The 222,916-nt window shown below is 68.2% G+C and carries 216 protein-coding genes and 6 tRNA genes (2 of these 222 cut by a window edge); 96 read left to right on the top strand and 126 right to left on the bottom strand.

Going from position 1 to position 222,916, the window contains the following annotated elements; genetic code table 11:
* The 6 genes from FZ983_RS04305 to FZ983_RS04280 form a co-directional block, all read left to right on the top strand.
* A protein-coding gene (locus FZ983_RS04305; RefSeq protein ID WP_149222317.1) for an NAD(P)-dependent oxidoreductase crosses the window boundary here: on the top strand, positions 1 to 191 show its end. 697 nt of this gene lie to the left of the window's left edge; 191 of the gene's 888 nt are visible here — the last part of the coding sequence; its start codon lies beyond the left edge, outside the window; its stop codon occupies positions 189 to 191.
* 123 nt (positions 192 to 314) lie between these two features.
* Entirely contained in the window at positions 315 to 1,985 is a 1,671-nt protein-coding gene (locus FZ983_RS04300; RefSeq protein ID WP_188092236.1) for a methyl-accepting chemotaxis protein, read from the top strand.
* A gap of 184 nt (positions 1,986 to 2,169) precedes the next feature.
* Positions 2,170 to 3,774, top strand: a complete 1,605-nt coding sequence (cimA, locus tag FZ983_RS04295) for a citramalate synthase (RefSeq protein ID WP_149222315.1) — start codon at positions 2,170 to 2,172, stop codon at positions 3,772 to 3,774.
* A 150-nt stretch (positions 3,775 to 3,924) separates the two neighbouring features.
* Positions 3,925 to 4,392, top strand: a complete 468-nt coding sequence (locus FZ983_RS04290) for a preQ0 transporter (RefSeq protein ID WP_149222314.1) — start codon at positions 3,925 to 3,927, stop codon at positions 4,390 to 4,392.
* Between the two features lie 112 nt (positions 4,393 to 4,504).
* Complete coding sequence (locus tag FZ983_RS04285) at positions 4,505 to 5,032, top strand: flagellar basal body-associated FliL family protein (protein WP_149222313.1); 528 nt, start codon at positions 4,505 to 4,507, stop codon at positions 5,030 to 5,032.
* A 278-nt stretch (positions 5,033 to 5,310) separates the two neighbouring features.
* The gene (locus FZ983_RS04280) at positions 5,311 to 6,681 is read left to right on the top strand and encodes a DEAD/DEAH box helicase (RefSeq protein ID WP_149222312.1); all 1,371 of its coding nucleotides are present in this window, start codon (positions 5,311 to 5,313) and stop codon (positions 6,679 to 6,681) included.
* Between the two features lie 105 nt (positions 6,682 to 6,786).
* Here FZ983_RS04280 and FZ983_RS04275 read toward each other — a convergent pair whose 3' ends face one another.
* The 3 genes from FZ983_RS04275 to cobS are packed head-to-tail and all read right to left on the bottom strand — an operon-like array spanning position 6,787 to position 8,832.
* Complete coding sequence (locus tag FZ983_RS04275) at positions 6,787 to 7,323, bottom strand: pyridoxamine 5'-phosphate oxidase family protein (RefSeq protein ID WP_149222311.1); 537 nt, start codon at positions 7,321 to 7,323, stop codon at positions 6,787 to 6,789.
* 52 nt (positions 7,324 to 7,375) lie between these two features.
* A complete protein-coding gene (locus FZ983_RS04270) occupies positions 7,376 to 8,020 on the bottom strand; it encodes a histidine phosphatase family protein (RefSeq protein WP_149222310.1) in 645 nt (214 codons plus the stop codon).
* Complete coding sequence (gene cobS, locus FZ983_RS04265; RefSeq protein WP_348771038.1) at positions 8,017 to 8,832, bottom strand: adenosylcobinamide-GDP ribazoletransferase; 816 nt, start codon at positions 8,830 to 8,832, stop codon at positions 8,017 to 8,019. The genes FZ983_RS04270 and cobS overlap by 4 nt, the downstream gene beginning before the upstream one ends.
* 148 nt (positions 8,833 to 8,980) lie before the next feature.
* On the opposite strand from cobS, the gene def reads away from it, so the two are divergent.
* Genes def through truA form a run of 3 tightly spaced genes read left to right on the top strand, consistent with a single transcriptional unit; the run spans position 8,981 to position 11,201 of the window.
* A complete protein-coding gene (def, locus tag FZ983_RS04260) occupies positions 8,981 to 9,493 on the top strand; it encodes a peptide deformylase (protein ID WP_149222308.1) in 513 nt (170 codons plus the stop codon).
* A gap of 20 nt (positions 9,494 to 9,513) precedes the next feature.
* Positions 9,514 to 10,458: a methionyl-tRNA formyltransferase gene (gene fmt, locus FZ983_RS04255; RefSeq protein WP_149222307.1), complete on the top strand. Its 945-nt coding sequence runs from the start codon at positions 9,514 to 9,516 to the stop codon at positions 10,456 to 10,458.
* Between the two features lie 5 nt (positions 10,459 to 10,463).
* Positions 10,464 to 11,201 (top strand): tRNA pseudouridine(38-40) synthase TruA, encoded by a 738-nt coding sequence (gene truA, locus FZ983_RS04250; RefSeq protein ID WP_149222306.1) that lies wholly within the window; start codon positions 10,464 to 10,466, stop codon positions 11,199 to 11,201.
* Here truA and FZ983_RS04245 read toward each other — a convergent pair.
* Positions 11,195 to 12,079, bottom strand: a complete 885-nt coding sequence (locus FZ983_RS04245; protein WP_149222305.1) for a LysR family transcriptional regulator — start codon at positions 12,077 to 12,079, stop codon at positions 11,195 to 11,197. The genes truA and FZ983_RS04245 overlap by 7 nt on opposite strands.
* An 86-nt stretch (positions 12,080 to 12,165) precedes the next feature.
* Between FZ983_RS04245 and FZ983_RS04240 the strand changes: the two genes are divergently transcribed.
* A complete protein-coding gene (locus FZ983_RS04240; protein ID WP_149222304.1) occupies positions 12,166 to 12,771 on the top strand; it encodes a cysteine hydrolase family protein in 606 nt (201 codons plus the stop codon).
* Positions 12,772 to 12,814: 43 nt separating this feature from the next.
* On the opposite strand, the gene FZ983_RS04235 is transcribed toward FZ983_RS04240, so the two are convergent.
* On the bottom strand, positions 12,815 to 14,425 hold the full coding sequence (locus FZ983_RS04235) for an ABC transporter substrate-binding protein (RefSeq protein ID WP_149222303.1): 1,611 nt from the start codon (positions 14,423 to 14,425) through the stop codon (positions 12,815 to 12,817).
* Positions 14,426 to 14,624: 199 nt separating this feature from the next.
* Here FZ983_RS04235 and FZ983_RS04230 point away from each other — a divergent pair, with 199 nt between their 5' ends.
* Positions 14,625 to 15,644 carry an aspartate-semialdehyde dehydrogenase gene (locus tag FZ983_RS04230; protein ID WP_149222302.1) on the top strand — a complete coding sequence of 340 codons (1,020 nt, stop codon included), beginning with the start codon at positions 14,625 to 14,627 and terminating at the stop codon, positions 15,642 to 15,644.
* Between the two features lie 200 nt (positions 15,645 to 15,844).
* Positions 15,845 to 17,155 (top strand): branched-chain amino acid ABC transporter permease, encoded by a 1,311-nt coding sequence (locus FZ983_RS04220; RefSeq protein WP_149222301.1) that lies wholly within the window; start codon positions 15,845 to 15,847, stop codon positions 17,153 to 17,155.
* A gap of 140 nt (positions 17,156 to 17,295) precedes the next feature.
* Here the strand turns inward: FZ983_RS04220 and leuC are convergent, their stop codons facing one another.
* From leuC to FZ983_RS04205, 3 genes are all read right to left on the bottom strand, one after another.
* A complete protein-coding gene (gene leuC, locus FZ983_RS04215; RefSeq protein ID WP_149222300.1) occupies positions 17,296 to 18,699 on the bottom strand; it encodes a 3-isopropylmalate dehydratase large subunit in 1,404 nt (467 codons plus the stop codon).
* Positions 18,700 to 18,840: 141 nt separating this feature from the next.
* Positions 18,841 to 20,259: an FAD-binding oxidoreductase gene (locus FZ983_RS04210; RefSeq protein ID WP_149222299.1), complete on the bottom strand. Its 1,419-nt coding sequence runs from the start codon at positions 20,257 to 20,259 to the stop codon at positions 18,841 to 18,843.
* Between the two features lie 211 nt (positions 20,260 to 20,470).
* Positions 20,471 to 21,466: an L-threonylcarbamoyladenylate synthase gene (locus tag FZ983_RS04205; protein ID WP_149222298.1), complete on the bottom strand. Its 996-nt coding sequence runs from the start codon at positions 21,464 to 21,466 to the stop codon at positions 20,471 to 20,473.
* Positions 21,467 to 21,580: 114 nt separating this feature from the next.
* Between FZ983_RS04205 and parA the strand changes: the two genes are divergently transcribed.
* Positions 21,581 to 22,225 (top strand): ParA family partition ATPase, encoded by a 645-nt coding sequence (parA, locus tag FZ983_RS04200; RefSeq protein ID WP_149222297.1) that lies wholly within the window; start codon positions 21,581 to 21,583, stop codon positions 22,223 to 22,225.
* A gap of 164 nt (positions 22,226 to 22,389) precedes the next feature.
* On the opposite strand, the gene bfr (FZ983_RS04195) is transcribed toward parA, so the two are convergent.
* Both bfr (FZ983_RS04195) and bfr (FZ983_RS04190) read right to left on the bottom strand, forming a co-directional pair.
* Positions 22,390 to 22,869, bottom strand: coding sequence for a bacterioferritin (gene bfr / locus FZ983_RS04195; RefSeq protein ID WP_149222296.1), 480 nt, complete (start codon positions 22,867 to 22,869; stop codon positions 22,390 to 22,392).
* Positions 22,870 to 22,883: 14 nt separating this feature from the next.
* Positions 22,884 to 23,366: a bacterioferritin gene (bfr, locus tag FZ983_RS04190; protein ID WP_149222295.1), complete on the bottom strand. Its 483-nt coding sequence runs from the start codon at positions 23,364 to 23,366 to the stop codon at positions 22,884 to 22,886.
* 398 nt (positions 23,367 to 23,764) lie between these two features.
* Between bfr (FZ983_RS04190) and tyrS the strand changes: the two genes are divergently transcribed.
* Positions 23,765 to 25,033, top strand: coding sequence for a tyrosine--tRNA ligase (gene tyrS, locus FZ983_RS04185; RefSeq protein ID WP_149222294.1), 1,269 nt, complete (start codon positions 23,765 to 23,767; stop codon positions 25,031 to 25,033).
* A gap of 217 nt (positions 25,034 to 25,250) precedes the next feature.
* On the opposite strand, the gene FZ983_RS04175 is transcribed toward tyrS, so the two are convergent.
* Positions 25,251 to 28,967, bottom strand: a complete 3,717-nt coding sequence (locus FZ983_RS04175; protein ID WP_149222293.1) for a DUF3971 domain-containing protein — start codon at positions 28,965 to 28,967, stop codon at positions 25,251 to 25,253.
* 120 nt (positions 28,968 to 29,087) lie between these two features.
* Here FZ983_RS04175 and FZ983_RS04170 point away from each other — a divergent pair, with 120 nt between their 5' ends.
* From FZ983_RS04170 to FZ983_RS04155, 4 genes are all read left to right on the top strand, one after another.
* Positions 29,088 to 32,108, top strand: a complete 3,021-nt coding sequence (locus FZ983_RS04170) for a bifunctional [glutamine synthetase] adenylyltransferase/[glutamine synthetase]-adenylyl-L-tyrosine phosphorylase (protein WP_149222292.1) — start codon at positions 29,088 to 29,090, stop codon at positions 32,106 to 32,108.
* Between the two features lie 45 nt (positions 32,109 to 32,153).
* A complete protein-coding gene (gene bcp / locus FZ983_RS04165; protein ID WP_111067034.1) occupies positions 32,154 to 32,618 on the top strand; it encodes a thioredoxin-dependent thiol peroxidase in 465 nt (154 codons plus the stop codon).
* A gap of 216 nt (positions 32,619 to 32,834) precedes the next feature.
* The gene (locus tag FZ983_RS04160) at positions 32,835 to 33,698 is read left to right on the top strand and encodes a hypothetical protein (RefSeq protein ID WP_149222291.1); all 864 of its coding nucleotides are present in this window, start codon (positions 32,835 to 32,837) and stop codon (positions 33,696 to 33,698) included.
* Between the two features lie 90 nt (positions 33,699 to 33,788).
* A complete protein-coding gene (locus FZ983_RS04155; RefSeq protein WP_149222290.1) occupies positions 33,789 to 34,910 on the top strand; it encodes an anhydro-N-acetylmuramic acid kinase in 1,122 nt (373 codons plus the stop codon).
* Here FZ983_RS04155 and aat read toward each other — a convergent pair.
* On the bottom strand, positions 34,907 to 35,551 hold the full coding sequence (gene aat / locus FZ983_RS04150) for a leucyl/phenylalanyl-tRNA--protein transferase (RefSeq protein WP_211102862.1): 645 nt from the start codon (positions 35,549 to 35,551) through the stop codon (positions 34,907 to 34,909). The two genes, FZ983_RS04155 and aat, sit on opposite strands and share 4 nt — an antisense overlap.
* A gap of 152 nt (positions 35,552 to 35,703) precedes the next feature.
* Here aat and FZ983_RS04145 point away from each other — a divergent pair, with 152 nt between their 5' ends.
* Positions 35,704 to 36,465 carry a ribonuclease T2 gene (locus tag FZ983_RS04145; protein ID WP_247883567.1) on the top strand — a complete coding sequence of 254 codons (762 nt, stop codon included), beginning with the start codon at positions 35,704 to 35,706 and terminating at the stop codon, positions 36,463 to 36,465.
* A 5-nt stretch (positions 36,466 to 36,470) separates the two neighbouring features.
* On the opposite strand, the gene FZ983_RS04140 is transcribed toward FZ983_RS04145, so the two are convergent.
* Both FZ983_RS04140 and FZ983_RS04135 read right to left on the bottom strand, forming a co-directional pair.
* On the bottom strand, positions 36,471 to 37,403 hold the full coding sequence (locus FZ983_RS04140) for an NAD(P)H-hydrate dehydratase (RefSeq protein WP_247883566.1): 933 nt from the start codon (positions 37,401 to 37,403) through the stop codon (positions 36,471 to 36,473).
* A gap of 11 nt (positions 37,404 to 37,414) precedes the next feature.
* Positions 37,415 to 38,191 carry a histidine phosphatase family protein gene (locus FZ983_RS04135; protein ID WP_247883565.1) on the bottom strand — a complete coding sequence of 259 codons (777 nt, stop codon included), beginning with the start codon at positions 38,189 to 38,191 and terminating at the stop codon, positions 37,415 to 37,417.
* Positions 38,192 to 38,387: 196 nt separating this feature from the next.
* Between FZ983_RS04135 and FZ983_RS04130 the strand changes: the two genes are divergently transcribed.
* The 5 genes from FZ983_RS04130 to FZ983_RS04110 all read left to right on the top strand — a co-directional run bounded on the left by FZ983_RS04130 (position 38,388) and on the right by FZ983_RS04110 (position 42,813).
* Positions 38,388 to 39,494 carry an alkene reductase gene (locus FZ983_RS04130; RefSeq protein ID WP_149222287.1) on the top strand — a complete coding sequence of 369 codons (1,107 nt, stop codon included), beginning with the start codon at positions 38,388 to 38,390 and terminating at the stop codon, positions 39,492 to 39,494.
* Positions 39,495 to 39,749: 255 nt separating this feature from the next.
* Positions 39,750 to 40,313: a cold-shock protein gene (locus FZ983_RS34995; RefSeq protein WP_149222286.1), complete on the top strand. Its 564-nt coding sequence runs from the start codon at positions 39,750 to 39,752 to the stop codon at positions 40,311 to 40,313.
* A gap of 391 nt (positions 40,314 to 40,704) precedes the next feature.
* The gene (locus FZ983_RS04120; protein ID WP_149222285.1) at positions 40,705 to 41,313 is read left to right on the top strand and encodes a YgjV family protein; all 609 of its coding nucleotides are present in this window, start codon (positions 40,705 to 40,707) and stop codon (positions 41,311 to 41,313) included.
* On the top strand, positions 41,310 to 42,017 hold the full coding sequence (locus FZ983_RS04115; protein WP_247883564.1) for a Crp/Fnr family transcriptional regulator: 708 nt from the start codon (positions 41,310 to 41,312) through the stop codon (positions 42,015 to 42,017). The genes FZ983_RS04120 and FZ983_RS04115 overlap by 4 nt, the downstream gene beginning before the upstream one ends.
* Before the next feature lie 127 nt (positions 42,018 to 42,144).
* Positions 42,145 to 42,813, top strand: coding sequence for an MT-A70 family methyltransferase (locus FZ983_RS04110; protein ID WP_149222284.1), 669 nt, complete (start codon positions 42,145 to 42,147; stop codon positions 42,811 to 42,813).
* Between the two features lie 141 nt (positions 42,814 to 42,954).
* Here FZ983_RS04110 and FZ983_RS04105 read toward each other — a convergent pair whose 3' ends face one another.
* The 4 genes from FZ983_RS04105 to FZ983_RS04090 all read right to left on the bottom strand — a co-directional run bounded on the left by FZ983_RS04105 (position 42,955) and on the right by FZ983_RS04090 (position 47,459).
* Complete coding sequence (locus FZ983_RS04105) at positions 42,955 to 43,584, bottom strand: HAD family phosphatase (RefSeq protein WP_149222283.1); 630 nt, start codon at positions 43,582 to 43,584, stop codon at positions 42,955 to 42,957.
* 13 nt (positions 43,585 to 43,597) lie between these two features.
* Positions 43,598 to 44,365: a DsbA family protein gene (locus FZ983_RS04100; RefSeq protein ID WP_149222282.1), complete on the bottom strand. Its 768-nt coding sequence runs from the start codon at positions 44,363 to 44,365 to the stop codon at positions 43,598 to 43,600.
* Between the two features lie 125 nt (positions 44,366 to 44,490).
* Positions 44,491 to 45,915, bottom strand: a complete 1,425-nt coding sequence (locus tag FZ983_RS04095; RefSeq protein WP_247883563.1) for an esterase-like activity of phytase family protein — start codon at positions 45,913 to 45,915, stop codon at positions 44,491 to 44,493.
* 173 nt (positions 45,916 to 46,088) lie between these two features.
* Complete coding sequence (locus tag FZ983_RS04090) at positions 46,089 to 47,459, bottom strand: M48 family metalloprotease (protein WP_149222281.1); 1,371 nt, start codon at positions 47,457 to 47,459, stop codon at positions 46,089 to 46,091.
* Between the two features lie 73 nt (positions 47,460 to 47,532).
* On the opposite strand from FZ983_RS04090, the gene FZ983_RS04085 reads away from it, so the two are divergent.
* Together FZ983_RS04085 and FZ983_RS04080 are read left to right on the top strand one after the other, a co-directional pair.
* Positions 47,533 to 48,867: a gamma-glutamyltransferase gene (locus tag FZ983_RS04085; RefSeq protein ID WP_247883562.1), complete on the top strand. Its 1,335-nt coding sequence runs from the start codon at positions 47,533 to 47,535 to the stop codon at positions 48,865 to 48,867.
* 47 nt (positions 48,868 to 48,914) lie between these two features.
* Complete coding sequence (locus FZ983_RS04080) at positions 48,915 to 50,078, top strand: aminotransferase class I/II-fold pyridoxal phosphate-dependent enzyme (RefSeq protein ID WP_149222280.1); 1,164 nt, start codon at positions 48,915 to 48,917, stop codon at positions 50,076 to 50,078.
* A 36-nt stretch (positions 50,079 to 50,114) separates the two neighbouring features.
* On the opposite strand, the gene FZ983_RS04075 is transcribed toward FZ983_RS04080, so the two are convergent.
* Complete coding sequence (locus FZ983_RS04075) at positions 50,115 to 50,852, bottom strand: SDR family oxidoreductase (protein ID WP_149222464.1); 738 nt, start codon at positions 50,850 to 50,852, stop codon at positions 50,115 to 50,117.
* 266 nt (positions 50,853 to 51,118) lie between these two features.
* Here FZ983_RS04075 and FZ983_RS04070 point away from each other — a divergent pair, with 266 nt between their 5' ends.
* Positions 51,119 to 52,330 carry a ChaN family lipoprotein gene (locus tag FZ983_RS04070; RefSeq protein WP_247883561.1) on the top strand — a complete coding sequence of 404 codons (1,212 nt, stop codon included), beginning with the start codon at positions 51,119 to 51,121 and terminating at the stop codon, positions 52,328 to 52,330.
* Positions 52,331 to 52,340: 10 nt separating this feature from the next.
* Here the strand turns inward: FZ983_RS04070 and FZ983_RS04065 are convergent, their stop codons facing one another.
* Complete coding sequence (locus FZ983_RS04065) at positions 52,341 to 52,934, bottom strand: NUDIX hydrolase (RefSeq protein WP_149222279.1); 594 nt, start codon at positions 52,932 to 52,934, stop codon at positions 52,341 to 52,343.
* A 169-nt stretch (positions 52,935 to 53,103) separates the two neighbouring features.
* Here FZ983_RS04065 and rmuC point away from each other — a divergent pair, with 169 nt between their 5' ends.
* The 4 genes from rmuC (at position 53,104) to FZ983_RS04045 (ending at position 57,416) form a co-directional block, all read left to right on the top strand.
* The gene (gene rmuC, locus FZ983_RS04060; RefSeq protein ID WP_247883560.1) at positions 53,104 to 54,558 is read left to right on the top strand and encodes a DNA recombination protein RmuC; all 1,455 of its coding nucleotides are present in this window, start codon (positions 53,104 to 53,106) and stop codon (positions 54,556 to 54,558) included.
* 136 nt (positions 54,559 to 54,694) lie between these two features.
* Positions 54,695 to 54,883 (top strand): hypothetical protein, encoded by a 189-nt coding sequence (locus FZ983_RS04055; RefSeq protein ID WP_149222278.1) that lies wholly within the window; start codon positions 54,695 to 54,697, stop codon positions 54,881 to 54,883.
* Positions 54,884 to 55,059: 176 nt separating this feature from the next.
* The gene (locus FZ983_RS04050; RefSeq protein WP_149222277.1) at positions 55,060 to 57,084 is read left to right on the top strand and encodes a methyl-accepting chemotaxis protein; all 2,025 of its coding nucleotides are present in this window, start codon (positions 55,060 to 55,062) and stop codon (positions 57,082 to 57,084) included.
* Positions 57,085 to 57,164: 80 nt separating this feature from the next.
* Positions 57,165 to 57,416, top strand: a complete 252-nt coding sequence (locus tag FZ983_RS04045; protein ID WP_149222276.1) for a hypothetical protein — start codon at positions 57,165 to 57,167, stop codon at positions 57,414 to 57,416.
* 29 nt (positions 57,417 to 57,445) lie between these two features.
* Here the strand turns inward: FZ983_RS04045 and FZ983_RS04040 are convergent, their stop codons facing one another.
* The 4 genes from FZ983_RS04040 to FZ983_RS04025 form a co-directional block, all read right to left on the bottom strand.
* A complete protein-coding gene (locus FZ983_RS04040; protein ID WP_247883559.1) occupies positions 57,446 to 58,495 on the bottom strand; it encodes a hypothetical protein in 1,050 nt (349 codons plus the stop codon).
* Between the two features lie 184 nt (positions 58,496 to 58,679).
* Positions 58,680 to 58,901, bottom strand: a complete 222-nt coding sequence (locus tag FZ983_RS04035) for a DUF1150 family protein (protein WP_149222274.1) — start codon at positions 58,899 to 58,901, stop codon at positions 58,680 to 58,682.
* Between the two features lie 87 nt (positions 58,902 to 58,988).
* Complete coding sequence (locus tag FZ983_RS04030; RefSeq protein ID WP_149222273.1) at positions 58,989 to 59,465, bottom strand: Hsp20 family protein; 477 nt, start codon at positions 59,463 to 59,465, stop codon at positions 58,989 to 58,991.
* 125 nt (positions 59,466 to 59,590) lie between these two features.
* Positions 59,591 to 60,763, bottom strand: coding sequence for an NAD(P)/FAD-dependent oxidoreductase (locus FZ983_RS04025; protein ID WP_149222272.1), 1,173 nt, complete (start codon positions 60,761 to 60,763; stop codon positions 59,591 to 59,593).
* Between the two features lie 235 nt (positions 60,764 to 60,998).
* On the opposite strand from FZ983_RS04025, the gene rpsD reads away from it, so the two are divergent.
* Positions 60,999 to 61,613, top strand: coding sequence for a 30S ribosomal protein S4 (gene rpsD, locus FZ983_RS04020; RefSeq protein ID WP_012974917.1), 615 nt, complete (start codon positions 60,999 to 61,001; stop codon positions 61,611 to 61,613).
* Positions 61,614 to 61,714: 101 nt separating this feature from the next.
* Here the strand turns inward: rpsD and FZ983_RS04015 are convergent, their stop codons facing one another.
* The 15 genes from FZ983_RS04015 to FZ983_RS03945 form a co-directional block, all read right to left on the bottom strand.
* Complete coding sequence (locus FZ983_RS04015; RefSeq protein ID WP_149222271.1) at positions 61,715 to 62,917, bottom strand: fused response regulator/phosphatase; 1,203 nt, start codon at positions 62,915 to 62,917, stop codon at positions 61,715 to 61,717.
* 26 nt (positions 62,918 to 62,943) lie between these two features.
* Positions 62,944 to 64,182, bottom strand: a complete 1,239-nt coding sequence (locus FZ983_RS34990) for a fused response regulator/phosphatase (RefSeq protein ID WP_149222270.1) — start codon at positions 64,180 to 64,182, stop codon at positions 62,944 to 62,946.
* A 2-nt stretch (positions 64,183 to 64,184) separates the two neighbouring features.
* Complete coding sequence (locus FZ983_RS04005; RefSeq protein WP_149222269.1) at positions 64,185 to 65,018, bottom strand: ATP-binding protein; 834 nt, start codon at positions 65,016 to 65,018, stop codon at positions 64,185 to 64,187.
* A gap of 5 nt (positions 65,019 to 65,023) precedes the next feature.
* Positions 65,024 to 65,329 carry an STAS domain-containing protein gene (locus tag FZ983_RS04000; protein WP_149222268.1) on the bottom strand — a complete coding sequence of 102 codons (306 nt, stop codon included), beginning with the start codon at positions 65,327 to 65,329 and terminating at the stop codon, positions 65,024 to 65,026.
* Positions 65,330 to 65,382: 53 nt separating this feature from the next.
* The gene (locus tag FZ983_RS03995; RefSeq protein WP_149222267.1) at positions 65,383 to 66,546 is read right to left on the bottom strand and encodes a methyl-accepting chemotaxis protein; all 1,164 of its coding nucleotides are present in this window, start codon (positions 66,544 to 66,546) and stop codon (positions 65,383 to 65,385) included.
* 41 nt (positions 66,547 to 66,587) lie between these two features.
* On the bottom strand, positions 66,588 to 67,649 hold the full coding sequence (locus FZ983_RS03990) for a chemotaxis response regulator protein-glutamate methylesterase (protein ID WP_149222266.1): 1,062 nt from the start codon (positions 67,647 to 67,649) through the stop codon (positions 66,588 to 66,590).
* 3 nt (positions 67,650 to 67,652) lie between these two features.
* Complete coding sequence (locus FZ983_RS03985; protein ID WP_149222265.1) at positions 67,653 to 68,315, bottom strand: chemotaxis protein; 663 nt, start codon at positions 68,313 to 68,315, stop codon at positions 67,653 to 67,655.
* Between the two features lie 3 nt (positions 68,316 to 68,318).
* Positions 68,319 to 69,230 carry a CheR family methyltransferase gene (locus FZ983_RS03980; RefSeq protein ID WP_149222264.1) on the bottom strand — a complete coding sequence of 304 codons (912 nt, stop codon included), beginning with the start codon at positions 69,228 to 69,230 and terminating at the stop codon, positions 68,319 to 68,321.
* 19 nt (positions 69,231 to 69,249) lie between these two features.
* Positions 69,250 to 71,871: a methyl-accepting chemotaxis protein gene (locus tag FZ983_RS34985; protein WP_149222263.1), complete on the bottom strand. Its 2,622-nt coding sequence runs from the start codon at positions 71,869 to 71,871 to the stop codon at positions 69,250 to 69,252.
* Positions 71,872 to 71,938: 67 nt separating this feature from the next.
* Positions 71,939 to 72,487 (bottom strand): chemotaxis protein CheW, encoded by a 549-nt coding sequence (locus FZ983_RS03970; protein WP_149222262.1) that lies wholly within the window; start codon positions 72,485 to 72,487, stop codon positions 71,939 to 71,941.
* 9 nt (positions 72,488 to 72,496) lie between these two features.
* Positions 72,497 to 74,776 (bottom strand): chemotaxis protein CheA, encoded by a 2,280-nt coding sequence (locus tag FZ983_RS03965; protein WP_149222261.1) that lies wholly within the window; start codon positions 74,774 to 74,776, stop codon positions 72,497 to 72,499.
* Between the two features lie 29 nt (positions 74,777 to 74,805).
* Entirely contained in the window at positions 74,806 to 75,183 is a 378-nt protein-coding gene (locus tag FZ983_RS03960) for a response regulator (RefSeq protein ID WP_149222260.1), read from the bottom strand.
* A complete protein-coding gene (locus tag FZ983_RS03955) occupies positions 75,168 to 75,482 on the bottom strand; it encodes an STAS domain-containing protein (RefSeq protein WP_149222259.1) in 315 nt (104 codons plus the stop codon). Before FZ983_RS03955 ends, FZ983_RS03960 begins: the two co-directional genes overlap by 16 nt.
* Before the next feature lie 184 nt (positions 75,483 to 75,666).
* The gene (locus tag FZ983_RS03950) at positions 75,667 to 76,158 is read right to left on the bottom strand and encodes an RNA pyrophosphohydrolase (RefSeq protein WP_149222258.1); all 492 of its coding nucleotides are present in this window, start codon (positions 76,156 to 76,158) and stop codon (positions 75,667 to 75,669) included.
* Positions 76,159 to 76,181: 23 nt separating this feature from the next.
* A complete protein-coding gene (locus FZ983_RS03945; RefSeq protein ID WP_149222257.1) occupies positions 76,182 to 76,925 on the bottom strand; it encodes a sulfite exporter TauE/SafE family protein in 744 nt (247 codons plus the stop codon).
* Positions 76,926 to 77,090: 165 nt separating this feature from the next.
* On the opposite strand from FZ983_RS03945, the gene FZ983_RS03940 reads away from it, so the two are divergent.
* The 9 genes from FZ983_RS03940 to FZ983_RS03900 all read left to right on the top strand — a co-directional run bounded on the left by FZ983_RS03940 (position 77,091) and on the right by FZ983_RS03900 (position 86,650).
* Positions 77,091 to 78,365 carry a glutamate-5-semialdehyde dehydrogenase gene (locus tag FZ983_RS03940; protein WP_149222256.1) on the top strand — a complete coding sequence of 425 codons (1,275 nt, stop codon included), beginning with the start codon at positions 77,091 to 77,093 and terminating at the stop codon, positions 78,363 to 78,365.
* A gap of 145 nt (positions 78,366 to 78,510) precedes the next feature.
* Positions 78,511 to 79,137: a nicotinate-nucleotide adenylyltransferase gene (locus FZ983_RS03935; protein ID WP_149222255.1), complete on the top strand. Its 627-nt coding sequence runs from the start codon at positions 78,511 to 78,513 to the stop codon at positions 79,135 to 79,137.
* On the top strand, positions 79,134 to 79,580 hold the full coding sequence (rsfS, locus tag FZ983_RS03930) for a ribosome silencing factor (protein ID WP_111066995.1): 447 nt from the start codon (positions 79,134 to 79,136) through the stop codon (positions 79,578 to 79,580). The genes FZ983_RS03935 and rsfS overlap by 4 nt, the downstream gene beginning before the upstream one ends.
* Before the next feature lie 25 nt (positions 79,581 to 79,605).
* A complete protein-coding gene (gene rlmH, locus FZ983_RS03925) occupies positions 79,606 to 80,064 on the top strand; it encodes a 23S rRNA (pseudouridine(1915)-N(3))-methyltransferase RlmH (protein ID WP_149222254.1) in 459 nt (152 codons plus the stop codon).
* 90 nt (positions 80,065 to 80,154) lie between these two features.
* Complete coding sequence (gene gpmI / locus FZ983_RS03920; RefSeq protein ID WP_149222253.1) at positions 80,155 to 81,717, top strand: 2,3-bisphosphoglycerate-independent phosphoglycerate mutase; 1,563 nt, start codon at positions 80,155 to 80,157, stop codon at positions 81,715 to 81,717.
* A 246-nt stretch (positions 81,718 to 81,963) separates the two neighbouring features.
* Positions 81,964 to 83,358 carry a peptidoglycan DD-metalloendopeptidase family protein gene (locus tag FZ983_RS03915; RefSeq protein WP_247883558.1) on the top strand — a complete coding sequence of 465 codons (1,395 nt, stop codon included), beginning with the start codon at positions 81,964 to 81,966 and terminating at the stop codon, positions 83,356 to 83,358.
* The gene (locus tag FZ983_RS03910) at positions 83,359 to 84,780 is read left to right on the top strand and encodes a S41 family peptidase (RefSeq protein ID WP_149222252.1); all 1,422 of its coding nucleotides are present in this window, start codon (positions 83,359 to 83,361) and stop codon (positions 84,778 to 84,780) included.
* A gap of 15 nt (positions 84,781 to 84,795) precedes the next feature.
* The gene (locus FZ983_RS03905) at positions 84,796 to 85,950 is read left to right on the top strand and encodes a divergent polysaccharide deacetylase family protein (protein ID WP_149222251.1); all 1,155 of its coding nucleotides are present in this window, start codon (positions 84,796 to 84,798) and stop codon (positions 85,948 to 85,950) included.
* 121 nt (positions 85,951 to 86,071) lie between these two features.
* Positions 86,072 to 86,650 carry a hypothetical protein gene (locus tag FZ983_RS03900; RefSeq protein ID WP_149222250.1) on the top strand — a complete coding sequence of 193 codons (579 nt, stop codon included), beginning with the start codon at positions 86,072 to 86,074 and terminating at the stop codon, positions 86,648 to 86,650.
* 152 nt (positions 86,651 to 86,802) lie between these two features.
* On the opposite strand, the gene FZ983_RS03895 is transcribed toward FZ983_RS03900, so the two are convergent.
* From FZ983_RS03895 to rplU, 5 genes are all read right to left on the bottom strand, one after another.
* Entirely contained in the window at positions 86,803 to 87,447 is a 645-nt protein-coding gene (locus tag FZ983_RS03895) for an HAD family phosphatase (protein ID WP_247883557.1), read from the bottom strand.
* Between the two features lie 5 nt (positions 87,448 to 87,452).
* Positions 87,453 to 88,592 (bottom strand): glutamate 5-kinase, encoded by a 1,140-nt coding sequence (proB, locus tag FZ983_RS03890; protein ID WP_149222248.1) that lies wholly within the window; start codon positions 88,590 to 88,592, stop codon positions 87,453 to 87,455.
* Positions 88,582 to 89,844, bottom strand: a complete 1,263-nt coding sequence (obgE, locus tag FZ983_RS03885; RefSeq protein WP_149222247.1) for a GTPase ObgE — start codon at positions 89,842 to 89,844, stop codon at positions 88,582 to 88,584. The genes proB and obgE overlap by 11 nt, the downstream gene beginning before the upstream one ends.
* A 149-nt stretch (positions 89,845 to 89,993) precedes the next feature.
* A complete protein-coding gene (gene rpmA, locus FZ983_RS03880; RefSeq protein WP_149222246.1) occupies positions 89,994 to 90,278 on the bottom strand; it encodes a 50S ribosomal protein L27 in 285 nt (94 codons plus the stop codon).
* A 55-nt stretch (positions 90,279 to 90,333) separates the two neighbouring features.
* Complete coding sequence (gene rplU / locus FZ983_RS03875) at positions 90,334 to 90,651, bottom strand: 50S ribosomal protein L21 (RefSeq protein WP_012974890.1); 318 nt, start codon at positions 90,649 to 90,651, stop codon at positions 90,334 to 90,336.
* Between the two features lie 208 nt (positions 90,652 to 90,859).
* On the opposite strand from rplU, the gene FZ983_RS03870 reads away from it, so the two are divergent.
* Positions 90,860 to 90,949 (top strand) — tRNA-Ser (locus FZ983_RS03870).
* A 188-nt stretch (positions 90,950 to 91,137) separates the two neighbouring features.
* Positions 91,138 to 91,800 (top strand): hypothetical protein, encoded by a 663-nt coding sequence (locus FZ983_RS03865; protein ID WP_149222245.1) that lies wholly within the window; start codon positions 91,138 to 91,140, stop codon positions 91,798 to 91,800.
* A gap of 91 nt (positions 91,801 to 91,891) precedes the next feature.
* On the opposite strand, the gene FZ983_RS03860 is transcribed toward FZ983_RS03865, so the two are convergent.
* Positions 91,892 to 92,380 (bottom strand): Hsp20 family protein, encoded by a 489-nt coding sequence (locus FZ983_RS03860; protein ID WP_149222244.1) that lies wholly within the window; start codon positions 92,378 to 92,380, stop codon positions 91,892 to 91,894.
* Positions 92,381 to 92,646: 266 nt separating this feature from the next.
* Between FZ983_RS03860 and FZ983_RS03855 the strand changes: the two genes are divergently transcribed.
* Positions 92,647 to 93,069, top strand: a complete 423-nt coding sequence (locus FZ983_RS03855; RefSeq protein WP_149222243.1) for a DUF1465 family protein — start codon at positions 92,647 to 92,649, stop codon at positions 93,067 to 93,069.
* Positions 93,070 to 93,173: 104 nt separating this feature from the next.
* On the opposite strand, the gene rpmE is transcribed toward FZ983_RS03855, so the two are convergent.
* Complete coding sequence (gene rpmE, locus FZ983_RS03850; RefSeq protein ID WP_012974887.1) at positions 93,174 to 93,398, bottom strand: 50S ribosomal protein L31; 225 nt, start codon at positions 93,396 to 93,398, stop codon at positions 93,174 to 93,176.
* A 209-nt stretch (positions 93,399 to 93,607) separates the two neighbouring features.
* Between rpmE and FZ983_RS03845 the strand changes: the two genes are divergently transcribed.
* From FZ983_RS03845 to FZ983_RS03805, 8 genes are all read left to right on the top strand, one after another.
* On the top strand, positions 93,608 to 95,425 hold the full coding sequence (locus FZ983_RS03845; RefSeq protein WP_149222242.1) for an ABC transporter transmembrane domain-containing protein: 1,818 nt from the start codon (positions 93,608 to 93,610) through the stop codon (positions 95,423 to 95,425).
* Between the two features lie 173 nt (positions 95,426 to 95,598).
* A complete protein-coding gene (locus FZ983_RS03835) occupies positions 95,599 to 96,732 on the top strand; it encodes an ABC transporter permease (RefSeq protein WP_149222241.1) in 1,134 nt (377 codons plus the stop codon).
* Between the two features lie 175 nt (positions 96,733 to 96,907).
* The gene (gene mepA, locus FZ983_RS03830; protein ID WP_247883556.1) at positions 96,908 to 97,876 is read left to right on the top strand and encodes a penicillin-insensitive murein endopeptidase; all 969 of its coding nucleotides are present in this window, start codon (positions 96,908 to 96,910) and stop codon (positions 97,874 to 97,876) included.
* A gap of 208 nt (positions 97,877 to 98,084) precedes the next feature.
* Entirely contained in the window at positions 98,085 to 99,032 is a 948-nt protein-coding gene (locus FZ983_RS03825; RefSeq protein ID WP_149222240.1) for a methyltransferase domain-containing protein, read from the top strand.
* 127 nt (positions 99,033 to 99,159) lie between these two features.
* Positions 99,160 to 99,246: transfer RNA gene (locus tag FZ983_RS03820), tRNA-Leu, on the top strand.
* Between the two features lie 38 nt (positions 99,247 to 99,284).
* Positions 99,285 to 99,360 (top strand) — tRNA-Ala (locus FZ983_RS03815).
* Between the two features lie 233 nt (positions 99,361 to 99,593).
* On the top strand, positions 99,594 to 99,938 hold the full coding sequence (locus FZ983_RS03810) for a hypothetical protein (RefSeq protein WP_247883555.1): 345 nt from the start codon (positions 99,594 to 99,596) through the stop codon (positions 99,936 to 99,938).
* A gap of 359 nt (positions 99,939 to 100,297) precedes the next feature.
* A complete protein-coding gene (locus FZ983_RS03805; RefSeq protein WP_149222238.1) occupies positions 100,298 to 101,488 on the top strand; it encodes a glutathionylspermidine synthase family protein in 1,191 nt (396 codons plus the stop codon).
* Between the two features lie 21 nt (positions 101,489 to 101,509).
* Here FZ983_RS03805 and FZ983_RS03800 read toward each other — a convergent pair whose 3' ends face one another.
* Both FZ983_RS03800 and phaR read right to left on the bottom strand, forming a co-directional pair.
* A complete protein-coding gene (locus FZ983_RS03800) occupies positions 101,510 to 101,728 on the bottom strand; it encodes a hypothetical protein (RefSeq protein ID WP_149222237.1) in 219 nt (72 codons plus the stop codon).
* A 205-nt stretch (positions 101,729 to 101,933) separates the two neighbouring features.
* Positions 101,934 to 102,572, bottom strand: a complete 639-nt coding sequence (gene phaR / locus FZ983_RS03795; RefSeq protein ID WP_149222236.1) for a polyhydroxyalkanoate synthesis repressor PhaR — start codon at positions 102,570 to 102,572, stop codon at positions 101,934 to 101,936.
* Between the two features lie 637 nt (positions 102,573 to 103,209).
* Between phaR and FZ983_RS03790 the strand changes: the two genes are divergently transcribed.
* The 5 genes from FZ983_RS03790 to FZ983_RS03770 all read left to right on the top strand — a co-directional run bounded on the left by FZ983_RS03790 (position 103,210) and on the right by FZ983_RS03770 (position 108,556).
* A complete protein-coding gene (locus FZ983_RS03790; RefSeq protein ID WP_348771037.1) occupies positions 103,210 to 104,436 on the top strand; it encodes an alpha/beta fold hydrolase in 1,227 nt (408 codons plus the stop codon).
* Between the two features lie 113 nt (positions 104,437 to 104,549).
* The gene (locus FZ983_RS03785; RefSeq protein ID WP_149222234.1) at positions 104,550 to 105,725 is read left to right on the top strand and encodes an acetyl-CoA C-acetyltransferase; all 1,176 of its coding nucleotides are present in this window, start codon (positions 104,550 to 104,552) and stop codon (positions 105,723 to 105,725) included.
* 148 nt (positions 105,726 to 105,873) lie between these two features.
* Entirely contained in the window at positions 105,874 to 106,596 is a 723-nt protein-coding gene (gene phbB, locus FZ983_RS03780) for an acetoacetyl-CoA reductase (RefSeq protein WP_149222233.1), read from the top strand.
* Positions 106,597 to 106,745: 149 nt separating this feature from the next.
* Positions 106,746 to 106,928, top strand: coding sequence for a hypothetical protein (locus tag FZ983_RS03775; protein ID WP_149222232.1), 183 nt, complete (start codon positions 106,746 to 106,748; stop codon positions 106,926 to 106,928).
* A gap of 116 nt (positions 106,929 to 107,044) precedes the next feature.
* Positions 107,045 to 108,556, top strand: a complete 1,512-nt coding sequence (locus FZ983_RS03770; RefSeq protein WP_149222231.1) for a UbiD family decarboxylase — start codon at positions 107,045 to 107,047, stop codon at positions 108,554 to 108,556.
* Positions 108,557 to 108,601: 45 nt separating this feature from the next.
* Here FZ983_RS03770 and FZ983_RS03765 read toward each other — a convergent pair whose 3' ends face one another.
* The 5 genes from FZ983_RS03765 to FZ983_RS03745 all read right to left on the bottom strand — a co-directional run bounded on the left by FZ983_RS03765 (position 108,602) and on the right by FZ983_RS03745 (position 111,680).
* The gene (locus FZ983_RS03765; RefSeq protein WP_149222230.1) at positions 108,602 to 108,985 is read right to left on the bottom strand and encodes a DUF971 domain-containing protein; all 384 of its coding nucleotides are present in this window, start codon (positions 108,983 to 108,985) and stop codon (positions 108,602 to 108,604) included.
* Complete coding sequence (locus FZ983_RS03760) at positions 108,982 to 109,212, bottom strand: Trm112 family protein (RefSeq protein ID WP_149222229.1); 231 nt, start codon at positions 109,210 to 109,212, stop codon at positions 108,982 to 108,984. Before FZ983_RS03760 ends, FZ983_RS03765 begins: the two co-directional genes overlap by 4 nt.
* Positions 109,213 to 109,241: 29 nt before the next feature.
* Complete coding sequence (locus tag FZ983_RS03755) at positions 109,242 to 109,922, bottom strand: LON peptidase substrate-binding domain-containing protein (protein ID WP_188092235.1); 681 nt, start codon at positions 109,920 to 109,922, stop codon at positions 109,242 to 109,244.
* Positions 109,923 to 109,979: 57 nt separating this feature from the next.
* Positions 109,980 to 110,954 (bottom strand): co-chaperone YbbN, encoded by a 975-nt coding sequence (locus tag FZ983_RS03750; RefSeq protein WP_149222228.1) that lies wholly within the window; start codon positions 110,952 to 110,954, stop codon positions 109,980 to 109,982.
* 180 nt (positions 110,955 to 111,134) lie between these two features.
* Complete coding sequence (locus FZ983_RS03745; protein WP_149222227.1) at positions 111,135 to 111,680, bottom strand: prolyl-tRNA synthetase associated domain-containing protein; 546 nt, start codon at positions 111,678 to 111,680, stop codon at positions 111,135 to 111,137.
* 145 nt (positions 111,681 to 111,825) lie between these two features.
* Here FZ983_RS03745 and FZ983_RS03740 point away from each other — a divergent pair.
* The 4 genes from FZ983_RS03740 (at position 111,826) to FZ983_RS03725 (ending at position 116,707) form a co-directional block, all read left to right on the top strand.
* Positions 111,826 to 111,900: transfer RNA gene (locus FZ983_RS03740), tRNA-Gly, on the top strand.
* Between the two features lie 759 nt (positions 111,901 to 112,659).
* Positions 112,660 to 113,328, top strand: a complete 669-nt coding sequence (locus FZ983_RS03735; protein ID WP_014248572.1) for an RraA family protein — start codon at positions 112,660 to 112,662, stop codon at positions 113,326 to 113,328.
* 73 nt (positions 113,329 to 113,401) lie between these two features.
* Positions 113,402 to 114,346, top strand: a complete 945-nt coding sequence (locus tag FZ983_RS03730) for an AEC family transporter (protein WP_014248571.1) — start codon at positions 113,402 to 113,404, stop codon at positions 114,344 to 114,346.
* Positions 114,347 to 115,009: 663 nt separating this feature from the next.
* A complete protein-coding gene (locus FZ983_RS03725) occupies positions 115,010 to 116,707 on the top strand; it encodes a HAMP domain-containing methyl-accepting chemotaxis protein (RefSeq protein ID WP_149222226.1) in 1,698 nt (565 codons plus the stop codon).
* 267 nt (positions 116,708 to 116,974) lie between these two features.
* On the opposite strand, the gene FZ983_RS03720 is transcribed toward FZ983_RS03725, so the two are convergent.
* Positions 116,975 to 117,637, bottom strand: coding sequence for an elongation factor P hydroxylase (locus FZ983_RS03720; protein ID WP_149222225.1), 663 nt, complete (start codon positions 117,635 to 117,637; stop codon positions 116,975 to 116,977).
* 160 nt (positions 117,638 to 117,797) lie between these two features.
* Complete coding sequence (locus FZ983_RS03715; protein ID WP_149222224.1) at positions 117,798 to 119,807, bottom strand: methyl-accepting chemotaxis protein; 2,010 nt, start codon at positions 119,805 to 119,807, stop codon at positions 117,798 to 117,800.
* A gap of 410 nt (positions 119,808 to 120,217) precedes the next feature.
* Here FZ983_RS03715 and FZ983_RS03710 point away from each other — a divergent pair, with 410 nt between their 5' ends.
* From FZ983_RS03710 to FZ983_RS03700, 3 genes are all read left to right on the top strand, one after another.
* The gene (locus tag FZ983_RS03710) at positions 120,218 to 121,357 is read left to right on the top strand and encodes a glycosyltransferase family 2 protein (RefSeq protein WP_149222223.1); all 1,140 of its coding nucleotides are present in this window, start codon (positions 120,218 to 120,220) and stop codon (positions 121,355 to 121,357) included.
* Positions 121,354 to 123,117 carry a glycosyltransferase family 39 protein gene (locus FZ983_RS03705; RefSeq protein ID WP_149222222.1) on the top strand — a complete coding sequence of 588 codons (1,764 nt, stop codon included), beginning with the start codon at positions 121,354 to 121,356 and terminating at the stop codon, positions 123,115 to 123,117. The genes FZ983_RS03710 and FZ983_RS03705 overlap by 4 nt, the downstream gene beginning before the upstream one ends.
* Before the next feature lie 175 nt (positions 123,118 to 123,292).
* On the top strand, positions 123,293 to 124,525 hold the full coding sequence (locus tag FZ983_RS03700; RefSeq protein ID WP_149222221.1) for a serine hydrolase domain-containing protein: 1,233 nt from the start codon (positions 123,293 to 123,295) through the stop codon (positions 124,523 to 124,525).
* 12 nt (positions 124,526 to 124,537) lie between these two features.
* Here the strand turns inward: FZ983_RS03700 and FZ983_RS03695 are convergent, their stop codons facing one another.
* Positions 124,538 to 124,948 (bottom strand): nuclear transport factor 2 family protein, encoded by a 411-nt coding sequence (locus FZ983_RS03695; RefSeq protein WP_149222220.1) that lies wholly within the window; start codon positions 124,946 to 124,948, stop codon positions 124,538 to 124,540.
* Positions 124,949 to 125,100: 152 nt separating this feature from the next.
* On the bottom strand, positions 125,101 to 126,093 hold the full coding sequence (locus FZ983_RS03690) for a hypothetical protein (RefSeq protein ID WP_149222219.1): 993 nt from the start codon (positions 126,091 to 126,093) through the stop codon (positions 125,101 to 125,103).
* 277 nt (positions 126,094 to 126,370) lie between these two features.
* On the opposite strand from FZ983_RS03690, the gene nadE reads away from it, so the two are divergent.
* Positions 126,371 to 128,026: an NAD(+) synthase gene (nadE, locus tag FZ983_RS03685; RefSeq protein ID WP_149222218.1), complete on the top strand. Its 1,656-nt coding sequence runs from the start codon at positions 126,371 to 126,373 to the stop codon at positions 128,024 to 128,026.
* A gap of 64 nt (positions 128,027 to 128,090) precedes the next feature.
* Here the strand turns inward: nadE and FZ983_RS03680 are convergent, their stop codons facing one another.
* From FZ983_RS03680 to elbB, 3 genes are all read right to left on the bottom strand, one after another.
* Positions 128,091 to 128,315 (bottom strand): hypothetical protein, encoded by a 225-nt coding sequence (locus FZ983_RS03680; protein WP_149222217.1) that lies wholly within the window; start codon positions 128,313 to 128,315, stop codon positions 128,091 to 128,093.
* A 127-nt stretch (positions 128,316 to 128,442) separates the two neighbouring features.
* Positions 128,443 to 129,012: a hypothetical protein gene (locus FZ983_RS03675; protein ID WP_149222216.1), complete on the bottom strand. Its 570-nt coding sequence runs from the start codon at positions 129,010 to 129,012 to the stop codon at positions 128,443 to 128,445.
* A gap of 136 nt (positions 129,013 to 129,148) precedes the next feature.
* A complete protein-coding gene (gene elbB / locus FZ983_RS03670) occupies positions 129,149 to 129,817 on the bottom strand; it encodes an isoprenoid biosynthesis glyoxalase ElbB (RefSeq protein WP_149222215.1) in 669 nt (222 codons plus the stop codon).
* Between the two features lie 180 nt (positions 129,818 to 129,997).
* On the opposite strand from elbB, the gene gltX reads away from it, so the two are divergent.
* From gltX to FZ983_RS03655, 3 genes are all read left to right on the top strand, one after another.
* A complete protein-coding gene (gene gltX / locus FZ983_RS03665; protein ID WP_149222214.1) occupies positions 129,998 to 131,341 on the top strand; it encodes a glutamate--tRNA ligase in 1,344 nt (447 codons plus the stop codon).
* Positions 131,342 to 131,369: 28 nt separating this feature from the next.
* Positions 131,370 to 132,746, top strand: coding sequence for a cysteine--tRNA ligase (gene cysS, locus FZ983_RS03660; RefSeq protein WP_149222213.1), 1,377 nt, complete (start codon positions 131,370 to 131,372; stop codon positions 132,744 to 132,746).
* A 278-nt stretch (positions 132,747 to 133,024) separates the two neighbouring features.
* A complete protein-coding gene (locus tag FZ983_RS03655; protein ID WP_149222212.1) occupies positions 133,025 to 133,459 on the top strand; it encodes a DoxX family protein in 435 nt (144 codons plus the stop codon).
* A 74-nt stretch (positions 133,460 to 133,533) separates the two neighbouring features.
* On the opposite strand, the gene FZ983_RS03650 is transcribed toward FZ983_RS03655, so the two are convergent.
* Together FZ983_RS03650 and FZ983_RS03645 are read right to left on the bottom strand one after the other, a co-directional pair.
* The gene (locus tag FZ983_RS03650; RefSeq protein WP_149222211.1) at positions 133,534 to 134,160 is read right to left on the bottom strand and encodes a chemotaxis protein CheC; all 627 of its coding nucleotides are present in this window, start codon (positions 134,158 to 134,160) and stop codon (positions 133,534 to 133,536) included.
* Between the two features lie 5 nt (positions 134,161 to 134,165).
* Positions 134,166 to 134,525, bottom strand: a complete 360-nt coding sequence (locus tag FZ983_RS03645) for a response regulator (protein ID WP_014248551.1) — start codon at positions 134,523 to 134,525, stop codon at positions 134,166 to 134,168.
* Between the two features lie 129 nt (positions 134,526 to 134,654).
* Between FZ983_RS03645 and FZ983_RS03640 the strand changes: the two genes are divergently transcribed.
* From FZ983_RS03640 to FZ983_RS03630, 3 genes are all read left to right on the top strand, one after another.
* Positions 134,655 to 135,143, top strand: a complete 489-nt coding sequence (locus FZ983_RS03640) for a putative toxin-antitoxin system toxin component, PIN family (protein WP_149222210.1) — start codon at positions 134,655 to 134,657, stop codon at positions 135,141 to 135,143.
* A gap of 146 nt (positions 135,144 to 135,289) precedes the next feature.
* Positions 135,290 to 135,739, top strand: a complete 450-nt coding sequence (locus FZ983_RS03635; RefSeq protein ID WP_149222209.1) for a hypothetical protein — start codon at positions 135,290 to 135,292, stop codon at positions 135,737 to 135,739.
* A gap of 278 nt (positions 135,740 to 136,017) precedes the next feature.
* Positions 136,018 to 136,503, top strand: a complete 486-nt coding sequence (locus FZ983_RS03630) for a DedA family protein (protein WP_247883554.1) — start codon at positions 136,018 to 136,020, stop codon at positions 136,501 to 136,503.
* Positions 136,504 to 136,603: 100 nt separating this feature from the next.
* On the opposite strand, the gene purL is transcribed toward FZ983_RS03630, so the two are convergent.
* From purL to FZ983_RS03590, 8 genes are all read right to left on the bottom strand, one after another.
* Positions 136,604 to 138,829 (bottom strand): phosphoribosylformylglycinamidine synthase subunit PurL, encoded by a 2,226-nt coding sequence (gene purL / locus FZ983_RS03625; RefSeq protein WP_149222207.1) that lies wholly within the window; start codon positions 138,827 to 138,829, stop codon positions 136,604 to 136,606.
* Positions 138,826 to 139,515 carry a phosphoribosylformylglycinamidine synthase subunit PurQ gene (gene purQ / locus FZ983_RS03620; RefSeq protein ID WP_149222206.1) on the bottom strand — a complete coding sequence of 230 codons (690 nt, stop codon included), beginning with the start codon at positions 139,513 to 139,515 and terminating at the stop codon, positions 138,826 to 138,828. Before purQ ends, purL begins: the two co-directional genes overlap by 4 nt.
* A gap of 112 nt (positions 139,516 to 139,627) precedes the next feature.
* A complete protein-coding gene (locus FZ983_RS03615; RefSeq protein WP_149222205.1) occupies positions 139,628 to 140,854 on the bottom strand; it encodes an ammonium transporter in 1,227 nt (408 codons plus the stop codon).
* A gap of 211 nt (positions 140,855 to 141,065) precedes the next feature.
* Entirely contained in the window at positions 141,066 to 142,436 is a 1,371-nt protein-coding gene (locus FZ983_RS03610; protein WP_149222204.1) for a metallopeptidase TldD-related protein, read from the bottom strand.
* Positions 142,437 to 142,595: 159 nt separating this feature from the next.
* Positions 142,596 to 144,683 (bottom strand): glycine--tRNA ligase subunit beta, encoded by a 2,088-nt coding sequence (gene glyS / locus FZ983_RS03605; RefSeq protein ID WP_149222203.1) that lies wholly within the window; start codon positions 144,681 to 144,683, stop codon positions 142,596 to 142,598.
* A gap of 4 nt (positions 144,684 to 144,687) precedes the next feature.
* Positions 144,688 to 145,584, bottom strand: coding sequence for a glycine--tRNA ligase subunit alpha (locus FZ983_RS03600; protein ID WP_149222202.1), 897 nt, complete (start codon positions 145,582 to 145,584; stop codon positions 144,688 to 144,690).
* Positions 145,585 to 145,714: 130 nt separating this feature from the next.
* The gene (locus tag FZ983_RS03595; protein WP_247883584.1) at positions 145,715 to 145,993 is read right to left on the bottom strand and encodes a hypothetical protein; all 279 of its coding nucleotides are present in this window, start codon (positions 145,991 to 145,993) and stop codon (positions 145,715 to 145,717) included.
* A gap of 121 nt (positions 145,994 to 146,114) precedes the next feature.
* Positions 146,115 to 146,564, bottom strand: a complete 450-nt coding sequence (locus FZ983_RS03590) for a hypothetical protein (RefSeq protein ID WP_149222200.1) — start codon at positions 146,562 to 146,564, stop codon at positions 146,115 to 146,117.
* A 349-nt stretch (positions 146,565 to 146,913) separates the two neighbouring features.
* On the opposite strand from FZ983_RS03590, the gene FZ983_RS03585 reads away from it, so the two are divergent.
* The gene (locus FZ983_RS03585; protein ID WP_149222199.1) at positions 146,914 to 147,468 is read left to right on the top strand and encodes a GNAT family N-acetyltransferase; all 555 of its coding nucleotides are present in this window, start codon (positions 146,914 to 146,916) and stop codon (positions 147,466 to 147,468) included.
* Positions 147,469 to 147,912: 444 nt separating this feature from the next.
* Here FZ983_RS03585 and FZ983_RS33980 read toward each other — a convergent pair whose 3' ends face one another.
* Together FZ983_RS33980 and FZ983_RS33975 are read right to left on the bottom strand one after the other, a co-directional pair.
* Positions 147,913 to 148,071, bottom strand: a complete 159-nt coding sequence (locus FZ983_RS33980; RefSeq protein WP_188092234.1) for a hypothetical protein — start codon at positions 148,069 to 148,071, stop codon at positions 147,913 to 147,915.
* A gap of 798 nt (positions 148,072 to 148,869) precedes the next feature.
* A complete protein-coding gene (locus tag FZ983_RS33975) occupies positions 148,870 to 149,019 on the bottom strand; it encodes a hypothetical protein (protein ID WP_188092233.1) in 150 nt (49 codons plus the stop codon).
* A 136-nt stretch (positions 149,020 to 149,155) separates the two neighbouring features.
* On the opposite strand from FZ983_RS33975, the gene FZ983_RS03580 reads away from it, so the two are divergent.
* The 4 genes from FZ983_RS03580 to moeB are packed head-to-tail and all read left to right on the top strand — an operon-like array spanning position 149,156 to position 153,327.
* Entirely contained in the window at positions 149,156 to 150,472 is a 1,317-nt protein-coding gene (locus tag FZ983_RS03580) for a YcaO-like family protein (protein WP_149222198.1), read from the top strand.
* Positions 150,469 to 151,875, top strand: a complete 1,407-nt coding sequence (locus FZ983_RS03575) for a TfuA-like protein (RefSeq protein ID WP_149222197.1) — start codon at positions 150,469 to 150,471, stop codon at positions 151,873 to 151,875. Before FZ983_RS03580 ends, FZ983_RS03575 begins: the two co-directional genes overlap by 4 nt.
* Positions 151,872 to 152,156 carry a MoaD/ThiS family protein gene (locus tag FZ983_RS03570; protein WP_247883553.1) on the top strand — a complete coding sequence of 95 codons (285 nt, stop codon included), beginning with the start codon at positions 151,872 to 151,874 and terminating at the stop codon, positions 152,154 to 152,156. The genes FZ983_RS03575 and FZ983_RS03570 overlap by 4 nt, the downstream gene beginning before the upstream one ends.
* A 13-nt stretch (positions 152,157 to 152,169) precedes the next feature.
* On the top strand, positions 152,170 to 153,327 hold the full coding sequence (gene moeB, locus FZ983_RS03565; RefSeq protein ID WP_149222196.1) for a molybdopterin-synthase adenylyltransferase MoeB: 1,158 nt from the start codon (positions 152,170 to 152,172) through the stop codon (positions 153,325 to 153,327).
* A 55-nt stretch (positions 153,328 to 153,382) separates the two neighbouring features.
* On the opposite strand, the gene FZ983_RS03560 is transcribed toward moeB, so the two are convergent.
* The 24 genes from FZ983_RS03560 to nifA all read right to left on the bottom strand — a co-directional run bounded on the left by FZ983_RS03560 (position 153,383) and on the right by nifA (position 178,168).
* The gene (locus FZ983_RS03560; protein ID WP_149222195.1) at positions 153,383 to 153,778 is read right to left on the bottom strand and encodes a response regulator; all 396 of its coding nucleotides are present in this window, start codon (positions 153,776 to 153,778) and stop codon (positions 153,383 to 153,385) included.
* Positions 153,775 to 155,496 carry a PAS domain-containing sensor histidine kinase gene (locus tag FZ983_RS03555; protein WP_149222194.1) on the bottom strand — a complete coding sequence of 574 codons (1,722 nt, stop codon included), beginning with the start codon at positions 155,494 to 155,496 and terminating at the stop codon, positions 153,775 to 153,777. The genes FZ983_RS03560 and FZ983_RS03555 overlap by 4 nt, the downstream gene beginning before the upstream one ends.
* A 71-nt stretch (positions 155,497 to 155,567) precedes the next feature.
* Positions 155,568 to 157,238 carry an ATP-binding protein gene (locus FZ983_RS03550; protein ID WP_149222193.1) on the bottom strand — a complete coding sequence of 557 codons (1,671 nt, stop codon included), beginning with the start codon at positions 157,236 to 157,238 and terminating at the stop codon, positions 155,568 to 155,570.
* A gap of 249 nt (positions 157,239 to 157,487) precedes the next feature.
* On the bottom strand, positions 157,488 to 160,244 hold the full coding sequence (locus FZ983_RS34980) for a sensor histidine kinase (RefSeq protein ID WP_149222192.1): 2,757 nt from the start codon (positions 160,242 to 160,244) through the stop codon (positions 157,488 to 157,490).
* Positions 160,245 to 160,253: 9 nt separating this feature from the next.
* Entirely contained in the window at positions 160,254 to 160,469 is a 216-nt protein-coding gene (locus FZ983_RS03540) for a hypothetical protein (RefSeq protein WP_188092247.1), read from the bottom strand.
* Positions 160,466 to 162,649 carry an exonuclease domain-containing protein gene (locus FZ983_RS03535; RefSeq protein ID WP_149222191.1) on the bottom strand — a complete coding sequence of 728 codons (2,184 nt, stop codon included), beginning with the start codon at positions 162,647 to 162,649 and terminating at the stop codon, positions 160,466 to 160,468. Before FZ983_RS03535 ends, FZ983_RS03540 begins: the two co-directional genes overlap by 4 nt.
* On the bottom strand, positions 162,646 to 163,044 hold the full coding sequence (locus FZ983_RS03530) for a response regulator (RefSeq protein ID WP_149222190.1): 399 nt from the start codon (positions 163,042 to 163,044) through the stop codon (positions 162,646 to 162,648). The genes FZ983_RS03535 and FZ983_RS03530 overlap by 4 nt, the downstream gene beginning before the upstream one ends.
* 267 nt (positions 163,045 to 163,311) lie before the next feature.
* Positions 163,312 to 164,400, bottom strand: coding sequence for an SPOR domain-containing protein (locus FZ983_RS03525; protein WP_282186984.1), 1,089 nt, complete (start codon positions 164,398 to 164,400; stop codon positions 163,312 to 163,314).
* A 259-nt stretch (positions 164,401 to 164,659) separates the two neighbouring features.
* Complete coding sequence (locus FZ983_RS03520) at positions 164,660 to 165,001, bottom strand: twin-arginine translocase TatA/TatE family subunit (RefSeq protein WP_149222188.1); 342 nt, start codon at positions 164,999 to 165,001, stop codon at positions 164,660 to 164,662.
* A gap of 119 nt (positions 165,002 to 165,120) precedes the next feature.
* Positions 165,121 to 165,687, bottom strand: coding sequence for a septation protein A (locus FZ983_RS03515; protein WP_149222187.1), 567 nt, complete (start codon positions 165,685 to 165,687; stop codon positions 165,121 to 165,123).
* A gap of 83 nt (positions 165,688 to 165,770) precedes the next feature.
* Positions 165,771 to 166,814: a lipid A deacylase LpxR family protein gene (locus FZ983_RS03510; RefSeq protein ID WP_149222186.1), complete on the bottom strand. Its 1,044-nt coding sequence runs from the start codon at positions 166,812 to 166,814 to the stop codon at positions 165,771 to 165,773.
* A 234-nt stretch (positions 166,815 to 167,048) separates the two neighbouring features.
* The gene (locus tag FZ983_RS03505) at positions 167,049 to 167,936 is read right to left on the bottom strand and encodes an SIR2 family protein (RefSeq protein WP_149222185.1); all 888 of its coding nucleotides are present in this window, start codon (positions 167,934 to 167,936) and stop codon (positions 167,049 to 167,051) included.
* Between the two features lie 21 nt (positions 167,937 to 167,957).
* A complete protein-coding gene (locus tag FZ983_RS03500) occupies positions 167,958 to 169,172 on the bottom strand; it encodes a DegT/DnrJ/EryC1/StrS family aminotransferase (RefSeq protein ID WP_149222184.1) in 1,215 nt (404 codons plus the stop codon).
* Positions 169,173 to 169,457, bottom strand: coding sequence for a hypothetical protein (locus FZ983_RS03495; RefSeq protein WP_149222183.1), 285 nt, complete (start codon positions 169,455 to 169,457; stop codon positions 169,173 to 169,175). It abuts the gene before it with no gap.
* A 5-nt stretch (positions 169,458 to 169,462) separates the two neighbouring features.
* Entirely contained in the window at positions 169,463 to 169,672 is a 210-nt protein-coding gene (nifT, locus tag FZ983_RS03490; protein ID WP_149222182.1) for a putative nitrogen fixation protein NifT, read from the bottom strand.
* Positions 169,673 to 169,712: 40 nt separating this feature from the next.
* Positions 169,713 to 170,864, bottom strand: coding sequence for an aminotransferase class V-fold PLP-dependent enzyme (locus FZ983_RS03485; protein WP_247883552.1), 1,152 nt, complete (start codon positions 170,862 to 170,864; stop codon positions 169,713 to 169,715).
* 14 nt (positions 170,865 to 170,878) lie between these two features.
* Entirely contained in the window at positions 170,879 to 171,184 is a 306-nt protein-coding gene (locus FZ983_RS03480) for a nitrogen fixation protein NifZ (protein ID WP_063635114.1), read from the bottom strand.
* Positions 171,185 to 171,215: 31 nt separating this feature from the next.
* The gene (locus tag FZ983_RS03475; RefSeq protein WP_149222180.1) at positions 171,216 to 171,542 is read right to left on the bottom strand and encodes a nitrogen fixation protein NifZ; all 327 of its coding nucleotides are present in this window, start codon (positions 171,540 to 171,542) and stop codon (positions 171,216 to 171,218) included.
* A gap of 30 nt (positions 171,543 to 171,572) precedes the next feature.
* Positions 171,573 to 172,385 (bottom strand): 4Fe4S-binding leucine-rich repeat protein, encoded by an 813-nt coding sequence (locus FZ983_RS03470; RefSeq protein WP_149222179.1) that lies wholly within the window; start codon positions 172,383 to 172,385, stop codon positions 171,573 to 171,575.
* The gene (locus tag FZ983_RS03465; RefSeq protein WP_247883551.1) at positions 172,382 to 172,918 is read right to left on the bottom strand and encodes a hypothetical protein; all 537 of its coding nucleotides are present in this window, start codon (positions 172,916 to 172,918) and stop codon (positions 172,382 to 172,384) included. The genes FZ983_RS03470 and FZ983_RS03465 overlap by 4 nt, the downstream gene beginning before the upstream one ends.
* A gap of 153 nt (positions 172,919 to 173,071) precedes the next feature.
* Positions 173,072 to 173,263 carry a 4Fe-4S dicluster domain-containing protein gene (locus FZ983_RS03460; RefSeq protein WP_014248512.1) on the bottom strand — a complete coding sequence of 64 codons (192 nt, stop codon included), beginning with the start codon at positions 173,261 to 173,263 and terminating at the stop codon, positions 173,072 to 173,074.
* A 54-nt stretch (positions 173,264 to 173,317) separates the two neighbouring features.
* The gene (gene nifB, locus FZ983_RS03455; RefSeq protein ID WP_149222178.1) at positions 173,318 to 174,880 is read right to left on the bottom strand and encodes a nitrogenase cofactor biosynthesis protein NifB; all 1,563 of its coding nucleotides are present in this window, start codon (positions 174,878 to 174,880) and stop codon (positions 173,318 to 173,320) included.
* A 187-nt stretch (positions 174,881 to 175,067) separates the two neighbouring features.
* Positions 175,068 to 175,964: an adenylate/guanylate cyclase domain-containing protein gene (locus tag FZ983_RS03450; RefSeq protein WP_247883550.1), complete on the bottom strand. Its 897-nt coding sequence runs from the start codon at positions 175,962 to 175,964 to the stop codon at positions 175,068 to 175,070.
* 323 nt (positions 175,965 to 176,287) lie between these two features.
* A complete protein-coding gene (gene nifA, locus FZ983_RS03445; protein WP_149222177.1) occupies positions 176,288 to 178,168 on the bottom strand; it encodes a nif-specific transcriptional activator NifA in 1,881 nt (626 codons plus the stop codon).
* A gap of 367 nt (positions 178,169 to 178,535) precedes the next feature.
* On the opposite strand from nifA, the gene FZ983_RS03440 reads away from it, so the two are divergent.
* Genes FZ983_RS03440 through FZ983_RS03430 form a run of 3 tightly spaced genes read left to right on the top strand, consistent with a single transcriptional unit; the run spans position 178,536 to position 181,101 of the window.
* Positions 178,536 to 179,207 (top strand): TetR/AcrR family transcriptional regulator, encoded by a 672-nt coding sequence (locus FZ983_RS03440; RefSeq protein WP_149222176.1) that lies wholly within the window; start codon positions 178,536 to 178,538, stop codon positions 179,205 to 179,207.
* Positions 179,204 to 180,172, top strand: a complete 969-nt coding sequence (locus FZ983_RS03435; protein WP_149222175.1) for an HlyD family efflux transporter periplasmic adaptor subunit — start codon at positions 179,204 to 179,206, stop codon at positions 180,170 to 180,172. Before FZ983_RS03440 ends, FZ983_RS03435 begins: the two co-directional genes overlap by 4 nt.
* Complete coding sequence (locus FZ983_RS03430; RefSeq protein WP_149222174.1) at positions 180,169 to 181,101, top strand: ABC transporter ATP-binding protein; 933 nt, start codon at positions 180,169 to 180,171, stop codon at positions 181,099 to 181,101. The genes FZ983_RS03435 and FZ983_RS03430 overlap by 4 nt, the downstream gene beginning before the upstream one ends.
* 5 nt (positions 181,102 to 181,106) lie before the next feature.
* Here the strand turns inward: FZ983_RS03430 and FZ983_RS03425 are convergent, their stop codons facing one another.
* Positions 181,107 to 181,475, bottom strand: a complete 369-nt coding sequence (locus FZ983_RS03425; RefSeq protein WP_247883549.1) for a hypothetical protein — start codon at positions 181,473 to 181,475, stop codon at positions 181,107 to 181,109.
* A 425-nt stretch (positions 181,476 to 181,900) separates the two neighbouring features.
* On the opposite strand from FZ983_RS03425, the gene FZ983_RS03420 reads away from it, so the two are divergent.
* Together FZ983_RS03420 and FZ983_RS03415 are read left to right on the top strand one after the other, a co-directional pair.
* Positions 181,901 to 182,125: a hypothetical protein gene (locus FZ983_RS03420; protein ID WP_085090721.1), complete on the top strand. Its 225-nt coding sequence runs from the start codon at positions 181,901 to 181,903 to the stop codon at positions 182,123 to 182,125.
* Positions 182,126 to 182,298: 173 nt separating this feature from the next.
* Positions 182,299 to 182,523 (top strand): hypothetical protein, encoded by a 225-nt coding sequence (locus tag FZ983_RS03415; RefSeq protein ID WP_149222173.1) that lies wholly within the window; start codon positions 182,299 to 182,301, stop codon positions 182,521 to 182,523.
* Between the two features lie 37 nt (positions 182,524 to 182,560).
* On the opposite strand, the gene FZ983_RS03410 is transcribed toward FZ983_RS03415, so the two are convergent.
* On the bottom strand, positions 182,561 to 184,618 hold the full coding sequence (locus FZ983_RS03410) for a hybrid sensor histidine kinase/response regulator (protein WP_247883548.1): 2,058 nt from the start codon (positions 184,616 to 184,618) through the stop codon (positions 182,561 to 182,563).
* A 187-nt stretch (positions 184,619 to 184,805) separates the two neighbouring features.
* The gene (locus FZ983_RS03405) at positions 184,806 to 185,561 is read right to left on the bottom strand and encodes a molecular chaperone TorD family protein (protein WP_247883582.1); all 756 of its coding nucleotides are present in this window, start codon (positions 185,559 to 185,561) and stop codon (positions 184,806 to 184,808) included.
* 307 nt (positions 185,562 to 185,868) lie between these two features.
* Here FZ983_RS03405 and FZ983_RS03400 point away from each other — a divergent pair, with 307 nt between their 5' ends.
* On the top strand, positions 185,869 to 186,258 hold the full coding sequence (locus FZ983_RS03400; RefSeq protein ID WP_149222170.1) for a carboxymuconolactone decarboxylase family protein: 390 nt from the start codon (positions 185,869 to 185,871) through the stop codon (positions 186,256 to 186,258).
* Between the two features lie 7 nt (positions 186,259 to 186,265).
* Here the strand turns inward: FZ983_RS03400 and FZ983_RS03395 are convergent, their stop codons facing one another.
* Complete coding sequence (locus tag FZ983_RS03395) at positions 186,266 to 186,577, bottom strand: hypothetical protein (protein ID WP_149222169.1); 312 nt, start codon at positions 186,575 to 186,577, stop codon at positions 186,266 to 186,268.
* Positions 186,578 to 186,695: 118 nt separating this feature from the next.
* On the bottom strand, positions 186,696 to 187,355 hold the full coding sequence (locus FZ983_RS03390) for a LexA family transcriptional regulator (RefSeq protein ID WP_149222168.1): 660 nt from the start codon (positions 187,353 to 187,355) through the stop codon (positions 186,696 to 186,698).
* Between the two features lie 93 nt (positions 187,356 to 187,448).
* On the opposite strand from FZ983_RS03390, the gene FZ983_RS03385 reads away from it, so the two are divergent.
* A complete protein-coding gene (locus tag FZ983_RS03385; RefSeq protein ID WP_109105773.1) occupies positions 187,449 to 187,649 on the top strand; it encodes a helix-turn-helix transcriptional regulator in 201 nt (66 codons plus the stop codon).
* 71 nt (positions 187,650 to 187,720) lie between these two features.
* Here the strand turns inward: FZ983_RS03385 and FZ983_RS03380 are convergent, their stop codons facing one another.
* From FZ983_RS03380 to FZ983_RS03340, 9 genes are all read right to left on the bottom strand, one after another.
* On the bottom strand, positions 187,721 to 188,656 hold the full coding sequence (locus tag FZ983_RS03380) for a ribose-phosphate pyrophosphokinase (protein WP_063635101.1): 936 nt from the start codon (positions 188,654 to 188,656) through the stop codon (positions 187,721 to 187,723).
* A gap of 201 nt (positions 188,657 to 188,857) precedes the next feature.
* Entirely contained in the window at positions 188,858 to 189,625 is a 768-nt protein-coding gene (gene pgeF, locus FZ983_RS03375) for a peptidoglycan editing factor PgeF (protein WP_149222167.1), read from the bottom strand.
* Between the two features lie 133 nt (positions 189,626 to 189,758).
* Complete coding sequence (locus FZ983_RS03370; RefSeq protein ID WP_149222166.1) at positions 189,759 to 190,910, bottom strand: SAM-dependent methyltransferase; 1,152 nt, start codon at positions 190,908 to 190,910, stop codon at positions 189,759 to 189,761.
* Positions 190,911 to 190,914: 4 nt separating this feature from the next.
* The gene (gene lgt, locus FZ983_RS03365; RefSeq protein WP_149222165.1) at positions 190,915 to 191,736 is read right to left on the bottom strand and encodes a prolipoprotein diacylglyceryl transferase; all 822 of its coding nucleotides are present in this window, start codon (positions 191,734 to 191,736) and stop codon (positions 190,915 to 190,917) included.
* 11 nt (positions 191,737 to 191,747) lie between these two features.
* A complete protein-coding gene (rfaD, locus tag FZ983_RS03360; protein WP_149222164.1) occupies positions 191,748 to 192,734 on the bottom strand; it encodes an ADP-glyceromanno-heptose 6-epimerase in 987 nt (328 codons plus the stop codon).
* 226 nt (positions 192,735 to 192,960) lie between these two features.
* On the bottom strand, positions 192,961 to 194,625 hold the full coding sequence (leuA, locus tag FZ983_RS03355) for a 2-isopropylmalate synthase (RefSeq protein ID WP_211102867.1): 1,665 nt from the start codon (positions 194,623 to 194,625) through the stop codon (positions 192,961 to 192,963).
* Between the two features lie 433 nt (positions 194,626 to 195,058).
* A complete protein-coding gene (locus tag FZ983_RS03350) occupies positions 195,059 to 195,781 on the bottom strand; it encodes an LrgB family protein (protein WP_149222162.1) in 723 nt (240 codons plus the stop codon).
* Positions 195,778 to 196,188 (bottom strand): CidA/LrgA family protein, encoded by a 411-nt coding sequence (locus tag FZ983_RS03345; protein ID WP_149222161.1) that lies wholly within the window; start codon positions 196,186 to 196,188, stop codon positions 195,778 to 195,780. The genes FZ983_RS03350 and FZ983_RS03345 overlap by 4 nt, the downstream gene beginning before the upstream one ends.
* A 122-nt stretch (positions 196,189 to 196,310) precedes the next feature.
* Positions 196,311 to 196,760: a hypothetical protein gene (locus FZ983_RS03340; protein WP_149222160.1), complete on the bottom strand. Its 450-nt coding sequence runs from the start codon at positions 196,758 to 196,760 to the stop codon at positions 196,311 to 196,313.
* A 380-nt stretch (positions 196,761 to 197,140) separates the two neighbouring features.
* Here FZ983_RS03340 and FZ983_RS33970 point away from each other — a divergent pair, with 380 nt between their 5' ends.
* The gene (locus FZ983_RS33970; RefSeq protein ID WP_188092232.1) at positions 197,141 to 197,317 is read left to right on the top strand and encodes a hypothetical protein; all 177 of its coding nucleotides are present in this window, start codon (positions 197,141 to 197,143) and stop codon (positions 197,315 to 197,317) included.
* Between the two features lie 70 nt (positions 197,318 to 197,387).
* The gene (locus tag FZ983_RS03335; protein ID WP_149222159.1) at positions 197,388 to 198,767 is read left to right on the top strand and encodes a DNA polymerase III subunit epsilon; all 1,380 of its coding nucleotides are present in this window, start codon (positions 197,388 to 197,390) and stop codon (positions 198,765 to 198,767) included.
* Here the strand turns inward: FZ983_RS03335 and egtB are convergent.
* From egtB to FZ983_RS03285, 10 genes are all read right to left on the bottom strand, one after another.
* Complete coding sequence (egtB, locus tag FZ983_RS03330) at positions 198,764 to 200,113, bottom strand: ergothioneine biosynthesis protein EgtB (protein WP_149222158.1); 1,350 nt, start codon at positions 200,111 to 200,113, stop codon at positions 198,764 to 198,766. The genes FZ983_RS03335 and egtB overlap by 4 nt on opposite strands.
* Positions 200,114 to 200,335: 222 nt before the next feature.
* The gene (rpmG, locus tag FZ983_RS03325; protein ID WP_012974790.1) at positions 200,336 to 200,503 is read right to left on the bottom strand and encodes a 50S ribosomal protein L33; all 168 of its coding nucleotides are present in this window, start codon (positions 200,501 to 200,503) and stop codon (positions 200,336 to 200,338) included.
* A 159-nt stretch (positions 200,504 to 200,662) separates the two neighbouring features.
* On the bottom strand, positions 200,663 to 202,243 hold the full coding sequence (locus FZ983_RS03320; protein ID WP_149222157.1) for a S41 family peptidase: 1,581 nt from the start codon (positions 202,241 to 202,243) through the stop codon (positions 200,663 to 200,665).
* A 357-nt stretch (positions 202,244 to 202,600) separates the two neighbouring features.
* Complete coding sequence (rnr, locus tag FZ983_RS03315; protein WP_149222156.1) at positions 202,601 to 204,757, bottom strand: ribonuclease R; 2,157 nt, start codon at positions 204,755 to 204,757, stop codon at positions 202,601 to 202,603.
* A 48-nt stretch (positions 204,758 to 204,805) separates the two neighbouring features.
* Entirely contained in the window at positions 204,806 to 205,390 is a 585-nt protein-coding gene (locus tag FZ983_RS03310) for a hypothetical protein (protein ID WP_149222155.1), read from the bottom strand.
* Positions 205,391 to 205,575: 185 nt separating this feature from the next.
* Positions 205,576 to 206,655, bottom strand: a complete 1,080-nt coding sequence (gene aroC, locus FZ983_RS03305) for a chorismate synthase (RefSeq protein WP_149198131.1) — start codon at positions 206,653 to 206,655, stop codon at positions 205,576 to 205,578.
* Positions 206,656 to 206,790: 135 nt separating this feature from the next.
* Positions 206,791 to 206,865, bottom strand: a tRNA-Thr gene (locus FZ983_RS03300).
* A gap of 36 nt (positions 206,866 to 206,901) precedes the next feature.
* Positions 206,902 to 206,976, bottom strand: a tRNA-Thr gene (locus tag FZ983_RS03295).
* Between the two features lie 161 nt (positions 206,977 to 207,137).
* On the bottom strand, positions 207,138 to 209,072 hold the full coding sequence (locus FZ983_RS03290; protein ID WP_149222154.1) for a nucleoside-diphosphate sugar epimerase/dehydratase: 1,935 nt from the start codon (positions 209,070 to 209,072) through the stop codon (positions 207,138 to 207,140).
* Positions 209,073 to 209,135: 63 nt separating this feature from the next.
* Positions 209,136 to 210,080, bottom strand: coding sequence for an SDR family oxidoreductase (locus FZ983_RS03285; protein WP_149222153.1), 945 nt, complete (start codon positions 210,078 to 210,080; stop codon positions 209,136 to 209,138).
* 172 nt (positions 210,081 to 210,252) lie between these two features.
* Here FZ983_RS03285 and FZ983_RS03280 point away from each other — a divergent pair, with 172 nt between their 5' ends.
* On the top strand, positions 210,253 to 211,302 hold the full coding sequence (locus tag FZ983_RS03280) for a glycosyltransferase family 2 protein (RefSeq protein WP_149222152.1): 1,050 nt from the start codon (positions 210,253 to 210,255) through the stop codon (positions 211,300 to 211,302).
* Here FZ983_RS03280 and FZ983_RS03275 read toward each other — a convergent pair.
* Genes FZ983_RS03275 through FZ983_RS03265 form a run of 3 tightly spaced genes read right to left on the bottom strand, consistent with a single transcriptional unit; the run spans position 211,264 to position 214,137 of the window.
* Positions 211,264 to 212,103 (bottom strand): glycosyltransferase family 2 protein, encoded by an 840-nt coding sequence (locus FZ983_RS03275; protein WP_149222151.1) that lies wholly within the window; start codon positions 212,101 to 212,103, stop codon positions 211,264 to 211,266. The genes FZ983_RS03280 and FZ983_RS03275 overlap by 39 nt on opposite strands.
* A gap of 5 nt (positions 212,104 to 212,108) precedes the next feature.
* Positions 212,109 to 213,113: a glycosyltransferase family 4 protein gene (locus FZ983_RS03270; protein ID WP_149222150.1), complete on the bottom strand. Its 1,005-nt coding sequence runs from the start codon at positions 213,111 to 213,113 to the stop codon at positions 212,109 to 212,111.
* Positions 213,114 to 213,153: 40 nt separating this feature from the next.
* Positions 213,154 to 214,137 carry an NAD-dependent epimerase/dehydratase family protein gene (locus FZ983_RS03265; protein ID WP_149222149.1) on the bottom strand — a complete coding sequence of 328 codons (984 nt, stop codon included), beginning with the start codon at positions 214,135 to 214,137 and terminating at the stop codon, positions 213,154 to 213,156.
* 168 nt (positions 214,138 to 214,305) lie between these two features.
* Here FZ983_RS03265 and FZ983_RS03260 point away from each other — a divergent pair, with 168 nt between their 5' ends.
* Both FZ983_RS03260 and FZ983_RS33965 read left to right on the top strand, forming a co-directional pair.
* Positions 214,306 to 214,644, top strand: a complete 339-nt coding sequence (locus FZ983_RS03260) for a hypothetical protein (protein ID WP_149222148.1) — start codon at positions 214,306 to 214,308, stop codon at positions 214,642 to 214,644.
* 35 nt (positions 214,645 to 214,679) lie between these two features.
* Positions 214,680 to 214,826, top strand: coding sequence for a hypothetical protein (locus FZ983_RS33965; RefSeq protein WP_188092231.1), 147 nt, complete (start codon positions 214,680 to 214,682; stop codon positions 214,824 to 214,826).
* Positions 214,827 to 214,999: 173 nt separating this feature from the next.
* On the opposite strand, the gene FZ983_RS03255 is transcribed toward FZ983_RS33965, so the two are convergent.
* Positions 215,000 to 215,461: a GNAT family N-acetyltransferase gene (locus tag FZ983_RS03255; protein WP_247883547.1), complete on the bottom strand. Its 462-nt coding sequence runs from the start codon at positions 215,459 to 215,461 to the stop codon at positions 215,000 to 215,002.
* Positions 215,462 to 215,594: 133 nt separating this feature from the next.
* Between FZ983_RS03255 and dcd the strand changes: the two genes are divergently transcribed.
* The 3 genes from dcd (at position 215,595) to FZ983_RS03240 (ending at position 218,041) form a co-directional block, all read left to right on the top strand.
* Positions 215,595 to 216,149, top strand: a complete 555-nt coding sequence (gene dcd / locus FZ983_RS03250) for a dCTP deaminase (protein WP_014248468.1) — start codon at positions 215,595 to 215,597, stop codon at positions 216,147 to 216,149.
* A 55-nt stretch (positions 216,150 to 216,204) separates the two neighbouring features.
* Positions 216,205 to 217,497 carry a UDP-N-acetylglucosamine 1-carboxyvinyltransferase gene (gene murA, locus FZ983_RS03245; RefSeq protein WP_149222147.1) on the top strand — a complete coding sequence of 431 codons (1,293 nt, stop codon included), beginning with the start codon at positions 216,205 to 216,207 and terminating at the stop codon, positions 217,495 to 217,497.
* Between the two features lie 64 nt (positions 217,498 to 217,561).
* On the top strand, positions 217,562 to 218,041 hold the full coding sequence (locus tag FZ983_RS03240) for a DUF2948 family protein (RefSeq protein WP_149222146.1): 480 nt from the start codon (positions 217,562 to 217,564) through the stop codon (positions 218,039 to 218,041).
* Between the two features lie 49 nt (positions 218,042 to 218,090).
* Here the strand turns inward: FZ983_RS03240 and FZ983_RS03235 are convergent, their stop codons facing one another.
* Positions 218,091 to 218,447 carry a hypothetical protein gene (locus tag FZ983_RS03235; RefSeq protein WP_149222145.1) on the bottom strand — a complete coding sequence of 119 codons (357 nt, stop codon included), beginning with the start codon at positions 218,445 to 218,447 and terminating at the stop codon, positions 218,091 to 218,093.
* Positions 218,448 to 218,579: 132 nt separating this feature from the next.
* On the opposite strand from FZ983_RS03235, the gene FZ983_RS03230 reads away from it, so the two are divergent.
* Entirely contained in the window at positions 218,580 to 219,152 is a 573-nt protein-coding gene (locus FZ983_RS03230; RefSeq protein WP_149222144.1) for a type 1 glutamine amidotransferase domain-containing protein, read from the top strand.
* Between the two features lie 166 nt (positions 219,153 to 219,318).
* On the opposite strand, the gene FZ983_RS03225 is transcribed toward FZ983_RS03230, so the two are convergent.
* Complete coding sequence (locus tag FZ983_RS03225; RefSeq protein ID WP_014248463.1) at positions 219,319 to 219,987, bottom strand: response regulator transcription factor; 669 nt, start codon at positions 219,985 to 219,987, stop codon at positions 219,319 to 219,321.
* Positions 219,988 to 220,391: 404 nt separating this feature from the next.
* Between FZ983_RS03225 and FZ983_RS03220 the strand changes: the two genes are divergently transcribed.
* The 4 genes from FZ983_RS03220 to FZ983_RS03205 all read left to right on the top strand — a co-directional run.
* The gene (locus tag FZ983_RS03220) at positions 220,392 to 221,114 is read left to right on the top strand and encodes a response regulator transcription factor (protein ID WP_149222143.1); all 723 of its coding nucleotides are present in this window, start codon (positions 220,392 to 220,394) and stop codon (positions 221,112 to 221,114) included.
* 92 nt (positions 221,115 to 221,206) lie between these two features.
* On the top strand, positions 221,207 to 222,088 hold the full coding sequence (locus tag FZ983_RS03215) for an urease accessory protein UreD (RefSeq protein ID WP_247883581.1): 882 nt from the start codon (positions 221,207 to 221,209) through the stop codon (positions 222,086 to 222,088).
* Between the two features lie 141 nt (positions 222,089 to 222,229).
* Positions 222,230 to 222,421: a hypothetical protein gene (locus FZ983_RS03210; protein WP_149222141.1), complete on the top strand. Its 192-nt coding sequence runs from the start codon at positions 222,230 to 222,232 to the stop codon at positions 222,419 to 222,421.
* Positions 222,418 to 222,916: the 5' portion of a hypothetical protein gene (locus tag FZ983_RS03205; protein WP_149222140.1), read on the top strand. The gene runs 2 nt beyond the window's last position; only the first 499 of its 501 coding nucleotides appear in the window; its start codon is at positions 222,418 to 222,420; its stop codon straddles the right edge of the window (only 1 of its three bases is visible, at position 222,916). Before FZ983_RS03210 ends, FZ983_RS03205 begins: the two co-directional genes overlap by 4 nt.

The raw sequence follows: 222,916 nt of genomic DNA, 5'->3' as shown, positions 1-222,916 counted from the left end.
GCGGCGACTTCACGCCGGGCGGCCGCGTCACCACCCAGGTCAAGGACCTGCGGCAGGCGGAGGAGCTGGCCCAGCAGTCCGGCATCGACCTTCCGACGCTGGGTCTGTCGCTGGAACTGTTCGAGATGCTGGTCGAACAGGGAGACGGTGCGCTGGACCATTCCGCGCTCTACCGCCTGTTCGCGCGCTGAAAGGTCCCTTCGAGCCCCGACTATGGTTGTATGCGTCAACACCTCGCATTGCCTTAAGCAATAGCCCTGATCCATACCGGTCGCGGGTGTTGCGGTTCTGTGACTCCGGGGCGGGGGATGGCGATGTCGTTGCGCATGATTCTGGTTGGGGTTCTGGCGTCGCTCGGCTTGATGCTGGGCTTCGAGGCATTTAACGGCATCACCACGCTGGAAACCGCCAACGGGCGGATGAAGTCGGTCTATGAAGACCGGGTGGTGCCGCTGCGGGACCTGAAGATCGTTTCCGATGCCTACGCGGTGATGATCGTCGACACCTCGCACAAGGTCCGCGGAGGGGCGATGCCCTGGGCCGACGGCGCCGCTTCCGTGCGCAAGGCCCTGACCACGGTGCGCGAGCGCTGGCAGGCCTACACCTCCACCTCCCTGACGGCGGAAGAGTCCCGGATGGTGGCGGAGACGCGGGTGGCGATGGAACGGGCCGACGCTGGCGTCGCCACGCTGCTGCGCGTTCTGGACGGCGGCGACAAGGCGGGGCTGGAAGCCTTCGTCGCCCGCCACTTGTACCCCACCATCGACCCGGTTACGGAGCATGTCAGCGGGCTGATCGACCTCCAGGTCCGCGTCGCCGGCAACGACTTCGTCGACTCCCAGATGTCTTACGAGCGTGAGCGCCGCGGCTCCTGGATGCTGCTTGCCGGCGCGGCCCTGCTGCTGGCGGCCGGAATCGCCGTCGTGATCCGCCGGGTGATCGCGCCGCTGACGGCGATGACCGCCGCCATGGCCCGGCTGGCCGGTGGCGACGTGACCGTGACGGTTCCCGCGACCGACCGCGGCGACGAGATCGGCCGGATGGCCCGCGCCGTGGCCGTGTTCAAGGACAATGCCATCGAAAAGCAGCGCATGGAGGAGGAGCAGGAACGGCGGAAACAGGACATGGAGGCCGACCGGCGCCGCATGATGGCCGAACTGGCCGACCGGTTCGAACAGGCGGTTCGCGGCGTGGTCGCCCAGGTCAGCGGCGCCGCCGGGCAACTGACCGCCAATGCGCGGTCATTGTCGACGCTGGCGGAGCAGAGCCGCTCGCAGGCCGCGGCGGTGGCGGGTGCCAGCGAGCAGACCTCCGCCAACGTGCAGACCGTCGCCGCCTCGGCCGAAGAGATGGCCGCCTCCATCGGCGAGATCACCCGGCAGGTCAGCGATACGGCGGCCGTCGCGCGCCGCGCTGCCGAACGGGCCGGCCGCACCGATGCCACCATCCGCCAACTGGCCGACCATGCCAAGGCCATCGGCGATGTCGTGCAGCTGATCAACGCCATCGCCGCCCAGACCAACCTGCTGGCGTTGAACGCCACCATCGAGGCGGCGCGGGCAGGGGAGGCCGGCAAGGGGTTTGCGGTGGTGGCCGGCGAAGTGAAGAACCTCGCCAACCAGACGGCCAAGGCGACCGAGGAGATCGCGAGCCAGATCGGCAGCATGCAGGGCGTGACCGGCGAAGCGGTGGATGCGATCACCGAGATCGGCCGGACCATCGACGACATCAACAGCATCGCCGCCTCCGTCGCCGCGTCGATCGACCAGCAGGATGCCGCCGCGCGCGAGATCGCCCGCAACGTCCAGCAGGCCGCGGTGGGAACGGAAGAGATTTCCTCCAACATCGTGGTGGTGCGTCAGGCGGCCGACGACACCGGCAGCGCCGCCCGCGACGTGCTTGGTGCGGCCGATATCCTGTCCGCCGACGCCGACCGGCTGTCGACGGAGGTGGAGCGTTTCATCCGGCAGGTGCGGACTGCCTGACCGGTCATCCCGCTCCGGCCGGCCTGTTCCGGTCGCCAATCCCTTCCGTTGCGGCAAAGGGGCGGTTTTCGCAAGTTTCTTCTCAAAACGGTTGAGCGCAGGCGCCGCATCGTCCATTCTCCCGGCTTTCCACGGGGCGGCGGACCTTCTGCCGTTCCACCGGCTTAAGACGGGTCAGGCGGCGATGACGGGCGAACGCATCTATCTTTACGACACCACGCTACGCGACGGGGCGCAGACTCAGGACGTGGATTTCTCGGTCGCCGACAAGATCGCCATCGCCAAGGACCTCGACCGGCTGGGCATCGACTATGTCGAAGGCGGCTGGCCCGGCGCCAACCCGACCGACGACCAGTTCTTCGCCGAGGCGCCGGAGCTGACCCGCGCCACCTTCACCGCCTTCGGCATGACCCGCCGCCCCGGCCGCAGCGCCGCCAACGACCCGCAGCTGGCCGCGCTGGCGCAGTCGCGCGCCAAGGCGGTCTGCATGGTCGGCAAGACCTGGGACTTCCATGTCGACGTTGCGCTGAACATCCCGCGCGAGGAGAACCTCGACCTGATCCGCGACAGCATTGCCGCGCTGCACGCCGCCAAGGGCGAGGCGCTGTTCGATGCCGAGCATTTCTTCGACGGCTACAAGCGCAACCCGGCCTATGCCGTCTCCTGCATCAAGGCGGCGTATGAGGCCGGCGCGCGCTGGATCGTGCTGTGCGACACCAACGGCGGCACCCTGCCGCACGAGATCGACGCCATCGTGCGCGAGGTGGTGGACACCCACGGCATCCCCGGCGACAATCTCGGCATCCATTGCCACAACGATACCGAGAACGCGGTCGCCAATTCGCTGGCGGCGGTGCGGGCCGGCGCGCGCATGGTCCAGGGCACCATCAACGGGCTGGGCGAGCGCTGCGGCAATGCCAATCTCGTCTCGCTGATCCCGACGCTGATGCTGAAGCTGGGTTACGAGACCGGCATCCGTCGCGAGGACCTGCCTCTCCTGACCCAGTTGAGCCGTGCCTTCGACGACCGGCTGAACCGCGCGCCCAACCGCCACGCCCCCTATGTCGGCGCCAGCGCCTTCGCCCATAAGGGCGGGCTTCATGTCTCGGCGGTGGAGAAGGACCCGTCCTCCTACGAGCATGTCGCGCCCGAGGCCATCGGCAACCGCCGCCAGATCGTCATGTCCGACCAGGCCGGCCGTTCCAACCTGATCGTGCGGCTGCGCGACATCGGCATGGCGGTGGACGCGAAGGACGACCGGCTGGCCGGCCTGCTCGATCTTGTCAAGCAGCGCGACAGCGACGGCTACGCCTATGACACGGCGGAGGCCAGCTTCGAGCTGCTGGTCCGGCGCGAACTGGGCGATGTGCCGCGCTTCTTCGAGCTTCTGCGCTTCCACGTCACCGACGAGCGCCGCTACAACGCAGTCGGCAAGCTGGTGGTGGAATCGGAAGCGGTGGTGCGCGTGCGCGTCGGCGATGCCGTCCGGCTGGAGGTGGCGGACGGCAACGGCCCGGTCCATGCCCTGGACGTCGCGATGCGAAAGGCGCTGGAGCCGGTCTATCCGGCGCTGGCCCAGGTCAGCCTGTCCGACTACCGCGTCCGCATCCTGGCCGCCAAGGAGGGCACCGGCGCCATGCCCCGCGTGCTGATCCGCAGCGCGCGGACCGACGGCACCGAATGGTCGACGCTGGGCGTGTCCACCAACATCATCGAAGCCTCGATGGAAGCGCTTGTGGACAGCTACACCTATGCCCTGATGAAGAGCGAGGCGAAGCCGGTGGTGTGAAGTCCGGCGTGAGGGGGGCCACGCGGCACCTTCCCACGATGGCGATGTTCTGTTAGCTAACGCGGTTTCGGGGCGCTCGCATTCACGCGGGGACTGCTCCGGTCACCGGCGCCCGTATTGCCGCGGGTCCGCTCTCGGAGGATCATCGCCATGCTCTGGCTCGCCGCCTATATCGGCAGCATTCTTGCCATCAACTTCGCCTTCAGCCTGTTTCCGCACCTGGATCTGGTCTGGTCCTGCTGGGCCGGGCTGATCTTCATCCTGCGCGACATGGTTCAGGTGCGCTTCGGCCACTGGGCGCTCGCCGCCATGCTGGGCGGCACCGTGCTGTCCTATCTGCTGACCGATCCCTTCGTCGCCACCGCCAGCGTCGTCGCCTTCGCGGTGTCGGAGATGATCGACTGGGCGGTCTTCACCATCACCCGCCGGCCCTTGCGCGACCGTCTGTGGATCAGCGCCGCCCTGTCGGTGCCGGTCGACACCGCCATCTTCTTCGGCATGCTGGACATCTGGGACCCCACCGTTTGGGCCGCCAGCCTCGCGTCGAAGCTGCTGGGCGTGTCGGCGGTGTGGCTGCTGATGCGGGCGCGGGAAGGGCGGATGGCCGTAGCGGCTTGAGGCGCCCGGGAGGGCGCCCGTCGCCATGGCGGCGCCCCCCGCCTCCACCGAATCTTAACCGCGGCGGCGGTAGACTCCTCCATGCCCCTGCCCGGCCCGGAGGAGGCCGACCATGGCCACGCACCGCACGCTGCACGGAACGCCGTACCCGGCCCCACCCCCCGATCCCCTGCGGCGGGACGCAGTGGCGTTGCCGCATGCGTCCCCTCCCGAATCCGCCCATCCGACCCGCACCCTGATCGTCGTCCTGATCGCACTGCTGACGCTGGCGGGGCTGGCCTATGGCGGCGGCATCGCGGTGGACCGCATCGTGGAACAGCGGCGGATCGAGGCGCGCATGGGGCCGAAGCCCAATCTTGCGCAGTTGCCGGCGATCGAGGTTCCGCTGGGGGGCTTGCGCGCGGTGGAGATGCAGGTCTCGCTGGTGCTGGCGCCGAAGGTGGAGGCCGACCGTGTCCTGCGTTACCAGGACCGCATCGCCGACCGGCTGTTCCAGACCGTCGGCCAGGCCGGCGCCGAAAGCCTGACCGGCACCGGTTCCGCCGCCTTCCTGAAACAGAGCATAAGGGACGCCGTGAACCGCGAGGCCGGGACCGGCCTGATCCGCGACATCTACATCGAACGCATGGTGGTCAAGTGAACGACGCGGGGCTCGTTCCGCGATGCCCCTTGTCTTGTGCGGCGCAATAGCCTATGTAGAGCGTCTTGATCGCTGGAGGCTCGCGCGTCTCTTGAGCGAGACGCGCTGTGATTGCGCAACGGCGAACGCCCCCAAGGTTCTGGGGCGCACTGGCCGCTGCATCGGATAGACGCCTCTCCCTCTATCGACCTCCTCCCGGCGAGTCCGCCGGTATGTCCCACGCCCGCCATCGGGGCGCGCGGGGCCGTGCCGTGTTGCTTTGAGAAGGTTGTTACGACTTGACGTTTTCCGAACTCGGCCTGCACCCGCTCGTCCTGAAGGCCCTCGAGGCGTTCGAATACACCACTCCGACCCCGGTCCAGCTCGCCGCCATTCCGCCGGCGCTCCAGGGCCGCGACATCCTCGCCACCGCCGAGACCGGCACCGGCAAGACCGCCGCCTTCATGCTGCCGGCGCTGACCCGCACCGCCGAGCTGCCGCTGAACGGCGCCGCCACCCCGCGCGTGCTGGTTCTGGCCCCGACCCGCGAGCTGGCCAAGCAGGTCACCGACGCCGCCCGCAAGTACGCGAAGTTCATGAAGCTGAACATCGTGGACGTGGTCGGCGGCATGCCCTACCGCGAGCAGCTGCGCCTGCTGTCGCGCCCGGTCGACGTTCTCGTCTGCACCCCGGGCCGCCTGCTTGACCATGTCGCCCGCCGCCGCATCGCGCTGGACGAGGTCGAGGTGCTGATCCTCGACGAGGCCGACCGCATGCTGGACATGGGCTTCCTCGACGATGTCGAGACCATCGCCAAGTGCTGCCCGCCGACGCGCCAGACCCTGCTGTTCACCGCCACGCTGGACCGCCGCATGGCGCAGCTGGCCGGCAACCTGCTCCGCAACCCTGAGCGCGTGGCCGTCGAGAGCCAGGCGACCGCGATCAACGTCGAACAGCGTCTGCACCATGCCGACGACCTCGACCACAAGCGCCGCCTGCTGCAGCATTTCGCCGCCCAGGAAGAGGTCGGCAAGGCGATCATCTTCGCCGCCACCAAGCGTGATGCCGACACGCTGGCCGAGGAGCTGAGCGCCGCCGGCCATGCCGCCGCCGCCCTGCACGGCGACATGGACCAGACCAAGCGCAACCGCACGCTCCAGCGTCTGCGCACCGGTCAGGTCCGCCTGCTGGTCGCCACCGACGTCGCTGCCCGCGGCATCGACGTGCGCGACATCACCCATGTCATCAACTTCGACCTGCCGCGCTCGGCGGAGGACTATGTCCACCGCATCGGCCGCACCGGCCGTGCCGGCGCCTCGGGCGTCGCGATCTCCTTCGCCGCCCGCGCCGACCGCGAGACGCTGGTCCGCATCGAGCGTTACACGAAGGCGACGCTCGAGGTGCATGTGGTGCCTGGCCTGGAGCCGACGCGTCCCTTCACCACCGGTGGTGCCGGCCGTCCGGCCGGTCGCAGCGGCCGTCCGGGTGGCGGCGCCGGCAAGCCGTGGCACCGCAACGGCGAGTCCAAGGGTCCGCACGCCCCGCGCGGTCCGCGTCCGGACTATGCCCGCAACGACAACCACCGTGGCGATGCCCGTCCGGACCACAGCCATGCCCGCCGTGAGGCCCACGGCAACGGCAAGCCGGCGGCCCGCGCGAAGAGCTGGTAAGCAGCGCCCCTGACGCTCTGACCTTTGAATGAAAAAGCCCCCCTGTCGGCCTCGCGGTCGGCAGGGGGGCTTTTTCATGTCAGGCTGGCCCGTTGGGCCGCCTCTTTACTGGAACGCGATCTTCGCGTTGTCGCCGGGATCGGGCGACTGGCCGGTCAGCTTCGCCTTCACATAGCCATAGGCGTAGACCATGGTGCTCGACGGGCTGTCCCAATATTCGGCCTGATCGACCGACACCTTCAGCAGGGCGACCTCCGGGTCATCCGGCCCCTGGGGGAACCAGGTGGTCATGATGTCGCGCCACAGGAAGCGTATCTTCTCGCGGTCGCGCACCACCTCGGCAATGCCGGAGACGGAGACGTAATCCTGCTTGTCCGGGTTGGAGTAGGCGAGGTTGACGCGCCAATGGCGGTCGATTTCCGCCACCTTTTCGGAATGGGCGCGGGTGAAGAACCATAGGGTGCCGTCTTCGAACCCCGCATGGGACAGTGTCGCCATCGGACGGGAGTTCAGCCGGCCGTTGTCGTCCAGCGTCGTCATCATCGCGACCTGAACGCCCTTCATCATCTCCCAGAGCTTTTTGACTTCACCCTTATCGGGGCCCTGGTCGGGGCTGTGGCCGGCGGTGGTGCTATGGACCATGGTCTGCCTCTCGTTCGGTAGCCCAGCGGAGACAGGGGAACGCCTTTCGCGGTCAAAAGGTTCCGGGTTGGGCGTTCACTCCCCCGACCGACCAGGATCCTGTCCCAGCGTGATAGTGATCGATCCGGGTCAGCGACCAGGGGTCGATCCGCAGCCGCAGCGCTGCCTCCGGCGTCAGATCCAACGCCGTCGCCAGCGCGCCGCGGATGGTTCCGGCATGGATCACCGCAACCACGTCGCGTCCGGCATGGAGGCCGGTCAGCCGCCGCAGCGCCGCCGCCGTGCGCTCCATCACCGCGGCGAAGCTCTCGCCGCCGGGCGGGGCGTGGCGTGCCGGATCGCGCCAGAAGCGGGCCGCCGCCTCCGCATCGCGAATCGCCGCGGTGTCGTGGCTGATGCCCTCCCAGTCGCCGAAATCCTGCTCGGCCAACGCCGGCTCCACCACCGCAGTGTCGGCAAGGCGGGGATTGCGGGTCCACAGTGCCTGGACTGTCTGCCGGCTGCGGCGGAGCGGGCTGGTCAGCCACAGGGCGTCATAGGGCAGGCTGGCTGCAAGCGCCGCCGCCGCCGCGCGGTTGCCGGTGTCGGCCTCGCGGTCGCTCGACCCGCAGATGACGTTGTCGGGGTTGTGGACCGGCGCATGGCGGATCAGCCACCAGCGGGTGACGGTCAGGGGGGTGAGGCTCACCGCGGTCATGCCGCTGCTCCAGTGAGGGCGGACCCCAGGAAGGAGGAAAGGGTCAGCAGGACCGCGGCCTCCGCCACCTGCTGGGCGGCGCCGAAGACGTCGCCGGTCTGTCCGCCGAGATGGCGCCGGGCGAGCGCTCCCACCGCGGTCACCCCCAGGAGGGACGCGGCCAAGGCCGGCAGGGCCAGACCGCCGAGAGCCGCCACCGCAATTGCGATGCCGAAGACGAGCGCCAGCAGCACCGTCGCCATCGCCGGCCGGCCCTGTGCCGCGGCCAGCCCGTCGCGTCGCGCCGGGGACAGGACGCGCGCCATCGCCGCCAGTCCGCAGCGCGACAGGGCGCCCGCCGCCACCAGCGCCGCGACCGCCGCCGGCACCGGCAGGGCCGCCAGCGCCGCCGCACGGATGCCGACCGAGAATACCAGCGCCAGCACGCCATAGCTGCCGACCCGGCTGTCGCGCATGATCTCCAGCTTGCGCGCCAGATCGCGCCCGCCGCCGAAGCCGTCGGCGACATCGGCCGCGCCATCCTCGTGCAACCCGCCGGTCAGCCGCACCGTCGCCGCCAAGGCCAGCAGTGCTCCCGCCAGCGGCGGCAGGTTCAGCGATGCCGCCAATGCGAACACGGCACCGCCGGCCAGCCCGACCAGCGCGCCCACCAGCGGAAACCACCCCATCGCCCGCGCCGAAGCGCCTTCGGCCAGCGGTCCGTTGAGCGGGCCGATGGGGGGCAAGGGCAGGCGGGTCAGGAACACCAGGGCCAAGGCGGCGTCCTGGGTCCAGCGCGGGGAAGGGGAGGGGGCGGTGGTCGCGTCACGCATGATCGGCATCGACTACGCCCAACCGGCGTCCGGCGCAACCCTGCACGGAGGACGGTTCCGCGCCGTTCGCATAGGTCCGATTCCTTGACCAAAACACTTGGTCCGCCTACTTTCTCCCTTTGAACCCCCCTATCATCATCGAGCACCCATGGCCCGTCTTCCGATCCTCGTCGCCCCGCATCCGATCCTGAAGCGCAAGGCGCAACCCGTCGCCGAAGTGGATGCGCGCGTCGTCAAGCTGATGGACGACATGGTGGAGACCATGTACGACGCCAACGGCATCGGTCTGGCCGCCCCGCAGGTCGGCGTGCTCGACCGCGTCATCGTCGTCGACGTCCATGAAAAGGGCGAGCCGGCGAACCCCATCCGCCTCGCCAACCCGGAAATCGTCTGGTCGTCGGACGAGAAGGCGGTGTGCGAGGAGGGCTGCCTGTCGGTGCCGGAGCAGTATGCCGAGGTCACCCGTCCCCAGCGCATCCGCGTCCGCTATCTGGACGAAAGGAACCAGCAGCAGGAGATCGAGGCCGACGGGATGCTCGCCACCTGCATCCAGCATGAGATCGACCATCTGAACGGTGTCCTCTTCGTCGATTACCTGTCGATGCTGAAGCGGAACATCCTGCTGAAGAAGGTCCAGAAGATGCAGAAGGCGACGGCCTGACCCGCCTCGATCAAGATCCGATGACTCCGCTCCGTCTCGTCTTCATGGGCACGCCGGATTTCGCCGTGCCCAGCCTTGCCGCGCTGATCGAGGCGGGGCATCAGGTCGTCTGCGCCTACAGCCAGCCGCCGCGTCCGGCCGGCCGCGGTCAGCAGGTGCAGAAATCGCCCGTCCACCGCTTCGCCGAGGAGCACGGCATCCCCGTGCGCACGCCCAAGAGCCTGCGCAACGCCGAGGCCCAGGCGGAGTTCGCCGATCTGAAGGCCGATGCCGCGGTGGTCGCCGCCTATGGCCTGATCCTGCCGCAGCCGATCCTCGACGCGCCGCGGCTGGGGTGTGTCAACGTGCATGGCTCGCTGTTGCCGCGCTGGCGCGGGGCGGCGCCGATCCAGCGCTCCATCCTGGCCGGCGATGCCGAGACCGGGATCACCATCATGCAGATGGACATCGGGCTCGACACCGGCGCCATGCTGTCGAAAGAGGCGGTGGCGATCACCCCCGCCACCACCGCCAGCAGCCTGCACGACGAACTGGCGGCGCTGGGCGCCCGGATGATCGCTCCGGCGCTGGAAGGGTTGGCCGCCGGCACGCTGGCCGCGGTGCCGCAGCCGGAAGAAGGCGTCACCTACGCCGCCAAGCTGACGCGCGAGGATGGCCGGCTCGACTGGACCCAGTCCGCCGCTTATGTCGAGCGGCAGGTTCGCGCGCTCACCCCCTGGCCCGGCTGCTGGTTCGATGCCGCCAACGGCGAACGCATCAAGGTTCTGGCCGCCGAACCCGCGGCCGGTCAGGGCACGCCCGGCACGCTGCTGGACGAGCGGCTGACAGTTGCCTGCGCCGATGGCGCGGTGCGGCTGGTCAAGGTGCAGCGTCCCGGCAAGGCGCCGGTGGACGGGGCGGCCTTCCTGCGCGGCTTCGCGCTGGCGGTCGGGCAGCCTGTCTCTGCTGAAGCCGTCGCGGACTGACCGCCGTGCAGCGCTGGAAACTGACCGTCGAGTATGACGGCCGTCCCTTCGTCGGCTGGCAGCGCCAGGACAACGGCCCCTCCGTCCAGCAGAGCCTGGAGGAGGCGGTGCAGCGCCTGTCGGGCGAGGTGGTGCGGGTCCATGGCTCCGGCCGCACCGATGCCGGGGTGCATGCGCTGGGTCAGGTCTGCCATTTCGACCTGGAAAAGCCCTTCACCGGCCTGAAACTGCGCGACGCCCTGAACTTCCACCTGAAGCCGGCCCCCATCGCCGTGCTGGAGGTGGAGGCGGTGGGTGAAGATTTCCACGCTCGCCTGACCTCGACCGGGCGCGCCTATGTCTACCGCATCGTCAACCGCCGGGCGCCGCTGGCGCTGGAATCCGGCCGGGCGTGGCACGTTACCCGTCCGTTGAATGCCGAAGCGATGCATGAGGCGGCGCAGGTTCTCGTCGGCCAGCACGACTTCACAAGCTTCCGCGCGGCGCTGTGTCAGGCGAAGTCGCCGGTGAAGACGCTGGACCGGCTGGATGTGGAACGCCAGGGCGAGGAGATCCGCATCCACGCCGCCGCGCGCTCCTTCCTGCACCATCAGGTCCGCAACATGGTCGGCACCTTGGAACTGGTCGGCGCCGGCAAATGGACCCCCGACGATGTCCGCCGCGCGCTGGAGGCCCGCGACCGCGCCAAGGCCGGGCCCACCTGTCCGCCGGACGGGCTGTATTTCATGGCGGCGCGTTACTGAGCGACGGCGGTTCCTTCCAGCCGATCCCGCTCGGCGGTGAAGACCGCCACCAGATGCTCGATCACCGTCCGCACCCGCGGCACCTCCCGGCGGTCGCGGTGGACCAGCAGCCAAGCCTCGCGGGTCAGCGGCGGGCCGGGCAGCGGGTGGCGCTTCAAGCCCGGCACGCCGTCCGCCAGCATGCAGGGCAGGAAGGCGGTTCCAAAGCCGGCGACCGCCGCTGCAAGCTGCCCCTGAACGCTGTTGGAGCGGAAGGCGACGCGCCGGCCGCCGCCATGGCGGTCCAGCCACAACGCCTCCGGCAGTTCGGCCATCGACTCGTCATAGGCGATCAGCGTGTCCGGCGCGTACGGCGCGGCATAGAGTCCATAGCCCAGCGTCGCCAGCCGCCGCCCGACCAGATCGCCGCGCTGCGGCCGGGCCAGCCGGATCGCCAGATCGGCCTCCCGCCGGGCAAGGCTGAGGGTGCGGTTGTCGACGATGATTTCCAGGTTCAGGGACGGGTTGGCTGACCGCAAGGGTCCCAGGCGGGGGATCAGGAAGATGTCGGCCAGCGCCTGGGTCATGGTCAGCCTCACGGTGCCGGTCAGCCCGGCGTCATCGCCCTCGCGGCGGCGGATCGCCTGCGCCCGCTCGTCCATTGCCTCGGCCAGGGCACGGACGCTCTCGCCCTCTTCGGTCAGGACATAGCCCTCGGGCCGACGTTCCATCAGGCTGCGGCCGAGCGCGGACTCCAGCGCGGCCAGCCGGCGGCCGACCGTGGCGTGGCTCAGCCGCAGGCCGCGTGCCGCCGCCGACAGGCTGCCGGCCCGCGCCAGTTCCAGGAAGACGCGCAGATCGTCCCAATCGAGCGGACCTGTGAATTTCTGAACAGCCATCGTGCAAGGATAGCGGATGGCTGCGCATCCGTGAACGGGGCAGCATCGCCTTCATCAACGCTCAAATGATTGCGGAGCACACCCCGATGACGACTCAAACCGCCAAGACTCTGCGCCAGATCGCCGGTGCGCCGAACACGCCCGCCCCGCTGGACAAGGCGGTGCTGGTTCTGATCGACCTTCAGCGCGAATACACCGACGGCGCTCTGCGGCTGTCGGGTGTCGATGCGGCGGTGGAGAAGGCAGCGGCGCTGCTGGACCTCGCCCGCGCCAACAACGTGCCGGTGATCCACATCGTCCACCACACCGCGGCGGGAGCGCCGGTCTTCGACCCGACCGGACCGATGGCGGAAATCGTTCCGGCGGTCGCCCCGCGTGAGGGCGAGCCCGTGATCGTCAAGAAGCTCGCCAACGCCTTCGCCGGGACCGATCTGCAGGCGGTGGCGCGCGACAGTGGGCGAACCGAGATGATCGTCGCCGGCTTCATGACCCACAACTGCGTCAGCAGCACCGTGCGCTCGGCGGTGGATCATGGCTGGCGGGTGACGGTCGTGGCGTCGGCCACTGCAACCCGCGACCTGCCGGACGGCAAGGGCGGCGTGGTGTCGGCCGCCGACATCCAGCGCGGCGTGCTGACCGGCCTGTCCGACAGCCTCGCCGTGGTGGTGGAGGATGCGCAGGCATGGGGGTGAAATCCCCTCTCCCCGGGGGGGAGAGGGGGGGCTCCCCGTATCCTTACTTCTTCTCGGCCTTCCAGTAATAGTTGGTGTCGAAGCTCGGCCCCCAGACGAGGCCGCTGACGGTCTTGCGCTCCGCCACCATTTCCGTCTGCTGGAACATGATGACGAAGGGCGAGTCGGCCAGGACCGAACGCTGGAGTTCCTCGTACATCTGGGCGCGCTTGGCGCTGTCGCGTTCCTCGACCGCGGCGGCGGTCTTCTTCGTCAGTTCCGGGATGTCCCAGGCGTTGCGCCAGGCCAGCGGCTTGGACTTGGCGTTGTCGCTGTTGTCCGGGTTGGAGGCGAAGGTATCGGCGTTGGAATTCGGGTCCTGATAGTCGGCACCCCACTGCTGGATCATCAGTTCGTGGTTGCGTGCGCGGTACTTGGTCAGCACCTGCTTGCCGTCGCCGGGGATGATCTCAATCTTCACGCCGGCCTTGGCAGCGCTGGCCTGGATCGCCTGGGCCATGTCCTGGGTCGGGTTGGTGTTGCGCACGTCCATGCTGACGGTGAAGCCGTCGGGATAGCCGGCCTTCGCCAGCAGCTCCTTCGCCTTGGCCGGATCGTACTTGTACGGGTTGTCGTTGACCGCACCCAGGAAGCCCTTGGGCAGGAAAGCCTGATGGACGGCACCCATGCCGTTCATGATCGTGCCGGCCATGCCGTCATAGTCGACGAGGTACTTGAACGCCTCGCGCACCTCGGGCTTGGCCAGGGTGGCGTTCTTCTGGTTCAGGCTGAGATACCACAGCGTGCCCTTCGGCGCCTGGACCAGACGGATGGCGTCGCTGGACTTCAGCGGCTCGAACTGCTCCGGCTTCAGGTTGCGCGCGACATCGACGTCGCCCTTCTCCAGAAGCAGGCGCTGGGTGGCCGGTTCCGGGATGTGGCGGATCAGCACGCGCTTCAGCTTCGGCGCGCCGCGCCAGTATTTCGGGTTGGCGTCGAAGGTCAGCAGTTCGCTCGCCTTCCACTGCTTCAGCATGAAGGGGCCGGAGCCGGCGGAGTTGGTCTTCAGCCAGCCGGCGCCGAAATCGCCGTCCTTCTCCTTGCCCTTCACCAGCTTGGAATCGACGATGGAGCCCACATCGGCGGTCAGGCAGTAGAGCACGAAGGTCGGCGCATAGGCCTTGTCGGTGGTGAAGACCAGCGTGCGCGGATCGGTGGCGCGGACCATCTGCTCCACATTGTCCGGGGTCAGGCCGAACTGGGTCAGGATGAAGGCCGGCCCCTTGTTCATCTTCACCGCGCGGGCAAAGGACCACGCCACGTCCTCCGCCGTCAGCGGATTGCCGGAATGGAAGGCGATGCCCTCGCGGATCTTGAAAGTGAAGGTCTTGCCGTCGGGCGACACGGTCCAGCTTTCGGCGGCCTCGCCCTCGATCTTGCTGACGTCGTTGACGTCGAAATGGACCAGCCGGTCATAGACCTGGGCGCTGTATTCGGCCCCCGACAGCTCGAAGATCTCGGCCGGGTCGAGGCTGACGATGTCGTCGAACTGCCAGGCCATCACCAGCGCGTCCTTCGGCGTGTCGGCGATGGCGGGGGCGGCGAAACCGGCAATGGCGAGAGCGGCGGCACCAAGAACCGTCTGCGCAATAAGGCCGCGCTTGAAGCTGGTCATCCGTGATGTCTCCCTGGAGGCCCATTCGGGCGCTGTTGAGGGCGGGAATCTTCCCGCCGCCTTCCATGGCCTGTCAACCCGGCCGGAGGGCAGGTTTCGTGTGGGGACGGGTTGCAATTCGCGGGGAAAGCGCCTAGCTCCTACGCCTTCCGGCACCATTCTTGTATTCGCGGATATTCGGCAGAAGGAAACCACCGTCATGGGCTATACCGTCGCGGTCATCGGCGCCACCGGCAATGTCGGGCGCGAGATCCTGCAAACGCTGGCCGAACGGAAGTTCCCGGCCGACAAGGTCATCGCGCTCGCCTCCGAAAAGTCGATCGGCCAGGAGGTGTCCTATGGCGAGGATGACATCCTCAAGGTCGAGGACCTCAACAAGTTCGACTTCCACGGCGTGGACATCGTGCTGTCGTCGCCCGGCGCCAAGGTGTCGGCCGTCCATGTGCCGCGCGCTGCCGCCGCCGGTGCCATGGTGATCGACAACACCTCGCACTTCCGCATGGACCCCGACGTGCCGCTGGTGGTGCCGGAGGTGAACCCGGAGGCGCTGGTCGGTTATCGCAAGCGCGGCATCATCGCCAACCCCAACTGCTCCACCATCCAGATGGCGGTGGCGCTGAAGCCGCTGCACGACCGCTACAAGATCCGCCGCGTCGTGGTGTCGACCTACCAGTCAGTGTCGGGCGCCGGCAAGGAGGCGATGGACGAGCTGTTCACCCAGACCCGCGCCATCTTCGTCAACGACCCCATCGCCAAGAGCGTCTTCCCCAAACAGATCGCCTTCAACGTCATCCCCCAGATCGACGCCTTCATGGAGGACGGTTCCACCAAGGAAGAGTGGAAGATGATGGTGGAGACCAAGAAGATCCTCGATCCCAAGATCAAGGTCGCCGCCACCTGCGTCCGCGTGCCGACCTTCATCGGCCATGCCCTGTCGATCAACATCGAGACGGAGGAGCCGATCAACGCGGAGGAGGCCCGCGTCATCCTGCGCGCCGCCCCCGGCGTGTCGGTGGTCGACCAGCAGAGCAGCGACGGCTATGTCACCCCGGTCGAGGTCGCCGGCGACAACCCGGTCTTCGTCAGCCGCATCCGCGACGACTTCACGGTGGAGAACGGCCTGTCCTTCTGGTGCGTCGCCGACAACCTGCGCAAGGGCGCGGCACTGAACGCCGTGCAGATCGCGGAGCTTTTGGTGCGGGATTATATGGTGGAGTGAGGCGGTTCCGTTCCCCAGAGTTAGACCCCCACCTAACCTCCCCCACTGGGTGGGGGAGGGACTGCCGCTGCCTTCCCGCCTAAGCGCTTGTCCCCTCCCCCGCCCAGCGGGGGAGGGTTAGGGTGGGGGCAATTTGCCGGCGCTTCCCACCCTCCCAAATTGTCGGTAGGCTGAACCGTCCCACCTGACCGGGCGGTTCCGTGCTCCGCATCCTGCCGCTGTTGTGCCTCGTTCTGCTGGTGCTCACCGGGTGCGGCATCGATGCCGACCAGGATATCCTGTGCCGGAAACTGATCCCGGCCTTCGAATCCGGTCCAGTCACCGAGCTGTCCACCCGCTCTTACGCCGAAGACCGGCGGGTTCTGCGCATCGATTACCGCAGCGGCGACCAGCGCCACTGGATCGCCTGCCGCTTCGCCGGAACCGGCATGGAGGAAGGGCGGCGGACGCTGGTGTCGGTGGCGACCGACCGCACCGGCTGGCTGACGGACATGCGCTTCGCCATGCTGCAGCAATGGCTGCGCATCAAGCCGCCGCGCGATGCCGGAGGCGCCGTGGTCGAAGCCGAACGGGCGGAGGCGACGCGCTGGACGCCCGTCCTGTTCCTGATCCAGCAGATCGTCAACGCCGCCACCGTCGCCTGCGTCTATGGATTGCTGGCGCTCGGCTACACCCTGGTCTACGCCATCCTCGGCCAGATCAATCTGGCGATGGGGGAGTTGACGATGCTCGGCGCCATGCTGACGGCGATGGCGGCGGCCGGGCTGGGCATGGCCGGCTGGGCGACATGGCCGCCGGCGCTGCTGGGCGTGATGGTGCTGGCGATGGGCTTCACCGCGGTGCAGGGCTGGACAATGGACCGGCTGGTCTTCCGCCGCCTGCGCGGGGTGCGCAGCCACACGCCGCTGATCGTCGCCGTCGGGCTGTCCATCGCCTATCAGGAAGGGGTGCGGCTTCTGCATGGCGCCCGCGACTGGTGGCCGGCACCGGTGCTGACCGGCCGCCACGACCTGCTGAGCGACGGCGCCTTCACCGTCACCGCGCTGACGGCGCAACTGGCGATCCTGGCACTGACCGGCGGGCTATACGCCCTGCTGTGGGGGATCATGCAGCGCACCGCCTTCGGCCGGGCGCATCGTGCCTGCACCGACGACATCGCGGCGGCGGAGCTGGTGGGGGTGGACGTCAACCGCACGGTGGCGGCGACCTTCGCCATCGGCGGCGGGCTGGCCGCGGCGGCGGGGGCGGTGATTGCGCTGTATTACGGCGGGGTGAACTTCTTCACCGGCTACCTGATCGGATTCAAGGCGCTGGCCGCGGCGGTGGTCGGCGGCATCGGCTCGGTGCCGGGGGCGATGCTCGGCGGCGCCCTGCTGGGGCTGGTCGAGACGTTTTGGTCGGCCTATTTCGCCATCGCCTACAAGGACATCGTGGCCTTCGGGCTGCTGACGCTGTTCCTGATTTTCCGGCCGCAGGGGCTGTTGGGGCAGGCGCGGGGGAGGGGGGATTAGGGGGGGAGGTGTAGGCTTCGAATGCCCCCACCCTGACCCTCCCCCGCTGGGCGGGGGAGGGCATTGCACCTTTGTCGACGCTCGGCGGCAGTTTCCTCCCCCGCCCAGCGGGGGAGGATTAAGGTGGGGGCAAAAAGCCCTTACAGCGCGCGCACGTCCGCCAGATGCCCGGTCACCGCCGCCGCCACGGCCATCGCCGGGCTGACGAGATGGGTGCGGCCGCCGCGGCCCTGACGGCCTTCGAAGTTGCGGTTGGAGGTGGACGCGCTGCGCTCGCCCGGAGCCAGACGGTCGGCGTTCATCGCCAGGCACATGGAGCAGCCCGGCTCGCGCCACTCGAAGCCGGCTTCGGTGAAGATCTTGTCCAGACCCTCTTCCTCAGCCTGCTCCTTGACCAGACCCGAACCGGGAACCACCAGGGCGCGCACGCCCTCGGCGACCTTGCGGCCCTTGGCGACCTCGGCGGCGGCGCGCAGGTCTTCGATGCGGCCGTTGGTGCAGGAGCCGATGAAGACGGTGTCCACCTTCACCTCGGTCAGCGGCTGGCCGGGGGTCAGGCCCATGTAGGCGAGCGAGCGCTCGACGGCGGCGCGCTTGCCGGCATCGGCGATCTCGGCCGGGTTCGGCACGGTCGCGGTGATCGGCAGCACGTCTTCCGGGCTGGTGCCCCAGGTGACCTGCGGAACGATGTCGGCGGCGTTCAGCACGACGGTGGCGTCATAGACCGCACCCTCGTCCGACGGCAGCGTCTTCCAGTACTGGACCGCCTGCTCCCAGGCGCCGGCCTTGGGGGCCAGGGCGCGGCCCTGGACGTATTCGAAGGTCTTCTCGTCCGGGGCGATCAGGCCGGCGCGGGCGCCGCCTTCGATCGCCATGTTGCAGACGGTCATGCGGCCTTCCATCGACAGGTCGCGGATGGCTTCGCCCGCGAATTCGATGACGTAGCCGGTGCCGCCGGCGGTGCCGATCTTGCCGATGATGGCCAGCACGATGTCCTTGGCGGTGACGCCCGGGTTCACCTTGCCGTCCACGCGGATCAGCATGTTCTTGGCCGGCTTCTGCAGCAGGGTCTGGGTGGCCAGCACATGCTCCACTTCCGACGTGCCGATGCCGAAGGCCAGCGCACCGAAGGCGCCATGGGTGGCGGTGTGGCTGTCACCGCAGACGATGGTCGCGCCCGGCAGGGTGAAGCCCTGTTCCGGACCGACGATGTGCACGATGCCCTGGCGGACGTCGTCCATCGGGAAGTAGCGGACGCCGAAGTCGCGGGCGTTCTTGTCCAGCGTCTCCACCTGGATCCGGCTCTCCTCCTCGACGATGCCCTTGGAGCGGTCGGTGGTGGGGACGTTGTGGTCGGGCACGGCGAGAGTGGCTTCCGGACGCCGCACCTTGCGGCCGGCGACGCGCAGTCCTTCGAACGCCTGCGGGCTGGTCACTTCATGGACCAGATGGCGGTCGATGTAGAGGATGCAGGTGCCGTCGTCCTGGCGATGCACGACGTGGCTGTCCCAAATCTTGTCGAACAGAGTGCGCGGCTTGGACATCGGAAAAACTCTCTCTCGCGGTACGACAGGCGCAGAACAATCGGAGGCCGCACCATAGCCTTGTGTCGCGCCGGGGACAAGCGCGGCCATACGTCTTTCGCCGCAAGCCTGTCCCCCGCAACATTCTATCGCGCTAAGCCCTTACGGCAGCATCTTGCCGGGGTTCAGCAGACCGTTGGGATCGAGCGTCGCCTTGATGGCGCGCAACATGTCGAACTCCACCGGCCCCTTGATGACCGGCATCTCGTCCTTCTTGAAGCGGCCGACGCCATGTTCGGCGGAGATCGAGCCGTCGAGCTTGAAGATCACCTCGTTGACGACATGGCAGATCTCGTCCCAGCGGTCGAGATAGGCCTTGGTGTCGGCGCCCTCGGGCTGGCTGAGGTTGAAGTGGATGTTGCCGTCGCCGACATGGCCGAAGGGGGTCGGACGGATGCCGGGGCAGGCCTTCGCCACCGCCGCCTCGGCCAGTTCGATGAACTCGGCGACGCGGGACACCGGAATCGACACGTCGTTCTTGATCGAGCCGCCCTCGAACTTCTGCGCCTCGACGATGGCTTCGCGGATGAACCACAGCTGCTTGGCCTGGGCGTCAGACTGGGCCAGCGTGGCGTCGGTCGCCAACTCGGCCTCGAACGCCTCGCCCAGCGCGGTCTCCACCGTCTCCTGGAAGGCGTCGGACTTGGTGCCGGCGGTCAGCTCGGTCAGGACGTACCAGGGCGACGGCTCCGACAGCGGGTCGATGGTGCCGGCCACATGGCGAAGCGCGAAGTCCAGGCAGCGGCGCGACATCAGCTCGAAGGCCGAGACGGCGTCGCCGGAGGCGGCGCGCAGGCGGGCCAGCAGCTCGATGGCCGCCGCCGGGCTCGGCACGGCGACGAAGGCGGTGATCGACTGGCGCGGACGCGGGAACAGCTTCAGCACGGCGGCGGTGACGATGCCCAGCGTGCCTTCGGCGCCGATGAACAGGTTCTTCAGGTCATAGCCGGTGTTGTTCTTGCGCAGCCGGCGCATGCCGTCCCAGACGCGGCCATCGGCCAGAACCACCTCCAGCCCCAGCACGAGGTCGCGGGTGTTGCCATAGCGCAGGACGTTGATGCCGCCGGCGTTGGTGGAGATCAGGCCGCCGATCTGCGCCGTGCCCTCCGCCCCCAGGCTCAGCGGGAACAGGCGGTCGGCGTCGGCAGCGGCCTCCTGGATGCTGGTCAGCACCACGCCGGCCTCCACCGTCATGGTGTAGTTCAGCGTGTCGATGTCGCGGATGCGGTTCATGCGCGACAGGCTGAGAACGATCTCGCGACCCTCCTCATAGGGGATGGAGCCGCCGACGAGGCTGGTGTTGCCGCCCTGCGGCACGATGGGGATGCCGGCCTCGGCGCAGATTTTGACGACCGCCGCGACTTCCTCGGTGCTGGCCGGACGGACCACCGCCGGGCTGTTGCCCTTGAAGCGCCCGCGCCATTCCGACAGGTAGGGCGCCATGTCGGCGGCGTCGGTGAGGATGCCGGATGGGCCGACGATGGCGCGGATCTGGTCGAGAGCGGCGGCGATGTTGGTCATGGCGCGGAGTCCGGCAGGTGAGGGTCGTGTGTTGCCCCCACCCCGCCCCTCCCCCGCTGGGCGGGGGAGGGAGTTTAGTGCAAGGGCGGCGGAGTTCCCTCCCCCGCCCAGCGGGGGAGGGGTAGGGTGGGGGGATCGCCGCGACACTTCTACAATCTAGTCGCCCCCATTTCCATGCAACTGTTGCGCAGACCTGCCGCCACGGGAGGGTTTAGCTCCGCGGGGCTGCCGCCCGGCGCAGGCGGTCGTTGATCGCCAGCCCCAACCCCACCTCCGGGATCGGCATCACGGCGATGCGCTTCGCTCCGCTCTGGTCGAGGCTGCGCAGGTGGGAGAACAGGTTGGCCGCGGCCTCGTTCAGGTCGCCTTCCAGGCTCAGGTTCAGGCGGGTGGTGCCGCCGAAGACGAAGCGGTCGGGACCGAAGGTCAGGAAGGCCTCGTCCTCTTCCGCCGAGGAGGCGTTGAGGCGCACCGCGGCGTTGGGGGCGTAATGGCTTTCCAGTTGGCCGGGCGATTTCGGCGCGGTCGGGTCGCCGGCCGACAGGCGGACCGGGCCGATCAGCCGCTCCATCTCGTCGGGCAGCACGGCGCCGGGGCGCAGCAGCACCGCCTCAGGCCCGGTCAGGTCGATGACGGTGGACTCCAGCCCGACCATGCATTTGCCGCCGGTGACGATGGCGTCGACCCGGTCGCCCAGGCTTTCCAGCACATGATGCGGCGTGGTCGGGCTGACGGCGCCGGAGCGGTTGGCGCTGGGGGCGGCGATCGGCTTGCCGGCGGAGCGCAGGATGGCTTGGGCCACCGGGTGGTTGGGGACGCGGATGGCGATGCTGTCCAGCCCGGCGCTGACCAGCAGCGAAAGCGCGGAGTTGGCCGGGCGCGGCACGACCATGGTCAGCGGGCCGGGCCAGAACTGCGTCGCCAGATCGTGGGCGCGGTCGTCGAACAGGCCCCAGGAGTGGGCGGCGACGAGATCGGGGACATGGACGATCAGCGGGTTGAACTGCGGCCGGCCCTTGGCGGCGAAGATGGCCGCCACGGCGCGGTCGTCGGTGGCGTCGGCGCCCAGGCCATAGACCGTCTCGGTCGGGAAGGCGACCAGACGGCCGGCGCGCAGCAGTTCGGCCGCGCGGGCAATGCCGGTGGGGGTGGCCGGGATCAGCGCCGGGCGCTTTTCACCGGTATCGGGTGCGGAATGGTCGGTCACGGCGTCTTTCTAGCCCGTGCAGCACCGGTGTCAATTCGCGCGGTTGCACCGGTGCCATGCCCAAGGTTATGAGGGGAGTGCGCAATCAACCAACACAACATGATGGGTGCGGGCATGACGGGCAAGGTCTTCACCGTGGCGCAGCAGAAAGGCGGCGCCGGCAAGACCACGCTGGCCGCCCACCTCGCCATCGCCTGGGCGCAGCTGGGGTACAAGGTCGCCACCGTCGACATCGACCCGCAGGGTAGCCTGACACGCTGGCATGCGGTGCGGTCGGAGGCCACCGGCGGTCAGCCCGGCTTCACTCATGTGCAGATCACCGGCTGGCGCACCCAGGCGGAGGTGGAGAAGCTGGCGAGAAGCCACGACATCGTGGTTGTCGACAGCCCGCCCCATGCCCAGACCGAGGCACGCATCGCCGTCCGCGCCGCCACGCTGGTGATTGCGCCTGTGCAGCCGAGCCCGATGGATCTGTGGGCGGTGCATCCGACCATCGATCTGGCCGGGCAGGAGAAGCGCCGTCTGCTGCTGGTGTTGAACCGGGTTCCGCCGCGAGCCCGCATTGCCGACGAACTGATCGCCAAGGTGCATGAGCTTGTCGACCCGCCGGCGGTCGAATTGGCGGCGGCGCAGGTCGGCAACCGCACCGCCTATGCCGGCACGCTGATGACCGGGCTGTCAGTGACGGAGGCCGCGCGCAAGACCCAGGCGGCGGCGGAGATGCAGGCGCTGGCGGAGGAGATATTGGGACGGGTTTGAGGGGGCGACTTTTGCCCCCTCCCCGTCCCTCCCCCTCTTCGAGGGAGAGGGGGTAGGACGCTTGTCGGCGTTACGAATGTGCCAAAGCGGCGGCAGTCCCTCTCCCTCGAAGAGGGGGAGGGTTAGGGAGGGGGCATTCGAAGCCGACGCCCCTCCAAAAAACCTCACTCCTTGAACTCACCCATCGCCGACTGGATGTAGTTGGGCAGACCGATGTCGTCGATCAGGCTCAACTGGGTTTCCAGATAGTCGATACGCTCTTCCGACTCTTCCAGCAGTTCGGACAGCTCGTCGCGCGACACGTAGTCGGCCTTCTCCTCGCACACGGCGATGGCGTGGGCGATGCGGTCACGGGCCTCACGCTCTGCGGCGAGGTCGCTGGACAGGATCTCCGGCACATCCTCGCCGATGTGCAGCTTGCCGAGGTCCTGCAGGTTGGGGATCGCCTCGATGAACAGGATGCGTTCGATGATCTCGTCCGCGCTCTTCATCACCTCGATGGAGGCGTGATACTCCCACTTGCCCAGCGCCTTGACGCCCCAGTTCTTCAGCATGCGGGCGTGCAGGAAATACTGGTTGATCTGCGTCAGCTGGTCCTTGAGGACGATCTGAAGCTGGGCGATGACGTCGCTGTTGCCCTTCATGGTCCGTCCCCCTCTCAGCTCGGGAAGCCGCCCATGGCCGACTGCAGGTAGTTCTGCAGGCCGAGCATGTCGATCAGGCGAAGCTGCTGTTCCAGCCAGTGGGCATGGTCTTCCTCGGTGTCGACCAGCAGTTCCAGCAGGATGCGGCGGGTATCGTAATCCTTCACCTGCTCGCAATAGGCGATTGCCTCCTTCAGGGCGGCCACCACCTCATATTCCAGGTTCAGGTCGTTCCGCATCATCTCCGGAACGGTCTTGCCGATGTGAATCGGGTCGCGGCTGGCGACGTCGGGCGTGCCTTCCAGGAACAGGATGCGGCGGATCAGCTTGTCGGCATGCTCCAACTCCTCCACCCGCTCGTGCGAGATGCGCTCGCTCAGCGCCTTGAGGCCCATGTCCTCCATGGTGCGCGCATGGGACAGATACTGGTCGGCCGCGCTCAATTCGCCGGTGAGCAGCTTGTTCAAACGGTCCAGGACCCCTTGATCGCCTTGCATGGTGGGATTCTCCGAAATAGACGATTTGTCGCACCTTGGCACAACCGAAGGACTCGCACAATAAAAATATCCCTTTGGAATAGAGATGTAGTTGATAGTCACTATCAATTGGCGCGGATTCCGGATGCCCAAAATACAGTCAGGGCCGGTTCCCTATTTTGCGAATCAATGTCAATTGCGATTGGAGAGGATTTCGCTGAATTCCCCGCCTTGGATTGCGGTTTTTGACTTGCAGCGGCGCAGCGATGCTTGAGCGGGGGAGCAGGCCGGCCCGCTTGCCGGTTCCCCCATTGCCATCGGGCCGCCGCATTGAGGCAGGGGCCGTTCCGTGCTAACAGACCGCGGGATTTCTCCGACCCTGCTTCGCCCTTCTTTCCAACGACAGCCGGATTGCGGCCATGACGACGACCTCCTCCTCGGCCCCCGCCTCGGAGTTTCTGCGCACCCTGCAGGAGCGCGGATTCATCCATCAGTGCACCGATCTCGCCACGCTGGACGAGCGGGCGCAGAAGGGGCCGATCGTCGCCTATATCGGCTTCGACTGCACCGCGGACTCCTTGCATGTCGGCAGCCTGTTGCCGATCATGATGCTGCGCTGGCTGCAGAAGACCGGCCACAAGCCGATCGTCCTGATGGGCGGCGGCACCACCAAGATTGGCGATCCGTCCGGCAAGGACGAGGCGCGCCAGCTGCTGACCGACGAGGTCATCGCCGGCAACATGGCGGGCATCAAGCGCATCTTCGGCCGCTACCTGACCTTCGGGGACGGGCCGACCGATGCGGTGATGGCGAACAACGCCGACTGGCTGGACGAGCTGAAATACATCCCGCTGCTGCGCGACATCGGCCGGCATTTCACCATCAACCGCATGCTGTCCTTCGAATCGGTCAAGCTGCGGCTGGACCGCGAACAGCCGCTGACCTTCCTTGAATTCAACTACATGATTCTCCAGGCCTACGACTTCGTGGAGCTGAAGCGCCGCTACGGCTGCAGCTTGCAGATGGGCGGGTCGGACCAGTGGGGCAACATCGTCAACGGCGTCGAGCTCGGCCGCCGCACCGACGGGGCGGAGCTGTTCGGCCTGACCACGCCGCTGCTGACCACGTCCTCCGGCGCCAAGATGGGCAAGACCGCCGCCGGTGCGGTGTGGCTGACCGCCGACAAGCTCAGCAGCTACGATTTCTGGCAGTACTGGCGCAACACCGAGGATGCCGATGTCGGCCGCTTCCTGCGCCTCTACACCGAACTGCCGCTGGACGAGGTCGCCCGTCTGGAAAACCTGCAGGGCGCCGAGATTAACGAGGCCAAGAAGATCCTCGCCAATGAGGTGACGAAGCTCGCCCATGGCGAGGATGCCGCGCTGGAGGCCGCCGAGACCGCCCGCCGCGCCTTCGAGGAAGGGGCCGCGGCCGAGGGGTTGCCCAGCGTCGAGGTCGCCCGCGCCGATCTGGAAGCCGGGATGCCGGTGGTGGACCTGCTTGTGTCGGCCGGTCTGGCCGCGTCGAAGGGCGAGGCCCGCCGGCTGATCAAGGGCGGCGGCGCCAAGCTGAACGACGGGCCGATTGCCGACGAGACGGCGAAGGCGACCGCCGCGGACCTGAACGCCGACGGCGTGGTGAAGCTCAGCGCCGGCAAGAAGCGGCATGCGCTGGTGAAGGTGGGGTGAGGAGCGTCGGCGGTTTGCCGCGTTAGCCCCCTACCCTAACCCTCCCCCGCTGGGCGGGGGAGGGAAACAGGAGCTTTGTCGGCGTTCAGCGGCAGTCCCTCCCCCGCCCAGCTCTCGCACAAAGCTCTGCTTTGTGCTGACGCGGCAGGCGGACCGGAGGTCCGCTGAGAGCGGGGGAGGCTAGGTGGGGGTCTAACGCCACAACAGGGCCGACGCCTCACCGCGTATGCGCCTCCGGCGGCGGCCGGGTGTCGGGCATCGGTGTGCCGTCGCCGCCCAGGAAGAACAGGTTGCGCAGGAAACCGGGGGCCAGCACAGCCAGCGGGTTGACCGACACGTCGGGGTCGGACAGCGGTCCCTGGACATGCCAGGTGGCGGAGAAGATGCCCTGCCCCTCGCCGCCGCTCAGCACGTCGCCCAGCAGCGGGATCTGGCCGATCAGGCGGTTCAGGCCATAGACCGGAACGATGGTGCCGCGGAGGTTGGCGGTCTCCGTCTCCAGATCGACCTGTCCCTCCAGCGTCAGGCCGAGCGCCGAGCCCGAGGTGCGCAGGTCCTTCAGGGTCAGCAGGCGGCCCTCCTTGCGGAACTCCGCCGACATGCGGCCGAAATTGATGCCCTTGCCGCCGCCCAGCAGTTCGGCGAATCCCGACGGTGAGATGGCGTTGAGGATGCGCGCCAGGGCCGGAACGTCGATCAACGTGTAATCGCGGATTTCAGCCTTGCCGACGATGGCGGCGTCGGCCCGCGGTTCCACCGACCTGCCGGTCAGGGTCAGCCGGCCGCCGCGCATGCGGTCGTTCAGGTCCATCGCCTGCAGGGCGGACCCCAGATCGTCGGCGGTGATGGCGAGATCGTAGACGCCCTGCGCCCCCGGCCGCCATTTCATCGACACGCCGCCGCCCTCGCTGCGCCCGGTGAGGTCCAGCAGGGTCCAGGCCGAGGTGTCGCGCCGCATGGTTCCGGCGACCTGCCGCAGCCGCCGCCCCTCGCCGAACACCACCGAATCGAACTTGATGGCGACGTCCAGCGGCGTCTTGCGACCGTCGCCGCTCCGGGCCTTTTGCGGGTCGGGGGTGACGGCACCCTCGCCGGACGGCGTCTTGCCGGTCAGGCCGCGGGCGTCCAGGCTGCCGCCGGTGATGGTGCCGGCATAGCCGCCGGCCGGACCGCCGGGCTTCGCCGGGGGCAGAACGGTCAGGTCGGCGCGCAGGTCGGTCTGGCCCAGCTTGAAGCTGGGGGTCAGGACCCGTGCCACCCGCTTGCCGCCGTCGGCCAGCTCCAGGTTGGTGACGGCCTTCAGCCCGCCGGCATCGACGGTCAGGTTGCTGATGCGGGTCGGGCGGTCCTTGTCGAACTCCAGCGTCAGCTTGCCGGTGCCGGGCTTTCCGGGTGGCTTGGCCCAGGCCAGTTCCTCGATGGACAGCCGGGTCTTCTCCAGGTTCAGGTTCGCCGTCAGCGCCAGCTTGTGGCGGCGGTCCACCGTGAACAGGATGTCGGCGCCGAAGGGGCCCTGCACCCGGTCTTCCAGGTCGATGCCGTGGGCGCGCAGGTCGTCGGCGGTGGCGTCGCCCTTCACCGCGATGCGGGTGCGCGGGCCCTTGGCCGCGCTGTCGAACGACTCGTTCCAGTCCACGGTGACGGGGATGCCGTCCAGTTTGGTGGCGCCCTTGATCTGCATGGCCTTGAGGTCGAGCGCCAGCGACAGTTCGCCCTCGGTGGCGTTCATCCCGGCCGCCACCTTCTCTACCGCCACCTTGTGCAGCTTGCCGGCCACTTCCAGGTCCAACTGCTCCACCTTCAGGTCGACCAGCAGCGGGAAGGCGAAGTGAAGCTGTGCTTCCGCCGTGCCCTGGGTGCGTTTCGGGTCCATCTCCAGCTTGGTGGGATAGCCCAGCGGCGGCATGTCGAGCAGGGTCAGGATGGAGCGCACCGGTCCCTGGACCGGGATGCGGATGTCCATCGTCTCATGGCCGGTCTCCAGCCCGCCGATCACCACCTTGCCGTCACCGACCTCGATGTCGCCCGATTTCGGATCGGCGATGCGTCCGCCCTTGGTGTTGACAGTGAAGGTCTTGCCGTCGGTGGTCGCCTCCACCCCGGCGCCGGTCACCGGCGTCAGGTCGTGGAAATAGCGGACGCTGATGTCCTCGCCGGCCATGGTCGCCAGGAAACGCGTCATCTCCGGCTCGGTCGGCCGATCAAGCGGCAGCGACAGCGCCACCTCGGCGCGCGCCTCGGTCACCGTGCCGTGGGACAGGTTGGTGGTCACCCATTGCCGCGCGTTGGGGCCGGCGATCTTCGGCCAGTAGCGGCGCAACTCGTCCAGCGCCATGCCGCGCGCGCTCGCCTGCGCCTCCACCGCCACGCGGTCACCCTGGCGCAGGGCGGTGCCGCTGGCCTCCACCCGCGGCTGCGGCCCGCCGGCTTCGCCCAGCACCGCCGTCAGGCCGTCCAACTCGATGCGGTCGCGGTCGCCATGCAGGCGCAGCCGGGCCGACTCGATGGGCAGCGGCCCTTCGAACAGGTCCGGACGGTGCAGATGCCCTTGGCCGGCGGTGAGGTCGGCCTTGCCGGAGGTCGGCTGCAGGGACGGATCGAAGGCGATCTCCACGGTGCCGGACAGCGGCAGGGCGGCGGCCTTCAGCGGCTCCAGCATCGGGGCTATGCCGGCGAGCGCCGTGGGAGTGACGCCGGTCAGGCGCGCCGCGGCGCGCCCGTCCTTGGCGGGTCCCTGCTGTCCCGACAACTCCAACCCGGCGGTCCGGCCGTCGGCGGTCAGCGACAGCGATGCCTGGAGGTCGCGGCCCCGGTCGTTCTCCGTCAGCGCGCCCCGGCCGTTCAGCGTCAGCGGTCCGCCGCGGTCCGCAGACGCCGCCATCAGCGACAGATCCTCAACGCGCAGCCGTCGTCCCGGAACGTCCAGGCTGCCGCGCAAGGCCAAGTTCTGCACGGCGAGCGGTTCCGGCCGCAGGGCGGGCAGGGCGACGGTGCCGGCGCCGCCGCGCAGGTTCAGGTCGAGCGCCGACGGCTCGAACCGGGGATCGAGCTTCGCCGTGACCGTGCCCGACAGCGGCAGCTTCACCGCGGCCAGCGGGGCCAGCGCCGGCCCGACCTCCGCCAGCGCCGCCGGCTCCAGGCCATCGACGGACAGAGTCAGGTCGGTGGTGGAGTCGGCGATGTTGAAATGGCCGGAGGCGGCGACGGTCACCGGGCGCCGGTTCGCATCTCCCTGGTTCTGCGTACCGAGATCGAGGGTCAGGCGGGCGCGGCCCTGGGCACCCTCGGCATCGCGGGTCAGGATCATGTCGGCCCGGGTCGCGTGCCAGGAGAGATCGAGCATGCGGTTCTCGATCCGCAGATCGGCACCCACCACCGACAGACGGCGCAGCAGCCCCAGCGGCCGGTCGATGTCGGGCGGGCGGCGCAGGCTGTCCAGCGCCTCCTCCAGCAGGTCGGGGCCGTCGCTTTCCCGCTTCTGTACCGAGTCCGTGTCGGAGCGCACATCGAAGGCGAGGCTGCCGTCCGCCCGCCGCAGCACGCTGAGGCGCGGCCGGACCAGATCGAGGCGCGTCGGCGACAGCGTGCCGCGCAGCAGCGCCGCGACGGAGAAGCCGATGCCCATTTCCGGTACCGCGGCCAGCTCCGCTCCGTCGGCGTTCAGCGCCTGCACCCGCCGGGCACGCAAGTCGAGACGCCGCCCGCCGCCGCTTTCCAGCGTGTCCTCATCCTCCAGCGACAGCACCAGTTCGCCGACATCGATGCGGAACCGGCCGTCCCGGTCGCCCAGCGCCTCCTCGACATAGGGGATCAGCGGGTCGAGCGCGATCGGCCCCTGTGACAGCCGCCAGGCGAACAGCCCGCCCGCCGCCAGCGCCACGGCCCCGATCCCGGTCAGCGTCAGGCCGAGAATCTTCGCGGTGCGCCGGATCATCGGGCACCATGACGGGAGGAGAGGGGGAGGGAGGAGAGGGCGCGCGAATCGGCCCGATTGACGTTCTCTCCCGACGCGTGCAGCTTTCTGCACATGTTTTGAGCAGGAAAGACCGTCGCCATGTCCAGCCCCGTCCCGTTCCCCGCCCCCTTGCCGAAGCCCTTCGACGCCGCGCAGGCGGCGCTGGGGATGGAGCGCTGGCGCCAGCAGGCCGCCACGGCGGAGCCGGAGACGCGGGCCTGGGCGGAGGCCTTCGCCGATTCGGAGCCCGGCCGTGCGCTGGTCGATGCGGTGTGCGGCAACAGCCCGTATCTCGGCCATATCCTGACGCGGGAACTGCCCTTCGTCCGGCGGGTGATGGAGGACGGGTTCGACGCCGGCTTCGCCGGGCTGATCGCCGCGCTCCATGCCGAGCATGACGGGGAAAAGTCGATGGACCGGCTGATGGCCGGATTGCGGGTGGCGAAGCGGCGGGCGGCGCTGCTGATCGCGCTGGCCGACATCGCCGGCGTGTGGCCGCTGTTCCGCGTCACCGGCGCCCTGTCGGAGCTGGCGGAGACGGGGGTCCAACTGGCCGCGAATTTCCTGCTGCGCCGCGCCGCGGAAGCGGGGACGCTGACGCTGCCGGATCCGCAGCGACCGTGGATCGGCTCAGGTCTGATCGTGTTGGGCATGGGCAAACTTGGCGGGCGCGAACTCAACTATTCCAGCGACATCGACCTGATCGTCCTGTACGACGACGCTGTTGTGCAGACGCCCCAGCCGGACAACCTCGCGCGAACTTTCATCAGGCTCGCACGCGATCTTGTCCGCATTATGGATGAACGCACCAAGGACGGCTACGTCTTCCGCACCGACCTTCGGCTTAGGCCGGACCCCGGCGCCACGCCGCTGGCGGTTTCCGTTTCGGCGGCCGAAATTTATTACGGCAGCGTCGGCCAGAACTGGGAACGCGCGGCGATGATCAAGGCCCGGCCCATTGCCGGCGACCCGGAGGCGGGGGCGTCCTTCATCCGCTTCCTGGAGCCCTTCATCTGGCGCCGCAACCTGGATTTCGCCGCCATCCAGGACATCCATTCGATCAAGCGCCAGATCAACGCCCACAAGGGCCACCGCGAAGTGACGGTCAACGGCCACGACATCAAGGTCGGCCGCGGCGGCATCCGCGAGATCGAGTTCTTCGCCCAGACCCAGCAGCTGATCTTCGGCGGCCGCGACCCGCGCGTGCGCATCGCGCCCACGCTGATGGCGAACGAGGCGCTGCGCGACGTCGGGCGCGTGCCGCCCCAGACGGTGGAGGATCTTGCGGGGGCCTATCATTTTCTGCGCCGTGTCGAACATCGCATCCAGATGATCGACGACCAGCAGACCCACCGTATTCCCGCCGACGATGCCGGCGTCGCGCATCTGGCGACATTCCTCGGCTATGACGACCCGGACGCCTTCCGGGCGGAGCTGCTGGCGACGCTGGGGCAGGTCGAGGACCGCTATGCCGAGTTGTTCGAGGAGGCGCCGTCGCTCTCCGGCCCCGGCAACCTCGTCTTCACCGGAACCGATCCCGATCCGGGCACGGTGGAGACGCTGAGCGGCATGGGCTTCGCCGACGCCGCCCGCGTCATCAACGTGGTGTCGGCCTGGCACCGCGGCCGCTACCGCGCCACCCGCTCCGGTCGGGCACGGGAGCTGCTGACGGAACTGACGCCGGCCCTGCTGAGCGCGCTGGCCAAGACCCCGGCCCCCGATTCGGCTCTGATGAACTTCGACGATTTCCTCGGCAAGCTGCCGGCGGGCGTCGGGCTGTTCTCGCTGTTCGTCGCCAATCCCTGGCTGCTGGAGCTGGTGGCGGAGATCATGGGCATCGCGCCGCAGATGGCGCAGACCCTGTCGCGCAACCCGTCGCTGCTCGACGCCGTGCTGTCGCCGGACTTCTTCGATGAGCTGCCGGGCAAGGAGGACGGGCTGGCCGACGACCATGCCCGCGTCATGGCGGTGGCCCGCGATTTCGAGGATGCGCTGACCCTGTCGCGGCGCTGGACCAACGACCAGCGTTTCCGCGCCGGGGTCCACATCCTGCGCGGCATCACCGACGGCGACCGCTGCGGCGCCTTCCTGGCCGACCTTGCGGACATCGTCGTTCCCGACCTCGCCCGCCGGGTGGAGGAGGAGTTCGCCCAGCGCCATGGCCGGATTCCCGGCGGCACCTGGGTGGTGGTGGCGATGGGCAAGCTGGGCAGCCGGCAGCTGACGATCACGTCGGACATCGACCTGATCGTCATCTACGACGTGGCGCCCGGCCAAGGGGGCGGCGGGGGACCGCGCCTCTCCGACGGCGCCAAGCCTCTGTCGCCCAACGAGTATTACATCAAGCTGACCCAGCGCCTGACCAACGCCATCACCGCCCCGATGGGCGACGGGCGGCTCTACGAGGTGGACATGCGGCTGCGCCCGTCCGGCAATGCCGGGCCGCTCGCGACCTCGCTGGACGCCTTTCTGAAATACCAGACCACCGACGCCTGGACCTGGGAACACATGGCGCTGACCCGCGCCCGGGTGATCGGCGGCGACCCTGCCTTGGCCGACCGGGTTTGCACCGCCATCCGTTCGGTGCTGACGGCGCCGCGCGATGCCGACCGGCTGCTGTGGGACGTCGCCGACATGCGGCGGCGAATCGAGAAGGAGTTCGGGACGACCAACGTCTGGAACGTCAAATACGCCCGCGGCGGCCTGATCGACATCGAGTTCATTGCCCAGTACCTGCAACTGCGCTTCGCCCACGAGCGGCCGGACATCCTGCACATCGGCACCGCCAAGGCGCTGCAATGCGCCGCCCGCACCGGTGCCCTGGATGCGGAGGTGGCGGCGGATCTGGAAGCGACGCTGCGGGTCTGGCGGCGGGTGCAGGGCTTCCTGCGGCTGACCACCGCGGGGGTGCTGGACCCCAACCAGGTGTCGCCCAGCCTGCTGGCCGGGCTGGTCCGCGCCGCCTTTCCTGACGAGCGTGAGCCTGGCGCTGTTGACTTCCCCGAACTGGACCACAGAATCCGTGCCGTCGCCGCCCGCGCCCATGGCCATTTCAAGGCCCTGGTCGAGGAACCGGCGGGCCGTCTGGCCCCACCCAACACGACCACGCCTCCGGCCTGAGGGCTCTCTTCCCCAGCCGGCAAGAAGAAGGACATTCGAGCAGCCATGACCGTAGACGTCGGATCGCCCGCCCCGGATTTCACCATGCCGACCGACGGCGGGGGCAGCGTCACCCTGTCGGCCCTGCGCGGCAAGCCGGTGGTTCTGTATTTCTACCCCAAGGACGACACGTCGGGCTGCACGTCGGAGGCCTGCGGCTTTCGCGACCAGCTGCCCGACTTTTCCGCCGTCGATGCGGTGGTGATCGGCGTGTCCAAGGACAGCGTCGCCAGCCACGACAAGTTCAAGGCCAAGCATGAGCTGACCTTCACGCTCGCCTCCGACACCGACGGCAGCGTCTGCGAGGCCTATGGCACCTGGGTCGAGAAGAGCATGTATGGCCGCAAATACATGGGCATCGACCGCGCCACCTTCCTGATCGACAAGGACGGCGTGGTCCGCAACGTCTGGCGCAAGGTGAAGGTGACCGGCCATGTCGCGGCGGTGCTGAAGGCCGTGCAGGCGCTGTAACCTGTCGCGTGAAGGCGGGGTGCCGTTTTCTCCCGGCATGAGCCGTAAGGGATGGCCGCCCCGCCGCCCCGGCTATTCCTCCGGCGCGTGGGCGTACGCCACAAGGGTATTTTTAGAATCGCCCCAAACCTGCCTACACTCCGTGCATTCCCGCACCAGAGGCCGCGCAACCCACCGCGGTTTTGGTCCTTCGGCTGCCCCAGGGATGCACGACCAATGAACGTTGCGAATATTGCCCGGCGCCTCGTCGCCGGAGAGTTCCACTATGCCCTCGGCCGCTTCGAATCGGTCAGGCGCGGTTACAGCGCCTTGCGCCGTCTTTCCCCCCGATCACGTCAGCGTGCCCCGGCCGGGCCACCGGTCGCCCTGCCGACCCTTCCGGTCAGCCTGTTCACCGGGCAGACCGCGGACCGGGCGCTGGCCGAGCTGCGCCGCGACTCGATCGCCACGGGCTTCGACCTGCCCTGGGCGATGGTGGAGGAGATGGTGGAGTTCGCCACCCATTCCCCCCTGCAGCGGCGGCTGCGCGACGAGCGGATGTTCTACCGCCACGAGGTTCGCAAGGGCCGGCTTGCCGACGGCTCGCCCGCGGTGATGGGCGTCGTTCCCGATCCGCTGGACTGCCCGGCGGTGCGACGGGTCTGCCGCGACCCGCTGCTGATGGAATGCGCCGGGGCCTTCCTGGGATTCCCCGCAACCAAGATCATTCCGCGCCTGTTCTGGAGCTTCGTCACCGACGCCACCGACGATGAGCGCCGGCAACTGGGCCAGACCATCGACTGGCATTACGACGTTCACGACTTCCATTTCTGCTCGGCCCAGTTCTACCTGACCGACGTCAGCCCCGGTGCGGGGGAGCATGAGCTGGTCCGCGGCAGCCATCACGGCAAGTCGCTGCGCATGCTGCTGGGCTCGGCCAATGCCCGCGACGAGGAGCTGTTCACCCGCTTCGCCCGCGACCGCATCCTGCTGGTGGAGGGGCCGGCCGGCACCGGCTTCCTGGAGGACACTTCCTGCTACCACCGCGCCGTGCCGCCGACCAACCGCGACCGGCTGATGCTGCAGCTTTGGCTCAGCTAGCTCCAAAAGCCTGAAGTCTGTCGGATGCTTTGATAAGCGTCCGACAGATTCTAGACTGCGCCCGTCACCAAAGCGGGCGCGGAGCGGACGATGAAGAACCGGGAGGGAAATGTCGGGGAGGGGCTGCGGACCGTCGTCGGCCTGATGAGCGGCACGTCGATGGACGGCATCGACGCCGCCCTGCTGCGCACCGACGGGCGTGACCGGGTGGAGGCGCTCTCCTTCCTGACCATTCCCTATGACGACGGCTTCCGTGCGCGGTTGCGTGGTTGCCTCGGCAGGACCGACAATGGTGGGCCAGTGGCGGAGGTCGAGCGCGAGCTGACCGATGCCCATGCCGATGCGGTGCGCCGCCTGCTGGATCAGGCGGGCGTGGCGCCGGCCGAGGTCGAACTGATCGGTTTCCACGGCCACACCATCCATCACGACCCGGACCGGCGGATCACCCGGCAGATCGGCGACGGCGCCCGGCTGGCCGCGGCGACCGGCATCGCCGTGGTCAACGACTTCCGCAGCGCCGACGTGGCCGCGGGCGGGCAGGGGGCGCCGCTGGTCCCGTTGTTCCACCGCGCACTGGCGCATGGGCTGGCGCGCCCGCTCGCCGTCCTCAACATCGGCGGCGTCGCCAACGTCAGCTGGATCGGTCCCGAGACTTCGGACGGGGAAGCGGAGGTCGTGGCCTGCGATACCGGGCCGGGCAACGCCCTGATCGACGATTGGGTGCTGCGCCATGGCCTCGGCCGCTTCGATGCCGGCGGGGCGCTGGCGGCGACCGGCCAAGTGGACAATCCGGCGCTGGCCGCCTTGATGGCCCATCCCTGGTTCGACCGCCCCGCGCCCAAGTCGCTGGACCGCGACGCCTTCGACCCGGCGCCGGTGGCCGCCCTGTCCGCCTCCGACGGGGCCGCGACCCTGACCGCCTTTACTGCCGACTCGGTCGCCCGCATCGTGGGCCACCTGCCGGCCCCGCCGGTGCGCTGGCTGGTCTGCGGCGGCGGCCGCCACAATGCCACGCTGATGGCAATGCTGGCCGACCGGCTGGGGGTGCCCGTCGACTCGGCCGATCTGGTCGGCTGGGACGGCGACGCGCTGGAGGCCCAGGCCTTCGGCTATCTCGCAGTGCGCAGCCGGCTCGGGCTGCCGCTCAGTCTGCCGGCGACCACCGGTGTGCCGGCCCCCCAATGCGGGGGCGTGTTCCACCGGGCGGGCTAACCCGACGCCGACTCCAACAAATCCGCCAGCGCCGCCTGCTGGTCGACGCCGCGGAAGTCCGTCTTGCGCTCCATCGCGGCGGCAAGGCGGCGGCGGTAGTCGGTGCGGGGGATCTCTACGGCGCCGAATCGGCACAGATGCTCGGTCACGAACTGGGTGTCGAGCAGGGCGAATCCGGCGGCGCGCAGGCGGGCGACGAGATGGACCAGCGCCACCTTGCTGGCCCCGGTCTCGCGGCTGAACATGCTTTCGCCGAAATAGGCGCCGCCGATCGACACCCCATAGAGCCCGCCGACCAGCCGGCCGTCACGCCAGCATTCCACGCTGTGGGCGAATCCGGCGTCGAACAGTTCGCCATAGAGACGGATGATGTCGTCGTTGATCCAGGTCTTCGGCCGATCCTCCGTCGATTCGGCACAACCCTCGATCACCGCGCGGAAGGCGCTGTCGAAGCGCAGTTCGAACGGGCCGCGGCGCAGGGTCTTGCGCAGGCTGCGCGGCACATGGAAGGCGTCCAGCGGCAGGATGCCGCGGCGTTCCGGATCGAACCAGTGGAGTTCCCGCGACTCCGCGCTTTCGGCCATCGGGAAGATACCGGCGGCATAGGCGCGCAGAAGCATCGGGGCGGACAAGGTGAACATGCCGATGACTATACCCGATGAAGCGACGCAGGCCATTGTGGCGAAACACCGATGCCGAAGGCGGGGAGCAGCCGTCCGGCCGAGTGATACTGGTGTCGAGACCCCGCGACAGCAACCTCCTTCCATGGTATGCAACGCTGGGAAGCACAGCCGTGGGAAGACTCGTCATGCGCAGCGCCATCGCCGCCGCCCTGTCCGTTCTGGTTGCCGGACTGTTCGCCGCAAGCCCCGCATGGGCGCAAAGAAAGGCGGAGCCAGGCGCCTTCGATTACTACATCCTGTCGCTGTCCTGGTCGCCGACCTACTGCGCCCGCGACAGGAACGGCCCCGATCCCGATCAGTGCGGCGAGCGGAAATACGGCTTCGTCGTCCATGGCCTGTGGCCGCAATACACTGACGGCAGCTATCCCGCAACCTGCACCCGCGACCGCAACGTGCCTAAGGCGGTGGTGGACCAGACCATGCCGGTGATGCCCAGCGTCGGGTTGATGATGCATCAGTGGCGCAAGCACGGGACCTGTTCCGGTCTGAACGCCACCGATTATTTCGCCAAGCTGCGCGCCGCCGCCGCCAAGGTCGCGATTCCCGATCCGCTGAAGACGCCCGGTCCGACCGTGCCGGCGATCCAGGTGGAGCGCCTGTTCCTGGAGGCCAATCCCGGCCTGACCGCGGAGGGGGTGGCGGTCGTCTGTTCCCGCCGCGACGTGTCGGAAGTCAGGGTCTGCCTGAACAAGGATCTGGGCTTCATGAACTGCGGCCAGAAGGTGGTCGACCGCTGCCGCGACCGCGACGCCGCCCTGTCGGCCGAGGTTGCGCCAGCCCAGCCCCGGACGTTCAACGCTGTCCCCGCCACCCCGGCTCTGCCGCCGGCCCCGGCCGCGGCGCCCGCTCCGGCCAGCGCTCCGGCGCGCTGAGGCGGTCAATCGCTTTCCGCCCCCTCGGCCAGGGCCGCCATCGCCGCCGGGATTTCCGCCAGCAGTTCGCGGGCGAGGAAGCCGAGCGGGCCGATCCGGCGGCTCAGCCGGTTGCCGGCCTCGCCATGCAGGTAGACGCCCCAGACGGCGGCCTGCTCCGGGCTCGCGCCGCGGGCCAGCAGGCCGGCGACGATCCCGGCTAGCGTATCGCCGGAACCGGAGGTGGCGAGCCCCACCGTCCCGCCGCGATAGGCCCAGGCATGTCCGTCCGGCGTGACAATGCGGGTGCAGCTCCCCTTCAGCGCCACCACTGCCTTTAGATGGTCGGCTACCTGCCGGGCAGTGGCTAGCGGGTCGGCCTCCACCTGCTCGCGGGAGCAGCCCAGCAGCCCGGCCATTTCGCCGGCATGGGGGGTGATCACCACATGGCCCGCATGCCGCTGCACCGGCCCCGGGTCACGGCCCAACCCGGCCAGCGCCCCCGCATCAAGCACGAAGCGTGGCCCGCCGCCGGCCGGGTCTCCAGCCGCTTCCAGCCGGGTCAGCAGATCGGCGGTCAACTCCGCCACCGCCGCCTCATCCATCATGCCGGGGCCGATCAGCACGGTGTCGCAGCGCGATGCCCGCTCGGCCAGCGCCTTGCCCGACTCGGCGGCGATACCGCCCTCCGCCGTTTCCGGCAGGCCGGCGACGAGCGCCTCGGGCAGGGCGAGGCCCAGATGCGGGGCGATGCTGGCGGCGGTGGCGATCTGCAGTTTGCCGGCGCCCGCCCGCAAGGCGCCGATCCCGGCCAGCAGGGCGCCGCCCGGCACCGGCACGCTGCCGGCGATAACCAGCACCCGGCCGCGGGTTTCCTTGTCGCCGTCGCCGTCCGGCTGCGGCAGGGGCATGCCGCGCAGCAACTCAGCGGTGACGGCAATTTCCTCGATACGATCCACGGGCGTGTTCCCTATCGGGCCGCGACGGCGGCGTCCGGCTCGGCGGTGACCGGAGCGCCGGCCTCCTCCAGCGGAGCGACGAAGTTGTAGCGGTGCAGGCACAGCCCGCCACGAGGCCCGGCCTTGGCGTCGAACCGGTATTCGGTGACGGAGCAGTTGGCGACGTCGCCGGCCGCGTCGATGGCCAGGATCTCGTCCTCCGTCATGTTCTCCAGCAGGTAACGCAGGCATAGCACCACCACCTGATGCCCGACGATCAGCACCCGCCGTTCGCCGTGATGCAGACTGATGGTGTCGAGCGCGCTGCGCAGCCGAAGAATCACGTCGCACCAGCTCTCGCCCCCCGGCGGGCGGTGATAGAATTTGCCCAGAAGGCGGCGGAATTCGGCCTGCTCCGGGAACTCCTGCCGGATGCCGGCGGTGGTCAGCCGGTCGAGGACGCCGAACTCCTTCTCCCGCAGCCGCTCGTCGATCACGAAGTCGGTCGGATCGACCGGCAGGCCGCCGGCCTGGTGCAGCCGCTCCGCCGTGCGCAGGGCCCGGCGGTAGGGCGAGGTCAGGACCACGTCGGGCCGTTCCTCCACCGGCATGGCGGCGAACCAGCGGCCGAGCGCGTCGGACTGCCGCTCCCCCAACTGGCTGAGAGGAACGTCGACGTCGCGTTCGTCGATGTCGATCCGGACGAGGCCGGCCGCGTGCGCCGCATCGCGCGCGACGTTTCCGGCGCTCTCGCCATGGCGGACGATCCAGAGTCGGTCGGGCCAGCGCTGCTGCATCGGCGATCCCATTTGCTGGTGGTCTTGGACTGGTGGTCTGGGGCTGTCGGGAATAACCGCCGGGCGGGGCGAAAGGTCCCGCGGCCCGGCGGCCGGCGGTATGGCAGCCATGCTGTCCAGTCGCCCGCTGCGGCCAATCGGCACCTTGCCGATGGCGGAGGCCGGGCCACACTCTTCTGTCCAGTTTAACCATCTGAATGGATCGGACATGACGGACAGCCAGGACGCGGCCCCCCTGTTCCAGCCGGTGACGATCGGGCGCTACAGCCTGCCCAACCGCATCGCCATGGCACCGCTGACCCGCAGCCGCACCGACAACGCCACCGGCGTGCCGACCGCGATGAATGCCGAGTATTACGCCCAGCGTGCCAGCGCCGGCCTGATCATCGCCGAGGCGACGCAGATCTCGCCGCAGGGCAAGGGCTATGCCTACACCCCCGGCATCCACAGCGCCGAACAGGTGGCGGGCTGGAAGCTGGTGACCGACGCCGTCCATGCCAGGGGCGGGCACATCTGCCTGCAGCTGTGGCATGTCGGGCGCATCTCCCACCCCGACCTGCAGCCGGGCGGCGCCCTGCCGGTGGCGCCCTCGGCGGTGAAGCCGGAGATGAAGGCCTTCACCGTCGACGGCTTCAAGGACATCCCGGCTCCGCGCGCGCTGGACATCTCCGAACTGCCGGGCATCGTCGAGGATTACCGCAAGGCTACCCGCAATGCGCTGGCGGCCGGATTCGACATGGTCGAGGTGCATGCCGCCAACGGCTATCTGATCGACCAGTTCCTGCGCGACGGCACCAACAAGCGCACCGACGCCTATGGCGGCTCGGTCGAGAATCGCGCCCGCTTCCTGTTCGAGGTGCTGGACGCCGTGGTGGCGGAGGCCGGGGCCGACCGCGTCGGCATCCGCCTGTCGCCGCTGAGCCCGGCCAACGATGCACAGGAAAGCGACCCGGTCGGCACCTTCAGCCCGGTGATCCGCCGGCTGAACGATTACGGTCTCGCCTATCTGCACATGATCGAAGGCGTGACCCGCGGTCCGCATCCCGGATTCGGCGGTGACCTCGCCGAGCTGCGGGGGCTCTACAAGGGGCGCTACATGGCCAACAACGTTTATGACCGTGCCATGGCGATCCAGGCGACGGCCAGCGGCCATGCCGACATGATCGCCTTCGGCCGCCCCTTCATCGCCAACCCCGACCTGGTGGAGCGGCTGCGCATCGACGCCCCCCTGGCCGAGCCGGACCAGAAGACCTTCTATGGCGGCGACCAGCATGGCTACACCGACTATCCCCCATTGAAGCAGTCGGCAGCCTGACGATTCGCCGCACGGGCGGCGTGCAGACCGCTCCCGAGTCGCCGCGCAAATGGCGAGGCGAAGGGGCCGGAGGTGGGGTGCGGAGCGGCACTTCGGTGCCGCCCGCCCCTTACCGCAGCGCGGGAGTGGCGGCAAGCGTGAGCCTGGGGTGGGGCATTTAACGGCGATTCGGTCATCTTTCCTTTGGAAGGCTTGACCTGGGACCGGATCCCTGTGACAAAAGACATTCGGCACACTCTATGAGCTTGAAGACACATGTTCGACCGCCCGCCCCGCCAGGGCTTCCGCGCTCCCGAGATCACCAAGTCCAACGTCACCGCCACCGTGAAGTGGTTCAACCCCACCAAGGGGTTCGGCTTCGTGTCGCCTGAGGACGGTTCGCCCGATGCCTTCCTGCACGTCTCTGCGGTTCAGGCCGCAGGCTACGACGCGCTGGACGAAGGCACCACCATCACCTGTGACCTGGCCCGTGGGCCGAAGGGTCCGCAGGTGGCCTCCATCCACACGGTCGATACGTCGACCGCTCAGCGTTCGGCCCGTCCGCGGACCGGCGGCTTCGACCGTGGCGGCTATGACCGCGGCGGCTACGATGCCGGCGGCGGCAGCGGCGGCGAAGAAGTCGACGGCACCGTGAAGTGGTTCAATGCCGACAAGGGCTTTGGCTTCATCACGCCGAGCACCGGTGGCAAGGACGTCTTCGTCCATGTCAACGTGCTGCGCCGCTCGGGCATGCAGACCCTCCAGGAAGGCGATCAGGTGCGTGTCACCGTTCGCCAGGGCCAGAAGGGTCCGGAAGCGGGCAAGGTCGAGTACCTGTAAGGTTCGGGATATCCCGGACCTCGACCGGACGGCGCCCGTTTTCGGACGCGCGCCGGCTCGGTCGGCTCCGCTCATCTGACAAGCGTATCGAAGGCTCGAGCGGTCATCGTTCTGGTCTTCCCGGTGAAACTCCGGCTTCTTTTCGCACGGTGCCTCCCTTTGGGGGGCGCCGTGCGTTCTTGTCTTTTCTGTCTTGGTTTTCTGCGGTCCTGGCTCGTGAGTGATCCGGCCGTGGCTTGGTTCGGCCCGGCTGTGCGTTGCGTGTGTCTTCCGCTCTTCTCTTTCGGTACTTTGCTTTCTGCGCCTTTCCTTGCGCCGCCCTTCGGGGCGGCCGGCGCCGCTTCTCTCCCCTTATCCCGCCGCAATTTTCGTTGCTGGGGGGCTTTCCGGCATGATCGAGATGCTGACCGTCCGGCTCCCGGCGCTCTTCGGCGGGGGAGGGGAGACGGACATCTGGTGGTCTGTTGCGCAGCTGGTCGGCTTGTGCGGCATGCTCGGCGGCATGCTCTGGCCCTTTTTCCGCAGCCGGCAGGCCATGCTTCTGGTGCAGCTGGTGCCTTGCCTGGGCTTCGCCCTGCATTTCGCCCTGGTGGGTGCCCCGACCGCGGCGGCGCTCAACGGGCTTGCGGCGCTGCAGGTGTTGGCTGCGCTGGCGCTCGGCACATGGCCGGCCTTCCGACTCGTCTATCTGCTGATCCTGCCGGTGATCGCGGCAGTGATGGCCGTGACCTGGACCGGCCTGCCGTCCGTCTTCGCCGCGGCCGGCATGGCGCTGATCAGCCTTGCCCGTTACCAGACGCGGGTTGCGGTGTTCCGCGGCACCATGCTGGTGGCATTGCCCTGTTGGTTCGTGCACAACTGTCTGGTGGGGTCGATCCCGGGAATGGTCTCCGACCTGACCGGGATGGCCGTCAACGCCTGGATGCTCCTGCGCGACCGGACGGTACCGCCCCCATCAACACCAATGGCGCCAAAGGCCAGGGAGGCGAAGCTGTCATGAACACCCACCACAGCAACCTGTCGGCGGAAGACGCCGCCGCACTGCGCGCCATTCCGCTCTTCGCCAAGCTGACCGACCGTGCCGTGTCCTTGCTGGGTGGCGTCGCCATCGTGCGTCCGGTGTCGCGCGGCACCACCCTGTTCCTGCAGGACGAGCCCGCCGACCGCTTCTTCGTGCTGCTCGACGGCTGGGTGAAGCTGTACCGCCTGACCCGCGACGGGACGGAGGCGGTGGTCCATGTCATCGGCCCGGCCGAAAGCTTTGCCGAAGCCGCCATGTTTGCCGACGGCAAGTTCCCGGTCTGCGCGGAGGCGGTGACCGACGCCCGCGTCATGACCCTGACCGCCGACGGATTCGCCCGCTGCCTGCGCGAGGACGACCGCATCGCCTTCGGCATGCTGGGCTCGCTGTCGGTGCGCCTGCGCCATCTGGTGACGCAGATCGAACAGTTGCAGGTGCAGCCGGCGCCGCAGCGGGTCGCCGCCTTCCTGATGCGCGTCTGTCCGCCCGGCGACGGACCGGCGCAGTTCCAGCTTCCCTTCGACAAGGCGCTGATCGCGCGGCGCCTGGGCATGCAGCCGGAAACCCTGTCGCGGGCGCTCGCCAAGCTGCGCGCCTCCGGCGTGGAAACCCAGGGGCTGACCGTCAGCGTGGCCGAGCGCGCCACCCTGCGCGCCGTTGCCGAGGCTGGCGAGGAGGAGTGACCGCCATCGCCCGCTGCGGCTTGTGACAGCGTCGGCGGAGCGGCTAGACTGGATTGACGGCGGTTGCCGCCGCGTGCGAGTTTGCACCCCTCCCAGTACCGGGTTTGTTCAGGATTTCGAGGCAGCGATGGGCGACAGCAACACGGTGGCGACGGCATCGGATCCGGCGCGGGATCTGGTGGCCTTCGCCGGTGACCGGCGCTTCGCCACCGTGATGGCGGACCCGCCCTGGCGCTTCGTCAACCGCACCGGCAAGATGGCGCCGGAGCATCGCCGCCTGTCGCGCTATGGCACCATGACGGTGGAGGACATCTGCGCCCTGCCGGTCGCCGACATCGCCGCCCCCACCGCGCATCTCTATCTCTGGGTTCCCAACGCGCTGCTGCCGGAAGGCCTGCAGGTCATGCGCAGCTGGGGGTTCGAGTACAAGACCAACCTCGTCTGGCACAAGGTGCGCAAGGACGGCGGGTCGGACGGGCGCGGGGTGGGGTTCTATTTCCGCAACGTGACCGAACTGATCCTGTTCGGCGTCCGCGGCAAGAAGGCCCGCACGCTGCCCCCCGGCCGGACCCAGGTGAACCTGATCGAAAGCCGCAAGCGCGAGCACAGCCGAAAGCCCGACGAGCAGTATGAACTGATCGAGGCCTGCAGCCCCGGCCCCTTCCTGGAAATGTTCGCCCGCGGCGCCCGGCCCAACTGGTCAGTCTGGGGCAATCAGGCCGACGACAGCTATGAGCCGACCTGGAAGACCTACGCGTTCAACTCCGCGAGCGACCGCGAGGCTGCGGCGGAGTAGGGGGGAGCGTCGGCTTCGGATGCCCCCACCCTAACCCTCCCCCGCTGGACGGGGGAGGGGATAAGTGCTTGATTGGGAGAGCATCGGCAGTTCCTCCCCCGCCCAGCGGGGGAGGATAGGTGGGGGTCTAACTCCACCCCCTCACAAAACCCCCAACGCCTCCAAATCCCGCCGTAGCGCCTCGGCGCCCAGGAACAGGTGCGCCGACATGCCCACCGACTTGGCCGCCTCGACATTGTCGGGGTTGTCGTCGATGAAATAGCAGTGCTTCGGTTCGAGGCCGTAACGATCCATCAGCAGCCGATAGATCGCCGGGTCCGGCTTCACCAGCCGTTCCTGACCCGAAACGATGATGCCGTCGAAGCCGTTCAGGAAGTCGAAGCGCTTGCGCGTCAGCTCGAACTTGTCGACCGAGAAATTGGTGATGGCATAGACCGGGACGCCGCGGGCCTTCAGTTCGGCCAGGATCTCCGGCGTGCCGGGGATCGGGCCCGGCACCATGCGTTCCCACATGTCGTCATAGGCGCGGATCAACTCGGCGCAGTCCGGATGCTCCTCGGTCAGCTGGGCGACCGCCTCGCTCCAGGGACGACCACGGTCCTGCTCCAGGTTCCAGGCGGGAGTGCAGACCCGGTCGAGGAAATCCTCCATCAGGTCTTCATAGCCGTCGAACAGCTCGCGGTACAGGTGCCGCGGGTCCCATTCGATCAGCACCTGCCCGACGTCGAAGACGACGACGGTCGGCTTCAGCGGCTCAATCGTTGCGGTCATGGAATGGTTCGCCTCAGCCCTTGGCGCGGGCGGCTTCGGTCAGCCGCTTCATGTCGTCCAGCTTGATGGCGCCAGGCACCAGCTCGTCGCCGAAGACGAAGGCCGGGGTGCCGCGGATGCTCAGCTTCTCGGCCAGAGCCTGATTGGCGGCGATCACCTTCAGCACGTCCGGCGACTCCATATCCTTCTTCAGCCGGTCGGTGTCGAGACCGACCGACTTGGCCAGCCGCATGACCACCGCCTCGTCCAGCTGGCCGCGATGAGCCATCAGGGCATTGTGGAATTCCATGTACTTGCCCTGGGCGCGGGAGGCGAGTGCGGCTTTGGAGGCGAGCAGCGACGCCGGTCCCAGGATCGGAAATTCCTTCAAAACGAAGCGAAGCTTCGGATCGCCCTTGATCAGCGCCTGGGTGTCGGCCTGCACGGCCTTGCAGTAGCCGCACTGGTAATCGAAGAACTCCACCACCGTCACGTCGCCCTGCGGGTTGCCGGCGACCGGATCGGCGGGGTTGCGGGTCAGCTCCTGCCTGTTCTCGACCAGGGCCTTGCGGGCCTGTTCGGCCTCCGCCGCCTTCTGGCGCTCCTGCATGGCGTCGACCGCCTGCAGGATGACCTCGGGATGCTCCATCAGGTAATCGCGGACGATCTTCTCGATGGCGGCCTTCTGGTTGCCGTCGAAGCTCGCCGATTGCGCATGGGCCGGAGCGGCGGCGGACAGCGCCAGCGCCGCGACAGGCAGGGCCAAAAGGGCGGAACGCAGGTACGGCAGGACGGGGCGCATGGTGGGCGGTCTCCGAAAACGCTGGGGACATTGGGCCGAAGGCCGCCCACACTGGACCGACAATCGGGTCCGGACAAGTGCAAAGCGCTCGCCCGGACCACACCCCCGGTTTCACTATCGCGTGATCAACGGGCGCGCAGAAGTTCGCCCACCGACAGCAGCGCCATCTCGTCGCCGTCGGCCTTGCCTATGGTCCGGCCGGTGGAGTAGGGCAGGTTGTTGTCGTTGACGACCACGATATGGTCGGCATCGACGATGTTCACCCCCTCCGGCCCCAGATGGGGCATGACGAAGCGGCCTTCCGGCGCCTGTCCGGCACGGGCCTTGCGGTCAGGATCGGCGATGTCGGTCAGGTCGATGTAGCCGACCTTGCGCACGAAACCGTCGGCGTCGGCCCCGGCGATGTCGATCTTGTAGACCCGCTTGAAGGCGGCCGGAGCGTTGAAGCAGTCGGGCTTCGCCTCGCCCTGGCAGACCTGGGTCTTCGCGCCCTCGCTGCTGTCGTCGCGCTCGATCACCAGGGCGGTGCCGGCGTCGATCATCGCCAGATCGGCGACGACGTTGGCGTTGTCCTCCAGCTTGTACTTCCAGGACTTGCCGGTGTACGTGCGGCTGGCGACGTCGAATTCCAGGATGCGGGTGTACGCGCGGCCGTCCTTGTTCTCGAAGGCGTTCGCCGTGGCATTCCACAGCGGACCTTCCAGCGACGGGTACAGGGTCTTGTCGTCCGGCGACACGCCCATCGGCTCGAACCCGCGCGACCGGCGGACCTCGAAGGCGACGGCGCCCGGCACCGGCGGCAGGATGCCGTTGCGGTAATGGTCGGGCGAGCGGGCCGGCTTGCCGTCGACCATCGTCTCATGCATTGCGACGACCACGCCGTCGCGGCTCAGTTCCAGGATGTAGGGGCCGAACTCCTCGCCGATGAACAGGCGATCGGCCTGCACCACCAGCGATTCGGGATCGAAGTCGGCGCCGGTCAGGTAGCGCGCGGTGCTGTTCTCGTTGACGATGGCGAAGGGAACCTTGCGGTCGGGATCGCGCAGGAAAATCGTCTCCAGCCGCTGCAGGGCGCCGCTCTGCCAGTCCGGCTTGACGCGATGCACCATCAGCAGCGCATCGACCGAGTTCACCTTGCTGCCGAAACCGTTGTCGGTCAGCGCCATGTACTCGCCGTTGCCCTGCGGAACGATGGCGGAGAAGCCCTGCACCGCTTGTCCTGCCACCGGCAGCATGATCTCGGTCTGGCGCGGGACCTTGGGGTCGGAGGCGAAGGAGGTGGCGCGGATGCTGCCCACCGTGTCCACGCGCTTGCGGTCGGCGTTGGTGAACTTGCCGGCGGTGGCGAACAGCGGCCCGGCATCGGCCGGCGCCTGCACCAGCGTGTCGGCGGGCAGCAGGGCATGGCCGGCCAGCGTGGCGGGATAACGCTTGGCCTGCTGTTCCTGGGCCTGAGCCGGGGTCGCGGCGGCCAGGGCGGTGGACAGCAGGGCTGCGGTGGCGAACAGGGCGCCGCGCCAGGACGGCAGGCGGACGGACAGCATGGGCATGCACTCCTGTGGACGGTACAGCGCGTACGGGCCAAGTGGCGGGGCCAAGTGGCGGGGGGACGCGCTCGATGTCCGCGGAATAGCAAGCGGCGATGACGTGGCCGGGACGGTTCGGTGACCGTTGCGTTACCGGAAGGACGCTTTCGTCATATGACCGATTCGCCTTGGTCCAATCAGCGCGTCCTGTCGCCGCCGGTCTGGCCGCGGATGTCCTGGGCCCGCAGCCAGCCCGGCGACCCGGCTGGCAGCAGCTTTTCCGCCCGTTCGGCCTGCGCCTTCGCCATCGGCAGGTCGCCCCTCGCCAGCGCCTCCTCGGCGGTGGCATAGGCGACCATGCCGTCGTTCTTCTTCATGCTCCAGGCCTGGGCGGTCAGCCGCCACAGAAAGGCGGACTGGGCCTTGCCCTTCGACGCGATCTGCAGGTTCTTCAACGCCTCGTCGGCGAGCCGGGGATCGCGCTGTTCCAGCAGGGCGTGGGCGAGCGAGACGCGGATCGTTCCGGCTTCGGAACCGGCCAGCTCGATGGCCTTGCGGTAGGGGGCGACCGCATCCGGCGCGCGGCCGGTCTGCAGCATCAGGTCGCCCTTCATCTCGTGCAGGTAGGGATTCCTCGGCTCGTCCGCGATCAGGCCGTCGACCAGCGGGGTGGCCTGCTTGACGTCGCCCTGGCGGAAATAGGCATAGGCGCGGCCATAGCGGGCGGCGGGCGACGGGTCGTTCGCCTTGTAGCGTTGCAGCGCGCCGCGCGGGTCGAGATAACCGTACAGCTTGGCCTGGATCCGCCGCAGGTCGGCCTCCGTCGCCGCCGGCAGCCGGGCGTCGGCATAGCGGGACCGGGCGACGAAGGCTCTCACCGCTTCGATGCGCTCGCGCGTCAGCGGGTGGGTCAGGCGATAGCCGGCGTCGCGGTCGTTCATCAGCGGCTCACCGACGCCCAGCTTTTCCAGGAAGGTCTCCATCCCCTTGGCGGAGATGCCCGACTGTTCCAGGAAGGACAGGCCGGCCTGGTCGGCCGACGCCTCCTGCGTGCGGGAGAAGGACAGGAAGTTCCGCTCCGCCAGATGCTGGCCCAGCATGACGCCCGCGGCGCCGGCCCCGGCATTGCCCGAGGCGAGGCCGCCGATGACGCCCAGACCCATGCCGAGCAGCGAGGACAGGAAGGCATTGTCCATCGCCTCCGTGCCCCGCACCAGATGTCCGCCGGAGATGTGGCCGGTCTCGTGCGCGATGACGCCCAGCAGCTGGTCGGCATCGTCCACCGTCAGCAGCAGTCCGGTGTGCAGGAAGATGTTCTGTCCACCGGCGACGAAGGCGTTGACCGACGGATCGTTGACCAGGAGGATCTGCACCGAGTCGGGGTCGATGCCGGCCGCCTGGAAGATTGGCCGTGCCATCTTGCGGATGATATGGTCCGTCTCGGCGTCGCCCAGGATCTGCATGTCCGAGCGGCGCTGCGCGCTCGCCGGTGGCGCTCCCCACACCAGCGACATCAGACACATGGACATGATGGCGACGACCGAAACCAGCCTGCTGGGCTTGCGCACCGTGACGACCTCCGGCTTTGAACAGCGGACCCCCGCGCGGAACCGGCGGAACTCCGGGCCGCGACACACTCGCTTGCGAATCTGGCGAGGGTTGGGCGCGGTTGCCATAGCTGCATCACTGCTGACCGGCTGCGTCAACACGAAGTTCAAGACGGACGCGACGGTCCAGAGCTTCGTCGTCGCGGACGAACCCTATGCCGCTGGCATCGGCCGGGACATCATCGCCCAGGGCGGCAAGGCCGGCGACGCGGTGGCTGCCATGGCGCTGGCGATGACCGCCAGCCTGCCGTCGCGCGTCGGGCTGACCGGTGGCGGCGTCTGCGTGCTGTTCGACGCCGCGTCCAAGAAGGCCCGCACCATCGACTTCCTGCCGCGCCCGGTCGGTGCCGGCGGTGCAGGCAGTGTGGGCATGCCCGCGATGGCGCGCGGCCTGTATGCCGTCCAGGCCTCGGCCGGCGTGATGCGGTGGGAGCAGGTGGTCGCCCCGGCGGAACAGCTGGCCCAGTTCTCCCCCGGCCTCAGCCGCGCGCTGGTGCAGGATCTGAGCGCGTTCGGCGGGCGTCTGGCTCCCGATTCCGATGCACGTCGCCGCCTGATGGGCGCCGGCACGCCGGCGGTCGGCACGGTCGCCGGCCAGCCGGAACTGGCCGCGACCCTGTCGGTGCTGCGCCGCCAGGGCGTGGGCGCCTTCTATGCCGGGCCGCTCGCCGCGACGGTCGCCCAGGGCATTGGGCTGGATGCGGCGCAGCTGCGCGCCTATCAGCCGCGCGTCGGCGCCACACTGACCGTGCCCTTCGACATCAGCGACCTGCATGTTCCCGACACGACCGAGCCGGAGTCGGGGGCTGCCCTGATCCAGGCCTGGAAAGCGGTGGCCGCCCTGCCGCCGGCCGAGCGTGCGACCCGTGCCGCCCAGCTGCTGGGCGCCACCGGTGCCGGCGCTACTGCCACTGCGGCCGGCGCCGGGGTGATGGTGATCGATCCGGACGAGAACGGCGCTGCCTGCGCCTTTACCCAAGGCGCTCCCTTCGGCACCGGGCGCGGCATTCCCGGCACCGGCATGCTGGTGGCCCAGGGGGTGGACCGCGGCGGCTTCGGCGCGCCGGCCCTGATCGCCAACTCGATCATCGGCCGCACCCTGTTCGCCGGGGTCGGCACCGCCGGGGGCAGCGACGGCCCCGCCGCCGGCCCCGCCGCCCTGCTGTCGGTGGCATTGCCGTCGGGCCTGGAGGACAAGTCGACCGCGCCGCAGATCCAGGCCGCGCGTCCGCAATCCATCCCTGGGCGGGTCAGCTTCATCGGCTGCCGGGTTTCAACGGAGGACGGGATCCGCTATTGCCAGACGGCAACCGACCCGCGCGCCGGCAGCCTGGCGCTGACGGTCGAAAGCGAACGCAAGCGGGACTGAACCGCGAAAAAGCGGCCCGCCCAAAAGAGAGTTAGAGACGGACGATCATGAGCAAGCAGCCCAAGGTTTCCAAGCGGGGCGCCATTCCGCCCTTCTTCGTGATGGAAGTGATGCGCGCCGCGGCGGAGCGCGAGGCCGCCGGGCTTGAGGTCCTGCATATGGAGGTGGGGCAGCCCTCCTCCGGCGCGCCGAAGGGCGTGGTGCAGGCGGCTGCCACCGCCGTCGTGGGAAGCGACCCGCTTGGCTACACCGGGGCGCTGGGCATCCCGCCGCTGCGCGCGGCCATCGCCAAATGGTACAAGGACCGGTACGGCGTGGATGTGCCGGAGCGGCGGGTGGTCGTCACCACCGGGTCGTCGGGCGCCTTCCAGCTGGGCTTCCTCGCCGCCTTCGATCCGGGCGACCGGGTGGCGATGGCGTCGCCCAGCTATCCGGCCTACCGCCACACCCTGACGGCCGCCGGTGTCATCCCGGTGGAACTGCCGACCGGGCCGGAGCATCGCTTCCAGCCGACCATCGAACTGCTGGAGGCGCTGGAGGAGCCGGTGCAGGGGCTGATCGTCGCCAGCCCGGCCAACCCGACCGGCACGATGCTGAGCCGGGAGGAACTGACCGCGCTGTCCGACTGGTGCCGCGCCAACGGCGTGCGCATGGTGTCGGACGAGATCTACCACGGACTGACCTATGGCACCGATGCGGTCACCGCGGCCGAGGTGAACGATCAGGCGCTGGTGGTCAACAGCTTCTCCAAATATTTCTCGATGACCGGCTGGCGTCTGGGCTGGATGATCGTGCCGGACGATCTGCTGCGGTCGGTCGAATGTCTGGCGCAGAACCTGTTCATTTCGGCGCCCACGCTGAGCCAAGTGTCGGCGGTCGCGGCCTTCGACTGCACGGCGGAGTTGGACGGCCACGTCGCCCGCTACGCCCGCAACCGCGCGGTTCTGCTGCAGGAACTGCCGAAGGCGGGCTTCACCAAGATGGCTCCGGCCGATGGCGCCTTCTACATCTATGCCGACGTGTCGGACATGACCGACGACAGCGAAGCGCTGGCGAAGCAGATCCTGGAGGAGACGGGCATCGCCTGCACTCCGGGCATCGATTTCGACACTGCCCGCGGCCGGCGCTTCCTGCGCTTCAGCTTCGCCGGGTCTGAGGAGACCATCGCCGAGGCGGCGCGGCGGCTGATCGCCTGGCGGGCGGGGAAGTAGCGTTCGGTTGGGAGGGTGTCGGCTGACGTTGCCCCCTCAGAACAGATGCTGCCCGCCGGTGATGAAGGTCTCCGTCCCGGTCACATAGGCCGAATCCGGGCCGCAGAGATAGAAGATCACCGCGGCGACGTCTTCCGGCGTTCCCATGCGCTTCAGCGGGATGCGTGGGATCAGCACGTCGTATTCCGGGCCGGTCATCGCCGTTTCGATCTCGCCGGGGGCGACGGCGTTGACGCGGACGCCGATCTCCGCGAACTCCACCGCCATCTCCCGGGTCAGTCCCGACAGCGCCGCCTTGGAGGTGGAATAGGCGGAGCCGGCGAAGGGGTGCACCGAATGGCCGGCGATGGAGGTGACGTTGACGATCGCCCCCTTGCCCTTCGACAGCGGCGCGGCGAAGCCGCGGGCCAGAACCAGCGCTGCGAAGAAGTTCAGCTCGAACACCCGGTGCCAGCCCTCGATGGAGCCGTTCAGGCAGCCCAGCCGCTCCTTGATCGGGGTCTTGGGCGAGATGCCGGCGTTGTTGATCAGGGCATGCAGGGGGGCGCCGTCCAGCGCCTTGTTCGCCTCCTCCACGAAGGCGGCGCGGCTGGCGGGGTCGGACAGGTCGGCCGGGATGTGGTGGGTCCAGTTGGGATCGCGCCGGCAATGCTCCGGCACATCCTCCCGCGAGCAGGAGATCACGCGCCAGCCTTCATTGCTGAACCGGGTGACGGTGGCGTGTCCGATACCCCGGCTGGCGCCGGTGAGAATGACGGTCTTGCGGTGCGGCATGGCGGCGGTGCGCTTCACGAATGATTGCGGTCGGGCGGGGAGAGCGGACGCCCTGGGACTGGCCTCGGGAGTTACGGATGCCGGCTCGGAAGGCCGCCATCCGCCGTATGTCCACCGCCGGCGCCGATCCTACCCGCCGATGCTCCGGCTGTCATCCGCCGCGGATCTTCGGCGCGGCCGAACGACGCAATCGGTGGCGTTCGCCATTGACCTTGTGTCCGGCAGTTCCAACCTTGGCGCAATGCCTGAGCCGACGGAGCCGACCCTTGCGCCAGATCTTCCGTCCCATCCCCCCTCCCTTGGCCCGTCCCTTTCACCTTGCCGCGCTGGTCTTCGCGGCGCTGTCCTTCGTCGCCGCATCCGGCGTCCGGGCGGAGGATGCCGCGCGCATCGGCTGCGTGCCGCCGGGTGTGTGGGCCGACGGCACCGGAACGGCGGTGGAGCCGGCACCGCTGCTGCGCCGGCTCGCCGAAGCGCCGGTCGTCCTGCTGGGGGAGCAGCATGACAAGGCCGACCACCACCGCTGGCAGCTCCACACCCTGGCCGGCCTGCATGCGCTGACCCCCGACCTTGCCGTCGGGATGGAGATGCTGCCGCGCCGGCTGCAGCCGGTGCTCGACCGCTGGGTGGCGGGGGAACTGACGGAAAGCGAGTTCCTGAAGGAGACGGACTGGCGCACGGTCTGGGGGTTCGATCCGGCCTTCTACCTGCCGATCCTGCAATTCGCCCGTCTGCACCGGCTGCCGGTGGTGGCGCTGAATGTGGAACGTTCGCTGATCAGCCGCACCGCCCGCAACGGCTGGGCCGCCATTCCGGTGGCGGAGCGCGAGGGCGTCGGCACCCCCGCCGCCCCGACGGAAACCTACCGCAACCGCCTGACCGAAACGCTGGCGGCACACGACCGCTCGGAGTCGCAGGCGACCGCCCCCACCGATGCGGCCAAGCGCTTCATCGACGCGCAAGGTGTCTGGGACCGCGCCATGGCGGAGAAGATTGCGGAAACCCGCCGGACCACCGGGCGCGCCGTCGTCGGCATCCTGGGGCAGGGCCATACCCTCTACCGCGACGGCGTCCCGCACCAGCTGGCCGACCTCGGCATCGCCGATGCCGCCGTGCTGCTGCCGTGGGATGTCGACCGCGACTGCGACGAGCTGGACGGGCGCATCGCCGATGCGGTCTTCGGGCTGGGGCCGGCGCGCGAGGATGCCGAACCGCAGCGGCCGCGGCTGGGCGTGCAGCTCGATCCCGGTCCGGAAGGCATCACGGTGGGATCGGTCAGCGACGGCAGCGTTGCCGCGGCGGCCGGCCTGCGCACCGGCGACCGCATCCTGATCGCCGCCGGAAGCCCGGTTCGGGCGCCGGCCGATCTGGTCGCCGTCATCCGCCGCCAGGCGCCCGGCACATGGCTGCCGCTGACCATCCGGCGCGACGGCGCGGAGCAGGAACTGGTGGCGAAATTCCCGGTGGAACGGCGCTAGGCGGCGCTCCTCACAGCATCCGGTCCCAGCGGGCGAGCGCGTCCGGGGTGGGGTTGACCGCGGGGGCGCAATCGTTGCGGCCGAGCCGGTCGCGGTGCTCGCGCAGGGCCCAGACCACCGTGGGGAAGGCAAGCTCGCCCCAGGGGATCTCGTCCCAGGCGAACAGCCCGACCTCCAGGCTCTCCGGGCCGGGCTCCACGTCCGGGGACAGCAGACGGGCGCGGAAGATCATCTGCACCTGACTGATCCGCGGGATGTCGTAGATTGCCAGCAGATGGTCGATGTCGATGCGGGCGCGCGCCTCCTCCCAGGCTTCGCGGGCCGCGCCCTCGCGGGTGCTCTCGCGCTCTTCCATGAAACCGGCGGGCAGGGTCCAGAAGCCCTTGCGGGGTTCGATGGCCCGGCGGCACAGCAGGATGCGGCCATCCTCCCAGGTCGCCACCGCCCCGACGACGATCAGCGGGTTCTGGTAGGCGATGTAGCCGCAGTCGGGGCACATCAGCCGCTCGCGGTCCTCGCCGGGCGGAATGCCGCGGACACGGGGGCCGCCGCAGCCGGGGCCGCAATCGGGGGATTTGCTGTTGGGAGTCTTGTCGTCTGGCATGGCTTCCGATATGGCGCCGCGGCCTTGGTTGGGCAAGCGGGTAAAGCGGCGGCTGGGCGGTTCTGCGGCACTGCGTCTGTTCGCGCCCTGTTCCAATTCGCGTTTCGTTCCGATAGGCTGTGCCCGTTTCAAGTGTGGGCAGGTGTGGCGCAAGGGTGGAGGAGCAGGGGTGACGCAGTTCGTGGTGAACGGGATGGTGGTGGACGGCATGTCCCTGGCGATCGGTCTGGTGGCCGGCCTGCTGCTGGGCATCGCCGTCGCCTGGGCGGTGATGCGCGCCGCCGCCGGCCGGGCCGAGGCCGCGGCAGCCGCCCTGCATGCGGAGTTCGCCACCCGCCTCGACCTTGCCGAGCGGACCGAGGACGATCTGCGCGAGGAGATCGAGGCACGCGACCACCAGATCGCCCGCCTGCATGGCGAGGTTGCCGACGCCCGCGAACGCCACGCTCAGCTGTCGACCCGGCTGGACGCCGAACGGACGGCGGCGGCGGAAAAGATGGCCCTGCTGGAGCGCGCCCAGGCGGCGCTGGCCGACAGCTTCAAGGCCCTGTCGGCGGAGGCGCTGCACCAGAACAACCGCAGCTTCCTCGATCTGGCGCGGGAGACGCTGGCCGGCTTCCAGGAGCAGGCGAAGGGCGACTTGGACAAGCGCCAGACCGCCATCGCAGCCATCGTCGATCCGGTGCGCCAGTCGCTGGAGGCGATGGACCGCCAGATTCGCGACCTGGAAAGCACGCGTGCCGGCGCCTATGAGGGGCTGAAGCAGCAGGTGCTGTCGCTGGTGGAAACCCAGAGCCAGCTGCGGGCGGAGACCGGCAACCTCGTCCGTGCACTGCGCACCCCGGCGGCTCGCGGGCGCTGGGGCGAAATCCAGCTGCGCCGGGTCTGCGAGATGGCGGGCATGCTCGACCATTGCGACTTCGTGGAGCAGGTGTCGGTCGACAGCGGCCGGCTGCGCCCGGACCTGATCGTCACGCTGCCCGGCGGCAAGACCATCGTGGTCGATGCCAAGACACCGCTGGAAGGCTATCTGGACGGTGTCCAGGCGGCGGACGACGGTGCGCGGCGCGACGGCATGGTTCGCCATGCCCGCCATGTGCGCGAGCATATGAAACAGCTCGGCACCAAAGGCTATTGGGACCAGTTCGACGACAGCCCGGAATTCGTCGTGCTGTTCCTGCCCGGCGAGAACTTCTTCTCCGCGGCGCTGGAACAGGATCCGGCGCTGATCGAGGCAGGCATCGACCATCGCGTCATCCTGGCAACCCCGACCACGCTGATCGCGCTGCTGCGCGCCGTCGCCTATGGCTGGCGGCAGGAGCGGCTGGCCGACAATGCCCGCGAGATCAGCGCGCTGGGGGCGGAGCTGTACAAGCGCCTGTCCGACCTTGGCGGCCATATGGAGAAGCTGGGCGGGCAGCTGGACAAGGCCGTCGGCTGCTACAACAGCGCGGTCGGCACGCTGGAATCGCGGGTGCTGGTCAGCGCGCGCCGATTCCGCGACTTGCATGCCGCACCGGAGGGGGCGGAGATGCCGCTGCTGGAGCCCCTGGACCACAGCCCGCGCCGCCTGCAGGCGATGGAACTGCGTGTGCCGCCGGTGGAGTCCTCCGCCGCGGACTGATGGCAGCGCAGGCGCCTTGCTGCGACATTCCGTCCGGTCCGCAACGGTGCCCACAGACACGTGTTCACCGCTGCGGTGCAGCGTCGGCCGTGCTATCCATGCGGCCTCACAGGCTTCGACACCATGGAACCCGCCGATGACGGACCAGACCGGAACCGAACAGACCGTCCGCTGCGACCGCTGCAACCATCCCTATTCGGCCAGCGAAGAGAGTTGCCCGCGCTGCCGTTCGATTCGACGCAGCAATGCGGTGATCGTCACTCTGCTGATCATGCTGGTGATCCTCGCCCTGGTCGGCTGGATCGGCACTTTGGTCCTCACCTGATTCCATCGCTGGTACCTTGGGCGGTGATTGCGCAGACACTGCACATTCCGTATGCAAAGCGCACAATGAAACATCATTTCTATTTGACCCGATAATCGTGCAAGTTTTTTGCTTGTCACGATTAGTTCAATCTGAGAAGCAACCCTTTGCCGTCGTTTTTGCGCAGGGGTCGCATCATGCTGAAGAACCTCAGGATTGCCGCGCTCACCAACCTGTTCGGCGTGGTGGTCACGCTCGGTTTCCTGGCGGTCGTCCTGACGGGTGCGCTGGCGATCCGCGAGCTGAAGGTGGGCGGTCCGATCTACCAGCGCATCGTGCTGGGCAAGGATCTGATCGCCGACATTCTTCCGCCGCCGGAATATGTGATCGAGGCCTACCTGGAAACCACGCTGGCGATGAACGACCCGGCGTCGGTGGAGCAGCGGCGGGCGCGTCTGGCACAGCTGCGCAAGGATTACGACGACCGGCATGACTATTGGTTGAAGGAAGGGTTTGAGCCGACGCTCGTCGACCAGCTGACCAAGGCATCGCATGCGCCGGTGATGCGCTTCTGGACCGAGGTCGAGTCGAGATTCCTGCCGGCCCTGGCCCGCAAGGACGAGGCCGCGGCCCGCGCCTCTTATGTGGTCATCGCCGAGGCCTATGCGGCCCACCGCGCCGTCGTCGACCGGATCGTGGCGGACACCACCCGTTACAACAGCGAGACGGAGGTCTATGCCGACGGCCGCGAAAACCTGTTCATGAGCGCGGTCTGGGGCGTCTCGGCTCTGGTGCTGGCGGTGGTGGTGCTGGGCGTGCTGGGCATCCGGCGCCGGGTGGTGCGTCCGGTGGGGGAACTGACCGCCGTCATGCGCCGCCTGGCCCAGGGCGACCTCGGCGTCGCAATTCCGGGTTCCGACCGCCGCGACGAGATCGGTGCGATGGCCGGGGCCCTGCGCGTCTTCAAGGAGAATGCCGAGGAGGCCGAGCGCCTGCGCCGCCTGCGCGACGAAGAGCGGGAACGGTCCGAACGGGAGAAGCAGGCCGCCTTGCTGCGCATGGCCGAGACGGTGGAGACGGAAGCGTCCAACGCCGTCGATGTGGTCGCCAGCCAGACCAGCCAGATGGCCGGCAATGCCACCCGCATGGCCGAATCGGCCCGCGCGGTCAGCCACAACAGCCAGAATGTCGCCGCCGCCGCGACCCAGGCGCTGTCGAACGCCCAGACCGTGGCGGCGGCGTCGGAGCAGCTCAGCGCCTCCATTCGCGAGATCGCCACCCAGATCGGCACCGCCACCGCCATGACCGGCGAGGCGGTCGGCGCCTCCGTCCGCGCGGAGGAGACCATCCAACGCCTCGCCGAGGCCGTGACCCGCATCGGCGAGGTGACCAACCTGATCAACGATGTCGCCGGCCAGACCAATCTGCTGGCTCTGAACGCCACCATCGAGGCGGCGCGGGCTGGGGAGGCCGGCAAGGGCTTCGCGGTGGTCGCCAGCGAGGTGAAGCAACTGGCCGGCCAGACCGCGCGGGCAACCGACGAGATCGAAAGCCAGATCGCCGCCATCCAGGCCACCACCGCGGAGGCGGTCAGTGCCGTGCGCGCCATCGCCGACCGGGTGCGCGGCGTGGAGTCGGTGTCGGCCACCGTCGCCGCCGCCATCGAGGAGCAGGAGGCGGCAACCGGCGAGATCGCCCGCAACGTCGTCCAGACCTCCAACGCGGCGCAGGAGGTGGCGACCCGCATTGCCGCCGTCTCGCAGGAGGCGACAGCCACCGGCGAACGCGCCAGCGAGGTCAACGCCCTGTCCACCCGCGTGGCCTCCAGCATCGACCAGCTGCGCCGCGTCCTGATCGAGGCGATCCGCACCGCCACGCCGGAGGTGAACCGCCGGGCCGCCCCGCGCTATCCGCTGAACCGGCCGGGCCGGCTGACCATCGGCGACCGGGAGGTTGCGGTGACCGTCGACAACGCTTCGGAAGGCGGCGCGCAGATCAGCGGCCTGCCGCAGGAGTGTTGGGCCGGTCTGGCGCAGGGGACGGCGTTGAGCGTCGTGTTGCCGGGGCTGGAGCCGGCGCCCGCCACAGTGCGCGCGATCGATGGCGGTGTCGGCGGCCGTCTGCATGTCACCTTCACCCTGGCCGCCGCCGACCGCGAACGTTTCGCCGGTCAGTTCGGCCGCATCGTCGCCGGGCTGGTGCCGATGGACAGGGCGGCATGAGCGTCCCTTCGGCCACAGGCGGCGCGAAGACGGCAAGATGACAGTGAATTCATGACGTTCGGGTGCCGCACCGGTCCAGAATGACGGCAGCTCCACGGCCGCCGGCCCGTTCCGAAAGCCCGTTCGCCATGGTCAACACCACCGCCTGTCCCTATTGCGGCTCCGACTACGGGCACGGTCCCGACGAGTGTCCACTCTGCCGTTCCGCCCGCCGCTCCGATCTGATCGTGCGCTGTCTCATCGGACTGCTGTTCCTGGCGCCGATCCTGACGCTGGCCGCGACGATCCTGCTGGACAATCGGGCGTTGGCGACGATTCTCTCGATGGATTGACGGGGTCGCAGCGGCCCTGACTTCGCCCTTTACAGGTGCCCGGTCCGCGCCGACTGCTCCAGCGCCTTGATGTGGGAGAGGCCAGGCAGGATCTCCGACTTCACGAACTCCATACGCCGGTTCGGACCGCCGCCACCGCGGGCGAAGCGGTGCTTCCACAGGTTCATCTTCACCGCCAGACCGCACAGCACGCCGCCGATGGTGACGTGGTGGGACGAGATCAGCTCGCGGATGGCGCGGAAGGTGTCGGCGTTGATGTCGCTCCAGAAATCCTTGGACCGGTTGTCGAAGCTCTCGAACCGGCCGGTGATGGAGGTGGAGATATCGGTCAGGTCGCGGGCAATCTCATCCAGCATCCGCATCTGCCGCGAATCGCGCTTCACCTCGGCGGAACTGCGGATTTCGCCCATCCAGGTGACGAAGCGCTGCACCTCCGGCACGATCTCGTCCAGGCATTTGCGGAAATAGGCCAGCGACAGGAAGATGTCGCCGTATTCCTCCAGGAACTGCGGGATCTCGTTCAAGCCGATGTCCAGCCGGTCGGCCATCATGCGCAGGTTGCGCAGCGCCTCCTCCCGGTTGGGATTGGCGAACAGCTGGATGATGTCGGTCACGTCGGCGACCTGAAGCTCCTCCGTGCCGTAGACATATTCCATCAGCGGCCGGGTGAAGACCCGCATGTAGTTGGTCAGTTCCGCCTTCTTGCGGTCGGACAGGGTCAGCGATTCGACGTTGTTGACGTCGATGTTCAGCCGCCGCAGCTCGATGCGCGAGGAGTAGACGTCGAAGCTGGAGGCGGCGCCGATCTTCTCCAGCTTCACCAGATCGCGCTCGATCTCGTCCTTGTAGGATTCGAAATAGGCGGGCAGATGGCGGGCGGTCACCTGGCCGCTGCCGGCCTGGGCGTCGTGGAACATCTCCACCACCGTCTGCAGCCGGACATTCTTGATCAGCCTGGCATGCTGCAGGCCGGGGGTGTCCAGCGGGATCGACGACAAGGGCAGAATGTGCAGGGAATCGCGGGCCTCGTCATCCCACGCCTTCCGCTTTTCCGTTTCGGCCGCGGCCTTCGCGTCCACCGCCGTATCGCTCGCCCCGCCGTCCAACCGACCGTCCCCCGATGCCTTTTCGCGTCTTGCGCCCGTGATTATGGCAGAGCGCACCTTACAACAGGAGTTAGGGCTGACAAGGATCGAGATGCCGGCCGCCGCGCGCTTGGCCCTTGTTGCCGGCGCGCGGCGGCGGGCGGTCGATGGCGGGGGGTCAGTGGACGCTGACCGGCTCCATGTCGTTCTGCACGATGGCGGCGAAGGCCAGTTCGCGGTCGGCGACGACGCTCAGCGGCGTGCCGTCGGCGGCGTGGATCGCGAAGGCGGCGGTGCCCTCGAGTTCCACCGGGCGGACATAGGCGACGTCGCCCAGACCGAAGCTGGCGAAATCCTGGGTCGACAGCTGGCGCAGCTGGCTGTGGGTATCGTTCATCATGATCGTGGTCTCCCGGCGGCTCCCCGTCATGGGCGGCCGCGCGTGCAGAGTGTCGGGAAGGCTGGTGGGAGGAAAACAGGGGCCGGGTCAGTCGTCCTTGCCGTCGGCGGACACGTCGATGGTGCGCGGCATGGCACCGCCGGCGGATTTCTTCGGCTGCTCGATCTTGATGGTACGGACCTTCGGTTCCGGCATCGGACGGGTCAGGTCGATGTTGAGCAGTCCGTTGTCGAGCGAGCAGCCCACGACCTCTATCCCTTCGGCCAGGACGAAGCTGCGCTGGAACTGCCGAGCGGCGATGCCGCGATGCAGGTAGACGCGCGACTTGTCATCCGTCTGGCGGCCGCGGATGACGAGCTGGTTGTCCTCGATCTGGACCGACAGGTCTTCGGAGGTGAAGCCGGCCACGGCAAGCGTGATCCGCAGGCCGTCGTCGCCGATCTGCTCGATGTTGTAGGGAGGATAGCCTTCGGCCGAATTCTTGGCGATGCGGTCGAGCGTCCGCTCGAACTGATCGAAGCCGAGAAGCAGCGGGCTGTTGAAGAGCGAAAGGCGAGTCGTCACGACGCATCCTCCTCACGACGGGAGCGAGTTGCGGAAGATGGGCCCGTTTCCGGCGCCCGGCGGATCGGCGGCCCAGCACATGCCGGCGCCGCCACGCCTATAGATTGGGAGAGCCGGGGGCGCGGTCAAGAACCCTGTGAGCCCCAAGAGCTGCCAATGATCTCGGGAGCCTCGCCCAATTCCGCCGCCACCGCGTCGGCGATGGCGAGGCAGGAGGTCAGGCCCGGCGATTCGATGCCGAACAGATTGATCAGCCCGTCCACCCCATGAGTCTCCGGCCCCTGGATCAGGAAATCGGCCTGGGGCTGCCCCGGTCCGCTCAGCTTGGGACGCACACCGGAGTAGGCCGGCACCAGCGCATGGTCGGGCAGCCCCGGCCAATAGGCGCGCACCGCGCCGTAGAAGGAGTCGGCCCGGACCGGATCGACGGCGTAGTCGATGGGCCCCTCTCCATGGCCGGCGATATCGCCCAGCCATTCCACGTCGGGGCCGAAGCGGGCCTGCCCGGCGAGGTCCAGCGTCAGGTGGACGCCCAGCCCACCCTCCACCGGAACCGGATACACCAGCCGCGAGAAGGGGGAGCGGCCGGCGGCCAGCGCATAGTAGTTGCCCTTGGCCAGCACCCGCGGCGGCACATGTGCGGCATCCAGCCCCTCCAGCCCGCGCGCGACCGCCCAGGCGCCCAGCCCGGCGGCGTTCACCAGGGCGGAGCAGGCCAGCCGCATCGGCTCCGCCCCGCCGACCTCCAGCTCGAAACCATCGGCGGTGCGGTGGGAGCGGAGCAGGGGGCTCTGCAGTGCCAGCATCGCGCCGGACTCCTCGGCGTCGCCCAGCAGGGCCAGCATCAGCCCGTGGCTGTCGATGATGCCGGTGGAGGGCGACAGCAGGGCGCCGACGGTGCGCAGGTTCGGTTCCCAGCCCATCGCCGTGGCGGCGTCGACCTCCGTCAGGTCGTTGACGCCGTTGGCGGCGGCCTGGGCGCGGATCGCCGCCAGCTTCGGCAGTTGGCTTTCCTCCGTCGCGACGATCAGCTTGCCGATGCGGCGGTGCTCCACGCCATGGGCGGCGCAGTAGTCATAGAGGGCGTCGCGGCCGGGCACGCACAGCCGGGCGCGCAGGCTGCCTGTCGGATAATAGATGCCGGCATGGATGACTTCGGAGTTGCGGGAACTGGTGCCGGTGCCGATGGCATCCGCTGCCTCCAGCACGATCACCTCGCGCCCGGCCCGCGCCAGCCGGCGCGCCGTCGCCAGACCGACCACTCCCGCCCCAACGACCACGCACTCCACCCGTTCCATCGCGTCATCCCTGCCTGCCGCTGTGACCGGAAGGGGAGCGCAAAGGGCAGAGCATTGCAAGGGGAAGAGGGAAGGCGCCGTCAGGCTTGACTCCGGCCCGCCAATGGGTATTGTGCGCGCCTTCACCTCCTGGGAAAGCGGGCGCGCGCAATCTTTGGCGCCCCGTCCGCCGCCTGAAAGGGCGGTCGGAACTACCGGGACAACATCAACTCGTGTACAACGAGGCGTGAGAGTTATGAGCAAGCGTCAAGAGTCCAAGTACAAGATCGACCGCCGCCTTGGCGTCAACCTGTGGGGCCGTGCCAAGAGCCCGCTGAACAAGCGCGAGTATGGCCCGGGCCAGCATGGCCAGCGCCGCAAGAAGCCGTCGGACTACGGTCTGCAGCTGATGGCCAAGCAGAAGCTGAAGGGCTACTACGGCAACATCGGCGAGAAGCAGTTCCGCCGCATCTATGCCGAGGCCGTCCGCCGCAAGGGCGACACCGGCGAGAACCTGATCGGCCTGCTGGAGCGTCGTCTGGACGCCGTGGTCTACCGCATGAAGTTCGCGCCGACCCCGTTCGCCGCGCGCCAGCTGATCAACCACGGCCACATCCTGGTCAACGGCCGCCGCCTGAACATTGCGTCGGCCCGCATCAAGGACAACGACACCGTCGAGGTGCGCGCCAAGTCCAAGCAGATGGCGCTGGTCCTGGAAGCCGCCGCTTCCGGCGAGCGTGACATCCCCGATTACCTGGAAGTCGACAGCAGCGCGCTGAAGGGCCGCTTCGTCCGCGCCCCGCTGCTGGCCGACGTCCCGTACCCGGTCCAGATGGAACCGAACCTGGTCATCGAGTTCTACTCGCGCTGATCGGTCGGCTCCCGCCGCACGCAAAAGGCCGCTCCCTCAGGGGCGGCCTTTTGCGTTCGGCAGATGCTCTTGGATGCGGCGTTAGATTCTCAACACCACACTCACCTCCGCCGGGACACCAGCAGCGCCGTCAAATCGTCGTCGATGGGACCGGTGGCGTGGAGATCGCCCAGCAGGCCGTCGAGCAGGCGGGCGCCGTCAGGTTCGTGCAGGCGACGGGCGAGCAGTGCGGCGAGACCCGGTTCGTCCAGCACATCATGACCGTCCGAGCCGAGCGGAATCTCGATCGCCGCGTCGGAGTATAGGAACAGCCGTGCGCCCGGCGGCATCGGCAGTTGCCGGCTGTCGTAGGTGGCGGACGACAGCAGGCCGAGCGGCAGGCCGCTGCCGTCGCCCAGCCGCGGCGCCTCGTCGCCGGGCAACCACATCATCGGCGTCGTCGATCCGGCCGAGGCGTAATCGAACACCCCCGCCACCGGGTCGATCAGGCCGGCCAGCATGGTGGCGAACTGACCGCTGGGAAGCAGGCCGCACAGCCGGCGGTTCATCGCGGCCAGGAACTCGGCAGGGGTCAGCTCCGTGCTGCCGATCTGGCGGCAGATGGCATCCAGCCGGAAGGTGTTCAGTGCCGCCCCCACGCCATGGCCCGAGAAATCGACCATGTAGACGGCGACCCGGCCGCCCGGCAGCCGGTCGATCCCCCAGAAATCGCCGCCCAACTCGGACGAGGGCGCGAAATGGGCGTCGATCGCGATCCCGGTCGCCGCCTGCAGGTCCGCCAGCCGGTCGGGACCGGGCAGCAGCCGGCTTTGCATGGCGCGGGCGAGCGCCAGTTCGCTCTCCGTCCGGCTGTGATACTGCTCCAGGTCGCGCAGCATGGCGCGCTTGCGAAGCTGGATGCGCACGCGGGCCAGCAGTTCCACCGCGTTGATCGGCTTGGTGACGTAATCGGTCGCCCCGGCGCGGAAGGCGTGGGCACGATCCTCGACGCGGTTCAGGCTGGACTGCACCAGCACCGGCAGCGATCTCCAGCGCGGATCGCCGCGCAGGAGCCGGCACATCTCGAACCCGTCCATCCGCGGCATCATCAGGTCGAGCAGGACGAGGTCGGGCTTGAAGCGCTCCATCCGGGCCAGCGCCTCCTGCCCATCCTCCGCCTGTTCGACCAGGGTGATGCCGCCGCGCTCCAGCAGGGCCAGCAGGAGATGGCGGTTGATCCGGTTGTCGTCGACGACCAGCACGCGGGCGCCGGCCAATCCGTCCGCGGGGTCGCTTTCTCCGGCAAGCAGTCCGGCTGCCATCATGTCCCCGGTATTCATGTTCCCGGTATTCACCTGGCCCCCCGCTCGATCCACAGCAGCGTGTGGTCGTCGCCGCTGACCTGTCCCAGCGCAAAGCCGAGCGAGCGCACGACGGCCTCGAAGCCGTCGCCTTCCGCCACCGCGCGGGCGATCATCCAGCCGAGCCCGATCCCGGTCCCGCCGGCATCCAGCGCCTCCAGCACCGCGACGGAGTAAAGCGCCAGCACGGCACCCGGCGGCAGCTCCATGACCTCGGCGCGATAACGGGTGCCGGGAGCGATGCCGATCGCCAGTCCGGTGGCGGCGCCGAATTCCGATCCGCCGTGGCCATGCAGGATCATCGGCGGAGCCCCCTCGGCGGAGGCGTGGGTGAAACGCCCGAGTTCGCCGTCGACCACGCCGTAGGTCATGGTCGCCGTCTCCCCCGGTGCCAGCAGACCGGCGGCGCGGTCGTTCAGGGCGCTCAGCAGGGCGGCGGCATCCTCGCCATGGATGGGGCCCAGCTCCTGCAGAAGGGTGTGCAGGCGGAAGGCGTTCAGCGCAGCCGACACGCCCTGGCCGGCGACGTTCAGCAGATAGACGCCGAAGCGCCGTCCGGAGAGCGGCAGCAACCCCCAGAGATCGCCGCCGAGATGGGGCGAAATCACGCTATGGGCACGCAGCGTGCAGCCGGCCGCCGCGGCGACGGCGGTACATTGCGCCGGCGTCGGCAGCAGATGCTCCTGCATCGAGCGGGCGATGGACAGTTCCGCCTCCACCCGCGCGCGGTAGCTTTGCAGCCGGCGGATCAGCACGCGGTCTTCCAGATGGATGCGCACGCGCGCCAGCAGTTCCGTCCGCTCCAGCGGCTTCGCCACGAGATCGGTGGTGCCGGCGGCGAAGGCTCTGTTGCGGTCCTCGCCCGACGACAGGGCGGTCTGCACCAGGATCGGCAGGTCCGCCGTCTCCGGCATGGCGCGCAGGCGGCGGCAGACCTCGTAGCCGTCTATCCCCGGCATCATGATGTCGAGGATCAGCAGGTCGGGAATGCCGGCCTCGATCATCGCCAGCGCTTCCATCCCGTTGGTGGCGAAGGAGACCTTGCGGAATCCCGCCTCGGCCAGGAAGGTGCCGATCACGGTGCGGTTGAAGGCGGTGTCGTCCACCACCAGGATCGGGCAATCCAGGATTTGGGAGTCGGCGACCTGTGAGCCGGGGCTCCGGAGTTCCGCATCCCGGCCTTCGAGGCTCTGCGGACGGCCGTAGCCGGAGATGTCCTGCCCGCTCATGGTCACAGCCGGAACCTCAGGCGGATGCGCCGGCCGCCATCCTCGATCTCCAGCCCGTCGGCGATGCTGCCGATCAGGTCGAGTCCGCGGCCCGATGCACCGGCCCGCTCCGGCCTGCGCGGGACGAAGCCGGCGCCCTGGTCGGTGATCTCGACCGTCGCCAATGCCCGGCCATTCTCCGACGCGTCTTTCGGCAGGCCCCCAACCGGGCCTGGGCCGGCCGGGACGGCTTGCGGCGGGTCGATGCGTACGGCGATGGAGATCCGCCGCGCGGCGAGCACCGGGTCGGCGAGTCCGTCGCCCAGATCGCGGGAGAAACGCTCCAACTCCTGGGCGCTCAACTCCTTCATGCCGCTGACGCCGAGATTGCCGTGCACCAGCGCGTTGCTGACCGCCTCATGCAGGGCCAGTTCGATATCGTCGCGGCGGTGCCCGGAAAGCGGGTGGCGGGCGCCGATGGCGGCCAGCAGGCGACCGCCAAGCTGCAGGTCGTGTGCGGTCGCGGTGGTCAGGTTGACATAGAGGTCGGTGCCGGACGCCTCGGCCAGCAATGCGGCCACGCCGCCACCATCCTCGTCACCGGCCGCCGGTTCGACCCAGGCGGCGATCGGGGGCAGCCACAGCGAGTCCTTCTCAGCCGCGCTACCGTCCGTCACAAGCAGCGCCAGCGCTCCGGAACCGGTCGGCCCCTCTGCCGGCCCCTCTGCCGGCCGCAGACCCAGCGCCCGCGCCAGCCGATCGCTGCGGTCGGGCGGCAGCCCCGGCGCGACGAATCCGGCGAAGCGCGTGCGGAGCCCGGTGGCGCCGCCGCCGGGAAGGGTGTCCCCGTTGGTCAAGCGGGTCAGTCCTCGATCTGGACGATCTTGGCGATCTGCGCCACGGTCAGCACCCGCTTCACCTGGCCGGCGGCGGCACGCAACACGAACTGCTTGTCGGCGCGGTCCATCTCCTCCCGCGCGATCAGCAGCATGCCGATGCCGGCGGAGTCGACGAATTCCAGCGAGGACAGGTCGAGCACCTGGCGCCGGGGCTTGTTCTGCCCCATCTCGCCGATCAGGGCGCGCAACTTTGCATGGTCGTTGAAGGTCAGGCGGCCGCGCAGGCGGACCACCGCCTCCTGGTCGCGCACTTCGATGCCGTAATCCATGGGGTCGTCTTTCAGATTAAGTGTCTCACTGTACAAGCGGCGGCTGTTCCGCGCTAGAAAAGTTCAATGTCGCCACCGGAACCGTTGTCCCCTCCGACATCCAGGTCGAGTACGCCGTTTTCGTCCAGCGCGGTGCCCTCCAGCAGCAGTTTGCGCACGAAACGCTCGCGCATCTCGCTCAGCGTGAAGCGGCCCATCAGCTGGTTTAGCCATTCCTGCGGCTCCCGCGCGCCGATGCCGGGCGGCACCTGGGCGCGGATGCGGGTCTCCAGCTCGCCCAGACCGGCGCTCATGATGGCGAGGCTGTCGTTGATCGCCTCGATCCGCTGCTTGGTCAGATCCTGGAACTGCATGCCGGTGATGACATGGGCGATGGTGGAGGACATGTCGGTCGACACCGATGCCGCCGTTTCCAGCACCGCCTGGAAATGGGTGGTCTGGGCCACCAGGCTGTCCATCGTCTTGTCGACGCGTTCCTTCGCCAGCATCTGCGGCGACATGTCGGTGTTGGCGATCTGGCGCAGGATGTCGTGGCCGTTGCGCACGCCCTTGACCACCGCGCCGACCTTGCTGCGCATGCGGTCCGCCAGTTCGCCGGTCGTGCGCGAGAGGTGCCGCACCTCCTGCGCGACCACGGCGAAGGTGCGTCCGGCTTCGCCGGCGCGGCTGGCCTCGATGGTGGCGTTCAGCGCCAGGAAGTTGGTCTGGCGGTTGATGCCGTCGATGTCGCCGATCGACTTCTCCAGCTCGGCCACGTCCTTTTGAACGTCATCCAGCAGATAGACCATGCTCATGGCATGGCGCGACAGGGTGACGATGTTGGTCACCATGTCGGTGATCATGTCCTGCATGCCGACGACCAGCGTGTCGAGCGGCATCCGTTCGCCGTCGATGTCCACCGATCCCGCCATGGCGACGATCTGCTCCACCCTCTCCGACTGTTCCAGCGCCTTCTGGGCCAGTTCGCGGAAGCGCTCCGACAAGTCGAGGGTGGAGGTCTCCACATGATCCGACGTGCGCGTCAGCTCGCTCTGGACGATGTCCAGGGTGCGGCGCTGCACGTCGGCGAAGCCGAGCCAGGTCGACAGAAGCTCTGCCGTGACCGAGACCTTGGCCTCGCCGTCCGCAGGGGGCGGTGCCGGGCGGTCCGCCATCGCCGGAGCGGCATCTCGGGCGGCGAACTGGGCGGCATCTCTGGCGGCGGCGGGGATGAACATACTGGTGCTCCTTGGGAACTCGGCCCGGATGCCCGCTCGGGTCAGGCGGTGCGGGTGCGCTCGCCGACGGCGTCGAAGGCGCGCAGCATTTCGGCGGGGATTTGGGTGAGCGGAAGTTCGACCGCGACCGCACCGGCCTCCTTGGCGGCGCGCGGCATTCCGTAGACGACGCAGCTTGATTCCTGTTCGCCGATGGTGAAGGCGCCGGCATCAAACATGGCCTTCATGCCGATGGCGCCGTCGCGGCCCATGCCGGACAGGATCACGCCCACCGCTTTGCCGCCCGCCGCCTTGGCCACGGAGGCGAACAGAACGTCCACCGACGGGCGATGGCCGCTGACCGGGGGCGTGTCCTGGATGTGGCAGACGAAACCGGCGGTGTCGCGGACGACGGCGAGGTGGCGGTCGCCGGGCGCGATCAGCACCAGCCCCTGGGCCGGCCGGTCGCCATGAACGGCCACCCGCACCGTGGGCGCCGACAGCCGGTCGAGCCGGGCGGCGAAGCTGGGCACGTAGCTGGGCCCCATGTGCTGGGTGATGAGGATGGGCGGGCAATCGGCCGGCATGGCGGCCAGGAGGTCGCGGATGCGCTCCACCCCGCCGGTCGAGGCGCCGACGGCGATCAGCCGCTTGCCCGATCCGGCGCGGCGCGGCGTCGGCAGGACGCCATGGACGGCAGGCGGCCTGCGCATGGCCAACCGGGCGGTGGCGGCAACCCGGATCTTCGAGACCAGTTCCATCGCCGTCGCCTCGAACCCAAGCCCGTCGGAGCCGCCGGGCTTGGCGACGCAGTCGACCGCCCCCAGTTCCAGCGCGCGGATGGCGGCGTCGGAGCCCTCGCGCGTGAGGGAGGAGACCATGATCACCGGCGTCGGCCGCAGCGTCATGATCTTTTCCAGGAAGGACAGGCCGTCCATCCTCGGCATCTCGACGTCCAGCGTGATGACGTCGGGATTGGTGGCCTTGATCACGTCGCGCGCCTCGAAGGCGTCGCGGGCGACGCCGGCGACCTCCATCCCAGGCTCGCGGGTCAGGATGTCCTTCAGCATCTCGCGCATCAGGGCGCTGTCGTCGACGATGACGACGCGGATCGGTCTGGGCATGGGTCAGTTCCCTCCCGCATCGGCGGGTCCGAACAGCTCCACCTCGCCCTCCACGGGGGTGCGGGCGAGATGGGTGATGAAGGACCGTTCGCGGGTGACGGTGTCGGCCGCCGCCTCCGGCCGCAGCAGGCGGCGCAGGGCGCGGCCGCTGTGCGGAAAGTAATGCAGGCGCCGCGCCGAGCCGCCGCCCAAATCCTGCCCGGCCAGCGTCAGCCCCTCCGCCCGCACATAGTCCAGCGCGAAGCGGCTGTTCAGCCCGCCGATGTCGTAGCTCGACTCGATGACGCTGGCGCCGCCGAACAGCTTGACCTGCAGCCGCCTGCGGTCGGCCCCGGCGGCGAGCAGGGCGTTGATCAGCCGCTCCATCGCGACCGACCCGTAGCGCGCGGCGGCGCCGGCGCCCTCCAATTCGCTGGCCGGCAGGTCGGGCAGCATGAAATGGTTCATGCCGCCGATCCCCCTCACCGGATCGTGGATGCAGGCAGCCACGCAGGAGCCCAGCGTGGTCGCGATCATCAGGTCGCCGCGGTCGCTGATCGCCTGCTGGCCCAGCGCGATCTTGACCGTCTCCGTCTTGAACTCGTGGTTGAAATAGCGGCCGCTGCCCAGCCGCCGTGCTGGTGCCGCCGGGCTGGGGGCCGCATGGGAGAGGGTGGGGGCGTTCATCGCTCACTCCCTCCGGTAAATCGTTGGGCCGGCCTGTCGGAACAGGTTCGACACGCCATACAGGCTCTCCGAGTGGCCGAGGAACAGATACCCGCCGGGGCGGAGCATCCGGCCGAAGTTTTCTATCACCTGCGTGCGGCCGCGGCGGTCGAAATAAATAAGGACGTTGCGGCAAAAGATCGCGTCGAACGGGCCGGACATCGGCCAATGTTCCAGCAGGTTCAGAGGCTTGACGGTTACGAGACGCTTGAGATCCTCGCCCATCTCCACCGCCGGCTCGCCGTTCAGCCGGGTGTCGTGGGTGAAGCGCTGGCGGATGGCGGGCGGAATGCCGGTGGCGCCCGACAGCGGATAGACGCCGCGCCGGGCCGTGTCGACCATGTGGGTGTCGATGTCGGTGGCGAGGATGCGGGCGTCCCAGCGGCGCAGGTCCGCGCCCATGGTCGAGACCAGCACCATCGCCATGGTGTAGGGCTCCGGACCCGAGGAGCAGCCGGCCGACCACAGCCGCAGCCGCGGGCGGGAGGCTCCCGCATTGCGCGTCCGCGCCTCCGGCAGGACGGTGGAGGCGAGGAAGTCGAAATGATGCGATTCGCGGTAGAAGCTGGTCAGGTTGGTGGTCAGCGCATTGACCAGGAAGCCGATTTCTTCCGCCCCGCCGTCGCCCTCCAGCAGGGCGCAATAGGCGTCGAAATCGGGCAGCCGAAGTTCGCGCAGGCGGCGCGCCAGCCGGGCATAGACCATCTCCGCCTTGTGCGGGGCCAGTGCGATGCCGGCCAGCTGGTAGAGCAATCCCGCGATCAGGTCGAAGTGATGCCGTTCGAAATGGAACTCGCGCGCGCCGCCGAACACCGCGGCCGGCACCCGGCGCGCCGCCGGAGATTCGATCGACAAGGCGGAGGAACGGTCGGTCATCGCGGCACCGGCGGCATCGTCAGGCGGGCACCTGCTGCCGCCGGATGTCCCCGGCGGAAGCGGTGGCTGCGGAGGCGGCGTCCCGCGACTGGCGGTCCAGGGTGAAGAAGGTCATCTGCCGGCGCAACTGGTCGGCCTGATCCTCCAGCGAGCGGGCGGCGGCGGTGCTTTCCTCCACCAGGGCGGCGTTCTTCTGCGTCATCTCGTCCATCTGGGCAATGGCGATGTTGACCTCGTCCAGGCCGGAAGCCTGTTCGGCCGTGGCCCGCGCGATCTCCGACACCAGATCGGCGACGCGGCCGATGCCCGACACGATCTCCGTCAGGGAGCCCCCGGCGGACCGGACCAGCCCGACGCCCTCGCGCACCTGCCCGCCGCTGTGGAGGATCAGAGACTTGATCTCCTTCGACGCCTGGGCGGAGCGCTGGGCGAGCTGCCGCACCTCCTGGGCCACCACGGCGAAGCCGCGCCCGGCATCGCCGGCACGGGCCGCTTCGACGGCCGCGTTGAGCGCCAGCAGGTTGGTCTGGAAGGCGATCTCGTCGATCACGCCGATGATGTCGGCGATCTTCTGCGACGACTGCTCGATCCGGCGCATCGCCTCCACGGCACTGGCCGCCACCTCGCCGCTGCGGGATGCGGCGGTGCGCGCCTCGGTGGCATAGCCGTTGACCTGCTGGGCGTTGTCGGCGTTGGACCGCACGGTGGCGGCGAGCTGTTCCATGCTGGCCGCGGTCTCCTCCAGCGAGGAGGCCTGCTGCTCGGTCCGTTCCGACAGGTCCAGGCTGCCTTCGGCCACTTCGCGGCTGGCGACGGCGATGGAACCGGCGGCATGGTCGATGCGCCGGACGATCTCCGACAGATGCGACACGGTGCCGTTGAAGTCGTCCTTCAGCCTCTGGAACACGCCCTCATACTGCTTGTCGATCCGGCGGGTGAGGTCGCCCTGCGACAGCGCCTCCAGCACCGATGCCAGTTCTTCGGTGACGGCGGCGACATTCTCGGACAGGCGGTTGATGCCCTCGCTCACCAGGCGGAAGAAGCCGGTCTTGCCGTCCAGTGCGATGCGGTGGCTGAAGTCGCCGCGGACGGCGTTCTCGACCATCGCGCCGATCTCCGCCTCGATCGCCAGTTCTTCCGTCAGGTCGCGCCATTCGATGACGGTGCCCAGCTTCTCGCCCTGGCGGCTGACCACCGGGTTGGCGATCACCTGGAAGGTCCGGCCGCCAGTCCTGGCCCAGCCGCGGTGGGTTTGCTTGAGGTCGGCCAGCAGGCGGCGCTGGTGCGAGGGGTCGCGATGGAAGACGTCGAAGTTGCGGCCGACCAGCTTGTTCGCGTCGAAGCCCGGCAGCGAGGCGCGCAGGTCGGCCTCGGCATTGCGGAACATGGCCATGATGGAGTCGTTGGCGTAGAGGATGCGGCCGTCGGTGTCCGCCATCATGATGTTGGCCGACACCCGTTCCAGCGCGATGCGGGAGCGCAGGGCCTCGACCGCCTCGTCCTTGAAGGCGGCGACGGCGCGGGCCATGTCGCCCAGCTCGTCCTGCTGACCGGTGTGGGGGACGCTGACCGACAGCTTGCCGTCGGTCAGCTCGGCCATCACCCGGCGGATGCCGGTGACCGGCGTGACGATGGAGGCGGCGATCCGGTTGGCGGCGACGCCGCCGATCACCAGCGACAGCAGCCCCAGCCCCAGCGTCAGGCGGATGGTGAAGGCCGCCACGCTCCCGGCCTCCTCCTCCGTCGCCCTGGCATCGGCGGCGATCCGGCCGACGATGCCGTCGATGGCGTCGTTGACCGCCGTGGCGGCGGCGGCGAGCTGGTCGGCGCGGCGCTTCGCATCGTCATTCGCGGCGATGACGTCGCGGAAGGCGGCGCGATAGTCGGCGGCGCGGACATCGACCTCGCGCAGGGTCATCGACAGGCCGCTGTTGGTACGGCCTCCGGCACCAAGGATGGCGGACAGCCTGGCTGCGGCGTCGGCCATCGCCTTGCCTTCGGTTTCCACTTGTGCAGCCGCAGCGGCGTCGCGCAGGCCGATGGCGCGGTTGGCGCTGAAGCGGGTCATCAGCCAGCGCTTCTCCACCTCCTGCGCGGCGAAGGCAGCATCCTTGTCGCCGGAGGCGGCGGCCATCGACACCACCTCATCCAGCCGCGTCGTCACCTGGGCACCCAGCGGGTCCATCCGTTCGCGCAGGCTGCGGTCGGCCTGCTCGCGCATGGCGCGGACTGCATCGAACCGCTCATGGTAGGTGGTGTGCAGGCTGTCCAGCTCGGCGAAGGCGGCGGCCTGGGGCGAGGCCGCCAGCGTCGCCTGCCGCTGAGTCATCGCCGAGTTGAACTCTCCGCGCAGCACGCGCAGCCGGTCCAGCGCCTCGGGCGTGCCCAGATTGATGTATTCGCGGGTTTGCAGTCGCTCGGCGGCCAGACGGCTTTCCAGATCCTTGGCGAACACGGCGAGGTCGCCCGAGGCGATGACCCCGTCGATGCGACGGTTCAGCCCGTCCAGCCCCAGGATGCCCACGCCGGACTGGGCGGCGATCAGAACCAGCAGAAGGCCGAAGACCAGCCACAGCCGTTTGGCGATGCGCATGTTGCTGAGGAAGCTGCCGGTTTTGGCGATCGTACCGTCGGTGGCCATCGGTGACGTTTCCTCTTCTTATTGCTTCTCGTTGCAGAGGCGCCGAAGGTTCCCTGACTCTTTCCGGTCAGGTGGTTTCGAGCGCCGGTGCGCGTGGTGCGGCGTCCTGGTCGACATGCTCGCCGGCGAACAGCTTCTCGACGTTCAGCAGGGTCACCATCCGGTCGTCGGCGGTGTAGAGGCCGCTGAGATATTCGGCGTCGATCAGGCCGCTGTCGACGTCGGGCGGCGGCTTGATCGCGTCATGGCCGATGGCCAGGATGTCGGAGATGGCGTCGACCAGGATGCCGCGCGTGCGCTCGCCCACCTGCATCACCACCACGACATGGCGCTTCGTCACCTGGGTGGGTCCGCCGCCGAAGCGGGCGCGCAGGTCGAAGATCGGGATGATGATGCCGCGCAGGTTGATCACGCCGCGGACATAGTCGGGCAGGTTCGGCAGGCGGCTTTCCGGCGTCCAGCCGCGGATTTCACGCACGGCCAGGATGTTGACGCCATATTCCTCGCTGCCGACCGTGAAGGTGACGTACTGCTCCTCCGTCCCGTTGGCGATGCCGCCGGTGGTCTGGAGGTCGGTGCGGGAGTTGACGGTGGCGATTGCGGTGGAACTGCTCATCGCTGGGCCTCAAACCGTTTGGCGTTGACGCTGGTCGGACCTGTCCGCCGGGGCGGGCAGGGATGGGGAAGGCGGGGTGGCGCCGCCGGCGCCGTTACCATTGCCGGCGCCGTGGCGGCTCATTTCGCGCAGGCCCGCGACGTCCAGGATCAGGGCGACCCGGCCGTCGCCCAGGATGGTCGCGGCGGCCACGCCGTCCAGCCGGCGGAAATTGGCCTCCAGGCTCTTGATGACGACCTGCTGCTGGCCCAGCACCTCGTCGACCACGAGGCCGAGGCGGGAGCCGTCCTCCGTCTCCACCAGCACGACCAGCCCCTGGGTGGCGTCGTCGATGGCCTTGGGGATGCCAAACAGCCGGTGCAGGTGGACGAGCCGCACATACTCGCCGCGCGCCATCATCACGTCGCACTTGTTGACCAGCCCATGCAGGTCGGCGGGCTTGGGCCGCAGGCTTTCCACGATGTTGGTCAGCGGCAGGACGAAGCGCTCCTCCCCCACCGAGATCACCATGCCGTCCAGCACCGCCAGCGTCAGCGGGAGCGACAGGACGAAGCGCGAGCCCTCACCCGGCGTCGAATAGACGCCGATGCGCCCGCCCAGGCTGGAGATGTTCCGCCGCACCACGTCCATGCCGACGCCGCGGCCGGACAGGTTCGACACCTGATCGGCGGTGGAGAAGCCGGGCAGGAAGATCAGGTGGTCGATCTCCTCGTCGGACATGGTGGCTCCGGGCTGGACCAGCCCCTTCTCGATGGCCTTGGACAGCACCTTGGCGCGGTTGATGCCGCGGCCGTCGTCCGTCACCTCGATCACGATGCGGCCGGACCGGTGGGCGGCGGACAGATGCACGGTGCCGGCGCGCGGCTTGCCGATGCGCTCCCGCTCCTCCGGCCCCTCCAGCCCATGGTCGATGGAGTTGCGGATCATGTGGGTCAGCGGATCGACGAGGTTCTCCACCACCGTCTTGTCGACCTCCGTCGTCTCGCCCGACGTGACCAGCATGACTTCCTTGCCGGTGGCTGCGGCGCATTCGCGCACCAGCCGCGGCATGCGGGAGAAGACGCTGGAGACCGGCTGGGCGCGGATCGACATCACGCTCTCGCGCAGCTCGCGGGTGTGCTGGGCGAGGCTCTCCAGCCCCTCCAGCAGTTCCTGGAACTGGCCGGGCGGCAGGTCGCGCAGATGCTCCGCGATCATCGCCTGGGTGATGACCATCTCGCCGACCATGTTCACCAGCCGGTCGATCTTGTCGAGGTCGACGCGGATGGTGTGGGTGGTCGGTCCGGAATGGTCGCCGCTCGTGCCGCTGCCGTTGCTGCGCTTGGCGCCGTCGCCGGCCTTCGCGGCGCCGGGGGAGCCGGAGGTGGTGGCCGGGGCCGTGGCGGCCGGCGCGGAAGCGGGCGCCGCCGGTTCCGGCAGGTTGGCGGCCGGCAGAGGCTCGGCCGCCTGGATGACGGCGGGGGGCGGCGCCTCGGCGCTGATGCGGATGTCGCAGTCGTCGGCGACGAACTCGAACACGTCGTCGATCTGGGCGCGGTCGATCTGCGGGTCGGCCAGCAGCGTCACCGTCCAGGACAGGTGCAGCAGCTCGGCGTCGAGGTCGCGCAGGGAGGGCAGCTTGTCCAGATGGCAGACCACCTCCGCGTCGCCAAGACGGCGCAGGGCGCGCAGCATGTAGGTCGGCTCGTTGCCGGACAGCAGCAGTTCGGCTTTCGGGCGGAAGACGATGGTCCAGCGGACCTTTCCCTCCGGCACCGGGCCTGAAATCGGAGGGGAGGGCTGGTCGTCGCGGGCGGCCTGGATGGCGGCCAGCGCGTCGCCGAAGATGCCGGCCTCGTCATCCTCGTCGTCGGGATAGAGCGTGCCCGCGGGCGCCGGGGGCGGCTCCTCCGCCGGTGCCTCGGCCTTGCCCAGGAAACGGCGGAGCGCCGCGACCGTCTCGTCGGTGGTGCCGTCCGGCGCGTCGGTTTCGTCGGCGGCATGGGCCAGCAGGCGGGCCAGCACGTCGTTGGCGCGGATCAGCGTGTCGACCAGTTGGGTGGTGACCGGGATCTCGGCGTTGCGCACGCCGTCCATCACCGTTTCGAACTCGTGCGCGAAGGCGACGAGGTCGTTGAAGCCGAAGGCGCCGCCGCCGCCCTTGATCGAATGGACGGCGCGGAAGATCGCGTTCACCTCGTCCATGTCGATCTCGCCGGGGGCGAGGCGCAGCAGCCCGGCCTCGGCGACGGCCAGCAATTCGGCGCTTTCGTCGAAGTAGGTCTGCTTGAAGCGGCTGAGATCGTCCACGGCTGTGCCTCCTTACCGTCCGCTGCGGTTCAGCCGCAGACCTTCTGCACCACCGACACCAGCTTGTCGGGGTTGAAGGGCTTCACGATCCAGCCGGTCGCTCCGGCGGCCCGGCCCTCCGCCTTCTTGCTCTCGTCCGCTTCGGTGGTCAGCATCAGGATCGGCAGGGTGCGGTGGGCGGGAATGGCGCGCAGCCTGCGGATCAGGGTCAGCCCGTCCATCACCGGCATGTTCAGGTCGGTGATGACCAGATCGACCTTGGTGGTGGCGATGGCGCTCATCGCCTGCTGGCCGTCGGCGGCCTCCACCACGTCGTAGCCGGCGCCCCGCAGGGTGAAGGAGACCATGTCGCGCATGGTCCGCGAATCATCCACCGTCATCACTTTCTTCTTCACGCTCGGCTCCATTGCTTCAGCCAGGCGGCGAGACCCAGATCCTCGCACGCTTCGGACAGGACCTCGGACGGGGCGGCGAGGACGAAGGCGGCCCCGCGGTCGGTTGCGTCGCGGGCGGCGACGACCAGCGCCTGGATGCAGGCGGCGCTGATCCGCTCCACCGCGTCCGCCTGCACCGCGACGTCCGCCGACGCCTTGAAGGCGGCACGCAGGCTGTCGAGCAGAGGTTGCGCCATGGGCAAATCCAGGTCGCTGGGCAGGCCCAGGCGAATCCGCCCGCCATCCTCCTCCGTCCACTTGATCAGCGACACGCCACCCCTCCGTCCACAGCAGACGCACTCTTGCGCATTGCGGTTGCAGCAGCGACGTTGCCAGAAGGCGTCTCAAGGATTCGTTAAGCGGAAGTGGCGGATGGACCGGGGGTCGTTGAGAAGTTGGGGATAACCGCAGTCAAAATTGGGACATGCCGCCGGGATCGGAGCAGGGGTATGTGGGTCAGCCCTTTGCCCGCGCGATCAGCGGGCGGAATTCCGCCAGGACCGATTCGTAGACCGGGCGCTTGAATGCGACGATCAGGCCCGGCAGTTCCTCCGCGTCGATCCATTTCCAGGCATCGAATTCCGGATGGTCGGTGTCGAGCCGGATGTCGGCCTCGTCGCCGGTGAAGCGGGCCAGCATCCACATCTGCTCCTGCCCGCGCCAGCGCCCCTTCCAGACCTTGCCCAGCAGTTCGTCGGGAAGGTCGTAGCGGTGGGGGGCGGCGGTCATGGCGATGAACTCCGCCTTCGCGGTGCCGATCTCCTCCTCCAGCTCGCGGAAGGCGGCGGTGCGGACGTCCTCGCCCTCGTCGACGCCGCCCTGGGGCATCTGCCAGTCGGCGTCCGACCCGCAGCGCTTTGCAACGAACACCTCGCCGCGGTCGTTCAGCAGCATGATCCCGACGCAGGGGCGGTAGGGCAGGGTGTTGCGGTCGATGGTGGCGGTCATGGAGACTTCCTTCGGGGAGCGGATCAGGTCTTGGTGATGAAGAAATAGACGGTCATCGCCGCACCCACCAGGATCACCACCTTGCGCAGCACGGGCGGTGGGATGTGGCGGGCGACCGAGGCGCCGGCATAGCCGCCGGCCATGGCGGCGACCAGCATGATCAGCGCCTCCGTCCAATAGACGGCGCCCCCGGCGACGAAGGCCGCCACCGCGACGGCATTGAGGCAGCCGGACACCAGCGACTTCAACCCGTTCATCGCATGCAGGTCGGTCAGGCCGAAGACGCCCAGCGTCGCCAGGATCAGGATGCCGATGCCGCCGCCGAAATAGCCGCCATAGACGGCGATCAGGAACTGCACCGCCAGCACCGTGCCATGACCGATGGTGCAGGTGCGGCGGATCCAGGCCGACGCCTTCGGCCCGACGGCGAACAGCAGCGTCGCGAACAGCAGCAGCCAGGGGACGATGGCCTCGAAGGTCCGCTGCGGCGTCCACAGCAGCAGAAGCGCGCCCAGCAGCCCGCCGATCAGGCTGATGCCGAGGAAGGAGGGCAGGTGGATCTCACGGATGCGCCCCAGTTCCCGCCGGTAGCCATAGGCGCTGGCCAGCGCGCCGGGCGACACGGCGACGGTGCTGGTGGCATTGGCGTTCAGCGGCGGCACGCCGGCCAGGATCAGCGCCGGGAAGGTCAGGAAGCTGCCGCCTCCGGCGACGGCGTTCAGCACGCCCGCGAAAAAGGCGGAGACGATCAGCAGCAGCGTCAGCATGTCACCTTACCCGAAAACCTTGCCCCGGCAGGACCGGCGCGTTGCGTTTTGCACACGCCCGCCCATACCGCAACGCCGAAGTCCCACAACCGCGCGGCTTTCGCAACCCCGAACAATTCGTTAAGGTCGTCGTCCCTTCCACGGATAGAGTGTCCGGAGACCTCCATGTCCGCCCTGCTCGACACCACCGACGCCCTGCACGACCAGATGCTGACCCTCGGCCGGGCCGCCCGCGCCGCCGCGGCCGCGCTGGCGACCGTGCCAGGACCGTCGAAGGACCGGGCGCTGAGGGCGGCGGCGGCGGCCATCCGCGCCCGCGCCGCCGAGATCAAGGCCGCCAACGTCGAAGACATGGCGAACGCCCGCGACCTGTCCGGCCCGATGCGCGAACGGCTGATGCTGGACGACACGCGCATCGAGGGCATGGCCAAGGGGCTGGAGGACATCGCCGACTTCCCCGACCCCATCGGCGGCGTGCTGGCCGAATGGACGCGGCCCAACGGCCTGCGCATCCAGCGCGTCCGCGTGCCGCTGGGCGTCGTCGGCATCATCTATGAAAGCCGGCCCAACGTGACGGCGGATGCCGGCGGCATCTGCCTGAAGTCCGGCAACGCCGCCATCCTGCGCGGCGGGTCGGAGAGCATCCGCTCGTCCCGCGCCATCGCCGACTGCCTGGTCCAAGGCCTGCGCGAGGCCGGACTGCCGGAGGCGGCGATCCAGCTGGTCCCCACCACCGACCGCGCCGCCGTCGGCCACATGCTGACGATGCGCGACTATATCGACGTCATCATCCCGCGCGGCGGCAAGTCTCTGATCCAGCGCATCGCCGACGAAAGCCGGGTGCCGGTCATCAAGCATCTGGACGGCAACTGCCACGTCTATGTCGATGCCGCCGCCGACCTGGAGAAGGCGCGCAAGGTGGTGCTGAACGCCAAGATGCGCCGCACGTCGATCTGCGGCGCCGCCGAGACCCTGCTGGTCGACCGCGCCATCGCCGACAAGGCCCTGCCGGTTCTGGTGAAGGACCTGCTGGACGCCGGCTGCGCCGTGCGCGGTGACGCGGCGGTCCAGGCCGTCGATCCGCGCGTGACCCCGGTGACGCCGGAGGATTGGGACACCGAGTATCTCGACGCCATCATCGCCTGCGGCGTGGTGGACGGCGTGGATGCGGCAATCGACCACATCAACGCCCACAGCTCCCACCACACCGAATCGATCCTGACCGAGGATCCGGCGGCGGCGGAGCGGTTCCTGTCGCGGGTGGACAGCGGCATCGTGCTGTGGAACGCCTCCACCCAGTTCGCCGATGGCGGCGAGTTCGGCATGGGTGCCGAGATCGGCATCTCCACCGACAAGTTCCACGCCCGCGGCCCGGTGGGTGCGGAGCAGTTGACCAGCTACAAGTATGTCGTGCGCGGCGATGGCCAGACGCGGCCCTAAGACCGACGCTCCCCCCTCCTGTGGAACCCTCTCCCCCCCGGGGAGAGGGCAGGGTGAGGGGGTTCCGTCTGTCGGACGGTCCTCGAAGCGTGTCCCCCTCACCCAACCCTCTCCCCGGGGGGGAGAGGGGAAACGCTCCGGGTCGATGCGCAGGTTCCAGAAGGCCCCCCACCTCTATTCCGGGCCGCTCTACGCTGGCCTCACCGTCGGCATCCTCGGCGGGTCGTTCAACCCGGCCCATGCGGGGCATCGGCACATCAGCCTGTTCGCGCTGAAGGCGCTGGGTCTCGACCGGGTCTGGTGGATGGTCAGTCCGCAGAACCCGCTGAAGTCCACCGCCGGCATGGCCTCCCTCGCCGAACGGCTGGCGGAGGCGCGGGCGGTGGCCGCCCATCCGCGGATCGAGGTGACGGCGATCGAGACGGCGCTCGGCACCCGCTTCACCGCCGATACGCTGGCCAAGCTTCAGCGCCGCTTCCCCAAAACGCGGTTCGTTTGGTTGATGGGAGCGGACAATCTGCGACAAATTTCGCGCTGGAAGCTTTGGACACGAATCTTCGACTCGGTGGCCGTTGCGGTTTTCGCCCGCCCCACCTATTCTCTTAGTGCGCTGAGCGGCAAGGCCGCCCAGCGTTTCACCCGTCGACGGGTGTCCGTGTCGGGGGTAAAAGGGCTGGCGCGCCGCAGGCGGCCGGCCTGGGCGTTCTTACGCAACCCCCTGCATCCGGCCTCGGCGACGGCGATCCGGCAGGCACGGGCCGCCGGGTCGTGAAACCGTTGCAAGAGGTTGGAGCCATCACCACGCACACCGAAACGGCCGCGACCGCTCCGCGGCCAGCCGCCGTTCCCCAGATCCTGGAACCGCAGGACCTGAAGGCGCTCATTCAGGCGTCGCTGGACGCCGATCAGGCGGATGACGTGACCGTCATCGATCTCGCCGGGAAAACCACCTTCGCCGATTACATGATCGTGGCGTCGGGCCGCAACACGCGGCACATCGCTGCCATGGCCATGAAGCTGGCCGAAAAGCTGAAGCAGGCCGGCGTCCGCGGCGTCGAGATGGAAGGCATGACCCAGTGCGACTGGGTGCTGGTCGATGCCGGCGACGTGATCGTCCACCTGTTCAAGCCGGAAGTCCGGACCTTCTACAACATCGAGAAGATGTGGGGCCTGGACCTGCCGACGCCGTCGGGCACGGCACGGCTGAGCGCCTGACGGACCGGAGGCGGAGGGCCGCACCATGCGTTTGTGGCTCGCCGCCGTCGGGCGGTCGCGGGGCGGACCGACCCGCGACCTGTTCGACGAGTATGTCGGCCGGCTCAGCTGGCCCTTTACCCTGAAGGAGGTCGAGGTGAAGAAGCGCCTCTCCTCCGACGAATTGAAACGGCAGGAGGCGGAACTGCTGCTCGCCGCCGTGCCGGCCGGCGCCATCGTCGTGGCGCTGGACGAACGCGGCAAGGCGCTGCCCAGCGAGAGCTTCGCCGCCAAGATCGGTGACTGGCGCGACCGTGGCGCCGGCGACCTCGCCTTCCTGATCGGCGGTGCCGACGGCCATGGCGATGCGGTGCGCGCGCGGGCCGACTTCCTGCTCGCCTTCGGGCCGATGACGTGGCCCCACATGCTGGTGCGCGGCATGCTTGCGGAGCAACTCTATCGCGCCCAACAAATTCTTGCCGGTCACCCCTATCACAGATCCTGATACCGAGCGCCGCATCCGGCGCGCGGAAAAGCGCCGGAGCTGAGAAGCACGAAACTCCGAGACCACAACCTTTCGAGAAAGGTAAGCGCGATGACCGAGACCAACCGACCCCGCCCTGTCGTCCTGTGCATTCTGGACGGCTGGGGCTATCGCGAGGAGCGGTCCGACAACGCGATTGCGCTGGGCGAAACCCCGAACTGGGACCGCCTGTGGTCGGCCGAGCCGAAGGCCTTCCTGAACGCCAGCGAGGAAGAGGTCGGCCTGCCGAAGGGGCAGATGGGCAACTCCGAGGTCGGTCACATGAATCTCGGCGCCGGCCGGGTCGTCATGCAGGACCTCGTGATGATCGACCATGCCATCGTCGAGGGCGATCTCGAGCGCAATCAGGCGCTGAACGATCTCGTGAAGACGATGCACAAGACCGGCGGGTGCGTCCATCTGATGGGCCTGCTGTCGCCGGGCGGCGTGCATTCGCACCAGGACCACATCGCGGCGCTGGCCGGCGTGCTGTCGCGCGAGGGCGTGCCGGTGGCCGTCCACGCCTTCACCGACGGCCGCGACGTGCCGCCGCAGAGCGCCAAGGATCAGGTGGCCGAGTTCATGGCCGACGTCTTCGAGCTGCCGGGCGTCGAGGTGGCGACCGTCATCGGCCGCTATTACGCGATGGACCGCGACAAGCGCTGGGACCGCGTCGCCAAGGCCTATGCCGCGATGACCAAGGCAGAGGGCGAGCGCGCCGCCGACCCGATCCAGGCGATCGAGCAGAGCTATGCCGCCGACAAGCATGACGAGTTCATCCTGCCGACGGTGATCGGCGACTATGCCGGTATGAAGGACGGCGACGCCATCCTGATGGCGAATTTCCGCGCCGACCGCGCCCGCGAGATCCTGGCCGCCTATGTCGACAAGGATTTCGACGGCTTCCCGGTGGATGGCGCCCCGAAGCTGGCCGCCGCCGTCGGCATGGTCGAATACTCGTCGTCGCTGGCGAAGCTGATGACCACCATCTTTCCGCCGAAATCCCTGACCAAGGTGCTTGGCGAGGTGGTTTCCGAGGCCGGAATGAAGCAGCTGCGCATCGCAGAGACGGAGAAGTACCCCCACGTCACCTTCTTCTTCAACGGTGGTGAGGAGCGGGTGTATGAGGGCGAGGATCGCATCCTGGTCCCGTCGCCGAAGGTCGCCACCTATGACCTGCAGCCGGAGATGTCCGCCGCCGAGGTGACCGACAAGCTGGTCGGCGCCATCGATTCCGGCAAGTACGACCTGATCGTCGTCAACTTCGCCAATCCCGACATGGTCGGCCACAGCGGCATGCTCGACGCCGCCATCAAGGCGGTGCAGGCGGTCGACGGCAGCCTGGGGCAGGTGGAGGCTGCGGTGCGCCGCGCCGGCGGCACCATGCTGGTCACCGCCGACCACGGCAACTGCGAGCTGATGAAGGACCCGGAGACCGGCGGGCCACACACCGCCCACACGTTGGACAAGGTTCCGCTGGTGCTGGTCAACGGTCCGGCCGGCGCCCGGATCGAAAGCGGCCGTCTGGCCGACATCGCCCCGACGCTGCTCGACCTGCTGGGCCTGCCCAAGCCGGCCGAGATGACTGGCCGCAACCTGCTGGTCCGTACCGCCGCCCGCGCGGCGGCGGAGTAACGGATGGCGCCGCGTCGCTCTTTCACGCCGTATTCCCCCTCTCCCCCCCGGGGAGAGGGTCGGGGTGAGGGGGGCGCGTGGCGTGGAGATGCAGAATCTTCAGTACGTAGATCAGCTTTTCAATCTACGCCTCGCACTGCATCCCCCTCACCCAGCCCTCTCCCCGCTTTCAGCGGACCGGAGGTCCGCCTGTCGCGTCAGCGCAAACAAAGTATGCGCGTGAGCGGGGGGGAGAGGGTATCCGGGGTGGGGGAGGGGTTTGTTAAAGGCTTCGTGGTCGTCGCCGGCCTGATCCTCGCCCAGCCGGCGAATGCCCAGACCGATGCCCCCAAGGATACGCTGAAGCGCGTCGAGCAGCAGCTTCAGACCGGCAAGCAGCGCCAGCAGCTGCTGGAACGCCAATCCCAAGCCCTGCAGACGGAACTGGACGACCTGCGCGGCCGGCTGATTGCACTTGCCGACCAAGCGCGCGGGCAGGAACAGGCACTCGACCAACTGGAAGAGACGCTCACCGCCCTTGAGGGGGAGGAGCGCGAGCGGTCCGCCGGGCTGGACGCCGAACGGCAGCAGATCGCCACCCTGCTGGCTGCCCTCCAGCGGTTGGCCCGCATCCCGCCGGAAGCGGCACTGGCCCGGCCGGAAAGTCCGGTCGACACCCTGCGCTCCGCCCTGCTGCTGCGCGACGCGGTGCCTGCCCTGAAGGCGCGGGCCGACGCGCTGTCGCAGGCGCTGACCGCGTTGGCCGACACCCGCGGCAGGCTGGTGGACCAGCGCTCCAAGGCGCTGGCGGCGCGGGTGGCGCTGGCCGAGAAGCAGGGCGAGATGAACCGCCTGATCGCCCGGCGCGAGGAGCTGTCGCGCCAGACCGAGGAGGAGCGCGTGCAGGTCGGCCAGCGCATGGCGGAGCTGTCTGGCCAAGCCACCGACCTGCGCCAGCTGATGGAGCGGATCGAGGCCGAACGTCGCGCCGCCGCCGAGGCCGCCGCCCGCCGCGAGGCAGAGCGGCGCGAGGCGGAGCGCCGGGAGGCCGCCAAGCGCGAGGCGGAGAAGCGCGAGGCCGAGCGGCGCCTCGCCGCCCAGAAGGAGGCCGAGCGCAAGGAGGCCGAACGCAAGCTGGCCGAACTGCGCGCCGCCGAGCAGAAGATTGCCGAACAAAAGGCCGCCGAGGAAAAGCGCGCGAAGGACGAAGCCGCGAAGGAAGCGGCACGCGAGCGCGAACTGGCCGCAAAGGCGCCGGATGGTCCTCCCGCGGTCGCCGGCATGGTGCTGCCGGCTGCCGGAAAGCTGACCACCCGCTTCGGCGAGGCCGACCGCTACGGCGCCACCAGCCGTGGCGTGACGGTTCAGACCCGCGCCGGGGCCGCCGTGGTGGCGCCGCGCGGCGGCACGATCGTGTTTGCCGGCCCCTTCAAGGGCTATGGCCTCATCTTGATCGTGGAACACGGCAACGGATATCATAGTTTGATTGCGGGTTTGGGCCGGATCGACACGGCAGTCGGGCGTAAGGTGGCCGGCGGGGAACCGCTGGCGGTCATGCCGCCGGACGGCAATCCGGATCTCTATTTCGAGCTGCGACGAAACGGCCAGCCGATCAACCCGCAACGCGGGTTCGGCGCCCCGGAGGGGAAAGGACAAGGGTAGATGAGGATGATCAAGCGCGCCGCCACGGCGGCTGCTCTGGTGTTTCTGGGCGCCGGCGTCGCCACCGTCACCGCTCAGTCCAGCAATTCGTCGGACACCTACCGGCAGCTGAACCTGTTCGGCGACGTCTTCGAGCGCGTCCGCGCCGAATATGTCGAGCAGGTCACCGACGAACAGCTGATCGAATCGGCGATCAACGGGATGCTGACCTCGCTCGACCCGCATTCGAGCTATCTGAACAAGAAAAGCTTCCAGGACATGCAGGTCCAGACCCGTGGCGAGTTCGGCGGGCTGGGCATCGAGGTGACGATGGAGAACGGCCTGGTGAAGGTCGTGTCGCCCATCGACGACACCCCGGCCTTCCGCGCCGGCCTGCAGCCGGGCGACCTGATCGTCCAGCTGAACGGCGAGGCGGTGATGGGCCTCAGCCTGAACGAGGCGGTGGAGAAGATGCGCGGGCCGGTGGGCAGCGAGCTGAAGGTCACCGTCCGCCGCGGCGAGGCGGGCGAGCCCTTCACCGTGTCGCTGACCCGCGCCGTCATCAAGGTGCAGTCGGTCCGCTACCGCGCCGAAGGCGACATCGGCTACATCCGCGTCACCAGCTTCAACGAGCAGACGCAGAGCGGGCTGGAGAAGGCGATCTCCTCGCTGCAGCAGCAGTTGGGCGACAAGCTGAAGGGCTTCGTGCTCGACCTGCGCAACAATCCGGGCGGCCTGCTCGATCAGGCGGTGTCGGTGTCCGATACCTTCCTGGAGAAGGGCGAGATCGTGTCGACCCGCGGCCGGCGCGCGGAGGAGGGCACCCGCTTCAACGCAAAGGCGGGCGACCTGATCAAGAACCTGCCGATGGTGGTGCTGATCAACGGCGGCTCGGCCTCGGCCTCGGAAATCGTCGCCGGCGCGCTGCAGGACCACAAGCGCGCCATCATCATGGGCACCCAGACCTTCGGCAAGGGATCGGTCCAGACCATCATCCCGCTGCCCGGCCATGGCGCCATGCGGCTGACCACGGCGCGCTACTACACGCCGTCGGGCCGCTCTATCCAGCAGTTGGGCATCACCCCGGACATCGAGGTGCATGTCGCCAAGGTGGAGGATCTGGACAAGAACATCGTCCGCCGCCGCGAAGCCGATCTGAAGGGTGCGCTGGTCAACCCCGACGCCAACAAGGCGCCGCGTCCGGCCACCACCAACCCGGCCGCGCCCGGCACTCCCGCCGCTCCGAATCCGGGCGCGCCGGGCGCCGGTGCGCCTCCGACCGCTCCCGGGGCCGCTCCCGGGGCCGCTCCTGCGCCGGGTGCCGCCCCGACCGATGGTGCCGCGGCGGAGGGGGCCGAGCCGCCCTTCGACTTCCAGCTCGCCCGCGCGCTGGATCTGCTGCGCGGCGTCGCCCTATTCCAGCAGCGCGCCGCGGCGCGCTGACCGGGGCTGACGACGGTGAAGGCTCCCGCTCTGCTCGGTCGTCTGCGGTTCGATTTCCGGGGCCTGCGCCCCGGGCTCGGCTGGCTGCGCCGCATCCGTGGCGGGGCGGGACCTCGCAAGCCGCTGTCCAGGCCGCTTCTGGGCGCCGTTGCCCTGGTGGCGGTCGCCTATGCCGGGCTGGGCGGATGGTTGGCGCTGAATGCCGACGCGACGCGGGAGGCATGGCAGGCCTCCATACCCTCGGCCACGGTCGCGGTCGCTCCACTGCCGCCGCCACCGAAGCCGGAGCCGAAGGTCGCCGCACCGGCGGCACCATTGCCGACCGACGCCGCGCCGCTGCCCCTGCCGGGCGCCCCGGCGGCGGCGGTGACGCTGGTCCCGGCGCCGGTGCCGGGGCTGGTGGAGGACAGCCGCAGCGGCCCGCTGCCGCGCATCGCTCAGGACGGGCGCAAGCCATGGCAGGTCTATGCCCGGCCATTCCCCGCGACCGACAAGCGTCCGCGCGTCGCCATCGTCATGTCGGACCTGGGCCTCAGCGGCGTCACCACCGGCAATGCGCTGGCGAAGCTGCCGCCCGGCATCACGCTGGCCTTCCTGCCCTATGCCGAGCGGCTGGACGACTGGGTCGAGCGCGCCCGCACCAAGGGGCACGAGGTGATGCTGTCGGTGCCGATGGAGCCGTTGAACTATCCGCGCGACGATCCCGGCCCCAACGCGCTGCTGACCATGCTCGGCCCCGACCGCAATGTGGAGCGGCTGGAATGGTCGCTGGGCAAGGCGGTGGGCTATGTCGGCATCACCAGCACCACCGGCAGCAAGTTCACCGCCAACCCGGCGGCGATGCAGCCGGTGATCGATGCACTGAAGGCCCGCGGCCTGCTTCTGGTCGATGCCCGTGCCAACCCGAAGAGCGTCGCCGGGCCGCTCGCCAATCTGGCCGGCGTGCCGCGGGCGTTGGGCGACCGTATCATCGACCGCGACCTGTCGCGCGGCGCCATCGACGACCAGCTGCGCGAACTGGAGGAGCTTGCCAAGACCAACGGTGCCGCCGTCGGCTTCGCATCCCCCTATCCGACCACGATCGAGCGCCTCAATCTGTGGCTGACATCGGTGGCAGACCGCGGGATCGCGCTGGCCCCCGTGTCGGCGGTGGTCAACATCCAGAAATAGCGTTCGCGCTCATTCCGCCCGATGCGACAACGCGCATCGGGCGGTTGCGCGTGTGTGCCTTGCGTCACTGCGCCCGTTGCGAGAATATCTCCGCCGGATTTCAAATTGGCGGAGAGGGCGGATGTACCATCCGGAAGCGCTGGAGCCCATCGTCGCGTTTCTGCGCGGGATCGGCATACAGGTGGAGTATGGCGAGGGCGCCCTTGGCGGCTTTCTGCCCGGCGTGAACATCCATGCCGGTGTGATCCATGCCGATCCCGAAACCCTGCTGGGGCCGGGCGACCTGCTGCATGAGGCGGGGCACATGATCGTTCTGCCGCGCCGGTATTGGCCGCTGCTGGGTCGCGACTTGCAGGCCGACATCGACGGCATCCTTGCCGACCAGACCGCGCGGGACGGAACGCCCGATCCGGTCTTGACCTTGGCCGCCCGGCAGGGCGAGTTCATGTCCCAGGCTTGGTCCTATGCCGTCGTCCATCATCTGGGCTTGCCGCAGGAATGCCTGTTCTTCCCCGGATCGTACAAATACACCGACTATCAGGGCGCCCACCCGATGCTGGCCTGGATCGAGCAGGGGACCCATTTCGGCCTGATCAATCTGGCGCAGTCCGGCTTCACCGGCTATGCGGGGATGTTCGCCTATATGGGCAACAACGGACTGGCGCCGTTTCCGCAGATGGCAAAGTGGACGTTGGATTGAGGAGGGATGCGTGCGTTTGCCCCCTCCCCATCCCTCCCCCGCTTCGCGGGAGAGGGAGCAGGACGCTTGTTAGGGCGTAGCAAAGGGTGGCGGAAGTCCCCTCTCCCGCGAAGCGGGGGAGGGTTAGGGAGGGGGCACGCCGCAGCAACCCCTCACCCGCAAAGCGCATCCCAATCCAGCGCCCCCGGATCCTCCACCAGATGGTCGACAGTGTCGAACACCACGGCGGGGTGCTGGGGCCAGGCGATGGTCAGCATGCCGGCGGCCTTGGCGCTGCGGGCGCCGGTGGGGCTGTCCTCGATCACCGCGCAGGCTTCCGGGGGCAGGCCCAGCATCTTCGCGGCCAGCAGGTAGGGCTCGGGATGCGGCTTGCCGTTGGCGACGTCCTCGCGGGCGATGCTGAAGCGGAAATGCGGGATCGACATGGCGCGCATGTTGGCATCGACGATCATGCGCCCGCCGTTGGAGACACAGGCCTGCGCCAGCCCGCGGGCGGCGAAGGCCTCCACCAGGGCGAAGGCGCCTTCGCGCGGGCGGACCTGATGGACGCTGGCGACATACTGGGCGTTGATCTCGTCCGCCCAGGCGTGCAGGTCGATCGGGAAGGGGCGGCGGGCGTGCAGGGCGGCGTAGATCTCGCGGAACGCGACGCCGTGCATCGACCGGCAATCCTCGTCACTCAGCTCATGACCATAGCCGCGGCAGACCTCGACGGTGATCTGCTGGTGCCACGGCTCGCTGTCCATCAGCGTGCCGTCAATGTCCCACAGGACGGCACGGATCGGGTGACTGATCATGCCGGTCACCGCACCACCAGATCGTCGCGGTGGATCATCTCGTCGCGCCCCTGATAGCCCAGGATCTCCGGGATCTCGGTGCTCTTGTGGCGCAGGATCTTGCGGGCGTCGTCGGCGCTGTAGGCGACCAGGCCGCGGGCGACCTCTCGCCCGTCCTGGGTGCGGACGATCACCACGTCGCCGCGGTCGAACTCGCCCTGCACGGCGGTGACGCCGGCCGGCAGCAGGCTTGCGCCGTGCGACAGGGCGCGCATGGCGCCGTCATCGACCACCAGCACGCCGGTGGCGTTCACATGGCCGGCGATCCAGGCCTTGCGGGCGCTGGTCGGCTCGGCGGAGGGGAGGAACCAGGTGCAGAGCGCACCGCCATCCTCCGGCCGCCGCTCCAGCGCCGCCAGCGGGTTCATGCGCTTGCCCTTGGCGATGACCATGCGGCAGCCGGCCGACAGGGCGACGCGCGCCGCGGCGATCTTGGTCACCATGCCGCCGCTGCTGTAGCCGGGGGGCGGCTCGCCGGCCATACCCTCGATCTCCGGCGTCAGTTCGCGCACGGTGGGGATGTGGCGGGCGTCCGGGTCCTTGCGGGGGTCGGCGGTGTAGAGGCCGTCGATGTCCGACAGCAGCACCAGCGTGTCGGCGCTGACCATCTGCGCCACGCGGGCGGCCAGCCGGTCATTGTCGCCGAAGCGGATTTCGGCCGTGGCGACCGTATCGTTCTCGTTGATGACGGGAACGGCGCCCAGCTTCAGCAGGGTGTCGATGGTGTTGCGGGCATTCAGGTGGCGCCGACGCTCCTCGGTGTCCTCCAGCGTCACCAGGACCTGGGCGACGGTGACGTCGTGGCGGGCCAGCGTTTCCTGATAGGCGTGGGCCAGACGGATCTGCCCGGTGGCGGCGGCCGCCTGCTTCTCTTCCAGCTTCAGAGCCCGGCCGACGAGACCGAGATGCTCCCGCCCGCAGGCGACGGCGCCGGAGGTGACGATCACCACCTCCTGCCCGCGCTTGCGGCAGGCGGCGACGTCGTCGGCCAGGGCGTCGAGCCAGTCCCGGCGGATTTGCCGGGTTTCCCCATCGACCAGAAGGGCCGAACCGATCTTTACGACCAGCCGGCGGGATTCGAGAAGGGTAGGGGCGTCAAGCGCCATGGCGGGAGGTTCCGTCCGTATCGTCGTCCGAGCCGTCCTCTTCGCCCTCCGGCTCTTCCCCGTCAAGGGCTTCGTCCGAGTCGGCGTCCAGCTCTTCGCCCTCTTCGAGATCATTCTCCTCGAAGTCCTCATCCTCGCCGCCGACCCATTCGCCGGTTTCGTCGTCCCACTGCATCTCGCTGTCGTCGGGCAGCTTCTGGCCGACCGGCGGACGCGGGATGGACCGGGTCGCGGGGGCGTGGATGACCTCGGGCTCTTCCGCCTTGGATTCCTTGATGACCGTCAGCAGGCGGTACAGCACCTGCTTCACGCCGTCGCCGGTGGCGCCGGACAGCACCATCACCTCGGCGCCGGAGGCTTCCTCCAGCGCCTTCTTCTTCTCCTCGATCTCCTCGTCCAGCAGGGCGTCGGACTTGTTCAGCCCGATGACCTCCGGCTTGACGGCGAGGTTGCCGCCATAGGCCTCCAGCTCGTTCCGGATCGTGCGGTAGGAGGCGACGACGTCGTCGGCCGTGCCGTCGATCAGGTGCAGCAGGATGCGCGAGCGCTCGACATGGCCGAGGAAACGGTCGCCCAGCCCATGGCCCTCATGCGCGCCTTCGATCAGGCCGGGGATGTCGGCGATGACGAACTCTTCGTCACCGGCGCGGACGACGCCCAGGTTGGGAGCCAGCGTGGTGAAGGGGTAATCGGCGATCTTCGGCTTGGCCGCGGTGGTCGCCGCCAGGAAGGTCGACTTGCCGGCATTGGGCAGGCCCAGCAACCCGGCATCGGCGATCAGCTTCAGCCGCAGCCAGACCCACTGCTCCTGCCCCGGCCAGCCGGGGTGGAACTTGCGTGGCGCCCGGTTGGTCGGCGTCTTGAAATGCGCGTTGCCGTGCCCGCCGTCGCCGCCGCGCAGGAAGACGCGGCGCTGGCCGGCCTCGGTCAGGTCGCACAACACCGTTTCCTGGTTCTCGTCCAGGATCTGGGTGCCGACCGGCACGCGCAGGACGACATCCTCGCCGCGCGCGCCGTTGCGGTTGCTGCCCATGCCGTGATGGCCGCGCTGCGCCTTGAAGTGCTGCTTGTAGCGGTAGTCGATCAGCGTGTTCAGGCCGTCCGCCGCCTCGATGATCACGTCCCCGCCCCGTCCGCCGTCACCGCCGTCGGGACCGCCGAACTCGATGAACTTCTCGCGCCGGAACGCCACGGCGCCGGGACCGCCGTCACCGCTCTTCAGGAAGACCTTGGCTTGATCGAGAAACTTCATCGGAGGACCTTGCCCGTAAACGGAAGGGGAACCGGCAGCGGGACGGTACCGGACTGAAAACGAAAATCGGGGAGCCGGTCGCCCGGTCCCCCGATCTTATCCCACAAGCGTGCAGGCCTGCGACACAGGCCGCGCAACGACCTTAATGGTTACTCGGCAGCGACGGCCGGAACCTGGTCGTTGGCCGGAACGACGTTCACGAAAGTGCGGCCGTTCGAGCTGTGCTTGAAGTAAACCTGGCCGTCGGCCATCGCGAACAGGGTGTGGTCGCGACCGAGACCGACGTTCTCGCCCGGGTGGAACTTCGTGCCACGCTGACGGACGATGATGTTGCCGGAGACGACGTTCTCGCCACCGAAACGCTTCACGCCGAGACGGCGACCGGCGGAGTCACGGCCGTTGCGGGACGAGCCGCCTGCCTTTTTGTGTGCCATGGGGTGTTGCTCCTAAACTGAAGATGCGCCTGAACGCCGGACCGGGAGACCCGGATCAGGCGGCGCCGTTGATGCCGGTGATGCGCAGGACGGTCAGGTCCTGGCGGTGGCCGTTCTTGCGGCGGTAGTTCTGGCGGCGCTTCTTCTTGAAGACGATGATCTTCGGGCCGCGATCCTGGGCGACGACCTCGGCGACGACCGAGGCGCCGGCCACGGTCGGGGTGCCGATGGTGGTGTTGCCTGCGTCGCCGACCATCAGCACGTCATCGAGCGTGATGGAGGCGCCAGCATCGGCCTCGAGCTTCTCAACACGGATCACGTCGCCATTGGCGACCTTGTACTGCTTGCCGCCGGTGCGGATCACTGCAAACATTGTCGTCACTGCCTATGTCAAAACAAACGGCGGGCTTCTCGCCCACCGTTCGATGCGCAAGCCCGTTCATGGGAGCGACGATCTATACTCAGGAGGGGCTCGGAGTCAACAGGGATGCGGCCCAAACGCGTCGCATTTTTCTGCAAAAAAGGCTTGCGCGGCCGCAGGCGTTTATATAGGTTCCGCCCACCCCGCCAAACGGGGCAGCGGATGGGTGGCAGAGCGGTTGAATGCACCGCACTCGAAATGCGGCATACCCTCACGGGTATCGGGAGTTCGAATCTCCCCCCATCCGCCATTCTCTCTCTTCTGAGAGAGGGAAGACAGCAGAAAGCGCCAGCCGGATCGGTTAGGCGCTTTTTTCATGTCCGCGGTCCCGCTTCGTCCGGTCGAGCTTCCCCTTTTTCGCCGCGCGATGCCGATGGCCTTTCCTCCGGCTGGATTGTTGGTCATGTCAACGCCAGCGACCGGAAGGGTGCCGCCGTCATGAACACGCTCAGCCGCCATGATGGGTGCCTGCGCTTCTCCTATGTGGCCGAAGGCGGTTTGCGGGTGGAGGGCACCCATGATCCGGTGGAGCAGGTGCTGATCCTGACGGTGAAGGCCCCGCAGGGACGGGTGATTCACATGGATGCGATCCCCTGCGAGGATCCCCGCGTCATCCTGGAGGCCTTGCGCGAGTGGGGCGAGCCGCCGGAGGAGGTGCGCGACGCGCTGCCCGCATTGGGCGGCAACAGGATCCTGTTGGAGACGCGGCTCGGCGACTCGGTGCGGGCCTCGGTTCGGCGCCATGGCATGAAGGTGGAGGTCGTTTTCATCGATGCCGATGGCCGGCGGGTGGCGGAGTTGAGGGCCGGCAGCCTTGAAGCTCTCGATGCCAAGGCGGGCGGGCTGCTGCGCCTGTCGCAGCGGACGCGTGCGGTGCTCAGCGCCTGGCTCTCGGCGGAACCGCTGTGGCTGGCGGCATTCCTGTTGGGCGGTCCGTTCCTCGGGGCTCTGCTGATCGTCTTCGGGGCACAGGTGTCGCCGGAACAGGTGCTGGTCACCGCCTATGCCGGGGCCGCCGGGCTGGTCGCCGCCTTCGAGCTGTTGCGCGCCGGCTATGCGGAATGGGTGCTGGCGCCCCCGGACAGCTTTCCGCGCGCCTGACCCGGGCCGGCCACCAAGGAAACGGCGCCCCGGAAGGTCCGGGGCGCCGTTCTCATGTCCGCGTCATGCACGGACGGACCGCGTTGGTGCGTCAGGCCGCCTGCTGGGTCAGGGCGGGAGCCGAAGCGGGCGCTTCGACCTGCACCGTCTCGCTGCCGGCGGCGGTGACGATCGGAATGCTCCGCGGCTTCATCGCTTCGGGTACCTCGCGTGCCAGCTCGATGTGCAGAAGGCCATTCTGAAGAGACGCGCTGGTCACCTTGATGAAGTCGGCGAGCTGAAAGCGGCGCTCGAACGCGCGGCCGGCGATACCCCGGTAGAGGAATTGGCCGGTCGGCTCGTCCTTCTTAGCTTTACCCGTGACGGTCAACGAGTTCTGGTGAGCGGTGATGTTGAGGTCGTCCAGACCGAAGCCGGCGACGGCCATGGTGATCCGGTACGAATCCTCGCTCAGCTTTTCGATGTTGTAGGGCGGGTAGGACGCCGCCTCGTCACCGGTGGTCGCGGTCTCCAGCAGACGCGACAGGCGGTCGAAACCGACGGTGGAACGGAACAGCGGCGAAAGGTCGTAGCTGCGCATGACATATCCTCCGAAAGAGCGATACGGCCGTCGAGGACCACGACAGCGGTCGGTCCTCTAAGGGCGGGGTTGGTGGCGGACCCCTGATGGGCATCCGCCGGACGAGCGAGAGATAATCGATGCTCTGTCCCGTTCAAGAGGGCGGCCGCACCAACTCGGGTGAAACCCCGCTTGGGGTTGCCGGGTACCGCCCAGTCACCAATTGTTAATCAGTTGCGGCAAGGCTCAAGCTAGGGCCGTAAGTCCGCGGGAGGGGGCCGACGACCATGACGCACACCTTCTTCTTCAACGGTCCCTACGACGAGACCATGGCCCTCTTGATCGAGGCGCGGAATTACATCGCCTATCATGATGTGGCTGAACACCGGAAGCTGCCGCCGCAGGTCCGACTGCAGATCTCTTACGAGTCGATGCGGGTGACCAGCCGCCTGACCCAGGTGATGGCCTGGCTCTTGGCGCAGAAGGCCGTGCATGCCGGCGAGATGACGAAGGAGCAGGCGGCGAGCGAGGATTTCGCGCTGTCCGGCGGCGAAATCTGTTCCGATCCCAGCGGCCCCGACAATGAGGGGCTGCCATCCGGCCTGCGCAGCCTGCTGGAGCGCAGCCACAGCCTGTACATGCGCGTCCATCGGCTCGACGCCATGGTCCGCGCCGACGTGGAGCGCGAGGCCGCGGCGGCGGTGGGGTAAAGGAGCCCCGGGACACGCGGCTTCACGACACGCACAAACGAAAAGGGCGTCCGAACCGGTCGGACGCCCTTTTCGCATCGGCAGGATAGAAGCGCGAGAACCGCTTACTTCTTGAGGCCGAAGTTCGCGAAGCGCTTGTTGAACTTGGCGATCTGCCCGCCGGTGTCCAGCAGCTTCTGCACGCCGGTCCAGGCCGGGTGCGACTTCGGGTCGATGTCGAGGCGCAGCGTGTCGCCCGGCTTGCCCATGGTGGAGCGGGTCGTGAACGAGCTGCCGTCGGTCATGACCACGGTGATCTCGTGATAGTCGGGATGGATGTCAGTCTTCATGGCCGGGGTTCCTGCAAAGCGAGCGGCGTCTATACCAAAACACCTCCGCCGGCGCAACCCTGGAATCGCCGCTCATTCGAGGCGTCCATACCAATATCCGCGGGCGGTTTCCGGGCGCTTTCGCCCGTCGGTCGCCTTGTTGGGGCCTTTCAACCACGCTATATGGCAGCGATCCGCAGCAATACCCCCAACAGACAAGCGGGAACAGCGTGGCTCGCCAACCCTCCCCCGACCTGATTGCCGCCTCCACCCGCGGCGAGGCGGATGCCCGCCGCCGCGATCTTGGACCGCTGCGCCGGCTGGTGCCGTTCCTGCTTCCCTACAAATGGCGCATCCTTGGCGCGATGGTGGCGCTGACCGTGGCGGCCGGCACCGTGCTGGGGCTGGGGCAGGGGATGCGGGTGCTGATCGACCAGGGTTTCGCCGGCGGCGACACCTCGCTGCTCGACCGGGCGCTGCTGGTGCTGCTGGGGGTGATCGCGCTGATGGCGGCCTCCACCTATGGGCGCTTCTATCTGGTCAGCTGGATCGGCGAGCGGGTGGTCGCCGACATCCGGCGCGCCGTCTACGACCATGTGCTGACCCTGTCGCCGGGTTTCTTCGAGACGACCAAGACCGGCGAGATCCTGTCGCGCCTGACCACCGACACCACGCTTTTGCAGGTGGTGGTCGGGTCGTCGGCCTCCATCGCGCTGCGCAACGCGCTGCTGTTCCTGGGCGGCACCGGCATGCTGCTGATCACCTCGCCCAAGCTGACCGGGCTGGTGGCGCTGGTGGTTCCGCTGGTGGTCGCACCCATCGTGTTCTTCGGCCGGCGGGTGCGCAAGCTGTCGCGCGACAGCCAGGACCGCATCGCCGATGTGGGTTCCTTCGTGGAGGAGACGCTGGCCGCCATCCGCACGGTCCAGGCCTACACCCACGAGGCCATCGACCGCGCCCTGTTCGGCAAGCGGGTGGAGGAGGCATTCGACGTCGCCATCCGCCGCGTTCGGGTGCGGGCGCTGATGACCGTGATCGTCATCGTTCTGGTGTTCGGCGCCGTCGGCATCATCCTGTGGATCGGTGGCCATGACGTGGTGGCCGGTCGGCTGACACCGGGCGAGCTGTCGGCCTTCGTCATCTATTCCGTGGTGGTGGCCGGTTCGGTCGGCGCCATCAGCGAGGTGATCGGCGACCTGCAGCGCGCCGCCGGCGCGACCGAGCGGCTGTTCGGCCTGCTGGCCATCGAGTCGGAAATCCGCGCGCCGGCTGCGCCCAAGCCGCTGCCCAGCCCGGCGGCGGGGGCGCTGTCCTTCGACGCCGTCCGCTTCCATTACCCCTCGCGCCCCGACTGGGCGGCGCTTGAGGGCTTCTCGCTGGACGTGAGGCCAGGCGAGCGGGTGGCGCTGGTCGGCCCGTCGGGGGCCGGCAAATCGACGGTGTTCCAGCTTCTGCTGCGCTATTACGACCCGCAGGCCGGATCGGTGCGGCTCGACGGCGTCGAACTCCGCGACGCCGATCCGGTGGCTGTGCGGCGCCGGCTGGGCCTCGTGGCGCAGGACCCGGTGGTCTTCTCCGCCAATGCCTGGGAGAACATCCGCTACGGCCGCCCCGACGCGTCGGATGCCGAGGTGCGCGCCGCCGCCGAGGCCGCCCATGCGCTGGACTTCCTCGACGCGCTGCCGGAGGGGCTCGGCACCTTCCTGGGCGAGAAGGGCGTGCGGCTGTCGGGCGGCCAGCGCCAGCGCCTCGCGATCGCCCGCGCCATCCTGCGCGACCCGCCGGTGCTGCTGCTGGACGAGGCGACCAGCGCGCTGGATGCCGAGAGCGAGCGGATGGTGCAGGACGCGCTCGACCGGCTGATGCATGGCCGCACCACCCTGATCGTCGCCCACCGGCTGGCGACGGTGCTGAACGCCGACCGCATCGTGGTGATGGACAAGGGCCGCGTGGTGGAGACCGGCACCCATGCCGAACTGGTGGCGCAGGGCGGTCTCTACGCAAGGCTGGCGGCCTTGCAGTTCGACCGGGCGGACGGGGTGGCGTAGGATCTGCTTCCGTCGGCGTTAGACCCCCACCTTAATCCTCCCCCGCTGGGCGGGGGAGGAGACAAATGCTTGTTCGGGAAAGCTGCGGCAGTCCCTCCCCCGCCCAGCGGGGGAGGTTAGGTGGGGGTCTAACGCCGCAAAGCTCAACCACCCCCAACCGGCGAGGCAGTGCGATGGCGCGGATATCGGCGGGCCGCCTGATGGCGGTGATGGTGAAGGAGTTCATCCAGATGCGGCGCGACCGGCTGACCTTCGCCATGATGGTGGGGGTGCCGATCCTGCAACTGATCCTGTTCGGCTTCGCCATCAACTCCGACCCCAAGGCGCTGCCGACCGCCGTGCTGGTCGCCGATTCAAGCCCTTTCGCCCGGACGCTGGTGGCGGCGATGGAAAACTCCCGCTATTTCGCCATCACCCGTGCCGCGACGTCGGAGGCCGAGGTCGACCGCTTGCTGGCGGAGGGGGAGGTGCAGTTCGCCGTCACCATCCCCGCCGGCTTCGCCCGCGACCTCCAGCGCGGCACCCGCCCGGTGCTGCTGGTGGAGGCCGACGCCACCGACCCGGCGGCGACCAGCAATGCGCTGTCGGCCCTGTCCACCATCGCGCGGCAGGCGCTGAACCCCGACCTGACCGGACCACTGGCGGCCTTGCGCGCGGCTCCCGATCCGGTGGAACTGCGCATCCATCGCCGCTACAACCCGGAAGGCATCACCCAGTACAATGTCGTGCCCGGCCTGATGGGCGTGGTGTTGACCATGACCATGGTGATGATGACGGCCCTGGCCGTCACCCGCGAGCGGGAACGCGGGACCATGGAGAACCTGCTGGCCATGCCGGTCCGCCCGTTCGAGGTGATGCTGGGCAAGATCGTTCCCTTCGTCGCTATCGGCTATGTCCAGGTGCTGCTGATCGTGGTGGCGGCGCGGCTGCTGTTCGATGTGCCCATCGTCGGCAGCCTCGGCCTGCTGTCGGCTGTGCTGATCCTGTTCATCGCGGCCAATCTCGCCGTCGGCTTCACCTTCTCCACGCTGGCGCGCAACCAGCTGCAGGCGATGCAGATGTCCTTCTTCTTCTTCCTGCCGTCGATGCTGCTGTCCGGCTTCATGTTTCCGTTCCGCGGCATGCCCGGATGGGCGCAGGCGGTGGGGGAGCTGCTGCCGCTGACCCATTTCCTGCGCATCGTCCGTGGCATCCTGCTGAAAGGAAACGGGCTGGCCGAGATCGCGGCGGAGGTGCTGGCGCTCCTCCTGTTCCTGACGGTGGTGACGGTGGTGGCGCTGAGGCGCTACCGCCAGACGCTGGACTGAGCGCCGCAAGCCGTAGCTTCGGCCAAGGGGCGCACCACGGATGGACCGGAACGGCGCCTGACCGTCCGGTTGTGCGGCCCGGAGGCATCCTCCATCATTCCTTAACCACGACTCCGCTATAGCCGTAACAGTGGCGGTGCTGGCGGCGGTGCTGGCGGCGATGCGGGGAACGGATATGGGATTTCGCGCTTTCGGGGGGCGTGCCTTCAGGGTTGTCGCGTGCGTCGGGCTGGCTGTCGCCCTGCTGGCGTCGGGTGCGGCCGACGCCAAGCAGCGCAAGAAGAAGCCGGCACCGATCCCGGCTTATGCCACCAGCGTCGCCTGGGGCGCGGTGTCCGGTCCGTCGCTGGGCGGCGCGCAGTCCATTGGCGGTTATGCCGCGGGATGTGTCGCCGGCGCCCGCGCCCTGCCGCCGGAAGGGGTCGGCTATCAGGTCATCCGCCTGTCGCGCAAGCGCAACTACGGCCATCCGGTGCTGGTCGACATGCTCCGTGATTTCGGCCAGCGGGTGGCGCTCGCCGGGCTGGGCACCGCGCTGATCGGCGACATGGGGCAGGCGCGCGGCGGCCCGATGCCGTCGGGGCATGCCAGCCACCAGATCGGGCTGGATGCCGATGTCTGGCTGCGGCTGGACCTGCCGCCGATGGGGCGCGCCGGTCGCGAGCGGCTGGAGGAGATCAAGTATGTCGACTATGACCGGATGCGCGTGACCGAGGACTGGTCGGACCGGCAGGCGAAGATGGTCCAGATCGCCGCCAGCGACGCCCGGGTTTCCCGTATCTTCGTCAGCCCGGCGATCAAGCTGGCGATGTGCCAGCGCAACTGGTCCGACCGTGCTTTCCTGAACAAGCTGCGGCCCTGGCACGGCCATGACGGCCATATGCACATCCGCCTGAACTGTCCGGCCGGCAGCCCGCTGTGCGAGCAGCAGACGGCCCAGCCCGACGGTGACGGCTGCGATGACGAGCTGATGTCCTGGCTGACCAGCGCCTCCCCCGCCATCGAGCGTCCGCCGGGCTACAAACCGGAACCGCGGGTGGTCCGCAAGATGCCCGCCGCCTGTGCCCCGGTCCTGAACGCAGCGGGTACGCGCATGGCCTCCTTGCCGGAATCGACCCCGGCACCGGCCAAGGCGGCGCGCTGACGCCACGCCCGAAGGACGGCGTTACAGCAGGGAAATTTTTCCACTTGCATGCAATTAGCGCCGGTCTAACCTGAGGCTGGAAGAATTCTTGCGGGTGGTGTGTTTCAATGTCACGGAACAACCGCAAGGATGATGCGCCGCGTGGCGCCGAACGGGGGATGCCGGCGGCGCCGGAGGCGTCGATCGGCCGATGGGGTGGACGACGGCGATGACGGACAAGGACGGATCGTCCGGGCACGGACCGAGCCTGAAGACGCGGCTTTACGCCTGGTGGGAAGGCTATGACCTGTCCGGCCTGAAGACCAGGAAGGGCGACGAACAGCAGCAGGCTTCGGCGGAGCCGCAGCCGTCGAATCCCGGCCCCGGTCCGGGCATGAACCGCTGGGGCAAGCCGCTGTGGACGGCCACCCGCATCGAGGTGGCGGAGAAGATGTGGGGCGAGGGCTTCAACACGCCCGGCGGCGCCGACCATATCCCCTATCTGGTCAAGCCGCTGGGCCTGAACCCGGCGATGAGTGTGCTCGACCTCGCCGCGGGGCTGGGCGGCACCAGCCGCACCATGGCCGGCAAATACGGCTGCTGGGTCACCGGGCTGGAGGCGTCGGACCTGCTGGCGAAGGAAGGGATGGTCCGTTCCTTCAAGCTGGGGCTGGAGAAGAAGGCGCCGATCGAGACCTTCAACCCCGAGCATTTCGGCTATCCCAAGCGCGTCGACGCCATCGTCTACAAGGAAGGCCTGTTCTTCGTCCGCGACAAGGAGCAGATGTTCGACGGGATGGAGCTGGCGCTGAAGCCGCGCGGCCATCTGCTGATCACCGACTATATCGCCGAGGCCGAGGTGATGGGCGCCAAGGCGGTGCAGACCTGGTGCGACAAGGAACCGCTGACGCCGAACCTGTGGCCCAAGGACCGCATGGCCAACGCCTTCGCCCAGCGCAACCTCGACCTCCGCATCGCCGAGGACATCACCGACACCCACCGCGGCCTGATCCTGTCCGCCATCCAGGGGCTGGTCGATCATCTGGAAAGGTTCCAACTCGACACCCCCACGAAGCTGGCGGTGATGGAAGAGGTCGAACTCTGGGCCCGCCGCGTCGCCGCCATCGAGGCCGGCGTGCGGGTCTATCGCTTCTACGCGATCAAGCCGGCGGAGTAGGCGGTGGGGGAGTATCGGCTGACGATGTCACCTGAAAAAACTTTTGCGCGATTGCATTTTTCCTCTTGAGCGTGGCGGTCGGTCTGGGTACATAGAGCGCCCCGCGTGACCCCAAGAAACGCGGGACGCGCTTGTGGCGGAACTGGTAGACGCGCTAGGTTCAGGTCCTAGTGGCTGAAAGGCCGTGGGGGTTCGACTCCCTCCAAGCGCACCAACACCCAAAGTGTTGGTGAGGTAGAAGAGAAATATAGTGGGGCCATAGCTCAGCTGGGAGAGCGCTACAATGGCATTGTAGAGGTCAGGAGTTCGATCCTCCTTGGCTCCACCATTTCTTCCCGCCGTCGGGGCGGACTGATCCCGACACTCCCAGATATTTATCGGTACACCGAGTGTGGCTTTCCAGCATCACGGAGCCGCAGTCAGGGTGTTACCACCTTGGGGCGCATGGCCGAACGGGTGCCGCTCACGGATAATCTCGCCTGCCGATCCACCGGCATCCTATCCGCACGCCATTCCGTTTTTTCCGGAGCGCCCGCCATGTCCACACGGATGGAACACGGGGTGAGGACGCTTGTCCTCGCCCTTTACGATGAAGCTGCATTGACGGCGGCTGCCAAGGGCCTGACCGGGCTTTTGGCCGAACGGGCGGCCTTGTGCGAGGCGGCGAGCCTCGCCGCCGGCCCGGCCCGCCGTGCCGTGTCCGAAGAAGAGGTGCTGCGCATCGTTCTCGCCGCCCGCCGGGTCCGGCGCCTCGGCCGCGGCGTTCGCGACGACTTGCCGGCTTTGGTGCCTGCGCTTGCGGCGGCACCGATCCGCCCGGCGGCGGTGATGAAGCCACGCCGCGGCCGTCTGGCGCTGTGGGCGATGCGCTCGCTCGCTCACCGTCCATCGGCGGGCCTGATCTGAGCGCGCGTTTCCGGTCGCCGTTTTGAAGGCCGGCTTTTAAAGCTGCGGGAATGGACCGTTGCGGCCCTGCGTCGCGTCGGTCCATTTCGTTTCCGTTGCCCGCCCGATCGGGGGGAGCTATCGCGGATGCGCGCTGGCGCGCCGCGGCGGGGCAGGTTACATACGCAAGGCCGTGCTTGCGCCGCAGCGATTGCGTCGCGAGCATCCGCGTCGTCCTCGGATTGGCCTCCCCCGGAGTAGAGCGTTGCCCAGTGGACAGTTGACCAGCCTGCCGCCCGTCATCTCATCCATGCGCCGGACCGTCGCCGCCGCGTGCCGTCCGGCCTCCCGGTCCTGATACGCAGGGGATCGGAACAGGCATGCGCAGGACGACGATGAAGCCGCGGGCCGACTGGCGCCCGGGTCTCCGCAAATATCCCTATGGTGTGCGCGCCATGTCGGCCGGGGCCGGCTGGCGGGAGGACACCGTCTATGAGTTCAGCGCCACGCAGATCGATCTGATCGAAAGCGTCGCGGACGAACTGCACAGCATGATCGCCGTCGCCGTGCGCCATGTGGTGGAGCACAAGCTGTTCGCCGCACTCGGCATCCGCGGCGATCTGGCGCGGATGCTGGAAGCGTCCTGGACCGATTACTGGGCCGGCGGGCGGCGCAACGAGCGGGCCGGCGGGCTTGCCGGGCGGCTGACGCTGGCCTATGACGGGCGCGACAGCATCAAGCTGCTGGGCTGCAATTACGACACCGGCGAGGGGCTGTTCGCCGCCTCCATCATCCAGCGCAACTGGCGCGAGGCGATGGCCTCCGACGCCAACCAGTTCAACGGCCTGCACGAGGCGCTGGTCGAGCGGTGGGAGGAGATGGCGGCAGGGGTGCCCGGCCGCGGGCGCATGCATGCGACCTGCGCCACCCCCGATCCGGTGCGCGAGGGCGAACTGGTCTATCTGGCCGCCACCGCGGCGGAGGCCGGCATCGACACCCGGCTGCTGCCGCTGCACTCCATCGCCTGGGACGGCCGGCGCTTCCTTGACGACGAGGGGCAGGCGATCTCCTGGCTGGCGAAGCTCTATCCCTGGGACGGGCTGGCCGACGATGGGTTCCTGCAGCGGCTGCGCAGCAGCGGCATGAGCGTGCTGTCGCCGCTGTGGTGCTGGCTATGGTCGAACCACGGCCTGCTGGCGGTGCTGTCGTCCCTGTACCCGCGCCATCCCAACCTGTGCCGCGCCGCACTTGATCCAAGCGGCATCGCCGGGGCGGACATGGTGACGGTGCGGGCCTTCCATGGGCTGGACGGTGCGCCGACCCGCGTCGTGGATCACGGTGCGGTGATCGCGGACGATGGGCCGGAGATCGGCGGCGATGTCGCCGCCCACGGGGCGGTGTGGCTGGAGACTCCGCCCTGCTTTCGCGAGGAGGATACCCGCGCCGTCCTGCACGCCTGGATCGTCGGCGACAAGTGCCTGGGCATGGGGGTGCGGGAATCGACCGATCCGCGGCTTGGCCTTGGCGGCGGCCCGGATTGGGCGATGGTCCCGCACCTGTTCAGGGGCTGATCGCTTCCCGGGTTCGGCCCGTCAGGGCGCGAAGGGGTTCTTCAGCGCCGGACCGAAGGTGGCCTTGCGGGCGGCGCGCCAGATGTTCTCGGTCGCAAGATCGTTGCCGCGGTCGGCGATGGCCAGCCCGGCCACGCCCTGCTGATGGGCGAGCCAGTTGCGCAGCATGTCCTCGAAACGGGAAACCTCCCGCGGATCGTCGCTGGCCAGGGTGATCGAGACGGTCAGTTCGGTGGTCATGGTCGGTTCCCTCCTGACGGTTGGATGGGCCGAACCCACGCGGCAGAGCCGCCGGACCGGCACCGTGGACGAGAAGGTGCCCCCTATGCACGGCCCCAAGCCTGCGCGCCCGATTCGGCCGGCGCAATGAAAAAGGCGGGGTATGACCCCGCCTTCCGTGCTGCCCGTCCTCCGGAACAATACCGTCCGGTTGCCTGGCGTCCGGTTATTTGGCGTCCGTCTTGCCGGGCGGCTTGGCGATGCTGGCGATCTGCTTCTGCAACTCGTCGATCTGCTTCTGCAACTCGTCGAAGGTGGCGCCGACCGCCGGGGTGGGGGGAGTCGTGGCGCCCGGCTGTCCGGCCGGACGTTGGCCGGCGACGTCGTCCGGGGCGCCGGCGACGCCGAAGGGCGTGAACATCCGCATGGCCCGTTCGAACATCGCCATGTTCTGCTTGCTGACCTCGTCCAGGCGGCCGAACGGGAACATGCCGCCCAGCGTGTTCTGGAAATAGTCGCGCATCTGCTCCTGATTGCGGGAGAAGGCCTGCATCGAATATTCCAGATAGCGCGGTACGACCGACTGCATGTTGTCGCCGTAGAAACCGATCAGCTGGCGCAGGAAGCTGATGGGCAGCAGGTTCTGGCCCTTGCTTTCCTCCTCCACGATGATCTGGGTCAGGACGGAGCGAGTGATATCCTCCCCAGTCTTGGCGTCATAGACCACGAAGTCCAGCCCGTCCTTCACCATCTGGCAGAGATGGTCCAGCGTGACATAGCTGCTGGTGGCGGTGTTGTAGAGCCGCCGGTTGGCGTACTTCTTGATCGTGATCGGAGCGGACTTCTGGTCTTCCTTGTCGGCCATCGCGGACTCTTTCAAGAAGGGACATATTCCAGAACCATCATGTTCCAGAATACGGGGACATTGCGGCGGAAATTGTTCCGTCATTAGGACTACTCGAAGGGATAGCAATTTGTCCAGCGTTGCGCCGCGGCATACCGCCGCGGTTGCGCTCCGAAACGCCGCACTGATGGAGAAGCGAGACGCGCCCGGACAGCCTCCGCCGATACCCGAACGGACAGGTGGGGAGCCATGCCGCACTGGTCAATCCGGCCCCGCCGCCCTTATAATCCGGCCATGGCCGACCCGTCGCAACCAAATCCTCCGCCTGATCCGCCATCCTATGAATCGCTGGCGCGCCGCTACCTGGACCTGTGGCAGGACCAGTGGACGGCAAGCGCCGCCGATGCGGAGACGGCCGACATGATGGCCCGGATGTTCCAGATGATGGGGCAGGGGATAGCGGCCGTGGCACCGTTCGCCTTCGGGCCTGCCGGGTTCGGATTCGGTGCGGGCGGCATGCCCGGCAGCGGTTGGGATCCCCGTCCGGCACCCTTCTCCCACAACGTTTCTCCCCAAAGCGAACGGCCTTTCGATGAGCGAGCGCCCACAGGACAGGACGGGGGAAAAGGGGAAGCGGGCGGACGGGACGCCCCTTCGCATGGGGCCGCGCCCGCTGGGCCTGCATCTGACGGCGGCGCTGGGCAGCTTGCTCAGCTCCTCGGCCGCATTGCCGCTCTTGAGGAACGGCTCGCTGCCCTGGAATCCGGCCCTGAGGGAACGGGCGGCAGCGCTGAGGGACGAAATGTCGCAGGCCGACCGGCTGCGCGGCAAGGCGGGGCCAAGCGCCGACGACCCTCTGAGCCGGGAGGTTGACCGTGAGGTCCGGCGCCGCATCGACGCGGTCCTGACCGGGATCGAGCGCTACCGCCGCCACCCCTATGTCCGCGATCTGCCCGACCCGCCGGTGGTCTGGACCGAGGGCGGATCGCGCCTGCTGGATTATGGCGAGGGGGGCGGCGGGCGGCCGGTGCTGTTCGTGCCGTCGCTGGTCAACCGCGCCTACATCCTCGATCTGTCGCGCGACAAGAGCCTGATGCGCTGGCTGGCGGCGCGCGGCTTCCGCCCGCTTATGCTGGACTGGGGCAGGCCGGGGCCGCTGGAGCGCCGCTTCACCCTGACCGACTATATCGCCGGCCGGCTGGAACGCGCGCTGGATGTGGTGGTGGAGGCGGTTGGGCGGCCGGTCCCGGTGGTGGGATACTGCATGGGCGGGCTGCTGGCCGCGGCGTTGGCGCAACGCCGGCCGCGGTCGCTCGCCGGGCTCGGGCTGATGGCGACGCCCTGGGATTTCCATGCTGAGGATGCGGCCACGGCGCGCCGGGTGGCCGCCTTCATCCAGCCCTGGGGACCGGCGCTGGAGCGCTGGGGCGAGTTGCCGACCGACGCGCTGCAGGCGCTGTTCGCCCAGCTCGACCCGCTGCTGGCGTTGAAGAAGTTCGGCAGCTTCGCCCGCATGGCGCCGGACTCCCGCGCCGCCGCGGCCTTCGTCGCGCTGGAGGACTGGCTGAACGACGGGGTGCCGCTGGTGGCCGGGGTGGCCCGCGATGCGCTGGCGGGATGGTATGGGCGCAACGACACGATGGCCGGCGCCTGGATGGTCGCGGGCCTGCCGGTCGATCCGGCCGCCATCCGCGTGCCCACCCTGGCCCTGATCCCGGAGCGCGACCGCATCGTCCCGCCCGCTTCCGCTCTGGCGCTGCCCGCCGCGATCCCCGATGCCCGCATTCTGCGCCCGCCGCTGGGCCATATCGGAATGGTTGTGAGTGCCGGTGCCGAGACCGGAGTGTGGAATCCGCTGGCCGAATGGCTTGCTGCGACAGGTTAGCGCCGCGACCTTCGGCCAGCTTGCACCCGTCACATTGCCCGACTTAAGGTAACAATCACTCCGAGCGTCCCACCAGCGCTATAATAAAACTGTCCTATTTCGAGGAGCGTTCAATGACCGAAGTCGTCATCGCCGGTGCCGCCCGTACGCCCATCGGCAGCTTCAACGGTGCTCTCAGCACCGTTCCCGCCCACGTTCTGGGCGAGGTCGCGATCCGCGAAGCGCTGGCCCGTGCCAAGACCGACGCGGCGGAAGTGGACGAAGTCATCCTGGGCCAGATCCTGACCGCCGGTCAGGGCCAGAACCCGGCCCGCCAGGCCGCCGTCAACGCCGGCATCCCGGTGGAGGCGACCGCCATGGGCATCAACCAGCTCTGCGGTTCCGGCCTGCGCGCCGTCGCGCTCGGCTATCAGGCGATCAAGAACGGCGACGCCGACGTCCTGGTCGTCGGCGGCCAGGAGAGCATGAGCATGGCGCCGCACGTCATGCACCTGCGCAACGGCACCAAGATGGGCTCCGCCGAGCTGCTCGACACCATGCTGCGCGACGGCCTGACCGACGCCTTCCATGGCTATCACATGGGCACCACGGCGGAGAACGTCGCCCAGAAGTGGCAGCTGACCCGCGACGAGCAGGACGCCTTCGCCGCCGCCAGCCAGCAGAAGGCCGAGGCTGCCCAGAAGGCCGGCCGCTTCAAGGACGAGATCGTCCCGGTCACCATCAAGGGCCGCAAGGGCGACGTCGTCGTGTCGGACGACGAGTATCCGAAGCACGGCACGACCCCGGAATCGCTGGCGAAGCTGCGCCCGGCCTTCTCGAAGGACGGCACGGTGACCGCCGGCAACGCGTCGGGCATCAATGACGGCGCCGCCGCCCTGGTTCTGATGTCGGCGGAGAACGCGGCCAAGCGCGGCGTCACCCCGCTGGCCCGCATCGTCTCCTGGGCGACCGCCGGCGTCGATCCGGCCATCATGGGCACCGGCCCGATCCCGGCCTCGCGGAAGGCTCTGGAAAAGGCCGGCTGGACCGTCGACGACCTCGATCTGATCGAGGCGAACGAGGCCTTCGCCGCCCAGGCGCTGTCGGTCAACAAGGACCTCGGCTGGGACACCAGCAAGGTCAACGTCAATGGCGGCGCCATCGCGCTCGGCCACCCGGTCGGCGCTTCCGGCGCCCGCGTGCTGACCACGCTGCTGTATGAAATGCAGAAGCGCGACGCCAAGAAGGGTCTCGCCACCCTGTGCATCGGTGGCGGCATGGGCATCGCCCTCTGCGTCCAGCGCGACTGAGGACCGGGCGGGCCGCTTTCCAAAATGGAAGCGGCCCGTTTCGCTTGAAGGCTTGGGACATCCGCCGGACCTGCGGAGGGAGTACCATGCCCAAGAATAAAAAATCAAAGAAACCAACCAATCATCACTAAATCTGGGGAGAAGAACTATGGCTCGTGTTGCAGTCGTCACTGGTGGCACCCGCGGCATCGGCGAGGCGGTTGCCGTCGCGCTGAAGAATGCCGGCTACAAGGTCGCCGCCAACTATGCCGGCAACGATCAGGCGGCCGAAGAGTTCACCGCCCGCACCGGCATCCCGACCTACAAGTTCGACGTCGCGGACTTCGACGCCTGCAAGAAGGGGATCGCCGCGATCGAGTCCGATCTCGGTCCGGTCGACGTGCTCATCAACAACGCCGGCATCACCCGCGACGGCGTGATGCACCGCATGACCTACGAGCAGTGGGAAAAGGTGATCCACACCAACCTGTCCTCCTGCTTCAACATGTGCCGCAACGTGATCGACGGCATGCGCGAGCGCGGTTTCGGCCGCATCGTCAACATCGGCTCCGTCAACGGCCAGGCCGGCCAGTACGGTCAGGTCAACTACGCCGCCGCCAAGTCGGGCATCCACGGCTTCACCAAGGCGCTGGCGCAGGAGAGCGCGGCCAAGGGCATCACCGTCAACGCCATCGCCCCCGGCTACATCGACACCGACATGGTGCGCGCGGTGCCGCCGAACGTGCTGGAGAAGATCGTCGCCCGCATCCCGGTCGGCCGCCTCGGTCGCGCCTCGGAGATCGCCAAGGCCGTGCTGTACCTCGTCGACGACGACAACGGCTTCATGACCGGCTCGACCCTGTCGGTCAACGGCGGCCAGCACATGTATTGATCCCGGGCCGGGTCTCGCACCCCGGTTCATGAGCTGTGACGAAGCCCCTTTCCCGCTTCCGGCCGGACCCTTGGTCCGCCGGGGGTGGGGGAGGGGTTTTGTTTTTGGGGCGGGTGGAAGCGTCCTGTACGTTTGAGATGGAGGTGGTCATGACGGCTGACACATCGAAGTTACCGGCCGAGGACATGGACGAGCATTCGGAAAGCACGATCGACCTGCTTCGGCGACTGATTGATCAGCGATTGTCCGGGCCGTTCATTGATGCCGAAGGGTTCAATGCGCTGTTGGACGCCAGGCAAAGCCGACATCGTAAGAATGGCTCGGCGAGCTAGGCGCCGACACCGGTCTTTCTCAGCATATCTGACCCCGCCGCACTTGACGGACCGGCCGCCGAGTTGAAGGTTATCGTCCGTTTCGGACGCACCACCCACACACTGGACACCCTGCGATGCCCTACACCTCGTTGCGTGACTTCATCGACCGGCTGGAGAAGGCGGGGCGGCTGGTGGTGGTGAAGGAACCGGTGTCCACCGTACTGGAGATGACCGAGATCCAGACCCGCCTGCTGGCCGAGAACGGCCCGGCGGTGCTGTTCGAGAACGTCGTCAAGGCCGACGGCACGCGCTCGGAGATGCCGGTGCTGGTCAACCTGTTCGGCACGGTGGAGCGGGTCGCCTGGGGCATGGACCGCGAGCCGCACCAGCTGCGCGCCGTCGGCGAGACGCTGGCCTTTCTCAAGCAGCCGGAGCCGCCTGGCGGCTTCCGCGAGGCGCTGGAACTGATCCCGCTCGCCAAGACCGTGCTGTCGATGAAGCCGAAGACTGTCGGCTCCGCCCCCTGTCAGGAGGTGGTGCTGACCGGCGACGACATCGACCTCGGCCGCCTGCCGGTGCAGGGTTGCTGGCCGGGCGAGCCGGCGCCGCTGATCACTTGGCCGCTGGTGGTCACCAAGGGGCCGACGGGCAAGCGCGAGGACGACTTCAACCTCGGCATCTATCGCATGCAGGTGCTGGGCAAGAACAAGACCATCATGCGCTGGCTGAAGCACCGCGGCGGCGCCCAGCATCATCACCGCTGGGCCGCGAGCGGGAAGCGCGATCCGCTGCCCTGCGCGGTCGTGCTGGGGGCCGACCCCGGCACCATCCTGGCCGCGGTGACGCCGGTGCCCGACACCCTGTCGGAATACCAGTTCGCCGGTCTGCTGCGCGGCAAGAAGGTGGAGCTGGTGGAGTGCAAGACCGTGCCGCTGAAGGTGCCGGCCCAGGCGGAAATCGTCCTGGAAGGCCATGTCAGCCTGGACGAATACGCCGACGAGGGACCCTACGGCGACCACACCGGCTATTACAATTCTGTCGAGCCTTTCCCGGTCTTCACCGTCACCGCCATGACGATGCGGCGCAAGCCGATCTATCTGTCCACCTTCACCGGCCGGCCGCCCGACGAGCCGTCGGTGCTGGGCGAGGCGTTGAACGAGGTGTTCATACCGCTGCTGGTCCAGCAGTTCCCGGAAATCGTCGATTTCTGGCTGCCGCCGGAAGGCTGCTCCTACCGCATCGCGGTGGTCAGCATGAAGAAGGCCTATCCCGGCCACGCCAAGCGCGTGATGATGGGCGTCTGGTCCTTCCTGCGCCAGTTCATGTACACGAAATGGGTGATCGTCGTGGACGACGACATCGATGCCCGGAACTGGAAGGACGTGATGTGGGCGATCTCCACCCGCATGGACCCGGCCCGCGACATCACGGTGATCGAAGGCACGCCGATCGACTATCTCGACTTCGCCAGCCCGGAATCGGGCCTTGGCGGCAAGGTCGGTCTGGACGCCACCAACAAATGGCCGCCGGAGACCAAGCGCGAATGGGGCGAGAAGCTGCACATGACCGATGATGTCGTGGAGAAGGTCAGCCGGAAATGGGACCTCTACGGCCTGCCGGGCAGCGGGAAACCGATCTGGAAGTGAGGGGGACGTCCCTCTCCTACGGAGGGGGAGGGACGATCCGGTCCGTTACCGCCGCGGGTCGCGGCTCAGGCCCTTGGCCTGCAGTTCCTCCAGATACCCGGCCCACAGGCTCTCCTGTTCGGTGCCGATCTCGTAGAGGTACTTCCAGGTGTAGATGCCGCTGTCGTGCAGGTCGTCGAAGACGATGCGGACGGCATAGTTGCCGACCGGCTCCACCCGCATGATGCCGACATGGCGGCGGCCGGCGACGGTCTGCTTCTGGCTGGGGTTGTGGCCCTGCACCTCGGCGGACGGGCTGACGACGCGCAGGAACTCCGCCGGGTAGGAGAAGGTCCGGCCGTCGTCGAAATCGACCTCCAGCCGCTTCTCCTCCTTCTTCAGGCGGATCTCGGTAGGCCAGTGGACCGTGCCGAAGTCATCGCCACTCATCGCGACGCTCCCGCCTTGTCCAGGCTGCGGGCCTCGTCGATCAGCATGATCGGGATGCCGTCGCGAATCGGGTAGGCCAGTCCGGCGCGCTCGCTGACCAGTTCGCCCCGTTCGGCGTCGTAGCGCAGGGGGCCCTTGGTCAGCGGACAGACCAGGATTTCCAGCAGCTTCGGGTCGACTCGCGCGCTGGTTTTCGATTCGCTGTTCTTGTCCTCGGGCGTCGCCATGTCGTGTCTCGCAGTGTTCAAGGAAAGGATCAATGCTTGGGCGGCGGACCGTCCCCGTCATGGCTGTCGAGAATGGCCATCTCGACCAGCCCGATCAAGAGCTTCCCACGCTCCGCCAGGGTCGGGGCCTCCAGCAGCGCCTGTTTCTCGCCGGGCGTGAAGGGGCAGATCATGGCGAGCGAGTTGACCAGCCGTTCGTCCAGCGTCGATTCGATGGATTTCCAATCGACCGACAGGCCCTGGACGCGGAAATAGCTCTTCAACGCGCCGAGCAGACGATTGCGGTCGATGTCTCCGCAGACCTCGGGTTCCAGGTCGGCGCGGAAGGGGCGCCAGTCGGGAACCACCCGGCGGTAGCCGCGCGCACCCTCCACTTCCCGTCCGATCTCGAAACGGGCGACGCCGGTCAGGGTGATGAGGAGGCGGCCGTCGTCGGTCTCGGCGAAGCTGGTGATGCGGCCGGCACAGCCGCAGTCATAGACGGCCGGTTCGCGCTCCCGACCCGCGGGGTCGAGCGGCTGGATCATGCCGATCATGCGGCCGCTGCCCAGCGCGTCCTCAACCATGGCGAGGTAGCGTGGCTCGAAAATGTTCAGCGGCAGCCTTGCCCGTGGCAGCAGCAGGACGCCGGCCAACGGAAAGATGGGCAGCATCCCCGGCAACTGGCTGAAATCCGGGTCGAAGGGGTTTCTGGTTGGGTTCCTGGTCATGCCAATCAGATAGAACCCCTTCGCCGGTGGAACAGCCGTCCTTTGTCCGGAAAAGCGTCAGCTGAACATCATGGTCGACAGACGGCGGCGGGTCTTCACCGTCAGCGGGTCGGTCTGGCCGAACGCCTCGAAGAACTTCACCAGCTGCTTGCGGGCGCCGTCCTCGTTCCAGGTCCGGTCGCGCTTGAAGATCTCCAGCAGCTCGTCCACCGCGGCTTCGCGCTTGCCGGCGGCGAACAGCGCCATGGCGAGGTCGAAGCGCGAGGCATGGTCGTTCGGGTCGTGGGCGACCTTCTCCATCAGCTCGGGGATCGGGCCGGCGTTGGCGGCCTGCTCCGCCACGTCGAGGGCGGCGCGGACGTTGGCCAGCTCCTTGTCCTTGGCGATGGCTTCCGGCGCCTGGGCCAGCATCTGCTTGGCGTTCTCCAGGTCGCCGGCGGCGATCAGGCAGCGGATGATGCCGGCATAGGCCTGGGCGTTCTCCGGCTCGGCCTGCATGATCTGGCTGTAGAGGTCGAGCGCGCCCTGCAGATCGCCGCCCTCCATCAACTCCTTGGCCTGGGCGAAGGCTTCCTCCAGCAGGTCGCCGGCACCGCCGCCGACGCCGGCCTGCTTGGCCAGCGCCACCAGCTTGTCGACGAAGGCCTTCACCTGCGATTCGGGCAGGGCGCCCATGAATCCGTCGACCGGCCGGCCCTGGAAGAACGCGTAGACCGCCGGGATCGACTGCACGCGGAGCTGCGAGGCGATCATCGGGTTGGCGTCGGTGTCGATCTTCACCAGGCGCACCGCGCCCTTGGCGGCGCGAACCACCTTCTCGATGATCGGGCCCAACTGCTTGCAGGGGCCGCACCAGGGCGCCCAGAAATCGACGATCACCGGAACGTCGCGCGAGGCCTCGATCACGTCGGCCATGAAGGCGCGGTCGCTGCTGTCCTTGACGACGTCGGCGGCACCGGGGGCGGCACTGGGGGCAGCACCGGCGGCGGGAGCGGCGGGCTTGGACCCGTTGGCGGGGGGCATGGAGAACATGGCGTGTTTCGGTCCCGTTGGTGATGCCTGGCCCAGTAGGACATCCCGGTGGGCCATGGAGTTGCCGATCCGGCCGTTACCGGCCCGGATCCTGATCGTTGCCGACATATGTGAGCGTGCAAGGCGGCTCAAGCAAGCATTGCGTGGGCAAGCATTGCGTGGAACCGCCGCCGGAGCCGGTCAACCCTCGGTGCGGCCGAAATCGACGATCGCCGGCTCGTGCCCGCAGGCGCGGATGAAGCGCAGCAGGTCGTCGCGCCGGATCGCCGTGGTGCGGTCGTTCAGCAGTGGGTGATAGTTCAGCAGGTCATGCTCCATCATCGCCTGTTGCAGGACGACGCGCACCTTGTGCCCGGTGTCGTTGACCAGGGCGAAGGGCGTGACCGACCCCGGCCGGATGCCGAGGACGCGCCACAGCCGGTCGGCCGAGGCGAAGGACAGCCGCGCCGACCCGATCGCCTTGTCCAGCCGGTTCAGGTCGACCCGCGCATCCTCCAGCGCCACCACCAGCCAATGCTGATCCTTCTTGTCCTTCAGGAACAGGTTCTTGCAATGGCCGCCGGGCAGGGCGCCGCGCAGGGCCTTGCTCTCCTCCACCGTGTGCAGCGGCGGGTGGCTGTGCGTGGTCGCCTGGATGCCCAGCGCGTCGAGCCGCGCCAGCAGTTGGTCCGGCGAGGTCGGCAGCGGCGCCGCCTGATCCGGAAGGGAGGTCGATGCGGTGTCCATGACAGCCCTTGTACCGGGCGCGCGTAAAATCGTCCAGCCGGTGAAAAAAACTGAAACAAGGCGCTTGCAATGCGTCGGCCGATGAGTATAGTCCGCCGCACACCGCCGGACGGCACCGACAAGCTGCTGAACGACGGTACGGAGCGCGGGCGTAGCTCAGGGGTAGAGCACAACCTTGCCAAGGTTGGGGTCGAGGGTTCGAATCCCTTCGCCCGCTCCAGTTTCCTCCAGCCTTCCTGCTGGAGCATGCGATCTCAAAAGGCCGGACCTTCGGGTGCCGGCCTTTCGCTTTTCGGCATTCGCATTTGCCTGCCTGTCATCTTCGGACCACCCGTCCCGCCCCGGCCCCACGGTCTCACCGTCCCGCGCGTCGCAGTTCCTCTGCCTTTTCCTCCGACCTGGGCGCCCGGCGGTGCCGGCCCGCTTTTGCGGGTTGAATGGCCTATCCTGAGATTGTGCCAAGACGAGACATCGGCATCATACAATTGTAGTCGAGATCCCCACCTTCTACTCAAGCGCGTTTTTCCGACTCCGCCCAGTTCCCACCGCCTGCTGCGGCAGTTATGGATCCCCGAGGCTTGCCTGGTGACTTTCTTATAATTTCACGTCAAGAGCGTGTGCCTCTTGGTTATAACCAGCAAGGCGGGATGAAATTTCCTATGACGTATTTACAGATTGTCAACCTCCTTGCGTATGACGGCTTATGCGGGTACACTTCAAAATCTAAATAAATGGCGTCTAAAGCTCCGGGGGTTGTGTCGCTCGCAAATGTTCCGCGGAAAAGCGCGTTGAAGTCCCGAATCCTTCCCGCATAAGGACACCCGGATCGCTTGATCCGTCCGCCGATGCCGGTCACCGGCCGCATGGCGGACGGGTCCGCCGGCTTCGGGATCGAGCGACGCAGGAACCGTCACTGCTCCCAACGCCCCCTCCGAACCCGATCCAGACACGAAGACCAGACCGAAGAAAGGACCCTGCCATGGCCATGCAACGCTATCTCGTCGACTACCGCCGGCTGTCCACCGACGCCCTCGCCAAATGGTCGTCGGTGCCCAGCAGCGTCGCCTCCGATGCGCTGAACCGCTGCCAGAGCATGGATTCGCGGATCAAGCCGATGGTGCCGGGCATGCGCATCTGCGGTCAGGCCCGCACCGTCGTCACCATGCCCGGCGACAACAGCATGGTTCATCATGCCGTCAGCCTGGCCGAACCGGGCGACGTCGTCGTCGTGGCCGGCGGCGGTCTGGATGACGTGGCGCTGGCCGGTGAATGGGTGGTGCGCTGCTGCAAGCGCCGGGCGCTCGGCGGGTTGGTGGTCGACGGCTCCGTCCGCGACCTGCACGAAATCCGCGGACTCGGCCTGCCGGTGTTCGCCAAGGGGGCGGTTGCCCGTGGCCCGCACAAGAATTTCGGCGGCAAGATGGACGTCACCGCGGCCATCGGCGGCGTGCCGGTCAACCCCGGCGACCTGATCCTGGGGGACGAGGACGGCGTGGTGGTCGTGCCGCTGGCTTTCGCCGATGCCGCCCTGGCCCAGAGCCTCGCCCTGCTGGAGCGCGAGCGCCAGTGGACCGAGCAGATCGAGGCCGGCGCCACCCTGGTGGATGTGCTGGGCGTCCCGCCGCTGGAGATCGTTCCCGCCGAATGAGCGGATCGGTGTAAGGAAAGCCCCCGCATCGTCGGCCCGACCCGGCCGACCCCGCCCACACGGTGCCGCGTCCATGTCGCTGATTTTCCAGATCGTCCTGCCGATGTTCGGCCTGATCGCCCTTGGCTACTGGGCGGCACGCTACCGCGGCTTCAGCAATGCGATGGTTCAGGGGCTTTCCCGTTTCCTCGGCATCTATGCGCTGCCGGCGCTGCTGTTCTCAAACATGGCGCGGGCGGACATTCCCGATCCTCTGGAATGGGCGGTGCTGGGGTCCTTCTACATCGCGGCGGTGGCGGTATTCCTGGTGGGCGGGCTGTGGATGCGGATGGCCGGCCGGCGGGAGCAGATCGCACCCATTGGCCTCGCCAGTTCTTTTTCCAACATCGCGCTTCTCGGCTCGCCCATCATCATGGAGGCCTATGGGCCGACGGTGGCGGTGCCGGTGATGCTGCTGATCGTCTTTCAGTCGCCCTTGCTGTTCACCTCCGCCACCATGCTGGCGGAGACCCAGCGGTCGGCGCGCGGCGGCCGGTCCGGGCGCCCGGTGCAGGCGACGCTGGGGGCGGCCAAGGCGACGCTGACCAGCCCGCTGGTGGTGTCGGTCATCCTCGGGTTGGCGGCCAACCTGATCCATCTGCCGATCCCGCCCATGGTGATGAAGAGCTTCACCATGATGGCGCAGACGGTGCTTCCATGCGCCTGCTTCACGCTGGGCGCGTCGCTGGCGCTCAGCCCGGCCTCGGGCGCGGTGCTGCCCGCGACGGTCGTGGCCCTGCTGAAGACCGGGCTGCATCCGCTGCTGACCTGGCTGCTGGCCACCCATGTCTTCGACCTGCCGCCGGTGTGGGTCGCCCCGGCCGTGACCGCCGCGGCCCTGCCCATCGGCATCAACGCCTATGTTTTCGCCGAGCGCTACAACGCCGGGCGGGACGTGGTGTCGATGTCGCTGTTGATCTCCACCCTGCTGTCGCCGGTGTCGATCTCCATCGCCTTCATGGTGTCGGCCGCGGGCTGAAGCGGTATGCGCCGGCGGCACGTCTACTTGGCATATCTTTGAAAAGACTAAGAATAGACTTTCAGGCCCTGCCATAACCCGGGCGGGAAGGAATGTCCATTGACGCCCTCCCATGCGGCAGTATGACCGGGATTCGCGCCGTTGATGCGAGAGTGAATTCCTGTTACCCTCTAATTGTATGCATTCTGAAGCAAAACGACTGCGCCAGGGCTGTTTCTTGTTCTGGAAAAACGCGGAAAAGGGGAAATCTCTGCTGGCGCAGTGGTGTCCGGCCGGTTTGGATCCTGACAAGAGAAGGCCACCCCGCCTTGACGCATATCGTAGTATGCTTAAGACTTGCATGCGGGAATATGTCAAAAAATCGGCGAACGATTGTGACAGATCAAAGATCCTGACAAAAGAACTGCCGTTAATCATTGAAAAAGATTTTCGGGATGAGATGACGCGGTGGCGGTCGTGCCGGCGGGACGGCCGCCCCGGTTACGGATTCGGACCCGTAAAGGGATCTCGTTCCAACCACGTATCGCGGAGCGGTGCGGCGATGGCGGAACGCAGGGCGGCGCCGATGGCGCAGCCGGCGTCGCGCGACCGCGGCCCGTTCCTCCGCTCCAATGCCATGCCGGATGGTTCGCGCCACGGACCGGCGGCCGACGCAGGTGCCCCATGACCCTCCTCAACAACTTCCACATCCCCGTCAAGATGGCCATTCCGGCGACGACGGCGATCATCGGCATGCTGGTGATCGCGCTGCTCGGCTGGTCGGCGATCACCCAGCAGTCGACGCTGCTCGATACCCTGTTCAACCGCTCCTTCACGCGTGAGGCGGAGATCCAGGGACTGACCGACACCTTGACGATGGCCCACGCCGGCATGTACCGGACCGTGATCCTCAGCAGCGCGAATGCCTCGCCCAAGGCGGTGGATGAGGAGATGAAGGCCCTCAACGGCCAACTCGACAAGCTGAAGGGCCAATCGGAAGCATTGAAGGGCGCCACTGCCGAAACCGACGAGGAAGCGAAGTATTTCGAGCGGTTCGGCAGCGATGCCGCGACCTATCTGGCAAAGGTGGGGAGCTTCCTCGACCTGCTGAAGATGGGTGTCGATCCGCTGGACTTCCTGCAGGAGGTGCAGTCGGCCTACACCCGCCTGCACGCGACCAGCCGCGACTACCTGAACTACAAGCGCAAGGTCTCCACCGACGCCTACACCCAGGTCAACGCGTCGGTCGATAACACGACCCAGGCCTTCATGCTGGTGGCGGGGGGCGCGTTGCTGGTGACGGTCGGCGTCGCTCTGTTCATCGGCATGAACATCGCCCGGCCCATCGTGCGCCTGACCGACGTGATGGAACGCCTGGCCCGCGGCAACCTGGAGGCCGATATTCCCGCCGCGAACCGCGGCGACGAGATCGGCCAGATGGCCCGCACCGTCCAGGTGTTCAAGGAGAACGCCATCCGGGTGCAGGAACTGTCCCGCGAGCAGGAGGCGATGCGCATCCGCAACGAACAGGAACGGCGTCAGGCAATGTCGGCGCTCGCCAACGACCTGGAGGCGTCGGTCAAGGCGATGATGGGCGAGGTGGTGCGCTCCGCCACGTCGATGCGCAACGAAGCCAATTCGATGCTCGACAATGCCAAGCAGACCAGCCACCACAGCGACAGCGTCGCCCATTCCGTGCAGGAGGCGACCAGCGAGGTGGAGAGCGTGGCGGCCGGTGCCGAGCAGCTCCGCGCCTCCATCGACGAGATCACCCGCTCCATCAGCCAGTCGGCGCAACTTGCCCGCGGCGCCGTGGACGAAGCCGGCCGCACCGACAGCATCGTCCAGGGGCTGAGCGAGGCCAGCCGCAAGATCGAGGAGGTCGTCGGCCTGATCCAGTCGATCGCCGGCCAAACCAACCTGCTGGCGCTGAACGCCACCATCGAGGCGGCGCGCGCCGGTGAGGCCGGCAAGGGCTTCGCCGTCGTGGCGCAGGAGGTGAAGAGCCTCGCCAACCAGACCGCCAAGGCGACGGAGGAGATCGGCGCGGAAATCGCGGCGGTCCAGGCCGCCACCCATGCCGCGGTCGGCGCCATCCGCGCCATCGTCGGCACCATCCGTCAGGTCGACGAGTCGCTCGGCACCGTCGCCGCCGCGGTGGAAGAGCAGGACGCCGCCACCCGCGACATCAGCGCCCGGTCCCAGCGCGCCGCCGTCGACACCATGGCGGTGATGCAGGAAATGCGTCTGGTCCAGCAGGCCGCCGAGACCACCGGCCATTCCGCCGGCTCGGTCCAGAACACCACGGAAGAGCTGTCGCGCAGCTTCAACCGTCTGGACCATGAAATCGAAGCCTTCATCACCCGCATCACCGCGGCGTGACGCGGGGGTGAGGTGACGATGCCCTCTCCTGAGATCGGACGGACCTTCGGTCCGCCGAAGGCAGGGGAGGGCGCTTTTATGTGGATGCTGTTGGTCTTGGGGCGTGCCATGCCCCCTCCCTAACCCTCCCCCGCCTTTGGCGGTGGAGGGGACTGCCGCTGTACTGGAAATCCACCCTCTACCGTGAAGCGGGGGAGGGGAGGGGAGGGGCCCATGGCAACGCCATGGGAAGGGAGGGGGCATCGTCAGCCGACACCCCGCCGGACATCACCCCACCAGCACGCCCTTGCGCGTATCCGCCCACTCCCGCGCCGTCGTCGGGCGGCCGTCGGTGTCGATCAGGCCGCGGGTGAACAGTTCCTCGGCGTGGCGGATGAAGAAGGCGGCGGTGCTCGGCCGCTCCCAATGCTCCATCCAGTTCTGTTCCAGGAAGGCCAGGATTCCCGGCTGGTCCAGTTCGACCTCCCACAGCACGCCGAGCAGCGAGGTCTGCTGCTCCTCATGCATGCAGTCCTCGAAGCACAGGCGCTTGTCGGCGCGGGCTTCCTTGCGGGCGGTGGTCTCCGGGCCGGGGCCCAGGCCGTAGTCGATCAGGGTCCGCCGCTCCGGCGCCGCGCACAGCCAATGCGCCACCTCATGCACGATCACCGTCGCCTCGACATCGGTGCGGATCACCTTGCCGTCCCACATGAAGGAGCGGCTGGGCGGCTCATCCAGCGTGTCGATGCCGTGGGCATGGGCCAGCCGCACCGCCTCGGCCCGATGGGCCGGCGTGTCGACGCCGCCGCCGGGTTCGTCCTCCGGCCGCACGGGCCAGGTCGCGGCGATCCGGCGGAAGGCGGCCTGCGCTTGGGCATGGCCGTCCAGATGGGCGTCGAAGGCCGCGATGGCCTTCGGCATGTCGTCGATGGCGATGGGGGTCAGGATCATGGCGCCTATGTGCCCAAGGGGGCGTCCCGGCGCAAGGGGAATGTAACGCGGCAAAGGAGCAGGACTGCCCGGCAGAAGAAGGACGCCGGCAAGACCCGGTCTTTTCGGGACCTGCCGACGCCATAACTGTCACGGCTGCGCTGAAGTTCAGTGCCGCTTCTTACGCCGCCCGCATATCGGTCAGGAAGCGCGACACGAAGCCGCGCAGGTCCGTCGCCTCATGGTTCAGCCCGTCGGCGGCGGTCAACACCTCGCGCGAGGCGTCGCCGGTGGATGCGGCGGCCTCCGATACGCCGGCGATGTTGCCGGAGACCTGCTGGGTGCCTCGCGCCGCTTGCTGGACGTTGCGGCTGATCTCCTTGGTGGCAGCACCCTGCTCCTCCACCGCGGCGGCGATGGTGGTGGAGATGTGGTTGATCTCGGCGATCACCCGGCCGATCTCGGCGATGGCGCCGGCGGCCTGCCGGCTGATCTCCTGGATGCCGGCGATCTGGCTGCCGATCTCCTCCGTCGCCTTGGCGGTCTGGTTGGCGAGGCTCTTCACCTCCGACGCCACCACCGCGAAGCCCTTGCCGGCTTCACCGGCGCGTGCCGCCTCGATGGTGGCGTTCAGCGCGAGAAGATTGGTCTGGCTGGCGATGTCGGTGATCAACTGCACCACCTCGCCGATGCGTTGGGCGGCATCGACCAGCCCGCGGACGGTGCCATCGGTCTTCTCGGCGGTCGCGACCGCCTGCCCGGCGATGCGGGTGCTCTCGGCCACCTGCCGGCCGATCTCGGCGATGGAGGCGGTCAGCTCTTCGGTCGCGGCGGCCACCGTCTCCACGTTGCCGGTCGCCTCATGGGAGGCGTTGGCGACCGCGTCGGCCTGCCGGGTGGTCTGCTCGGCGGTGGCGGACATGGTCTGCGCGGTCGCCTGAAGCTGCGTCGCCGCCGCCGACACCCGGCCCAGCGCCGCCAGGACCAGCCGGTCGAATTCCTGGGTCAGCCGGTCGATCCGCTCGCCGCGGCCGCGCCGCGCCTCATGGTCGGCACGTTGGGTCTCGGCAATGCGGTCGCTCTCGATCAGGCTGTCCTTGAAGACCTGCAGCGCTTTGGCCATGCCTCCGATCTCGTCGGCGCGGTCCAGGCCGGGGATGTCGACGCTGCGGTCGCCGCCGGCCAGCCGGGTCATGCGGTCTGTGATCGCCACCACCGGGCGCGACAGCCCGCGCCCGATCAGCAGCGCGGTCGCCAGCCCCAGGACCACCGCGACCAGAGAAGCGGCGATCATCACGGTGAGCGCCTTGGTGATGAAGGCACCGGTCTCCTCGCCCAGCTTCTTCTGATGGTCGACGCTGGCGACGGTCAACTGCTCCGCCTCGACGGCAATGGAGTCGCCGACGGGGGTCAGCACCTCGGCCACCAGCCGGTCGCGCTCGGTCGTCGCCTTGACCACGGCGTTGAAGCCGGTGGTGTAGACGCGCAGCATCGCGGTGTAGGACATCGCCATCTTGCGGCGGTCCAGGTCGGTCAGCTTCGCCATCATCGCCCCGCCGCGGCTGGCGGCGTCGGTGAATTGCGAGCGGGTCTGGCTCGCCAGGGCCGGGGAGCCGTCGACGTTGTAACGCGTGGCCGAGACACGGGCGGACAGCATGTGGCGCAGCGCCATGCCCGCCAGATAGGCGGCGTCGGTGTCGCCGGCGGCGCCGGCGCTGTCCATGATGGCGTCCAGGGCACCCTCCAGCCGGGGTCCGATCTCGTCCAGTTCGGCGATGGCCTTGCTGCGCTGGGCCTGCAGTTCCATCGTCGCGGCGAAGGCCTCCTGATACTGGGCGATCTCCTGCGCCATGTGGTCGACGGTCTGCAGCAGGGCCAAATCGGCGAACAGGGTGCGGGCCTTGTCGATGGTCTGCGCCGCCTCGCCGGCAAGACGGCGGACGGTGGTGCCGACCTCCGGATCACCGGTCAGCAGGAAGCGGGTGGATTGCTGGCGCATCTCCAGCATCAGGGCCTGGATGCGTCCGGCTTCGTTGGTCTGCTGGCCGAGCCGCCGGTAGGTCTCCACCGCACCGCCGGCATCGGATAGGGCCACCACGCCGATGCCGCCGATCAGCACCAGGAACACCAGAATGCCGGCACTGGCCGCCGTGATCTTGGAACCCACGGAAAAGCGATTGAAAAGGCTCATGGTCGAGGCCTCCATCGGCACAGGGTCGCTGCTCAGCGCTTGGTCGGGCCGACCGGAAAAGGTCAGCCCCCACGACCTGTTTCAGGAAGCATGCCACATGCCCCGGTATGGCCGGACCGTAGGGGTCGGCAGTGGGAAGGGGCCCGGGTAACGCAGGGGAACGCAACGGACGACAGGCGTGGAATAAACGGACGCCTTGCATGTTTGCCCGGTGCGAGGGGACGCGGGCTGCCGTCCCGCGGGCGCTTTCCCGGGCGGAAAGGCCATTTTTTGTGCCGCGGCGGTCACAGGAGAGGCATTTTGAACATCCCCTGGTATCGTGGTATATGCCAAAGGGCGCAGCGGCCGTCCGGGGTCGTCGCCGATCCCTCATCCTCCCGGTCTCTGACGCTTTGACCCGACGGCTGGCCATGTCCATTCCCGACGCGCCCATTTCCGCGGCCTCTTCGGATGCCCGCACCGCTTCCGCACGCCGTCCCGGCGATGTCCAGCCGCGCACCGGCCAGCCATCCACCGGCCGGTCGGGCACCGACCGTTCGGGCCGTCCGCGGCGCGGACGCCTGTCGGTGGTCATCCCCTTCTACAACGAAGGTCCCAACATCGACGCCCTGTTCGCCCGGCTGACCCCGGTGCTGGACGGGCTTGGGATGGATTGGGAGGTGGTCTGCGTCAACGACGGCAGCCGCGACGACACCGTCGACCGGTTGCTGGACGTCCATGACCGCGACCCGCGGGTGAAGGTGGTCGACCTGTCGCGCAACTTCGGCAAGGAACTGGCGCTGTCCGCCGGGCTCAGCCACACCACCGGCGACGCCGTGGTGCCGATGGACGCCGACCTGCAGCATCCGCCGGAACTGTTGCCGGCCTTCATCGCCAAGTGGCGCGAGGGGTTCGACGTGGTCGTCGCCGTACGGCACGCCCGCGTCGGGCAGAGCCTGAAGCACCGGCTGTTCGCCAAGCTGTTCTACTGGGTTTTCGACCATCTGTCGGAGATCAAGCTTCCCCGCGAGGTCGGTGATTTCCGCCTGATGGACCGCCGCGTGGTCGAGGTGATCAACCGGATGCCGGAGCGCACGCGCTTCATGAAGGGCATCTTCGCCTGGGTCGGCTTCCGGCAGGCCGCCATCCCCTATGAACAGGGCGAGCGTGCCGGCGGCGACACCAAATGGGGCTTCGTCAAGCTTCTGCGCCTGTCTTTCGATGGTCTGACCGCCTTCTCCACCTTCCCCCTGCGGGTCTGGAGTCTGGTGGGCATGGCCGTGTCGGGCGTGGCCTTCATCTATATCCTGATCCGGCTGATCCGCACGCTGCTTTACGGCATCGACGTGCCGGGCTATGAATCGCTGCTGGTCGCGGTGCTGTTCCTGGGCGGCCTCCAGCTGATCACGCTTGGCATCATCGGCGACTATCTGGGCCGCGTCTTTGCCGAGGTGAAGGGCAGGCCGCTGTTCATCGTGCGCTCCGCCCACGGATTCGGCACGTCGGACGAGGAGCACGAGCACCAGTTCGATCCGGTCGGCGACACGGCAGGCCAGGAGCGGCAGCGATGAGCATCGAGACCCGCCTGCGCACCGGCGACGATGACGCCGGTGATGGGATGCCCGCCGCCCGCCGCCGTTCCTCCGGAATCGCCCCGCCATCCTCCGCCCCCGGCACGCCCGCCACTGCCTCCGGCTTCGCGCTGCCGCGTGGCGAGGCGGCGCTGTGGGACGGGCTGTCGCGCGCGCTGCTGCTGGGGCTGCTGATTCTCGCCGCCCTGACCTTCCTCAGCTACGGCATCAGCACGGACGAGGAGGTGCAGCACATCTACGGCAAGAAGCTGCTGTCCTACTACACCAGCTTCTTCCAGGACCGGTCTGCCTTCCATTTCAAGGATCTGGCCTATTACGGCGGTCTGTTCGACCTCGTCACCGCCGTCATCGTGCCCTTTTCCCCCTTCGAGGAATACGAGACGCGGCATCTGCTCTGCGCGCTGGTCGGCGTGCTGGGCATTGCCGGGACATGGCGCTACACCCGGCTGCTGGCCGGGCCGCGCGCCGGCTTCATCGCCGCGGCGCTGCTGTCGCTGAGCGGTGTCTATTACGGTGCGATGTTCAACAACACCAAGGACGTGCCGTTCGCGGCCGGAATGGTGTGGACGCTCTATTTCGCCACCCGCATCCTCAAGCAGCTGCCCCGGCCCCGCCGGAGTGCGGTGCTGAAGTTCGGGCTGGTGCTGGGCCTGACGCTGGCGATCCGCGTCGGTGGGGTGCTGGCCGGTTTCTATCTCGCGGTCGCCATGGCTCTGCATTTCGCCCTGGTGACGCGGCAGGAGGGGCATCGCTGGGCGCTGGTCGATGCGCGCGGCGCCTTTCTGTCCCTGTGGCCGGCGATCCCCGTCGCTTATGCGATCATGGCCGTGTTCTGGCCCTGGGTGGTGCAGAGGCCGTTGCGCAATCCCCTGGAGGCGCTGCGCGTCGTCTCGCACTTCCCCATCGACATCCAGACCCTGTTCATGGGCGAGTTGGTCCATTCCAACGACCCGCCCGCCCTGTATCTGCCGGTCTATCTGGCGGTGAAGCTGCCGGAAGCGGTGGTGATCGGCGTCGCCGCGGCGGTGGTGCTGGCCGGGATCTGGCTGGCCCGCGGCGGCTGGCGGCGGACAGGCGCCTTCACGCTGGTGCGCTACACCCCGCTGGCACTGGCGGGCTTCCTGCCGATCCTGCTGTTCATCCTGATGCGGCCGTCGGTCTACAACGGCATCCGCCATTTCCTGTTCCTGGTGCCGCCCTTCGTGGTGATGGCCGCCATCGCCGCCGACCGGCTGTGGACGCTCTCCCAGCGCGGCGGCCGGGCGCTGGGGCAGGGCTTTGCCGCCGCGATGACCGTGGTCGCGGTGGTGTACGCGTGGCAGTTGGGCGCCATGCATCCGAACCAGTACGTGTACTACAACCAGTTCGTTGGAGGCGTACGGGGCGCCGACGGCAAGTTCGAGCTGGATTACTGGGGCAATTCCCTGCACGAGGCGCTGCAGGAACTGATCGAATATGTCGAGCGCGAGAATGACGGCCGCCCGCCGCCGCGGCAGTACACCCTGACCGTCTGCGGCAACACGCTGGCGGTCCGGTTCGAACTGCCGCCCTGGCTGCGTCTGGTCAATGGGATCGAACCGGACTGGCGTAAGGCCGACTTCTTCCTGGCCTTCACCCAGGTGAAGCGTTGCCCGTCGCTGCTGGACGGCCATCCGATCCTGGAGATCGCGGCCGATGACGTTCCGCTGTCCATCGTCAAGGATCGCCGTCCGCCGAAGGCCGAAGTCCCGACCGAATGACCGCCCGACCCGATGGCCGGCTGAAGTGACCGGTTGAGACAGCGCGGGTGGTTGGGGAGTACCCCCCACCGCTCCGCCGCCGTCTTTCGCCGGATCGCCCTTCGCGGCCCTGTCCGCCAGCCGACCCTCCCCCCACTCTCCGAACCTGCGATTCTGAGGCCGGGCGGAGGCGGGGATGCGGCGCAGGCTGCTCTTGGGCGTTTTATGTCTGCTGCTGTGGAGTGTTCCCCTCGGCCCGACCGGGGCCATCGGACTCGATCGATCCGGTGAGAGGAGCGGCGATCCGCTGGCCGACTTGGTGACCCGCGCGGTGGAGGAGCGCCAGCCGCCGGCCGGGGCGGGCAGTCTGGTCGTCGGCGTGATCCGCGACGGCCGGACGCTGGTGGTCGGGCGCGGCGACGCCGGGCGTCCGGACGGCGGACCGGCGGACGGGCGCACGCTGTTCCAGATCGCCTCCCTCACCAAGCCCTTCACTGGCACCATCATGGCGGAACTGGTGCGGGAGGGCCGCCTGTCCCCCGATGATCCGCTGGAGCGCCATCTGCGGCGTGTCGGGCCGGTGCCGGTCGCCCATCTGCCGGACCATGACGGCATGCGCATCCGCCTGCGCGACCTTGCCACCCACACCGCCGGTCTGCCCAGCGTGCCGGAGACCCCGCGCTTTTCCTGGAACCGGCTGGAGGATCCGCGCAACCCTTACAAGCCGCTGTCGCGGGCCGAGCTTGGGCTGTGGCTGTCGGGCTATCAGTTGCCGGTGCCACCGGGCGTGCGTTTCAGCTATTCCAACGCCGGCATGGCTGTGCTGGGGGAGGCGCTGTCCGCCGCGGCCGGCCAATCCTTTGAGGTCCTGCTGAAGCGGGTGGTGACCGACCGCTTCGGTCTGCGCGACACCACCCTGCAGCCGACGGCGGAGCAGCGGGCGCGCAAGGCGGCCGGCCATGCCCGCGGCCGGATCGTGCCGGATTGGGAGGCGCCGGCGATGCTGCCGGCCTTCGGCCTCTATTCCTCCGCCGACGACATGCTGCGCTGGCTGTCCGCCAACCTGGGCGACTGTCCCGGCCGCGCCGCCGGACCGGACGGACAGGGCTGCGCCCCCGCGGCATCGGCGACCCTGGCGCTGGCCCAGACGGTGCAGGTCGATGGGCGGACTCTGGCGGATGCGGGAAGCCTGGGGACGGGGGCGATGGCGCTCGGCTGGTTCGTCGCCTGGGCGGGGGATGGAACGCCGATCCATTGGCATTCCGGCTCCACCGGCGGGTTCAACGCCTACATCGCCTTTTCGAAGGCGCATCGCTGGGGCGTGGTGGCGCTGACCAACAGCGATCCCGATCAGGTCACCGCCGACCGGGTCGTGATCGACCTCGTCCGTCGCCTGGAGACGCCGCCGGAGGTGGCAAGCTTGCCGTAAGCGGGTTCGTCCTCAATGCAGGCGACGCGGTGCCTTGGCGGGGACTTCAACGTCGGCGCGGGCCTGGGCGATCGGACCGGCCTGATGGTGGGCAAGGCGCCAGCTGCCGTTTTCCCGTGCGAACAGGTTGGTGGCGGCAAGCACGGCACCGCCCAGCGTCTCCTCGCAGACCACCAGGGCGGTGTCGCCATGCAGGGTGACGCGCTCGTTCCTTGCCTCGACGGTGATGCCGCTGGGAGCGCGTAGAACGTCGCGCCAGCTGGTCAGCACGGCATCGCGGCCGAACAGGGCGGTCCAGCCGGGATGGATGCAGGACACGGGCAGCGTCTCCGCCCACAGCGTTTCCATCGCAGCGGCGTCGCGGTTGGTGAAGGCGCGGTAGAAGGCCTGGTTCAGGGCCAGCAGCGTGTCGCGGTCGGTCATGGCTTCTGTCCGGGCGATGGTTCCGGGAACGGGTGAGGCACGGCTGTCCGGCCGGCGTCAGTCCGCTTTTAATGAAGCCACCCGGCATGGGCAAGCGCCGGTCCGGTCGGTTCCGGGCCGGCGCTGTGACAACTTGGCTGCGAAAAAACGCATCAGGCCGTCAGGTTGACGCTCTGCGGCTTCGCCGTCGAGCCCGACGACGAGGCTGCGGCGGCTTCCTTGACCGCCGCGCCGTCCTTGCCGCCGGACAGCCCGTCCACCGGGGCGGACAGGTCGAGCGTCAGGTGGGTGACGCCGTTCTTGGAGGTGGTCGGCTTCAGCACCGCCAGCCCCTTCATCCCGTCGCCGCCGGCTTTGGAGGCCATGTCGTTCAGCTTGCCGAGGATGTCCTTGATCTCGTCCTCGCTGAAGCCTTCGGAACGGACGATCATGCCGGTGGACTTGCCGGTGGCCGTGGTGGTCATGCCGGTGGCGGTCATCGCCATGTCGCCGCCCTTGCCCAGCGAGGCCTGCAGCCGCTGGTCGTCGCGGCGGAAATCCAGAGTCGATTTGGCGAAGGAGATGCGGACGCTGCGGTCACCGTCCTGGATCTCCAACTCGATCCCGTGGGACTCGATCGACCATTGCGACTGGGTGGCCTGCATGTCCACCGACATTTGGCTGAAGTCCATGCCGTCCAGCTTGGATTTCAGCTTGTCGCCGAAGCCGCTGACCGCGTCATCGATGCGGTTCTTCGGAACGCCCAGCATGCTCAGCGCGTCGCCCAACCCCTGCTTCAGCGCGTCGATGCCCTTGCCGAACATGCCGGCCAGATCGTTGCCGTGGTCCAGCGCCGACTGCATCAGCGACTGTGCCTGTTTGGCGCGGTCGACGCCGCTGTTGCCGGCCGCCAAGGCGCCACCGCCGCCCGCCCCCTGGGCGCCGCCCTTGCCGGTCAGGCTGTCCAGCAGCGATTCCATCGACTGGCTGATGGTGTAGGCCGGCGACTGGCTCTTCTTTCCCGCCTTGTCGCCATCGACCGTTTTCGCGTCCGATTTGGCCAGCGCGTCCTTCGCCGTGCCGGCCGTCTTTGACGAGCCGTTCTGCACAGCCGTGGACAGCACCGACGGTTTGCCGTTCGGGCCGCTGAGCTCCGCGTAATACATGGATGCCCCCGCATCGCGTAGTTTGTGTGCAAGCGGAAGCATGACGCCGGCAACCTTTACCAGTTATTAATTTCGGATATTTCTTTGAATGATCGAGATAACTTCGTTACCTTACTAATCGTCGAAGTCTTTATAACTTCCATATCTAAGCTTTCCGCCACTTGTTCCGCCACTTGTTTCGCCTGCGTGACGACCTGCGACGAGCGGCGGCTTTCGCCCGGCCGGGGGCGCTGCTACCCTGATGGCAAAAGGACCCGCAAGAAGGGAACCCGCCATCATGGCCGACCGACTTTCCATCGCGCTCGCCCAGGCCGATCCGGCCGCCGGCAACCTTGCCGCCAACGCCGACCTCATCCGCGCCGCCCGGGCGGAGGCCGCGGCCCGCGGCGCCGACCTCGTCGTTTGTCCGGCCGGCGCGCTATCCGGCGTTCCTCTGCTGGATTTGACCGTTCAGCCTGCCTTCCTCGACGCCGTGGAGGCGACGGCCCGGGCGCTGGCGGCGGATACCGCCGATGGCGGTCCGGCCTTGCTGGTCGGCGCCCCCTGGCGTGACGGAGCCAAGCGGCACAATGCGGCTCTGCTGCTCGACGCAGGCAAGATCGCAGCGGTTCGTTTCCAAGCCGAAATGGGTGGTGGCGAGATCGGCGCGCCGGAGGATGACCGTTACGATGCCGGTCCGATGCCGGGACCGGTGAATGTCCGCGGTGTGCGCGTCGGCCTGCTGATCGGCGGCGATCTGGCGAGCGCCGACGTGACGGAAACGCTGGCCGAAAGCGGCGCCGAATTGCTGGTCGCGCTGCTGGCCGGCCCCTTCGCCCCCGGCCGCGCCGACGATCGGGTGCAAGCCGCCGTCGCGCGGGTGGTGGAGTGCGGCCTGCCCCTGGTCGCGGTGAACGCGGTCGGTGGCGAGGATGAGCGGGTGTTCGACGGCGGCAGCTTCGCCCTCGCGTCCGGCGGCCGGCTGGTCGCCCAGGCCCCGCTGTTCGCCGAGCATCTGCTGTTGTCCCGCTGGGAACGTGGCGACGATGATTCCTGGGGCAGTTCCGAAGCCGAAATGATTGCGCCGGTCGAGGGGGCGGAGGCGCTCTACAGTGCGCTGATGCTGGGTCTGCGCGACGCGGTGGCGAAAGGCGGCGCGCCTGGCGTGGTGGTTGGCCTGACCGGCGGGTTGGACTCGGCGCTGACTGCTGCCATCGCCGTCGATGCGCTTGGGGCGGAGCGGGTGCTGGCCGTCCGGGCGCCGCTGCCGGGCAGCAAAATCGATGCGCTGGCGGACAGCCTGGACGATGCGGCCGAGATCGTCGAGTTGATGGGGTGCCGCCTGGACAATGTGGCGCTGGCCCCGGTGCTGAAAGCCGCCGACTCGCTGCTGGCGCCTGCCTTTGCCGGGCGCGAGTCGGCCGGGGCGGCGGACCGGCTGCATGCCCGCCTGCGTGCCGCAACTTTGGCTGCGCTGGCGGAGCGGATGGGGGCGCTGCTCCTGTCGACCGCCGACCGCACCGACCGGCTGCTCGGCCTTGTGCCCGAGGAGTCGGGCTGCGGTTATGCCGTGCTGGCCGACCTGCCGAAGACCGCGGTGCTGGAACTGGCGGGCTGGCGCAACGCCAACCAGCCGGCGGGATCGCGCGGGCCAGCCGGGCGGGTGGTTCCGGAACGGGTGCTGACGCGCCGGCTGAAGGCCGCGACGCCGGCCGGATTGCCGCCGGTGGAGGCGCTGGACGATCTGCTGGCCGGCCTGCTCGACGGCGGGCTTTCGCCGGCCGATCTCGTCGGACGCGGACATGCGGCCGAGACCGTGGAACTGGTCTGGCGGATGGTGGTTCAGGCCGAAGCGGACCGCCGCCGGGCGCCGCCGGGGCCGCGGGTCTCGCGCCAAGCCGTCGCGCGGCTGCGGCGCCTTCCCGCCGGCGGGGGTGTCATCGGTCTGGCTTGAGCGGATTGGGGGGCGAAGGGGAGCGAACGGCCCCCCTTCGCATTTCCTTTTGCCGGGCCGGGCGTCAGCCGCGGGTCAGCTTGATGATCGTGGCAAGCATGCCGAAGGCCCACAGCACGGCCGGCAGCACAATCCAGGTCGGATGGAAGATGATCGCCAGCGGCATGATGAAGATCAGCAGCATGGCCGGGAAGACGAGATAGGGAGAGTTGCCCCAGTTGGTCGACAACCCGGCCGGGTTCTCGTCTTCACCGAAAAAAGCATCGGCGGTAACCGCTTGGTCCGTCATCTCTATCACCCAAAGTTTTTGTGGTTATTCCCTGTCCCGCACTGCAGCAGGACGTCGGTTCATACCCCACGATGCTTTGGATGACCAGTGCCCGGCCTTGGCCTTTGCTTTCGACTTTGGTCGAAGGCTACGCAGCCTCGGTGAGTGCCAGCTGCGGACGGCGCAGGCTCGATTGGATGGTGAAGGGCGCGCGGACGCCGCCGTTGAACAGCTCGGCGCATTCCAGGGCCTTCAGCACGCGCTCCTCCGGCGGCTGCCCGGCGGTGGAGGCAAGAGAGCCCAGCGCATAGTCGGAGCCGCAGCCGATGGCGTGATAGCCGCGCACCGCCTCGCCGACCTGATAGTCGGACTGCACGGTGAACAGCCGGCCTTCCAGCCCCACCATGAAGGTGCCGCCAGTCTCCACATCGTTGGATCGGTGGGCGTATCCGCCATCCTTCAGGCAATTGCGGACGGCATCGACGAAGTCCACCACCATGTAGCGGAAGAGATCGGTGTCGCCGTTGCGCGACGGAACCTCCAGCCGGTAGTGCAGCAGTTGGCCCATCCGGAAGGAACTGGTGAAGCCGATCAGGCAATCGCCGTTGCGGAACACCTTGGTGTCGGCGCGCACCGTGATGTCCAGGCCGTTCACCCCGGCGCTGTCGCCGCCCATCCACACCCGGTCGCCGTCCACCAATCCCACAATGCAGGTCATCGCCAGCCCTCGCCCGATAAATACGAAACCGAGGCAAAGGGTGTGGGAAGCCGGTTAATGAATTATTGCCCAGCTTTGTGACATTGCGGGTGAAAAAGGGGGTATGTGTACCCCCTTTGCCGTCTGCTTCACTTGATCACTTCGCCAGATCGACCAGAGCCTTGACCGTATTCTCTGCGCCCTCGGCGATCTGGAGCAGATTGGCATCCAGCATGTAGCAGGGCGAGGTGACGATCTTGAGCCCCGGATCGACCACGATCTCGCCATGGGTGGTGGTGCGGTGGATGGCGCCCATCGTCTCCAACGCGGCGGCGGTGCCGGGGTCGTTGCCGATTGTCAACTCCACCCCCTGCTGGCCCAGGATCTTGGCGAGGATGGCCGGTGCGATGCACAGCGCGCCGATCGGCTTGCCGGCCGCGCGCATGGCGGCGACGGCGGCGACCACCTGCGGGTTGACCGAGCAGTCGGCACCCTTGAAGGCGAAATCGCTAAGGTTCTTGGCGGCGCCGAAACCGCCGGGGAAGATCAGCGCATCGACGTCGCCGGCCGAAAACTCGCTGAGCGGGGCGATCTTGCCGCGGGCGATGCGGGCCGATTCGACCAGCACGTTGCGGCCCTCGCCGGTCTCCTGGCCGGTCAGGTGGTTGACGACATGGGCCTGCGGGATGTCGGGGGCATAGCACACCGCGACCGCCCCCACCTTGGCGATGGCCAGCAGGGTGCAGACCGCTTCGTGGATTTCCGTGCCGTCATACACGCCGCAACCCGACAGCACGACGCCGATGCGCAAGCTCTTGTCCGCCATAGGATGTCTCCGAGTTTGGATTTGCCGCCAAGCTAACGCAGGCGGACGGCCGCGCCTACCACGCCAACGGCCGCATCGTCCCACCTGTTGCGCGGATGCATCGGTTCCGGACCGCTTTCGGAAGGCGCGTCGGCCGTGCTAGGACTGCCCGCCTGTCCCGTCTGCAGATCGAGTCCAGCCATGTCCACCGCCGTCCGTTTCGCCCCCAGCCCGACCGGCCGCATCCATGTCGGCAATGTGCGCCTTGCGCTCGTCAACTGGTTGTTCGCGCGCAAGACCGGCGGCAGCTTCATGTTCCGGCTGGACGACACCGACGAGGAGCGCTCCACCCAGGAATTCGCCGACGGCATCGCCGCCGACCTGACTTGGCTCGGCCTCACCTGGGATCGCTTCGCCCGCGAAAGCGACCGCTATCCGCGTTATGACGAGGCGGCCGCCGCGCTGAAGGCCGCCGGCCGGCTCTATCCCTGCTACGAGACGCCGGAGGAGCTGAACCTCAAGCGCGCCAGTCTGGTGTCGCAGGGCCGCCCGCCGATCTACGATCGCGCCGCGCTGCGCCTGACCGACGAGGACCGTGCCCGGCTGGAAGGCGAGGGACGCAAAGCCCATTGGCGCTTCAAGCTGAACCTGACTTCGGTGGAGTGGACCGACCTCGTCCGCGGGCCGGTGCGGTTCGAAGGTGCGGCGCTGAGCGACCCGGTGCTGATCCGCGAGGATGGCCGGCCGCTCTACACCCTGACCAGCGTGGTCGATGACGCCGATTTCGCCATCACCCACATCATCCGCGGCGAGGACCATGTCGCCAACACCGCGGTGCAGATCCAGATCTTCGAGGCACTGAACGCTGCGGTGCCCTCCTTCGCCCATCTGCCGCTGCTGACCGATGCCGGCGGGCAGGGGCTGTCGAAGCGGCTGGGCAGCCTGTCGGTCGGCAGCCTGCGCGACGAGGACGGTATCGAGCCGATGGCGGTCAACAGCCTGCTGGCGAAGCTCGGCACCTCCGACCCGATCGAGGCGCGGCTGACGCTTGACGAACTGGTGGCGGAGTTCGACCTGTCGAAGATCGCCCGCGGTACCCCGAAATTCGATCCGGAGGAGCTGGGCCGGCTGAACGCTCGCATCCTGCACCTGACGCCGTTCGAGGCGGTGGCCGACCGGCTGGAGGCGATGGGCCTGACCGGCGCCGACGCCGTCTTCTGGGAAGCGGTGCGGCCCAATCTGGCGCGGCTGAACGACGCGCGCGACTGGTGGGCGGTGACCCATGCGCCGGTGACGCCGCTGGTCGAGGATGCCGGCTTTCTGGACCAGGCGGCGGCGCTGCTGCCGGACGAGCCTTGGGACCTCGGCACCTGGGGCGCCTGGACCAATGCGGTGAAGGGGGCGACGGGGCGCAAGGGCAAGGAGTTGTTCCTTCCTCTGCGCCGGGCCCTGACCGGGCGCGACCATGGACCGGAATTGAAGAACCTGCTACCCCTGATCGGACGGGCGCGCAGCCTCCGGCGACTGGCCGGCGAAGCCGCCTGAAACCTCTTTTCGTACAGGAGTTCGGACCGTGCCGTTGGACCTCTACAACACGCTGACCCGCCGTAAGGAGCGCTTCGAGCCGCTTCGCCCGGACCATGTCGGCATGTATGTCTGTGGTCCGACCGTCTACGACACCGCCCATATCGGCAATGCCCGGCCGGTGGTGGTGTTCGACCTGCTGTTCCGGCTGCTGTCGCGGCTCTATCCGGCGGTGACCTATGTCCGCAACATCACCGATGTGGACGACAAGATCATCGACCGCGCGCGGGACAGCGGCGAGCCGATCGACGCGCTGACGGCGCGCACAACCGACCTGTTCCATGCCGACATGGACGCGCTGAACGCGTTGCGCCCGACCATCGAGCCGCGGGCGACCCAGCACATCGGTCAGATGATCGCGCTGATCGCCACACTGATCGAGCGCGGCAACGCCTATGCGGCGGAAGGGCATGTGCTGTTCTCCGTGCCGTCGATGCCCAGCTATGGCCAACTGTCGCGTCGTTCGCTGGAGGACATGATCGCCGGCGCGCGGGTGGAGGTGGCGCCCTACAAGCGCGACTCCTCGGACTTCGTGCTGTGGAAGCCCAGCACGCCCGACCAGCCCGGCTGGGACAGCCCGTGGGGCCGCGGCCGTCCGGGTTGGCACATCGAATGCTCTGCCATGGCGAAGGAGCATCTGGGCGCCACCTTCGACATCCATGGCGGCGGGCTGGACCTGATCTTTCCGCACCATGAGAACGAGATCGCGCAGAGCTGCTGCGCCAACGGCACCGACCGGCTGGCCCGCACCTGGGTCCACAACGGCTTCGTGACGGTCGAAGGCGAGAAGATGTCGAAGTCCCTCGGCAACTTCTTCACCGTCCACGACCTGCTGGACGAGTTCCCCGGCGAGGCGATCCGCCTGACCTTGCTGAGCGCCCATTACCGCCAGCCGCTGGACTTCACCCGCGAAGGGATCCGGCAGGCCAAGGGCACCCTCGACCGCTGGTATCAGGCCCTGCGCGGCGAGCCGGCGCCGATTGCGGCCGAGCTGCCGTTCGACGTGCTGGCGGCTCTGGAGGACGACCTGAACAGCCCGCTCGCCATCGCTCATCTGCACGAATTGGCGACCGCGGTGAACAAGGCGAAGAGCGATGCCGAGAAGGCCGCCGCCAAGGGCGCGCTGCTGGCGGCCGGCCGGCAGCTCGGCCTGCTGCAGCAGGACCCGGAGGCGTGGTTCCGCTGGGCGCCGACGGGCGAGGCCGAAGGGTTGAGCGACGCCGACGTCGAGCAGCTGATCGCCGACCGCAAGGCCGCCCGCGCGGCGAAGAACTTCGCCGAGGCCGACCGCATCCGCAAGGAACTGGCCGACAAGGGCATCGTTCTTGAGGACGGCCCGCAGGGCACGACCTGGAAGCGGGGGTGAGGTGGGAGGATCCCCTCTCCCCCCTGGGGAGAGGGTTAAGGTGAGTGGGGAGCGTGGCAGGCCTTCACCAAGAATCCTCCCTATGCGTCCCCCTCACCCCGTCCCTCTCCCCAGGGGGGAGAGGGAGTTGAGGTGGGAGAGGGCACCCGCTTCATTGTTCCTCCACCCACAACAAATCTTCGCCAACTCCGCAGATTATCGCGTGGATCGATCCGGCTAATCTCCTCTTCAGACGAAACGCGGTCGCAACCGACCGCCTGACAGAGGAGACCCTGACCATGATCGACACCCGCACCGCTCCCTATGCCGCTTTCCTGCTGCGCGTCGGCCTCGGCCTGCTTTTCCTGGCCCATGGCTTGGTTCTGAAGGTGATGACCTTCACCATCCCAGGCACCGTCGGCTATTTCGAGAGCATCGGTTATCCCGGCGTCTTCGCCTATCTCGTGATCCTGGGCGAGATCGGCGGCGGCCTCCTGCTGATCGCCGGTGTCTATACCCGCTGGATCGCGCTGGCCCTGCTGCCGATCATGATCGGCGCCACCCTGCAGCATGTCGGCAATGGCTGGGTGTTCAGCGCGCAGGGGGGCGGTTGGGAGTTTCCGGCCTTCTGGACGGTCCTGCTGGTGGTGCAGTCGCTTTTGGGTGACGGTGCCTTCGCGGTGAAGGTTCCGGCGCTGGGCACTCCCGCCGCCGGCCGGCGCGAACTCGCCTGATCCGGCAACGCGCACGCCGCCTGATGACGAACGAAATAGGGGAGGGGGCAGATTGCCGCCTCTCCCTTTCGTCGTTAAAGCCCTGCCAAGGCCCGGCGGATCGCCTCGCGGAAGGCATCCAGCGACGCGATGTCCAGCAGGAACAGCGCATGCCCGCGCGCATCGCCCGCCGCCAGCGCCATGTCGATGCGCACGAACAGCACGGGATCGGTGGCGGAGCCGATGACCGCCGCCGGGGCGCCGGCGCCATAGCCCGGAACCGCCCCCGACAATTCGCCGCCGATCAGGTTCGACAGGCTGGCGAGGCAGCCGTTCAGGATGATGTTGCCGATCTCCGTCAGCGCGTCCTGCTCCATCTCACCCGGCGCCTCGGCGGCAGGATCGACGGGGACCAGCCGGCCGACGAGGGCCAGCGTGCCGCGTTCGGGGAAGATCAGCATCGCTTCGCCGGTAAAAGGACCGGTGAAAGCGCCACGGACGGCGCAGACCGGCTGGTCGGCCTCCAGATCGCCGCCGACCTCCCGGGTGATGCGGGCGCGGGTCGACACGGCGAAGGAGGGCACCGACAAAAGCACCTCCTCCCCCAGCATGGTACTGAGGGCGGCGGCCGGTTCGCCCATGCCGATGTTGAACAGTTCGGCGATGGCGTCGGCCTCGTCGTCGTCCAGGCGCAGGGGATCCCCTGATGCGGGCTCTGCCATCGGCGTCACTGCCCGGCCGCGGCGAGGAAGTCGCGGATCTTGTCAGAGGTGATTGGCTTGGCGATGAAACGGACGCCCAGAGCCTCGGCCTTGCGCCGGAGCGCGTCCTGGACGTTGGCGGTCAGCAGGCCGATGGTGAGGCCGGTGAAGCGCTCCTTCAGCCGCTCGGCGAGCGCCAGACCGTCCATGCCCGGCATGTTGTAGTCGACGATGGCGGCGGCCGGCGGCACCTCTCCGACGATCTCCAGGGCCTCTTCGCCGCTCGCGGCCGTGACGATGGTCCAGTCGGGCCGCAGCGAGGCGATGACGCTGGAGACCATGTTGCGCGCCAGTCGGCTGTCGTCGACGACGAGGATGCTGGTCATGCCGATGATTCCGTCCTAAAGATTCCGTTCAGACCTCGCGGGTTTCTTACCGCAAACCGGTCCGCCCCACAACAAGGGGCCACGCAAAGAGCCTGAGTTCTTCAACCTTTACAGACTTCCGATATATCAATGTTCATCCAGGACAACACGGCGTCCGAGCTGGTTCGCCCGCCAAATCCCAGCCGGGTTCGTGCCGTGCTCGACACCAACATTCTGGTGGCCTATGCGCTGCTGGGCGACGCCGCCATCCGGCGGCAGGACGCGATTCGCCGCTGCGTGGAGCGGGTGCGTGAGGATGGCGGGCTGACCGGCAGCAGCGAAACGCTGGCGGAACTGGAGGAGGTGCTGTTGCGCCCGACCTTCGACCGCTACGCCTCCGCGGCCGATCGCCGCGTCTTCCTCGACCGCATCAGGGCGGAGACCGTTCTGGTGGAGCCGGCGGCGGTTGGGCGCCTGTGCCGCGACCCGGAGGACGACATGTTCCTGGCCGCCGCCGTCGGCGGATCGGTGCCCTGGCTGGTGACCGTCGACCGCCAACTCCTGTCGGTGCGCCGGGCCGGGGAGACGCGGGTGCTGCGGCCAGAACGGTTCCTGGACGCCCTGGATGTGGAGCGCTGATCGGGCAGGCCCACAGAATCCACTCGACAAACGGGACGCTCTTCCTAGAATGAAAAGAGAACACATCGCAAACCGCGAGTGAACGGGAATGGTTGCGGCGACAGTGACGCCGCGCCGATGGTGGAGTGCAGGGGGCATCTGCAGCGATGAGCGTCCAACGGCTTCTGTTCGACGACCTGCCGGAGACGGAACCGGTGCGCAAGCCGCGCCGCAGCCGGACGGCCGGCGCCGCGGCAACCATGGCCGCCCAGGTGGCGATCGACGTGGTGCGGGAGGCTGCTCCTCTGCCCAGGGCCGCGGTGCTCGCGGCCGGCGTCGCGACGCTGCCGCTGGCCCCGCCCGCCCCGCCACCTCCGCCCCCGGCGTTCGACCCGGCTGCGCTGTCCAATCCGGAATTGCGGGCGCTGGTGCAGGCGTTGCCCGACCAACGGTTGGCGCATCTGCTGATCGAAGCCGCGCGGGAACTGAAGCGCCGTGCCGCTCCCGATCGCAGCGATCCGGACGGCGATGACGGCAATATGCCGCAGGAGCCGAACCAAGCCCTGCTGCGGGCCGCAAGGCAGGCGGTGGGGGAATTGTCGGGTGACGACTTCTGATCGGCTGGGCGCTCTTGGGGGCACTCCTTAGTCAAGAAAGTTTCCGAGACAAACGGCGCGCCTTTATGTCATGATCGCCCTCAGCCCGCGTTTTACATGCCGCATCGCACAATATAGTGGCTGTCAAACGCCTTCGGGCCCGCCGAACCCACATGCGACGTCTCCCGGAGGGGGCTTTGGACTGGATCACTTGGTTGCAGGAATGGGGGAACGCCTTTTACCCGCTGGCCTTTGTCTGGGCCTTTTTTGAAGGTGAAACATTTGTAATCTTCGGCGGGATGGGTGCAAAGCTCGGGATCATCAATCTATATTGGTTGGTCGGCACGGTCTGGATCGGCAGCTTCATGGGCGATCAGGTCTGGTTCTGGCTCGGGCGCCGCTGGGGCAACAAGGCGCTTGCGCGCTTTCCCTCGGCCGAGGTGCATGCCAGCCGGGTGCTGCGCTGGCTTGAGAAATACGGCGTCGCCTTCATCCTGGTCTTCCGCTTCCTCTACGGCGTGCGGAACATCGCGTCGGTCGCCATCGGCACCTCGCGCATGCCGTGGTCGCGATTCCTGTTCTGGAACTTCATCGCCGCCGGCATCTGGGCCTGGAGCTTCGCCGGTGCGGGCTATCTGTTCGGCGAAGCCGCTGCCGCCATCGGCGAGGACGGTCCGAAGATCCTGGTACTGTCCGCTCTGGCCATCGGCGGCCTGTGGCTCACCATCAAGAGCATCCTCTGGGTCCGCCGCCGGGCGCTGGCAGCTACCAATCCAGCGGAGTGAGGCGCCTGACCTGAGAAGGTTGGGAGGCGTCCACCGGTCCTAGAAAGTCACACGAATCGAAAAGGGGCTGCTTCATCCGAAGCAGCCCCTTTTTTTGGTCTTACAGCTCGGCCGCCATGTAGGTCGGCAGCCAGTTTTCGTTGGCATCGCGCAGGCGCTTCAACGACACGATATCGCCGCCGCGGCCCGACAGCGCCGTGCCGCGGGTCTCACCCAGCACGGTGACCGGAACACCGGCCGCCTTGGCCTTCTCCTGAACCGACGCGGCGACGTCCGGACGGACGGCCAGGACGTAGCGGCCCTGATCCTCGCCGAACAGCACGCGCGGGGACGCGCCGTCGAAGGCGGTCAGATAGGCGCCGACACCGCCGGCCAGCGCCATCTCGGCGATGGTGACGATCAGGCCGCCGTCGGCCACATCGTGGCTCGACACCACCAGACCCTCGCGGATCAGGCTGCGGACGAAATCGCCGTTGCGGCGCTCCACCGCCAGATCGACCGGCGGGGGAGCCCCCTCCTCGCGCCCGAGGATCTCGCGCAGGAAGATCGACTGGCCGATGTGGCCTTTCGTCTCACCCACCGCGAGGATCACGTCGCCTTCATTTTTGAAGGCGATGCCGACGGCGATCATCGCGTCCGGCATGATGCCGACACCGCCGATGGCCGGGGTCGGCAGGATCGCCTCGCCGTTCGTCTCGTTGTAGAGCGAGACGTTGCCCGACACGACCGGGAAGTCCAGCGCCTTGCAGGCCTCGCCGATGCCCTGAACGGCGCCGACGAACTGGCCCATGATCCGCGGCTTCTCGGGGTTGCCGAAGTTCATGTTGTCGGTGATGGCGAGCGGCAGGGCGCCCACCGCCGACAGGTTGCGCCACGCCTCGGCCACAGCCTGCTTGCCGCCCTCGACCGGGTCGGCCAGGCAATAGCGCGGGGTGCAGTCGGTGGTGATGGCGACCGCCTTGGTCTGCCCCGGAACGCGGACGACCGCGGCATCGGCCTGACCGGACATGAAGCGGGTGTCGCCGCCGACGAGGCTGTCATACTGCTCCCAGATCCAGCGCTTGGAAGCGAGGTCGGGGCAGCCGAACAGCTTGGTCAGCGTGTCGCCCAGATCGGCGGAGTAGCCGGCCAGCACGCCGTCGTCGACGTCCGACGACTTCGGCGTCGGTTCCCACGGGCGGTTGTATTCCGGGGCGGCGTTGGACACCGGGGCGATCGGCATGTCGCACCAAGTCTCGCCATACATCTTGATGACGAGGTTGCCGGTGTCGGTCAGGTGGCCGATGACGGCGAAGTCCAGCTCCCACTTGTCGAAGATGGCCTTCGCCACCTCCTCGCGGCCGGGCTTCAGGATGATCAGCATGCGCTCCTGGCTTTCGGAGAGCATGATCTCATAGGGCGTCATCGCCTCTTCGCGCATCGGCAGGGTGTCGAGCGTCAGCTCGATGCCCAGGCCGCCCTTGCCGGCCATCTCGACCGAGGAGGAGGTCAGGCCGGCGGCACCCATGTCCTGGATGGCGACGATGGCGTCCGTCTCCATCAGCTCCAGGCAGGCTTCGATCAGCAGCTTTTCGGTGAAGGGGTCGCCGACCTGCACGGTCGGGCGCTTCTCCTCCGAATCCTCGGTGAACTCGGCCGATGCCATGGTGGCGCCGTGGATGCCGTCGCGGCCGGTCTTGGACCCGACATAGACGACCGGGTTGCCGATGCCGGCGGCGGCCGAATAGAAGATCTTGTCGGTCTTGGCCACGCCCACGGTCATCGCGTTGACCAGGATGTTGCCGTTGAAGGCCGGGTGGAAGTTGGTCTCGCCGCCCACGGTCGGCACGCCGACGCAGTTGCCGTAATGGGCGATGCCGGCGACCACGCCCGACACCAGATGGCGGGTCTTGGAATGGTCGGGCGAGCCAAAACGCAGCGCGTTCATGTTGGCGATGGGTCGTGCGCCCATGGTGAACACGTCGCGCAGGATACCGCCGACGCCCGTCGCCGCGCCCTGGAAGGGCTCGATGTAGGACGGGTGGTTGTGGCTTTCCATCTTGAAGATGACGGCGTCGCCGTCGCCGATGTCGACCACGCCGGCATTCTCGCCGGGGCCGCAGATCACCTGCGGGCCGGTGGTCGGCAGCGTCTTCAGCCACACCTTGGACGACTTGTAGGAGCAGTGCTCCGACCACATGACCGAAATGATGCCCAGCTCGGTGAAGGTCGGGGTGCGGCCCAGGATGTCCAGGGCGTTCCGGTATTCCTCGGCGGACAGGCCGAACTCCTTGGCGAGTTCGACGGTGACCGGACGCTCCTGCGCCTTGGTAGCTTCAGCGCTCACGACAGGGCCTCCACCAGACCTTCGAACATGGGCTTGCCGTCGGTGTTGCCGTGCAGGGCCTCCACCGCGTCCTCGGGGTGCGGCATCAGGCCCAGCACGGTGCGCTTGGCGTTGAAGATGCCGGCGATGTCCGTGATCGAACCGTTGGGATTGCCGCGCGGATCAGCGCGGGTCTCGTCGGCGAGGTAGCGGAAGGCCACCTGGCCCTCGCCGTCCAGACGCTTCACCGTTTCGGCGTCGGTCCAATAGTTGCCGTCGCCATGGGCGATCGGGTAACGGACGACCTGACCCTTGGCGTATTTCGCCGTGAAGGGGCTGTCGGTGTTCTCCACCCGCAGATGCTGGACGCGGCAAATGAACTTCAGCCCGCCGTTGCGCATCAGCGCGCCGGGCAGCAGACCGGCCTCGGTGATGATCTGGAAGCCGTTGCAGATGCCGAGCACCCGCACGCCCTGATCGGCCCGCGCCTTCACCTCGCGCATGATCGGCGAATGCGCCGCCATGGCGCCGGAGCGCAGGTAATCGCCATAGGAGAAGCCGCCGGGCACGACGATCAGGTCGACCTTGGGCAGTTCGGTGTCGCGGTGCCAGACCAGATGCGGCTTGGTCCCGCTGACGGCCTCCAGCGCGGCGACGGCGTCGCGTTCGCGGTTGGAGCCGGGGAAAACGACGATGGCGGCCTTCATGGGGCGGTCAAAATCCGGCGTCGTGAGGGGGAGGAGTTCGCGCCGGACACTAAAGCCGCCGCCCCGGCAAAGCAAGAGTCGGCCAAGGGGCGGCGGACTTGTGTGCGGCGCATTACATACCCGGCGCATCCTCTTCCGGGTAGGCGGTGATGTGGTGCAACGACAGGTCGGCGCCTTTGTACTCCTGTTCGGGGTCCAGGCGGATGCCGACGGTGACGCGCAGCAGGCCGTAGACCGCCAGACCGGCGGCAAATCCGAAGCCGGCGCCGCCCAGAGTGCCGATGATCTGGCTGAGGATCGACACCCCGCCCAGGCCGCCCAGCGCCTCCTGCCCGAAGACGCCGGCCAGCAGGCCGCCGGTCAGGCCGCACAGCCCGTGCAGCGGCCAGACGCCCAGCACGTCGTCGATCTTCCAGTCGATCTGGCATTTGTTGAAGGCCCAGACGAACAGCAGGCCCGCCACGCCGCCGGTGATCAGCGCGCCCAGCGGGTGCATCACGTCGGAGCCGGCGCAGACCGCCACCAGTCCGGCCAGCGCGCCGTTGTGGACAAAGCCGGGGTCGGTGCGGCTGATGACCAGCGAGGTGACGATGCCGCCGACCATCGCCATCAGCGAGTTCAGCGCGACCAGACCGGTCACGCCGTCCAGCACCTGCGCGCTCATCACGTTGAAGCCGAACCAGCCCACGCACAGCACCCAGGCGCCCAGGGCAAGGAAGGGGATGTTCGACGGCGGGATGGCGACCAGCGACCCGTTGGCGCGGTAGCGGCCGCGGCGGTTGCCGAGGTTCAGCACGGCGCCCAGCGCCACCCAGCCGCCGAAGGCATGGACCACCACCGATCCGGCGAAATCGTGGAAGGGCTGGCCGAAGGTCGCCGCCATCCAGCTTTGCAGGCCGAAGCGGGTGCCCCACACCGTGCCTTCCATCAGCGGATAGAACAGCGCGATCAGCGCCAGGGTTGCGCCGGCCTGCGGCCAGAAGCGGGCACGCTCGGCGATGCCGCCCGACACGATGGCCGGCACCGCGGCGGCGAAGGTCGCCAGGAAGAAGAACTTGACCAGATCATAGCCATAGGCCGCGAAGCCGCCACTTCCCTTGCCGACCAGCGTCTGGGCGTCGGTGAAGAAATCGATGCCGTAGGCGACGGTGTAGCCGATGAAGAAATAGGCGATGGTCGACATGGCGAAGTCCGACAGGATCTTCACCAGCGCGTTGACCTGATTCTTGCGCCGGACCGTCCCGACCTCCAGCAGGGCGAAACCGCAGTGCATCGCCAGCACCATCACCGCGCCCATCAGCACGAAAAGGACGTCGCCACCCGTCTTTGCCGCATCCATTTGCACAAACCTTCAGCAATCCGCCTAAAAAAGCGGCAAATTGCTATCAGATCGTGCAGATATGCGCAAGGGCGTAGCTGACGTTTGGATAGGCGGAGTGGCGGAAATGCAGCACAAAAAGCGGGCGAACCCGCTTTGGGTTGCCCGCTGTCCGCGCAAGAACGATGCCAAGTGATGAGGAAGCGGGCGGAGATACCCTCCGCCCGGCCGATCACATGCCTGCGATGGTCATGCCGTCGATGCGCACGGTCGGCGCATCCATGCCGAAACGCAGCTCAAGATCGTCGGCGGCTTCCATGTTCAGGAACATGTCCTTGAGGTTGCCGGCGATGGTGATCTCGTTGACGGGATAGGCGAGCTGGCCGTTCTCGATCCAGAAGCCGCCGGCGCCGCGGCTGTAGTCGCCGGTGACGCCGTTGACGCCCATGCCCATCAGGTCGGTGACGTAGAAGCCGTCCTTGATCTCCGCCAGCATGTCGGCGCGGCTGCGCTTGCCGGCCGCCATATAGACGTTGGCCGGGGCCGGGCCGGGCGGGCCGGAGGTGCCGCGGGCGGCATGGCCGGTGGTCTGCAGGCCGAGCTGCCGGGCCGACCGCAAATCGAGCAGCCAGGTGGTCAGCACGCCGTCCTCGATCAGCGTGCGGCGCTTCACCTCGACGCCCTCCGCATCGAAGGGGCGGGAGCGCAGGCCGCGCTTCACATGCGGATCGTCGACGATGGTGATGGAGGGCGCGAAGATCCGCTGCCCCATCTTGTCCTTCAGGAAGCTGGTGCCCCGCGCGATGCTGGGACCGCTGATGGCGCCGGTCAGGTGGCCGAGCAGGCCGCGCGACACCCGCGGGTCGAACACCACCGGCACCTTGCAGCTCTTGACCCGGCGCGGGTTCAGGCGGCGGACGGCGCGCTCGCCGGCCTCGCGGCCGATCTCCGCGGCATCGCGCAGGTCGGCGCCATAGACCTTGCTGTCATAGTCGTAGTCGCGCTCCATCCCCGTCCCGGTGCCGACGATGACGGAGGCCGACAGCGACTGGCGCGACACGCCATAGGTTCCGGCGAATCCGTTGGACGCGGCAATCGCGATGGTCGAGCGGCTCCAGCCGGCATCGGCGCCTTCGGAGTTGGTGACGCCCTCTACCGCCAGCGCCGCCTCTTCGGCGATGCGGGCGCGCTCGATCAGCGTTTCCGAGGACGGTTCCTCACTGTCGCAGATGTCGAGGTCGGGCCAGCTGCGGGCCAGCTGTTCGGGATCGGCGATGCCGGCGAAGCCGTCCTCCGGCACCACGCGGGCCATGGCGATGGCGCGCTCGACCAGCTCGTCCAGCGCCTTGGTGCTGCGGTCGGTGGAAGAGACGATGGCCTGCCGCTTGCCGACGAACACCCGAAGGCCGAGGTCGCCGGATTCGGACCGCTCCAGCTTTTCGGTCTTGCCCAGCCGCTGGGCGAGGGACACGGACGCGCTGTCGAACAGCACGGCGTCGGCGGCATCCGCCCCGGCGGCGCGCGCCTTGGCGATCAGGTCGTCCAGCAGGTTCAGGACCCCGGACGGATCCGTCCGGTGCTGGTCGTTCGGCGAAACGGTCATCAGGCTCTCCGGTTGGTCTCCTGTCTGTCTAGCAAATGGGAGGGCAACGCGGAACGGGGAAGAGGTTAAATGGCCGCCCGCCTGTATCGGCGGCCATGCGACGGGTGCGTTTGGTGGAATGGGGAGGCGGGGGAGGGGGCGCGGAGGCCCCCTCCGCCCTCAGCCCTCGATCTTCGAGAAGTCGGCGACCGCGTTCAGGGTCGTGCGGATCTGCGTCAGCAGGCGCAGGCGGTTGGCGCGCAGGTCCTTGTCCTCCGCGTTCACCGTCACCTTGTCGAAGAAGGCGTCCACCGGGCCGCGCAGCTTCGCCAACGCCGCCATGGTGCCGGTGAAGTCCTCCGCGTCCAGCAGCGGCTTGGCGGTGGCCGAGGCCTCGTTCAGCGCGTCGAACAGCGCCATTTCCTCGTCCTGGGCCAGACGCGCGGCTTCGACCGGCTGGTCGAAGGCGGCACCGTCCTTCTTCTCCTCGATGCGGACGATGTTGGAGGCGCGCTTGTAGGCCGCTGCCAAGTTGGCGCCCTCGTCGGAGCCGACGAAGGCCTGCAGAGCCTTCACGCGGGCCAGCAGCCGCACCAGATCGTCCTCGCCGCCGAGCGCGAACACGGCATCGACCAGATCGTGACGCACGCCCTGCTCGCGCAGTACCACCTTCAGGCGGTCGGCGAAGAAGGACATCAGGTCGCCGCCGACATTGCCGGCTGGGGCGAAGCCGCTGACCTTGTAGGCGCCATGGGCCGCGGCGAAGATCTCCGACAGCTTCACCCGCAGGCCGTTCTCAAGCACCAGCCGGATCACGCCCAGCGCGGCGCGGCGCAGCGCGTAGGGGTCCTTCGAGCCTGTCGGCTTCTCGTCGATGGCGAAGAAGCCGACCAGCGTGTCGATCTTGTCGGCCAGCGCCACCGAAACCGAGACCGGCGCGGTCGGGCAGCTGTCCGACGGGCCCAGCGGCTTGTAATGGTCGGCGATGGCGTTGGCGACGTCGGCGCTCTCGCCCTGGCCCAGGGCATAGTAGCGGCCCATGATCCCCTGGACCTCGGGGAACTCGCCGACCACCTCGGTCACCAAATCGGCCTTGCACAGCAGGGCGGCGCGGCTGGCGGCGTCGCTGTCGGCGCCGATGGCGCGGGCGATCTCGGCGGCCAGCAGCTGCACGCGGGTGACCTTCTCGGCCACCGTGCCCAGCTTGGCGTGGAAGGTGATCTTCTCCAGCGCCGGGACGCGGGCTTCCAGCTTGGTCTTGCGGTCCTGGTCCCAGAAGAACTTGGCGTCGGACAGGCGGGCGCGCAGCACGCGCTCGTTGCCGGCGACCACGGCCTTGCCGCCGTCCAGCGTCTCGGTGTTCGCCACGACGATGAAGCGCGGGGCCATCTTGCCGTCGGCGTCCAGCACGGCGAAATACTTCTGGTGGGTGCGCATGGAGGTGATGAGGACCTCCGACGGCACGTCCATGAAGCTCTCGTCGATGCCGCCCATCAGCACGACCGGCCATTCGACGAGGCCGGCGACCTCCTCCAGCAGGGCGTCGTCGGGCGACAGGGTCAGGCCCTGGGCCTTGGCCAGCGCCTCGGCGTCGGCCTTGATCTTGGCCTTGCGCTCTTCGCGGTCGAGCACGACCTTGGCGGCGCGCAGCTTCTCCTTGTAGTCGGCGAAGCTTTCCACCGTGAAGGCGTCGGGCGCCAGGAAGCGGTGGCCGCGGGTGACGTTGCCGAAGACGACGCGGCCCTGGGTGCCGCCGATGTCATAGCCGCCGTCGAGCACGCGCCCGCCGAACAGGGCGATGATCGAGTGCAGCGGACGGACCCAGCGCACGGTGCCGGTGCCCCAGCGCATCGATTTCGGCCAGGGCAGCTCGGCCATGGCGGCGGGGATGATCTCCGCCAGCACCGCGGCGGTCTCGCGGCCCTTCTTCTCGGTCACGGCGAAGTAGAACACGCCCTTACCGGTGTCGCGCTGCTCGCACTGGTCGAGGCTGTCGAGGCCGGCCGACTTCAGGAAGCCGGCGACCGCCTGCTCCGGCGAGCCGACGCGCGGACCCTTCTTTTCCTCGCGCACGTCGGCGGTGCGCTCCGGCAGCCCGTCGACCACCAGGGCCAGACGGCGCGGGGTGGAATGGGCGGCGGCCGTCGTGAAGGTCAGGCCGTTCGCCGCCAGCTTGTCGGTGACGAGGCGCTTCAGGTCGTCGGCGGCCCGCGCCTGCATGCGGGCGGGGATTTCTTCGGAGAAGAATTCGATCAGGAGTTCGGTCATGGGATTACTTCGCCCCCGTCCAGGCTTCGCAGCAGGCCTTGGCCAGCGCGCGCACGCGGCCGATATAGGCGGCGCGCTCGACAACGCTGATCACGCCGCGGGCGTCCAGCAGGTTGAACAGATGCGACGCCTTGATGCACTGGTCATAGGCGGGCAGCGCGAGGTTCTGCGCGACCAGCGCCTGGCACTCGGCCTCGGCGTCCTTGAAATGCTGGAGCAGCATGTCGGTGTTGGCGAACTCGAAATTATGCTTCGAATATTCGACCTCGGCGCGCTTGAACACGTCGCCGTACTTCACGCCCTGGCCGTTGAAGTCCAGGTCATAGACATTCTCCACGCCCTGCACATACATGGCGAGGCGTTCCAGGCCGTAGGTCAGCTCCACCGCGACCGGGTCGCACTCGATGCCGCCGACCTGCTGGAAATAGGTGTACTGCGTCACTTCCATGCCGTCGCACCACACTTCCCAGCCCAGGCCCCAGGCGCCCAGCGTCGGGCTTTCCCAGTCGTCCTCGACGAAGCGGATGTCGTGCAGCGCCGGGTCGATGCCGATGGCGCGCAGGCTGTCCAGGTACAGCTCCTGCGCGTTGGCCGGCGAGGGCTTCATGATGACCTGGTACTGGTAATAGTGCTGCAGGCGGTTCGGGTTCTCGCCATAGCGGCCGTCCTTCGGGCGGCGCGACGGCTGGACATAGGCCGCCTTCCAGGGATCGGGCCCCAGCGCGCGCAGCGTGGTCGCGGGGTGGAAGGTGCCGGCGCCGACCTCCATGTCGTAGGGCTGCAGGATCACGCAACCCTGCTCCGACCAGAACTGGTGGAGCTTGAGGATCAGGGCCTGGAACGACAGGCCGCGGCGGTCGGCGGAATTCCCGCCGTCGGAAGTCCCGATCTGGGAGGCCATGGACGGTCCACAATAGAAATGTTGAAAACGCGCCGCACGATAGGCGGGCGCCAGCGTCAAATCAAGCCGCAGCGCGGCAAATCGCGCCGCCGAGGCGTCCTGTCGGGATAGGGGAGGGCGGTTGCCGCCGTCAACGGCCGTAGGGGCAGGCCGGGCGGCCGCAGGACACGGCGGAGCGCGGGGCGACATAGGCGCCGCATTCCGGGCACTTTTCCATGTCCTCCGCTTCCGTGGCGGCATAGGGCTTGGCTTCGCGCGGCGACGGGCCGGCGGCGGGGTCGCGGCGGCCGTCCGGCCGGCGGGGGGTGGTGCGGGCGCGGCCGATCGCCTGGACGCGGTTGATCCAGCGCCAGCCGAACCACACGACGCCGATCACCAGCGCAAGGAGGAGAATCTTGGACAAGGACATCATCGCCGGCTACCCGTCTGCTCTTGCGCGCATTCAGCCCGCAGGTGACGGGAAGTCAAGGGAATAGGAGAGGGGGAGGGCCGCCGTCCCCGATAGGGCGACGGCCCGTCGGATCCGCCGCTTACTTCGCGGCGACGGCCGGGCGCCAGGTGTAGACCGGAGTGACGCCATAGGTGCGGGTCATGTCGGCCTGACGCAGGCTGCGCACCAGAACCTCCGCGCCGCTGGCGACGCGCACGTCGGTGCCCAGCAGGCCGCAATCCTCCGGCAGGATGTTGACGCACTGGCTGGCGTCGACACGGGTCAGCACGATGTCAAAGGGCAGGCCGTTGCGGGCGTAGACGCCGAGCAGGCCGGGGGCGGAGGTCGCCGTGCGCAGGGTGACCACGCCGGCCGGCAGCGCACGGTCGCTGGACGCGGTCGGGCGCTGGTTGTGGCTTTCGTCCCACACGGGCTTGCCCGAGGAATCCAGCTTGGACTGGGCCGCGGCACCGCCGCTGAAGCCGGCGACGGCCAGGGTCGCGCCGCTCACCGCCGCCAGGGCCAGGATCGCCATCCGAAACCGCAACATCGTTGTGCTCCGTACTTGTCTCTGTTCTTTTTGTCCGCCCGGACACAAGGAAGCGCCCGGGCATCGCACCCTTATATGGGATGCGACACGCGCCGTCGCCTTAGCCCAGAAAGCCTAGGGTGTTCGGTTAAGGTCACGCTGCGCAAGGGTGGTGCCGACAGTTCGCTCTGGACGCAGGTTTGATGCTTGTGAATGATATTTCTTGTAACCGTTGACGGATTTGTCATCGCCAACATGTTTCGGTTGTGAATGATTTGCCCATATCTTTTTGCCGGGCGATTTTTGAGAGGGTGTTCGCGGCATGGCTGCGCTTTTTGCTGAGGGTCGAGTCGGTGGGATGAAGGCCTCCATGGATGAACCGATGCTGGAAACCGCTCGTCTGATCCTGCGGCCGACCCGGGCGGAGGATTTCGAAGGCTGGGCGGCGATGATGACCGATCCGGAGGCGACCGAGTTCATCGGCGGCCTGCAGTCGCGTCCCGTTGCCTGGCGCGGCTTCCTGTCGATGGCCGGCGCTTGGTCGATCCAGGGCTTCGCCATGTTCTCCGTCATCGAGAAGGAGACCGGCCGCTGGGTCGGCCGGGTCGGGCCATGGGTGCCGGATGGCTGGCCGGGACCGGAGGTCGGCTGGGCGATCATGCGGGACTGCTGGGGCCGCGGCTATGCGGTCGAGAGTGCCGCCGCGGCCATCGACTGGGTGTTCGACCATCTCGGCTGGACCGAGGTCATCCATACCATCCATCCCCGCAACACGGCTTCGCAGGCGGTGGCACGCAGGCTGGGGGCCGAGGTGCGCGGAACCACGCTGCTGCCCGAGCCGGTCAACCCGCCCGAGGCCGACGTCTGGCACCAGACGCGCGAAGAATGGCGGGCGCGGCGGCGGACGGCCGTATTGGCCCGCTGAGGTCGCTTCCCCGTCCGAGTCGCGGCCTCCTGTTCCCGGCATCCTTCATACGTGTGCGTTTCAGACGGTCGTATCGCTCCTCATGACGATTGCGGGCGATGATTGGGGCGCTGCCCCGCCTGTTCTGCGCCATCCTGCCGTCTCGCAGGCGGGCCGAGCCTGCAATGGACGTTAAATTTCGGTGTCAGGCATAGATTCTTGTGTGTTTTCACTAGAATTTTTGCGGATTGCCTATGCTATTGGTTTAGCCGTTGCATTCCATTCGCAGCAATCCTATTGGCTGACCGATTGCAGGAGGGGCCCGTAAATGGCCAAGGAACAGGCACTCGCCCTCATTAAGCGCCTCGCCACCGACGGCGAATTCCGTAATCAGCTGAACGCCCTCGATATTCCGGGGAAACAGGCACTTCTGGCGCAGAGCGGGTTCGGCGGCGTCCTTCCCGATCATGTCCGCAGCGCCGCCGCCGACGCCTTCAATTCCTTGACCGGCAAAGAGAGCGGCTTGGACAGCGGCGTGGCGGTCGAATCGATCGCGACGGCTGCTTCAGCTTCGGCCACTTCGGCCTCTGCCACTTCTGCGTCCGCGACCTCCGCCTCCGCCACGTCGGCTTCGGCAACCTCCGCGTCGGCGTCTCCGGCACCCGCTTTCTCTGCCTCTGCGCAGTCCGCGTCGGCAACTTCGGCGTCGGCGACCTCCGCGGCGGCGCAGTCCGCGTCTGCGGTTCCGACCCCCGTGGCTTTCTCCGCGGTTGCTGCTCCGGCGTCTGCGCTCTCCGCCGCTGCACAATCCGCGTCTGCGGTTCCGACCCCGGTGGCCTTCTCCGCGGTCGCCGCGCCGGCATCCGCCTTCTCGGCTGCGGCGCAGTCGGCGTCGGCTGTTCCGGCTCCGGCCTTCTCTGCCGTCGCCGCTCCGGCATCCGCGTTCTCGGCTGCCGCACAATCGGCGTCGGCTGTTCCGGCACCGGCCTTCTCTGCGGTGGCTGCTCCGGCGTCTGCGTTCTCGGCTGCCGCACAGTCGGCATCCGCGGTTCCGGCCCCGGCTTTCTCGGCTGTTGCCGCTCCGGCATTTGCATTCTCCGCCGCCGCGCAGTCGGCGTCCGCTGTCCCCGCCCCGGCTTTCTCGGCCGTCGCCGCTCCTGCTTCGGCCTTCTCCGCCGCCGCGCAGTCCGCTTCCGCGGTTCCGGCCCCGGCTTTCTCGGCGGTGGCCGCGCCGGCATCCGCCTTCTCGGCTGCGGCACAGTCGGCGTCCGCTGTTCCGGCTCCGGCTTTCTCTGCCGTCGCCGCTCCGGCATCTGCGTTCTCGGCTGCCGCACAATCGGCGTCCGCGGTTCCGGCCCCAGCCTTCTCGGCCGTTGCCGCTCCGGCATCTGCATTCTCCGCCGCCGCGGCTCCGGCGTCTGCTCACTCCGCGTCGGCGATGTCGGCGTCGGCGACTTCTGCGTCGGCCACCTCCGCTGCGGCGCAGTCCGCGTCGGCGACCTCCGCCGCGGCCACTCCGGGGGCGTCGGCCTCCGCCTCGCAGGGGCCCGCAGCGGCGAGCGACGATCCCACCACCGAGGCGTGATAGGATCGGGGCCGGCCGTTCCTTCGGGAGACGGCCGGCCCCGCCCCTTGGCTTCCCGCGCTCTGCGGCGCCGCAAACCATTTCCACCCGAACCGGCCGGAGCCGCGAGTCCTGACCCATCCCATGGCTGACAGCGCATCGCCCGACACCGTCCATCCGGAGTTCCCCGGCATCCGCCTGGGCGACACCGTCCACCGCGCCGCCAAGCGCTTCTTCCTCGGCACCCACCGCACGGCGACGCCGGAAGAGACGCTGGCCCGCATCTCGCCCCATCTCGCCCGCTGCGGCATCACGCGGCTGGCCGACGTGACCGGTCTGGACCGCCTGGGCATCCACACGGTCATCGGGCACCGGCCGAACAGTCCAACCCTGTCGGGCAGCGCCGGCAAGGGCTTCAGCCTCGCCGCCGCGACCGTCTCGGCCGCGATGGAGGCGATCGAGTTCCACCATGCCGAGCATCTGCGCCTGCCCCATCTCGAGGCGGCGTGGAACGACCTGCCGGCCGACGGGCGCATCCCGCTGGACCGGCTGCCTGGGACCAAGCACGGCGCTTTCCGTCCCGACCGACCGGAGATCTGGACCTGGGGCTGGGATTTGATGAGCGGCCGTCCGGTCGCCGCGCCCTGGACCTCGGTCGGGCTGCACAGCATGCCGCCGGGCACCAAGCCGGGCGCGCGCAGCTTCTACGCCATGGGCACCAACGGGCTGGCCAGCGGCAACCATATCCTGGAGGCGGTCGCCGCCGGCCTCTACGAGGTGATCGAGCGCGATTCCGTCGCCTGCTGGCGCTATGCCGGCGACCGGCTGAACTGGCCGACGCCGCGGGTCGATCTGGCCAGCATCGACGCGCCGTCCGTCCGCGACCTGCTGCACCGTTTCGAGCTGGCCGGCATCCGCCCCCTGCTGTTCGACGTCACCACGGACATGGGCGTGCCGAGCTACATGGCCATCGTCTATGACCGCGAGCTGCGCAAGACCGGCATGAACCGCGGCTATGGCAGCCATCTGGAGCCGGCTGTCGCCATGTGCCGCGCCCTGACCGAGGCGGTGCAGTCGCGGCTTGTCCTGATCGCCGGATCGCGCGACGACTTCTTCCGCCGCGATCTGGTCCGCAACCAGAACGCCGACGGCAGCGCGGAGATCGCCGCGCTTGAGGCGACGCCGATCAACACCGATGGCCGCCGCCACCGGAACCATGCCACCCCGACCTTCGAAGGCGACATCACCATTCTGTTGACCGTGCTCCGCCGCGCCGGGATCGAGCAGGCGCTGGTCTTCGACCTGACCCTGCCGGAGATCGGCATTCCGGTGGTGCGCGTGCTGGTGCCGGGGCTGGAAGGCTATCAGTTCGACTTCTACACTCCGGGTACGCGTCCGCTGGCTTTCGCGGAGGCGCTGAAGGCGTATGCGGCTCAGGCGCAAGTGGGATCGGTGGCATGAAGATCTGTGTGTTCCTGGGGCCCACCATGCCGGTGGAGGATGCCCGTGCCATTCTGCCGGGCGCGGTCTTTCTGCCGCCGGCGGCGCAGGCCGACATCATCAGCGCCATGACCATCCACCGGCCGGACGTGATCGCCCTGATCGACGGGGTGTTCGGCCAGTCGCTGTCGGTCTGGCACAAGGAAATCCTCTATGCCCTGCACAAGGGCGTGGCGGTTTACGGCGCGTCCAGCATGGGCGCCTTGCGGGCTGCCGAATGCCATCCCTTCGGCATGGTGCCGGTCGGCGAGGTGGCGCGCGGCTATGTCGACGGCCGGCTGACCGGTGACGATGAGGTGGCGCTCGCCCATGCCGGGCCGGAAGACGGCTGGTTCCCGCTGTCGGAGCCGCTGGTGAACCTGCGCGCGAGCATGGCCGCGGCGCTGGCCGCCGGTGCAGTGGACCGGAGCCTGCACGACCGGGTGATCGCCGCCGCGAAGGCGCTGTATTTCACTGAACGCATCCGCGACCGCATTTTCGCCGAAGCCGGGCTGAGCCGGGAGGAAACCGACCGGCTGGACCGCTTCCTGCAAACCGGCGCGATCGACCAGAAGCGGCGCGATGCGGAGGTGCTGCTCAGCCATCTCGGCAGCCTGATCATGCCGCCGCGGCCGGCGCCCTTCGAGTTCAACGCGTCCCACTACTTCGACGTGCTGTACGAGCGCGACCGCCGCGTCTGCCATGGCGGCAACACCGTGCCACTGTCGGAGATCGCGTCCCACGCGGCCCTGCACCGGCCGGACTTCGCCGAGATCAACAACGCCGCGCTCGGCCGCCTGCTGATCCGCCAGTTCGCCGAAGTCATGGGCGTCACGGTGGACGAGGCGGCGGTGCGGACGGAAACCCAGCGTTTCTGTGCCATGCGCGGATTGGTGGGGGCGGAAGCGCTGGCCGACTGGTGCCGCCGCAACGACCTGACCGATGCCGAGTTCTCGGAACTGATGACCGAACTGGCCATCGAACGGGCGATGCGGCTCTGGCTGATCCCGCGCCGTTTCCTGGCGCGCACGACCAAGCCGGTGCTGAACGAGCTTCGGCTGCGCGGGCTCTATGAATCCACCGCCGAGGAGGCGGCGCTGGTCGACCGGGTGATGGAGCTGCATTTCGGCGACGCCAGCCGGCAGCCCAAGGAAACGGTGGAGCAGCTGTTGGCCGAGCATGTCGCCGGCACCGCCTGCCGGGTTGATGCGCCGGCCGACGTCTGGTCCTATGAATATGGCTTCAAGGACCTGCTGGACCTGCGCATCGACCTGATGCGGGCCAAACAGGTGCGCGACCTGTTCCGCCAGCTGGCGGTGGAGGCGGAAGCGGCGCTGGCTCAGGCGGCGCAGGAACCCTTGCCGGAAGAGGAGATGCAGACGTGACGACCGCAGAGGTGACCATCCGCGTGCCGACCCCGTTGCGCGGCTTCGTCGGCGGGCGCGATCAGGTGACTGTGCCGGGCGCCACGGTGCGCGAGGCGCTTGCGGCGCTGACCGCCGGGCAGGACGCTTTCCGCGACCGGCTGTTCACCGCCGAAGGCGAGCTGCGCCGCTTCGTGAATGTCTATCTCGGCCGCGACGACGTGCGGCGGCTGGGCGGGCTGGAGGCGGCCTTGCCGGCCGGCGCCACCCTGACCCTGATGGTCGCCCTGGCGGGCGGTTGAGGAGCGGTTCGTCATGAGCTTGAAGGACCGGCGCCTTGCCGACCTGCGTGCCCGCATCGCGGAAGTGACCGCCGCCGACGCGCTCGCCCTGCAGCGGAAGGGCGCGCTGCTGGTCGATGTCCGCGAGGACGAGGAGACGGCGACCGGCAGCCCCGCCGGTGCGCTGCGCCTGCCGCGCGGCTTTTTGGAACTGCGGATCGAGGAGAAGGCGCCCGACCCGGCGCGTCCCGTCCTGCTGATGTGCGCCGGCGGCACCCGGTCGCTGTTCGCGGCGGAGGATCTGCTGCGGCTGGGCTATGAGGATGTGCGGTCGGTGGCCGGTGGCTTCTCCGCCTGGAAGGCCGCGGGTCTGCCGGTGGAGGTGCCGCCGCAGCTCGACGCCGCCCAGCGCGAGCGCTACCGCCGCCACCTGACCATGCCGGAGGTGGGGGAGGCTGGGCAGCACAGGCTTCTGCGCAGCCGCGTTGCGCTGATCGGTGCCGGCGGGCTGGGCTCGCCCATCGCGCTCTACCTCGCCGCCGCGGGGGTCGGGCGCCTGACCCTGATCGACGACGACCGGGTCGAGCGCAGCAACCTGCAGCGCCAGATCCTCCATGCCGAAAGCCGGCTCGGCCAGCGCAAGGTGGAAAGCGGCCGGGCCGCCCTGCTCGACCTCAACCCGACCATCGAGGTGGTGTCGCACGACACGAGGCTGGAGGCGGCCAATGTGCTGGACCTGCTGGCTGGCCACGATGTCGTGGTCGACGGGTCCGACAATCTGCCGACGCGCTATCTGGTCAACGACGCCTGCCTGCGGCTGGGCGTGCCGAACGTCTATGGCGCGATCTTCCGCTTCGAGGGGCAGGTGTCGGTGTTCGGCGGCGCGGCACCGGGGCTGCGGCCCTGCTATCGCTGCCTGTTCCCGGAGCCGCCGCCGGCCGAATATGCCCCGTCCTGCGCCGAGGCCGGCGTGCTGGGCGTGCTGCCCGGCGTGATTGGCACCATCATGGCGGCCGAGACGATCAAGCTGCTGCTCGGTCTCGGCGAACCGTTGGCCGGCCGCCTGCTGCTCTATGACGGCCTGCGCGGCGAGTTCAACGAGATCGCGGTTCCGGTCGATCCGGACTGTCCGTCCTGTTCGGCGGGCGCACGGCCGGAGTTGAGCGACATCGCGGCGGTTTGTGCAGGGTGAACGGTGCTGGGGGGCATCCGCCCCCTCCCCACCCGAGGCAGGCGAAAGCCTGTGCTCAGGCCGCCGTCTTCTGGACGATGACGTTCTGGACCAGCTTCTTCAGCGCGACGAAATCGACGGGCTTGGTCACGAGCTCGGTTGCGCCGATGTCCAACGCGCGGCGACGGTTCTCGATGTCGCCATAGGCGGTGACCATGATGACCGGAACCTGCGGAGCATCCGCACGGAGACGCTGCAGGAAGTCGAGACCGCTCATGCCGGGCATATTGATATCGCTCAGGACAAGAACAGCTTCCGGTTGCAGGCCGGTGTTCAAGCTTTCAAGTGCCTCCTCCGCAGAAGAGGCGAAGTGAAGGGCCAGTTCTCCACGGCGCAATTCTGCGCGAAAGCGCTGACGGAACAGATCCTCGATATCCGGTTCGTCATCAACGACGAGGATTCCCAGGGTCATGTCTTTCGGCGCTCCCCTAGCGATATAGCCGTCACGGTTCGTGGCAGCGTGATCGTAAACTCGGCATGCTCGTTTTCGATGCTGGATACGTCGAAACGGCCCCTGTGCTGATGTACCACGATGTCATAGCTGAGTGAAAGACCTAAGCCGGTTCCTTCGCCGGTCGGCTTCGTGGTGAAAAAAGGCGTGAATAGCTTGTCGACCACGGCGGGTGGCATGCCGACGCCATTGTCGTGAACTCTTATGGAAACTTCACTTCCTCTTGTTTCGGTTGTCACCGTCAGCGTCGGTTCATAATCCATGTCGCCGCAGGTCAACTGCCGCTTGTGGATGGCGTAAAAGCTGTTCGTGAACAAATTGACCAGGACACGCGACATGTCCTGCGGTACCAGCTTCACCTCACCCACATCCGCGGCGAATCGACGCTCCAGCGTAGCGTTGAAGTTGCGGTCCTGGGCGCGCACGGCGTGGTAGGACAGAGACAGAGCCTCTTCCACCAAAGCGTTCAGATCGGTCGTCTGCCATTCGCCGCCGCCGCCGCGCGAATGGGCCAGCATGCTCTTGACGATGTTGTCGGCGCGCCGGCCATGGTCGGCGATCTTGCGCAGGTTGCTTTGCAGGCTGTCGACCAGATCGTCCACGTCGGCGCGGGTCGCGTCGTCCAGATGGTCGTTCAGCGGTTCCAGCAGCGCCAGCATCTCGTCCAGCAGCTCTCCCGACAGTTCGGCGAAGTTGTTGACGAAGTTCAGCGGGTTCTTCAATTCGTGGGCGATGCCCGCGGTGAGCTGGCCGAGCGATGCCATCTTCTCCTGCACGATCAGCTGCTGCTGGGTCTCGCGCAGCTCCTTCAGGATCGCTTCGGCCCGCTCCTTGGCCTCCCGCAACTCGTCCTCGATGCGCTTGCGGTCGGTGATGTCGTTCTGGGTGATGACGTAACCGCCGTCGGCGCGTGGGGCGGTGCGGATGTCCAGGATGCGGCCGTTCGTCGGCACCTGGCGTTCGGAATTGATGACGCCCTTGACCAGGAAGCGGGTGCACAGCTCCGCCACCGTCTCCTCGCAGGGGACGTCGCCGTAATCGCCGCGGCGGTGATTGTAATAGAGCGTCTCGGCCACCGGGGTGCCGGGCGGGAACATGCCGGGGGGATAGTCCCACAGCCGGAAATACTCGCTGTTGGCCCCTTCCAGCCGCAGGTCGCGGTCGAGCATCAGCACGCCGTTGGGCATGGCGTCGATGGCCGCCTGCAGCAGTTGTCCCTGATGCGGCACCTCGGCATTGGCGGCCTCGGGGCGCATCTGGGTCAGCATCTCCATCACCGCGGGCGTACCGCCCCAGTCCACCGGCTCCAGCAACTGGTCGAACCACTGGATGCTGGTGTCGGCGCGGTGGCGCTTGATGCGGCGGGCCAGCGGCTGGGTCGGACCCTGCAGGCAACGGGCATAGGCGTTGCGTTCCGCCAGATGGGCGTCTTCCGGGACCAGGGTCATGATGTCGGGCAGGGCCATCACCTGTTCCGCCGATTCGTAACCCAGCAGGCGGGCCAGCGTGCCGCTGCAATGGAGGATCACGCCGTCGCGATGGACGATCAGGCCCGGCATCGCCGCGACCAGCTGGTCATGGTAGAGCCGCGCCCGGTCGAGCGAGTGCGCCACCGATTCCTCCGGCGAATAGGACGACAGCGGAGGCAGGGATCGCAGCAGATCGGACTTGTCATGCATGGGCAAGGATCCCGAAGATGTCATCCGCAGGGCTTCTGCCGCTTACCGGGCAGGATCAGAGAGCGGCAGGATTAGGGAGCATCCAGCGGTAACCGCAGGACGACGCTGGTTCCGCGGCCGACCTCGCTGTCGATGTCGATCTCACCGCCGAGCTTGCCGGTGACCAGGTTGAACACGGCGTAGAGCCCCAGCCCCATGCTGCCGGCACCGCGGCGGGTGGTGGTGAAGGGCTGGAACAGCCGCGGTCGGATGTCGGCCGGGATGCCGCGGCCGTTGTCGGACACGCGCAGTTCCACCCTGTCCTCTCCCAGCATCCGTACCGAAACCGTCACCTTGCCGCCGGGGCGGCGGGCGGCGGCTGCTTCCTCCTGCGCCCCGTCCCCGGCACCCGCGCCGATGGCGGTGACCGCCGGCACCTGCTCGAAGGCATGGGCGAAAGCGTTGGTCAGCAGGGCCAGCAGCACCTCGGTCAGCGCGCCGGGATAGGTGTCCAGCGCCAGCCCGTCAGGGCAGTCCAGAGCCAGCTGGTGCCCTGCCGCCGCCGGCTGCACCTGCACCGCCAGCACGATGTCGGACAGGTAGTCGCGCAGGCCGACACTGCTGCGCGGCGAGCTGGCCTTGCCCTCCGTCACCAGCTTCAGGCTCTGGATCAGGGCGGCGGCGCGTTCGATGTTGGCGACCAGCAGGGTGGAGACCTCGCTGGCGGTGCCGACATAATCCTGGAAGTCGCTTTTGCGCAGCTGGCCGCCCTTGAAGGTCATGATGATCGCTTCCGACGCCGTCTGCAGGTGGGTTGCGGCGGTCAGCGCGATGCCGACGGGCGTGTTGATCTCGTGTGCGACCGCGGCGATCAGCTGGGCGATCACCGCCATCTTCTCCGCCCGGATCAGGTCGGACTGCATGCGCTCCAGGTCGGCCAGCGCCTGTTCGGCCGAGTCCTTGGCGCTGCGCAGCGCCTCCGCCTGCACCTTGCGTTCGGTGATGTCGTAGAGCCAGACGATGAAGACCGGCTGGCTCTCGTAAGTGGTGCGGTCGACGGACATCGCCATCCACACCGTCCGCCCGTCCTCGCGCATGTAATGGATTTCGTCCGCCGCGGGCACGGCCCCGGTCGCCCGGTCGGGCAGCCTTTCCCGCACATGGCGGAACAGGGTGGGGGAGCAGCGCTGGTGCATCGCCTCCGCCGGCACGCCGAACAGGTCGGTGCAGCGCTGGTTGCAGTAGAGCAGCTCGCCGGTCTCGGTGATGATCGACACGCCGATGGGGCTGCCGTCCAGCACCCGGCGCAGGCGGGCGGCCTGGGCGCGCGATGCCGCTTCGGCCGTCCGCGTCTCCTGCAGCGCGTCGCGCAGCCGCCGCACGGCGCGGCAGGCCTCCAGCGTCTTGTGGATGGTGGCTTCCAGGTCGCTGAAATCGATGGGCTTGATGATGAAGTCGAAGGCGCCGCGGTTCATCGCCGCCCGCACGTTGCCGAGGTCGCCATAGGCCGAGACCATCACCGCGCGGATGTCGGCATTCACCTGCGGCAGATGGTCGAGCAGCGTCAGCCCGTCCATCCCCGGCATGTTGATGTCACTCAGCACCATGTCGATGTCGGGCCGGGCGCGCAGGGTTTCCAGCGCCTCCTGCCCGTCATGGGCGAACAGGAACTCCAGTTCACCGGCGCGGACGGCGCGACGGAAACGCTGCATGATCAGCGTTTCGACGTCCCTCTCGTCGTCGACAACCAGAATCTTTCCCATCCCGCTTTCCTACCGCCAACCCGCCCGACCCGTGCCGCAACCGGATCCGGGCGCCCCACCATAAGCGCGGATCGCCAGGACGGGAAGCACCGTGGCATACGGTGCCCCATCGGTTGTATGGCACTGTGGCCGCAACCCGAGATCAGGCTGCATGACGGGAATCCCCCACTCGATTATCACGCGCGGTCGGCGGGCAGGATAACACGGGATTGCAATGCGGCGAGATGGTTGTGATTGAGACATTGCCGGTCAGCCGGCGGCTCCCTGCGGCGCCTCCGCTTCCGCAAGCGGCAGGGTGAACCAGAAGGCGGCTCCCTTGCCCGATTCGGCGTCCAGCCCGGCGGGGGCGTCCTCCACCCCGATCCGGCCGCCCAGATGCTCGACGATGCGCTTGGCGATGGCGAGTCCCAGGCCGGTGCCGGCCGGCTTGCCCGTCAGCGTGTCGCCGGCCTGCCGGAAACGCTCGAACACGATGTTGCGGTCCTTCCGCGCTACGCCGGGGCCGCTGTCGATTACCGTGATTCGCAGCGTGTCCCCGTCCAGCTTCGCCTCCAGCCGGGTCCGGCCGCCGGTGGGCGTGAATTTCGCTGCGTTGGACAACAGGTTCACCACCACCTGGATCACCCGGTCCTCGTCTCCGCGCACCGGCGGCAGATTGCCGGGGATGTCCACCGAAAGGACGATGCCGCGCTCCAGGAACAGCGCCTCCGTCGCCGCGACCGCCTGGGTCAGCAGAAGGGCCGGATCGATGGCCTCGATCCGCCAGTCGAGCGCGCCGGCCTCGATCTTCGCCATGTCGAGCACCTGGTTGATCAGGCGGGTCAGCCGCTCGCTCTCCTTGATGACGACGGCGAGAAATTCCTGCCGCTGTTCGGGCTCCAGCTCCGGATCGTCGTGCAGGATCTCGCTGAGCGCGCGAATCGAGGTCAGTGGCGTGCGCAGTTCATGCGTCACCGTGGACAGGAAATCGTCCTTCAGCCGGTCCAGCTCGGTCAGCCTTTCGTTGGCTGCCCGGAGCGCGTCGGTGGCGCGCTCCAGCTCCGCCGTCTTCAGCTCCAGCTGGCGGCTGTGGGCGATGACGTCGCTGGTCTCGTCCAGCATGCGCAGAAGCTCCGCCGCCTCCACCGCCCCTGCGGAGACGGAGGAGGCGAGCGCCACCCGCGCCGAAGCCCCGCCGATGGCGCCGGCCAGCAGCCGTTCGGCCAGCCGCAGCCGCTCCGGTCCCGCCGCCTCGTCCGGGTCGGCACCGGCGAAGGCCTGTTCGGCGCGCTGCGGTCCGAGGAAGCGGGCGACCACGCGGGTGAGGTCGCCGACGCTGGCGGCATTGCGCCAGTCCGCCGGGGATGCCTGCGACACGGCGGTGGTAGCCGGTTCGAACACGTCGACGAAGGCGGCGGCCTGTGCGCGCTCCGCCGCGTCGGGCCGGTCGAACAGCGACAGCCCGACATAGGTGCCGATGTTGGCAAGGGCGCTCCAGAACAGGGCATGGGCCAGCGGGTCCCAGCCCTCCAGCCCGAACAGCGCATAGGGACGCAGCGCCGCGATGCTCCACGGCCCGTCGGCGATGAAGCTTGCGGGCAGCCATCCAGACCGCGCGAAGCTGGGCAGCAGCAGCGTGTAGGCCCAGACCAGCGCGCCGGCCGCCACCCCGGCGACGGCGCCGCGCCGGGTCGCCCCGCGCCAGTAGAGCCCGCCGATCAGGGCCGGGGCGAACTGCGCCACCGCCGCGAAGGAGATCAGCCCGATCGACACCAGCGCATAGGCCGATCCCGCCAGCCGGTAATAGCCGTAGCCGAACAGCAGGATGGCGACGATGGCCACCCGCCGGACCATCAGCAGCAGCGGCGCCGGATCGGCCGAGCGCGCCAGCGCTGCCGGCCGGAAGCGCAGCAGCACCGGCACCACGAGGTCGTTGCACAGCATGGTGGAGAGCGCCACCGTCTCCACCACGATCATCCCCGCCGCCGCCGACAATCCGCCGAGGAAGGCCAGGAGGGCCAGCCACTCCGCCCCGCCATGCAGGGGCAGGGCGACCACGAACAGGTCGGGGTCCACCCGCCCGCCGAAGGTCATCAGGCCCGACAGCGCCACCGGCAGGACGAACAGGTTGATCAGCAGAAGATAGAGCGGGAACAGCCAGACGGCGCGGTCCAGCTGGCGTTCATCCACCGATTCGATGACCATCACCTGGAACTGGCGCGGCAGGCACAGCATCGCCGCCGCCGACAGGATGGTGGTGGTGACCCAGACCCCGGATGCCGCCCCTTCCAGCGCGATGTCGCCGCCGAACAGCCGGGCGAGGTCGGGGCGGGCAGCGGCGGCGGCGAACAGGCTGTCCAACCCGCCGTGCAGGCCCCAGACCACGAAAATCCCCACGGCCAGGAAGGCGACCAGCTTCACCAGCGACTCCAGCGCGATCGCCGCGACCATGCCGGGGTGATGCTCCGCCGCGTCGATCTGGCGGGCGCCGAAGACGATGGCGAACAGCGCCATTACCGCCGCGATCAGGAACCCCTGGTCGAGGAAGAGGGCATGGGTCGTCTCCAGCCCGCCGCCTGTCAGCGCGTCGAAGCTGACGGCGACCGCCTTCAGCTGCAGGGCGATGTAGGGGGTGACGCCGACGGTGGCGGTCAGCGCCACGAGTCCGCCCAGCAGGGGGCTGTGGCCGTAGCGCCGCGACAGGAAATCGGCGATGGAGGTGATGCGCTGCGTCTTGGCGATGCGCAGGATCTTGCGCAGCAGCAGCGGAGCCAGCAGCATCAGCAGGGTGGGGCCGAGATAGACCGGCAGAAAGCCGATCCCCAGCGTCGCCGCCCGCCCGACCGAGCCGTAGAAGGTCCAGGTCGTGCAATAGACCGCCAGAGACAGGGCAAAGATGGTGGGCGAGGCGATAACGCTGCGCCCCGCCGCCGCCCGCCGGTCGGCCCAATGGGCAATGGCGAACAAGGCGGACAGATAGGCCAGCGCCGCGACCAGGACCGTGCCCCAATCGAGCCCGACGCCCATGCGGCCCTCCTACCGCGACCGGCCGGCGAGCGCCGCCAGCAGGATCACCACAGCCCAGACGCCGAAGACCCCGGCATAGAGGGCCGGCACCCCGAGAACCGTGCCCTCCACCCCGAACAGGCCGAGCAGCGGCGGGCTGAACAGCACGGAGGCCAGCAGGAACAGCCCGGCCATGCGCTCGCGGCGGCGGGGCGCGGGCTGTTCGTCGCGGGCCGGCGCGCTCAAAAGGCGCGTTCCCTTGCGGCGAGTTCGACCAGGATGTTGGCCCCGCGGATGGCGTCGTCCAGCGTCCGCACGTCGCGTTCGCGCAGCATCTCAATCATCCGCAGGAAGACCGCGGCGGTGACCAGGCTGTCGCCCAGCGCGGTGTGGCGGTCGACCACCTCGATGCCCAGCCGCTCGGCGATGCCGTCCAGCGTGTGGTCGCCGTCATTGCCCAGCAGCATGCGCGACAGCAGCATGGTGTCCAGCACCGGACAGTCGAAGGCCACCCCCGCCGCCCGTTCCTTCATCTTCAGGAATTTCAGGTCGAAGGCGGCGTTGTGCGCCACCATGACAGCGCCGGAGACGAAGCCGCGGAACTGTGGCAGCACGGCGTCGATGGTCGGCTTGCCCACGACCATGCCATCGGTGATGCCGTGGAAGGGGACCGACTCCGGCGGGATCGGCCGCTTCGGGTCGACGAGCGTGTTGAAGGTCTCCCCGGTCAGGATGCGCCCGCCGACGACGCGGACCGCGGCGATCTGGATGATCTCGTCGCCGGTGCTGGGCGACAGGCCGGTGGTCTCGGTGTCGAACACCACGTAATGCAGTTGGTCGAGCGGCGTGCGGCCAAGCTCGCTGGTCGCCAGCGGCTGGTGCAGCAGCCCGAAGTCGAAGAATTCCGGCCGGGCGCCGGCCCGCGGCCGCGGCTGGGCGGAGCGCGGCGACTGCGCCGGCGGCAGCGGTACGCGCAGCCGTGCCCGTGTCGCGGTCCCGTCGGAGGTTGGCAGCGGCTCGCTCCAGGCAGTGCTGCGGTGGTGCTGCAGCACGTCGCCGGCGCTGAGACCCCCCAGCCCGTCCGGCAGGGTCTGGTCCAGCCAGCCGTCCAGCGTGGCGCTGGGCACCGCCGGCCCTTCCCACACCAGATCCAGATAGACCCAGCGGTCGCCGTCCTGCGGCCCGGCCGCCTCCAGGTCGAAGGCGGTGGCGCCGGTCAGGCCGTGCACCTTCTCGATCAGATAGGCGAACAACAGGACCAGCCCGTGGCTGTCGCCATGCACCCATTGCGGCAGGCCGGTCAGCGTGACCGTGGTGGGGGATTCGGTCCCGACCCGGTGGGCCACGAGATTGATCAGGTTGTTGGAGTGGATGTCGCTCATCGGCCAACTGCCGGTGACGACGTTGCGGTAGGCGGCGGTCACCTGCTCCAGCCGGCGGGACAGGCTGTCGCAGGAGTCCAGCATCGAGCTTTCGAAGGCCGCACGGTCGCTGGGGCCGAGGTCCGGCGCGTCGTACAGGGTCTCCACCGCGGCGCGCAGGTTGGCGATCGGCGCGCGGAATCCCTCCGTGGCCTCGCGCAGCAGGGCGTCGCGCTGGCCCAGCGCCGCCAGTTCGCTGGTGGCGTCGGACAGGGTCAGCACATATCCGGTGATGACAGGCGACTCGTCCGATCCCGGCTCCGGGTCCTGCAGGATGGCGCTCATGCGGCCTTCCAGCAGGATGCGGCCGTCGGTGGTGGCGCCGACGAACTGGGCGGTGGTGCCGTGCTCGTGATTGATGTGCCGGCCTTCGCGCACCCGCAAGGAGAGCCGTTCCAGCGTGTGGGTCAGCGGCTCCGCCACCACGAAATGCAGCATCGAGCGGCCGAGCCCCAGCTCCCCCGTCAGGTGCAGGATGTCGAGGGCGGTCTGGTTGTAGAGCAGGATCTGGTGCCGGGTGTTGCAGACCAGGACGCCTTCATGCAGGTCGCGCAGAACGGCGGCAAGCTGGGTCTTCTGCTCCTCCGCCTTGGCCGTCGACTCGGCCACCGTGCGGGCGATGTCGCGGCGGACCTGGGCCAGCTTGTCCGACAGGTCGTTGACCGCGCGGGCGATCGGCTGCAGGTCGCCGTAGCGCGCCAGCGGCACCCGGCCGCCGACCGCGCCCTCCGCATTGCCGTGGGCGATGAGCCCGGCTTCCCGGCTCAGCGTTTCGGCGGCGCGCAGCAGGTAGCGGTCGACCGCCAGCCACAGCCCCCACACCGCCGTCGCGCAGGCCGCCGTCATCACCACGGCATAGGTCAGCAACGGATCCGCGGCATCCGACCCGCGCACCGCCATCGCCAGCCCGACCGACAGCGCCACCAGCCCCAGCCCGGCGGCACGGAAGGCCAGCGGAACGATCCGCCGGGGCTGGGGGGCAGGGGTGGCCGCGGACGCGGTCATGGCGCCGGCTCCACACTGCCGGTCGCCGGCAGGCCGAGATGGCGGCGGACGGTGGTCAGCAGGTCGCGGGTGGAGAAGGGCTTGGTGATGTAGTCGGTGGCACCCAGCGCCAGCCCCTTCTGCCGTTCCACGTCGCGGCTGCGCGCCGTCAGCATGATGATGGGCAGGGATTTCCAGGCCGGGTTGGTCCGCAGGGTCTGGCAGACGTCGAAACCGTCGCGCTTGGGCATCATGGCGTCGAGCAGGATCAGGTCGGGGGTGAAGCTCTCCACCGAGCGGAGCGCCTCGTCCCCGTCGCGGGCGATGCGCACGTCGAACCCGGCGCGCTGCATGAGGACCTGGAGCGACAGGACGATGCTGGGTTCGTCGTCGACGACCAGGATGGTCGGCTTCATGGCGGGGCGTCCTCCGGTGCGCCGGTCTGCTGCCGGCTTCCCAAATTTGTGGCCGGGGCAATGCGTTCGTGCCCTGGAATGTCCATGGTACGAGCAAAGAGAAGCAGGGATCAAGCGGCACTCCCCGCTCCCCCGACCAAAGAACGGGGGTGGATGGCACAAGAAAAAGCCCGGCCGCGACCAAATGTCGCCGCCGGGCCATCGCTTGCATGACAGGTTGTCGCAGGGAAAGGACCGGCGCCGTGCCTCCGCCGGTCCGTCAGGGGATCAGCGGGCTGTGATCACGACGGGGTTGAGCCCCATCTTCGTTTTCAACTGTTCCGCCTCGCGCTTGGCCGCGGTCTGATCGGCGAATCCGCCAACGCGCACCGCCCGCCAGGACCGGTTGGAGTTGTCGGTCCAGTCCACCGTATAGGCCTGGAAGCCGCCGCCCTGCAGCCGCTGCGCCAGCGAATCGGCGTTTGCCGTCACCGAGAAGGTGCCGACCTGTACGGTGTAGCGCCCGGCCGGTGCGGAAGCCGGCGGAGTGGCGGCCTTGGCCGGGGGCTTCGCCTCGCCATTGGCGGAGGGAGGCACAGATGCCGTGGCCGGGGGAGCCGGCGGGGCGGCCGGAGTCGCGGCGGGGGAGGCACCGGCGGGCGGACGCTTGGCGGCTTCCTTCGGCGGGGCCAGCATCGCCTGGAGGGAGCCGGTGTCGGCAGGCCCGCCGGCGGCCGGCTGCTCCTGCTTGGCAGCGTCAGGCTTGGCGGTATCGGGTTTGGGGGCTTCCGGCTTCTGGGCGGCCGGTGGCGGTGCGCTTTCGGCCGGGGCCGTGGCGCGCGGCTTCGGCGTGGCGGCGGGCGCGGTGGCCGGGACGGTCGGCGGTTCCGGCACCTTCAGCACCGGCGGCGGGCTGGGGGGCAGGGCGGCGACCGGCGGCGGCGGGGCGGCGGACGCGGTCGGCGGTGTTGCCGGGGCCGCCTGGGTGGGGGGTGTCTGTGCCGGAGGCGTGACGGCTGCGGCCGGGGCGCTGTTGGTCGCTGCGCCGGACGGTGCCGTGTTTTGCTGTGTGGCGTTTTGGGGCGCGCGGGTGATGGCCGGGGCCGGCACCATCGGCGAGGAGGTGTTGGCCGCCGTCGTCACCGGCTCCGGATCGCCCGATCCGAGATAGACGACGCCGACGGCGATGCCGCCCGCCGCAAGCAGGGCAAGCGCGATCTTGCCCAGCGGCAGGCTGCGGCTTGCCGGCTCTTCCTCGTCGTCCTCGACCTCGTCCTGCTGTTCGGCGTGCAGATCCTCGTTCAAGGCACGAAGCAGCTTGGCGATGTCCTCGTTCTCCGGTGGCGGAGTCTCGGAAGGTTTGCCGTTTGCTTTCATCTCGTCCTTGAACGTCGGTGTCGACAGGGTGGGAGCCTGCCGGGGCGGTGGCTTGAGCGTCACGGTCGACCTGCGCTTGCCCGTCATGGCGGGCCGGCTGGAAACAACGAGGGGCCTTCCGGCGGCCGTTCCGCGGAACACGGACCGGCTGCGGAAAGCCCCTTCTCTTTATCGTATTTTGCCGCCCCATCAAACCGCCATGCGGTCGCGCCCGGCGGACGGGCGATGCAAAGAAGGGGCTGCCGTCCCGCGGTGCCGGTCAGCCCTGATGCGGCTTGGCCGGATCGACCGGGTGCGGCTGGGTAGCGGTGGGAGGCGTCGGGTGGACGGTCGAGGACGCGGCCGGGGGCACCGGAGCCTGCGTGACCGGCTGCTGGGCGGCAGGCTGGACGGGCGCCGGGTTGATCGCGGCGGGCGGGGCCTGGGCGGCGGTCTGGGCCGGAGCGGCCTGCGTCTCCCCCTCCTCGTCCTTCAGGCCGGACTTGAAGGCCTTCACGCCCTTGGCGATGTCGCCCATCACGTTGGGCAGCTTGCCGGCGCCGAACAGGAGAAGCACGATGACCAGAACGATCAACCAGTGCCAGATGCTGAAACTGCCCATCGATCAATACCTCTGCAAATCGGTCGGAGCGGACGACGTCGCGGTCGCCACCAATGTGAGTGCCCCTTCCGCGCCGCACAAGAGGCGAGCGCCGAAGGAACCCGATAAAGGCGGCGCCCTCAGGCGGCCGGCCCGCTTTCCGCCGGTTCCTCCGGCAACTGGTGGCGCATGATCAGCGGCGCCTGGAAGGCGCTGAAGACCAGGGTCAGCGGCATGATGCCGAACACCTTGAAGTTCACCCACATGTCGGTGGAGAAATTCCGCCACACGACCTCGTTCAGCACCGCCAGGACCAGGAAGAACCAGGCCCAGCGGATGCCCAGCGTGCGCCACCCGTCGTCCGACAGGTTCAGCACGGTGCCCAGCAGCCGCTTCATCACGTTGCGGCGCATCGCATGGGCGACGAACAGCACCGAGGCGAACAGCAGGTTGACCAGGGTCGGCTTGATCTTGATGAACAGGTCGTCCTGCAGCCACAGGGTCAGGCCGCCGAACAGCAGCACGAAGCCAGCGCCGACCACCGGCATGATCGGGATGCGGCGCTCCAGTCGCCACGACACCGCGACCGCGATGCTGATGGCGACCATGAAGACCGCGGTGCCGGTCATGATGCCGGCCTGGGAATTGGCGACGAAGAAGGCGGCCAGCGGACCGGCCTCGATCGCCAGGCGTGCGAACTGGTTCATTCCCCTGACATAGCCCGAACCGGCCGCCCGTGAAAGGGGCGAATGGTGGCGGGCGGGGCATTCGGATGGATGATGCCGGCCGCTCAGAACTGCGCCGACAGCCGGAGCGAGCCGTAATTGGTCAGCGACTTCTGCCCGCGGAACTCCGGTGTCTGCAGGGTCTGGGCATAGGTCAGGCCATAGCGGCCGTAGCGCAACGTCAGCCCGGCCTGCACGCTGCCGACGAAGGGATGCTTGTCGACGGACCGGCTTTCCCGGAAGGTGTTGCCGTCCAGGAAGATGTTGCGCGCAACCGCCCGTCCCTCGGCGCTGGCGTAGACATACCAGGAAAACCGCCCCGGCCGCTCCGAATAGGGGGAGTCCTGGTAGGGGATGCTGGAGGTGGGGCGGGTCACCAGGGCGCCGACCGGCGGCGGCATGTTGCCGCCCAGCCGGACCGTGCTCCCCACCGCGGCGAAGGTCAGCACATTGCCCACGCTGCCGGCGACGTGGGGGCTGAAATCCCATTCCAGCGGCCCCAGCGTGTTCGGCTTCTCGCCGCGCCAGACATGCTCATAGCTCAGCACCACGCCGGGTTCGTCGCGCAGTTGGTAATTCCAGCCCTCCGGGTAGGTGGCGCCGCCGACGATCTTGTGGACCGTCTTCTGCGTCTGCTCGGCCAGCGAGGACGGTCCGACCATGCCGAGGTCGAGGTCGATGCGGTCCACCGCCCGCGGCGCCTCGTTCAGCACCGACACCCGGCCATAGAGCCAGCCGGCATAGGGCCGGTCGTCGGGGTCCGGATTGCGGACCTTGAGGTTGCTCGGCGTATAGATGTTCTGTCCGAAGGCGAAGCCGTAGCGCCGCACCCCGCCCGGCTCGATCCAGGGCACGAGGTTTGCCAGCCAGTCGATGCTGCCGTAGGTCGGCCGCGCGCCGGAGAAGTAATAGAACTGGAATCCGTTCGAGTAGTAGCGGTCGGTCCCGCCGCCGAACAGGTCGTTGTCGATCCAGAAACCGATGGCCGGGCCGGAAGCCGCGGGCGCGTCGCCCCGCGGCGGGGTGGTTTCCTGTGCGCTTGTCCCCGTTGCGGTCAGCAGCAGGACTGCAAATGCCGCGGCCAAGGTGGGGCCGCTGTTCGTCGCCATTCCGGCACGCTCCATCCATTTCGCAGGGTAACGGATGGAGGGGGAGTCTGTTGCGATGCGGTGCGGCTTCTTTGGGGGTAGAGGTGGGGAGGTGTCGGCTGGCGAATGCCCCCACCTATCCTCCCCCGCTGGACGGGGGAGGGAATGCCGCTACTCTCCAGCTTCAGCACGGGTCCCCTCCCCCGCCCAGCGGGGGAGGGTTAGGGTGGGGGCATCGAAGCCGACACCACGCCCTCACATCCCCACCCGAATCCCCTCCACCGCCTCGTCCAGCGTCATGTCGATGCGCTTGATCCCATGCAGCGCCAGGAAGCGCGCTTCGTTCTTCGACAGCTCGCCGGGGATCACCGCCCAGTGGCTGTCGGAGGAGCGCTTGGAGATCTGCCGGGCAAAGGTGCGCTGGATCTCGTGGTCGAAGCGGCAGCCCAGGAACAGGAAATGGCGGCCGGCGCGGCGGTCCTTCACGACGGCGGGGATCGGCGTCTGGATGTCGATCTCCGTCAGGATCTCGACATAGTCGCTGTCGGAGATCAGGTAATTGCCGGCCGGCGTCACTGCGCCCGACGGCTTGTAAAGCACGGTGTCCCAGCCGGCTGCCGCGTCGGCCGTCGTCTCCGCGCCGTCGGGGGCGTAGTAGCGCACCCACTCGCCGGTCGATTGCGGATGCGACACGCCCTGAATCTGACCCCAGCTACGGTCGGACGCGGCGCTCAGCAGGCTGTCCAGGACATTGTCATACCAGACGTCGACCAGCAGCGGCGGGGCCGGGATCGCGGCAAGCAGCGCGTGGACGGGGGTGGCCGGCACCGTCTGGCGGAAAATCTCGTTGAGGATGGCCTCCAGCGTCTTGCGGTGCTTGCGCGTCTCGATGAACTGGGCGACCGCGGTCAGGTTGGAGCGGATGCGGCCGGGGGCGGCGACCTTGGCGTTCAGGCGCTGGACCAGCTCCGCCGAGTTGCGCGGGATCGGGCACTGGTCGGGCGGCAGCAGGGCGAATGCGCCGGGGCCGAGATAGGGCACCACCTGCCTTGCCGCCAGCGCCGCGGCGATGTCGGCCAGCGCCGCCGCGGCGTCCGGAACCGTGACGGAGTCGGAATCGGTTGCCAGCGTGGTGTCGGTCATGGAAGGCATCTCCCTGAATTTCTAGAGATAGATCGCGGCGCCGGCGCCGGTGTTGACGCTGGCGTCCTTCAGCGTTTCCACGATGAAGGCGACCTGATCGCGGGTGATCTTGCGGTGCAGCGGCAGGGCCAGCACCCGGTCGGCCGTCTTGGTGCAGACCGGGCAGGCGCCGCGGCCGGCTCGGTCCTCGCCCAGCGCTTCGATGTAATATTGCTGGGTGTGCAGCGGCTGGCCGAAGTCGCTGGCGTCGATGTCGTGGGTGTCCAGATCCTCGATGATCGACCGGCGTCCGGACGCGGTGAAGCGGGTGCCGAGATGGACGCAATAGACCATCGGGTTAACCACCTCGGCCCCCGGCCCGCGATAGGGCGGCTTGATCCCCTCGAAGCTCGCCATCGCCGCGTCGTAATAGGCGATGACCAGATTGCGGCGGGTCAGGATCTCCGGCAGGCGTTTCAACTGGACCAGGGCGAGCGCGGCGTTCAGATCGCTCATCCCCGCCTGCCAGGGCAGGGTGCGGGTGATGACCACCGTGTTGCGGTGCTCCGTCTCGCGCCGGCGCATGTAGCGCAGCCGGTGGGCGAGGTCGCGGTCGTCGGTGACGATCATGCCGCCTTCGCCAGCCAGCAGGATGCCGGGTTCGGAAAAGTCGAAGACCGCAGCGTCGCCGAAGGTGCCGACCATTTGCCCCTTGTAGGTGGAACCGATGGCCTCGGACGAATCCTCCAGCAAGATCAGGCCTTTGGCGTCGGCCAGCGCGCGCAGTTCATCCCAATGGGCGGGGTGGCCGTTGACGTTGGCGGCCAGGATCGCCTTGGTCTTCTCCGTGACCAGGGCCGCCGCCTTTTCCGGGTTGATGGTGTGCTGCCAATAGTCGATGTCGACCAGCACCGGTGTGGCCCCGGACAACGCCACCGCATGCTGGACCTGATGCCAGCCGAAGGGGCTGCACAGCACCTCGTCGCCCTCGCCGATGCCATAGCCCTTCAGCATCAGCAGCGTGGCCATGGTGCCGCTCGACACTGCCACCGCATGGTCGCGGCCGACATAGGCGGCGAAGGCGTCCTCGAACGCCCGCACCATCCGCCCGTCGCTCAAGGCCCCGGAGGACAGCAGGCGGCCCAGCATCTCGACCTCGGCGCTGGAAATATCCGGGTCGGTCAGCGGGATGTAGTCGTCAACCTCGTCGTCATCGGCGGGGGAGGGATGTGGAAGGGCTGCGGCGGCCTCGCTCATTCACTCGTCCTCGTCCCGTTGGGCGATCACGACGCCGGTGGCAAGCTCCGGCTTGTCGGTGATGAGCCAGCAGTGGTTGTTGCCGTCCACCAGATGCAGGTCGAAGCCCGCCTCCTCCCGGAAGGGATCCTCCGCCATCACCGCGGCCATGGCGCCGGTGACGGTCTTCAGGTCCGGGTTGGCTTCGCGTACGCCGCGGACCACGGCGTCGAGCGTGCCGCCCCCGGCGAACAACCGGCCGGCCAGCGTGGCGATGCTGTCGATGCGCTCGGGAGACAGGGCCATGGGCGTCACTCCGTTCCGCGTTTCTTGGCGTCTATGGTGATCGGCAGGCGGGTGTCCGCCGGCATTTCCGGCAGGTCGAGCGTCCAGCCATTGGCGATCTTGATCCAGCCGCCCCACAGATCCGGCTTCTCCATCTCGACGATGGGTTCCTCCAGGTCCTTCTTGGCGACGTAGATCGTGTATTGCTCGGACGCCTTGCGGATCATCACCTTCATCACGGACACTCCAGCCTGTTGTTATAGTTGGTATTTCGTCTCAAGCGGCGACCAGCCGGGCATGCAGGGCCGGCAGTTCCGACAGGACGGCGTCCACCTCCGCCGCGGTGGTGTAGCGGCTCAGCGAAAAGCGCAGGCTGGCGGCGGCCTGGGCGCCGTTCAGCCCCATGGCGGTCAGCACATGGCTCGGCTCGTTGCCGCCGGAGGAGCAGGCGGCGCCCATCGACACGGCGATTCCGGCTCGGTCGAGCCGCATCAGCAACTCCTCCGCATCCAGCGGATGGCCACGGCCGTCGGCGAAGCGGATGTTGCTGGTGTTGGGCAGCCGGGCGGCACCCGCGCCGTTCACCGCGGCACCGGGCCAGCGGGCGAGGATGCCCTGCTCCAGCCGGTCGCGCAGGAAGGCGATCAGGTCCGCTTCGTCCAGCCAGAGGGATGCCAGCGACGCGGCGGCGCCGAAGCCGACGATGCCCGGCACATTTTCCGTCCCGCCGCGACGGCGGCGTTCCTGATGGCCGTGGATCAGCGCGTGGAAGGGCGCGCCCTTGCGGACATAGAGCGCGCCGACCCCCTTCGGCCCGTGCATCTTGTGGGCGGACAGCGTCAGGTAATCGGCGATGCCGCAATCGACCGGCACCCGGCCCGCCGCCTGCACCGCGTCGCTGTGGAACAACGCGCCATGGGCGTGCGCGATGGCCGATGCCCCTTCGACCGGCATCAGCACGCCGGTCTCGTTGTTCGCCCACATCATGGAGACCAGCGCTGTCGCCTCCGTCACCGCGGCGGCGAGATCGACCAGAGAGGGCAGGCCATCACGGTTCACCGGCAGGATGGTGACGCGCCAGCCGCGCTGGCGCAGGTCGTCGAACAGGGCCAGCGTCGCCGGATGCTCCACCGCCGTGGTGACGATGTGGTCGCGGCGGTGGTCGGTCTCCTCGATGACGCGGAGCGCGCCGAGGATGGCGGCGTGTGTCGCCTCCGTCGCGCTGCCGGTCATCACCAGATCGGCGGGCTTGGCGCCGATGAGGGCCGCGACCTGCGCCTTGGCCTCGCTCACCACGCGGCGGGCGGCCATGCCGGCGGAATGGGGACTGGACGGGTTGGCGAACTCCCCGAACAGGTGCGGCATCATGGCGTCGCGCACTTCCGCAGCCAGTGCCGTGGTCGCGTTGTTGTCGAGGTAGATCGTCATCACATCACCCCCCATCACATAACTCCGGGCACGCCGCGCCGCGACCCGTCGGCCGGGACGATTTCCTCCTCCAGGCAGCCGACGACGGTGCCGCCGGGGAACTCCACCAGATAGACCGGCAGGCTGCCTTCCTCGGTGCGGCCGACGCGGACGATCACGCCCGGCGTGCCCTTCGGCGCCAGCAGCGCGCCGTCCGGCACCTGCGGATGGCTGCCGTCGTTGAACAGGTCCTCCTGCACCGTGACCCGCAGGCCCCAGTCGTACAGCGGTTCGCGCGGCGGGATGAAACCGGGCTTGGCGGCGGCTTCGACGTCGGACATCGCGAGGCTCCTTATCTGTGGGGACCGGTGGCTATTGCGGGTCGTTGCAGTGGGCGTCGATCACCTGCAGCTCGCGCGCGCGCATGCCGACGACGACCCGTTTCTCATAAAAATCAACGGCGTAGATGTAATACATCTGCAGATAGGTCCCGATGGAGATGACGTAGCCGACATCGCCCTCGCGGATCAGGAAATCGCCGACCGGCCGACCGGGATAGGTTCCGTCGTTGCGCACGTCGCGCAGGGCCTTGACCTTGAAGCCCTGTTCCAGCACCGGCGGGCCGACCAGCTCGTTGGCATCCTCGGCGCTGCGGGCGCGCTCGCGGCGATACGGAGTGGTGGTTTCGGTGTCGGTCATGGCGCTGGCGCTCCGTCGGTTCAGGGGCCGCTACAGGGGCGGAAGGTCGTTGGCGATGGTGAGCCCGGCGGCGCGCTGGCGGGCGATCGCGCGCACCTCCTCCTCCGGGTCGTCGAGCAGGGGGCCGAGTTGCCCGGCGTCGATCCGCCCGGCGACGGCGAGGCGGACCATCCAGTCGGCATCCTGCAGCAGCACATGCAGCTTCGACGCCGACAGCCGTTGAGCCACAACCAGCCGCACCCGCGGGCTGTCGTCCCAGGCGAGGCTGGGCAGCCAGTCCATGGAAAGGCGGCGGGCGACTTCCACCCGCACCTCCGGGTCCTCGTCATGCATCATCGCCGGCAGCATGCCGTCGGGGATCCGCCGTACCACGCGCAGCCGTACCGAACAGTCGGGGTCGCGCATCAGCGGGGCGAGGTCCGCATCCTCCAGCCGGGTGGCGACGGCGATCCGCACCTCGCGGTCCGGGTCGTCGCGCAGCTTCAGCAGCAGCCGGTGCGGCAGCCGGCGGGCCAGGACGGAGCGCACCGTCTCGTCCGGGTCGTTCATCAGCCGGGGAAGCTGGAAGATCGGGGCGAAGCGGGCGGCATTCGCCCGAACCTCGAAATAGGGGTGGCCGAGATGGCCGGCGGCGAGGTCCGGATTCCATTCGAAGAAGCGCTGGATGCGCTTGGCGTAGCGGTCCTGCACGCAGGCCTTCAGCGGCAGGCAATGGCCGGTCAGCTTGCCGCCCGCAGGAAGGGCGGCGGTATCCGGGTCGAGCCGGCGCTCCTTGTGGTCGCAGGCGGTGCAGTCCACCGGCTCGTCGCGCCAGTCCAGGGATTCGAGGATGTCGTCGCTCATGCGTCGGCTTCCTCACGCTCATGCTGGTCGGCAATGGCGATCAGGCGGGCGGCGCCGAAGCGGTCGTCGGGGTCGAGGTCGCGGACCTTGCCCAGCGCCTCCCGCCCGGCATCGAGCCGGCCGGTGCGCAGAAGCAGGTAGCCGATGGCGACCAAAGCGAACAGGAAGAGGCGGGGCGCCGGCTCCAGCCCGCGAAAATCGGCGGTGGCCGGGGTGACGGCGCGCCAGTCGGTATGGTTGACGCCGAGCGCGGCCATGGCGTGGCCGATCATGCGCTCGCCATAGACCAGCGCCCGGTCGAGATTGGCCTTGTAGAAGTGGAACTTGTAATGGCCGAGATCGACGAGGCGATGACCGGGGGCGACCTCCGCCGCGCGGGCGAGATGGGCGAGCGCCGCCCCGCTGTCGGCATAGCTGGCGGCGGCCAGATGCAGGCAGCATTCCGCCTCGGGCGGAAGATCCCCGCCGTAGTAGCGGCGGGCGAGCCAGTCCTCATCCACCTCGTCCAGCATGGCGCGGTGCTCCTGGTTCAAGCCTTCATCCGATATCCTCCCCCTCTCCCCCCCGGGGAGAGGGTCGGGGTGAGGGGGATGCACAGCGAGGATTCTCGGTTGAGTGCCGCAACGCCTCCCCCTCACCCTAACCCTCTCCCCGGGGGGGAGAGGGGATACCGCGGGGATTTCACATCACGCCGGGACGCAGCAGTCGGCCGGGCAGACGGCGGCGCATTGCGGGCTGTCGAACTGGCCCTGGCATTCGGTGCATTTGGCCGGGTCGATGACGTAGGTGCCCTTCTTCAGGCTGATGGCGATGTTCGGGCACTCGGCCTCGCAGGCGCCGCAGACGGTGCATTCGGCGGACTTGATCTTGTAGGCCATGGCTCTCTCCTTCGGTGATGGGATGGCTGTGGAAGGGGGGAAGAGGACGGGGCGTCAGGCACGTCGCGCGGTCAGTGCCCCAGTGCGGATCACCGCATCCTGGCCGGCTCGGGATTGGACGACGCCCTGGTCGAGCCGCTCGGCATAGTCCTTGAAGTAGGCCAGTGCCGATTCCTCGATGTAGTCGAAGGCGAAGCGGTCGACTGGCTCGATCCCGGCCTCGGCCAGCGACTTCGACGGGCATCCGCCGATCTTGGCGACGAACACCGCGGTGCAGTCGTTGATGGCGGCCAGCACTCCGTCCAGCGTGTCGACGTCGCCGGAGCCGCCTTCGCAATACTGGTCGACGCGGCGGTGGCCGACGAACTTGGCGCCGCCCGGGCCGACCTCGTAGATCTGGAATTCCTTGGCGTGGCCGAAATGCTCGTTGATGCGCTCGCCGCCCTTGGTGGCGACGGCGATCAGGATCGGATCGACCGTGGTGCCGACGCTGTCGCGGACATCGGCCTGCGCCGCCGCCTTCGAGGCGTGGCGGCCGGCGCGTTCGGCCTCGACATGCTCGCGGTAGCTGCGGCGGGCCTCGTCGTCATACTCGACGATGCCCATCGCCTCGATCTTGTCGGCGGTGAACTCCTCGCCGCGGTCCTCGCCCAGCAGGCCGACCGCATCGGCGCGGCACTGGCGGCAATGGCGCATCAGCTTGGCGCCGCCCTCGCAGGCGTCCTGCACCACCTTCAGCTCCTGCGCGGTAGGGCCGCGCTGGCCGTTCAGACCGAAATACGTGCCGTGGGCGGGGTCGGAGATCAGCGGCATGATGTTGTGCAGGAAGGCGCCGCGGCTCTTGACCGCCTTGTTCACCTCCAGCAGGTGCTCGTCGTTGATCCCCGGGATCATGACGGAGTTCACCTTCACCAGGATGCCGCGCGAGGTCAGCATCTCCAGCCCCAGCATCTGCTGCTCATGGAGAATTTTCGCGGCGTCGAGCCCGGTCCAGCGTTTGTGCTTGTAAAAGATCCACGGGTAGATCTGCGCGCCGACCTCGGGATCGACCATGTTGATGGTGATGGTGACGTGGTCGATGTTGTATTGGGCGATGGTGTCCACATGGTCGGGCAGGGCCAGGCCGTTGGTGGACAGGCACAGCTTCAGGTCCGGCGCCTTCTTCTGCAGCATCTCGAAGGTGGCGAAGGTGTTCCTGCCGTTCGCCGCCAGACTGTCGCCGGGGCCGGCGATGCCGATCACCGACAACTGCGGGATTTCCTGGGCGACGGCGAGGATCTTCTTGAGCGCCTGATCGGGGGTCAGCTTTTCGGAGACCACGCCCGGCCGGCTCTCGTTCGAGCAATCGTATTTGCGGTTGCAGTAATTGCACTGGATGTTGCAGGCCGGGGCGACCGCGACATGCATGCGGGCGAAATAGTGATGCGCCTCTTCCGAATAGCAGGGGTGGTTCTTCACCTTCTCCCAAACCGCCGGGTCCATGTCGGCCGGACCGTCCGACAATCCGCAGGACGACGACGAACAGCCGGACGCCGCCTCGGGCGCTGCCGGCATCGTCGCGGGCGGGGCCAGTTCCCCCAGCCCGAAGATGCTGTCGAGCGAAACCACGTTGCTCATCATCCACTCCTTCCCTGCCGTGCCGGACGACACCGTTGGACGAAGTGGAGAAAAGCAAGTTCGGGGCCAGAATGGGAAATTCAGCGTTTACAAAGGCTTGGCAGGATTTGTCGGCATCGCGGACGCTGTCGTCATTGCGACAATGGCGGGACCGGCCAGGGGCTTTGTCGGGGTGCCGACAAACCGGTCAGGCCAGTTCGCCGCGGAAGGCGACGACATGGTCCTGGCCCTCGTCCAGCGCCTCCGCCCCGAATCCGATCAGGCCGCTGCCGACCAGCTTGGTCGAATCGCGGCGCAGCACCAGCGGCGGCGATCCGCCACTGCGGATGAAGGTGCCGTTGGTGGAATGGTCGGTCAGCAGGAAGCTCTCGCGGGTGAAGTCGATCACCGCATGCTGGCGCGAGGTCTGGCGCGAGGCGATGCGCAGGCCGCTGCTGTCCTCCCGCCCGATGGTGACGCGGGGCAGCGCGCGGCTCATCGCGATTTCCTGTCCGCGGTAGGACAGATGAAGCGTCACCATGGCATCGCCGGCCTCCGTCACCATGGAGAAGCCGAGTGTGGTGCTTTCGATCGCGTCGTCGGCATCGTCGGCGCTGCGGACCCGGTGGACGCGGATCGGTGCCGTCTTGCCCTTCATGGCGACGTTGTTCAGCGGTTTGGTCCGGTCGCGCAGGTCGGGCGACAGGCCGTCCACCAACGCCTGGGTCACCAGGATTTCGCCCTGCCGCGCGATCTGCTGCACCCGTGCGGCGACGTTGCAGGCGTCGCCGTAGAGGTCGCCCACCCCTTCGATCACCGGGCCGTGATGGATGCCGATGCGCAGCCGCAGGCCATGCCGGTCCTGTCCGTCGATCATCGCGCAGGCGGCGCGGACGCTGTCGTCGCAGGCCGGGAAGGCGGCCAGCAGCCCGTCGCCCAGGCTCTTGATCACCCCGCCGCTGTGCTCCTCGACCAGCTGGCGCAGGTGGGCCAGCACCTGTTGCGTCAGCGCCGCGGCGGTGGCGTTGCCGATGCGCTCGTACAGCATCGTGCTGTCCGCGATGTCGACGAACATCAGGGCGAGGGGCTTCTCAAGCGAGGGCAAGACCGGAAATCCGTTCGATCGGAAAGATGCCATCGAACCGAAGGCGCGGCAGGGTAGCATGAAACCGTGGCGGGGTGCGACCGGGCTCGGGGTTGTCGGATTGTCGAGCGCCATGGAGGTGCCGTATCGCGGGCAAGATCTCCACGGATTTCACGGATTACGCCACGAATTTCACGGATGTGGCGTTGTCCCGGTTCTTACCATTTCCGATTAACCGGCGCGTCGCCACGACCAGGAAAAAATCCGTGAAATCCGTGTCTAAATCTGTGAAATCCGTGTTGAAATTACTCGCACGATATTATCCCGGTCTTTGGGGTATATCTCTAAAACCTCTTGATCTCGATGTTGTATTTGCGGAGCGCGTAGCTGACCTGGCGGGTGGTCATGCCCAGCAGGCGGGCGGCCTTGGCCTGCACCCAGCCGGTGCGCTCCATCGCCCACACCAGACGGTCGCGCAGGGGACCCGACTCCGGCTCGTCCAGCGGCAGGTCGGGGGCATCGGCAGGCTGCGGCGCCGGGGCGGAGGGAACCGCGGGGGCGGCCGCCGCCGGCTGGGGGGTGGGCAGGGGGGCGATGGCGGTCGGCGGCAGCGGCTTGGACGCGCCGCAGACCGGCGCCGGACCGGCGGAACAGCCCGATGCGCAGGCCGGCCACTGCGTTCCGCCTGGCGTCCCATTTGCCGGTACCGGCACCGCCGGCGGCATGCCGGGGGTGGCTGCCGGCTGCGGGCGTCCCAAAGCCGGGTTGGCGCCTGACGGGTTGGTCGGGATGCCGCTCATCGATGGGGCCAGCCCGCCGACGGCGGCCCCCATGGTGCGGTACTGGAACAGCACCGACGAGTTGCAGAGATTCATGCTGCAGGACAGGTCGGGCACGCGGATGGTGCCGTTGCGGCATTGGGTTGCCGCGCGCTCGATGCAGTTTTCCAGTTCGCGCACGTTGCCGGGCCAGGTGCAGCGATTCAGAACCTCCAGCGCGTCACGGTCGATGTCCAGGGTCAGGCCGTTGTCCCGGGCGAATTTGGCGATGAAATGCTTGGCCAGCATGGCGATGTCGCCACGCCGTTCGCGCAGCGGCGGCAGGTGGATCGTCACCACGTTGATGCGGAAATACAGATCGGCGCGGAACTTGCCGTGGCCGACCGCCTCCTCCAGGTTCAGGTTGGTGGCGCAGATCAGGCGGACGTCGGTCTTGATCGTCTTCGACCCGCCGACCCGCTCGAATTCCTGCTCCTGCAGCACGCGCAGCAGCTTGGCCTGGAAGTTGGAGGAGATGTCGCCGATCTCGTCCAGGAACAGCGTGCCGCCCGAGGCCAGTTCGAACCGGCCCTTGTGGTCCTTCTGGGCGCCGGTGAAGGATCCCTTCTCGTGGCCGAAAAGCTCCGACTCCAACAGAGATTCGGGCAGGGCGGCGCAGTTGACGCGGATGAAGGGAGCGTCCTTGCGCGGCGACAGGTTGTGAATGGCCCGCGCGATCAGCTCCTTGCCGGTGCCACTCTCGCCGCGGATCAGCACGGTGGACTTGAAGGGCGCCACCCGGTGCACCTGGGCCAGCACGTCGACCATGTTGGGGCTGGTGCAGACCACGTCGTTGACCGGCGCCGCCACCGGCCGCAGCTCCTTCTGGACGCGGAAGGTCTCGCGCATCATGAAGCGCCGCTCCTCCGCGACCGTCCGGTGCAGGCGCACGGTCTGGCCGATCAGGTTGGCGACCATGGTCAGGAAACGGACGTCGGAGCCGAAATGGCCGCTGGGGCCGTCGTCGGAAATGCGGTCGATGGTCAGCACGCCGACGACGGTGCCGGCCGCCTTGATCGGCACGCCAACCAGCGACGCCACCTGTTCGTCCAGGTCGTCGCGCCCGCCGGAGCGGTTGTTGAACAGCGGCTCCTCGGCGAGATTCGGGACGACGGCGGGCATGCCGGTCTTCAGGATGCGGCCGCTGATGCCTTCGCCCTGGCTGTAGTCGATCTCCTGCGCCGTCGAATCCTTCGGCAGTCCAAGCGCCGCGACCAGACGCAGCGCATTGTCCTCCCCCTGGAGATAGACGCGGCCACGGTGCATCTGCAGCTGGTAGGACAAGGCGCGCAGCACTTCGCGCAGGGTCTGTTCCAAATCCAGCGACGACCCGAGGATCTTGCTGACCTCGTAGATCGTTAGCAGCTCGAGGCTGGAAGATGACGCGGACTGGGCAGCACTCGGCATGATCGATCCCCTCGCTCTGCTTGGGACCCTGCCACGCGCCGGATGGAATGATCCGGCCATCGCAACGCATCGGGTCCTGGCGTCAGCGCCTTGATCCGTCCCTCCCGAAAACCGCGGCGACCGTTGGTCCGGCCGCGCTGTTCGTGCCCCGTTTTCTTGATGCCCGGTTCTCGGTGCCCATTCGGCGGACCGGGCTTAGCTGCGGCGCGTTCGCACGCTGCCAGCCGGTGGAAAGTGTCCGTGACTACTCGCCGAAAGGCAAGACCTTTTGCATAGATTCTGCTGCGCTGCACAATGGGCTTAACCATTGGTGGCAAGGCGGTTTCATGTTAATAACTGACTGGTCAGTTATGAAGAGGGCTGCATCATGCCCGACCGCGTTCCCCGTGCCGAACCGGAAGCCCTGCCGCGCTGGCGCCGCCGCAAGGATGCCCGCCCGCAGGAGATCGTCGCTGCGGCGATGGATATCTTCGCCGAACGCGGCTTTGCCGCCGCGAAGCTGGAGGAGGTGGCGGCACGCGCCGGCGTCAGCAAGGGCACGCTCTATCTCTACTTCCCCAGCAAGGACGAGCTGTTCAAGGCGGTGATCCGCGCCGCCATCCTGCCCAATCTGGAGCAGGCCGAAGCCCTGGCCGCCGCCGCCGCGGGGCCGTGCTTTCCGGTGCTGGAGCGGCTGCTGCGGATGGTGGCGCATCTGGTCGCGACCACGCGTGCGGCCACCATCCCGCGGCTGGTGATCGCGGAGGCCGGAAATTTCCCGGATCTTGCCGCCTTCTATCACCGCGAGGTGATCCGCCGCGGCTTCGGGGTGCTGGCTTCGCTGCTGCAGCGGGGGATCGCGAGCGGGGAATTCCGTCCGGTGGCCGTGGATTCAACCGTCCGCCTGATCGTCGCCCCGCTGCTGATGAGCGCGGTCTGGCGCACCTCCTTCGACGGGCTGGACGGCGAACCGCCGCTGGACGTGCCGGCACTGGTGGAGACGCACATCGACAACCTGCGCCGGGTGCTGCTGCGGGATGCGGGGGAGACGACGCCATGAGCGGTATCCTGGCCGGTCTCGTGGATGGACTGGCGGCCTTCGCGCTGGCGCTCGGGCTTCCCTTCGGCGCCGACGGGCCGCCACCGCTGGCCCACGGCTATGTGGAAGGGGAGTATCTGCGCATCGCCGCCCCCAGTGCCGGAACCCTGGAAAGCCTGTCGGTGGTCCGCGGCGCGCAGGTGGCGGCAGGGGCGCCGCTGTTCGCCATCGACCGGGCCACGGCCGTCGCGGAGCGCGACCGGCTGGCCGCGGCGCTGGCCCAGGCGCGGGCCCAGCGTGCCGACCTCGCCACCGGCAAACGGCCGCAGGAGGTGGCGGTGCTGACCGCGCAAAAGGCACGGGCGGAAGCGGCGCTGCGCTATTCCTCCGCCGAATTGTCCCGCCAGCAGGAACTGGTCGCCCGCAAGGTCACCTCGCCCGACAAGCTCGATCAGGCGCGCGCCGCCTACGACCGCGACCGCGGCCAGTTGGCGGAGGCCGACGCGCAGCTGGCGGTCGCAGCCCTGCCCGCCCGGCCCGAACAGTTGCGCGCCGCCGACGAGGCGGTGTCCCAGGCGGAAGCGGCGCTGGCCCAGGCGGAGCGGCGGCTGGCCGATCTCGCGCCCACCGCGCCGGTCGCGGCCCTGGTGGACGACACGCTCTACAACCCCGGCGAATGGGTGCCGGCGGGTTCCCCGGTGGTGTCGCTGCTGCCGCCGGAACGGGTGAAGCTGGTGCTGTTCGTTCCGGAACCCGCCATGGCGGCGGTGGCGCCCGGTACGGTGCTGTCGGTGCGCTGCGACGGTTGCCCGCCCGGCCTGTCGGCGCGGGTCACGCGCATCGCCTCCCAGGCGGAATACACCCCGCCGGTGATCTACAGCGTCGGCAGCCGCGAAAAGCTGGTCTTCCGGGTGGAGGCGGCGCCGGGCCGGCCGCTGAATCCGGGGCTGCCGGTCGATGTCTGGCCAGTTGGGAGGCCGCAATGACGGCGGAGGCCCCTCCCGCCATCGACGTGCGCGGGCTGGTGAAGCGGTTCGGCAGCAAGACCGTGGTCGACGATGTGTCGATCCGGGTGGAGACCGGGGAGATCTATGGCTTTCTCGGTCCCAACGGGTCGGGCAAGACCACGACGATCCGCCTGTTGTGCGGGCTGCTGACGGCGGATGCGGGGGAGGGGACCTGCCTCGGTCTCGACATCCGGCGGCAGAGTGCGGAGATCAAGCGGCAGGTCGGCTACATGACCCAGAAATTCAGCTTCTGGGAGGATCTGAGCATCGCCGAGAATCTGGATTTCGTCGCCCGCATGTACGGCTTGCCCGACCGGCGGCGGCGGGTGGCCGATGCCCTGGACAGGCTGGGACTGTCCAACCGCCGCACTCAGCTGGCCGGGCAGTTGTCGGGCGGCTGGAAACAGCGCCTCGCGCTGGCCGCCTGCATCCTGCACGAGCCGAAGCTTCTGCTTCTCGACGAGCCGACCGCCGGCGTCGATCCCAAGGCGCGTCGGGAGTTCTGGGACGAGATCCACCGGCTGGCCGGGGAAGGGCTGACCGTGCTGGTCAGCACCCATTACATGGACGAGGCGGAGCGCTGCCACCGCATTGCCTACATCGCCTATGGCACGATGATGGCCCACGGCACGGTGGAGCGGGTCATCGCCGATTCGGGCCTGCACACCCGTCTGGTTGCGGGAGAAGGCCTGCACCGGATCGCCGCGACGCTGGAAGGCCAGCCAGGGGTGGAGATGGTGGCAGTCTTCGGCAGCCGCCTGCATGTCAGCGGCACCGATGCCGTCGCCCTCGACCGGGCGCTCGCCCCCTGGGCCGGACGGCCGGATCTGCGGATCACCGCGACGGACCCGACGTTGGAAGACGTCTTCATCCACCTGATGAACCGCAGCACCGACAACTTCCGCTGAGGAACTTACTCGGTCTGGGCCGAGGTGACGCCGGTGTTCTTGTTCCACTTCAGCGTCAGCTTGGAGATCTGGCACAGGTTCAGCCCGTCCCAAACCGCCGACTCGCCGTCGTCATAGACGACCTTCATGTCCCATTTGCAGGTCTTCTCGGCCTTGGCGAAGGCGACCTCGAAGTATTCGCCATCGTTCAGCACGTCACGGCCGAGGATGTCTTCGTCCCAGCTGTTGTTGTTGTTTTCGGACACATAGATGTGCTTCAGCGGGTAGCCGGTCTTGTTGACGATCGTGAAGTCCTGCTGGCCGGCGAGTGCCGCGCCGTGCATCAGGAACAGCGAGGACGCAACCAGCAGGGCCTTGGCGGCGATGTTCTTCAAGATGATCTCCGTAGGGAAAGCAAGTTTGTGTCGAATTCTGGGCATTGTAATCGACAGGCGTCAACAGCCGAGTTAACCCAAAAGTTATGTAAGTCTCTGAATGAAATCTTTCCTTGCAAGTCGGAAACAAAACGTCGTCTCCTCCTTGATTGCGTTCCCATGAGGACGGGCGGCAACCATTCATTGCTTGTGAGGGAATCTCCATCGCGACCGTCGCATCGTCGGCCGGGAGGTGCCACAGGGCAGTTTGCCGGTTGCAAGAGGCCAATGGTCGCAAGCGCTTGGCGCGTCGGGAACTTTGTCGCGGCGCACATGATATGGTACATGATGAAAACCGGCATCGGACGCCGGGCAAGATCATGACCAAGTTCTGGACCGCTGCCGGTCCCGCCGGGGCGGTCCCAATCCAGGGGAAGGAACAACGCATGTCGGGATTCAAGGACGCGCCGCCGGATGACCGTTCGGAGCTGACTCCGGAGCAGGAAAGCGCCATCCGCATCGTCGCCAACAACCTGCACCGCCTGAACGACGCCGTCGTCAAGGCGGTGGAGGCCGGCGTGACGGTGGAGCTGATGCGCACCGCCCGTTATCACAACGAAGCCGGCAACTGGGGCGACCAGCTCACCCCGGTGATTCGTCCGGGCAAGTGAACGCATCCGGCCGATCTGGCCGGATCCTCGGCGAAAAGGCCCCATCCGTCCAGCGGGTGGCGGCCTTTTTTCGTATGCCGATAAAATTCCACCGATGACGGAAGAAAGGGTGGCCGGCGGCGGCGGCGGGCACAAACTTCCTGGGCATTCCGCTATCGATGCGAGGCCCAGCCATGCCGTCACGCGATCCCGACCGGCGCGCAGCAGCAAGCCGTGAACCCACCAACTCCCCCAACGCCGCGGATGACGCCACCCCGACGTCCGGCGACGTGAACGCGATGTGGAAGCTGCACCGCCTGGAACAGCCGACCTTCGACGACTTCACCCGCGGCCTGTGCCTGGGTCTCGTCTGGTGCATGGCGATGTGGACGCCGATGTTCGTCAGCGCCCTGACCTGATCCCGACAGTCGGCAGCCGCCGGATCGGAGCATCGAACTACACTCCGGCCAGGGACCTGATGCGCACGGCCAGCTGGTCGGGGGTGAAGGGCTTGGCCAGCACCGATGCCGTGTCCGCCCCCATGGTCGCCAGCGATTCCGGGCTGTAGCCGGATGCCAGCAGGACGCGCAGCTGCGGCCAGCGTTCGCGGATGTGCCGTGCCAGATCGATGCCGGATACGCCGCGGGGCATGACCACGTCCGATACGACCAGATCGAAGTCGCGGTCGGTTTCCAGCAGTTCCAGGGCCGCCACGCCGTCTTCGGCGGTCTCCACGGTGAAGCCCTCCTGGGTCAGCCCTTCCACCGTCGCCATCAGGACCAGGGGATTGTCTTCCACCACCAGGATACGGAGCGGGCGGTGATCGGCCACCGGCGCAGTGGGGGCGGGGGCCGGTTCCGGCGGCCTCATTTCGGTCAGCGGCAGGTCGATGCGGACACGCGTACCTTCGCCCGGCCGGCTGTCGATGGTGGCATTGCCGCCGGACTGGCGGGCGAAGCCATAGACCATCGACAGGCCGAGCCCGGTGCCCTTGCCGACGCCCTTGGTGGTGAAGAAGGGATCGAAGGCGCGGGCGATCACCTCCGGTGGCATGCCGGCCCCGGTGTCCGATACCTCGATGCGCACGCTGCGCGGCTCCGGTCCGGGCGACGCGGCTATGCGGATCCGTCCGCCGCCGGGCATGGCGTCGCGGGCGTTCAGAACCAGGTTCAGCACCGCCATTTCCAACTGGACGGAATCGACGGCGACGGCCATCGGCACGGGCGCGATGTCCCAGTCCAGCGCGACGTCGGCCCGGACCGACCGTTCCAACAGGTCGCCCATCCGGCGCAGGCTGTCGCCCAGATCGACGACGGTCGGATTCACCGCGTCCTGGCGCGAAAAGGACAGCAGTTGGCGGGTCAGTTTCTCCGCCCGCTCCAGCGCGGTGTTGGCGCCCGTCAGGAAGCGCTGCCCCTCCGGTGGCAGATGGCGGCCCAGCAGATGCATGTTGGCCATCGCCGCGGTCAGCAGATTGTTGAAGTCGTGGGCGACTCCGCCGGTCAGCTGGCCCAGCGCCTCCATCTTCTGGCTCTGGCGCAGGGCCTCCTCCAGCCTCTCGCGGTTGCGCACCTCCTCCGCCCAGCGGCGCACCGCCGCATTCTCGGAGGCGGCACGGCTGTAGGCCAGCCAGGCGATCAGTGCGAGCGCCAGTGTGGCCGGGGCGACGAAGGCGCCGTCCAGCGCCATGTTGCGCCACCAGGACCGGGTGATCTGCGACTGATCCAGCCCGTAGACGACATAGACCGGGAAATCGCCGACCCGTTTGTAGGCGAACACACGGGCCAGACCTTGCACATGGCTGACGTCGGTGCGGAACACCCCTTCGACCGGCTGCTTGCGGATTTCACCGCGCAGCCCGCGGTCGGGCGGAAGGGTGGGGAGCGCCGCCGGCCCTTGCCGCCCTTCCAGAGGCGGGTAACGCATCAGGATCACGCCGTCGTCGCGGATCAGCGAGATCGATTCGCCTTCGGTGCTGACGACCTGCCGATAGAAGCTGAAGAAATAATCGGGATTGACGATGGCGGCGATGATTCCATCGAAGTTGCCGTCGGGACCGCCGGGGCCGCTGCGGCGCCGGCTGATGCCGAAGGTGGCCTTGCCGGTGGCGGCATCCGCGATCGGTCCGGCGATGAGCAGGCCGGCGTCGCTTTCCCGCTGTTCACGGAAATCGGCGCGATCTCCGATGTAGCTGTTGCGCGACGGGAAGACGCGGCTGGAGTTGCGCACGGTACCGGTGGAATCGGTCAGGCCGATGGCGCCGACCTGGTCCAGCTCTCCCACCAGGGTCCGCAGATAGCGGTGCAGCGACTCCGATTCGCCGATCTCGCGCCAGCTTCGGCCGTGGACGCGCTCGTCCACCCGGTCAAGCACCTGCGCCATGGTGTCGAACACCTTCAGCACATGTTCGTGCAAAATCAGCGCGTTCTTGCGGCTGCTCCGTTCAGCCTCTTCCTGGGCCTCTCCCCGCTCGCGCCATCCGATGCCGGCGAACAGCACAAGCGGCAAGGCCACCGACACCGCCAGCAGGAGGCGAAGCAGCCGCAGGGACCCTCTGCGATCGGTCCGGCTTTCGGGGCTGCGAAAGGGCATTGCCATCCAATGTTGGGAAAAGGAGCGGGACGGCCACGAGGACGCCTCCCCTATCACCTTGGACGATGCACTGAAGCCGGGGCAATTCCGACTTCCGGCCGGTCCGGACTTACGATTCGCAGGTGCAGGCGCGCGGGAACCGCCCCTCGGCCCAGCGGCGACGGCGGATTTCGGCCTCGTCCTCGCCGGAACGCGGCATGTTGCAGATGGCGCCCAGCCGGTCGCGCAGATGGTCGAGATGGGCGTTGGTCAGGATGGCGATGCCGGCGAAGAAGGGTTCCCGGCAGCGGGTGGCGACCCGGCTGCAGAAATTCGGCACCCAACGCAACGGATGGCGGTCGAGAAACCGAACCGCGTCGGCAACCCGGCCGCGGTCGAGCAGGATGGCCAGCAACGCCAGTTCCACCGCGACATGGTCGTCGGGCAGCCGGTCGAACGGCGGACGGCGAAGTTCCGTCTCCAGCCCGGTTCGCCAGCGCTGGAGCGAGGCGGCGGCCTCGGCCCGGACCCGCTCGTCCATCCACGGCCCCTCCATCGGGCAGGTGCGCAGATCCTCGCCGTGATGGATGGCGGTGAAATCGGCGGCCAGAGGGGCGAGACAGCGGCGGGTGATCCGTTCGGGCAGATCGCTCACCACCTCGTCCACCAGGGCGGCGGCCTGCAGGGCGTCGTCGCGGTCCAGCGTCAGCGAACCGCGGCCAACCGGGCTCTGGCGCAGTGCCGTCAACAGAGCAGGCGTCGGCTCCTCCGCATGGAAATGAGCGAGGCGGCGCAGGGCCTCGGCCGAGTCGCGGAGGCCCGCGTCTTCCGGAGGGATGGCAGGGGAGTTGGCCGCTCCAAGACGCTCGGCCGTTTCGAGAACCATGTTCTCCACGCTGTTCCTCCCGGCAGTCGGGCCTGACCGGGCGTGTGCCGGAACCGGGCCGCATGGGAACGTTGCACGAATGAGCTTCGTGTCTTGTCGGCTTCTTGGCTTGGTACCGTCGGCGGCCGATCGGCGGACCGAACGTTTGCGCGATCTTGTTCGTTGTCTTTACTACCAGCGGGACGATCCATGGTCAACGCGGCCGATGGGCATGAACCGGACGGCGGGGTATAGACCGGCGGTTGCCTTGTGGCGCGATGTCCGGCCATATCGACGGGTCATAACCCCGTGCAGGAGCCCGTCCGCCATGCCGCTTCCCCCCATCGAACAGGCCGATGCCGCACCGGAGGTGCGCGCCGTCTACGACGACATCAAGGCGACGCGCAACGTCCCGGACGTGAACAATTTCTGGAAGATGATCGCCCATCACCCGCCGACGCTGGCGCGGACCTGGGACAGCCTGAAGGAGGTGATGGCCCCCGGTGCGCTGGATCCGCTGGTGAAGGAAATGATCTTCGTCGCGGTCAGCGTGACCAACAACTGCCAGTACTGCATCCGCTCGCACGAGGCGGCGGCGCGCCGGCTGGGCATGACCGACGCGCAGTTCGGCGAACTGATTGCGGTGGTGGGAATGGCCAACGAGACCAACCGCCTCGCAGTCGGCTATCAGGTGGAGCTGGACGAGCGGCTGAAGTGAAGCGGCGTCAGGCGGCCCGCTTCTGCGGTCGGGCCGCCGCCTCGTCCTGGTGCCGCTCGATGCGCTGTTTCGGGCGCCGCTCCAGACGACGTTGCGGCAGGCCGTTGATCAGGTCGCTGCGGACGGTGAAATGGGCGATGCTGCGCCCGTCGCCCAGTTCTTCGCTGGCAATGCGTTCCACGCGCACCTCCACGTCCCAGCCGATCTTCGCCCAGGCGGCCCGAATGCGGCGGGCCAGCTCGTGGGCGCCGCGCTCGCTGAAGCCGTCGAGCCGCCCGGCGGACGGGCCGGGATGGAAGCGGGGATAAAGCTGGGGCATGGCCGTTTCTCCTTGGCTGGGGCGGCGCACCGGGCATGTCCGGCGGTCCGTGCAGCGAAGGAATAATCCATATTGGATTATAAGAGCCATTGAATACCGATACCGGATCGGTATAGCCTCAGGGCTCCTGCAGCCCCACGACGGTGTGCAGGGTGTCGAGGTCCTCCAGCGGAACGGTGAACTCGCGGTCGGCCGGCTGATATTCGCGCAGCACCACCGCCTCGGGGCCGCGGCGCACGAACTCCTTCACCAGCACCGCCTTGTTGCGTTTGACCACCACCACCCCGGCCCCCGGCGCCGGCGGCTTGTGCGGGTTGACGTGCAGCAGCTGTGCCGGCCGAAACCGTGGCATCATCGATTCGCCGACGACATACATGGCGTAGGGGTCGCGGGCGTTCTTCAGATAGTCGGGACGGGCGATCCAGTCGATCGGACCATCCTCCAGGAACATCTCCTGGTCCACCCCGCCGCGCGCCGCCGCCCGGACCGGCATGGATGCCGCCTGGGCCTGTTGCATCCCGGCCGGCGGCGTTCGCAGCAGCGGCGGCATCGCAGGCCGCGCCGGGCGTGCCGCCGCCGGGACGGCCGGCAGATCGAGGCCGAGCAGCACCGCGGGCTCCACGCCCAGCGGCTGGGCGAGCTTGACCGCCCAATCGACGGTCATCTTCCGCTGGCCGGTCTCCAGCTTGTTGATCTGGGGCTGGGAGGTGCCGGCCAGTTCGGCCAGCTTCTCCTGGCTCAGCCCGGCGGCCTGCCGCAGTTCGCGCATGGTGGTCATGGACTGTTCATACCAAAACGGCTTTGGAAAGTCCAACGCTGCGGAATAAATCCAGTTGCGCGTAGAACCCGGCTTGGTCTAAACCATTGCGGTATGACGCTCGATGACTGGCTCACCCGGACCGCAACCAAGGAAGAGGCCTTCGCCGCCCTGATCGGGACGAGTCAGGCCACGGTCAACCGTTACCGCCATGGCCGCCGGGTTCCCCGTCCGGCGGTGATGGCCCGCATCGCCGCCGCGACCGGCGGGCAGGTGACGGCGAACGATTTCCATGGGCTGGCGGGGGAGGGCTGAGGGCAAAATGCGCGCAACAAAAAAGGCCCTCTCCCATCGGGAAAGGGCCTTTTCCGTGAAGCTGCCGCTCGTTACGAGAACAGGCTCGACACCGACCGCTCCTCGCTGATGCGCATGATCGCTTCGGCGAGCAGGGGGGCGATGGTCAGCTGGCGGATGTTGCGCGACACGCGGACCGCCTCCGTCGCCTGGATGCTGTCGGTGGTGACCAGCTGTTCCAGCGGGGAGACGGCGACGCGGGCAACCGCACCGCCGGACAGGACGCCGTGGGTGCAGAAGGCGTGGACCGACTTGGCGCCGGCTTCCATCAGCGCGACGGCGGCGTTGCACAGCGTGCCGCCCGAGTCGACGATGTCGTCGATGAGAATGCAGCGGCGGCCATTGGCGTCGCCGATGATGTTCATCACCTCCGACACGCCGGCGCGTTCACGTCGCTTGTCGATGATCGCCAGATCGGCGTCCAGGCGCTTGGCCAGCGCGCGGGCGCGCACCACGCCACCGACGTCCGGCGACACGATGGTGATCTCGTCGATGCTCTCGAAGGACTGGCGGATGTCCTTCTCGAAGACCGGGGCGGCCATCAGGTTGTCGGTGGGGATGTCGAAGAAGCCCTGGATCTGGCCGGCGTGCAGGTCCATCGTCAGCACGCGGTTGGCGCCGGCCTGGGTGATCAGGTTGGCGACCAGCTTGGCCGAGATCGGCGTGCGCGGGCCGGTCTTGCGATCCTGCCGGGCATAGCCGTAATAGGGGATGACCGCCGTGATGCGCCGGGCCGACCCGCGCCGCAGCGCGTCGATCGTCACCAGCAGTTCCATCAGGTTGTCGTTGGCCGGGAACGAGGTCGACTGGACGACGAACACGTCCTCGCCGCGCACGTTCTCCAGGATCTCGACGAACACCTCCATGTCGGAGAAACGGCGCACGCTCGCTTTCGTCAGCGGCACGCCGAGACAGGTGGAGATCGCCTCGGCCAGCGGACGGTTGCTGTTGCCGGCAAGCACCTTCATCGGGGTCGGCTCTCTTTGCAGGGATACGGCTCAAGGCACGTTCGCCGCTTGCGCGCCGTCGCCCCTTGAAAACGGGGCGGACCATAACAAAGGGGCGTGCCCATGTAAACGTTCGATGACGGTGGGGTCTTTCCCCATTGGGGAATGCCGCCCTGCGCGGGCGGCATGACCGTTGCGCGACCGCCGCCCGTTCGGGCCGGTTCAGTTCTGTAGGACGATGGCCGAAAGGCCGCGGCCGTAATCCGGCTCGCCCCGAAGGCAGGAGCGGCGGTAGCTGAAAAAGCGGTCCTCCTCCGCCACCGTATCGTTGGGGCAGCGCTGGATCACGGTGACGCCCGAGTCGCCCAGCCGCCGGGTGACGTAGGCGGCCAGATCGAACAGGAAATGGCCCGGCTTGCGGGCGGGGGCGAAATAGTCGCGGTTACGCGGGTCCTCCTCCTCGAACGGGGCGGGGAATTCCGGCCCCACCTCGTAGGAGCGTTGAGCGATGCAGGGGCCGATGCAGGCAACGATCCGGTTCGGCTTGGCGCCCAGCTCCACCATGCGGGCGACGGTCGCCTCGATCACCCCGGCCCGGGCGCCCTTCCAGCCGGCATGGGCCGCACCGATCACGCGGGCCTTGCTGTCGGCGAACAGCACGGGCGCGCAGTCGGCGGTGAGAATGCCCAGAGCGATGCCCGGCTGCCGGGTCGCCATGGCGTCGGCCTTGGGCGCCGTCTCCGGCGTCCACGGCTCCTCCACCACAACGCAGGTCGGGCTGTGGACCTGATGGCAGGTTACGAGGTTATCGGGCGTCACCTCCATGCGTGCCGCGGCGCGGGCGCGGTTCTCGTGCACCGCCGCGGTTGAGTCGTTGGACCCCAGCCCGCAATTCAGCGAGGCGTACAACCCGGTGGACACCCCGCCGGTGCGGGTGAAAAAGGCGTGGCGGATATGGGTAATGTCGTTCAGCGCGCCGAGTGTGATCACGAACGCCGTCCTTCCCTGTTCTGTGGCTCCCGCTTGCCCAACAGGGCAGGGGGCCGCGATGCACGGTCCGCCCGGTTTGTCCCGATGGCGGTTCCGGTGCTCTTGTCTCTAACCGGTTGTCTGCGTTTGGCCGTCAGAAGCCTGCCGGCGGGGAGGCGTCGGCGAAGGCTCCGGGCGTGGCCAGCGCGACCAGCTTGAACAGCCTGCCCATTTGCGCAGGATCGATCAAGCGGTCCATCGCACTTTGGATATCCTTGGCCTGGGCCGGGGTAGCCTTGGCCATCAGGGAGGATGCCCGTTGGTGGATGCCCAGCCGGGTCAGCCATTCCCCCTGCTCGACCGGGCCGAAGGATTGGGCTCCCCCTTCCCGCGCGGCGGCGGCGATGCCGGCGAAATCGACATGTGCGGTCAGGTCGGCCTCGCCCGGCGCCTCCAGCACCGGGGCGAAGGCGTGGCGGCGCAACGCCTGCAGCGTATCGCCCACGGCCGGACCCTGGGCATAGCCATAGTCGATCGCCAGCGCCGCGCCAGGGGCGGCGGCCAGCCGGGCGCCGATCAGCCGCGCCACCGCCTGCGAGGCGGGAGAGACCTCCACCACGCTGCCGTCGGGCGCATCGCGGAGCGCATCGGGCACCAGCCGGCTGCCGGAACTGCCGAAGGCCTCCAGCACGAAGCGGAAGCGTGGATCGTCCCCGGTGCTGTCGGGCTCGACATCGACCAGCCGCTCGAACCAGCCATGGCTGGTCTTCTGCACCTGACGGATCGGCAGGGCGTCGAAGAACTCGTTGGCGATCAGGATGGTCGGGCCGTCCGGCACATCCTCCAACCGGTCGTGCCAGTGAATGGCGTCGCCCAGGATGGGCTGCAATGTCCGGCGCTGGCGTTCGCGCAGGGCCGGGCTGGTCTCGACCAGATGGACGATGGCGTTGTCGCGGAACAACGGCAGCACGGCCGCGGCCCGCAACATGTCCGCCATCAGCGTGCCGCGGCCGGGGCCGAGCTCCACCAGATGGAAGGGGCCGGGGCCGCCCAGCCGCGCCCAGCTGTCGACGCACCACAGGCCGACCAGTTCGCCGAACATCTGGCTGATTTCCGGCGCGGTGGTGAAGTCGCCGCCGCTGCCGAGCGGGTCCTGGCGGATGTAATAGCCGAGCCGCGGGTGACCCAGCGCTTCCGCCATGAAGGCGCCGACGCTGATCGGGCCGTCCATCAGGATGCGGCGAGCCAGCAGATGGGCCAGCGTCTCGGCCCCTGTGTTCTCGGCCCCGGTGCTTTCGTCCGCCATGGCGTCAGGCCGGGATGGCGTGGCGCCGGCCGCGCAGGACCAGCCACAGGCCGACCGCGACCATCGGCAGCGACAGCAGCTGTCCCATCGTGGCGCCGGCGAACAGGAAGCCCAGCTGCGGATCGGGCTCGCGGAAGAACTCCACGATGATGCGCGACAGGCCGTAGCCGATCAGAAACAGCCCGCCGACCGTGCCCGGCCGGTGGCGCAGCGCCGGGCTGCGGATGGCGATCGCCAGCAGCACGAACAGCACCAGCCCCTCCAGCGCCGCCTCGTAAAGCTGGCTGGGGTGGCGCGGCACCTGGAGCGGATCGCGCGGGAACACCATGGCATAGGCGAAGTCGGGCGCCGCCCGGCCATACAGCTCGCCATTGATGAAGTTGGCAATGCGGCCGAAGAACAGCCCGATCGGGGTGCAGGCTGCGATGATGTCGCCGAAGACGAAGGGCGAGATGCCGCGGCGCCAGCAGAACAGCCCGATGGCCATCAGCACGCCGACCATGCCGCCATGGAAGGACATGCCGCCGTGCCACACCTGCAGCGCGTCCAGCGGGTTTTCCAGATAATAGGGCAGGTTGTAGAACAGCACATAGCCCAGCCGCCCGCCCAGGATGGTGCCGATCACCGCCCAGGTCAGGAAGTCGTCGAACTCCTCCGGCTTCGGCCGCCGGTCGGGATCGAGCCGCGCCAGTCCCAGGCAATAGCGCCAGCCCAGCACGAAGCCGGCCAGATAGGCCAGCGCGTACCAGCGGACGACGACCGGGCCGACGGCGAAGGCGACCGGATCGATGGTGGGGAAGGCGACGACGGGCAGGGCGGCGAACATGGGGGCTCCGGTCAGCGATACGGGTCGGGCTGCGACAGGAAATCCTGCACATAGCGCCGGACACCCTCTTCCAGCTCGGTGAAGGGCTGGTCGAACCCGGCGGCGCGCAGGCGATCCGTCGTCGCCTGCGTGAAATATTGGTATTTGCCGCGCAGATGCTCGGGCATGTCGAAGTACTCAATCCGGGGGGGCAGCCCCAAGGCGGCGAAGGTCGCCAGCGCCAGATCCTTGAAGCTGCGCGCCTTGCCGGTGCCGACGTTGAACAGACCGCTGACCTCGGGATGGTCGTACAGCCACAGCATCACCGCGACGCAATCGTCGACATGGATGAAGTCGCGCAGCTGGCCGCCGTCTTCGAAGCCGTCCTTGTGCGATTTGAACAGGCGCGCCGGATTGCCGGCCGTCAGCTGCGGATGCAGTTTGGCGACCACGCTCATCATGTCGCCTTTGTGGGCCTCGTTGGGGCCGTAGACGTTGAAGAACTTCAGCCCGGCCCATTGCGGCGGCACCAGATCGCCGGTGGCGACGGCGCGGGCGATGCGGCGGTCGACCAGATGCTTGGACCAGCCATAGGCGTTCAGCGGCCGCAGCCGCGCCAGTCCGTCGCAGGACCCGTCATCGTCGAAGCCGGCGGAGCCGTCGCCATAGGTCGCGGCGGAGGAGGCGTAGATCAGCCGACAGCCGCGCCACGAACACCAGCGCCACAGGTCCAGCGTCAGCGCGACGTTGTTGGCGACGATCTTGTCGACGTCCCGCTCGGTGGTGGCGGAGACGGCGCCGAGATGGAAGACGGTGTCGATTTCGGCCGCATGCTGGTCGAGGAAGGCGAGCGTCTGCTCAGGCGGTACCAGGGTCGCGACCTCGCGCTTGGCCAGGTTCTGCCACTTCTCGCCGTCGCGGAAGCGGTCGACGACCGCCACGTCGGTGATGCCGCGCGCAGCCAATGCCGCGACAAGGTTGGACCCGATGAAGCCGGCCCCGCCGGTGACCACGATCATAGCGCTGTCCGCTGTTGCTCGACGCGTTTCGTGGGGACTTATAGGCGGGTGGGGCGGTGGGGGCAAGGTGTTGCCCCCTCCCTCCCGCTCTTGCGAGCGGGTCCCTCCCTCCCCCGCTTTCAGCGGTGGAGGGTAAGATCGCGGCAGTCCCCTCTCCTGCGATCGGATCGGCCTTCGGCCGACCGAGGGCGGGGGAGGGTTAGGGAGGGGGCCGCAGGACTACCCCTTACCGCGCCGCCCGGTTGGCCGCGCTCACCAGCGCCCGCAGGCTCGCGGTCACGATATCCGCGTCGATTCCCACGCCGAACAGGGTCTTGTCGCCGGTCTTCACCTCGACATAGGCGCAGGCCTGGGCGTCCTCGCCGGAGCCGATGGCGTGCTCGCGGTAGTCGACGACGTGCAGGTCGGTGCCGCAGCCCTGGCGCAGGGCGTCCAGGAAGGCGTCGATCGGGCCGTTGCCCTTGCCCTTGGCGGTGATGGTCTCGCCGTTGTGGCGCATCACCACGCTCATGGCGCGGGCGCCGGAGTTCGGGCCGCGCGGTTCGGTCGAATGCTCGACCAGCTCCAGCGGGCTGTCGGCGTCCAGATATTCGGCCTGGAAGGCGGCGTGGATATCGGCGGGCGACAGCTCCTTGCCGCTCTCGTCGGCGACGCGTTGGACGACTTTCGAGAACTCGATCTGCAGACGGCGGGGGATCTGCAGACCGTAGTCCTTCTCCAGCACATAGGCGATGCCGCCCTTGCCGGATTGGCTGTTGATGCGGATCACCGCCTCGTAGCTGCGGCCCAGATCCTGCGGGTCGATGGGCAGGTACGGGACCTCCCACTTGCCGGTGTTGGACTTGGTCAGCGCCTTCAGCCCCTTGTTGATGGCGTCCTGGTGCGAGCCCGAGAAGGCGGTGAACACCAGCTCGCCGGCATAGGGGTGGCGCGGATGGACCGGCAGCTGCGTGCAGTATTCCGACACGCGGACGATCTCGTTGATGTCGTCGATGTTCAGCTCGGGATCGACGCCCTGGGTGAACATGTTCAGCGCCAGGGTGACGACGTCGACGTTGCCTGTGCGCTCGCCGTTGCCGAACAGAGTGCCTTCGACGCGGTCGGCGCCGGCCAGCAGCCCCATCTCCGCCGCGGCGACGCCGGTGCCGCGGTCGTTGTGCGGGTGCAGCGAGATGATCGCCGATTCGCGGTTCTTCAGGGTGCGGCAGAACCACTCGATCTGGTCGGCATGCACGTTGGGCATCGACATCTCGACCGTGGCCGGCAGGTTCAGGATGACCTTGTTGGTGGGCGACGCCCCCCAGGTCTCCATCACCGCCTCGCAGATCTCGACCGCGAAGTCCAGCTCGGTGCCGGTGAAGCTTTCCGGCGAATATTGCAGGACGATCTCGGTCTCCGGCGTCTCGGCGGCCAGCTGCTTGATCAGCTTGGTGCCGGCGACCGCGATGTCGACGATGCCCTGGCGGTCCAGCCCGAACACCACGCGGCGCTGCAGCTCCGAGGTCGAGTTGTACAGGTGGACAATGGCGCGCTTGGCGCCCTTGATGCCGTCGAAGGTGCGGCGGATCAGCTCCTCACGCGACTGGGTCAGCACCTGGATGGTGACGCCGGCGGGAATCTTGCCCTGCTCGATCACCTCGCGGCAGAAGTCGAAATCGGTCTGCGACGCGGCGGGGAAGCCGACCTCGATCTCCTTGAAGCCCATGCGCAGCAGCAGGTCGAACATCGCGCGCTTGCGGTCCGGCCCCATCGGTTCGATCAGCGCCTGGTTGCCGTCGCGCAGGTCGACCGAGCACCACATCGGCGCCTTGTCCAGGGTGCGCGACGGCCATTGGCGGTCGGTCAGCTTCACCTGGGGGAAGGGGGCGTATTTGGACGGGGACTTCGGCAGGGTCGGGATGCCAGCGTTCGTTTGGGTCGCGGTGCTCATGACGTCGTTCGGCTCCAGTGGCGGCCCCGCGGCATACTGTGCGGCCGGGGCGGCGGATCGGAATTTGAAAGGCGGAGGGACCGGCGAGGGGTACGGCCGCAGAGCCGCCGGACGTGGCTCAGCGACCGTCGGTAAGTCGCAGTCCCGGCCCCGGCCGGGCGACGCCGGTACCGGCGCCTTTGCAAACATCGCTCATGGAACTGACACTTCGACCGATGGAAATGGTGTGCGAACGCGACAAACCCGGACGCTTAAAGCGCCGGGCCGAGAAGTCGAAGAAGAGCGTTCTTGCGGTCGATGCAGGTCATAGGCCGCACTCTGCGCAGGTGCGGCAACGCTGTCAAGCCCGGATTGGCGGAAAACGGACTGCGGGATACGCAAACCATAGCTCCGCTCAGCCCCAGATCAGGTGATACAGGGTCGGCAGCAGCAGCGCCGTCGCCAGCCCGTTCAGCCCCATGCCCAGCCCGGCGAAGGCGCCCGCCACCTCGTTGACCTGAAGGGCGCGCGCTGTGCCGATGCCATGCGCCGCCACGCCCATGCCGAATCCGCGGGCACGCCAGTCCTTCACCCGCACCAGGTTCAGCACCCAGGTGCCGAGGCTGGCCGCCACGATGCCGGTGATGATGACGAACACCGCGGTCAGCGACGGCAGGCCGCCGATCTGCTCCGACACGCCCATGGCGATGGGGGATGTGACGGATTTGGGCGCCATCGACAGGATCGTCACCGCCGACCCGCCGAAGGCCCAGACCAGCGCCACCGCGCTCAGCGCCGAAGCCGTCGATCCGACCAGCAGCGCCACCACCAGCGCCAGGGCGGAGCGGCGGACCTCCTGGAACTGGTTGTAGAGCGGAACGGCCAGCGCCACGGTGGCCGGACCCAACAGGAAATGGACGAACTGCGCGCCGTCGAAATAGGTGCGGTAATCGATGCCCGACAGGCTCAGCACGCCGGCGATCAGGACGACCGCGATCAGCACCGGGTTCAGCACCGGGCGCCGGCCCAGCTTCTCGAACAGCCACAGCCCGCATTGGTAGGCGACCAGGGTCAGGGTCAGCCCGGCCAGCGGGTTCGCCGACAGATAGACCCAGATCTGGTGAAGGTCGTCGCTCATGCCCGGTCCCCTTCCGCCTGTTTCCCAGCCACCGCTTTCCCCGCCGCCGGGTCTTCCTCCAGCCGCGGATCGGTGCGGCTCAGCAGGAAGGCCATCAGCTTCGCCGTCACGGCGATGCCGAACAGAGTGCTGCCGAACAGCGCGACGATGATGGGGAGCGCTTCCGTCTCCAGACGGGTGACGTGGACCATCACGCCGACGCCGGCCGGCACGAACAGCAGGGACAGGTGCCGCAGCAGCCCGCCGGCCGTTTCCTGCACCGCTGCGGGAACCCCGCCGCGCAGCAGAAGCCCGGCGAACAGCAGGAGCATGCCCAGCACGGGGCCGGGAACCGGCAGGTGCAGCAGTCGGGCGGCCAGTTCGCCCGCCAGTTGGCAGAGCAGCAGAAGCGTCAGGGTTCCGAGCATCGCGGACTCCGGTGGAAAGGGCGCTGTCCGTCCTTCTACCGCAGTGGCGAAGCCGCCGGGCTGCATTCCGCGAATGCGAGCGTCGCGAATCGGCGATGTGGTGGTGTGGGTCCGGAGGGTGCTTACTGCAGCTTGCTGCGCGCGTGATGGCCGCGGCGGACGATGGATTGCGCTTCCACCGTCACTTCCTTCTTGCCGAACAGGCGCAGGAAGATGGCGTTGACGGTGGCGTGGGCGCTGACCGTCAGGGTGCCGGCCGCCGCATCCTCCGCGATCGTCAGGGGTGACAGGTCCGATCCCAGGAAACCCCTGGGGAAGGCCTTGTCGAAGAAGCTGCGGATGTGTCCGTCACGCTGTGAGTCGAACATCACCCGCCCGCCGGCCAGGGCTGCGGCGTCGACCGCCTGCGCCAGCCGTGCCTCCACCGCATAGCTGCGCAGGGCGTCGACGGTGCAGCCGGCACCGAGCACGGTCGGAATGGCAAGGATCAGAGCCACCGCCAACAGCAGGTGACGACCTGTCCGCCGGTCTTCGTGCCCGCCATAGGGCAGGGGACGATAGACCAAAGTCATTGCCGGCCTCCCAAGGAATTGCCTATGCGGAAAGGAGTGTTGTCACTGGATGACCTACTCTTAGCATCATCCGGCAAGCAGGCAAACCAGGAAATGCAACAGAGCGATAGCAAAAGATCGGTAGGAAGTTGCTATGTATTTTACGCAAAGGCGGTAATCCGAGTTTGCGCGGCCGGCAACAAAGGGTAACTCGACCGGCGTGAAGCGGAAAGCGTCACCTCGACTTTGAAAAACGCCTGCGAATCACGATTCGCCGGTGTCAAAAGCAGGACAAGCCGTTTGGTTCCCCCCGCCGTTAAGCATTCGTTGGGCTTTTCCGCCGGTAGGCTGGCGCTGTCCGTCAGTTCCACATTTTCTTGCCTTGCCGGAGCCAGCCTGCGATGCCGCCGATCCGTCCATTCTTCCGCAATCAAGCGAATCGATCCTTCCTCGACCATGCATTGGCCGTGGCGGTGGTGGCGCTGCTGATGATTGGCCTGTCGGGCGAGGTCAGGGGGGCGCTGGCTGGCCTGATGGAGCAGGTGGACGGCGCACGGGCTGCGCTGCTGGCACGCTGAACACGCGCGTCGCTTCTCCGTTTCCCTTCCGCCCGCTAGAATCGGGGCACAACGAGGGGGAGGCGGCCCGATGAAGGGCGGCGTTTGGCGCGTGGCGATGCTGGGGCTGGCGGTGGCGGCGGCCACGCTGGTCTTTCTGGGCGTGGAGATCACGCAGCTGGCGGCGGAGGACCGGACGGCCTTCACGCGTGGCCTGACGATCTGCGGGATCGGCCTGCTGGCGGTTTGGTTCGTCTTCTCCCGCCTGTCCCGTCATTTCGGCGATCTGGAACGTCTGGCGGACCGCCTGTCCGGCGGGCGCAGCCGTATCGATCTGGAGCCCTGGGCGGGCGGAAGCGGCGGCGAGGTCGGGCGTCTGGCCGCGGCGGCTTCTGGGCTGACCCGGGGCGGTGAGCAGATCGTGGCCGATGGCCCCCTCGCAAATGGCCCATTGGGGCACGGGCCGCTGGGCGGCGGTCGCATGGACCGGGCCGTTCGCGCAGCTCTCGTCCTGACCGACGACCCGTTGCTGATCATCGACGAGCTGGGGCGGGTGGAGCGGCTCAATCCCGCCGCCGCCCGGCTGTTGGAGGTGGAGGAGGGCGCCGACATCGGCAAGACCCTGCTGCGCGACGATCTGGCCCGCGCCATCGAACGGGCGCGCGGCGGCGGGACGCCCGTCTCTGCGGTGCTACGCCGGACGGAGGAGGGCGAACTGTCCGCAAGGCTCGTCGATCTCGGCCTGAATTCCGGAGTGATGCTGTCCTTTCCCGCCCGCGGCATGGCCAACGGCGCCGGGTTGACGGCCAAGCGAGCGCTCACCCTTCGACCGGCCCAGCCCGCCGCCCCCCTGGGTGACGACGAACCGCTGGCCGCATTGCCGTTCGTCGCCCTGTGGGTGGCGACGGCGGGGGTGGAGCCGGACGGCGGTCCGGTCATCGCGGTCGGCACGGTGCGGCTGGCGGGATCGCGCATCTTCCCGACCGTGTCGCTCGCCCTTCTGATCGACCCCATCGATCCGGTGCCGGAGGAGGCGACCGCCCGTCACGGCATCGGCACCGCCATGGTGGCGGGTGAACGCCCCTTCGCCGCGGTCTGGCCGGCGATCCAGGATGCGCTGCACAACTGCATCGCCGTCGGCATTGGCATCGAACAGGCGCTCGCCGCCCTGGCGCGGTCGGCCGCGCTGGCGGGCGTCGCCGATCCCGCCCTGCCGCAGGGACTGGACCTCGGCGTGCTGGCGGCGGCGCTGGACCCGGCGCTGGCCGGCGCGTCCCCCGACCGGCTCGCCGCCGCTTTCGGACTGTCCCGCCATCCGCGCAACGGCCCTCAAGGAGAGGCGCTGGCCGTGGCCGAACTGGCCGCCGCGCTGTTCACGCGCCTGACCGAACGCGGCGTCCTGACTCAGGGACAGGCGCGGGCGCTGGTGGCTGGGCGCGTGGTGGCAGGCGCGTCCGGCCAAGCCTCCTAAACCGTATCCTCCGCCAGCCGGAAACCGCTCACCGACAGGCGGGTCTCCGGGCGCAGGTAATGCCGCGTCCAGGGTCCGGCATGATCGAAGGGAGTCAGGCAGCTGCCGCCACGCAAGACCATGCGGTTGCCGGCGAGTCGGCCGTTGACCGCCTCGTCCGGGCCGTCGGGTCGGCGGTAGCCCGGATAGGTGGCGAAGGCGTCGGCGGTCCATTCCCACACGTCGCCGCACATCTGCCAGGGGCCGGTGCCGTGACAGGTGCCGCAGCGCGGGTGACGATGGCCGGTGCCCAGCAGATTGCCCATGCTGTCGCAGCCGGCGGCGACCGTCTCCCATTCGGCTTCGCGCGGAAGGCGCTTGCCGGCCCAGCGGGCATAGGCGTCGGCCTCGTACCAGCTGACATGGCAGACCGGCTCGTTCGGGTTGAGCGGCTGCATGCCGTAGAGGGTGAAGACCCGCCAGCCGGAACCGCCATTCCGATCGCCGCCCTGCTCGCCGCTGCCGCGCTCCCAATAGAGCGGTGCGCTCCAGCCCTCCGCCCGCGCGGACTCCCACCCGTCGGACAGCCAGAGCGAGCGGTCGCTGTAGCCGCCGGCCTCGATGAAGGCCAGGAACTCGCCGCAGGTGACCGGGCGGGCGGCCAAGCGATAGGGATCCAGCCAGACGCGGTGGCGCGGCCCTTCATGGTCGAATCCGGGCAGCGGGGCGGGGCGGCCGATCTCGACCAGCCCACCGGCTTGTTCCACCCAGCCGTCGGGCGGCGCCCCAAGATGCGGATGGTCCGGCGCCGGCTCATAGGCTGGGCGCATCGGGTTGGACCACAGGGCGTGCTTGATGTGCAGGAGCATGCGCTCCTGGTGGCGGCGTTCGTGGGCGATGGCCATCACCAGCGCCGGTTCGACCGTGTTCCACAGATTGTCGTCGACTTGCTCGATCAGATGCAGCACTGCGGCGTTGATCTGGTCGCGGTGGCGCATGATCTCCGCGGCGCCGGGACGGGACAGCACGCGAGGCGGAGCGGCGAATCGCTCACCGCGCGCCGCGAACAGGTCGAGGAAGACGGGGTCGAAGGGGCGGTAGCCTGGGCTGAAGGGGATCAGCACCGCCACCTCGAACAGCCAGCTGGTGTGGGCGAGGTGCCATTTCGCCGGGGCGCCGTCGGGCACGGTCTGGACCATCAGGTCTTCCGGCGACAGGGTGGCGACCAGCTCAGCCGTGCGGGCGCGCGCCTTCTGGAAGCGGGTCGCGAGAGCCTGCCGCCGGTCGCCGTCCGGCATGGTCGCGCCGGAGTCGGCAAGCGGGCCGGGGGGCGGGCCAGGGGACGGGATGAGATGCGTGTCGGGCATGGTCGGTCCCTCCGGAGTCGGTTACCGTCCGAACAGTGTCCGCCCGAAGTGCCCCATTTGGAATGCATGCATCCGTGGTGTGGCGGTCACCGCAAATAGCGGCAGCGACCGGATGCCGCACCAGCCCTGGTGCAGAAAATGCAGAGCTTTGACCCAAAACGAAAAGGCCGCCCGAAAAGGCGGCCTTGTTCATTCGAAGCACAGCTCAGTGTCGGACAAGACTTACTTGATCTTGGCTTCCTTGAACTCGACGTGCTTGCGCGCCACCGGGTCGTACTTACGGAACGACAGCTTTTCGGTGGTCTTCTTCGGGTTCTTCTTCTTCACGTAGAAGAAACCGGTGTCAGCCGTGCTCACCAGCTTGATGAGGACGGTGTTCTGCTTGGCCATGATCTCGATCCCGACAAAAAATCCGTGCCCCGCCGGCCCGGCGGGGCGGCGTCGTAGCGGCGGAAAATACCGTCTGACGCCGCAATGTCAAGCCTTATGGGCGGTGAAATCGGTGTCCGACTTCGATTGCCACAGGGCCTGTCGCCTCATTGGCGGGACTCAGCGCTCCGCCACCGTGTTGACCACGGCGCTGGCGACCGCGCGCTGGTACAGCGCCGGCTCGGACAGCAGCCGCATGGCGACCTTCAGGTCCAGGTCCGGTTCATGCTCTTTCCAGGGGCAGGCTTCGCGCAGGGCGCTCAGCGCCTTCTCGTCGTCGGCCGCCTTCGATCGCCAGCTGGCGATCTGCGCCGGGCGCAGCCGTCCTTCGCGCAGGTCGGACAGCAGGGAGTCCGGATCGGTCTGGCCCGCCCGGCTGGTGCAGACGGTGGGCTGCACGCCCTGGCGGTGCAGGGTGTAGCCGGCCGGCGTGTAGATGCGGCTCCAGGTCAGAAACAGCTCGCCGTCGTTGGGAAGGCGGGTGACGGTCTGGACGCTGCCCTTGCCGTAGCTGGACGCACCCACCACCACGGCGCGGCCCGAGTCCTGCAGCGCCGACGCCACCACCTCCGCCGAGGAGGCAGAGCGGCCGTCGACCAGCACCACCAGCGGCAACCCGTCCAGCAGGTCGTCGGGGTTGGCGTCGAAACGCTGGCGGCTTTCCGGATTGCGCCCTTCGGTGGAGATGATCCGGCCGCGGCGCATGAAAAGGTCCGCCACCGCGACCGCCTGGTCCAGCAGCCCGCCCGGATTGCCGCGCAGGTCCAGCACCATCCCGTTCAGGGTCGGACCGGCGGTCTGGCGGAGGGTGTTGACCGCCGTCCGCAGGCTGGAGGCGGTGGTGGCGTTGAAACGGTCGAGTTTGACGATGCCGACGTCGCCGGTCAGCGAATAGGTGATGGTGTTGGGCACCACCCGCTCCCGCCGCAGCGGCAGGCGGCGCGGCGCACCGTTGTCGCGCGCGACGGTCAGCGTGACCAATGTGCCCGTCGGGCCACGCAGCCGGTCGCGCATCTCGGCCGCGGTCATTCGCGCCGTCAGGTCGCCGTCGATCGCCAGAAGCTGTTCGCCGTCGATGATGCCGGCGCGTTCGGCCGGGCTGTGCGGCATGATGTCATGCACGGTCACGCGGCCGTTGGCATTGCTGTCCAGCGAGATGCCGACGCCGCCATAGCCTTCGCGCTGCGCCCGCTCGTTGGTTGCGCGCTGGACGCCGGTATAGCGGGAATAGCCGTCGAGATCGGCGGTGATGCCGTCGAACACCACCTGGTACAGCCGTTCCGGCGTCGCCTTGGACAGGACGGGGGAGTGGCTGCGCGCGCGGTCGATGACACGGGTGGTCAGCGCCGCCCAGCCGCCGGCGTCGGCGTCCGGCGCCGCCCCGTACTCCGCGGCCAGAGTGCCCGACACGTACAGGCGTACTGTGCTGCCGGCGCGCTCCACTGTCACGGCGGGATCGAGGGCGCTCAGGCCCTTCAGCCCGTCCAGGCCCAGGCGGTTGAAGGACACGGAGTCCAGATAGACCTCGGCGATCTTGCCGAAGCCGACGGCGAAGACCTGCTCGCTGACGGGTGGCGGCGCGCTGGCCGGAAGGGATTGGCTGGGGGCCGCGACGGCGGTGGAGGCGAGTAGCGCCGATGCGGACAGCAGGAAGGCCGAATGGCGGATGGAGCGGCGCAGGCGGCGTGCCATGCTCGACATCGCGGGGATCCGAAACGGCGACACGCGTGACGGTACGGTGTGATCGCACGCGCTGAGATCGCATTTGGCCATGGGGCGAACCGCGGCCTCCCTTTCCTGCGGCCGGACCGGACGGGGATGGTGCCGGTCCCGGATGGGGGATAAATACACCTTCGGCCGGAAGGGCGTGCGGGACAAAATTGCGGAGCGATTCGCAATGTTGCGGATTGTCCCGGCCTGTGTCGTCAAGGTCACGCTTGTATGGTGCGGCTATGATGCAGCTGTGGCGAACCCTTGGCTTTGTCACGAGTCCGCCATCGGTTCGCCACACCGTTTAAGCGTTGCCTCGAAGCAACGGTATCGGATGGAGACCGGGAGTCAGTCGGAGTCGGCCAGCCGGAAGAGCATGCTGCCGCTGACCGGATCGGCCTCCGTCAGGACCACCTTGACCGGGCTGCTGAGACGGTAGGTTCGGCCTGTACGCTGCCCGACCAGGGCGTGCGCCGCCTCGTCATGATCGTACCTGTCGTCGGGCAGGGTGCTGGCGGGGATGAGCCCGTCGGCGCCGCTCTCGTCCAGCCGCACGAACAGTCCGAAGCGGCTGACGCCGGCGATGCGGCCGCTGAAGCGCTCCCCGATCCGGTCGGCCAGGAAGGCGGCGGTGTAGCGGTCGACCGCGTCGCGTTCCGCGGCGGCGGCGCGGCGTTCGGTTCCCGACAGATGCTCCCCGATATCCGCCAGCCGGCCCAGCGTCTCGTCGTCGAGCCCGCCGACGCCCAGCCCCAGGGTGCGAATCAGCGCCCGGTGGACGATCAGGTCGGCATAGCGGCGGATCGGCGAAGTGAAATGGGCGTAGCGGTGCAGGGCCAGCCCGAAATGGCCGATGTTGTCAGGGCTGTAGGCGGCTTGCGCCTGGGCGCGCAGGATCACCTCGCTGACCAGCGGCGCGTGCGACGTGCCCGCCACCTTGCGCAGGATGCGGGTGAAGTGGCTGGGCGTCAGGTCGGCGCTCTTGCCCAGCGGGTGGCCGATGTCGGCGAGGAAGCCGCGCAGCGCCTCCATCTTGTCCATGGAGGGACGGTCGTGGATGCGGTAGAGGCCGGGCATGGTGCGCCGTTCCAGCACCTCCGCCGCCGCGACATTGGCGGCGATCATGAACTCCTCGATCAGCCGGTGGCTGTCGTGGCGTTCGCGCACCGCGATCTCGGCGACCCGGCCGCGCTCGTCGATGCGGACGCGGCGTTCCGGCAGGTCGAGTTCCAGCGTTCCGCGCTTGGAACGGGCGGCAGAGAGCCGGGCGTAGGCGCCGAACAGCGGGGCGATCACGCTTTCGGCCAGCGGCGCCGCCACCTCGTCCGGCCGGCCATCGTGGCAGTCCTGCACCTGTTCATAGGTCAGCCGCGCCGCAGACCGCATGAGTCCGCGGACCAATCGGTGCCGAATCAGCACACCGTTGCGGTCGATCCACAGATGGAAGGCGAGACAGGCGCGGTCCTCCCCCGGCCGCAGCGAGCACAGCCCGTTCGACAGCGCTTCCGGTAGCATCGGCACGACGCGGTCGGGGAAGTACACCGAGTTGCCGCGCTCGTACGCAGCCCGGTCGAGCGCCGATCCGGGGCGCACGTAGTAGGAGACGTCGGCGATGGCGACGATCAGGTGCCAGCCTTCCGGGTTCTCCGGGTCGCTGTCGGGCTCGGCCCAGACGGCATCGTCGAAGTCGCGGGCGTCGGCTCCGTCGATGGTCACCAGCGGGATATCGCGCAGATCCTCCCGCTGCATCAGAGCCGGCACCGCCGCCAGTTCCGCCTCGCGCAGAGCCGCGTGGGGGAAGACGGTGGGAATGCCGTGGGCATGGATGGCGATCAGGCTGAAGGCGCGCGGCTCGTCGGTGGAGCCCAGCCGCTCCACCACGCGGGCCTGCGGCTGGCCGGCTCGCCCGGCCGGCAGGATATCGGCGAAGACGAGATCGCCTGCCTCCGCGTCTCCGCGGTTGGGCGGCAGCACCAGGAACTCGGTCTTGTGGCGGCGGTCGGTCGGCAGGATGCGCCCGCCATCGGCGCTCGGCCGGTAGACGCCGAGGATGCGGCCTTCTCGCTCGCCATCGATGCGGCGGATGACGCGGGCCTCGTAGAGGCGGTCGTTGATGCGGGCCAGCTTGGCCAGCAGCGTGTCGCCGACGGCCAGCGGCTTCCCCTCTCCCCGCGATTTCTTTTCCGGCAGAAGGAAGATGCGCGGCGGGTTGCCCTCGCCGGTCCAGGTCAGCGGGCGGGCCGACAGTTCGCCGTCCGCATCGACGCCGGTGATCAGAAGCACGGCGACGGCCGGCAGGGACTGCGGCGGGGCCATGCGCTTGTTTCGCCCCCGCTCCACGGCGCCATCGGCCTCCAACTCGCGCAGCAGGTCCTTCAGCATCTCGCGGTCCGCCGATCCGGACAGCTTGAAGGCGCGGGCGATCTCGCGCTTGCCGACAGGGGTGGTGCTGGACCGGATGAAGGCGAGAATGGCGTCCTTGCCGGGGAAATGGCTGTCGGTCACGGGGCGGGGAGTCCGTCGGTTCTTGTCGCTGGCATGGCTATATAGGGATCAATCGGCATCGGGGCGGGTTGCCCACGGTCTGCCCGCCATCGCGCGGATGGCGTCGCTGCGCTCCACCGCCTCGCGGAAGCCGGCGAGGGGGAAGCGAACCTCCGTCTTCTCCCCGGCCGGTGACTGGCCGACGATGGAGACCTCCGGCGCCGGGGCGATCCGCTCCACCATTCGGCGGTTGATGTCAGGATCAGTCACGGCACAGGTGTTGGTCTCGAAGCGGTAAGGCTTGCAGGGGGAATCGGGCTTGAACACCGCCCGGTCGGCCCAGACCCGCACCAGCCTGTCAAGATCCAGCGATTCGGCGGACACCCGGAACCGCAATCCCTCACGCCATTTCTCGGTCGAGCGCAGCCAGACCAGCCGCGCGGTGCGGTCGTTGGTGCCGCGGGCGGTCAGTTCGCATTCGACCTGTCGCGTGCCGGTCCAGAGTTGGCAGTAGAGCTTCCAGGACTTGAAGGTCTCGTCGAACTCCTGGAAGGGCTTGTTGTCCGCCATGGCCACGGGGGCAGCGCCGGCAGAGAGAGCGGCCAGCATCGCCAGGGCGAGGATCAGGCGCTGTCCGTGGCGGAGGGCGGGCATGGGGTGGTCCTGTGGGGCTGATTGAAAGGGGTGGGGTTAGACCCCCACCCTAACCCTCCCCCGCAGGGCGGGGGAGGGGATAAGCGCTTGTGCGGGGAAGTGCTTGCGGCAAAGCAGCGGCAGTCCCTCCCCCACCCAGTGGGGGAGGCTAGGTGGGGGTCTAGGTCTGCAAGAAGCCCAAGCCCTCACTCCCTCCGCTCGGCCCGCCGCCGCAGCAGGTGGTCGGCCAGCACGCAGGCCATCATCGCCTCGCCCACCGGCACGGCGCGGATGCCGACGCAGGGGTCGTGGCGGCCCTTGGTCAGGATGTCGGTGTCGTTGCCGGCGGTATCCACCGTCTGGCGCGGCGTCAGGATCGAACTGGTCGGCTTCACCGCGAAGCGCAGGACGATGTCCTGCCCGGTGGAGATGCCGCCCAGGATGCCGCCGGCGTTGTTGGACAGGAACTGCGGCTGGCCGTCCGGACCCATGCGCATCTCGTCGGCGTTCAACTCGCCGGTCAGTTCGGCGGCGGCGAAGCCGTTGCCGATCTCCACGCCCTTCACCGCGTTGATCGTCATCATCGCGCAGGCGAGATCGCTGTCCAACTTGTCGTAGAGCGGGTCGCCCAGGCCGACCGGCACGCCGGACGCCACCAGTTCGACCACCGCGCCGACCGACGAGCCGCTCTTGCGGATGCCGTCGAGATATTCGGCCCACTGGGTGGCGGCGACCGGGTCGGGGCAGAAGAAGGGGTTGTTGTCGATTTCGGCCCAGTCCCAGCGGCTGCGGTCGATCTTGTGCGGGCCGATCTGCACCAGCGCGCCGCGCACCTGGATGGCGGAGCCCAGCACCTTGCGCGCCACCGCGCCAGCGGCAACCCGGCAGGCGGTTTCCCGCGCCGAGGAGCGACCGCCGCCGCGGTAATCGCGGATGCCGTATTTCTGCCAGTAGGTGTAGTCGGCATGGCCGGGGCGGAATTTGCCGGCGATGTCGCTGTAGTCCTTGGAACGCTGGTCGGTGTTCTCGATCAGCAGCGAGATCGGGGTGCCGGTCGTCTTGCCCTCGAACACGCCGGACAGGATCTTCACCTGATCGGGTTCCTGGCGCTGGGTGGTGTAGCGCGACTGGCCGGGGCGGCGCTTGTCCATCCAGGGCTGGATGTCGGTTTCCGCAACGAGGTCGATCAGCGACGGGCAGCCGTCCACGACGACGCCGATGGCCGGACCGTGGCTTTCGCCCCAGGTGGTGAAGCGGAAAAGCGTGCCGAAGCTGTTGCCGGCCATGGTGACATCCTCCCGAGACGAACCCGCACCTGTGACTTCACAACATGTGAAGAAGCCGGGGTTTCTTGCGGCCTTTCGGCGGCAAGGTCAAGGAAGCGATGAACCGATTTTCAAGGGGAATTTTAAAGAGGGGAATGGTGCTGCCAGAGAGGATTGAACTCTCGACCTCTCCCTTACCAAGGGAGTGCTCTACCACTGAGCTACGGCAGCGCCAGATGCAGGCGCCTTATGACACGATCGGAGGAATGGTGCTGCCAGAGAGGATTGAACTCTCGACCTCTCCCTTACCAAGGGAGTGCTCTACCACTGAGCTACGGCAGCCCCGATAACCGATCATCGCGGAGGCGATGCGTTCGGGTGAGGCGTTCAGGCTTGACCGCCCCCCGAAGTGGCGCGGGTTATGCCACAGGCCTTTTGGGGATGCAAGCGCTTAAACTCACCTCGTCGCTCACTTTTTTTCGCGCCTGGAACGAGCCTCGAAATCACGCCTGGGTCGCGGCAGGCGGAAGCACCGCCTCGGCGCGGAAATCGGGCACGACGGTGCCGAGGATCGTCAGCACACGGTCGCCGTCGCCGGCCCGCGCCGCTGCTTCCAGTTCGCCCACCGCGCGGTTGATCAGCGCATAGTCGATCAGCCGGGGGGAGGCGAGGAAGACGCCGTCGGCCTCGGTGCGGCTCGGCGCCTCCGCGGCGGTCAGGATCTCCTCGAACAGCTTTTCGCCGGGACGCAGGCCGGTGAAGGCGATCTCGATGTCAACGCCCGGCCGGTAGCCGGCCAAGCGGATCATCTGGCGGGCGAGGTCGGCGATCTTCACCGGCTCGCCCATGTCCAGCACCAGAATCTTGCCGCGGTCCTCCGCGCGGGTGGCGCCGTGGGCCGACGCCTGCAGCACCAGCTCCACCGCTTCGCGCACCGTCATGAAATAGCGGCGCATGTCGGGATGTGTGACGGTCAGCGGCCCGCCCTGCGCCAGCTGCCGGGTGAACAGCGGCACCACGGAGCCGGACGAGCCCAGCACATTGCCGAAGCGCACGGTCATGTAGCGGGTGGCGTGCTCCGTCCCATCGCGCGGCGGCAGCACGTCCAGCGCCTGGCAATAGGTCTCGGCGAAGCGTTTTGCGGCGCCCATCACGCTGGTCGGGCGGATCGCCTTGTCGGTGGAGATCAGCACCATGGCGAGGCAGCCGGCGGCGCGCGCCGCGTCGGCCACGTTGCGGGTGCCGACCACATTGGTCAACGCGCCCTCGCACGGGTTGGCCTCCACCAGCGGCACATGCTTGAGCGCCGCGGCGTGGAAGACCAGGGCGGGGCGTTCGTCCTGAAACAGGCGCATGACCCGGTCGCGGTCGCGCACGTCGGCGATGACCGCACGGGTGTCGAGGCCTGGGAACTTTTCCCGCACCTCCATCTCGATGCTGTAGAGGTTGAACTCTCCGGCATCGAGCAGGATCAGCCGCTCCGGTCCCAGCGCGGCGATCTGGCGGACCAGTTCGCTGCCGATGGTGCCGCCGGCGCCGGTGACGATCACCCGCCGCCCGCCGATCAGCCCGGAAATGGCACCGCGGTCCAGCACCGCCTGCGGCCGGCCCAGCAGATCTTCCAGCGCGATGGGACGCACCTCCACGCCCTTGCCTTCACCGAGTGCGGACTTGAACTCGGTCAGGCTGGGCAGGCGGGACATGACCAGCCCAAGCGCCTCTGCCCGGTCGAGCAGGCTGCGCAGGGTCGATCCCTTCAACTCGGCATTGCCCTTGGTGATGATCAGCCGCTGCGGCCGTTCGTCCTTGCGCTCCAGCGCCTGGACCACCTGTTCGAGATCGTCGGGGCCGCCCAGCACCGGCACGCCGCGCACCGCATGGCCGATGCGACGGCCCTTGTCGTCCAGGATGCCGACGACGCGATAGGCCGACTGTCCCGGCTGGTCGAGCGAGCGGATGAACAGCTCCGCCGCATCGCCGACGCCCAGCAGCAGGACGGGGATGCGCGGCACGCCCTCCACCGCTTCGGCCCAGCTGAAGCGGCGGTCCTTTAGGAAGCGGTAGGCGAAGCGCGGTCCGCCCAGCAGCAGCATCTGCACCAGCCACAGGATCGGCGGCAGCGAGCGGGGCAGCAGTTCGGCACGCGTCAGCAGGAACATCGCCAGCACGAAACACAGCACCGCCACGGTGACGGCGCGCACCACCTGCATCAGGTCGGGGATGGAGGCGTAGCGCCAGATGCCGCGGTACAGCCCGAACAGCACGAAGACAGCGGCCGAAACGCCGACCAGCACCGGCAGCGCGATGGACAGCGCGTCGGAATAGAGGCCGAAGGCGGAACCGCCCACCCGCAGATAGAGGGCGACGACCAGGGCCACCCCGGTCATCGCCAGATCATGCAGGAACACCAGGGATGCCCGTGCGGACGGGATGCGCATGCCGCTAAACCTTGTTCATTCGTTCGGCAGCTGGAGCCGGCGATGGCGGTTCCAGCCCGGTAATCAGCCGCGGGAAGCTTTGAACCATTCCGCGGTGGCGCGCAACCCGGTCGCAAGGTCATGGGGCGGGCGCCAGCCAAGCCTGTTGCGGATGAGAGCGTCATCCACCGTCAGCGTGCCGGCCAGACGGTCGAACACCGCCCGGGTTCCGGTCAACGCCGCGCCCAGCGCCATCAGACCCTGCGGCACCGGGATCAGCCGTGCCGGCCGGTCGAGCGCGGCGGCGATGGCGCGCACCAGATCGGCGGTCGACAGCGGCTCGCCGTCCTGGACCAGGAAGGTCTGTCCGGCGGCGTCGGGATGCTCCAGCACCGTCACCACCGCGTCGGCGAGGTTGCCGACATAGATCAGGCTGCGTCGGTTGCGGATGCCGCCCAGGGGCAAGGGCAGGCCGGTCGCCACCAGCTTCAGCAATGCGCGCATGTTGCCGGCGGCGCCGGGACCATAGACCAGCGGCGGGCGGATCACCGCGACCTCCATGCCGGTGCGGGCCGCGATCTCCGCCAGCGCCCGCTCGGCCTCCAGCTTCGAAATGCCGTAGGGGCTGTGGGGATCGGGCGTGGTTGCCGCGTCCAGCGGGGTGGGGCGGCTTTCGTCCACCATCGCCTTGATGCTGCTGAGAAAGACGAAGCGCTTCACCCCGGCCGCGGCCGCCTGCTCCGCCAGCCGGATGGTGCCGGCGGTGTTGACGCGGCGGAACTCCGCCAGCGGATCGGCGGCGGTGTCGCGCATCACATGGACGCGGGCCGCCATGTGGATCACGGCATCCATGCCGGCGAGCGCGGCGGTCCAGTCGGTGTCGGGGCCGATGTCGCCGACGACGGCCGGCTCCCACGGCCCTTCGGCGGCGGTGCGCAGCGCCGCGCGCACCCGGTGTCCGCGGGCGGCCAGCAGCGGAACGGTGTGGCGGCCGACGAAGCCGGTGGCGCCGGTCAGGAGAACGCGCATGTGCAGGATCGTCCAGGCTTGGTTCGTATGGTGGACTGAGCGACGATTTATTATCCGGTTTGGCCAGGGTGTGCCACGGCACAAAGTCCCACGCACCTTTTCCGGCTTTCGATTGATGAAGGGAATGGTTATAAGCTGGACAGGGACGCGTGAATAAGGACGCTACCAAGACATGTCACATATCGTGGACGATGCGAATGATCGGCACAGCCGAATCATCATCGTCAGCTTTAATTGCGCCGACTTCGTCAATCGCGTCATTGGCTGTCTGCTCGACCAGACCGATCCCGCTTTCGAGGTGGTGATCGTAGACAATGCCTCGAAGGACGTCGACGGCATCGCTCTGCCCGCCGATCCCCGATTCCGCATGGTCCGGCTGGACACGAATGTGGGCTTCGCCAAGGCCAACAACATCGGCGCGGCCGGTGCCACCGTTCCCTGGATCGTCACGCTGAACCCCGACGCCTTTCCGCGCCGCGACTGGATGGAGCGGCTGCAGGCCGCCGCCATTGCCCAGCCCGACGTGGCGATGTTCGGTTCGACACAGCTCTTCTCGCACGATCCCCGCATGATCGACGGCGAGGGCGACCAGTATTCCATCTTCGGCTTCGCCTGGCGGGTCAATTACCGCCGCATGCTGAAGCCGCCCTATTACAGCGGCGCGGTGTTCTCGCCCTGCGCCGCCGCGGCCATGTACCGGCGCGACTATTTCGAGGCCGTCGGCGGCTTCGACGAGGATTTCTTCTGCTATTGCGAGGATGTCGATCTCGGCTTCCGCATCCGGCTCAGCGGCGGCCCGGCGGTCCAGGTCGGCGACGCGGTGGTGGAGCATGTCAGCAGCGGCGTGTCCAAGCAGTACGGCACCTTCGCCCAGTATCACGGCGTCCGCAATCTGGTGTGGACCATGGTGAAGAACATGCCGCTGCCGCTGCTGCCGCTGGCCTTCGCCGGCCATGCGCTGCTGGTGGTCTATCTGGTGGTGCGCAGCCTGGGCAGCGACCGCACCGGCGCCATCGGCCGCGGCATCCGCGATGCGTTGCGCGGGCTGCCGCGCATGATCGCCAAGCGCCGCGCCATCCAACGCGACCGGAAGGCCACGCTGGGGCAGGTCGCGGGCATGATCGCCTGGAACCCGCTGCTGCTGAAGACCCGCGGCCGGCCGGGGCTGCGGAAATCGCACAGCTCAGACCAGCCGCCATCCGTGCGTGTTGAAAAAGCGTAGGGCGGAGCGGGCGAACATGCGGATATGCGCGCTGCCCTTGCGCGCTGCCTTGCCGCCGAAATGCACCATGCGCACGTCCGGCACATAGGCGATCTCCCCCAGTGCCATCGCCCGGCGCGACAGGTCGAAATCCTCGAAATACAGGAAATAGCCGTCGTCGAAGCCGCCCAGCCGGGTCAGCGCGTCGCGCCGGAACAGCATGAAGGCGCCGCTGACCTGCTCCAGACCCGTCACGACAGAGTCGCGTGTGACGTCGCGCATCTCGTAGCGGTCGAGCCGTTTGACGAACAGCCGCCTCACCGAGGCGGGAGCGAAGGCGCGCAGGCCGAGGTCCAGCACGGTCGGCCGGCGCTTGCACAGGAACTCCTGCTCCCCCGACGGGCCGAACACCTTGGGCGTCAGCAGCACGGTGCGCGGGTGCGCCTCCATATAGCGCCAGCCGGCCAGCAGAGCGTCGGGCTCCAGCAGGATGTCGTAGTTCAGGATCAGGTGATAGGGCGCGTCGCCCTGCCGGATCGCCAGATTGTGCCCGGCGCCATAGCCGACATTGCCGTGCCCGGCGATCAGCGTCACCGGCGGTCGGCCGGCTTCCGCATAGAGGTCCAGCAGCGCCCGGAACGGGTTGGATGCGGCGTCGCTGCCCTCCGGTGCGCCATTGTCGACGATCCACAGCCGGGTCTGCACCCCGGTCCCCTCGGCCAGCCGGTCGGCGGCGGCACCGATGGTGTCGAGGGAGCGGGACAGCAGGTCCGGATCGGGATGGTAGAGGACGACCGACAGGTCGAGGAATGCGGCGGTCATCGGAATCAGGCCTTCGACATGCGCGTCAGCGTCGCCAGCAGCAGCGCGACGGTCACCGCACCGGGCAGGAGCGTCCAGGCGCCGAAGCTCCCGGCGGCAAGCGCCGCAACGACGAGGACGAGGCTGTAGCCGATGATGGTCAGCACCACGCGGTCATGCCGGCCGACGCCCTTGGCGGCCTTCTGATAGAAATGCTCGCGGTGGGCCTGCCAGATCTTCTCGCCGCGCAGCAGCCGGCGCAGCAGCGTGATGGTGGCGTCGGTCAGGTAATAGGCGGGCAGGATCAGCGCCGCCGCCCAATCGCCACGCGCCGCCAGCGAGGCCAGCAGGAAGGCCAGGATATGGCCGAGCGGGATGCTGCCGACATCGCCCATGAACATGCGGGCCGGCCGCCAATTGTGGGTCAGGAACCCCGCCGCCGCCCCGGCCAGCGCCGCCCCGGCGACTCCGGTTAGCCCGAACTCTCCCATCACCAGCGACACCAGCGCCACGCCGCCGCCGATCAGGATCGTCTCGCTGCCGGCCAGCCCATCGATCCCGTCCATGAAATTGTAGAGGTTGACGAACCACAGCCACAGGAAGGCGGTCGCCGCCCGGTCCAGCGCCCAAGGCAGCCAGCCCTGCCACACCAGCTGGTCGGACGGCAGCGCCAGCAGCCCGAAGGCCACCGCCAGCGCCTGCACCGCCAGCCGCAGCAGCGGCGACAGCTCGCGCCGGTCGTCCATCCACGACACCCCTATCAGCGCCAGCGTGCCCAGCAGCACCGCCCCGGTCTCCACCGGCCGGCCGAAGGCGATCCCGGCGATGGCGAAGACCGGCACCACCGTCAGCATCACCGCCCAGCCGCCGCCGCGGGGAGTCGGGGCCTGATGGCTCGACCGCTCGTTCGGGATGTCCATGATGCTGCTGGCCAGCAGATAGCGCAGCACCCGCGTCGACAGGTACCAGCCGACGGCGAGACAGAGCAGGAAGACGCCGGTCAGAGCGGACGAATAGGCGGTGGAGGTCATGGTGGCTCGGGTGGTGGAGGGCGGGTGGAGACGGGAAGGCTCAGAGCTTGTGATAGCCCTTGTACCACTCCACGAAGCGGGGCAGGCCGATCTCGATCGGGGTCTTCGGCTCGAAGCCCAGCACTTGGCGGCTCAGTTCGATGTCGGCGGCGGTCTCCTGCACGTCGCCGGCCTGCATCGGCTCCATCACCTTCACCGCCTCGCGGCCGAACGCCCGTTCCAGCACGCCGATGAAGCGCATCAACTCCTCGCACCGGTTGTTGCCGAGATTGAAGACGCGGTGCGGGGCGCCGGTCTCCGCATCGACCGGTGCGGGGCGGTCGAGGGCGGCCAGCACGCCGGCGACGATGTCGTCGATATAGGTGAAGTCGCGCTTCATCTTGCCGCCATTGAAGACGCGGATCGGCCGGCCGGCGGTGATGGCGTCGGCGAACAGCCAGGTCGCCATGTCCGGCCGGCTCCACGGGCCGTAGACGGTGAAGAAGCGCAGGCCGGTCATCGGCATCTGGTAGAGATGGCTGTAGGTGAAGGCCAGCATCTCCGCCGCCTTCTTGGTCGCGGCATAGACCGAGACCGGGCTGTCCACCCGGTCCTCCACCGAGAACGGCATCTTGCGGTTGGCGCCGTAGACGGACGAGGTCGAGGCATAGACGAAATGCCGCAAGCCCGGCATGCGCCGCGCAGCCTCCAGCAAAGTCACCTGTCCGGTGACGTTGGCGTCGACATAGGCATAGGGATTTTCGATGGAGTAACGGACGCCCGGCTGCGCCGCCAGATGGACCACGCCCGTCACATCGGCGAACTGCGGCCAAAGCCCTTCCACCGTCGCGCGGTCGGAGATGTCGGCCTTGAGGAAACGGAAGCCGGGCCGGCCGGTCAGCCGGGCCAGCCGCGCCTCCTTCAAGGCCACAGCGTAATAGTCGTTCAGGTTGTCGAGGCCGAGCACGCTCTCCCCGCGGTCCAGCAGCGCAGCCGCGACATGCGATCCGATGAAGCCGGCGGCACCGGTGACGAGGATGGTCATGGTCTCACAGTCCTTATGACGATGGTCCGACGGTCTTATGCCCCAGCGGCGGCCGGGGCGCCAGCCTGCATCCACGACCTTTCCGTGACCGGTTCGCACGCTTGACAGCCGCTCTGCGCTGCCGGTCTACTGCGCGACCGTGACACATCAGGACCGATGGGACCATCGATGCCCCCGAAGAAGAATCCGCTGAACCTGAACCCGCTGCAGCTGCGCACCCTGACCCTGCTGCAGGAGCTTGCCCGCCTGGAGAACAAGCCGGCCGAAGACGAGGTGGGTGGCTTCCAGATCACCGCCCTGCCGCATGCGCACGGCAACCACTTCCATCTCGGCCATTCCGTCGTTGCCGCCAAGGACGCCACCGGGCTGCAGAACGACGCCGTCTGGACCATTCTGGAGCGCAAGGGCATCGTGAAGCGCACCCCCGGTGCGGCGATCCTGACCGCGACCGGCGTCGAGTACGACACCGGCCTGCGCGACCAGATCCTCCACCAGTCCAACCACTGAGCCTGGCCACCGAGGCCGGCTGCGGAGCCGCTCCGATGGACGACACCGCCGAGTCGATGAAGGAACCGCCGGTTCCGGTGAAGCCGAAGCCGGCGGCACCGGGCCGCGACGAACGCCTCGCCGCCCGCCTGCGCGAGAACCTGCGCAAGCGCAAGGAGCAGGCGCGGCAGCGGGGGGAGTGAGTGGGGCGCAAGGCACCGATGCCCCCTCCCTAACCCTTCCCCTCCTCGGCGGACCGAAGGTCCGTCCGATTGAGGGAGAGGGGACTGCCGCCGCTTCGCCTTAAGGCACCCTCTCCCACCGAAGGTGGGGGAGGGTCGGGGAGGGGGCGAGCGGCCGAAGGCCGCTCCAACCGCTAAGCCAAATCCTTCCTGAACCAGATCTGCCTGTGTCCCGGCGGATAGCCTTCCATCTCCGCCCACACCTGATAGCCCTGTTTCGGGTAGAAGCCCGGCGCCTGGAAGTCGTAGGTGTAGAGCCGCGACCAGCGGCAGCCGCGCGCCTTCGCCTCCGCCTCCGCCGCTGCCAGCAAGCGGGCGCCGAGGCCGCTGCCGCGGGTCGATTCGTCCACCCACAGCAGGTCGACATACAGCCATTCCCAATTCGTGTAGCCGACCAGCCCGCCCTTCAGCGTGCCGTCCGCATCGCGGGCGACGGCCACCAAGTCGCGGCGGTCATAGGGACGGCCGAGCGACGCCTCGTTGTAGGCGCGCAGGCCCTCGTAGATTCCGGCCAGATCGGCCGGGGCGGGGGTGTCCGTCACGGACAGGGTGAAGCTCTGGATCATGATGGCCAGCTTAGCCGTGGCGGCGGGCAAGACCAGCGCCGTGATAAAGAACCGTCCATGCACGCCGAGCGGCCTAGCTTTCCTTGAGCCCCGCCGCGTGCTCGGCTACAAACCAGCCTTCACGACCCTCAATTCAATCGATACGCCAAGGAGTACCCCCGCGATGGGCATCATGCCGGACAGCTGGATCCGCGAGATGGCCGAGACCAAGGGCATGATCGAGCCCTTCGTCGAGACCCAGAAGCGCGAAGGCGTGATCTCCTACGGCGTGTCGTCCTACGGCTACGACGCCCGGGTCGCCGACGAGTTCAAGATCTTCACCAACGTCGACAACGCCATCGTCGACCCGAAGCGCTTCGACGATTCGAGCTTCGTCGACCGCAAGACCGACGTCTGCATCATCCCGCCGAACAGCTTCGCGCTGGCCCGCACGGTGGAGTATTTCCGCATCCCGCGCGACGTTCTGGTCATCTGCCTGGGCAAGAGCACCTATGCCCGCTGCGGCCTGATCGTGAACGTCACCCCGCTGGAGCCGGAGTGGGAAGGCCACGTCACGCTGGAAATCTCCAACACCACCCCGCTGCCCGCCAAGGTCTATGCGAACGAGGGGCTGTGCCAGTTCCTGTTCCTGAAGGGCGACAGCGTGTGCGAGGTGTCCTACGCCGACAAGTCCGGCAAATACATGGGGCAGAAGGGCGTCACGCTGCCCCGGCTCTGAGCACTCCTAATCCGACGCCTTTTTCGGAAGGCGTCTCCGCGAAAGAAACAGGTCCATGGACAAGATCCGCATCCGCGGCGGCCGCCCGCTGAACGGCTCCATCACCGTTGGTGGGGCCAAGAACGCCGCCCTGCCGCTGATGACGGCGTCGCTGCTCACCGACGAGACGCTGACGCTGACCAACCTGCCGATCCTGGCCGACATCAATACGCTGTGCAATCTGCTGCTGCAGCACGGCGTGGCGATCCACATGGCCGGCGCCGGCGGCGATTGCGCCGGCCGCGCCGTGGACTTCACCGCCCGCGACGTCACCAACACGACCGCTCCCTACGATCTGGTCCGCAAGATGCGCGCCAGCGTGCTGGTGCTGGGTCCGCTGCTGGCCCGCTGCGGCGAGGCCAAGGTGTCGCTGCCCGGCGGCTGCGCCATCGGCGCGCGCCCGGTGGACCTGCACATCAAGGGCCTGGAGGCGATGGGTGCCGACATCCGGATCGAGGCGGGCTACATCGTCGCCAAGGCCCCGGCCGGCGGCCTGCGCGGTGCGGAATACGTCTTCCCCAAGGTGTCGGTGGGCGCGACCGAAAACCTGCTGATGGCCGCCACGCTGGCCAAGGGCACCACCATCCTGGTCAATGCCGCGCGCGAGCCGGAAGTGACCGACCTCGCCGAATGCCTGGTTGAGATGGGGGCGAAGATCACCGGGATCGGCACCGACCGGCTGGTGATCGAGGGCGTCGACCGCCTGCACGGCGCCCGCCACATGGTGGTGGCCGACCGCATCGAGACCGGCACCTACGCCATGGCCGCGGCGATCACCGGCGGCCGTCTTGACATCATGAACACGCGTCTCGATTTGATCAAAGCTGCGGTCAAGGCGCTGGCTCCGGCCGGCGTCGCCTTCGAGGAGATCGAGAACGGGATCCGCGTTTCGCGCGCCAACGGCGAACTGCACGGCGTCGATGTGATGACCGAGCCGTTCCCCGGCTTCCCCACCGACCTTCAGGCCCAGATGATGGCCCTGATGTGCACGGCCAAGGGCGCGGCGATGATCACGGAAACGATCTTCGAGAACCGCTTCATGCACGCACCGGAACTGACGCGCATGGGCGCGCGGATCACGGTCCACGGCTCGTCGGCCCTGGTGCGCGGTGTGGAGCGGCTGACCGGTGCGCCCGTGATGGCGACGGACCTGCGCGCTTCGGTGTCGCTGGTGCTCGCCGGGCTGGCGGCGGAGGGGGAGACGATGGTCAACCGCGTCTACCACCTCGACCGCGGCTATGAGCGGGTGGAGGAGAAGCTGGCGGCCTGCGGTGCGGAGATCGAACGCATCCACGGCGGCGACGAGTAAGCGGCGGGGGCGCCCCTCCCGCCATCCCATTGAGGTTGGCCTTTCCCGAGAGGTGCCCCCGATTATGACGGCCATCACCCCGATCCGCCTGCGTGCCGAGGATGACGAGGACCTGAAGGTCGTTTCCGCCTGCCTGCAGGACGCCATCCTGCCGGTCGGCGACATGTGCTTCCAGCCCGACGAGAAGCGGTTCGTCATGGTCGTCAACCGCTTCCGCTGGGAGTCGGCGGACCTGCCCCGGCCCGGTCCCACCGCCGACGACGACGATCTGGCTCCCTATGAGCGGGTCCATTGCGGCGTGCGGGTGGAGGGGGTGACCGGGGCAAAGCTGCGCGGTTTCGACCTGAAGGACCGCGGCCAGATCCTGGAACTGCTGTCGATGGAGACGGTGGAGGGCGGGGTCGCCCTGCATTTCGCCGGCGGCGGCTGTGTCCGGCTCGACGGGCCGTCCTGGCGCATGGTGGTGGAGGATCTGGGCGAGCCCTGGCCCACCGGCTGCAAACCCTGCCATTCCGACGAAACCGGTCCCGACCGGATCGCCTGAACGGTCGGGCGGCAGGGCGGAGCGCCGGTTCAGCGCTCCGCGATCCGGTTCAACGCTCCGCGACCTGGGTGTCGCTGTGCAGGCGGCGGATCACGTCCTCCGCGGTCTTCTTGTAGGTGACGGTGTCCACGTCCTCGCCCGGCGTCAGTTGCGAGCGGTGGACGGTGAAGAAGCGGTGGCCGACGTCCAGCATGCCGCTGGCCTCGACCAGGATGCTGTCGTCCTTGCCGTTGGCGGCAGGTGAAACGGAAACGATCTGTCCCAGCTCTTCGCCGAGCAGGCCGGTCACCTCGACACCGACAAGGTCGTCACCACCGCGCGGATCGGCGGCCAGCGCCGACTCGGCATGGATAAAGGAAAGGGTCGTCGCCAGCACAAGGCCGGCCAACTTGGTCTGGAACCGCATGGATCGGGCTCCCATCGCTGATGTGTGTCTCGTATGTCACAATCAACATGGGAATTGCGGGACAGTTCCCAGGGAACCATCCAGGGGTAATCCGGTTGCTGCGGTACGACCTTCAGCGAAGGAGACCCCTCCATGGCCCAGAAACTCGACGGCAAGACCGTCGCCGTCCTCGCCACCGATGGCTTCGAACAGGTGGAACTGACCGAACCGGTGAAGGCGCTGCGCGACGCCGGCGCCACCGTGCATGTGGTCGCGCCCAAGGGTGGGCAGATCCAGGGCTGGAATCACCATGACCGCGGCGACATGGTCGATGTGGACGTGACGCTCGATCAGGCCGATGCCGCCCGCTACGACGCACTGCTTCTGCCGGGAGGCGTGATCAACCCGGATGCGCTGCGGCTGGAGCCCAAGGCGATCGATTTCGTGAAGAGCTTCGTCACGTCCGGCCGGCCCATCGCGGCGATCTGCCACGGCCCTTGGACACTGATCGACGCCGATGGTGTGCGCGGAAAGCGCATGACCAGCTGGCCGTCGCTGCAGGCCGACCTGCGCAACGCGGGCGCCAACTGGGTGGACGAGCAGGTGGTGACCGACCATGGGCTGGTCACCTCGCGCAAGCCAGACGACATCCCGGCCTTCTGCCGCAAGATGATCGAGGAATTCTGCGAGGGCCGTCACGCCGGCCATCGCAACGCAGCGGAGTAGGGGGGCGCAGGATTCTTGCGGCGTTAGCCCCCCACCTAACCTCACCCACTGGGTGGGGGAGGGACTGCCGCCACTCCCGCGAATAAGCACTCAGTTTCCTCCCCCGCCCAGCGGGGGAGGATCAAGGTGGGGGCATCGAAGCCGACGCCTCCCCAACACCTCCCCTCTACGCCGTGACCAACGGCGACAACCCGTTCTGGATCGCCCACACCGCGGCCTGCGTGCGGTTCTGCGCGTTGATCTTCCGCATCACGTTCTTGAAATGCATCTTCACGGTGGATTCCGTGATGTGCAGGTTGCGCGCGATGGCCTTGTTCGACTGGCCGGCCAGAAGGCAGCGCAGGATCTGCACCTCGCGCTTCGACAGGTCGCCGCTGGGCGGCATGGCGATGGGCGTCGGCGTGTGCTGCGGGCGTTCGTTGGCGGCGGCCATCAGCAGGCCGGCGACATGGGTGGGGTAGACCACCTCGCCCAGCATCACCAGCCGCAGGGACCGCAGCAGGCTCTCGCTTGACATGCTCTTGTTCAGATAGGCGTCGGCGCCCGCCTTCAGCGACTGCGACAGGCTGCGGTCGGCGATGGTGTCGGCCAGCACGACGATCCGCGCCGACGTGCCTTCGCGCAGGCGGCGGATGCCGGCGATCTCCTCGGGCATGCCGTCCTGAAGCGCCAGCACGATCAGGTCGGGCTGGTCGCCATCGGCGATGAGGTCGAGCGCGTCGTCGGCGCTGGCCGCGTGGGCGCTGACCCGGAAGGGGCCGCCGCCGATCAGCGTCGCCAAGGCCGCCGAGAAAAGCCGGTCGTGGTCGACCAGCATCACAGTCCATGTCTTCATCGATCATCCTCCGCTGGGCCGCCCATTGCCGGGCGGCGGCGATCCCCCCTTTGATCTGCATCCCCTGGACCTCGGTCCGAAGACAAGGGCCAAGGACCGGGCCGACTGATCCGGTCCAGGCAGACTCCGAACATGAAAAATTAGAACAATATTGTTCGGAACAGCGGGCTTTACGCTTCGTGCCGGGATGATTTATACGGTTCATTAACCAACCGCGCAAGATGAGAACAGGAAAGTCACAGCCAATAGATCGGATTTGGGCAGAAATTGAACGGAGATCCGTTCATTCGATATTTAGAGGTAGGCGCGCCATAGAGCGGCGCGAATGAACCGCTTTCCCAATGGGGGCTTTTTGGTGTTCTTGGCCCTACTGAAAAGCGGTCCGCTGAGCATAAGGGGACACGATGGAGTTCGAGCTTCAAGCGCGCGGCAATTCGCGTAGCGCGGGCAATCCGACGCGGATTTTTCTGGTGGTCGACGAGCAGCCGATGGTTCGCCACGGCTTCGCCCTGTCCATCGGCGAAATCTGCCCCGGAACGCGCGTGCTGGAGGCCGGGTCGTTGGATGAAGCACTGGACATCGGCCGCAAGACCCCCGAATTGGCCCTGGTCCTGTACGATCCCGGCCCGCCGCGCCTGGACGATGCGGATGCCGGCGGCGGCGGCGCCATCGACGGGCTGCGCCGCCTGAAGGAAGCGCTGGGCGAGGTGCCCGTCCTGATCCTGACCAACTCCGACGAGGTGGCGGACATCGTCGACAGCGTCCGCATGGGCGCGCGCGGCTATGTGCTGAAGACCAGCCCGCCGGAGGTGCTGGAGCATGCCATCTCGCTGGCCCTCAGCGGCGACGTCTTCCTGCCGCTGCCGCGTGCCGTGCTTAACGGAGCTCTGAGCGAGGGACCGCGCGGCAACGACGACATCCTCGACCGGCTGACCGACCGCCAGCGCGACGTGTTCGAACTGCTGCTGGCCGGCCATTCCAACAAGGAGATCGCCCGCGGCCTCGGCGTGCTGGAAGGCACGGTGAAGGTGCATGTCCGCGCCATCATGCAGAAGCTGGGCGTTCGCAACCGCACGCAGGTGGCGGTGGTCGCCGCCCGCAACGGCTGCTTCTCCGGCGAAGGCTGAGCCGCGCGCCCTCGTCCGCATTGCCTGAACCGCCCCGCTTCCGGCAGACTGGCGCCCGCAACATCCAGGGCGGGAGCGGGCGCTTGGTTCAGGTGGCGGTGGCCGACAGGCCGGAAGACTCTGCGTGCGAGGAGAATGCGCGCGAGGAAAAGAAGGTCGCCGTCCATGGCGCCGCAACCGTCCGGTTCGAGCATCGCCATGGCGAAACGCGGCTGGCGACGCTCTATCACCACGACCCGCTGCGGGTGCTGATGCCGACGCCGCGCCGCGGCGATCTTCCCATCGCCGTGCTCGCCACCACGTCGGGCGGGATGGTCGGCGGCGACCGCATGGACATCGCCCTCTCGGTCGGGCCGGGAGCGAAGGCGCTGGTCACCACCCAGGCGGCCGAGAAGGTCTACCGCTCCACCGGCGCCGACTGCCGCATCGACACCGCCTTGTCGGTGGAGGACGGCGCGTGGCTGGAGTGGATGCCGCAGGAGGCCATCGTCTTCGAAGGCTCCCGCCTGCGCCGCCTGACCAGGATCGACCTGTCGGGTGACGGGCGCGCCATCGCCGGCGAGATGCTGGTCTTCGGCCGCGCCGCCTTCGGCGAGACGGTGACCCGCGGCCTGATCCGCGACGCCTGGGAGGTCGCGCGCGACGGCCGCCTGATCTGGGCCGACGCCCTGCATCTGGACGAGGACATCGCCGAGGCGCTGGCCCACCCCGCCGGCTTCGGCGGAGCCGCCGCTTGCGCCACCCTGCTGCACGCCGCCCCCGACGCCGCCCGCCACCTCGATGCTGTCCGCGCGCTGGCGGAGCCGTTTGAGGGTGCCCGCATCGGCGCCACCGCGCTGGACGGTCTGCTGGTCGCCCGCATTCTCGGCGGCGACGCCCGCGCGGTGCGCAGCGCCTATGCCACGCTGTGGTCGGGCCTGCGCGCCGAGGCCGCCGGGCTGCCCAGCCGCCTGCCACGGCTGTGGGAGGTGTGATCGACGCAATCGTCACCGGATGCTCTTTGCGGCGTCACGTTACATCTGCTGCGAAGGCCTCGCGTTTTTCCGCGAATGTGATACTCTTTTGAGCGTGTGCGCGTGGTGTACGCAAAGCACGGGATGTCGGAGACGCGGGTGATGGACTCCTACCGCAAGAACTACGAACAGCTGCCGGATATGGATGGGCTAGACGGCGTTCGCATGGACAACGGCAGTGAGGTGATCGATTATGATGCCGCGGTTCGGCACTTAGCGGCATCCAGCGCATTCCTGTCCGAACGGTCGAAGCGGATGGCTGCGCGTATTGCGCAGGGTTCCGCGAAGGAATGAGCGACCGATTATCGATCCTGTTTCTCAAGCGGCGGCAGTTTCTCATGGAGTGCGGTCGCGCCGCCGTCATGGCCTTGCCGGACGGTCTCCGCCCCGTTTTCCTGACGGAAAGCCTGCACCTCGATCAACTGGTTGAAGGCTACGGCGCCTTGCGCGATCAGTTCGTGACCCGCCATGGCATGGGCGAGAACCTGCTGGCCAACCACAAGGTTGCGGCCCTTTATGTCCAGCTGCTGTCGAAGGTGCCGGCGGAATCGCTTTTCCGCTTTCCGGCTGATGCGCCGGTCGACTCCCGGCGGCTGGTTATGGCAACCATGATGAATGCGGTGATCGTGGCTCTGCTTGGCATCGATCCGTCACGTGTTGACGGGCTTTTGCAGGACGACATCGAATACTGCTTGCTGAAGGAAGCTCCGGCGAATCTGGAGTGGCTGTGCTGCACTCTGCACGCCCATTGTCTGCTGAACGGTGCACGGACCAACATCGCCCGTTACT

This window comes from Azospirillum sp. B21 (genome assembly GCF_008364825.1).
Classification (GTDB): domain Bacteria; phylum Pseudomonadota; class Alphaproteobacteria; order Azospirillales; family Azospirillaceae; genus Azospirillum.
The sequence above is the reverse complement of the archived record's forward strand: the minus strand, read 5'-3'. Positions and strand labels throughout refer to the sequence as shown.

Excerpts from the sequence above, each read along its gene's own strand:
- FZ983_RS04300 (WP_188092236.1), top strand. The coding sequence starts at position 315 with ATGTCGTTGCGCATGATTCTGGTTGGGGTTCTGGCGTCGCTCGGCTTG.
- cimA (WP_149222315.1), top strand. The coding sequence starts at position 2,170 with ATGACGGGCGAACGCATCTATCTTTACGACACCACGCTACGCGACGGG.
- FZ983_RS04290 (WP_149222314.1), top strand. The coding sequence starts at position 3,925 with ATGCTCTGGCTCGCCGCCTATATCGGCAGCATTCTTGCCATCAACTTC.
- FZ983_RS04285 (WP_149222313.1), top strand. The coding sequence starts at position 4,505 with ATGGCCACGCACCGCACGCTGCACGGAACGCCGTACCCGGCCCCACCC.
- FZ983_RS04275 (WP_149222311.1), bottom strand. The coding sequence starts at position 7,323 with ATGGTCCATAGCACCACCGCCGGCCACAGCCCCGACCAGGGCCCCGAT.
- FZ983_RS04270 (WP_149222310.1), bottom strand. The coding sequence starts at position 8,020 with ATGACCGCGGTGAGCCTCACCCCCCTGACCGTCACCCGCTGGTGGCTG.
- cobS (WP_348771038.1), bottom strand. The coding sequence starts at position 8,832 with ATGCGTGACGCGACCACCGCCCCCTCCCCTTCCCCGCGCTGGACCCAG.
- def (WP_149222308.1), top strand. The coding sequence starts at position 8,981 with ATGGCCCGTCTTCCGATCCTCGTCGCCCCGCATCCGATCCTGAAGCGC.
- fmt (WP_149222307.1), top strand. The coding sequence starts at position 9,514 with ATGACTCCGCTCCGTCTCGTCTTCATGGGCACGCCGGATTTCGCCGTG.
- FZ983_RS04245 (WP_149222305.1), bottom strand. The coding sequence starts at position 12,079 with ATGGCTGTTCAGAAATTCACAGGTCCGCTCGATTGGGACGATCTGCGC.
- FZ983_RS04240 (WP_149222304.1), top strand. The coding sequence starts at position 12,166 with ATGACGACTCAAACCGCCAAGACTCTGCGCCAGATCGCCGGTGCGCCG.
- FZ983_RS04235 (WP_149222303.1), bottom strand. The coding sequence starts at position 14,425 with ATGACCAGCTTCAAGCGCGGCCTTATTGCGCAGACGGTTCTTGGTGCC.
- FZ983_RS04230 (WP_149222302.1), top strand. The coding sequence starts at position 14,625 with ATGGGCTATACCGTCGCGGTCATCGGCGCCACCGGCAATGTCGGGCGC.
- leuC (WP_149222300.1), bottom strand. The coding sequence starts at position 18,699 with ATGTCCAAGCCGCGCACTCTGTTCGACAAGATTTGGGACAGCCACGTC.
- FZ983_RS04210 (WP_149222299.1), bottom strand. The coding sequence starts at position 20,259 with ATGACCAACATCGCCGCCGCTCTCGACCAGATCCGCGCCATCGTCGGC.
- parA (WP_149222297.1), top strand. The coding sequence starts at position 21,581 with ATGACGGGCAAGGTCTTCACCGTGGCGCAGCAGAAAGGCGGCGCCGGC.
- bfr (WP_149222296.1), bottom strand. The coding sequence starts at position 22,869 with ATGAAGGGCAACAGCGACGTCATCGCCCAGCTTCAGATCGTCCTCAAG.
- bfr (WP_149222295.1), bottom strand. The coding sequence starts at position 23,366 with ATGCAAGGCGATCAAGGGGTCCTGGACCGTTTGAACAAGCTGCTCACC.
- tyrS (WP_149222294.1), top strand. The coding sequence starts at position 23,765 with ATGACGACGACCTCCTCCTCGGCCCCCGCCTCGGAGTTTCTGCGCACC.
- FZ983_RS04175 (WP_149222293.1), bottom strand. The coding sequence starts at position 28,967 with ATGATCCGGCGCACCGCGAAGATTCTCGGCCTGACGCTGACCGGGATC.
- FZ983_RS04170 (WP_149222292.1), top strand. The coding sequence starts at position 29,088 with ATGTCCAGCCCCGTCCCGTTCCCCGCCCCCTTGCCGAAGCCCTTCGAC.
- bcp (WP_111067034.1), top strand. The coding sequence starts at position 32,154 with ATGACCGTAGACGTCGGATCGCCCGCCCCGGATTTCACCATGCCGACC.
- FZ983_RS04160 (WP_149222291.1), top strand. The coding sequence starts at position 32,835 with ATGAACGTTGCGAATATTGCCCGGCGCCTCGTCGCCGGAGAGTTCCAC.
- FZ983_RS04155 (WP_149222290.1), top strand. The coding sequence starts at position 33,789 with ATGAAGAACCGGGAGGGAAATGTCGGGGAGGGGCTGCGGACCGTCGTC.
- aat (WP_211102862.1), bottom strand. The coding sequence starts at position 35,551 with ATGTTCACCTTGTCCGCCCCGATGCTTCTGCGCGCCTATGCCGCCGGT.
- FZ983_RS04135 (WP_247883565.1), bottom strand. The coding sequence starts at position 38,191 with ATGGGATCGCCGATGCAGCAGCGCTGGCCCGACCGACTCTGGATCGTC.
- FZ983_RS04130 (WP_149222287.1), top strand. The coding sequence starts at position 38,388 with ATGACGGACAGCCAGGACGCGGCCCCCCTGTTCCAGCCGGTGACGATC.
- FZ983_RS34995 (WP_149222286.1), top strand. The coding sequence starts at position 39,750 with ATGTTCGACCGCCCGCCCCGCCAGGGCTTCCGCGCTCCCGAGATCACC.
- FZ983_RS04120 (WP_149222285.1), top strand. The coding sequence starts at position 40,705 with ATGATCGAGATGCTGACCGTCCGGCTCCCGGCGCTCTTCGGCGGGGGA.
- FZ983_RS04115 (WP_247883564.1), top strand. The coding sequence starts at position 41,310 with ATGAACACCCACCACAGCAACCTGTCGGCGGAAGACGCCGCCGCACTG.
- FZ983_RS04110 (WP_149222284.1), top strand. The coding sequence starts at position 42,145 with ATGGGCGACAGCAACACGGTGGCGACGGCATCGGATCCGGCGCGGGAT.
- FZ983_RS04105 (WP_149222283.1), bottom strand. The coding sequence starts at position 43,584 with ATGACCGCAACGATTGAGCCGCTGAAGCCGACCGTCGTCGTCTTCGAC.
- FZ983_RS04100 (WP_149222282.1), bottom strand. The coding sequence starts at position 44,365 with ATGCGCCCCGTCCTGCCGTACCTGCGTTCCGCCCTTTTGGCCCTGCCT.
- FZ983_RS04095 (WP_247883563.1), bottom strand. The coding sequence starts at position 45,915 with ATGCCCATGCTGTCCGTCCGCCTGCCGTCCTGGCGCGGCGCCCTGTTC.
- FZ983_RS04080 (WP_149222280.1), top strand. The coding sequence starts at position 48,915 with ATGAGCAAGCAGCCCAAGGTTTCCAAGCGGGGCGCCATTCCGCCCTTC.
- FZ983_RS04075 (WP_149222464.1), bottom strand. The coding sequence starts at position 50,852 with ATGCCGCACCGCAAGACCGTCATTCTCACCGGCGCCAGCCGGGGTATC.
- FZ983_RS04065 (WP_149222279.1), bottom strand. The coding sequence starts at position 52,934 with ATGCCAGACGACAAGACTCCCAACAGCAAATCCCCCGATTGCGGCCCC.
- FZ983_RS04055 (WP_149222278.1), top strand. The coding sequence starts at position 54,695 with ATGACGGACCAGACCGGAACCGAACAGACCGTCCGCTGCGACCGCTGC.
- FZ983_RS04050 (WP_149222277.1), top strand. The coding sequence starts at position 55,060 with ATGCTGAAGAACCTCAGGATTGCCGCGCTCACCAACCTGTTCGGCGTG.
- FZ983_RS04045 (WP_149222276.1), top strand. The coding sequence starts at position 57,165 with ATGACGGCAGCTCCACGGCCGCCGGCCCGTTCCGAAAGCCCGTTCGCC.
- FZ983_RS04035 (WP_149222274.1), bottom strand. The coding sequence starts at position 58,901 with ATGATGAACGATACCCACAGCCAGCTGCGCCAGCTGTCGACCCAGGAT.
- FZ983_RS04025 (WP_149222272.1), bottom strand. The coding sequence starts at position 60,763 with ATGGAACGGGTGGAGTGCGTGGTCGTTGGGGCGGGAGTGGTCGGTCTG.
- rpsD (WP_012974917.1), top strand. The coding sequence starts at position 60,999 with ATGAGCAAGCGTCAAGAGTCCAAGTACAAGATCGACCGCCGCCTTGGC.
- FZ983_RS04015 (WP_149222271.1), bottom strand. The coding sequence starts at position 62,917 with ATGATGGCAGCCGGACTGCTTGCCGGAGAAAGCGACCCCGCGGACGGA.
- FZ983_RS34990 (WP_149222270.1), bottom strand. The coding sequence starts at position 64,182 with ATGAGCGGGCAGGACATCTCCGGCTACGGCCGTCCGCAGAGCCTCGAA.
- FZ983_RS04000 (WP_149222268.1), bottom strand. The coding sequence starts at position 65,329 with ATGGATTACGGCATCGAAGTGCGCGACCAGGAGGCGGTGGTCCGCCTG.
- FZ983_RS03995 (WP_149222267.1), bottom strand. The coding sequence starts at position 66,546 with ATGTTCATCCCCGCCGCCGCCAGAGATGCCGCCCAGTTCGCCGCCCGA.
- FZ983_RS03990 (WP_149222266.1), bottom strand. The coding sequence starts at position 67,649 with ATGCCCAGACCGATCCGCGTCGTCATCGTCGACGACAGCGCCCTGATG.
- FZ983_RS03985 (WP_149222265.1), bottom strand. The coding sequence starts at position 68,315 with ATGAACGCCCCCACCCTCTCCCATGCGGCCCCCAGCCCGGCGGCACCA.
- FZ983_RS03980 (WP_149222264.1), bottom strand. The coding sequence starts at position 69,230 with ATGACCGACCGTTCCTCCGCCTTGTCGATCGAATCTCCGGCGGCGCGC.
- FZ983_RS34985 (WP_149222263.1), bottom strand. The coding sequence starts at position 71,871 with ATGGCCACCGACGGTACGATCGCCAAAACCGGCAGCTTCCTCAGCAAC.
- FZ983_RS03970 (WP_149222262.1), bottom strand. The coding sequence starts at position 72,487 with ATGAGCAGTTCCACCGCAATCGCCACCGTCAACTCCCGCACCGACCTC.
- FZ983_RS03960 (WP_149222260.1), bottom strand. The coding sequence starts at position 75,183 with ATGGAGCCGAGCGTGAAGAAGAAAGTGATGACGGTGGATGATTCGCGG.
- FZ983_RS03950 (WP_149222258.1), bottom strand. The coding sequence starts at position 76,158 with ATGACCGCCACCATCGACCGCAACACCCTGCCCTACCGCCCCTGCGTC.
- FZ983_RS03945 (WP_149222257.1), bottom strand. The coding sequence starts at position 76,925 with ATGCTGACGCTGCTGCTGATCGTCTCCGCCTTTTTCGCGGGCGTGCTG.
- FZ983_RS03940 (WP_149222256.1), top strand. The coding sequence starts at position 77,091 with ATGTCCGCCCTGCTCGACACCACCGACGCCCTGCACGACCAGATGCTG.
- FZ983_RS03935 (WP_149222255.1), top strand. The coding sequence starts at position 78,511 with ATGCGCAGGTTCCAGAAGGCCCCCCACCTCTATTCCGGGCCGCTCTAC.
- rlmH (WP_149222254.1), top strand. The coding sequence starts at position 79,606 with ATGCGTTTGTGGCTCGCCGCCGTCGGGCGGTCGCGGGGCGGACCGACC.
- gpmI (WP_149222253.1), top strand. The coding sequence starts at position 80,155 with ATGACCGAGACCAACCGACCCCGCCCTGTCGTCCTGTGCATTCTGGAC.
- FZ983_RS03910 (WP_149222252.1), top strand. The coding sequence starts at position 83,359 with ATGAGGATGATCAAGCGCGCCGCCACGGCGGCTGCTCTGGTGTTTCTG.
- FZ983_RS03900 (WP_149222250.1), top strand. The coding sequence starts at position 86,072 with ATGTACCATCCGGAAGCGCTGGAGCCCATCGTCGCGTTTCTGCGCGGG.
- FZ983_RS03895 (WP_247883557.1), bottom strand. The coding sequence starts at position 87,447 with ATGATCAGTCACCCGATCCGTGCCGTCCTGTGGGACATTGACGGCACG.
- proB (WP_149222248.1), bottom strand. The coding sequence starts at position 88,592 with ATGGCGCTTGACGCCCCTACCCTTCTCGAATCCCGCCGGCTGGTCGTA.
- obgE (WP_149222247.1), bottom strand. The coding sequence starts at position 89,844 with ATGAAGTTTCTCGATCAAGCCAAGGTCTTCCTGAAGAGCGGTGACGGC.
- rpmA (WP_149222246.1), bottom strand. The coding sequence starts at position 90,278 with ATGGCACACAAAAAGGCAGGCGGCTCGTCCCGCAACGGCCGTGACTCC.
- rplU (WP_012974890.1), bottom strand. The coding sequence starts at position 90,651 with ATGTTTGCAGTGATCCGCACCGGCGGCAAGCAGTACAAGGTCGCCAAT.
- FZ983_RS03865 (WP_149222245.1), top strand. The coding sequence starts at position 91,138 with ATGAACACGCTCAGCCGCCATGATGGGTGCCTGCGCTTCTCCTATGTG.
- FZ983_RS03860 (WP_149222244.1), bottom strand. The coding sequence starts at position 92,380 with ATGCGCAGCTACGACCTTTCGCCGCTGTTCCGTTCCACCGTCGGTTTC.
- FZ983_RS03855 (WP_149222243.1), top strand. The coding sequence starts at position 92,647 with ATGACGCACACCTTCTTCTTCAACGGTCCCTACGACGAGACCATGGCC.
- rpmE (WP_012974887.1), bottom strand. The coding sequence starts at position 93,398 with ATGAAGACTGACATCCATCCCGACTATCACGAGATCACCGTGGTCATG.
- FZ983_RS03835 (WP_149222241.1), top strand. The coding sequence starts at position 95,599 with ATGGCGCGGATATCGGCGGGCCGCCTGATGGCGGTGATGGTGAAGGAG.
- mepA (WP_247883556.1), top strand. The coding sequence starts at position 96,908 with ATGGGATTTCGCGCTTTCGGGGGGCGTGCCTTCAGGGTTGTCGCGTGC.
- FZ983_RS03825 (WP_149222240.1), top strand. The coding sequence starts at position 98,085 with ATGACGGACAAGGACGGATCGTCCGGGCACGGACCGAGCCTGAAGACG.
- FZ983_RS03805 (WP_149222238.1), top strand. The coding sequence starts at position 100,298 with ATGCGCAGGACGACGATGAAGCCGCGGGCCGACTGGCGCCCGGGTCTC.
- FZ983_RS03800 (WP_149222237.1), bottom strand. The coding sequence starts at position 101,728 with ATGACCACCGAACTGACCGTCTCGATCACCCTGGCCAGCGACGATCCG.
- phaR (WP_149222236.1), bottom strand. The coding sequence starts at position 102,572 with ATGGCCGACAAGGAAGACCAGAAGTCCGCTCCGATCACGATCAAGAAG.
- FZ983_RS03790 (WP_348771037.1), top strand. The coding sequence starts at position 103,210 with ATGGGGCCGCGCCCGCTGGGCCTGCATCTGACGGCGGCGCTGGGCAGC.
- FZ983_RS03785 (WP_149222234.1), top strand. The coding sequence starts at position 104,550 with ATGACCGAAGTCGTCATCGCCGGTGCCGCCCGTACGCCCATCGGCAGC.
- phbB (WP_149222233.1), top strand. The coding sequence starts at position 105,874 with ATGGCTCGTGTTGCAGTCGTCACTGGTGGCACCCGCGGCATCGGCGAG.
- FZ983_RS03775 (WP_149222232.1), top strand. The coding sequence starts at position 106,746 with ATGACGGCTGACACATCGAAGTTACCGGCCGAGGACATGGACGAGCAT.
- FZ983_RS03770 (WP_149222231.1), top strand. The coding sequence starts at position 107,045 with ATGCCCTACACCTCGTTGCGTGACTTCATCGACCGGCTGGAGAAGGCG.
- FZ983_RS03765 (WP_149222230.1), bottom strand. The coding sequence starts at position 108,985 with ATGAGTGGCGATGACTTCGGCACGGTCCACTGGCCTACCGAGATCCGC.
- FZ983_RS03760 (WP_149222229.1), bottom strand. The coding sequence starts at position 109,212 with ATGGCGACGCCCGAGGACAAGAACAGCGAATCGAAAACCAGCGCGCGA.
- FZ983_RS03755 (WP_188092235.1), bottom strand. The coding sequence starts at position 109,922 with ATGACCAGGAACCCAACCAGAAACCCCTTCGACCCGGATTTCAGCCAG.
- FZ983_RS03750 (WP_149222228.1), bottom strand. The coding sequence starts at position 110,954 with ATGTTCTCCATGCCCCCCGCCAACGGGTCCAAGCCCGCCGCTCCCGCC.
- FZ983_RS03745 (WP_149222227.1), bottom strand. The coding sequence starts at position 111,680 with ATGGACACCGCATCGACCTCCCTTCCGGATCAGGCGGCGCCGCTGCCG.
- FZ983_RS03735 (WP_014248572.1), top strand. The coding sequence starts at position 112,660 with ATGGCCATGCAACGCTATCTCGTCGACTACCGCCGGCTGTCCACCGAC.
- FZ983_RS03730 (WP_014248571.1), top strand. The coding sequence starts at position 113,402 with ATGTCGCTGATTTTCCAGATCGTCCTGCCGATGTTCGGCCTGATCGCC.
- FZ983_RS03725 (WP_149222226.1), top strand. The coding sequence starts at position 115,010 with ATGACCCTCCTCAACAACTTCCACATCCCCGTCAAGATGGCCATTCCG.
- FZ983_RS03720 (WP_149222225.1), bottom strand. The coding sequence starts at position 117,637 with ATGATCCTGACCCCCATCGCCATCGACGACATGCCGAAGGCCATCGCG.
- FZ983_RS03715 (WP_149222224.1), bottom strand. The coding sequence starts at position 119,807 with ATGAGCCTTTTCAATCGCTTTTCCGTGGGTTCCAAGATCACGGCGGCC.
- FZ983_RS03710 (WP_149222223.1), top strand. The coding sequence starts at position 120,218 with ATGTCCATTCCCGACGCGCCCATTTCCGCGGCCTCTTCGGATGCCCGC.
- FZ983_RS03705 (WP_149222222.1), top strand. The coding sequence starts at position 121,354 with ATGAGCATCGAGACCCGCCTGCGCACCGGCGACGATGACGCCGGTGAT.
- FZ983_RS03700 (WP_149222221.1), top strand. The coding sequence starts at position 123,293 with ATGCGGCGCAGGCTGCTCTTGGGCGTTTTATGTCTGCTGCTGTGGAGT.
- FZ983_RS03695 (WP_149222220.1), bottom strand. The coding sequence starts at position 124,948 with ATGACCGACCGCGACACGCTGCTGGCCCTGAACCAGGCCTTCTACCGC.
- FZ983_RS03690 (WP_149222219.1), bottom strand. The coding sequence starts at position 126,093 with ATGTATTACGCGGAGCTCAGCGGCCCGAACGGCAAACCGTCGGTGCTG.
- nadE (WP_149222218.1), top strand. The coding sequence starts at position 126,371 with ATGGCCGACCGACTTTCCATCGCGCTCGCCCAGGCCGATCCGGCCGCC.
- FZ983_RS03680 (WP_149222217.1), bottom strand. The coding sequence starts at position 128,315 with ATGACGGACCAAGCGGTTACCGCCGATGCTTTTTTCGGTGAAGACGAG.
- FZ983_RS03675 (WP_149222216.1), bottom strand. The coding sequence starts at position 129,012 with ATGACCTGCATTGTGGGATTGGTGGACGGCGACCGGGTGTGGATGGGC.
- elbB (WP_149222215.1), bottom strand. The coding sequence starts at position 129,817 with ATGGCGGACAAGAGCTTGCGCATCGGCGTCGTGCTGTCGGGTTGCGGC.
- gltX (WP_149222214.1), top strand. The coding sequence starts at position 129,998 with ATGTCCACCGCCGTCCGTTTCGCCCCCAGCCCGACCGGCCGCATCCAT.
- FZ983_RS03655 (WP_149222212.1), top strand. The coding sequence starts at position 133,025 with ATGATCGACACCCGCACCGCTCCCTATGCCGCTTTCCTGCTGCGCGTC.
- FZ983_RS03650 (WP_149222211.1), bottom strand. The coding sequence starts at position 134,160 with ATGGCAGAGCCCGCATCAGGGGATCCCCTGCGCCTGGACGACGACGAG.
- FZ983_RS03645 (WP_014248551.1), bottom strand. The coding sequence starts at position 134,525 with ATGACCAGCATCCTCGTCGTCGACGACAGCCGACTGGCGCGCAACATG.
- FZ983_RS03640 (WP_149222210.1), top strand. The coding sequence starts at position 134,655 with ATGTTCATCCAGGACAACACGGCGTCCGAGCTGGTTCGCCCGCCAAAT.
- FZ983_RS03635 (WP_149222209.1), top strand. The coding sequence starts at position 135,290 with ATGAGCGTCCAACGGCTTCTGTTCGACGACCTGCCGGAGACGGAACCG.
- FZ983_RS03630 (WP_247883554.1), top strand. The coding sequence starts at position 136,018 with ATGGGTGCAAAGCTCGGGATCATCAATCTATATTGGTTGGTCGGCACG.
- purQ (WP_149222206.1), bottom strand. The coding sequence starts at position 139,515 with ATGAAGGCCGCCATCGTCGTTTTCCCCGGCTCCAACCGCGAACGCGAC.
- FZ983_RS03615 (WP_149222205.1), bottom strand. The coding sequence starts at position 140,854 with ATGGATGCGGCAAAGACGGGTGGCGACGTCCTTTTCGTGCTGATGGGC.
- FZ983_RS03610 (WP_149222204.1), bottom strand. The coding sequence starts at position 142,436 with ATGACCGTTTCGCCGAACGACCAGCACCGGACGGATCCGTCCGGGGTC.
- glyS (WP_149222203.1), bottom strand. The coding sequence starts at position 144,683 with ATGACCGAACTCCTGATCGAATTCTTCTCCGAAGAAATCCCCGCCCGC.
- FZ983_RS03600 (WP_149222202.1), bottom strand. The coding sequence starts at position 145,584 with ATGGCCTCCCAGATCGGGACTTCCGACGGCGGGAATTCCGCCGACCGC.
- FZ983_RS03595 (WP_247883584.1), bottom strand. The coding sequence starts at position 145,993 with ATGTCCTTGTCCAAGATTCTCCTCCTTGCGCTGGTGATCGGCGTCGTG.
- FZ983_RS03590 (WP_149222200.1), bottom strand. The coding sequence starts at position 146,564 with ATGTTGCGGTTTCGGATGGCGATCCTGGCCCTGGCGGCGGTGAGCGGC.
- FZ983_RS03585 (WP_149222199.1), top strand. The coding sequence starts at position 146,914 with ATGGATGAACCGATGCTGGAAACCGCTCGTCTGATCCTGCGGCCGACC.
- FZ983_RS03580 (WP_149222198.1), top strand. The coding sequence starts at position 149,156 with ATGGCTGACAGCGCATCGCCCGACACCGTCCATCCGGAGTTCCCCGGC.
- FZ983_RS03575 (WP_149222197.1), top strand. The coding sequence starts at position 150,469 with ATGAAGATCTGTGTGTTCCTGGGGCCCACCATGCCGGTGGAGGATGCC.
- moeB (WP_149222196.1), top strand. The coding sequence starts at position 152,170 with ATGAGCTTGAAGGACCGGCGCCTTGCCGACCTGCGTGCCCGCATCGCG.
- FZ983_RS03560 (WP_149222195.1), bottom strand. The coding sequence starts at position 153,778 with ATGACCCTGGGAATCCTCGTCGTTGATGACGAACCGGATATCGAGGAT.
- FZ983_RS03555 (WP_149222194.1), bottom strand. The coding sequence starts at position 155,496 with ATGCATGACAAGTCCGATCTGCTGCGATCCCTGCCTCCGCTGTCGTCC.
- FZ983_RS03550 (WP_149222193.1), bottom strand. The coding sequence starts at position 157,238 with ATGGGAAAGATTCTGGTTGTCGACGACGAGAGGGACGTCGAAACGCTG.
- FZ983_RS34980 (WP_149222192.1), bottom strand. The coding sequence starts at position 160,244 with ATGGGCGTCGGGCTCGATTGGGGCACGGTCCTGGTCGCGGCGCTGGCC.
- FZ983_RS03535 (WP_149222191.1), bottom strand. The coding sequence starts at position 162,649 with ATGACCGCGTCCGCGGCCACCCCTGCCCCCCAGCCCCGGCGGATCGTT.
- FZ983_RS03530 (WP_149222190.1), bottom strand. The coding sequence starts at position 163,044 with ATGAAGCCGACCATCCTGGTCGTCGACGACGAACCCAGCATCGTCCTG.
- FZ983_RS03525 (WP_282186984.1), bottom strand. The coding sequence starts at position 164,400 with ATGAAAGCAAACGGCAAACCTTCCGAGACTCCGCCACCGGAGAACGAG.
- FZ983_RS03520 (WP_149222188.1), bottom strand. The coding sequence starts at position 165,001 with ATGGGCAGTTTCAGCATCTGGCACTGGTTGATCGTTCTGGTCATCGTG.
- FZ983_RS03515 (WP_149222187.1), bottom strand. The coding sequence starts at position 165,687 with ATGAACCAGTTCGCACGCCTGGCGATCGAGGCCGGTCCGCTGGCCGCC.
- FZ983_RS03510 (WP_149222186.1), bottom strand. The coding sequence starts at position 166,814 with ATGGCGACGAACAGCGGCCCCACCTTGGCCGCGGCATTTGCAGTCCTG.
- FZ983_RS03505 (WP_149222185.1), bottom strand. The coding sequence starts at position 167,936 with ATGACCGACACCACGCTGGCAACCGATTCCGACTCCGTCACGGTTCCG.
- FZ983_RS03500 (WP_149222184.1), bottom strand. The coding sequence starts at position 169,172 with ATGAGCGAGGCCGCCGCAGCCCTTCCACATCCCTCCCCCGCCGATGAC.
- FZ983_RS03495 (WP_149222183.1), bottom strand. The coding sequence starts at position 169,457 with ATGGCCCTGTCTCCCGAGCGCATCGACAGCATCGCCACGCTGGCCGGC.
- nifT (WP_149222182.1), bottom strand. The coding sequence starts at position 169,672 with ATGAAGGTGATGATCCGCAAGGCGTCCGAGCAATACACGATCTACGTC.
- FZ983_RS03485 (WP_247883552.1), bottom strand. The coding sequence starts at position 170,864 with ATGACGATCTACCTCGACAACAACGCGACCACGGCACTGGCTGCGGAA.
- FZ983_RS03480 (WP_063635114.1), bottom strand. The coding sequence starts at position 171,184 with ATGTCCGACGTCGAAGCCGCCGCCAAGCCCGGTTTCATCCCGCCGCGC.
- FZ983_RS03475 (WP_149222180.1), bottom strand. The coding sequence starts at position 171,542 with ATGACCGACACCGAAACCACCACTCCGTATCGCCGCGAGCGCGCCCGC.
- FZ983_RS03470 (WP_149222179.1), bottom strand. The coding sequence starts at position 172,385 with ATGAGCGACGACATCCTCGAATCCCTGGACTGGCGCGACGAGCCGGTG.
- FZ983_RS03460 (WP_014248512.1), bottom strand. The coding sequence starts at position 173,263 with ATGGCCTACAAGATCAAGTCCGCCGAATGCACCGTCTGCGGCGCCTGC.
- nifB (WP_149222178.1), bottom strand. The coding sequence starts at position 174,880 with ATGAGCAACGTGGTTTCGCTCGACAGCATCTTCGGGCTGGGGGAACTG.
- nifA (WP_149222177.1), bottom strand. The coding sequence starts at position 178,168 with ATGCCGAGTGCTGCCCAGTCCGCGTCATCTTCCAGCCTCGAGCTGCTA.
- FZ983_RS03440 (WP_149222176.1), top strand. The coding sequence starts at position 178,536 with ATGCCCGACCGCGTTCCCCGTGCCGAACCGGAAGCCCTGCCGCGCTGG.
- FZ983_RS03435 (WP_149222175.1), top strand. The coding sequence starts at position 179,204 with ATGAGCGGTATCCTGGCCGGTCTCGTGGATGGACTGGCGGCCTTCGCG.
- FZ983_RS03430 (WP_149222174.1), top strand. The coding sequence starts at position 180,169 with ATGACGGCGGAGGCCCCTCCCGCCATCGACGTGCGCGGGCTGGTGAAG.
- FZ983_RS03420 (WP_085090721.1), top strand. The coding sequence starts at position 181,901 with ATGTCGGGATTCAAGGACGCGCCGCCGGATGACCGTTCGGAGCTGACT.
- FZ983_RS03415 (WP_149222173.1), top strand. The coding sequence starts at position 182,299 with ATGCCGTCACGCGATCCCGACCGGCGCGCAGCAGCAAGCCGTGAACCC.
- FZ983_RS03405 (WP_247883582.1), bottom strand. The coding sequence starts at position 185,561 with ATGGTTCTCGAAACGGCCGAGCGTCTTGGAGCGGCCAACTCCCCTGCC.
- FZ983_RS03400 (WP_149222170.1), top strand. The coding sequence starts at position 185,869 with ATGCCGCTTCCCCCCATCGAACAGGCCGATGCCGCACCGGAGGTGCGC.
- FZ983_RS03395 (WP_149222169.1), bottom strand. The coding sequence starts at position 186,577 with ATGCCCCAGCTTTATCCCCGCTTCCATCCCGGCCCGTCCGCCGGGCGG.
- FZ983_RS03390 (WP_149222168.1), bottom strand. The coding sequence starts at position 187,355 with ATGACCACCATGCGCGAACTGCGGCAGGCCGCCGGGCTGAGCCAGGAG.
- FZ983_RS03385 (WP_109105773.1), top strand. The coding sequence starts at position 187,449 with ATGACGCTCGATGACTGGCTCACCCGGACCGCAACCAAGGAAGAGGCC.
- FZ983_RS03380 (WP_063635101.1), bottom strand. The coding sequence starts at position 188,656 with ATGAAGGTGCTTGCCGGCAACAGCAACCGTCCGCTGGCCGAGGCGATC.
- FZ983_RS03370 (WP_149222166.1), bottom strand. The coding sequence starts at position 190,910 with ATGGCGGACGAAAGCACCGGGGCCGAGAACACAGGGGCCGAGACGCTG.
- lgt (WP_149222165.1), bottom strand. The coding sequence starts at position 191,736 with ATGTTCGCCGCCCTGCCCGTCGTCGCCTTCCCCACCATCGATCCGGTC.
- rfaD (WP_149222164.1), bottom strand. The coding sequence starts at position 192,734 with ATGATCGTGGTCACCGGCGGGGCCGGCTTCATCGGGTCCAACCTTGTC.
- FZ983_RS03350 (WP_149222162.1), bottom strand. The coding sequence starts at position 195,781 with ATGAGCGACGACCTTCACCAGATCTGGGTCTATCTGTCGGCGAACCCG.
- FZ983_RS03345 (WP_149222161.1), bottom strand. The coding sequence starts at position 196,188 with ATGCTCGGAACCCTGACGCTTCTGCTGCTCTGCCAACTGGCGGGCGAA.
- FZ983_RS03340 (WP_149222160.1), bottom strand. The coding sequence starts at position 196,760 with ATGACTTTGGTCTATCGTCCCCTGCCCTATGGCGGGCACGAAGACCGG.
- FZ983_RS33970 (WP_188092232.1), top strand. The coding sequence starts at position 197,141 with ATGCCGCCGATCCGTCCATTCTTCCGCAATCAAGCGAATCGATCCTTC.
- FZ983_RS03335 (WP_149222159.1), top strand. The coding sequence starts at position 197,388 with ATGAAGGGCGGCGTTTGGCGCGTGGCGATGCTGGGGCTGGCGGTGGCG.
- egtB (WP_149222158.1), bottom strand. The coding sequence starts at position 200,113 with ATGCCCGACACGCATCTCATCCCGTCCCCTGGCCCGCCCCCCGGCCCG.
- rpmG (WP_012974790.1), bottom strand. The coding sequence starts at position 200,503 with ATGGCCAAGCAGAACACCGTCCTCATCAAGCTGGTGAGCACGGCTGAC.
- FZ983_RS03320 (WP_149222157.1), bottom strand. The coding sequence starts at position 202,243 with ATGTCGAGCATGGCACGCCGCCTGCGCCGCTCCATCCGCCATTCGGCC.
- FZ983_RS03310 (WP_149222155.1), bottom strand. The coding sequence starts at position 205,390 with ATGCCCGCCCTCCGCCACGGACAGCGCCTGATCCTCGCCCTGGCGATG.
- aroC (WP_149198131.1), bottom strand. The coding sequence starts at position 206,655 with ATGGCCGGCAACAGCTTCGGCACGCTTTTCCGCTTCACCACCTGGGGC.
- FZ983_RS03290 (WP_149222154.1), bottom strand. The coding sequence starts at position 209,072 with ATGCGCATCCCGTCCGCACGGGCATCCCTGGTGTTCCTGCATGATCTG.
- FZ983_RS03285 (WP_149222153.1), bottom strand. The coding sequence starts at position 210,080 with ATGCGCGTTCTCCTGACCGGCGCCACCGGCTTCGTCGGCCGCCACACC.
- FZ983_RS03280 (WP_149222152.1), top strand. The coding sequence starts at position 210,253 with ATGTCACATATCGTGGACGATGCGAATGATCGGCACAGCCGAATCATC.
- FZ983_RS03275 (WP_149222151.1), bottom strand. The coding sequence starts at position 212,103 with ATGACCGCCGCATTCCTCGACCTGTCGGTCGTCCTCTACCATCCCGAT.
- FZ983_RS03270 (WP_149222150.1), bottom strand. The coding sequence starts at position 213,113 with ATGACCTCCACCGCCTATTCGTCCGCTCTGACCGGCGTCTTCCTGCTC.
- FZ983_RS03265 (WP_149222149.1), bottom strand. The coding sequence starts at position 214,137 with ATGACCATCCTCGTCACCGGTGCCGCCGGCTTCATCGGATCGCATGTC.
- FZ983_RS03260 (WP_149222148.1), top strand. The coding sequence starts at position 214,306 with ATGCCCCCGAAGAAGAATCCGCTGAACCTGAACCCGCTGCAGCTGCGC.
- FZ983_RS33965 (WP_188092231.1), top strand. The coding sequence starts at position 214,680 with ATGGACGACACCGCCGAGTCGATGAAGGAACCGCCGGTTCCGGTGAAG.
- dcd (WP_014248468.1), top strand. The coding sequence starts at position 215,595 with ATGGGCATCATGCCGGACAGCTGGATCCGCGAGATGGCCGAGACCAAG.
- murA (WP_149222147.1), top strand. The coding sequence starts at position 216,205 with ATGGACAAGATCCGCATCCGCGGCGGCCGCCCGCTGAACGGCTCCATC.
- FZ983_RS03240 (WP_149222146.1), top strand. The coding sequence starts at position 217,562 with ATGACGGCCATCACCCCGATCCGCCTGCGTGCCGAGGATGACGAGGAC.
- FZ983_RS03235 (WP_149222145.1), bottom strand. The coding sequence starts at position 218,447 with ATGCGGTTCCAGACCAAGTTGGCCGGCCTTGTGCTGGCGACGACCCTT.
- FZ983_RS03230 (WP_149222144.1), top strand. The coding sequence starts at position 218,580 with ATGGCCCAGAAACTCGACGGCAAGACCGTCGCCGTCCTCGCCACCGAT.
- FZ983_RS03225 (WP_014248463.1), bottom strand. The coding sequence starts at position 219,987 with ATGAAGACATGGACTGTGATGCTGGTCGACCACGACCGGCTTTTCTCG.
- FZ983_RS03220 (WP_149222143.1), top strand. The coding sequence starts at position 220,392 with ATGGAGTTCGAGCTTCAAGCGCGCGGCAATTCGCGTAGCGCGGGCAAT.
- FZ983_RS03210 (WP_149222141.1), top strand. The coding sequence starts at position 222,230 with ATGGACTCCTACCGCAAGAACTACGAACAGCTGCCGGATATGGATGGG.